This is a genomic window from Clostridium ragsdalei P11 (assembly GCF_001675165.1).
Classification (GTDB): domain Bacteria; phylum Bacillota; class Clostridia; order Clostridiales; family Clostridiaceae; genus Clostridium_B; species Clostridium_B ragsdalei.
This window is the reverse complement of sequence record NZ_LROS01000033.1, coordinates 1-230,686: the sequence shown is the minus strand read 5'-3', so window position 1 is coordinate 230,686 and position 230,686 is coordinate 1. Positions and strand designations below refer to the sequence as shown.

203 protein-coding genes, 7 tRNA genes, 2 rRNA genes, 2 pseudogenes, 3 riboswitches and 3 other annotated features (1 of these 220 cut by a window edge) are annotated in these 230,686 nt (G+C 30.9%); of the genes and pseudogenes, 41 read left to right on the top strand and 173 right to left on the bottom strand.

Annotated elements, in window-relative coordinates; translation table 11 throughout:
- The 3 genes in view from CLRAG_RS14400 to CLRAG_RS14390 are tightly spaced (at most 11 nt apart) and all read right to left on the bottom strand, a layout consistent with a single transcriptional unit that may run on beyond the window.
- Positions 1 to 222 carry the start of an ammonium transporter gene (locus CLRAG_RS14400; protein ID WP_065079058.1) on the bottom strand. The gene continues 1,389 nt to the left of window position 1, outside the view, so only the first 222 of its 1,611 coding nucleotides appear in the window; it begins with the start codon at positions 220 to 222; its stop codon lies off the left edge, out of view.
- A complete protein-coding gene (locus CLRAG_RS14395) occupies positions 219 to 491 on the bottom strand; it encodes a hypothetical protein (protein ID WP_065079057.1) in 273 nt (90 codons plus the stop codon). Before CLRAG_RS14395 ends, CLRAG_RS14400 begins: the two co-directional genes overlap by 4 nt.
- A gap of 11 nt (positions 492 to 502) precedes the next feature.
- Complete coding sequence (locus CLRAG_RS14390) at positions 503 to 841, bottom strand: P-II family nitrogen regulator (RefSeq protein ID WP_065079056.1); 339 nt, start codon at positions 839 to 841, stop codon at positions 503 to 505.
- Positions 842 to 1,139: 298 nt separating this feature from the next.
- Here CLRAG_RS14390 and CLRAG_RS14385 point away from each other — a divergent pair, with 298 nt between their 5' ends.
- On the top strand, positions 1,140 to 2,318 hold the full coding sequence (locus CLRAG_RS14385; RefSeq protein WP_065079055.1) for a cation:proton antiporter: 1,179 nt from the start codon (positions 1,140 to 1,142) through the stop codon (positions 2,316 to 2,318).
- Between the two features lie 84 nt (positions 2,319 to 2,402).
- A complete protein-coding gene (locus tag CLRAG_RS14380) occupies positions 2,403 to 4,580 on the top strand; it encodes a methyl-accepting chemotaxis protein (RefSeq protein WP_065079054.1) in 2,178 nt (725 codons plus the stop codon).
- Between the two features lie 53 nt (positions 4,581 to 4,633).
- Here CLRAG_RS14380 and CLRAG_RS14375 read toward each other — a convergent pair whose 3' ends face one another.
- The 4 genes from CLRAG_RS14375 to CLRAG_RS14360 all read right to left on the bottom strand — a co-directional run bounded on the left by CLRAG_RS14375 (position 4,634) and on the right by CLRAG_RS14360 (position 9,995).
- Positions 4,634 to 6,346, bottom strand: a complete 1,713-nt coding sequence (locus CLRAG_RS14375; protein ID WP_065079053.1) for a methyl-accepting chemotaxis protein — start codon at positions 6,344 to 6,346, stop codon at positions 4,634 to 4,636.
- A gap of 333 nt (positions 6,347 to 6,679) precedes the next feature.
- Positions 6,680 to 7,618, bottom strand: coding sequence for a DMT family transporter (locus CLRAG_RS14370; RefSeq protein ID WP_083985732.1), 939 nt, complete (start codon positions 7,616 to 7,618; stop codon positions 6,680 to 6,682).
- 228 nt (positions 7,619 to 7,846) lie between these two features.
- Positions 7,847 to 8,176 (bottom strand): DUF3870 domain-containing protein, encoded by a 330-nt coding sequence (locus CLRAG_RS14365; protein ID WP_065079051.1) that lies wholly within the window; start codon positions 8,174 to 8,176, stop codon positions 7,847 to 7,849.
- Between the two features lie 106 nt (positions 8,177 to 8,282).
- Positions 8,283 to 9,995: a methyl-accepting chemotaxis protein gene (locus tag CLRAG_RS14360; protein WP_065079050.1), complete on the bottom strand. Its 1,713-nt coding sequence runs from the start codon at positions 9,993 to 9,995 to the stop codon at positions 8,283 to 8,285.
- Between the two features lie 132 nt (positions 9,996 to 10,127).
- On the opposite strand from CLRAG_RS14360, the gene CLRAG_RS14355 reads away from it, so the two are divergent.
- Complete coding sequence (locus CLRAG_RS14355) at positions 10,128 to 10,595, top strand: staygreen family protein (RefSeq protein WP_065079049.1); 468 nt, start codon at positions 10,128 to 10,130, stop codon at positions 10,593 to 10,595.
- Positions 10,596 to 10,811: 216 nt separating this feature from the next.
- Here CLRAG_RS14355 and CLRAG_RS14350 read toward each other — a convergent pair whose 3' ends face one another.
- The 13 genes from CLRAG_RS14350 to CLRAG_RS14290 all read right to left on the bottom strand — a co-directional run bounded on the left by CLRAG_RS14350 (position 10,812) and on the right by CLRAG_RS14290 (position 25,946).
- The gene (locus CLRAG_RS14350; protein WP_065079048.1) at positions 10,812 to 11,216 is read right to left on the bottom strand and encodes a hemerythrin domain-containing protein; all 405 of its coding nucleotides are present in this window, start codon (positions 11,214 to 11,216) and stop codon (positions 10,812 to 10,814) included.
- Between the two features lie 362 nt (positions 11,217 to 11,578).
- On the bottom strand, positions 11,579 to 11,839 hold the full coding sequence (locus tag CLRAG_RS14345) for a YkuS family protein (RefSeq protein ID WP_065079047.1): 261 nt from the start codon (positions 11,837 to 11,839) through the stop codon (positions 11,579 to 11,581).
- A gap of 272 nt (positions 11,840 to 12,111) precedes the next feature.
- Complete coding sequence (locus CLRAG_RS14340; RefSeq protein ID WP_065079046.1) at positions 12,112 to 13,632, bottom strand: cell wall-binding repeat-containing protein; 1,521 nt, start codon at positions 13,630 to 13,632, stop codon at positions 12,112 to 12,114.
- Positions 13,633 to 13,859: 227 nt separating this feature from the next.
- Positions 13,860 to 15,872, bottom strand: coding sequence for a methyl-accepting chemotaxis protein (locus CLRAG_RS14335; protein WP_065079045.1), 2,013 nt, complete (start codon positions 15,870 to 15,872; stop codon positions 13,860 to 13,862).
- Positions 15,873 to 16,034: 162 nt separating this feature from the next.
- Complete coding sequence (locus tag CLRAG_RS14330; RefSeq protein ID WP_065079044.1) at positions 16,035 to 17,198, bottom strand: MFS transporter; 1,164 nt, start codon at positions 17,196 to 17,198, stop codon at positions 16,035 to 16,037.
- A gap of 418 nt (positions 17,199 to 17,616) precedes the next feature.
- The gene (locus CLRAG_RS14325; protein WP_065079043.1) at positions 17,617 to 18,078 is read right to left on the bottom strand and encodes a NanQ anomerase/TabA/YiaL family protein; all 462 of its coding nucleotides are present in this window, start codon (positions 18,076 to 18,078) and stop codon (positions 17,617 to 17,619) included.
- Positions 18,075 to 19,259: a sialidase family protein gene (locus CLRAG_RS14320; RefSeq protein WP_065079042.1), complete on the bottom strand. Its 1,185-nt coding sequence runs from the start codon at positions 19,257 to 19,259 to the stop codon at positions 18,075 to 18,077. The genes CLRAG_RS14325 and CLRAG_RS14320 overlap by 4 nt, the downstream gene beginning before the upstream one ends.
- Positions 19,260 to 19,282: 23 nt before the next feature.
- A complete protein-coding gene (locus tag CLRAG_RS14315; RefSeq protein ID WP_065079041.1) occupies positions 19,283 to 20,029 on the bottom strand; it encodes an SDR family NAD(P)-dependent oxidoreductase in 747 nt (248 codons plus the stop codon).
- A gap of 57 nt (positions 20,030 to 20,086) precedes the next feature.
- The gene (locus tag CLRAG_RS14310) at positions 20,087 to 21,481 is read right to left on the bottom strand and encodes a sodium:solute symporter family protein (RefSeq protein ID WP_065079040.1); all 1,395 of its coding nucleotides are present in this window, start codon (positions 21,479 to 21,481) and stop codon (positions 20,087 to 20,089) included.
- Between the two features lie 88 nt (positions 21,482 to 21,569).
- Entirely contained in the window at positions 21,570 to 22,571 is a 1,002-nt protein-coding gene (pdxA, locus tag CLRAG_RS14305) for a 4-hydroxythreonine-4-phosphate dehydrogenase PdxA (protein WP_065079039.1), read from the bottom strand.
- Positions 22,572 to 22,594: 23 nt separating this feature from the next.
- Complete coding sequence (gene dapA, locus CLRAG_RS14300) at positions 22,595 to 23,494, bottom strand: 4-hydroxy-tetrahydrodipicolinate synthase (RefSeq protein ID WP_065079038.1); 900 nt, start codon at positions 23,492 to 23,494, stop codon at positions 22,595 to 22,597.
- Positions 23,495 to 23,511: 17 nt separating this feature from the next.
- Positions 23,512 to 24,672, bottom strand: coding sequence for an iron-containing alcohol dehydrogenase (locus CLRAG_RS14295; protein WP_065079037.1), 1,161 nt, complete (start codon positions 24,670 to 24,672; stop codon positions 23,512 to 23,514).
- Complete coding sequence (locus tag CLRAG_RS14290) at positions 24,666 to 25,946, bottom strand: four-carbon acid sugar kinase family protein (protein WP_065079036.1); 1,281 nt, start codon at positions 25,944 to 25,946, stop codon at positions 24,666 to 24,668. Before CLRAG_RS14290 ends, CLRAG_RS14295 begins: the two co-directional genes overlap by 7 nt.
- Before the next feature lie 261 nt (positions 25,947 to 26,207).
- Here CLRAG_RS14290 and CLRAG_RS14285 point away from each other — a divergent pair, with 261 nt between their 5' ends.
- Positions 26,208 to 27,995 carry a sigma-54-dependent transcriptional regulator gene (locus tag CLRAG_RS14285; RefSeq protein ID WP_065079035.1) on the top strand — a complete coding sequence of 596 codons (1,788 nt, stop codon included), beginning with the start codon at positions 26,208 to 26,210 and terminating at the stop codon, positions 27,993 to 27,995.
- A 142-nt stretch (positions 27,996 to 28,137) separates the two neighbouring features.
- Here the strand turns inward: CLRAG_RS14285 and rlmD are convergent, their stop codons facing one another.
- The 30 genes from rlmD to CLRAG_RS14135 form a co-directional block, all read right to left on the bottom strand.
- The gene (gene rlmD / locus CLRAG_RS14280) at positions 28,138 to 29,568 is read right to left on the bottom strand and encodes a 23S rRNA (uracil(1939)-C(5))-methyltransferase RlmD (RefSeq protein WP_065079034.1); all 1,431 of its coding nucleotides are present in this window, start codon (positions 29,566 to 29,568) and stop codon (positions 28,138 to 28,140) included.
- Between the two features lie 237 nt (positions 29,569 to 29,805).
- Positions 29,806 to 31,563, bottom strand: a complete 1,758-nt coding sequence (gene pyk / locus CLRAG_RS14275; protein ID WP_065079033.1) for a pyruvate kinase — start codon at positions 31,561 to 31,563, stop codon at positions 29,806 to 29,808.
- 41 nt (positions 31,564 to 31,604) lie between these two features.
- Positions 31,605 to 32,561 (bottom strand): 6-phosphofructokinase, encoded by a 957-nt coding sequence (gene pfkA, locus CLRAG_RS14270; protein ID WP_065079032.1) that lies wholly within the window; start codon positions 32,559 to 32,561, stop codon positions 31,605 to 31,607.
- Positions 32,562 to 32,776: 215 nt separating this feature from the next.
- Positions 32,777 to 36,253 (bottom strand): DNA polymerase III subunit alpha, encoded by a 3,477-nt coding sequence (locus CLRAG_RS14265; protein WP_065079031.1) that lies wholly within the window; start codon positions 36,251 to 36,253, stop codon positions 32,777 to 32,779.
- Between the two features lie 6 nt (positions 36,254 to 36,259).
- A complete protein-coding gene (locus tag CLRAG_RS14260) occupies positions 36,260 to 37,564 on the bottom strand; it encodes a DRTGG domain-containing protein (RefSeq protein WP_065079030.1) in 1,305 nt (434 codons plus the stop codon).
- Between the two features lie 11 nt (positions 37,565 to 37,575).
- Positions 37,576 to 38,526, bottom strand: a complete 951-nt coding sequence (whiA, locus tag CLRAG_RS14255; protein WP_065079029.1) for a DNA-binding protein WhiA — start codon at positions 38,524 to 38,526, stop codon at positions 37,576 to 37,578.
- Between the two features lie 13 nt (positions 38,527 to 38,539).
- Entirely contained in the window at positions 38,540 to 39,868 is a 1,329-nt protein-coding gene (locus tag CLRAG_RS14250; RefSeq protein WP_065079028.1) for a gluconeogenesis factor YvcK family protein, read from the bottom strand.
- Positions 39,865 to 40,749, bottom strand: coding sequence for an RNase adapter RapZ (gene rapZ / locus CLRAG_RS14245; protein ID WP_063555621.1), 885 nt, complete (start codon positions 40,747 to 40,749; stop codon positions 39,865 to 39,867). Before rapZ ends, CLRAG_RS14250 begins: the two co-directional genes overlap by 4 nt.
- Positions 40,750 to 40,870: 121 nt before the next feature.
- Positions 40,871 to 41,785, bottom strand: a complete 915-nt coding sequence (gene murB, locus CLRAG_RS14240; protein ID WP_065079027.1) for a UDP-N-acetylmuramate dehydrogenase — start codon at positions 41,783 to 41,785, stop codon at positions 40,871 to 40,873.
- Between the two features lie 140 nt (positions 41,786 to 41,925).
- Positions 41,926 to 43,794, bottom strand: coding sequence for an excinuclease ABC subunit UvrC (uvrC, locus tag CLRAG_RS14235; protein ID WP_065079026.1), 1,869 nt, complete (start codon positions 43,792 to 43,794; stop codon positions 41,926 to 41,928).
- A gap of 17 nt (positions 43,795 to 43,811) precedes the next feature.
- Entirely contained in the window at positions 43,812 to 44,420 is a 609-nt protein-coding gene (locus CLRAG_RS14230) for a metal-dependent hydrolase (protein WP_065079025.1), read from the bottom strand.
- Between the two features lie 142 nt (positions 44,421 to 44,562).
- Positions 44,563 to 45,990, bottom strand: coding sequence for a peptidoglycan D,D-transpeptidase FtsI family protein (locus CLRAG_RS14225; protein ID WP_065079024.1), 1,428 nt, complete (start codon positions 45,988 to 45,990; stop codon positions 44,563 to 44,565).
- 4 nt (positions 45,991 to 45,994) lie between these two features.
- The gene (locus CLRAG_RS14220; RefSeq protein ID WP_065079023.1) at positions 45,995 to 47,197 is read right to left on the bottom strand and encodes an FtsW/RodA/SpoVE family cell cycle protein; all 1,203 of its coding nucleotides are present in this window, start codon (positions 47,195 to 47,197) and stop codon (positions 45,995 to 45,997) included.
- A gap of 52 nt (positions 47,198 to 47,249) precedes the next feature.
- Complete coding sequence (locus tag CLRAG_RS14215; RefSeq protein ID WP_065079022.1) at positions 47,250 to 47,690, bottom strand: FHA domain-containing protein; 441 nt, start codon at positions 47,688 to 47,690, stop codon at positions 47,250 to 47,252.
- 69 nt (positions 47,691 to 47,759) lie between these two features.
- Positions 47,760 to 50,582 (bottom strand): excinuclease ABC subunit UvrA, encoded by a 2,823-nt coding sequence (gene uvrA / locus CLRAG_RS14210; protein ID WP_065079021.1) that lies wholly within the window; start codon positions 50,580 to 50,582, stop codon positions 47,760 to 47,762.
- Positions 50,583 to 50,620: 38 nt separating this feature from the next.
- On the bottom strand, positions 50,621 to 52,603 hold the full coding sequence (gene uvrB / locus CLRAG_RS14205; protein WP_065079020.1) for an excinuclease ABC subunit UvrB: 1,983 nt from the start codon (positions 52,601 to 52,603) through the stop codon (positions 50,621 to 50,623).
- Between the two features lie 3 nt (positions 52,604 to 52,606).
- A complete protein-coding gene (locus CLRAG_RS14200; protein ID WP_065079019.1) occupies positions 52,607 to 53,908 on the bottom strand; it encodes a PDZ domain-containing protein in 1,302 nt (433 codons plus the stop codon).
- A gap of 103 nt (positions 53,909 to 54,011) precedes the next feature.
- Entirely contained in the window at positions 54,012 to 55,187 is a 1,176-nt protein-coding gene (locus CLRAG_RS14195; protein WP_065079018.1) for a S41 family peptidase, read from the bottom strand.
- A 173-nt stretch (positions 55,188 to 55,360) separates the two neighbouring features.
- Entirely contained in the window at positions 55,361 to 56,251 is an 891-nt protein-coding gene (gene ftsX, locus CLRAG_RS14190; RefSeq protein WP_065079017.1) for a permease-like cell division protein FtsX, read from the bottom strand.
- Positions 56,241 to 56,927, bottom strand: a complete 687-nt coding sequence (gene ftsE / locus CLRAG_RS14185; protein ID WP_065079016.1) for a cell division ATP-binding protein FtsE — start codon at positions 56,925 to 56,927, stop codon at positions 56,241 to 56,243. The genes ftsX and ftsE overlap by 11 nt, the downstream gene beginning before the upstream one ends.
- A 312-nt stretch (positions 56,928 to 57,239) precedes the next feature.
- Complete coding sequence (locus CLRAG_RS14180; RefSeq protein ID WP_065079015.1) at positions 57,240 to 58,181, bottom strand: transketolase family protein; 942 nt, start codon at positions 58,179 to 58,181, stop codon at positions 57,240 to 57,242.
- Positions 58,181 to 59,005 (bottom strand): transketolase, encoded by an 825-nt coding sequence (locus CLRAG_RS14175; protein WP_065079014.1) that lies wholly within the window; start codon positions 59,003 to 59,005, stop codon positions 58,181 to 58,183. The genes CLRAG_RS14180 and CLRAG_RS14175 overlap by 1 nt, the downstream gene beginning before the upstream one ends.
- A 175-nt stretch (positions 59,006 to 59,180) precedes the next feature.
- Positions 59,181 to 59,531: a type II toxin-antitoxin system PemK/MazF family toxin gene (locus tag CLRAG_RS14170; protein WP_013236988.1), complete on the bottom strand. Its 351-nt coding sequence runs from the start codon at positions 59,529 to 59,531 to the stop codon at positions 59,181 to 59,183.
- Positions 59,491 to 59,811 carry a CopG family ribbon-helix-helix protein gene (locus tag CLRAG_RS14165; protein WP_029170139.1) on the bottom strand — a complete coding sequence of 107 codons (321 nt, stop codon included), beginning with the start codon at positions 59,809 to 59,811 and terminating at the stop codon, positions 59,491 to 59,493. The genes CLRAG_RS14170 and CLRAG_RS14165 overlap by 41 nt, the downstream gene beginning before the upstream one ends.
- A 923-nt stretch (positions 59,812 to 60,734) precedes the next feature.
- The gene (locus CLRAG_RS14160) at positions 60,735 to 61,343 is read right to left on the bottom strand and encodes a germination lipoprotein GerS-related protein (RefSeq protein ID WP_065079013.1); all 609 of its coding nucleotides are present in this window, start codon (positions 61,341 to 61,343) and stop codon (positions 60,735 to 60,737) included.
- A 95-nt stretch (positions 61,344 to 61,438) separates the two neighbouring features.
- Positions 61,439 to 62,938: a bifunctional ADP-dependent NAD(P)H-hydrate dehydratase/NAD(P)H-hydrate epimerase gene (locus CLRAG_RS14155; protein ID WP_065079012.1), complete on the bottom strand. Its 1,500-nt coding sequence runs from the start codon at positions 62,936 to 62,938 to the stop codon at positions 61,439 to 61,441.
- Positions 62,910 to 63,314, bottom strand: a complete 405-nt coding sequence (acpS, locus tag CLRAG_RS14150; RefSeq protein WP_065079011.1) for a holo-ACP synthase — start codon at positions 63,312 to 63,314, stop codon at positions 62,910 to 62,912. Before acpS ends, CLRAG_RS14155 begins: the two co-directional genes overlap by 29 nt.
- A gap of 137 nt (positions 63,315 to 63,451) precedes the next feature.
- The gene (locus tag CLRAG_RS14145; protein WP_065079010.1) at positions 63,452 to 63,802 is read right to left on the bottom strand and encodes a DUF6514 family protein; all 351 of its coding nucleotides are present in this window, start codon (positions 63,800 to 63,802) and stop codon (positions 63,452 to 63,454) included.
- A gap of 236 nt (positions 63,803 to 64,038) precedes the next feature.
- The gene (gene sleB, locus CLRAG_RS14140; protein ID WP_065079009.1) at positions 64,039 to 64,728 is read right to left on the bottom strand and encodes a spore cortex-lytic enzyme; all 690 of its coding nucleotides are present in this window, start codon (positions 64,726 to 64,728) and stop codon (positions 64,039 to 64,041) included.
- A gap of 118 nt (positions 64,729 to 64,846) precedes the next feature.
- Positions 64,847 to 66,109, bottom strand: a complete 1,263-nt coding sequence (locus tag CLRAG_RS14135) for a magnesium transporter (RefSeq protein WP_065079008.1) — start codon at positions 66,107 to 66,109, stop codon at positions 64,847 to 64,849.
- Positions 66,110 to 66,346: 237 nt separating this feature from the next.
- A riboswitch (M-box (ykoK) riboswitch) is annotated at positions 66,347 to 66,513 on the bottom strand.
- 291 nt (positions 66,514 to 66,804) lie between these two features.
- On the opposite strand from CLRAG_RS14135, the gene CLRAG_RS14130 reads away from it, so the two are divergent.
- Positions 66,805 to 68,649, top strand: a complete 1,845-nt coding sequence (locus CLRAG_RS14130) for a YgiQ family radical SAM protein (RefSeq protein ID WP_065079007.1) — start codon at positions 66,805 to 66,807, stop codon at positions 68,647 to 68,649.
- 508 nt (positions 68,650 to 69,157) lie between these two features.
- Here the strand turns inward: CLRAG_RS14130 and CLRAG_RS14125 are convergent.
- The 4 genes and pseudogenes from CLRAG_RS14125 to CLRAG_RS14110 form a co-directional block, all read right to left on the bottom strand.
- Complete coding sequence (locus tag CLRAG_RS14125) at positions 69,158 to 69,853, bottom strand: hypothetical protein (protein ID WP_065079006.1); 696 nt, start codon at positions 69,851 to 69,853, stop codon at positions 69,158 to 69,160.
- Between the two features lie 79 nt (positions 69,854 to 69,932).
- A pseudogene (locus tag CLRAG_RS14120) lies at positions 69,933 to 70,829 on the bottom strand (YegS/Rv2252/BmrU family lipid kinase).
- A 137-nt stretch (positions 70,830 to 70,966) separates the two neighbouring features.
- Complete coding sequence (locus CLRAG_RS14115) at positions 70,967 to 71,395, bottom strand: CBS domain-containing protein (protein ID WP_065079005.1); 429 nt, start codon at positions 71,393 to 71,395, stop codon at positions 70,967 to 70,969.
- A 132-nt stretch (positions 71,396 to 71,527) separates the two neighbouring features.
- Complete coding sequence (locus CLRAG_RS14110; RefSeq protein ID WP_065079004.1) at positions 71,528 to 72,196, bottom strand: TVP38/TMEM64 family protein; 669 nt, start codon at positions 72,194 to 72,196, stop codon at positions 71,528 to 71,530.
- Between the two features lie 380 nt (positions 72,197 to 72,576).
- Between CLRAG_RS14110 and pssA the strand changes: the two genes are divergently transcribed.
- Positions 72,577 to 73,098 (top strand): CDP-diacylglycerol--serine O-phosphatidyltransferase, encoded by a 522-nt coding sequence (pssA, locus tag CLRAG_RS14105; RefSeq protein ID WP_154104993.1) that lies wholly within the window; start codon positions 72,577 to 72,579, stop codon positions 73,096 to 73,098.
- A 53-nt stretch (positions 73,099 to 73,151) separates the two neighbouring features.
- Here pssA and CLRAG_RS14100 read toward each other — a convergent pair whose 3' ends face one another.
- Positions 73,152 to 73,520 carry a hypothetical protein gene (locus CLRAG_RS14100; RefSeq protein WP_065079003.1) on the bottom strand — a complete coding sequence of 123 codons (369 nt, stop codon included), beginning with the start codon at positions 73,518 to 73,520 and terminating at the stop codon, positions 73,152 to 73,154.
- A gap of 583 nt (positions 73,521 to 74,103) precedes the next feature.
- Between CLRAG_RS14100 and CLRAG_RS14095 the strand changes: the two genes are divergently transcribed.
- The 4 genes from CLRAG_RS14095 to CLRAG_RS14080 all read left to right on the top strand — a co-directional run bounded on the left by CLRAG_RS14095 (position 74,104) and on the right by CLRAG_RS14080 (position 78,430).
- On the top strand, positions 74,104 to 75,612 hold the full coding sequence (locus CLRAG_RS14095) for a SpoIIE family protein phosphatase (protein ID WP_083985728.1): 1,509 nt from the start codon (positions 74,104 to 74,106) through the stop codon (positions 75,610 to 75,612).
- Between the two features lie 15 nt (positions 75,613 to 75,627).
- Positions 75,628 to 76,011, top strand: a complete 384-nt coding sequence (locus CLRAG_RS14090; protein ID WP_065079002.1) for an ATP-binding protein — start codon at positions 75,628 to 75,630, stop codon at positions 76,009 to 76,011.
- Between the two features lie 134 nt (positions 76,012 to 76,145).
- Complete coding sequence (locus CLRAG_RS14085; RefSeq protein ID WP_065079001.1) at positions 76,146 to 78,134, top strand: methyl-accepting chemotaxis protein; 1,989 nt, start codon at positions 76,146 to 76,148, stop codon at positions 78,132 to 78,134.
- An 11-nt stretch (positions 78,135 to 78,145) separates the two neighbouring features.
- Complete coding sequence (locus CLRAG_RS14080; protein WP_063555594.1) at positions 78,146 to 78,430, top strand: STAS domain-containing protein; 285 nt, start codon at positions 78,146 to 78,148, stop codon at positions 78,428 to 78,430.
- Positions 78,431 to 78,510: 80 nt separating this feature from the next.
- On the opposite strand, the gene larB is transcribed toward CLRAG_RS14080, so the two are convergent.
- Together larB and CLRAG_RS14070 are read right to left on the bottom strand one after the other, a co-directional pair.
- Entirely contained in the window at positions 78,511 to 79,257 is a 747-nt protein-coding gene (gene larB, locus CLRAG_RS14075; RefSeq protein WP_065079000.1) for a nickel pincer cofactor biosynthesis protein LarB, read from the bottom strand.
- A gap of 43 nt (positions 79,258 to 79,300) precedes the next feature.
- Positions 79,301 to 80,992, bottom strand: coding sequence for a nucleoside kinase (locus CLRAG_RS14070; protein WP_167351577.1), 1,692 nt, complete (start codon positions 80,990 to 80,992; stop codon positions 79,301 to 79,303).
- A gap of 197 nt (positions 80,993 to 81,189) precedes the next feature.
- Between CLRAG_RS14070 and CLRAG_RS14065 the strand changes: the two genes are divergently transcribed.
- The 9 genes from CLRAG_RS14065 to leuS all read left to right on the top strand — a co-directional run bounded on the left by CLRAG_RS14065 (position 81,190) and on the right by leuS (position 89,208).
- Entirely contained in the window at positions 81,190 to 81,885 is a 696-nt protein-coding gene (locus tag CLRAG_RS14065; protein ID WP_065078998.1) for a DUF421 domain-containing protein, read from the top strand.
- A complete protein-coding gene (locus tag CLRAG_RS14060; protein WP_065078997.1) occupies positions 81,882 to 82,262 on the top strand; it encodes a DUF4363 family protein in 381 nt (126 codons plus the stop codon). Before CLRAG_RS14065 ends, CLRAG_RS14060 begins: the two co-directional genes overlap by 4 nt.
- Before the next feature lie 339 nt (positions 82,263 to 82,601).
- Positions 82,602 to 83,534 carry a class II fructose-1,6-bisphosphate aldolase gene (fba, locus tag CLRAG_RS14055; protein ID WP_065078996.1) on the top strand — a complete coding sequence of 311 codons (933 nt, stop codon included), beginning with the start codon at positions 82,602 to 82,604 and terminating at the stop codon, positions 83,532 to 83,534.
- Positions 83,535 to 83,662: 128 nt separating this feature from the next.
- A complete protein-coding gene (locus CLRAG_RS14050) occupies positions 83,663 to 84,193 on the top strand; it encodes a class IV adenylate cyclase (RefSeq protein ID WP_065078995.1) in 531 nt (176 codons plus the stop codon).
- A gap of 8 nt (positions 84,194 to 84,201) precedes the next feature.
- Entirely contained in the window at positions 84,202 to 85,080 is an 879-nt protein-coding gene (locus CLRAG_RS14045) for a DUF5685 family protein (protein WP_065078994.1), read from the top strand.
- A complete protein-coding gene (locus CLRAG_RS14040; protein WP_065078993.1) occupies positions 85,064 to 85,645 on the top strand; it encodes a J domain-containing protein in 582 nt (193 codons plus the stop codon). Before CLRAG_RS14045 ends, CLRAG_RS14040 begins: the two co-directional genes overlap by 17 nt.
- A 30-nt stretch (positions 85,646 to 85,675) precedes the next feature.
- The gene (locus CLRAG_RS14035; RefSeq protein ID WP_065078992.1) at positions 85,676 to 86,194 is read left to right on the top strand and encodes a hypothetical protein; all 519 of its coding nucleotides are present in this window, start codon (positions 85,676 to 85,678) and stop codon (positions 86,192 to 86,194) included.
- Positions 86,195 to 86,270: 76 nt separating this feature from the next.
- Positions 86,271 to 86,345 (top strand) — tRNA-Gln (locus CLRAG_RS14030).
- A gap of 101 nt (positions 86,346 to 86,446) precedes the next feature.
- Positions 86,447 to 86,653 (top strand) — a binding site (T-box leader).
- A 122-nt stretch (positions 86,654 to 86,775) separates the two neighbouring features.
- The gene (gene leuS / locus CLRAG_RS14025; RefSeq protein ID WP_065078991.1) at positions 86,776 to 89,208 is read left to right on the top strand and encodes a leucine--tRNA ligase; all 2,433 of its coding nucleotides are present in this window, start codon (positions 86,776 to 86,778) and stop codon (positions 89,206 to 89,208) included.
- A 78-nt stretch (positions 89,209 to 89,286) separates the two neighbouring features.
- On the opposite strand, the gene yjbM is transcribed toward leuS, so the two are convergent.
- Complete coding sequence (gene yjbM, locus CLRAG_RS14020) at positions 89,287 to 90,075, bottom strand: GTP diphosphokinase (protein ID WP_065078990.1); 789 nt, start codon at positions 90,073 to 90,075, stop codon at positions 89,287 to 89,289.
- A 187-nt stretch (positions 90,076 to 90,262) separates the two neighbouring features.
- On the opposite strand from yjbM, the gene CLRAG_RS14015 reads away from it, so the two are divergent.
- Positions 90,263 to 91,072 (top strand): DUF2225 domain-containing protein, encoded by an 810-nt coding sequence (locus CLRAG_RS14015; RefSeq protein ID WP_065078989.1) that lies wholly within the window; start codon positions 90,263 to 90,265, stop codon positions 91,070 to 91,072.
- Between the two features lie 43 nt (positions 91,073 to 91,115).
- On the opposite strand, the gene CLRAG_RS14010 is transcribed toward CLRAG_RS14015, so the two are convergent.
- The 5 genes from CLRAG_RS14010 to CLRAG_RS13990 all read right to left on the bottom strand — a co-directional run bounded on the left by CLRAG_RS14010 (position 91,116) and on the right by CLRAG_RS13990 (position 97,441).
- Entirely contained in the window at positions 91,116 to 91,802 is a 687-nt protein-coding gene (locus CLRAG_RS14010) for a metallophosphoesterase (protein WP_065078988.1), read from the bottom strand.
- A gap of 4 nt (positions 91,803 to 91,806) precedes the next feature.
- On the bottom strand, positions 91,807 to 92,073 hold the full coding sequence (locus CLRAG_RS14005) for an EscU/YscU/HrcU family type III secretion system export apparatus switch protein (protein ID WP_013236956.1): 267 nt from the start codon (positions 92,071 to 92,073) through the stop codon (positions 91,807 to 91,809).
- Between the two features lie 74 nt (positions 92,074 to 92,147).
- Positions 92,148 to 93,992 (bottom strand): hypothetical protein, encoded by a 1,845-nt coding sequence (locus CLRAG_RS14000; protein ID WP_242872150.1) that lies wholly within the window; start codon positions 93,990 to 93,992, stop codon positions 92,148 to 92,150.
- A 108-nt stretch (positions 93,993 to 94,100) separates the two neighbouring features.
- Entirely contained in the window at positions 94,101 to 94,727 is a 627-nt protein-coding gene (locus CLRAG_RS13995; protein ID WP_065078986.1) for an ECF transporter S component, read from the bottom strand.
- Positions 94,728 to 94,814: 87 nt separating this feature from the next.
- Positions 94,815 to 94,931, bottom strand: a riboswitch (FMN riboswitch).
- Between the two features lie 344 nt (positions 94,932 to 95,275).
- Positions 95,276 to 97,441, bottom strand: a complete 2,166-nt coding sequence (locus tag CLRAG_RS13990; RefSeq protein WP_065078985.1) for a Tex family protein — start codon at positions 97,439 to 97,441, stop codon at positions 95,276 to 95,278.
- A 163-nt stretch (positions 97,442 to 97,604) separates the two neighbouring features.
- Between CLRAG_RS13990 and CLRAG_RS13985 the strand changes: the two genes are divergently transcribed.
- A complete protein-coding gene (locus CLRAG_RS13985; protein ID WP_065078984.1) occupies positions 97,605 to 98,939 on the top strand; it encodes a M28 family metallopeptidase in 1,335 nt (444 codons plus the stop codon).
- 258 nt (positions 98,940 to 99,197) lie between these two features.
- On the opposite strand, the gene gdhA is transcribed toward CLRAG_RS13985, so the two are convergent.
- The 14 genes from gdhA to CLRAG_RS13915 all read right to left on the bottom strand — a co-directional run bounded on the left by gdhA (position 99,198) and on the right by CLRAG_RS13915 (position 112,801).
- Positions 99,198 to 100,544, bottom strand: coding sequence for an NADP-specific glutamate dehydrogenase (gene gdhA, locus CLRAG_RS13980; protein WP_065078983.1), 1,347 nt, complete (start codon positions 100,542 to 100,544; stop codon positions 99,198 to 99,200).
- Between the two features lie 165 nt (positions 100,545 to 100,709).
- Entirely contained in the window at positions 100,710 to 101,948 is a 1,239-nt protein-coding gene (locus CLRAG_RS13975) for an MFS transporter (protein ID WP_065078982.1), read from the bottom strand.
- Positions 101,949 to 102,028: 80 nt separating this feature from the next.
- Positions 102,029 to 103,136 (bottom strand): peptide chain release factor 2 gene (prfB, locus tag CLRAG_RS13970; RefSeq protein WP_207644819.1). Its coding sequence is split into 2 segments (ribosomal slippage): positions 102,029 to 103,057 and positions 103,059 to 103,136, totalling 1,107 coding nucleotides; the frame shifts between segments, so codons are not numbered across the junction.
- Positions 103,137 to 103,156: 20 nt separating this feature from the next.
- Positions 103,157 to 105,670 carry a preprotein translocase subunit SecA gene (gene secA / locus CLRAG_RS13965; protein WP_065078981.1) on the bottom strand — a complete coding sequence of 838 codons (2,514 nt, stop codon included), beginning with the start codon at positions 105,668 to 105,670 and terminating at the stop codon, positions 103,157 to 103,159.
- 180 nt (positions 105,671 to 105,850) lie between these two features.
- Positions 105,851 to 106,378 (bottom strand): ribosome hibernation-promoting factor, HPF/YfiA family, encoded by a 528-nt coding sequence (gene hpf / locus CLRAG_RS13960; RefSeq protein WP_065078980.1) that lies wholly within the window; start codon positions 106,376 to 106,378, stop codon positions 105,851 to 105,853.
- A gap of 432 nt (positions 106,379 to 106,810) precedes the next feature.
- Complete coding sequence (locus tag CLRAG_RS13955) at positions 106,811 to 107,491, bottom strand: ComF family protein (RefSeq protein ID WP_065078979.1); 681 nt, start codon at positions 107,489 to 107,491, stop codon at positions 106,811 to 106,813.
- A complete protein-coding gene (locus CLRAG_RS13950) occupies positions 107,464 to 108,486 on the bottom strand; it encodes a hypothetical protein (protein WP_065078978.1) in 1,023 nt (340 codons plus the stop codon). Before CLRAG_RS13950 ends, CLRAG_RS13955 begins: the two co-directional genes overlap by 28 nt.
- On the bottom strand, positions 108,470 to 110,707 hold the full coding sequence (gene recD2, locus CLRAG_RS13945; RefSeq protein ID WP_065078977.1) for an SF1B family DNA helicase RecD2: 2,238 nt from the start codon (positions 110,705 to 110,707) through the stop codon (positions 108,470 to 108,472). The genes CLRAG_RS13950 and recD2 overlap by 17 nt, the downstream gene beginning before the upstream one ends.
- Before the next feature lie 130 nt (positions 110,708 to 110,837).
- Positions 110,838 to 112,013 (bottom strand): methionine adenosyltransferase, encoded by a 1,176-nt coding sequence (metK, locus tag CLRAG_RS13940; RefSeq protein ID WP_065078976.1) that lies wholly within the window; start codon positions 112,011 to 112,013, stop codon positions 110,838 to 110,840.
- 171 nt (positions 112,014 to 112,184) lie between these two features.
- Positions 112,185 to 112,284: riboswitch (SAM riboswitch) on the bottom strand.
- 79 nt (positions 112,285 to 112,363) lie between these two features.
- Positions 112,364 to 112,448, bottom strand: a tRNA-Tyr gene (locus CLRAG_RS13935).
- Positions 112,449 to 112,453: 5 nt separating this feature from the next.
- Positions 112,454 to 112,529, bottom strand: a tRNA-Thr gene (locus CLRAG_RS13930).
- Positions 112,530 to 112,550: 21 nt separating this feature from the next.
- A tRNA-Val gene (locus CLRAG_RS13925) sits at positions 112,551 to 112,626 on the bottom strand.
- A 9-nt stretch (positions 112,627 to 112,635) separates the two neighbouring features.
- Positions 112,636 to 112,720, bottom strand: a tRNA-Tyr gene (locus tag CLRAG_RS13920).
- A gap of 5 nt (positions 112,721 to 112,725) precedes the next feature.
- A tRNA-Thr gene (locus CLRAG_RS13915) sits at positions 112,726 to 112,801 on the bottom strand.
- Positions 112,802 to 113,050: 249 nt separating this feature from the next.
- Here CLRAG_RS13915 and yyaC point away from each other — a divergent pair.
- Positions 113,051 to 113,599, top strand: a complete 549-nt coding sequence (gene yyaC, locus CLRAG_RS13910) for a spore protease YyaC (protein ID WP_065078975.1) — start codon at positions 113,051 to 113,053, stop codon at positions 113,597 to 113,599.
- Positions 113,600 to 113,691: 92 nt separating this feature from the next.
- Here yyaC and mreB read toward each other — a convergent pair whose 3' ends face one another.
- From mreB to CLRAG_RS13775, 27 genes are all read right to left on the bottom strand, one after another.
- On the bottom strand, positions 113,692 to 114,723 hold the full coding sequence (mreB, locus tag CLRAG_RS13905) for a rod shape-determining protein (protein ID WP_013236940.1): 1,032 nt from the start codon (positions 114,721 to 114,723) through the stop codon (positions 113,692 to 113,694).
- A gap of 97 nt (positions 114,724 to 114,820) precedes the next feature.
- Complete coding sequence (gene spoIIID, locus CLRAG_RS13900; RefSeq protein WP_013236939.1) at positions 114,821 to 115,075, bottom strand: sporulation transcriptional regulator SpoIIID; 255 nt, start codon at positions 115,073 to 115,075, stop codon at positions 114,821 to 114,823.
- Positions 115,076 to 115,295: 220 nt separating this feature from the next.
- Positions 115,296 to 116,012 (bottom strand): M23 family metallopeptidase, encoded by a 717-nt coding sequence (locus CLRAG_RS13895; protein WP_065078974.1) that lies wholly within the window; start codon positions 116,010 to 116,012, stop codon positions 115,296 to 115,298.
- Positions 116,013 to 116,163: 151 nt separating this feature from the next.
- Positions 116,164 to 117,210, bottom strand: coding sequence for a stage II sporulation protein D (spoIID, locus tag CLRAG_RS13890; RefSeq protein ID WP_065078973.1), 1,047 nt, complete (start codon positions 117,208 to 117,210; stop codon positions 116,164 to 116,166).
- Positions 117,211 to 117,394: 184 nt separating this feature from the next.
- A complete protein-coding gene (murA, locus tag CLRAG_RS13885; RefSeq protein WP_065078972.1) occupies positions 117,395 to 118,654 on the bottom strand; it encodes a UDP-N-acetylglucosamine 1-carboxyvinyltransferase in 1,260 nt (419 codons plus the stop codon).
- Between the two features lie 94 nt (positions 118,655 to 118,748).
- Positions 118,749 to 119,486 (bottom strand): hypothetical protein, encoded by a 738-nt coding sequence (locus tag CLRAG_RS13880; RefSeq protein WP_065078971.1) that lies wholly within the window; start codon positions 119,484 to 119,486, stop codon positions 118,749 to 118,751.
- A 345-nt stretch (positions 119,487 to 119,831) separates the two neighbouring features.
- Complete coding sequence (locus CLRAG_RS13875; RefSeq protein WP_065078970.1) at positions 119,832 to 120,230, bottom strand: F0F1 ATP synthase subunit epsilon; 399 nt, start codon at positions 120,228 to 120,230, stop codon at positions 119,832 to 119,834.
- Between the two features lie 66 nt (positions 120,231 to 120,296).
- Positions 120,297 to 121,691, bottom strand: a complete 1,395-nt coding sequence (gene atpD / locus CLRAG_RS13870; protein WP_013236933.1) for a F0F1 ATP synthase subunit beta — start codon at positions 121,689 to 121,691, stop codon at positions 120,297 to 120,299.
- Positions 121,692 to 121,703: 12 nt separating this feature from the next.
- Positions 121,704 to 122,555: an ATP synthase F1 subunit gamma gene (atpG, locus tag CLRAG_RS13865; RefSeq protein WP_013236932.1), complete on the bottom strand. Its 852-nt coding sequence runs from the start codon at positions 122,553 to 122,555 to the stop codon at positions 121,704 to 121,706.
- Positions 122,556 to 122,577: 22 nt separating this feature from the next.
- Positions 122,578 to 124,092, bottom strand: coding sequence for a F0F1 ATP synthase subunit alpha (atpA, locus tag CLRAG_RS13860; RefSeq protein WP_013236931.1), 1,515 nt, complete (start codon positions 124,090 to 124,092; stop codon positions 122,578 to 122,580).
- Between the two features lie 4 nt (positions 124,093 to 124,096).
- Positions 124,097 to 124,642 (bottom strand): F0F1 ATP synthase subunit delta, encoded by a 546-nt coding sequence (locus tag CLRAG_RS13855; protein ID WP_013236930.1) that lies wholly within the window; start codon positions 124,640 to 124,642, stop codon positions 124,097 to 124,099.
- Positions 124,643 to 124,644: 2 nt separating this feature from the next.
- Positions 124,645 to 125,124, bottom strand: coding sequence for a F0F1 ATP synthase subunit B (locus CLRAG_RS13850; protein WP_013236929.1), 480 nt, complete (start codon positions 125,122 to 125,124; stop codon positions 124,645 to 124,647).
- A 58-nt stretch (positions 125,125 to 125,182) separates the two neighbouring features.
- Positions 125,183 to 125,428: an ATP synthase F0 subunit C gene (atpE, locus tag CLRAG_RS13845; protein ID WP_013236928.1), complete on the bottom strand. Its 246-nt coding sequence runs from the start codon at positions 125,426 to 125,428 to the stop codon at positions 125,183 to 125,185.
- Positions 125,429 to 125,470: 42 nt separating this feature from the next.
- On the bottom strand, positions 125,471 to 126,154 hold the full coding sequence (locus CLRAG_RS13840) for a F0F1 ATP synthase subunit A (protein ID WP_023162552.1): 684 nt from the start codon (positions 126,152 to 126,154) through the stop codon (positions 125,471 to 125,473).
- Between the two features lie 28 nt (positions 126,155 to 126,182).
- Positions 126,183 to 126,545, bottom strand: a complete 363-nt coding sequence (locus tag CLRAG_RS13835; RefSeq protein WP_065078969.1) for an ATP synthase subunit I — start codon at positions 126,543 to 126,545, stop codon at positions 126,183 to 126,185.
- A gap of 382 nt (positions 126,546 to 126,927) precedes the next feature.
- Positions 126,928 to 128,082, bottom strand: coding sequence for a non-hydrolyzing UDP-N-acetylglucosamine 2-epimerase (gene wecB / locus CLRAG_RS13830; RefSeq protein WP_065078968.1), 1,155 nt, complete (start codon positions 128,080 to 128,082; stop codon positions 126,928 to 126,930).
- 17 nt (positions 128,083 to 128,099) lie between these two features.
- Complete coding sequence (locus CLRAG_RS13825) at positions 128,100 to 129,128, bottom strand: MraY family glycosyltransferase (RefSeq protein WP_065078967.1); 1,029 nt, start codon at positions 129,126 to 129,128, stop codon at positions 128,100 to 128,102.
- 49 nt (positions 129,129 to 129,177) lie between these two features.
- Positions 129,178 to 129,588 (bottom strand): deoxycytidylate deaminase, encoded by a 411-nt coding sequence (locus CLRAG_RS13820; RefSeq protein WP_065078966.1) that lies wholly within the window; start codon positions 129,586 to 129,588, stop codon positions 129,178 to 129,180.
- 144 nt (positions 129,589 to 129,732) lie between these two features.
- Positions 129,733 to 130,362, bottom strand: a complete 630-nt coding sequence (gene upp / locus CLRAG_RS13815) for a uracil phosphoribosyltransferase (protein WP_063601747.1) — start codon at positions 130,360 to 130,362, stop codon at positions 129,733 to 129,735.
- Positions 130,363 to 130,488: 126 nt separating this feature from the next.
- Entirely contained in the window at positions 130,489 to 130,938 is a 450-nt protein-coding gene (gene rpiB, locus CLRAG_RS13810) for a ribose 5-phosphate isomerase B (RefSeq protein ID WP_065078965.1), read from the bottom strand.
- A 101-nt stretch (positions 130,939 to 131,039) separates the two neighbouring features.
- Positions 131,040 to 131,498, bottom strand: a complete 459-nt coding sequence (locus CLRAG_RS13805) for a low molecular weight protein arginine phosphatase (RefSeq protein ID WP_065078964.1) — start codon at positions 131,496 to 131,498, stop codon at positions 131,040 to 131,042.
- 52 nt (positions 131,499 to 131,550) lie between these two features.
- Positions 131,551 to 132,603, bottom strand: a complete 1,053-nt coding sequence (locus CLRAG_RS13800) for an L-threonylcarbamoyladenylate synthase (protein ID WP_065078963.1) — start codon at positions 132,601 to 132,603, stop codon at positions 131,551 to 131,553.
- A gap of 114 nt (positions 132,604 to 132,717) precedes the next feature.
- The gene (locus CLRAG_RS13795; RefSeq protein ID WP_065078962.1) at positions 132,718 to 133,440 is read right to left on the bottom strand and encodes a ZIP family metal transporter; all 723 of its coding nucleotides are present in this window, start codon (positions 133,438 to 133,440) and stop codon (positions 132,718 to 132,720) included.
- A 68-nt stretch (positions 133,441 to 133,508) separates the two neighbouring features.
- Positions 133,509 to 134,135 carry a hypothetical protein gene (locus tag CLRAG_RS13790; protein WP_065078961.1) on the bottom strand — a complete coding sequence of 209 codons (627 nt, stop codon included), beginning with the start codon at positions 134,133 to 134,135 and terminating at the stop codon, positions 133,509 to 133,511.
- A 64-nt stretch (positions 134,136 to 134,199) separates the two neighbouring features.
- Positions 134,200 to 135,273: a peptide chain release factor 1 gene (gene prfA, locus CLRAG_RS13785; protein WP_065078960.1), complete on the bottom strand. Its 1,074-nt coding sequence runs from the start codon at positions 135,271 to 135,273 to the stop codon at positions 134,200 to 134,202.
- A 60-nt stretch (positions 135,274 to 135,333) separates the two neighbouring features.
- On the bottom strand, positions 135,334 to 136,197 hold the full coding sequence (prmC, locus tag CLRAG_RS13780) for a peptide chain release factor N(5)-glutamine methyltransferase (RefSeq protein WP_065078959.1): 864 nt from the start codon (positions 136,195 to 136,197) through the stop codon (positions 135,334 to 135,336).
- Positions 136,187 to 137,239, bottom strand: a complete 1,053-nt coding sequence (locus CLRAG_RS13775) for a DUF1385 domain-containing protein (RefSeq protein WP_065078958.1) — start codon at positions 137,237 to 137,239, stop codon at positions 136,187 to 136,189. The genes prmC and CLRAG_RS13775 overlap by 11 nt, the downstream gene beginning before the upstream one ends.
- A gap of 169 nt (positions 137,240 to 137,408) precedes the next feature.
- Here CLRAG_RS13775 and rpmE point away from each other — a divergent pair, with 169 nt between their 5' ends.
- The gene (gene rpmE, locus CLRAG_RS13770) at positions 137,409 to 137,621 is read left to right on the top strand and encodes a 50S ribosomal protein L31 (protein WP_013236913.1); all 213 of its coding nucleotides are present in this window, start codon (positions 137,409 to 137,411) and stop codon (positions 137,619 to 137,621) included.
- Between the two features lie 65 nt (positions 137,622 to 137,686).
- On the opposite strand, the gene rho is transcribed toward rpmE, so the two are convergent.
- The 6 genes from rho to ypeB form a co-directional block, all read right to left on the bottom strand.
- Positions 137,687 to 139,117: a transcription termination factor Rho gene (gene rho, locus CLRAG_RS13765; protein WP_420808099.1), complete on the bottom strand. Its 1,431-nt coding sequence runs from the start codon at positions 139,115 to 139,117 to the stop codon at positions 137,687 to 137,689.
- A gap of 204 nt (positions 139,118 to 139,321) precedes the next feature.
- Positions 139,322 to 139,666 (bottom strand): hypothetical protein, encoded by a 345-nt coding sequence (locus CLRAG_RS13760; RefSeq protein WP_065078956.1) that lies wholly within the window; start codon positions 139,664 to 139,666, stop codon positions 139,322 to 139,324.
- Positions 139,667 to 139,877: 211 nt separating this feature from the next.
- A complete protein-coding gene (locus tag CLRAG_RS13755) occupies positions 139,878 to 141,482 on the bottom strand; it encodes a CTP synthase (RefSeq protein WP_065078955.1) in 1,605 nt (534 codons plus the stop codon).
- Positions 141,483 to 141,760: 278 nt separating this feature from the next.
- Positions 141,761 to 142,066 (bottom strand): hypothetical protein, encoded by a 306-nt coding sequence (locus tag CLRAG_RS13750; protein WP_063601737.1) that lies wholly within the window; start codon positions 142,064 to 142,066, stop codon positions 141,761 to 141,763.
- Between the two features lie 82 nt (positions 142,067 to 142,148).
- On the bottom strand, positions 142,149 to 142,565 hold the full coding sequence (locus tag CLRAG_RS13745) for a YwiB family protein (protein WP_065078954.1): 417 nt from the start codon (positions 142,563 to 142,565) through the stop codon (positions 142,149 to 142,151).
- 226 nt (positions 142,566 to 142,791) lie between these two features.
- Positions 142,792 to 144,162, bottom strand: coding sequence for a germination protein YpeB (ypeB, locus tag CLRAG_RS13740; protein ID WP_065078953.1), 1,371 nt, complete (start codon positions 144,160 to 144,162; stop codon positions 142,792 to 142,794).
- A gap of 451 nt (positions 144,163 to 144,613) precedes the next feature.
- Between ypeB and CLRAG_RS13735 the strand changes: the two genes are divergently transcribed.
- Positions 144,614 to 145,852: an MGDG synthase family glycosyltransferase gene (locus CLRAG_RS13735; RefSeq protein ID WP_065078952.1), complete on the top strand. Its 1,239-nt coding sequence runs from the start codon at positions 144,614 to 144,616 to the stop codon at positions 145,850 to 145,852.
- 114 nt (positions 145,853 to 145,966) lie between these two features.
- Here the strand turns inward: CLRAG_RS13735 and spoIIR are convergent, their stop codons facing one another.
- From spoIIR to CLRAG_RS13680, 11 genes are all read right to left on the bottom strand, one after another.
- Complete coding sequence (gene spoIIR, locus CLRAG_RS13730) at positions 145,967 to 146,611, bottom strand: stage II sporulation protein R (RefSeq protein ID WP_065078951.1); 645 nt, start codon at positions 146,609 to 146,611, stop codon at positions 145,967 to 145,969.
- A gap of 84 nt (positions 146,612 to 146,695) precedes the next feature.
- Complete coding sequence (locus tag CLRAG_RS13725) at positions 146,696 to 148,954, bottom strand: Ger(x)C family spore germination protein (protein ID WP_065078950.1); 2,259 nt, start codon at positions 148,952 to 148,954, stop codon at positions 146,696 to 146,698.
- A 74-nt stretch (positions 148,955 to 149,028) separates the two neighbouring features.
- Entirely contained in the window at positions 149,029 to 150,486 is a 1,458-nt protein-coding gene (locus CLRAG_RS13720; RefSeq protein WP_065078949.1) for a spore germination protein, read from the bottom strand.
- Positions 150,487 to 150,499: 13 nt separating this feature from the next.
- The gene (locus CLRAG_RS21320) at positions 150,500 to 150,694 is read right to left on the bottom strand and encodes a CLC_0170 family protein (protein WP_065078948.1); all 195 of its coding nucleotides are present in this window, start codon (positions 150,692 to 150,694) and stop codon (positions 150,500 to 150,502) included.
- Positions 150,695 to 150,991: 297 nt separating this feature from the next.
- On the bottom strand, positions 150,992 to 151,834 hold the full coding sequence (gene ispE / locus CLRAG_RS13710; RefSeq protein WP_065078947.1) for a 4-(cytidine 5'-diphospho)-2-C-methyl-D-erythritol kinase: 843 nt from the start codon (positions 151,832 to 151,834) through the stop codon (positions 150,992 to 150,994).
- A gap of 105 nt (positions 151,835 to 151,939) precedes the next feature.
- Positions 151,940 to 154,564 (bottom strand): cyanophycin synthetase, encoded by a 2,625-nt coding sequence (gene cphA / locus CLRAG_RS13705; protein ID WP_065078946.1) that lies wholly within the window; start codon positions 154,562 to 154,564, stop codon positions 151,940 to 151,942.
- A 442-nt stretch (positions 154,565 to 155,006) separates the two neighbouring features.
- Positions 155,007 to 155,813 (bottom strand): cyanophycinase, encoded by an 807-nt coding sequence (locus tag CLRAG_RS13700; protein ID WP_065078945.1) that lies wholly within the window; start codon positions 155,811 to 155,813, stop codon positions 155,007 to 155,009.
- Between the two features lie 387 nt (positions 155,814 to 156,200).
- Positions 156,201 to 157,754, bottom strand: coding sequence for a DUF3794 and LysM peptidoglycan-binding domain-containing protein (locus tag CLRAG_RS13695; protein WP_065078944.1), 1,554 nt, complete (start codon positions 157,752 to 157,754; stop codon positions 156,201 to 156,203).
- 404 nt (positions 157,755 to 158,158) lie between these two features.
- Complete coding sequence (locus CLRAG_RS13690) at positions 158,159 to 158,395, bottom strand: Veg family protein (protein WP_029170030.1); 237 nt, start codon at positions 158,393 to 158,395, stop codon at positions 158,159 to 158,161.
- 208 nt (positions 158,396 to 158,603) lie between these two features.
- Positions 158,604 to 159,473, bottom strand: coding sequence for a sporulation peptidase YabG (yabG, locus tag CLRAG_RS13685; protein WP_065078943.1), 870 nt, complete (start codon positions 159,471 to 159,473; stop codon positions 158,604 to 158,606).
- Positions 159,474 to 159,605: 132 nt separating this feature from the next.
- A complete protein-coding gene (locus tag CLRAG_RS13680; RefSeq protein WP_065078942.1) occupies positions 159,606 to 160,607 on the bottom strand; it encodes a CotS family spore coat protein in 1,002 nt (333 codons plus the stop codon).
- A gap of 113 nt (positions 160,608 to 160,720) precedes the next feature.
- On the opposite strand from CLRAG_RS13680, the gene CLRAG_RS13675 reads away from it, so the two are divergent.
- The gene (locus CLRAG_RS13675; protein ID WP_065078941.1) at positions 160,721 to 161,845 is read left to right on the top strand and encodes a glycosyltransferase family 4 protein; all 1,125 of its coding nucleotides are present in this window, start codon (positions 160,721 to 160,723) and stop codon (positions 161,843 to 161,845) included.
- Positions 161,846 to 161,954: 109 nt separating this feature from the next.
- Here CLRAG_RS13675 and CLRAG_RS13670 read toward each other — a convergent pair whose 3' ends face one another.
- From CLRAG_RS13670 to CLRAG_RS13655, 4 genes are read right to left on the bottom strand one after another with little or no spacing between them, the layout of a single operon-like run.
- The gene (locus CLRAG_RS13670; protein WP_065078940.1) at positions 161,955 to 162,977 is read right to left on the bottom strand and encodes a CotS family spore coat protein; all 1,023 of its coding nucleotides are present in this window, start codon (positions 162,975 to 162,977) and stop codon (positions 161,955 to 161,957) included.
- Positions 162,978 to 162,997: 20 nt separating this feature from the next.
- Entirely contained in the window at positions 162,998 to 163,765 is a 768-nt protein-coding gene (locus CLRAG_RS13665; RefSeq protein WP_065078939.1) for a spore coat protein, read from the bottom strand.
- Between the two features lie 37 nt (positions 163,766 to 163,802).
- Positions 163,803 to 164,000, bottom strand: a complete 198-nt coding sequence (locus CLRAG_RS13660) for a hypothetical protein (RefSeq protein WP_065078938.1) — start codon at positions 163,998 to 164,000, stop codon at positions 163,803 to 163,805.
- A 23-nt stretch (positions 164,001 to 164,023) separates the two neighbouring features.
- The gene (locus tag CLRAG_RS13655) at positions 164,024 to 165,031 is read right to left on the bottom strand and encodes a CotS family spore coat protein (RefSeq protein WP_065078937.1); all 1,008 of its coding nucleotides are present in this window, start codon (positions 165,029 to 165,031) and stop codon (positions 164,024 to 164,026) included.
- Positions 165,032 to 165,218: 187 nt separating this feature from the next.
- Between CLRAG_RS13655 and CLRAG_RS13650 the strand changes: the two genes are divergently transcribed.
- Positions 165,219 to 166,337, top strand: a complete 1,119-nt coding sequence (locus tag CLRAG_RS13650; RefSeq protein WP_065078936.1) for a glycosyltransferase family 4 protein — start codon at positions 165,219 to 165,221, stop codon at positions 166,335 to 166,337.
- A gap of 326 nt (positions 166,338 to 166,663) precedes the next feature.
- Here CLRAG_RS13650 and CLRAG_RS13645 read toward each other — a convergent pair whose 3' ends face one another.
- From CLRAG_RS13645 to larC, 3 genes are all read right to left on the bottom strand, one after another.
- Positions 166,664 to 167,929 carry an ABC transporter substrate-binding protein gene (locus tag CLRAG_RS13645; protein WP_065078935.1) on the bottom strand — a complete coding sequence of 422 codons (1,266 nt, stop codon included), beginning with the start codon at positions 167,927 to 167,929 and terminating at the stop codon, positions 166,664 to 166,666.
- Between the two features lie 139 nt (positions 167,930 to 168,068).
- A complete protein-coding gene (locus CLRAG_RS13640; protein ID WP_065078934.1) occupies positions 168,069 to 169,451 on the bottom strand; it encodes a radical SAM/SPASM domain-containing protein in 1,383 nt (460 codons plus the stop codon).
- A 322-nt stretch (positions 169,452 to 169,773) separates the two neighbouring features.
- On the bottom strand, positions 169,774 to 171,051 hold the full coding sequence (gene larC, locus CLRAG_RS13635; protein WP_065078933.1) for a nickel pincer cofactor biosynthesis protein LarC: 1,278 nt from the start codon (positions 171,049 to 171,051) through the stop codon (positions 169,774 to 169,776).
- Between the two features lie 111 nt (positions 171,052 to 171,162).
- Between larC and CLRAG_RS13630 the strand changes: the two genes are divergently transcribed.
- Together CLRAG_RS13630 and CLRAG_RS13625 are read left to right on the top strand one after the other, a co-directional pair.
- Positions 171,163 to 171,777, top strand: coding sequence for a DNA-3-methyladenine glycosylase (locus CLRAG_RS13630; protein WP_065078932.1), 615 nt, complete (start codon positions 171,163 to 171,165; stop codon positions 171,775 to 171,777).
- Positions 171,778 to 171,797: 20 nt separating this feature from the next.
- Positions 171,798 to 172,049, top strand: a complete 252-nt coding sequence (locus CLRAG_RS13625) for a GIY-YIG nuclease family protein (protein WP_065078931.1) — start codon at positions 171,798 to 171,800, stop codon at positions 172,047 to 172,049.
- Positions 172,050 to 172,122: 73 nt separating this feature from the next.
- Here CLRAG_RS13625 and CLRAG_RS13620 read toward each other — a convergent pair whose 3' ends face one another.
- The 6 genes from CLRAG_RS13620 to CLRAG_RS13595 all read right to left on the bottom strand — a co-directional run bounded on the left by CLRAG_RS13620 (position 172,123) and on the right by CLRAG_RS13595 (position 185,005).
- Positions 172,123 to 173,190, bottom strand: coding sequence for a mannose-1-phosphate guanylyltransferase (locus CLRAG_RS13620; protein ID WP_065078930.1), 1,068 nt, complete (start codon positions 173,188 to 173,190; stop codon positions 172,123 to 172,125).
- Between the two features lie 138 nt (positions 173,191 to 173,328).
- A complete protein-coding gene (locus tag CLRAG_RS13615) occupies positions 173,329 to 177,414 on the bottom strand; it encodes an AAA domain-containing protein (RefSeq protein WP_065078929.1) in 4,086 nt (1,361 codons plus the stop codon).
- A gap of 221 nt (positions 177,415 to 177,635) precedes the next feature.
- The gene (locus CLRAG_RS13610; protein WP_065078928.1) at positions 177,636 to 178,244 is read right to left on the bottom strand and encodes a DedA family protein; all 609 of its coding nucleotides are present in this window, start codon (positions 178,242 to 178,244) and stop codon (positions 177,636 to 177,638) included.
- 266 nt (positions 178,245 to 178,510) lie between these two features.
- On the bottom strand, positions 178,511 to 179,509 hold the full coding sequence (locus CLRAG_RS13605; protein ID WP_065078927.1) for a LacI family DNA-binding transcriptional regulator: 999 nt from the start codon (positions 179,507 to 179,509) through the stop codon (positions 178,511 to 178,513).
- Between the two features lie 157 nt (positions 179,510 to 179,666).
- Positions 179,667 to 182,774 carry an isoleucine--tRNA ligase gene (gene ileS / locus CLRAG_RS13600; protein ID WP_065078926.1) on the bottom strand — a complete coding sequence of 1,036 codons (3,108 nt, stop codon included), beginning with the start codon at positions 182,772 to 182,774 and terminating at the stop codon, positions 179,667 to 179,669.
- Positions 182,775 to 182,880: 106 nt separating this feature from the next.
- Positions 182,881 to 183,115: a binding site (T-box leader), on the bottom strand.
- A 78-nt stretch (positions 183,116 to 183,193) separates the two neighbouring features.
- Positions 183,194 to 185,005 (bottom strand): N-acetylmuramoyl-L-alanine amidase, encoded by a 1,812-nt coding sequence (locus CLRAG_RS13595; protein WP_065078925.1) that lies wholly within the window; start codon positions 185,003 to 185,005, stop codon positions 183,194 to 183,196.
- Between the two features lie 153 nt (positions 185,006 to 185,158).
- On the opposite strand from CLRAG_RS13595, the gene CLRAG_RS13590 reads away from it, so the two are divergent.
- On the top strand, positions 185,159 to 185,791 hold the full coding sequence (locus tag CLRAG_RS13590; protein WP_065078924.1) for an MBL fold metallo-hydrolase: 633 nt from the start codon (positions 185,159 to 185,161) through the stop codon (positions 185,789 to 185,791).
- Between the two features lie 621 nt (positions 185,792 to 186,412).
- Here the strand turns inward: CLRAG_RS13590 and CLRAG_RS13585 are convergent.
- The 3 genes from CLRAG_RS13585 to CLRAG_RS13575 form a co-directional block, all read right to left on the bottom strand.
- Positions 186,413 to 186,778: an ArsR/SmtB family transcription factor gene (locus CLRAG_RS13585; protein ID WP_063555512.1), complete on the bottom strand. Its 366-nt coding sequence runs from the start codon at positions 186,776 to 186,778 to the stop codon at positions 186,413 to 186,415.
- 50 nt (positions 186,779 to 186,828) lie between these two features.
- The gene (gene nrdG, locus CLRAG_RS13580) at positions 186,829 to 187,338 is read right to left on the bottom strand and encodes an anaerobic ribonucleoside-triphosphate reductase activating protein (protein ID WP_065078923.1); all 510 of its coding nucleotides are present in this window, start codon (positions 187,336 to 187,338) and stop codon (positions 186,829 to 186,831) included.
- Positions 187,339 to 187,636: 298 nt separating this feature from the next.
- The gene (locus CLRAG_RS13575; protein WP_065078922.1) at positions 187,637 to 189,742 is read right to left on the bottom strand and encodes an anaerobic ribonucleoside triphosphate reductase; all 2,106 of its coding nucleotides are present in this window, start codon (positions 189,740 to 189,742) and stop codon (positions 187,637 to 187,639) included.
- Between the two features lie 235 nt (positions 189,743 to 189,977).
- On the opposite strand from CLRAG_RS13575, the gene CLRAG_RS13570 reads away from it, so the two are divergent.
- Entirely contained in the window at positions 189,978 to 190,163 is a 186-nt protein-coding gene (locus tag CLRAG_RS13570; protein ID WP_065078921.1) for a hypothetical protein, read from the top strand.
- A 102-nt stretch (positions 190,164 to 190,265) separates the two neighbouring features.
- Here the strand turns inward: CLRAG_RS13570 and CLRAG_RS13565 are convergent, their stop codons facing one another.
- The 13 genes and pseudogenes from CLRAG_RS13565 to CLRAG_RS13505 form a co-directional block, all read right to left on the bottom strand.
- The gene (locus CLRAG_RS13565; protein ID WP_065078920.1) at positions 190,266 to 190,454 is read right to left on the bottom strand and encodes a ferredoxin; all 189 of its coding nucleotides are present in this window, start codon (positions 190,452 to 190,454) and stop codon (positions 190,266 to 190,268) included.
- 111 nt (positions 190,455 to 190,565) lie between these two features.
- Positions 190,566 to 191,414, bottom strand: a complete 849-nt coding sequence (locus tag CLRAG_RS13560) for an Mrp/NBP35 family ATP-binding protein (RefSeq protein ID WP_065078919.1) — start codon at positions 191,412 to 191,414, stop codon at positions 190,566 to 190,568.
- 63 nt (positions 191,415 to 191,477) lie between these two features.
- Positions 191,478 to 192,335 carry a YhfM domain-containing protein gene (locus tag CLRAG_RS13555; protein ID WP_242872149.1) on the bottom strand — a complete coding sequence of 286 codons (858 nt, stop codon included), beginning with the start codon at positions 192,333 to 192,335 and terminating at the stop codon, positions 191,478 to 191,480.
- Positions 192,336 to 192,515: 180 nt separating this feature from the next.
- Positions 192,516 to 193,088 carry a hypothetical protein gene (locus tag CLRAG_RS13550; protein ID WP_242872148.1) on the bottom strand — a complete coding sequence of 191 codons (573 nt, stop codon included), beginning with the start codon at positions 193,086 to 193,088 and terminating at the stop codon, positions 192,516 to 192,518.
- Positions 193,089 to 193,115: 27 nt separating this feature from the next.
- Positions 193,116 to 194,429 (bottom strand): DUF7922 domain-containing protein, encoded by a 1,314-nt coding sequence (locus CLRAG_RS13545; protein WP_065078916.1) that lies wholly within the window; start codon positions 194,427 to 194,429, stop codon positions 193,116 to 193,118.
- Positions 194,430 to 194,527: 98 nt separating this feature from the next.
- Positions 194,528 to 195,370, bottom strand: coding sequence for a 16S rRNA (adenine(1518)-N(6)/adenine(1519)-N(6))-dimethyltransferase RsmA (rsmA, locus tag CLRAG_RS13540; protein ID WP_065078915.1), 843 nt, complete (start codon positions 195,368 to 195,370; stop codon positions 194,528 to 194,530).
- A complete protein-coding gene (gene rnmV, locus CLRAG_RS13535; RefSeq protein WP_065078914.1) occupies positions 195,363 to 195,926 on the bottom strand; it encodes a ribonuclease M5 in 564 nt (187 codons plus the stop codon). Before rnmV ends, rsmA begins: the two co-directional genes overlap by 8 nt.
- A gap of 270 nt (positions 195,927 to 196,196) precedes the next feature.
- Positions 196,197 to 197,237, bottom strand: coding sequence for a 3D domain-containing protein (locus tag CLRAG_RS13530; protein WP_065078913.1), 1,041 nt, complete (start codon positions 197,235 to 197,237; stop codon positions 196,197 to 196,199).
- A 326-nt stretch (positions 197,238 to 197,563) separates the two neighbouring features.
- Positions 197,564 to 198,340 carry a TatD family hydrolase gene (locus CLRAG_RS13525; RefSeq protein WP_065078912.1) on the bottom strand — a complete coding sequence of 259 codons (777 nt, stop codon included), beginning with the start codon at positions 198,338 to 198,340 and terminating at the stop codon, positions 197,564 to 197,566.
- 274 nt (positions 198,341 to 198,614) lie between these two features.
- Positions 198,615 to 200,552 (bottom strand): annotated as a pseudogene (gene metG / locus CLRAG_RS13520) (methionine--tRNA ligase); the annotation flags it as partial.
- Positions 200,553 to 200,637: 85 nt separating this feature from the next.
- Positions 200,638 to 200,876: a binding site (T-box leader), on the bottom strand.
- 22 nt (positions 200,877 to 200,898) lie between these two features.
- Positions 200,899 to 201,477: a uracil-DNA glycosylase gene (locus CLRAG_RS13515; protein WP_065078910.1), complete on the bottom strand. Its 579-nt coding sequence runs from the start codon at positions 201,475 to 201,477 to the stop codon at positions 200,899 to 200,901.
- Between the two features lie 93 nt (positions 201,478 to 201,570).
- Positions 201,571 to 202,089: a spore maturation protein gene (locus CLRAG_RS13510; protein ID WP_013236861.1), complete on the bottom strand. Its 519-nt coding sequence runs from the start codon at positions 202,087 to 202,089 to the stop codon at positions 201,571 to 201,573.
- Positions 202,090 to 202,114: 25 nt separating this feature from the next.
- Positions 202,115 to 202,690 (bottom strand): nucleoside recognition domain-containing protein, encoded by a 576-nt coding sequence (locus tag CLRAG_RS13505; protein WP_065078909.1) that lies wholly within the window; start codon positions 202,688 to 202,690, stop codon positions 202,115 to 202,117.
- A gap of 180 nt (positions 202,691 to 202,870) precedes the next feature.
- Here CLRAG_RS13505 and CLRAG_RS13500 point away from each other — a divergent pair, with 180 nt between their 5' ends.
- Together CLRAG_RS13500 and CLRAG_RS13495 are read left to right on the top strand one after the other, a co-directional pair.
- Positions 202,871 to 203,113, top strand: a complete 243-nt coding sequence (locus CLRAG_RS13500) for a hypothetical protein (protein WP_063555496.1) — start codon at positions 202,871 to 202,873, stop codon at positions 203,111 to 203,113.
- Between the two features lie 12 nt (positions 203,114 to 203,125).
- Entirely contained in the window at positions 203,126 to 203,311 is a 186-nt protein-coding gene (locus tag CLRAG_RS13495) for a hypothetical protein (RefSeq protein WP_065078908.1), read from the top strand.
- 54 nt (positions 203,312 to 203,365) lie between these two features.
- Here the strand turns inward: CLRAG_RS13495 and CLRAG_RS13490 are convergent, their stop codons facing one another.
- The 3 genes from CLRAG_RS13490 to CLRAG_RS13480 form a co-directional block, all read right to left on the bottom strand.
- Complete coding sequence (locus CLRAG_RS13490; protein ID WP_065078907.1) at positions 203,366 to 204,862, bottom strand: glucosaminidase domain-containing protein; 1,497 nt, start codon at positions 204,860 to 204,862, stop codon at positions 203,366 to 203,368.
- A 70-nt stretch (positions 204,863 to 204,932) separates the two neighbouring features.
- Entirely contained in the window at positions 204,933 to 205,838 is a 906-nt protein-coding gene (locus CLRAG_RS13485) for a polysaccharide deacetylase family protein (RefSeq protein ID WP_065078906.1), read from the bottom strand.
- 170 nt (positions 205,839 to 206,008) lie between these two features.
- Positions 206,009 to 206,962 (bottom strand): polysaccharide deacetylase family protein, encoded by a 954-nt coding sequence (locus CLRAG_RS13480; RefSeq protein ID WP_065078905.1) that lies wholly within the window; start codon positions 206,960 to 206,962, stop codon positions 206,009 to 206,011.
- A 783-nt stretch (positions 206,963 to 207,745) separates the two neighbouring features.
- On the opposite strand from CLRAG_RS13480, the gene CLRAG_RS20570 reads away from it, so the two are divergent.
- A complete protein-coding gene (locus CLRAG_RS20570; protein WP_154104991.1) occupies positions 207,746 to 207,922 on the top strand; it encodes a hypothetical protein in 177 nt (58 codons plus the stop codon).
- Between the two features lie 101 nt (positions 207,923 to 208,023).
- Positions 208,024 to 208,503 (top strand): 2-C-methyl-D-erythritol 2,4-cyclodiphosphate synthase, encoded by a 480-nt coding sequence (gene ispF, locus CLRAG_RS13475; protein ID WP_065078904.1) that lies wholly within the window; start codon positions 208,024 to 208,026, stop codon positions 208,501 to 208,503.
- Between the two features lie 132 nt (positions 208,504 to 208,635).
- Here ispF and CLRAG_RS13470 read toward each other — a convergent pair whose 3' ends face one another.
- The gene (locus CLRAG_RS13470) at positions 208,636 to 209,229 is read right to left on the bottom strand and encodes a DUF1836 domain-containing protein (RefSeq protein WP_065078903.1); all 594 of its coding nucleotides are present in this window, start codon (positions 209,227 to 209,229) and stop codon (positions 208,636 to 208,638) included.
- 324 nt (positions 209,230 to 209,553) lie between these two features.
- Here CLRAG_RS13470 and CLRAG_RS13465 point away from each other — a divergent pair, with 324 nt between their 5' ends.
- From CLRAG_RS13465 to CLRAG_RS13455, 3 genes are read left to right on the top strand one after another with little or no spacing between them, the layout of a single operon-like run.
- A complete protein-coding gene (locus CLRAG_RS13465) occupies positions 209,554 to 210,138 on the top strand; it encodes a hypothetical protein (RefSeq protein ID WP_065078902.1) in 585 nt (194 codons plus the stop codon).
- A 15-nt stretch (positions 210,139 to 210,153) separates the two neighbouring features.
- The gene (locus CLRAG_RS13460) at positions 210,154 to 210,804 is read left to right on the top strand and encodes a PspA/IM30 family protein (protein WP_065078901.1); all 651 of its coding nucleotides are present in this window, start codon (positions 210,154 to 210,156) and stop codon (positions 210,802 to 210,804) included.
- 8 nt (positions 210,805 to 210,812) lie between these two features.
- A complete protein-coding gene (locus tag CLRAG_RS13455) occupies positions 210,813 to 211,466 on the top strand; it encodes a DUF1292 domain-containing protein (RefSeq protein WP_065078900.1) in 654 nt (217 codons plus the stop codon).
- 199 nt (positions 211,467 to 211,665) lie between these two features.
- On the opposite strand, the gene CLRAG_RS13450 is transcribed toward CLRAG_RS13455, so the two are convergent.
- Positions 211,666 to 213,057, bottom strand: a complete 1,392-nt coding sequence (locus CLRAG_RS13450; RefSeq protein WP_065079068.1) for a tRNA nucleotidyltransferase/poly(A) polymerase-related protein — start codon at positions 213,055 to 213,057, stop codon at positions 211,666 to 211,668.
- A 552-nt stretch (positions 213,058 to 213,609) separates the two neighbouring features.
- On the opposite strand from CLRAG_RS13450, the gene CLRAG_RS13445 reads away from it, so the two are divergent.
- On the top strand, positions 213,610 to 213,855 hold the full coding sequence (locus CLRAG_RS13445) for an AbrB/MazE/SpoVT family DNA-binding domain-containing protein (RefSeq protein WP_065078899.1): 246 nt from the start codon (positions 213,610 to 213,612) through the stop codon (positions 213,853 to 213,855).
- Between the two features lie 215 nt (positions 213,856 to 214,070).
- Here CLRAG_RS13445 and CLRAG_RS13440 read toward each other — a convergent pair whose 3' ends face one another.
- From CLRAG_RS13440 to CLRAG_RS13375, 14 genes are all read right to left on the bottom strand, one after another.
- The gene (locus CLRAG_RS13440) at positions 214,071 to 215,117 is read right to left on the bottom strand and encodes a C40 family peptidase (protein ID WP_065078898.1); all 1,047 of its coding nucleotides are present in this window, start codon (positions 215,115 to 215,117) and stop codon (positions 214,071 to 214,073) included.
- A 444-nt stretch (positions 215,118 to 215,561) separates the two neighbouring features.
- Positions 215,562 to 216,599, bottom strand: a complete 1,038-nt coding sequence (locus tag CLRAG_RS13435) for a C40 family peptidase (protein ID WP_065078897.1) — start codon at positions 216,597 to 216,599, stop codon at positions 215,562 to 215,564.
- Positions 216,600 to 216,863: 264 nt separating this feature from the next.
- Positions 216,864 to 217,703 (bottom strand): 16S rRNA (cytidine(1402)-2'-O)-methyltransferase, encoded by an 840-nt coding sequence (rsmI, locus tag CLRAG_RS13430; RefSeq protein WP_065078896.1) that lies wholly within the window; start codon positions 217,701 to 217,703, stop codon positions 216,864 to 216,866.
- Between the two features lie 6 nt (positions 217,704 to 217,709).
- The gene (locus CLRAG_RS13425) at positions 217,710 to 218,462 is read right to left on the bottom strand and encodes a tRNA1(Val) (adenine(37)-N6)-methyltransferase (protein WP_083985720.1); all 753 of its coding nucleotides are present in this window, start codon (positions 218,460 to 218,462) and stop codon (positions 217,710 to 217,712) included.
- Between the two features lie 174 nt (positions 218,463 to 218,636).
- The gene (locus tag CLRAG_RS13420) at positions 218,637 to 219,518 is read right to left on the bottom strand and encodes an OmpA/MotB family protein (RefSeq protein ID WP_065078895.1); all 882 of its coding nucleotides are present in this window, start codon (positions 219,516 to 219,518) and stop codon (positions 218,637 to 218,639) included.
- A complete protein-coding gene (locus tag CLRAG_RS13415) occupies positions 219,515 to 220,309 on the bottom strand; it encodes a flagellar motor protein (RefSeq protein WP_065078894.1) in 795 nt (264 codons plus the stop codon). Before CLRAG_RS13415 ends, CLRAG_RS13420 begins: the two co-directional genes overlap by 4 nt.
- 146 nt (positions 220,310 to 220,455) lie before the next feature.
- Positions 220,456 to 220,629, bottom strand: coding sequence for a DUF362 domain-containing protein (locus CLRAG_RS13410; protein WP_063555847.1), 174 nt, complete (start codon positions 220,627 to 220,629; stop codon positions 220,456 to 220,458).
- A gap of 374 nt (positions 220,630 to 221,003) precedes the next feature.
- Positions 221,004 to 221,207 carry a heavy-metal-associated domain-containing protein gene (locus CLRAG_RS13405; protein ID WP_013236833.1) on the bottom strand — a complete coding sequence of 68 codons (204 nt, stop codon included), beginning with the start codon at positions 221,205 to 221,207 and terminating at the stop codon, positions 221,004 to 221,006.
- An 11-nt stretch (positions 221,208 to 221,218) separates the two neighbouring features.
- On the bottom strand, positions 221,219 to 222,124 hold the full coding sequence (locus CLRAG_RS13400) for a PSP1 domain-containing protein (protein ID WP_065078893.1): 906 nt from the start codon (positions 222,122 to 222,124) through the stop codon (positions 221,219 to 221,221).
- Positions 222,125 to 222,128: 4 nt separating this feature from the next.
- Positions 222,129 to 223,073, bottom strand: coding sequence for a DNA polymerase III subunit delta' (locus tag CLRAG_RS13395; RefSeq protein WP_065078892.1), 945 nt, complete (start codon positions 223,071 to 223,073; stop codon positions 222,129 to 222,131).
- Between the two features lie 16 nt (positions 223,074 to 223,089).
- Positions 223,090 to 223,419 (bottom strand): cyclic-di-AMP receptor, encoded by a 330-nt coding sequence (locus CLRAG_RS13390; RefSeq protein WP_065078891.1) that lies wholly within the window; start codon positions 223,417 to 223,419, stop codon positions 223,090 to 223,092.
- A 130-nt stretch (positions 223,420 to 223,549) separates the two neighbouring features.
- Positions 223,550 to 224,233 (bottom strand): dTMP kinase, encoded by a 684-nt coding sequence (locus CLRAG_RS13385; RefSeq protein ID WP_065078890.1) that lies wholly within the window; start codon positions 224,231 to 224,233, stop codon positions 223,550 to 223,552.
- A gap of 17 nt (positions 224,234 to 224,250) precedes the next feature.
- Positions 224,251 to 225,699 carry an aminotransferase class I/II-fold pyridoxal phosphate-dependent enzyme gene (locus CLRAG_RS13380; protein WP_065078889.1) on the bottom strand — a complete coding sequence of 483 codons (1,449 nt, stop codon included), beginning with the start codon at positions 225,697 to 225,699 and terminating at the stop codon, positions 224,251 to 224,253.
- Positions 225,678 to 225,890 carry a sigma factor G inhibitor Gin gene (locus tag CLRAG_RS13375; RefSeq protein WP_065078888.1) on the bottom strand — a complete coding sequence of 71 codons (213 nt, stop codon included), beginning with the start codon at positions 225,888 to 225,890 and terminating at the stop codon, positions 225,678 to 225,680. Before CLRAG_RS13375 ends, CLRAG_RS13380 begins: the two co-directional genes overlap by 22 nt.
- 303 nt (positions 225,891 to 226,193) lie before the next feature.
- Between CLRAG_RS13375 and CLRAG_RS13370 the strand changes: the two genes are divergently transcribed.
- Positions 226,194 to 227,135, top strand: a complete 942-nt coding sequence (locus tag CLRAG_RS13370) for a magnesium transporter CorA family protein (RefSeq protein ID WP_065078887.1) — start codon at positions 226,194 to 226,196, stop codon at positions 227,133 to 227,135.
- Between the two features lie 18 nt (positions 227,136 to 227,153).
- Positions 227,154 to 228,068: a S66 peptidase family protein gene (locus tag CLRAG_RS13365; protein WP_065078886.1), complete on the top strand. Its 915-nt coding sequence runs from the start codon at positions 227,154 to 227,156 to the stop codon at positions 228,066 to 228,068.
- 205 nt (positions 228,069 to 228,273) lie between these two features.
- On the opposite strand, the gene CLRAG_RS13360 is transcribed toward CLRAG_RS13365, so the two are convergent.
- Both CLRAG_RS13360 and CLRAG_RS13355 read right to left on the bottom strand, forming a co-directional pair.
- On the bottom strand, positions 228,274 to 228,711 hold the full coding sequence (locus CLRAG_RS13360; protein ID WP_065078885.1) for a DUF6442 family protein: 438 nt from the start codon (positions 228,709 to 228,711) through the stop codon (positions 228,274 to 228,276).
- A gap of 410 nt (positions 228,712 to 229,121) precedes the next feature.
- Positions 229,122 to 229,195 (bottom strand) — tRNA-Cys (locus tag CLRAG_RS13355).
- Between the two features lie 154 nt (positions 229,196 to 229,349).
- On the opposite strand from CLRAG_RS13355, the gene CLRAG_RS13350 reads away from it, so the two are divergent.
- Positions 229,350 to 230,075, top strand: coding sequence for an NAD-dependent protein deacylase (locus tag CLRAG_RS13350; protein ID WP_065078884.1), 726 nt, complete (start codon positions 229,350 to 229,352; stop codon positions 230,073 to 230,075).
- A 269-nt stretch (positions 230,076 to 230,344) separates the two neighbouring features.
- Here the strand turns inward: CLRAG_RS13350 and rrf are convergent.
- Both rrf and CLRAG_RS13340 read right to left on the bottom strand, forming a co-directional pair.
- Positions 230,345 to 230,461, bottom strand: a 5S ribosomal RNA gene (gene rrf / locus CLRAG_RS13345).
- Positions 230,462 to 230,573: 112 nt separating this feature from the next.
- A 23S ribosomal RNA gene (locus CLRAG_RS13340) occupies positions 230,574 to 230,686 on the bottom strand; the annotation flags it as partial.

Below are 230,686 nucleotides of genomic sequence, written 5' to 3'. Positions count from 1 at the left end.
TACGAAGTTTATTCCTATTTTATTTTTTCCAATTTGATCTAAGACCTCTTGCTTTGTAGGTTTACCCTGTTGTTTTGCAGTTATATCATAAGAATTTCCTATTGATGCACCCGAAGGATCCGCTTTAGGTGTAGAGTTATCCGCAAAAGCAACTATTGAAAAAGCATTAATAAATACAACCAAAAATATCGCAGCTATAGAACATTTTCTTATCTTTTTCATTTAGATCTCCCCCTCTTTAATATCTGAAAATTTGACCAAGAAAATTTCATGTTCGGCTTTTCTATCTGTTTTTTTAGTTTAAAAAGTTTTGGAATATAACGTATACCAAAATATAAAATTAATAAACCAAAAATTATACCAGAAACATTTAAGTTTAAAACTTTTACTTTTACATTGAAATAAGCACTGTATGCAGTAAAAAGAGCCCCTGAAATTATTATTAAACCATCAAGTAACATAAGAATTAGTATTAAAAATTTTTTACCCATAGTATCCACCCCTATAGTGCTTTTTCCCCTTTTTCTCCTGTTCTAATTCTCACTGCATTTTCTATAGGTGAAATAAATATCTTACCATCGCCAACTGTATTAGTAGATATAGCCTTACAAATTTTATCTATAATTTCTTCCACTACATCATCACTAACCACCACATCTACTTTTACTTTGTGAATAAGTGTCGTTCTAAGTTGAGTTCCTCTATAAAATTCAGTACATCCTTTTTGATTACCGCAGCCAACTACATTTGAGATAGTCATGCCTTTTACCCCTGAATCATGTAATAATTGTTTGAGAAGTTCCTGTTTTCCCTGCCTAATAATTATTGTCATTTTTTTCATATAGCCAACCCCCTGTTATATCATTAATTTGTAATATTGGTAATTTAATATAAATAATACCACATTTTTATTAAAAATCAACTAGTTTTTTTATTAAATGATTAACTATTTGCTAATTAGAATGCTAATATTATTATTTTAGCTTGCATAAAACAACAGGATGGCAAATTCCAATTTATATTTTTGCATATTTACAATTTTATTATTGATTAATTAGAATATTAATGCTAACATATGGTATATATTGATAATTTAATAATTTTAACTATTTATTTCAATTATATCAGGGGGAATATTCATGGAAAAAACTCTGCTATATATTACAGCAATCCTAATATTTACAAAAACAGGAGGAATTATAAGTAAAAAGTTAAAAATGCCTGAAGTATTAGGTGCATTGATTGCGGGTGTAATCCTAGGCCCTATTGTATTAAATTTAGTTCAATACGATGAAAATATAAAACTGCTTTCAGATATAGGCGTAATTATGCTTATGTTTCTAGCAGGACTTGAAACTAATGTTGAAGAATTTAAAAAAGCAGGCTTATCTTCATTAATAATTGCAACTTTTGGTGTTGTATTACCTCTTATTTTAGGTACAATAGGAGCCTATGCATTTTTTAAAAATTTTCTAGAAAATGTATTTGTTGGAGTAATTTTAAGTGCTACCAGCGTAAGTATTTCAGTTGAAACATTAAAAGAACTTGGTAAACTAAATACACGATCAGGCATAAATATATTAGGCGCTGCAGTAATGGATGATGTAATAGGACTTATTCTAATATCAATAGTACTAGCTATAGCTAAAACTTCTGGTTCCCAAACTTCATCTTCATTTCTATTACTTTTTATGAAAATATTTAGTTTTTGCATTTTTTCTGTTTTAGGAATAATTTATTTGCCAAAGTATATAAACAAATTTACAAGTAAAGTGAAACCAGGACGTGAACTTCTTACATTTTCATTATCTGCTGCATTGTTTGTAGCTTTTATTGCAGAATCTCTTGGAATAGCTGCTATAACAGGAGCTTATATATGTGGATTAGTACTCTCTTCAATTTCACATAAAACTTACCTTGTAAGGAGTATAAATTCAATTTCGACAGGTTTCCTCTCACCTATATTTTTTGCAAGTGTAGGTTTAGAAGCCAATTTGAAAGGTATAAATTTTAATGTACTACTCATAACTTTAGTTATGTTTATTATTGCCGTAATTGGTAAAATAGTAGGATGTGGCGGTGCTGCAAAAGCACTAAAAATGAGCAAAAGTGAATCTATTCAAATAGGAATAGGTATGATTTCAAGAGGAGAAGTAGCTATAATAACTGCCAATATTGGACTTCAAAATCATATTATATCAGAGGATATATTTCTTCCAACACTTATAGTTGTGATACTAACTACAATTATAACTCCCATTTTTTTAAAAATAAGTTTTTCTCACAAAGAAGAAAAATTTGTAGAATTCCATTTATAGTAATTATTAAATTTTTTTACCTAAATTAAAGGATTTTATTTAATTATGTAGAATAATTTATTATTTAGCAAAAGGGGGCAGCTTATGATAAAATTAAAATTAATGTATTCATTAAATAAAAAAATCAAAAATCAATCTAGACAGGTATTTGAAGGTATATCAAAAGGAAGAAAAAAAGCGTTAGACAATTGGTTTAGGGATAAATGGATGCAGCTTGAGAATACAGAAAATATTATAAAAAACTTTGATGAAGATGACAGTAACTTACTACAGGAACTGGATAAAAAATTAAATCAATATGATGATTTTTGTGAGCTATTCATATTAGATGAAAGTGGAAAAATATTAAGTTCTACTTGTAAAAAACATATAGGTATTGATATGAGTACTTTTCCTAATTATAAAAGCGGCATAAAAAATGAAAAACTCATGTATGGTCCTTATGAGGATGCGTTTACTTTAGACATAGATTTATCCAAAAAGAAATTTGCAGATGAAGTAACTTTACTTTTTTCTACACCTTATTCAAATTGTTCCGGTAACAAAAGAATACTTTTAGGACGAATACTCAATGACGATATGAGTAATGTAATCCAGGATGAAGATACTCATATATACAAGGATTCCGGTGATAATTATTTATTTATGGTAAAAACAAACAGAGATATATTACCTGGAACTGCTATATCCAGAAGTAGATTTGAAGATAATACTTTTACTAAAGGAGAAAATCTTAAAGATGGCGTAAGGACTTCTAAGGGAAGTATTGTTAAAATTAAAAAACATACAGAATTTGAAATAAGATTTACAGATCCCGAAACAGGAGATCTACACCAAGGAGTTAAAAATACCATTAAAAATGGTGAAAACCTAGACACCTGGCCAGGCTATCCTGACTACAGACATATACTTGTAGGTGGTAAAGGTACCCTTATAACTCCTCCTTACAGCAATGAAACTTGGGGTATGATGTGTGAAGGGGACATATCTGAAATATATAACTTTAAAAGTATAAATGTAAAAATACCTATTATAATATCAATTGCTTCAGCTTTGGTTATAGCTACAAATAGTATAATTTGTTCTTTAAAACCTGGTGCTGGAATCATATCCTCCATACTAGCATGGTGCATACTTACGTTAGTAAGTTATGCAGTATCACAAAAATTAGTGGTAAAACCGTTAAACAGAACTGTAGATATACTTCATATGATAGCTGAAGGTAAAGGAGATTTAACAAAAAGAGTAGACAAACTTTCTTACGATGAAATAGGTGAGCTTTCAAGATGGTTCAACAAATTTATAAATAATCAAATGTCTATGATAAAGAGAGTTGGTATTTCTTCCAAAACATCAAAAGACTCTGTTGAAGTAGTTTCCAATTTAACTAATGTAGTAACGGATAATATGAATACAGTAGCTAAAACCGTTAATGGTCTAGTGGATGTTTCTAAAAAGCAAAATAATGTGTTTCAAGGTACTAAAGAGCACTTTAATAATATGTCTACATCAATACAGGAAATGGATACCCTTATAAACGAGGTTACAGACAAGATTGTAAATACTAGTGATCGTGCAGTAAAAGCCAATGATTATTTTAACAGTATACTTAACTCTATAAATGATCTAGAAAAAGCTATGAAAAAAACCCTCACTAGAATAACAGTACTTCGAGATCATTCAAATGCTATAACCAACGCAGTTACTACAATAACCAGCATCAGTAATCAGACTCAACTTCTAGCATTGAATGCCACTATAGAAGCAGCAAGAGCTGGTGAAGCAGGAAAGGGATTTGGAGTAGTAGCTGAAGAAATATCAAAATTGGCTGTTGAAACAGAGGACGCAACAAAATCCATAGGTACCTTAGTTGTCAATATTCAAAATGAAATTAAAAATACTTTCCATGAAATTAATGAAATTGGCTCTAAAGTTGAAGGTTCTACAAGCAGTGTAAATGATAGTATAGGTACCTTCAAATACATTATAGGAAACATAGAAGATATAAACAAAAAAATGGACAATATATTCCAAATAACTAATAAAGAAAGCGAAGATGTAGACAACATGGTTGTAAATATAAATCAAGCTGCAGATGAAATAAATAGAAGAACTGTTAAAGGTACTAACAGCAGTGAAGAATCCCTAAATTTACTTGAAGAAATACTGAGCAAAACAACAAGGCTAAAAGAAATAAGTGATACTTTAGAATATTCATCTGACAACCTTCAAGAAATGGTAGGTGCATTTAAGATAAGTTAAAAAACAGATTCATGAATATTTTACTTTCATGAATCTATTTTTATGACTTATTTTTATATTTTAAATTGACTTACTATATCTGTAAGTTTTTCTGCAAGCTCTGCCTGACTTTGGGAGGAACCAGATATATCTGAAATAGCCTTAGTAACCTCATTCACACTACTGGAAATTTCCTCAGACCCAGCCGCAGACTCCTGGGCAGTAGCTGCTGCACTTTGGATACCACCATTTACCTCAGATACTATCTCACTCATCTGTTTTGAAGCTACAGCAATTTCCTCTGACATCTGATTCATAAATTCTGCATCCTTTTCGTACTGCAGTCCTGTATCCATTAGAATTTGATAATTTGGTTTAACACTATTTGACATATAATTTAAAATTTCTTTGCCGCTGTCAGACAAATTATTAAAAGCATCTTCCACCGCAAGTACCATTTTATTTATATTTTCAACTGCTTCTGATGATTCTTCTGCCAGTTTTCTAACTTCATCTGCAACTACTGCAAATCCCTTGCCATGCTCACCTGCACTTGCAGCTTCAATAGCTGCATTTAATGCTAGAAGGTTTGTCTGCTCTGCTATATCACCAATAGAAGCTGCCATAATTTTAACTTCTGAAACCACTTTGCCCTTTTCAATAGCCTTTATAATATCATCTCTTCTTTTATTATATATATCAGTACCTTCTTCTATACTTTGAGCTGCCTTTTCCTTTATGTCCACAGCACGTTTTTTTATTTCTGTTGAAGATTTTGTAGCTTCATTTGCCTTTTGGGTAAGTTTATGTGTATTTTGTTCCATTTTTTCACAAGAGGCACTTATCTCTTCTGTAATCCTACTTAAATCTTCAGATCCATCTGCTATTTGTGAAGTAGACTCATTTACAGACGTCATCATAGAAGAGATTTCCTCCGTAGTAGCAGATAACTCTTCACTAGAAGCACTTATATTCTCAGTACTTTGCGTTATCTCAGTTATCAAATTTCTAATATTTTTATTGGCCTTACCTAATTCTCTAGCTATAGTTCCCATTTCATCTTTACTCAATGCCTGAATAGATTTACTTAAATCTCCCTGACTTATAGCATCTGTAAATTTCAAAATATTATTTGCTTCTTTTGAAATTGATGAAGCAATCTTATTTCCTAAAAAGAAAGCCGCAACTATTCCAATTAGAGTAATTATCATTATCATATACAATGACTTATTATACGTAGCTGTATTTTCAATGTTCTTATTATCAGCTTCCTTTACTGCACTTTCACTTAACTGCTCGATAGTAGCGGTCAATTTACTTCTATAGGTAATAGCTTCTTTATTTAAATTTGCTGCTTCATCATATTTTCCCTGACGCATAAGCTCTACAATCTTATCACATATGCTCCTCCAGTCAGTTAGCTGACTTTCTAACTTAGATAGTAAATTCTTTTCCTGTAAAGTCAAACTAGAGCTTTTATATTTATTAAGCAGACTATTATCTTCATTTTGATAAATGGTTATGGTCTGCACAGTATCCTCAACTTTATTCTTATCCCTGCTTTCTACAAGATTCATTAATTCTAGACGATGATGCATTATATCGGCATCAACCTTATCAAGATTTTTAACATTTTGCAAGTTAACACTGTACATACTACTTGAACCTTTATTTATTCTATACATATTTAGTGTGCCTATTGTTCCTACTATTACAACAAATAAAATTACTGTAAAAAAACCTATAACCTGTTTTTGTTTAATTTTTAAATCATTAAACCATCTCATATTATTTCCCCCTCGTAAGATATTAAATAACTTGTCCTAAATAGCGTAAAATTTAAATATATTACTAAATTTCCATCTTAATAAATAATGTAAATTAATATTATATTATTTAAATACAACTATTGCTTACAAATATGGAAATTATTAAATTGTAAAAACAAAACCTCACACCTATAGATTATAGATGTAAGGTCGGTTGTATCATTAACTCCGTATATGTCTGATACCCAAATTACGGCATATATATCATAGTTTCCTTTACATTGTTAATAATATTAACACATATATATACCTTATTCAACAAAATTCTGCTTAAATTTATTGAATTCTTATTTAACTTTCTACTTCTCCAACCCTAGCCCTACTCTTAGCTGTAAAAGAAAAATAGGATCCAATTAATATGAAGCATATACCTATGACAGTATTCATAGGTATTTTTTCACTTAAAGCAATTAATGCAAAAATAGGTGCAAGCGCCGGTTTAATAAAGAAAACTATAGATGCTGTGGTTGCTGAAGTCTCATCCATAGCCATAAAATAAAACATATATCCCAATCCTGTTACTACAATTCCTAAAAATATTACTGGAATTATATTAGCAGCACTTATTCCATAAATAATTGGTATATGAGACATAAAACTTAAACCACCCTTAGGATTTATTATGCTGCTAACTACTGGAAGATTTGATAATAATATAATTAAAAGCATAATAACATCTCCAACTAAAAAACTAACACAGTTTAAAGTAATACTTCCATACTTTTCAGATCTCAGCTTTCCAACTACACTATAAAGTGAAAAAGTAACCGCTGCTAAAATAGATAATACTATACCTTTTACATCACTAACTGTACCAAAAGGATTTAGTATGCACACTATACCAACCAGACTAAGTATAATTGATATAATAGTACCTCTATTTAAATCTTCTTTTAAAAACAAATATGCAAACATTACTGTAAATACAGGGTTTGTACTAAAAATTATGGCAACCGTAGATGCCTTTGTAAATGTAATTGCCAATTGAAACAGGGACATACTGAGTACAACACATAAAAATCCTGTACCTAGAAAATAATATAAATCATCCTTTTTAAACTTCATTTTTTTATTTCTCATAGCTTTAATAGTTGGTGGAAATAAAATTAATCCTCCTATTAAAAATCTAAGAAAATTTAATTGCAATGGATTTAAACCCACAGCTAATTTGCCTACGATTTCCATCGTACTAAAAATTACAGCAGCTAAAATAATAAATACGTAACCCACAATTACAAACATCCTTTCATGAAATATTATTTAAATATACTAATTAAAAAACCTTTTTTAATTTTACTTATACCTCCTTTTATTCAACTTATATACTTTCAATTAAAAAACAACATCAAAAAACAGCATTAATATACTTTAAAATATATTAATGCCGTGTTCCTGTCACTTTTATGCAAAGGGATAACTTTACACCATAACAAAATGGCAATTTCATTAAATTTATATTTATTTGTCTTCATTACCGCTTTTGGTAATAAGTATATATCTTTCATAACAGTTTGTCAACGATGCTATTATAGCTTTTTTAGCGATTCCGAAATAATTATCAGCAATATCTTTTACCATATCATCTATATCATTTATGTTTCTACCAGCCAGCAATTTTTTTATATATTCTCTTGCTGTATTCGTTACAAGTGTACACTCTATTTCATATATTTCCCCTGTAACCCTATCTAAAACAGCTGTCATTGCAATTTCAGTATAAACTTCAGTTGCAGTTATTCCACCTGGAAGTTTTGCATAACCACTAACAAATATCTTATTTCTTTTCAACTCACTTATCTCCTAAACTTTAATATTGATGAACCTTTATGGCAAAATTTCTAAACAACACCATTATATCATATTTATCGTAAAAAAACTTTAGATATGAACTCTTCTAAATCTTAAATTTTTGTACCATTTCGCTGAGTTTTTGTGAAAATTCAGCCTGACTTTGTGCAGTCAAAGCTACCTGATCTATTGCCTTAGTTGTTTCACTAACACCAATTTTTATATTTTGTGCATTTTCACTCGATTTCTGTGAAGTTGACGCCACATTTTGAATTGCATCGCTTACTTGACCAACTGTAGCAGTAAGTTCTTCCGACATAGATGCTATTTCTTCCGACATCTTACTTACAAAATCTGAATCCTCACTATAGTAATCTATTATGCCTCTAAGTTGATCAATTTTTCCATATATCTCTTCATTTATGAATCTTAACAAATCACTACCATTTTCAGATAACTTTTTAGATGCATCCTGAACCTTTAAAATAGTATCCTGTATACTTGCTACAGCATTTTGGGATTCTTCTGCAAGTTTTCCTACCTCCTGTGCAACTACCTCAAAGCCTTTTCCCTGTTCTCCTGCCCTAGCTGCCTCTATAGATGCATTTAGTGCAAGCAAATTTGTCTGTTCTGCAATACCTGAAATAGTATCTGCCATAACCCTTATATTCTTAACAACCTTTCCATCTTCAATTGCCTGCAGCATATTGTTTCTCTTCTCTTTGTACAAATTTTGTACCTGATCCATAATTTCTTTTCCATCTTCTTTACCTTTGGTTGACTTCTCTTTTGCATTGTTTGCATTATTGCTTCCCTCTATTGCTTTTCCAGATAACTCATTGATGCTTGAATCTACTTCTTGTATAGATGCAGATATTTGTTCTGATGATGCACTTGCATCTTCAATTTCAGATGTTATATTTGTTACTGCATTGTCTATTTCTTGAACTTTGGATGACAATTCTTCTGATGTAGAAGAAAGTTCTTCACTAGATGAACTCATATCCTGTGAATTATCTATTATTACCTTTATAAGTTCTTTGATATTCTTCTGGGCTTTTATAAGTGCTTCACTGGTTTTACCAAATTCATCTTTTCTATCAACTTGATACTCATGGGTTAAATCAAATTTTGATAAATTTTCTGCAAAATCTAATGTTTCCATTAGTGGATTATTTATATCCCTTGATATAAATAACCCAAGACCTATTGCAATTAGTAAGCCTATTATCATTAATATTATCATAGATCTATTTGAATTTATATATAATAAATGGTTATCTACATTAGATGCCTTAGCAATATCATTATTTATACTTATAAGTTTTTCAAGGTTGCTAAACATTTCCGTTTTATAACCTATTAATTCTTCATACTGCCTTACTATCTTATCATTATTTGCCGTATCTACAGATTTTACAACGTTTTCTCTTAACATTCTATATTGATTAAGTTGACTTTTAAATGTAGGCCATATTTGCTTTTCTTCATCATTCATGGATAACTTTTCATAACTAGAAATATACTTATCACTTTCAGCTTTATTTTGTTGAATATCTTTTTCTAGATCATCCTTTTTAGAATTATCCTTTACATACACCAACTGTAATATATCAGACTCAGCCTGTGTCAAATTTTGTTTCATATCTGTAAGCATGTACACACTCTGAAGTCTATTGCTGTACATTTCCTGAGAATTTGTATCCGCAATTCTCAATGAATTTATACCTATAATTCCAACAATAACAATTAATATAGATATAATAAGGAAACATAAAATTAATTTTATCCTTACTCGCATATTTTTAAAAAAAGCCATATATTATCTCCCCTTTCATTCCCCTATATACTATATATTACAACAATACCTAATAAAATCCAAATGACTAACATAACATTTATAACTATCATATACTACCTTATAAGAATCATTATATTAAGAAGGAATTATATGAGTATATTGAATCCTAAAAAACTTTCAGTGGAATTTAGAAAAGGAGTTACTACTACGGAGCCTATTGTACCCAGACACTACACACTTACCCATTCTGATACAACTGCCGAGCTTTTTTTGACTATTGGGCTAAGCTATGCCTATGATAAAATTAATCCTACGAGAGATGAAGTTCTTGGTAAATGGATTAAAAAAAGTAAGAGCTACTCTTTTTATATACATCTATATGTAGGTGGGGCATTCAGCCCAAGGGTTATAACTATGCGAAATTATATATTTAGACGTGAATTACCTCTTGCCTTAGAAGCTATTAGATATGGAGATAAAGAATTTTTTAGTGCACATCCTGAATTAGATAATTCTCCAATAATAGTTTACTTTATGTCAACTATTTCCGAGTTTAATAAAATAGAAAACTGGGGAACTTTTTCAAATTACAATATTAGTAAACCTTCCAGCATATAGACATCTCTTATTTTAATTGTAGATGAAGTCATTGCTTATATTAAAAGCACAGGACTTAGCATGCTGTTGGTCCTTTTAGATAACTAGTGCTTAAAGATATACTTTAAAAAAGCTTAGCTATATTTTTACAAACTAAATTTAACTAAGCTTTTAATATTCCACTTTTCTCTATATACAACCATATCATCTTCTTTAATACTATATAAAACTTGATGTCTATAGTAATGGGTATAACTCCTTTTCTTCTCTATCTATTCTATCTGATAAGACCTTAAAAATTTGTATTGTATCTTGTTTAAACCCTTCAATATTATTCCTGATCTTATTAGATGTATTATATTTTGATTTATAATTTTCATATGCTTCAGTAACTTTCTTCATTTCTTCACTATACTTTTTACCAAACGTATTCAATGCTTTATCTGGACTGTTTAAAAGATAAGGATACAAGTATTTATCTTCATTTAATAAATGTATCTTAAGTTTGCCAGTAATAGTATTTATATTTTGAACAATTTCATGTATGTTTTCATCTACAGTACACTTTTTAATATTATTCAATATATAATTAGCCAAATCCATTACTTCGCTATGCTGCCTTTTTAAACTTACTATATCCATATTCTTTCCTCCTTAGAATTGATTTACTATTAGTTTATCACTGAAAAATTATAAGTTCAGTATCATTTGTTACCATCCTTTTTAACTTATTTTAATACTTATTTACTAAATTTTACAAATGGAATTGATTTAAGTATACATTAAAAATATACTTAAAGTATACTTCTCTTAACAGAGTATATAATTAGATATATAGAAATTTTAAAGGTGGCAAACTGTATTTATAATTGAACCATAGACTACCATACAATGCCCCTCCACACATAAAAAATAGGACTAAGGTATTTCAACTCCTTAATCCTATTATATTTCTATGTTAGTTCCTCATATCCTACATTCTGCAAACAGAAATGCTGATATTATCATCTAGTAGTTTTCTGCTGAATCATATTCTTTACTTCTTCTTGTGTTAAACCGTCAGCATTAATAACAGGAACTTTTGTAGAAGTATCACTAAAACCCATCATATCTGTATTATATCCTGCTGTAACAATTGCATCTAAATTTTTGCACTTTGAAACATTATTCTCAAGATCTTCTCCTAAAATTTGCACTGAATATCCTTGAGAATTTAGATAATCTGCCATTCTAGACAACCCTTTTTCCACACCAATGTTTTTCATATGTTATCACCTCATATTTATTTTTCCACTCATAGGTGTGGATATACATACTTATCACGTTTATTTTAATAAAAGTTGTTTGTTTCATAATGGTGTATTATAATTTTATAATTTAAACTTACTTACACTTTCATCAAGTTCCTCTACAACTTTATTGAGCTTCTGTACAAAACCAGATACATTGTCATATTCTCATAAAAAACTAAAAGCACTAGGAGTTTAGCTCACTAATGCTTCTAATTTTTTAAAGTTCGTTATGGCTTGTTTTAAAATTACTCTAGATGATCTATACTACCGAACCTTTTGAAAGCTTCCTCATAATCTTTTTTAGAAACATTTTGTTCATTTATTCTATAAGCAGCCTTAGCCTGTTCCGAATCACCATATCTAGCTTCATTACTAAAAGCTGTAAATACTTTCTCACAATGTCCATTCTCTAACTTATATCCTGTAATATAATTAGAGCCGCCTCTACCACCATGAGTAAATAGTACCTTTTCAGATTTACTATAGTCTGCACTATAGTTATGATCACTTGGTAAATGTTCTATTTTAATGTTTCCATTATTATATGTAATTACAGACATTGTTAAGTTTGCCTCACAACTCCCATGATGTACTAACATTTCATATACTCCATCCTGATCTATATCTATAATCCAATGATTGTCTATAGTACTTTTACCATCACCAGAAAATATAATTCCATTATTTCTCTGCCAATCTGTATCATTTAATAAATTATTATATACTTGTAATTCTTGGTGAACTTTATCTGCAGCAACAGCAGTATTATTATCACTGTTATTACTGTTTACATTACTGTTACCTGTAATTCCTGCAACAACATCATTACTTAATACTCCAATTCCTCCTAGTATAGTTACGTTACTTACATTGTTATTAGTAATGTAACTGTTTACACTGCTTTGATTACTATCGCCAACTAGTATAATAGGATTTCCATTCTTACCTGCTAATACTGAACCCGAAAGAGCATCTGCAAAACCTTTATCAGAAGCCAAGTAAACTGTACTTAAATCTAATTGCCCCTTATAATTATTTATTAAAGCTAAATTTCTATCATATTTAGTTGATTGATTATAGGTTTTAGTAGGATTTAATGAACTTACCACATTATTAGATAATACATCCTGTCCACCTATAACATTTATTTCTGTATTATTAGTTTTTACTTGATTATTTATATAGTTTTTAACCATATCAGACACATAATTTTGATCTACTAACATTATAGGATATTGTAATTTAGCTGCAATTGGAGCTGCTGAGAGTGCATCTTCGTAATGCTCTCCATTTACAATAAATACCCCTTTAGAAGTACCTAGTTCTTTTGCTACATTAACAGAAGTTTCATACCTATCTTGTCCGCATATTCGTTTTACACTAATATCCATACTTTTAAGTGTATTTTCTACCTGTGGGCTTACAACTCCTACACCACCAATAATAAACACATTTTTAACACCTAAGCCTTGTAATTTTTCTTTAGTAGAATTAGTTAAACTGCTAGTATCAGTTAAAAGAATAGGTGCATTAAATTTTTTAGCTAAAGGTGAAGCAGTTATTGCATCAGGAAAGTTCTGACTATTTACTAAAATTGCACAACTTGATTGTGTCCATCCTTGTGAAACTATTGCATTACTTGTCCCATATCTGTCTTGTCCTGCTAACCTATTAACATTATTTTTTGCAAATACACTAGTTGAAGTAGTTAATAGACTTGTCCCTAAAGCACATAACATGAATAGTAATTTAATTCTAATTTTCATTTTGTTTCTCCCTTATTATAGTATGATGTAAATATTATCTTTAAATGAGTAAAAATGATAACAAAATACCTACAGAAAATAATATAACACATGATAAATCAATTAACAATTTGTTTTGCTAATGGAGCTATACTATTCAAAAAACACAACCGCCTGTAAGCATCTATTTAAGCCACCTACAGGCGGTTCATTGGTTTATATATGTCTAACAATTATAATTTTCATTTTTATAATTTAAATTTACTTACACTTTCATCAAGTTCCGCTGCAACTTTATTGAGATTCTGTACAAAACTAGCTACATTCTCAGATGATGCATATAGTTCTTCTGATGATGCTGATATTTCTTCTGATGATGCAGAAGTCTCTTCTGACACAGCTGTAAGTGATTCCACCTTACTTGAAATAGTATCTTTTGATTTCATAATAGTTCCAACAGAACTATAAGTATGATTAATTAAAGTACTTATATCTTTAATTGCTGATAACATATCTTCAAAAGATTTCATAGTATTTTTTGCAATATCAGATTGGTTTACAAAAGCAACTTTAACATTGTTTGAAGTTTCAATTACATTTTTTGTTTCTCCTGTTATATTCCTTATAAGCTCGTTTATTTTTTCAGTTGAATCCTTTGACTGTTCAGCTAAATCTCTAACTTCTTCAGCGACTACTGAGAAACCTTTTCCTGCTTCACCAGCTCTTGATGCTTCTATTGCAGCATTAAGTGCCAATAAATTAGTTTGCTCTGAAATATCATCTATTACTCCAGTTATTTCTCCTACTTTAGAAACACTATAACTTAAACTTTCTATTTTATTTATCACTACCTCAAATAAACTATTAACTTCATTTATTGATTTAAGCAAAATATTTATTTTATCATTACCATCTTTAGCTTTGGCTTCCGTAAAGCTTGAACTTTTATTAACTTTTGAAAGTCTTTCACTCATATCATCAAGCTCTTTTTCAAAATTAGATACTATATCAGAAATATTCATGAGATCATTTGACTGTTCAGTAGCCCCTTTAGCTACATCCTGTATAGCTTTTGCAACTTCACTCGCAGCATTTTTCACATCATCAGAATTCGAATTTAATTCAGATGACATTGTATTCACATTTAACGTTCCACTTTTTATCGTAGAAATAGTATTTTTTAAATTTCCTACCATATCTCTAAACGAACTTGCCAGTAAGCCTATTTCATCTTTACCATTTACATTTATATCATTGTTTAATTCCCCGTCAGCTATTCTTTTTGAAACATTAACTAAATCATTTAAAGGAATAACTATTCCTCTTGACATTTTAATAAGTATTAGTGCAAATAGAAGAAACATTACAATAGATACTAATACTATGATAACTATAGTATTACGGATAGCTGTGCCTACATTTTCCATTGACATACCTATATCAACAGAACCAATAAATTCTCCATTTTTATATACAGGAACCATTATATCGTACACATTAATATTTTTATATCTATATTGAGAACAATAAGTTGCTCTTTTTTCTATAGCAGTTTTAGTTGCACTATCTTTTAATGTTGTCCCTATTTCATTCTTATCACTATCTGCTTCAACTTTTAAATCTTTATTCACATATAAAGCATACTTTATAGATTTATCTTTAACCATGTCGTCTATTAAAACTTGAGTCTTTAGTGAATCAGTTAATTTTTGAACCTTATTTGCAATAATTCCTACTTGAACCATACCACCAATTGGATCTTTTACAGCCCCATATTTATAATAGTCATTACTATCAGTACTTTTTCTTATATTCTCCATTAATTCTTGCTTTTCACCCTTAAGCACAGCATATGATGCATCCTTGCTGGTAAATGGTGTTAAGAAACTACTTTCTAAATTCGAATATGTTACTTTTCCAGATGCATCCGCAACATTTATTTCATCTACATTAAATTGCTTTGCTAAAGCTTTTAAATAATCATTATTTAAATTACTTTTATTTGCAATTACAAATCCTGCAAGTGTCCTTATTCTTTCATCAATAGATTCATTCAAGGTATCCACTGCCATATTATTTTTTCCCATATCCTTAGAAACTTGATTGCCCATATTAATTCCATCAGATTTCATTTGAGATAATATTTTATTTCTTGATGCGGCTATTGATACCGATGCTATAACTGCTATAATTACAAACATTACAATCATAGGTATAACTAAAATTTTTACTTTTATTGAATTATTTAATTTTTGTTTCATTCCTTACCTCTCACATAAATATTAATAAGTTTTTAAACTAATTACCTTATTAATATAACTATACCACTTTTTTGTCTACTAATGACCATTTTTATGCATAAATTGCTAAAATGTGATTTATACCTTTCTATATTCTCTACAATAATTTAATTATATCCTACACTACTCATGTACTTTTATTTCATCAGTAGATGTATGTTTGTCTATAGTTTCCAATTTTCTAACAAGAATACATCCTAGTATACTAACTATAATAATAAACACTGCTGGAAAATGACTATTTATTCCCCATAATATGCCTGTCAAGGTTCCACCCGCAAATGATCCAATAAATTGTACTGTATTGTAGATACCAGTAATAGTTCCTCTAATTTCCTTTGTAGAAAGTTTCGTTACACTTCCCGGGAGTATTGCGCTAAGATTCATATATCCTGCCATGAAAAAAGTAGTTCCCAAAAGTATAATATAAAAATTGTTAAAGAAGAGACTTCCTCCTCCAACCAATATACCTGTAAATGAAAAAAATGCTATCATCGATAACTTTCCTCTGTCTGCCAATTTTGAAGAAACAATCATGATGATAATACCTGTTAAAGTTGCTGGTAAAAATACTTTCCACATTGAAGATGCACCAATACTTTTCTCTAATAATTGAGGAACGATATAAAATATGCTTACCATTGTATAGCTTGCAATGAAGCCTGAAATAGCTAGTTTTGTAAATAACTTATTTTTAAATAATCCTATATAATCAACTTTTTTTCCTTTCTCTTTTGTTTTCTTAACATCATCTTTTTTAAGAAATATCACTATATAAATCCATGATAAAAACACTAGAATTGAACAATATGCAAATAATTTAGGAACTGAAAGTATGTTATACAAAAAAGGTCCTCCAACAAACCCAACTACTCCTGCAGACCCACTAAAGATACCAACAATACTCATGGCTTGATTTCTTTTTTCATCTGCAATATTGTCACCAATCCACGAAAAACAAACAGCAGCTACTGCACCTACCCCTTGTAATGCTCTTGCTAGTATAAGTAAATAAATATTATCAGCTATTGCCGCCAAAGCTAATCCTGCTGCCAAAAATAATGAACCAATTGTTATGACATTTTTTCTTCCAATTTTATCGCTTAAACTACCAAAAGGCATCTGCATAATTCCTTGAATTAAACCATATATTCCAATGGCTATACCTACAAGTGCTGGAGTATTATATAATAATGTATTACCATACACAGACATAAATGGAAGTATCATAACCATAGCAAGCTGTCTTAAAGCCATTGCAATCCCTAAACTTATAACAAAGTTCATTTCATATCTGGTAAAAACACTTTTTTCCGTAATTACTCACTTCCTTTGAATTTCAAATGATATTTATTTTAATTATATTATGTTCCTTATAATTCCAAATTTCTATATAGGAATTTTACCTTATCGTACAGCTATAATATTTGATGACATAGGCAAAATCTTAAACCCAATATTTCTCCAACCAAAATTAAGGACTCAGATCATAATTCCGAGGCCTTACAGACTACTAACCAGCTTTGAGCGTGGATCTGATGAACTAATTCTGTCAACCCATACTTCATTCAATTACAACTTCTATATCTAATTAATCAAATTTCCTTAAGTTTATGATGTTGGGCATTACCGGTGGTTTTCTTGACAGCTAAAGCTGTTACGCTAATTAACGTAACAGCCTCTCTTATTTAAATCATGAGATAAATCAATTATTTAATTCAACTTTTAAAACAACTTTTTTTACATGAGATGGAGTATTAACTTGAATACATGCCCTATGTCCATCTTCAGGATAAAATACTACGAAATTACCACTGTGAAGAATCAATTCACTGCTTGTCGAATTTTCCTTATAAAAAGCCTTATCGTTTTTAGAAAAATCATCTTCAACCAAGTTTAATTTATCAATAGGTGACCATTCTATTTTTTCAATACCATCTAAAATTACTTGAATGTCAATATAACGTTTATGTGATTCAAATTTACATTCACTTTCCGCTCTAGTATCATAAGACTGAACAAGTGCAAACACCTTGTCCCCATCTATTAAATGCTTTCCAATTTCTAGATTATCTAAATCAATATCTTTTAAAAATTCAAATGCCTTATTTATTCCTTCATCTTTATCAAAATACCTTTTTACATTCTTTACTTCTCCAATAATCATTTGTCATCGCCTCTTTTAATCCAACCCTCAGAAATACATACATACTTAATGTTTTGTCTAAAATACGTAAATGTAACATGAATTCTATCATCTGGTGTTTGTTTTATAGAAGGGTATGAATACTCCCTATTTAATTTTTCTTTAGAATTATTGGTCATACAGAATCCATCGCCCACTTCTATATTTCTCATATATGGCCATGTTTTTCCTTCATCTTCTGATATTGCAATTGTAAGAGGTGCTCTTGGTGCTCCCCAAAATGCCGTCTTTCTTCCATCTTGAACTTTTTCTTGAACATCATTTTGAACATCTTTCTCAATTTCATCATATAGTGAAGCCCTACGCTGGGTGCATTTATCTGCATTCATATTATTAAATACAAGTGCTAAATGTCCATTATTCAATTTAGTAAATTGTATAGATGAGTTATTATTAGGCAACTTTGTAGGTACTGGGCTTTCCCAAGTAACTCCATTATCTTTAGAATGACTTATATAAATATTATCTGCCCATCTGCTTCTATAAAGTGCTACTAAAGTTCCATCAGACAACTTTTCTACATTCATGTGAACACATCCAAGACTATTTGGTACTTCATATTCCTTCCACGTTTTGCCTTCATCCGATGAAATTTTAACTGCACTATAATCGTAATCTCCTGTCCACTTCTTACCTTTAGGTGTATTACAATGAAATACAGGAACAAGCCAATCTGAGTTATCCAGTACTACAATAGGCTGACGTATAAAAGTTCCTGGTGTATCAAATAATGTTTTTATAAGTCCCCATGTAACTCCATTATCCAATGATACTCGATATTTAACCTCAGCTGTATCCTGATTGCCAGAATTCTGCGAAGTATATAGTAACCATAACTGTCTATTAGGAGCTGGAAACAAAATAGGATTTTGTTCTGATTTAGTAGGATCATCGGATAACTTTACTGGAGATGACCATTTATTTTCTCCTTTTTTCAATCTAGACATATATATAGAAATATCTGACATACCTTCCTGTGTTCCAGAAAACCATGTGCATAATAAATCTCCATTATCTAACGGCATAATATTTGATGCATGATTTTGTGGAGAAAATGATGGCAGATATGCTTCTAATCTCTCTGAGTCATCACAAACTTGATATATTTCTCCTTGTTTAGTGTCAATATTTTGCTTTTCCATATTATTAATAATCACTCCATTCTCTAGTTCATATAAGTTCCACCATTTATATTTATAGACTCTCCAGTTATAAAATCAGCCATGCTAGAAACTAAAAATAAAACTGTATTTGCCACATCATAAGGCTTTCCAAGCCTCCCTAAAGGTATCCTCGACAGTACCTGCTCACGATATTTAGGAGACCATTGATCGGACATATCTGTTTCTATAGGACCAGGGCAAACTGCATTAACACAAATATTGTACTTTGCCATTTCTAAAGCAAGGTGCTGTGTAAGATAATTTATGCCTGCCTTTGATGCTCCATACGAAGGTGATGCATTACGATGTGGCGTTTTAGCTGTAGTAGACGATATATTTATGATTTTACCATATTTTTGTTGTATCATATATGGCAAAACCGAACTGCATGAATAAAATGTACCATTCAAGTTAGTATTAATTACGCTTTGCCAATCTTCAGACTTAAGCTCTAACGTTGGTATGCGCATATTTATCCCTGCATTATTTACAAGAATATCTATTTTTCCAAATTTGTCGATAGTATTGGAAACGATTTTTTTAGAAGTATTAATATTAGATATATCTCCTTTTGTTATTAAACACTTCTGTCCAAATCCTTCTACTTCTTGTACTACCCTTTTTAACAAATCTTCTCTATTAGCATTAATCATTAATGAAGCACCATTTTGAGCTAAAGTTAAAGCAATTGCCCTGCCAATACCTCTACTTGCACCTGTAATAATAGCAACTTTTCCTTGTAACAACATTATTCTTAACACCTCTCTTGACAATACATAACTTCAATATTTTCTAAGATCTATAATTTATGCCACCTTTGATTCAGGTTTTTTGTTCCAATGAAGCAATCTTTCAATAACCATAACTATAATAGGTACTACAATAGAAACATAAATATTATCAATTCCAAAAGGATTGTTCAATAAATACCATATTGTAGTAGCAATTGCTGCACCTATAAGTCCCAAATTAGCTCCTCTACTGCTGTTAAAGAACGGACAATAAAAAGCAATAACTGCAACTATACCAATAGATAAACGCAAAGCTCTAGTAAAGAATGACAAACTTAAAATTTGTGGTACATAAAATGCAAATATTAAAGGTGCAAATCCAATAATTACTGAAATTATACGTGTCATTTTAAGTTGTTTTTCAGGCGTAGGTTTACAATGTGGAACATAAAAATCGCTTACAATTAAGGATACAATTCCCAAAGCAACTGTGCTAACGCTTACAAATACCGACGCAACAAGTGAAGTAGCAACAATTCCTGCCAAAACAGGACTCATTGATTGAATAAATATTGGCAATGCGTATAAGCTCTTCATATGAGGGAAAAGATACCTTGCAGATACACCAGCAAAAGCAATAGCAAGTGCAAGTGGTATACAAAATGCTGCAGCTATCATAGTTGATTTTTGAGCAGATTTAGCATTTTTAGTTGATGAAATAGCTTGAACAACAAATTGAGTTGAAAATATAGAACCACCAGTTGCAATAATCCAACCTATTACAGTAGTAATTCCTATTTTACCTGTACCAGTAAAGTAAAAATGCGGTAAACTATGTGTTATAGGTGCAACACCATGTGTCAAAACTAGTGCTGTAGCTACAATAATCATAACTCCAACATATTTTACAGCACTGTGTAATACGGTAACATAGGCAACACCTTTCATTCCACCAAATGAAAAATATATTGTACTTACAATCCCTATTATAATCATTGCAACAGGAAGATTAACTTTTAATACAGTAACTAATGCACTTGCTCCACTTATGTAGTTACCTACATTTACTAAGAATAATGCATATATCATTATTACAGAAACAATTAATTTTGTTGATTTTCCATACTTCTTTTCGATAGCTCCTGAAATAGTGAATTCTCCGGTATCATATAATTTCTTAACAAAAAATAATCCATAAAATATAAATCCAATGGAAGCTGCAAGTACTGACCAGGAAGCCGCCATACCATTTTGAAACGCAGATTGTGCAGTTCCAACTGTAGACTTGGCACCTATATATTCTGACATAAGTAAAACTCCTACAATAAAGGTAGGCATACTTTTACCTGCCGTCATAAATTGGCTATTATCTTTACTACGAAGTTTAACACTTAACCATGCTGTAAAAATAATATATGCTAATATAATGGATACAATAATTAGGGTTTCCCCCGATGAAAATGTTTTCATTTGTTACACACCCCTCTTATATTTTAATCAAATCAGTATGAATTTAAATATTTTAATCATACTGACTTGATAATTTACTTTTTAACACTTAATTTTTAGGTACTAATTCAACTGCTGATTTAATTGCAGCTAACATACTTTTTTCATCAGCAATATTTTTTCCAGCTATGTCAAAAGCAGTTCCGTGGTCAACAGATGTACGTATAACTCCTCCGTTTAACCCAACTGTTACATTTATTCCATCAGACATTCCAAGAACTTTTATAGGAATATGTCCTTGATCATGATAGCATGCAACTACAATATCAAAGTCGCCATTTACAGCACGAAAAAATACTGTATCCGGTGGATAAGGTCCAGTTACTTCTATACCATCTTCTTGAGCTCTTTTTATTCCTGGAATCAACTTTTCCTCTTCCTCTCCATTTCCAAAAATCCCATTTTCACCAGCATGTGGATTTATACCAGAAACTGCAATTCTAGGTTTCTTGTACCCTGCTCTAGAAAGTACCTCATTGGCTAACTTAATAACCTTATAAGTTCTATCTGGATTTATCATTTCAACTGCTTTTACAAGTCCCACATGTGTTGTAAGATGAATTACCTTAAGTTTTGGTGAAGATAACATCATTGAATAATCTTTTGTATCAGTTAACTTGGCCAAAATTTCTGTATGTCCGGCAAACTTATGTCCTCCCTTTTGCATAGCTTCCTTATTTAAAGGAGCTGTACAAATAGCTTGTATTTTCTTTTCTTTTGCAAGTTCAATAGCTCTCTTCACAAATTGAAATGCCGCATCTCCAGATACCGGAGATACCTTTCCAATAGGTAAATCCTCCGGAATTATATCAATATTAAAGCAATCAATTTGGCCATACAAAAACTTTGCATCTTTTATATCATCTATCAAGTTTAAGCTAATATCTAATTTAGTAACTTCTATTGCTTTTTTTAAAAACTTTGGATCTCCTATAACTACAGGTGAACAAATATCGTATATATCACTGTGCTTTAATGCCTTTACAATGATTTCAGGACCAACTCCTGCTGCATCTCCCATCGTAATACCAATTACAGGTTTTTTAAGCATCTCTTTTCCTCCTTTCTCTAAAATTATTTCATTCCTTTATCTGCGTTTTCCTTTAACACTTTCTTTAAAGCTTCAATACCTTCTTCTGGTAATTGATTAAAAGGAGCACGACATTTACCAACATTGTATCCTAATAATGATACTGATGTTTTAACAACTGTATTTGGATTTCCATATTTGAAGCAAGCACGGAAACTAGCTATGCTATCTTGATATTCTTTAGCCTTTTTCCAATCACCTTCCATATAGCAATTATAAATTGATGCCATAGTGTGAGGATATACATTAGCACATCCAGCAATACCTCCCACACCACCTGCCTTTAAAGCCCAAAGAATTAATTGGTCATTTCCAGATAAAACACTGAAGTTATTTTTTTCAGTTGCAGAAATATATCCAAGAATATTTGTAAAATTACCCGAAGAATCTTTTACACCAACAATGTTAGGAATCTCACTTAATTTACCAACTGTTGCTGGAGTTAAAGCATTACCAGTACGCGCTGGAATATTATATAATATGATTGGCATATCTACTGCTTGGGCTACAGTTTTATAATGATCATATAATTCATTTTGACTGGCTACCGCGAAGCTAGGTGTAATTATGCTTAATACATCAGCTCCTAAATCCATTGCCATTTTTGATTGCTCAATTGTTTCTTTAGTTGAAACACATCCTGTACCTGCATATACTGGAACACGTCCATTAGTTTCTTCAATTACAGTTTTAAGAACTAACTTCTTTTCTTCTTTATTTAAAATATAACCTTCTCCATTAGTACCAAAACAGAATATAGCATGTACCCCACTTTCAATTTGGCGATTTACTTGTTCTCTAAGTGCAGCAGCATTTATAGATTCATCCTCATTCATTGGTGTAATCATTGCTGATATAATTCCTTTAATTTCAGCTTGTTTCATTTTTAAAACTCCCTTTATTATAGAATTTGTTTATATAATGCACGGGCATCTTCTGAAGTAACTTTACGCATATTATTATCTAGTAAACGTGTAACCTGCATTCCTGCATCAACTAAAAGATCCAAATCAGATGCTGGTACATCAAAAGTAGATAGACTCGTTGGAATATCCAAATGCTTTACAATTTTTTCAAACTGTTTAATCATAAATTCACTTTTTTCTTCCACAGTAGTGCAATTTTTTTCTCCATGAACACATCTGTCATATGCTTCAGCAAATTTTGCGCGACACACTGGTTCATTAAATCTCATTACAGGTACCAAAAGAATCGCATTAGATACGCCATGAGCAATATGATATTTACCACCAAGTGGATAACTTAAAGCATGTACAGCTGTTGTTCCTGAAGCTGTTATTGCAACTCCTGCGTAAAAACTTGCAATTTGCATTTTATTTTTAGCACTCATTGCTTCAGCATCATCACAGGCCTTAACAATATTATTAAGAATCATATCCAAAGCTTCTAGAGCAAAAATATCACTGAAAGGATTTGCCTTGTTTCCAGTAAAGCACTCAATAGCATGAGCTAATGCATCTACACCAGTAGCAGCTGCAATTTTTCTAGGTAACTTTTTAATCATAATTGCATCTAAAATAACATAATCTGCAATGATTTCTTCATTTACTATACCTATCTTTAATTCTTTCTCAGGAACTGCCACGATTGCATTAGGTGTAGCTTCAGCTCCAGTTCCAGCTGTTGTGGGTATCATCAAAGTCTTTATACACTTTTTAGCTAATTTAGGTTCATCTAATAATTCATGAACTCCATAATCATCTGTTGCAAGTATGCTAGCAAGCTTTGCAGTATCCATAACACTGCCTCCGCCTACTGCCATAATAAAATCAGCTTTACTTGCCTTAAATTCATCTACAAGCTTTTGTGCTTGACTATATGTAGGTTCAGGTGGTAGATCATCAAGTATAGTTACTTCAACTCCTGTTGCATTCACAAAGTTCATAGGATAATCTAATAAACCTGCACTTTCAATTCCTTTGTCTGTAAAAACAGCTAACTTATTTACTTTATTTTCTAAAATAATTGTTTTTATATTTTCTAATGAATTTTCACCACTATATACAACATGTGGCATTTTTAGATTATATTTTTCTAACATTTTATAACTTCCTTCCCCTCATTTAATCTTAAAAGCATTTTTGATAAATCGCTAAATATAGTTTCTTTACCAAATCCACCAGATTTTGAAATTACATTTAGCATCTTTCCATTATAATTAAGCTGTGACAGCACAACTCCACAATCCATTTCACATACAGGAAATATACCTTTAATACCAGTCTCACGTGCAAATCCAATGAGTGAATCTCCCCCCATAATGAAAATGGTACTATCACATCCTTTGTCAATTAACCGCTTCAAAATCTTGCCCATGCTAGATATAATATGTGTACGCATCTGTTCAGTTGAAATTCCTTTTTTCTGTGCATAAGCAGTTGTGCTCTCAGTGCCTTCCATATCGTTTGTATCAAGAATGACCATATGATTATTTTCACTAGAATCATACAAATTCTGAATAAATTCATCTGCATCACAGTTTTCTGCCCAATCAGTGTTCAGCTTTTGCTCTGGAGTAAGTCTAAAATATGGTATTCCCTTACACTTTGCATCATTGCATTGAGCAACTGAAACTGGATTAACACTGCCACATGCTACAAGCATATTGGGTTTTATTTCAGGTATTCGCGGTCTCTCACTTCCAAGCTGAAGAATCTGTGATAATATAGACGCTAATCCTGCACAACCAGCTATTAGATGCATTTCATCCTTTTTATTAAGCTTTTCAGCAATATTTTTGATATCCTGATCACAACTCGAATCATACACTATGATTCCTTCTGTTGATTCACATGATTCTGAAATATCTGCGCTCATAATGTGAACTGGAAGCTCAGACTGAGAATTAATAATTTCCTTTACATCTGAGTAACAAACCGGCTCAAAAGGGTCCTGACCAAAAATGCTTTGAGCAACTGGAATTCCATTTATATAATGTACACCATTTACAGTAGTGCGACCCATTTTCGGAAATGCAGGAATAAAATGAATGTGTTTTGATTTACTTGCCAGCATTGCCGCCGTAAGTTCTGCACCAATATTTCCACGCAAAGCAGAATCAGTTTTTTTATAAATATATGAAATCCCGATTTCAGTTGCTTGTTTTACAATTGAAAATACTTTTTGATACGCTTCTGCCTTATCAAGATGGCGAGTCTCTGCATCAATTACTAATACTTCCACATTTGACTCTATTTTAGTGTAATTGATTTGAGAATCAACTATCACATATGTTACAGCACCACTAAGTGTGAACTGCACACCTGTATCTAGTGCTCCTGTAAAATCATCTGCTATTATCAATAGTTTAACCATGTAATGTAAGGCCTCCTCCAATTAATGTAATGATTTCTATTAATAAAAATAAAATATTTAATAAAGATTTCATGGACATTATGCCGTGTTCTTTATGCCCTTATAATATCAGAACTTATAATTCCATTAAATGAAAACGTCCACATTTTTCGTTTAATTTTGAAACAATATTATAATATATTGTATTTATTGATGAAATATTATAATATTGTTACATAAGTATTTCATATTTGAACATATAATTATAAGGAGAGATATAAAATGTCATCTAAAATAAGAATTTTAGCCATTGCACCATATTCCAGTATGGAGCCTTTACTAATTAAGATCTCAAAAGATTATCCCAATATAGATTTGACAATTACAGTTGGAGATTTAAAAAAAGGAGTGGAAATTGCTCAAAATAATTTTCACGGAAACTACGACGTTATTATATCACGAGGCGGTACTGCTAAATTACTTCAACAGTCAGTTTCACTGCCTGTAATTGAAATTAACACATCTATTTATGATATTTTACGTACTCTAAAATTATCAGATGCTGATACAAAAAAAGTTGCAGTAGTTGGTTTCCCAAATATTACAAAAAATCTTTTATCTTTAATGGAATTATTGCCATATGAAATTGACATATTTACTATAAATTCTACAGATGAAGATATTTCAATTCTACAGAATTTAAAAGATACTGGTTACCATGCTATTCTTTGTGATATGATTACCTATACAACTGCCAGAAAATTTGGTATGAATGCATTTTTAATTACATCGGGAATTGAAAGTATTCGTGCTGCATTTGATACTTCTGTCTTTTATTGTAATAACTATACTAATATGAGATCTGAAAATCACTTTTTAAGACAACTTATCCATGGAAGAGATGCCAAAACAGTAGTTTTTACAAATGATGGGAAATTATTTTATTCTACACTTTCAGATAATGATACGGATATTTTAGATACACTTCATAAAAAAATAGATGAAGTTCTTCCAACTGGAAAACGTCATTTCTTACATCGTCAAAATAACTTGCTTTATTCTATTCAAGGACAGAGAATTCTCTCTGACGAATTTGAATATATAGCTTTCTATTTTTCTGTTAGTAAGCCTCCACTATCTGGCAACAAATGCGGTATCAATTACAGTAGCAGTAAAGAAGTAGAAGCAGATTATTTCAATAGTGCTTATAGTATAGTTGATTCAATCGATAAACTTAACAGCACCATTGACCAAGTAAATCAAAATTTTTATCCTGTTATGATTTCTGGTGAAGACGGTACAGGAAAAAAGCAAATTGCTAAGGCTATCTATTTAAACAGTCCTTCAGTTAAGCAACCATTTATAGAAGTTGATTGTACTTTATTAAGTGATAAAATATGGGATTACATTTTAAATAATCATAATTCACCTTTATGTGATTCTGGTAACACTATCTTTATAAAAAATGTAAATGCTTTAAGTCATCAGCGACAAAAAGAGCTTTTAATTGCCATGACAGATATGGAAATTTGTAAAAGAAATAGAGTTTTACTTTCATGTATAAGTTCTTCTAGCGGAACACTTGATTCAAATATGATGGCATTTATAAATCACCTGCATTGTTTTATAATCACTTTACCAGCATTAAGAGATGATCCAGCGCGCATAGATTCAATTGTAAAACTATATCTTAACAAATTAAATATATCTACTGGAAAACAAATTTTAGGAATCACGCCAGATGCAATACAGATGCTTTGCGAATTTTCATGGCCTTATAACTATACGCAATTTACTCGGGTTATTCAAAATCTCACTATAATAACTAAAGGTCAATATATTTCTTCTGATGAGGTAAAAGAAGTCTTAAGTAAAGAGAAAACTATTTTTTCAACTTCTTTCAATTCTAAATATTCTGCAAAGCTATTAGACCTATCTCGTCCTCTTAGTGAAATTGACAAAAATATTGCACTAAAGGTAATTGAGATGTGTAACGGAAATCAAACCAAGGCTGCTGAAAGTCTCAAAATCAGTCGAACTACATTGTGGCGTTTAATTAAATCTAAATAGATGTTCTGCAAACTATCTATTTTTGGGAAAGGGCATATTAGAATCTGTTATTTCTAATATAAAATAATTTGCCACCCAGAAAATAAACGCGGTGGCAAATGGGTGGCAAACAGCCAAATTTTCATATTTAATTTACGCAAATCTATTGATTTACCTTGATTAGCTTAACTACACACTCCACGTGAGCTGTCTGTGCAAACATATCCACAGGCTGAACTTCCTTAGTCATATATCCAAGTTCCCTCAAGACTGCTAAATCCCTTGCAAGGGTTGCAGGATCACAGGACACATAAACCACAGTCCTTGGTGCCATGCCTGCAATTGCCTTGAGGAGCCCAGTATCACATCCCTTTCTTGGGGGATCAACCACTACCACATCAGCCTTTATTCCTTTGCTTATAAGTTCTGGTATCACCACTTCAGACTTTCCCGTTATAAACTCTACATTATTTACCCCATTCTCTTCAGCATTTATTCTGGCATTTTTTATGGCTTCATCGATTATCTCCACACCATATACCTTTTTTGCCTTTTGAGATAAAAACAAAGATATAGTTCCTGTACCACAATAAGCATCAAATACAACTTCATTCCCGCTTAAGCCTGCATATTCCAATGCTTTATTGTAAAGCACTTCCGTTTGAATAGGATTTACCTGAAAAAATGAAAGAGGGGATATATTGAATTTAAAATTACCTATAGTATCCCTTATAGTATCCTGTCCCCACAGGTTTACACATTTTTTACCTAATATCACATTCGTTTTATTATTATTTATATTATGTACTATACTCTTTATTCCAGGTACATTCTTACACATAAGTTCTACAATTTCCTTTTTATGAGGCAAGTTTTCAGTAAAAGTTACAATTACCAGCATAACTTCACCTGTAGCAAATCCTTTTCTAGTTATTATATGTTTTATAGTACCTCTGCCTGTTTTTTCATCATAAGGCTCTACATTATACTTTTCAATCCAATCTCTCATGAGCTTCACTATTTTATCTGAAGTTTCGTTCTGAATAAGACAGCTTTCCATATCTATTATTTCATGACTTGATTTTGCATAAAATCCTATATTTATCTTTTTATTACATCTACCTACTGGCAATTGTACTTTATTTCTATATCTATAGGGATTTGTCATACCTATAGTGTTATATAATTTTACTGAAGTATCTTCGCTGCTTTTCTCTAAAACATTATCTCTAAATATTTTATCCTGTTCCTCTACTGCAAATTTTCCTATTCTCTCTAAGCAGTCTTTTACTCTCTTTTTTTTGAAGTCAAGCTGACCTTCATAGGACATATGCTGAAGTTGGCATCCACCACATCTTTTATATATACTGCAAAGTGGATTTGCTCTATAATGAGATGGTTCAAGTACCTCTACTAATTTTCCAAAAGCAAAATTTTTATTTACCTTTATGACTTTTACCTTTACCTTCTCTCCCTGAATAGCTCCCTGTATAAAAATTGTAAACCCGTCTACCTTTCCAACTCCCTCTCCCTGGTATCCCATGCCATCTATTTCAATTATATATTCTTTATTTTTTTCTATTTTTTCACTCATATATTCACCTACTTAAACAAAATCTAAAACTAATCCAATTTGTCATTCAAAATTTCCATAAGTACAGTATACAATTAAAAAAGCACTTTGTACAAAAAAAATTGCACCCGCAAAGGTGCAAAAAATAGAATCAGTTGTCTTACTTTCTCTGTTATATAATTTTAGCCACATATTGTTATATTATACATTAAAGTCATGTTAAATTTCAATAAATATTTTATATATGCAAAAATATAACTACATTATATTTACTCTGCCATTATATACTATTCCTCTTATGACGTCCATAGTAATAAATGTGCCTGTCTTTAATATTTCAGTAGCACCTCCTGCATTGCAAATAATAGGTATTTCTCTTGTAAGACATTCAATAGCAAGGTGAGAAGTTAAGCCACCTTTTTCTGATATGATTCCTGCAACTCTATCCAAAATATTAATATATCCTTTATCCAAATCTTTAACTACTAAAATATCGTCCTTTTCAACTACTTCATCTGCTTCTTTCGGACTACTTACTATCTTTGCAGTTCCATAACCCGGTCTAATCCCTGAGCCTCTTCCCTGAGCTAGTATATCTCCTACTATATGAACTTTAAGCATATTGGTAGTTCCTGAATAACTTACAGGTATACCTGCTGCTATGATTACCAGGTCTCCTTTTTTTACATATCCACTTCTCAAAGCTATTTCAACAGAATTTTCTATCATTTCATCTGTAGACTCTACTTTTTTGGCAAGTATTGGAAATACGCCCCAATTTAAAGCAAGTCCCCTGGCTACTTTACCACTTGGAGTTACAGCTATAACATGACATCCTGGTCTGTATTTTGAAACCATTCTAGCAGTATTGCCGCTTTGAGTAGCTGTTATTATAGCAGAAGCTTTTAGTTCCGAAGCCGTAGTACATGCAGCAAGGCTTATAGCATTTGGTACATTCTGTATATGTGCTTCTCTCTTTTTCTCAAGCAAAGAGTCATAGTTAATTTGCTCCTCTGCTCTCTTGGCTATCCTTGCCATAGTTTTAGCAGCTTCCACAGGATATTTTCCATTAGCAGATTCTCCACTTAGCATTATAGCATCTGTACCATCAAATATAGCATTAGCTATATCAGAAGCTTCTGCTCTTGTAGGTCTAGGATTTCTTATCATAGAATCAAGCATCTGCGTAGCAGTTATAACAGGTTTTCCTGCCTTATTACATTTTTCTATTATAAATTTCTGAATCATTGGTACTTTTTCTATAGGAATTTCTACTCCCATATCTCCCCTTGCTACCATTATCCCATCAGAAAATTTTACTATTTCATCTATGTTGTCAACGCCTTCTTGACTCTCTATTTTAGAAAATATCTGTATATCTTGTCCTCCATTTGCTTCAAGTACTTTTCTTATAGCCATAACATCAGCTGCTTTTCTTATAAAGGATGCAGCTACCATATCTACTTCCATATAACATCCAAATTTCAAATCATCTTTATCTTTTTCAGTTATAGCAGGGATAGATATAGAAACTCCAGGTACATTTACACCCTTATGATTGCCAACTGCCCCGCTATTTTTAACTGTACAATTTATTTTATTTGCTTCAACACTTTCAACTTCAAGTCCAACTAGACCATCATCGATAAGTATACTGTCGCCCTTTTTTACATCATTGCTCAATTCAGCATAAGTTATAGAGCATTTAGTCTCATCGCCTAAAATATCTTCTCCACAATAAACAGCGAACTGCTGTCCTTCTTTCAATTCTGCCTTATCTTCCTTAAAATCACCTGTTCTTATCTCAGGTCCCTTTGTATCAAGCATTATTGCTATTGGCTTATTGTATTTTTCTCTAAGTTTTTTTACCATATTTATTCTCTTCTCATGTTCTTCATGATCTCCGTGAGAAAAATTATGTCTTGATACGTTCATTCCAGCTTCAATAAGCTCTGACAAAACCTCTTCTGAACCACTTGCAGGTCCAATAGTAAAAATCATCTTAGTTTTTTGCATAGTAACACACTCCTTAACACAAAATTGGTTTAAAATATTATCTAGGCTAATGCATAGGCTATTTCATACAGCTTTTCATCAAACCTTCTTGGCTGGCTTAATGCCTCATCTATATCCAAATCAATAACTTTACCATTCCTAGTTCCAACAACTCTAGAAGACTTTCCTTGCTCTAACAATTCAACAGCCCTATATCCAAATCTTGAAGCCAAAATTCTATCTGAACAAGTAGGACTTCCTCCTCTTTGAATATGTCCAAGTTTTGTAGCTCGAGTTTCTATACCAGTAATATTCTCAACCTTCTCAGCTAAAGCTTCAGCTCCACCAATACCTTCTGCAAGTAATATTAAATTATGCATTTTCCCTTTCATCTTTGCTTCTAATATACCTCTACACAATTCTTGTTCATCATATCCTTTTTCAGGTAAAATTATATTTTCAGCTCCACCTGCAAGTCCCGAATAAAGAGCTATATCTCCACAATTTCTTCCCATAACCTCTACAATACTTACTCTTTCGTGGGAAGTAGAAGTATCTCTTAACTTATTTATAGCATCTAAAACGGTATTTACTGCTGTATCAAATCCTATAGTAAAATCTGTATATGCCAAATCATTATCTATAGTTCCAGGTAATCCTATGGTAGCTATTCCTAATTTAGATAATTCATTAGCCCCTCTAAAGGATCCATCTCCACCTATAACTACTAATCCATCTATCCTAAATGTTTTTAATATATTTACTGCTCTTTTTCTTCCTTCTTCTGTTTTAAATTCCTTAGATCTAGCAGTTTTTAATATAGTTCCTCCCCTTTGTATAATGTCTGCAACACTACTTCTCTGCATGGGTACTATTTCGCCATTCATTAATCCACTATATCCTCTTTTAATTCCCATTACGTTTAAGTTTTTATCTAGAGCTGTTCTCACTACTGCCCTTATAGCAGCATTCATTCCAGGAGCATCTCCTCCACTTGTTAATACAGCTATTGTTTTCATACGCACACCCCCTATGACCGCAGGGACTATTTATGTCCCGCTTTAGTTAAAACCAACTTAATTTACTACAATTACAATCATAATTATAACATACAATTATGTACTTTTCACCACATTATGAACTTTATTCAAATAAAATTCTAACAACCAAAATATTATAAGAATCTCTTTCTTCTAGTATTTTGGTTGTTTTATCACAAAAATATACTTCTTATCTATATAATTTTTACATTATTATCTCCAAAGCTTTTTCTTAAAAAAGACATAAGTTCCAAATCAGATTTTATCCATAATTCCCTATCCAACCTAAACTTTTTTCTTTCTTTTTTTGTACACAAATATACAGGAATATTTCCTTTAAAGTTTACAAATACGGATCTAATTCTCTCTAAAGCCTCTTTTAAAATATCTTGATCTTCAATCAAAATATAAAGTTTTTCTGTATCTATTCTCACCAGAGGCTCTATAACTTCACAAAGAAGTTTAGGCTGTTCATCTTCCCTTACACTTACTCTTCCTTTCACTATAATCATATAATCATCTTCAATTAAGCTCTTGAATCTCTGAAACACTTTGGGAAATACTATTATCTCCATAATTCCATAGAGATCTTCTAACTTTGCAAAAGCCATCATATCATTATTTTTAGTAATCTTTTTAGATACTTCGGAGAGTATCCCACCAACTATAACTCTATCTCCATCTTTTACTTTAGCTTCTTCTATAAGATTCTCTTCTAGAGTCTCCCCGCTTACTATGTCAGATATTTTAGTATCTGTTTGTAATTCTAGTGTCCTTGCATATTCCTCTAATGGGTGTCCTGAAAGGTATAATCCAGTCATTTCTTTTTCCATAGCTAGCATATCCATTTTCTTAAATTCTTCTATAGAAGGATATTTTATTCTTACACTGCTTTCTTCTATCTGAGAGAATAGGCTCACCTGTCCCTCTATATTCTTTTTTCTAGAATTTGTAACGCTGTCGATTACTTTTTCATGTACTGCTATAAGTTGAGACCTCAGCACTCCAAAACAATCAAAAGCACCTGCTTTAATTAAGCTCTCTACTACCCTCTTGTTTATGGAATTTAAGTCTATGCTATTACAGAAATCCACCAGGTCTTTAAACTTACCATGTTTTGATCTTGATCTAACTATGCTATCTATTACATTTTCACCTACATTTTTTATAGCAGATAACCCAAATCTTATATTTCCATCTTCTACTGTAAACTTTGTGCAGCTTTCATTAATACTTGGAGGCATTATTTCTATTCCAATACTTTTGGCAAACCTTATATAATAGGCTACTTTTTCACTGTCTCCTTTTACACTATTTAACATAGCTGCTGTATACTCAGTAGGATAATAGTACATCAAATAGGCAGTTTGGAATGCCACTACAGCGTAGGCTGCAGCATGGGACTTATTAAATGCATAGGATGCAAAATCCATCATAGAATCAAATATATCATTGGCTATTTTTTCAGATATACCATTGCGCACACAGCCTGGTACCTGAATTTCTTCATTTTCATCTACAATTCCATATACAAAATTATGCCGTTCTTCTTCCATAACATGGTGCTTCTTTTTTGACATAGCACGTCTTACCAGATCGCTTCTTCCCATAGAATACCCTGCTAAATCCCTTACAATTTGCATTACTTGTTCCTGGTATACCATACACCCATAAGTAACAGAAAGAATGTGTTCAAGCTGTGGGGTTGTATATTGTATTTCCTCAGGGTTATTTTTATTTTTAATATACTTAGGTATTTCCGCCATAGGTCCTGGCCTATAAAGACTGATCCCTGCTATTATATCCTCCAGGGAATCTGGATTTAATTCTTTCATAAATGTAGTCATTCCAGGAGATTCAAGTTGGAATACTCCCACAGTCTTTCCTTCACCTATCATATTGTAAACAACTTTATCGTCATAATCTATAGCATCTAAATCAATATTTTCTCCTTTATCTTGCTTAACCATAGCGATTGTATCCCTCAATACAGTTAGAGTACGCAAGCCTAAAAAATCCATTTTGAGAAGGCCAAGTTCTTCCAAGGTATTCATGGTAAACTGGGTAACTATATTATCTTCATTTCTTTGAAGTGGTACATAGGTTACAAGAGGTTCTGAAGCTATAACAACTCCTGCTGCATGGGTAGAAGTATGCCTCGGTAATCCTTCCAAAGCCTTAGCCACATCTATAAGTTCCTTAGTTCTTTCCTCACTATCATAAGCTTCTTTAAACTCAGGATTCATATCAAGAGCTTTATCTATAGTTATATTTGGAACTGTAGGAATCATCTTAGCTATTCTATCAACTTCTCCATAGGTATAATTCATTACCCTACCTACATCTCTTATGCACCCTCTGGCTGCCATAGTACCAAAAGTTATAATTTGAGATACACTGTCTTTTCCATACTTTTCTACCACATAATCTATTACTTCTCCACGCCTTTCATAACAAAAATCACTGTCAATATCCGGCATGGAAACTCTTTCGGGATTTAAAAAACGTTCAAATATAAGATTATATTTTATAGGATCTATCTTAGTTATTCCAAGAGTGTAGGCAACTATAGAACCTGCCCCACTTCCACGTCCTGGACCTGTCATTATCCCATTTTTTCTCGCAAACCGTATAAAATCCCATACTATAAGGAAATAGTCAACATACCCCATTTTCTTTATTATACCTAGCTCATATTCCAGTCTATCTTTCAATTCATCCGTTACATCCCTATATCTTTTGCAAAGCCCCTTATAGCATAAATCCTTCATGTACTCATAAGGATCTGTGTGTTCCGGTAGGGGGAATTTAGGAAGCTTTGATTTATGGAAATCATAGTCAAAATTACACTGATCTGCTATTTTAATAGTATTCTCTAGAGACTCCGGAACATTGGAAAACATGTCATACATTTCATCTGGAGATTTTAAATAAAATTCATCCGAAGGATATTTCATTCTATCTTCTTCATCTACAGTTTTGCCAGTTTGTATACAAAGTAAAATATCATGAGTCCTATAATCTTCCTTTTTTATATAATGTACATCATTTGTAGCAACCAGAGGTATGTTTAATTTTTTAGACATAGAAATCAACTGTTCATTTATCTTGAGCTGATCTGCTATTCCATGATATTGAATTTCCAAATAAAAACCATCTTTAAAAGTATTTTTATAAAACAACGCTGTCTCTTCAGCTTTATCTATATTTCCTTTTAATATATTGGATTGAACTTCACCACTCATACAAGCACTTAATGCTATTAACCCTTCACTGTGATTTTTCAAATAATTATGGTCTACCCTTGGTTTATAGTAAAATCCTTTTATAGAAGCTGTGGATACTATTTTCATTAAATTATGATATCCTTCTTCATTTTTCACCAAAAGTACCAGATGGTAGTTTTCATTTTTACCATTATTTTGCTTTATAGTCATATCTCCCTGAGATACATATATTTCGCAGCCTATTATAGGCTTGATTCCCTGTGCCCTTGCTTCTTTATAAAATTCCACACATCCATACATAACGCCATGGTCTGTTATTGCCATACTATCCATTCCAAGTTCTTTTGCCCTAGCTATAAGTTCTGGAATTTTAGCTGAAGAATCCAGGAGGGAATATTCTGTATGTTGGTGTAAGCTTACCCATTTATGTTTTCCTTTGTCCATTAAACATTACCTTCTTATCATTTTTGCAGATAAAATGCTTTTGCCAACTATATCCTTTTTATCATTAAGCATACTAACTTCTACTTTGCAATAATTTATACCTTTACCTATTACATCTACATATATTGTAATTTCATTATCAATTTGCACAGGCTTCATGAAATATGTATTTATATTATCTACAAGTATATTTGCATTGTTTTTCTGTCTCAAGATTACAATTGCCATAGTGGACAAAAGCATATTTAAGGTACCCCAGGAACCTGTTCCCATAGAATCTAGCATTTCTGCAGTTATTCTTCCTGTAAAACAATTTTTGCCATCCTTAACCTGAAATTCAAATTTCTTTAGTATGGAATCTTCAAGAGTTTCTGCTAGTTGAGGCTGCCTTGCCATGTACTGAAGTGCCTTTATCACATCTTTCCTCGTTATAACTCCTATTAGTTTTTTGCCTTTTACTACAGGAAATAATTCTATACCATCCCACCCCATTATATGAGCTGCATAAGCTACTGTAGTTTTAGGTGTTACTGTAATTGGTTCCTTAGACATCACCTTGCCTATAACTTCATCATCAGAACCATGACTTGGTAAATCCTTTGGTGCAACAATTCCTACTAGTTTATTTTCATCATCTACTACAGGATATCTGTCATGTTTAAATTCTTTCATCATTTGCTTCCATTTAAGTACCGTATCTTTAACGTTAAGATAAGACGGGTTAATTTGCATTATATCTTCTACAAGTACTATTTCCTTTTTTATTAAATTTTCTGAAATAGCTTTATTTATCATACTAGCTACAGTAAAAGTATCATAGCTAGTAGATATTATAGGAAGACACTTTTCGTTAGCCAGGTTCTTTATCTGATTGCTGCATCCAAAGCCACCAGTTATAAGAACTCCTGCATCGTTTAGAAGGGCAAGTCTTTGGGCTTCTTCTCTGTTTCCTATTATGACTAAACAATCTTTTTTTATATACTGTTTCATGGCCTCTATGGTCATAGCTCCTATTATAAATCGATGTAGTACTTTGTGTACTCCATTTTTTCCCCCAAGCAAACTTCCATCTACTATATTTATTACTTCACCATAAGTTAGAGACTCCATATTTTTCTTTTCAACTTTTTCAATTCTCACAGTTCCCACTCTTGGAATTGTAGTGACTATTCCAAGGCTATCTGAATCTTTTATAGCCCTATATGCCGTTCCATCACTAACCCCTAACTCACTTGCTATACTTCTCACTGAAATTTTAGTACCAGTTTCTAGTGAAAGTATGTACTTGATTATATCCTCATGCTTTGACATATAATCTGTGCCTACCTTTCTTTTCTCAGTTCATCTGCTATTTTCTCAATTCTCCTAAGTCTGTGATTTACTCCAGATTTACCTACTTTAGGATTCAACATTTCACCTAATTCCTTTAAAGATTCATCTGGATAATTTAACCGAAGCTCTGCAATATCTCTTAAATTTTCAGGAAGCCTACTTAACCCTATTTCTTTTTGTATAAGCTTTATACTCTCCATTTGTCTTACTGCTGCATTAACAGTTTTACTCAAATTTGCAGTCTCACAATTAACCAACCTATTTACGTTATTCCTCATTTCCTTCATTATCCTTATGTTCTCTAATTCCAAAAGAGAAGAGTGTGCTCCTATTATATTCAAAAGATCCACTATCTGCTCTCCTTCTTTAATATACACTATAAAACTGCTCTTTCTCTGTATTACTTTAGAACTTAATCCATATCCATTTATAAGTTTACTCAAATCCAATGCATAATCATTGTCATGGGTTACAAATTCAAGGTGATATGTCTTTTCCGGATTACTTATGCTCCCACCACCTAAAAAAGCTCCCCTTATATAGGCCTTTTTTAGTTTTTCATTTTCACTAATACTTTTTGTTATACTATAATCCAATGAAAAAACATCCTCTTCTTCCTTTAAAAGTCCTACTTTTTTAAGTATGGATCTTACATCTGTATCTTCCGTTATCATTATTACGTACACATTATTTTTTTTTAAAGAATTACTCCTTTTAACCAGTATTCTAGTATGTATATGAAAAATATCCTTCAATATCTTAAATATGAATCTGGCAATTGCAGCATTTTCAGTAATTATCTTAAAGCTAAACTGCCTATTCCCTCCAAGCATTAAAGTTCCACTAACCTTCATTATGGCAGACAATTCTGCTATAGCTTCTTCCTCATCTATATCCGAATACCTACAAACTTCATTTTTTACCTTCAATGAAAATGACATATATATCTCCCACTTATCTCCTATTTTCCTTTAATCTTTCTGATAAATAGAAATACTCTATTATCTTCTTTCTATCAAATAACAGCTTTTTATCCATAATAGTTTCTATAAGTATGGAAGCTAATTTTTCAGAATTATGCCTTATAAGTCCATTCTTAATACTTATAAAATCCCCTTCAATTACTTTTACCCCCATAGAATCTACTAAATCTTCATTTATTTTAACTAAATGAGATTCTTCTTCTTTATATTTCCCTTCTAGCTCCGTATTTATTTTACCTACATTTATAATTACATAATCTATTACAGGAGCACCGACATGGTTAAATATAGCCTTAATATGGTCTTCTACAGAAAATCCATCCGTTTCTCCCGGTTGGGTCATTATATTTGAAACATAAAGTTTTACAGCATTTGTATTTTGCAGTGCACTAGCTATATCACCAACTAAAAGATTTGGTATTACACTAGTATACAAGCTACCCGGTCCAAGTATTACCGCATCAGCTTCTTTTATGGCTTCTACAGCTTCTTTTAATGCCCTGGCACCTCTAGGTTCTATAAAAACTTTATCTATTGGACTATTTCTTTCTATTGCTTCTTGGGGAATATTTGATTCTCCCTCTACAATAGATCCATCTTTTAATCTGGCCTTTAAAGTTAAATTGTCAAGGGTAACAGGCATTACTCTACCTGTTACCGCAAGTACAGAACTCATTTTATGGACAGCTTCTTCAAAATTTCCAGATATTCCATCCATAGCTGCCAAAAATAAATTTCCAAAGCTCTGATTTTTCAATCTTCCATCCTTGAACCTATACTGGAGTAAATCTTCCATAAGTGGTTCAGTATCAGCAAGTGCCATTATACAGTTTCTTATATCTCCTGGTGGGAGCATTCCAAGATCCTCCCTTAAATCTCCGGAACCTCCTCCATCATCTGCTACAGTTACTATAGCAGTTATATTAGACGTATAGTATTTAAGGCCTCTTAGCATAGTGGAAAGGCCAGTTCCTCCTCCAATGGCAACGATTTTAGGACCTTTTACCAAAAGACGTTTTTCATATATTAAATTTTCCAACTTCCTGGAATCTAACGACACACTTAAATATCCTTTATTTATAAGTGCTATTATAGACCTCATACCTTGAGTTATGGAAATATACACTACAAATATCCCAGATATGATTAAAAATACATAAAATGATATATAGTAAAGGCTGTAAAATCTTCTATTTACAAATTCTATTACTCCAAATATTATAAAGAGTACTCCCATGGCTCCAAGCATAACCCACCTTTTAACTTTTATGCCAGGTCTAAGCCAATCTACAATCTTCATAATTTTTTACCACCTTTATTAACATCTTCTTCTATATCTCTATGATCAATATTAACCTTATGTCCATTGTTTTTTAGTCTGTTATAAATGGCATTTGCAATAAATACAGAACGATGCCTTCCCCCGGTGCATCCTATAGAGATAATCAGTTGTCTCTTTCCTTCTTTTAGGTAATTTGGAATCAAAAATTCTAACATGTTTTCCAGTTTATTTATAAATTCATTTGTTTCCTTAAAACTCATTATATATTTCATTACAGAGGTATCCTTGCCTGAATATTCTTTTAACTCAGGTATATAGAAAGGATTTGGTAAAAATCTCACATCAAATACTAGATCTGAATCAACAGGTATGCCATATTTAAATCCAAAAGAGAGTACGGTAATCATAAGCTCTGTTTCCATCTGTCCTTCTTCTGAATATATCTTAGTTATCTCTTCTCTAAGTTCCCTAGTTACTAAGTTAGATGTATCTATTATGTTGTCTGCCCTGTCTTTCAATTCTCTAAGTTTGTTTCTTTCCATAATTATACCATTTAGAATTCTTCCATCAGGTGCTAGGGGATGTTTTCTCCTGGATTCTTTGAATCTTTTAATAAGTACTTCCTCTGAAGCATCTAAAAACAATATTTCATATTTATAACCCTGTTTCTTTAGATAATTCAAGCTTTCAAATATATCATTAAAAAATTGACCTCCTCTTATATCTATTACCAAGGCTATTTTATCTATTTTCCCATCAGTTTTATAGCATGCTTCCGCAAATTTCGGTATTAGTGTAGGAGGAAGATTATCTACACAAAAGTACCCTAAATCTTCTAAACTTCTTATAGCCTGAGTTTTTCCCGCTCCAGATAATCCTGTCACTATAACAAATCTCATAGTCACATCCCTCCATTTAAAAATATTTTTACTTTTTCTAATTATATCACAACAAACTACAACAATAAATATAACCTAAAAAGGGGAATCAGTGCAATACACAGCACCAATTCTCCACTCTCTACTCTTCCCCTATAACTCTAACTTCAGTATACAAATCTACATTAAATTTTTCTTTAACTTTATTCTGCACAATAGCTATTAAATCTAAAATATCTTTTGCTGTTGCACTCCCTTTATTTATTATAAATCCTGAATGCTTCTCAGATACTTGGGCGTCACCTACACTCTTCCCTTTTAATCCACTGTCTTCTATAAGTTTTGCAGCAAAATAACCTTCTGGCCTTTTAAAGGTACTTCCTGCAGATGGATATTCTAGAGGTTGTTTTTCATTTCTCCTTCTATTTAAATCTTCTACACGGTTTTTTATCTTCTCATAATCCCCATGCTCCAAATTAAAGGTTACTTCTAAGACAGTATATTTGTATTTTAAAATGGAACTGCTTCTATATTCTAACTCTAATTGTTTTCTATCTAATACTTTGATTTTTCCATCATTATCTATAACTTTTGCACTTTCTACAACATGTGAAATTTCACCATTATAAGCACCTGCATTCATTGTAACTGCCCCACCTACGCTTCCAGGTATACCACAGGCAAATTCAAAGCCTGATAATTTGTTATTAAGGGCAGTAGTTGAAATATCCTTTAGCGATACGCCGCTTCCTGTAATAATCTTATTGTCCTCAACTTTAACTTCATTTAGTTTTATAAGTTTAATCATTATGCCTCTTATTCCGCCATCTTTAACAAGTAAATTAGAACCATTTCCCATTATATAATAAGGTATATTATGTTCTTTACATAACGTTATAACATCTACTACTTCCTGAAATTTTTTAGGAGTAACTAATATATCTACAGGACCTCCTACTCTAAAAGAAGTATGTTCCTTCATAGGTTCGTCTATTTTTATGTCTTCTTTATCTAATATTTTCTCTAAATTTGTAGCAAAATCTTTAAACTTATTCATTATAAATATTCTCCTTGAAAATTAAAATTAAGCGTTACACTATGTAATTATAATATACAATGCAATTACAAATTGTATCATATTTTCTTTTATCTATCAAACTAAATTTTTTTCCAAAATAAAGTAAAAAAATATAGGATTTAATTTCCATTTTTTTTAAAGTATGAAATTATACTTTCCGCCGTACGTCTATCTATTGAAGGCGTATCCATAAGTTCATTCATGGTAGCCTTTTTTATATTCTCTATACTCTCAAATTTTTTTAACAATTCTTTTCTTCTCTTGTTACCTACATTAGGTATGTCTTCTAATACAGAATGGAGTACTCTTTTGTTTCTCAAACTCCTATGATAGGTTATTGCAAACCTATGAACTTCATCCTGTATTCTAGCAATGAGTTTAATTACATTGGAATGTGGAGATATCAAAACTTCTTCATTTTTATATATAAGCCCCCTAGTCCTATGTCTATCATCTTTTACCATTCCACACACAGGTATGTCTATGTTAAATTTTCTTAACACCTCTAAGGCCGCATTTACCTGACCCTTTCCACCATCCATAAGAATTAAATCTGGAAAGGCACAAAACTTTCCTGCACTAAACTTCAAATTTTTTTTCTTTATTCTTTCTATTTCATCAAAGCCATGCTTAAACCTTCTAGTCAGTATTTCCCTCATACTATCGTAATCGTTAGCTCCTTTTACAGAATTTATTTTGAATCTTCTATAATCGCTATTTTTAGCTCTTCCATTTTCAAACACTACCATAGTACCTACTGAGTCCACACCCTGAATATTAGATATGTCATATGCTTCTATTCTGTGGGGTATATCTTCCATATCTAACGCTTCTGTAAGTTCTTCAAGAGAAGTATTGTACATCTTTTTATCTTGAATTAATTTTAATTTAAAATTTTTTAAAGTTGTCCTGGCATTTTCCTCCACCATATTTAAAGTAGCCCTTTTTTCTCCTTTTTGAGGTATTTTAATATATACCCGGGCATCTTTTTTCATACTAAGCCAATTCTGGAGAAGCTCAATTTCGTCAACTTCCGGCACATATATTGTTTTTGCTATATATGCAGTTCCCCCATAAAATTCCTCTATAAAATTTGACACTATTTCACCCTTAGGCAAATCCTGAGTATTTTCTAAAATAAAATGCTCTCTTCCTATTATTTTCCCGGATCTAGAAAAAAATACTTGAACACAGCTGTCCACATTATCTGAATACATATTTATAAAATCTTCATCTTCAAATCCTCCAGTGGTTATCTTCTGTTTTTCAATTATCTTTTGCACTGCTAGAATTTTATCTCTCAGCTCTGCAGCTTTTTCAAATTCGAGTTTTTTCGAGGCAATTTCCATATCTTCTTTAAGTTTTTTACTTATGTCTCTATTTTTTCCCGATAAGAAATCCATAACTCCACTTACGATTTTTCCGTATTCCTCTTTAGTAATATATCCAGTGCAAGGAGCCTTACACAATCCTATATAGTAGTTTAAACAAGGCCTTCCCTTCACTTCTCCTTCTTTTATTGACAGTCTGCAAGTTCTAATTGGAAATATCTTTTTTATAATTTCCATAGTTTCATATACAGCAGAAGGACTAATATAAGGTCCAAAGTATCTACAGCCATCCTTTACCATATTTCTAGCGGATATTATTCTCGGAAAATCCTCATTTACTGTTATTTTTATAAGGGGATATCCTTTATCATCCTTTAAAAGGATATTATACCTAGGTCTATATTTTTTAATTAAATTACATTCTAAAATAAGAGCTTCCATTTCTGAATCTGTAACTATATATTCAAACTCAGCAATATGTTTCACCATAGCCTTTACCTTTTCAGAATGATTCTTAGAATTTTGAAAGTACTGCCTAACTCTATTTTTTAAAATCTTTGCCTTTCCAACGTATATTACCTCACCTAAAGAGTTTTTCATTAAATATACTCCTGGTTTATCTGGTAATACCTTTAATTGATATTCAAAATCAAACACTACATCCACTCCTAAAACTACTTACAAAATATGATTGGAAGCTTGTATATTGTAAATAAAAGTCCAAATATCATTAAAAAATCCTCTATTACACAACCAATTTTAGAATTAGTATTATAAGTTAACGGCAGTTTAAATTTTTTATTCTTAAAAGGGTAAAAAAGGGGCACCCCTCTATTCGTAACCATATCACAAAGCAGATGCATTCCATATCCTATCATAAAATAGTACACCAAATAGTGTACATTATACATGTTTCCTAAATATCCTATAATAAAAGAAAACAATATCATCCCCATCAAGCTGTGAGTCAATCCATTTCTATGAGAAGATACAGCTATTATTATAAATGATATACCAATAGCTTTAATAATAGGTGCCTTAGTATAAAGATAATCGTACCAAAGTAGTCCTATTCCTAAAGAGCTATACACCATAATCTTACTTGTCTTATTTCTAAATGGAAGTATATATTTGTTTATTATACTTTTAGGGTGATCCACATCTGGAAGTATTGATGAAAACGCCACTATTAAAAGGCCAATATAATTAAATTTCCCCGGAAGTACGTTGTAAACGGACAAAAAAGTAACTATTCCCACTTCTGCATGAGTTTTCCCCTTCATATTTTCTCCTTTTTATCCTGTCATAATGTTAAATGTTTTTGCATATAATTCGATAATCCGCTTATTGCCTATATTATAACATTAAATTTACAACAAACTTACTTTTTACAACAAAATTTCCCGGGGAATTTTAAAATTTCAATTATTTTCGTAATGCTGTTCTTATAACTTGCGAAGCTATAGAAGCCGCTAACTTTCCTCCCTGTCCTCCATTTTCTACAATTACCGCCACAGCTATCTGTGGATCATCATAAGGTGCAAAACCTATAAACCAGGAATGAGGTGCTGAACCCGGTCCTTCTGATTGATTATCTGCTGTTCCCGTTTTTCCTGCTACTTCTACACCTTCCACAGAAGCATTAGTTCCTGTTCCAGATTCTACAACAGATTTCATAAGGTCTTTCATAGTATTTGCTGTATTTGAAGAAATTATTTGGCCTACTTGTTCTGCTTGTATGTTCTTTACTTCTTCACCTGTACTTGTAAGCACATCGCTTACCAAATGAGGCTTCATCATGACACCACCATTGGCTATAGTGCTTGTAACTACCGCCATTTGAAGTGGACTTGCCAAATCGCTGCTCTGCCCTATGGCACTCTGAGCTATACTTCCCTTTTCATAGGATTTTAACATTGGAAATTTACTAGGTTCTACAGGTATTCCATCTGTAGGTATTTCCTTGTTAAAGAAGAACTTTTCAGCAGTTTGTTTTAACCTGTCATTCCCGAGCTCAATTCCAAGTGATCCAAAATAAGCATTACTAGAATGAGTATACGCTTGTTTAAAATTAATACTTCCAAGAACCTCTCCTTCAAAATTGTGCAGAGAATATCCTCCACCTAAAGGAAGTTCACCATTATCCTGAAAATATCTATTTTGAATTCCTGATATATTTTCTAATCCACTTACAGCAGTTACAGTTTTAAAAGTAGATCCAGGTGGGTAAAGTCCTGCCGTAGCTCTATTTAAAAGAGGTTTAGTTTTATCCTGATTTAACTGCTGCCACGTATTTGCAAGGTCATTAGGATCAAAAGATGGTCTTGACACAAGTGCTATTACTTCACCAGTCTTAGGGTTTATCGCCACAACTGCACCTTTATTTCCATCAAGCAGGTCATAAGCCATTTTTTGAGTTTCCAAATCCAAAGTTGTTTTTAAACTATTTCCCACTTTCTTTTGAGATTTTCCCTTATTCTGGATAAGGCTTTTTATACTATCTTGAATATTACTGGACATTAACTGTTCATCATATTTCTTCTCAAGTCCTGTAATCCCATATTTTTGATCCACATAACCAAGTGCATGGGCAAACATTGCACCTCCTGTGTATTCTCTTTTCTGAGTTTCAGAATTTATAGGATCGCTCTTAGTAAGTGCATTACCATTTCTATCATATATGGTTCCTCTAAGCACCTCATTTCTCTTTATCCATAACCTTCTATTATAAGGACTATCCACTATCTTAGGTCCCACTATCATTTCAAAATAGGTCATATAAGAAATAAGTGCTATAAAACATATTAAGAATACCATCATCACTTTCTTTATATTGTTCAATATGTTATTCATAATGCTACCTACCCTCTTCTGATATCTTCTGAATTATACCCAGCGAAAAAAACGTTATTAGCATAGAACTTCCTCCCCTACTTACAAGAGGTAATGTTATACCTGTAAGTGGAATAGCATTCATAACACCACCAACTATAACTAAAACCTGAGATGCAATCATTGCACTATAACCTACTGCCAAAAGTCTTGAGAATTTATCATTTCCATACACAGCAGCTCTCATACATCTATAAAACAACAAAAAGTACAATATTATTATGGCAAATCCTATAAGTATTCCAAGTTCTTCACACAACACCGCAAATATAAAATCTGTAGTATTAATAGGCACATATTCCGGATGTCCTAGTCCAAGCCCCGTTCCAGTAAGTCCCCCAGATGCTATAGAAAACATAGATTGGACAATTTGATAACTCTGATTATTAGCATAAGGCCAAGGATTTTTCCATATCATAACCCTTGTTCTAACATGATTAAACAACCTATAGCTTACTACTGACCCTGCAGCTGAAAGTAGAAAACATATAGCTACATACCTAAATTTAGAAGTGGCTATATATAACATGGTTACAGATATTCCAAAAAATATAAGAGCAGATCCAAGATCCCTTTGAATTACCATAAACACTAAGGATAGCATTACTACTGCACAAGGTATTATTAAATTTTTAAAATTTTTATAATCCTTTAATTCCGCCGCCAGGTAGGCTACCAAAAATAGTTTTCCAAATTCCGATGGCTGAAACTGAATTCCACCCAAGCTAACCCAGTTTTTTGAACCATTAATTTCAGTACCTGAAAAAGTACCCATTGCCATAAATATTAATGTAACTACCAAATATATATATTTATACTTGCTGAATCCACTAGTATCCGGCATTAACACAACAATGAGTATGAATCCAGTAACTCCAACTGCAAACCAAATTATTTGTTTAATAGAGGCTGCAGTATCTATTCTATATATCATTACCATACCTATAACTGACAATATACTAGAAAAAATAAATATATATTTATCTCCGTCGGAGAAAAATTTTCTTATTACAAAGTAAGAATATCCTATAAGAAGACAAGTTACCAGTGCCATTATCATAGCACCTTTATCAAAAGGCTGCTTTATAATTGCTAAATTAAAGAAGCACACAAAACATAACAAATATGTATATCTTAATAACTTTTTTTCATCTCTAGTAGTATCCAATATTCCACCACCCACTTATTTATGATAGTTTTTAAAAACTGCTTATATTTAATCACCCTATAACTTTAAAGGATGTATTTCCAATTTTAATTTCATCACCAGAAGCCAAATAATGCTTGCCTCTTAATTTTTTACCATTTAAAAGAGTCCCATTAGTACTTCCCATGTCCTCTAATATACACTCTTTCCCATTCTTTATATAAATTCTTGCATGATGTCCCGAGGTATATGGATCCTCTAGCATAAGTTGATTATCGCTTTTTCTTCCTATGGTTATCTCCCTTCGCACTGGAATTACAGCACCTCTTCTAAGATTTGCATTTTCACCTGGATTAACTACTTCAAGTCCAAAGGATTTCCTATTGACATTTCTACCTCTCTTGCTTCCATTTTTAACATCCTTGTACATTATTCTCAGTGCCCAAAATATTATAATATATACTATACCTATGATAACAATTTTAAAAACTATACTCAATTTACTAAGATCCATTTAAATATCCTCCCTTAATACATTGAAAGACTAGCATTATAGGTGTGCTTATGCTAGTCTTTATGTAAATTATAACATCTTTTTTAAGTATTGTCCTGTGTAAGAACTCTTATTTTCAGATATTTGTTCTGGAGTACCCATGCAGAGAATGTTTCCTCCCTTTTCTCCACCTTCAGGTCCAAGATCAATGATATAATCCGCACACTTTATAACATCTAAGTTATGTTCTATAACCACAATTGTATTACCTACATCTACAATTCTCTGAAGTATATTTATAAGTTTATTTACATCATCTATGTGAAGTCCTGTAGTAGGTTCATCAAGTATATACATTGTCTTTCCCGTACTTCTTTTAGATAATTCATGGGCAAGCTTTATTCTCTGTGCCTCTCCACCAGACAATTGTGTGGAAGGTTGACCTAATCTGATATATCCTAGCCCTACATCCATAAGAGTTTGCAGCTTATTTTTTATTCTTGGTATATTTTCAAAGAATTTTAATGCTTCTTCTACAGTCATATTTAGTACATCATCAATATTTCTATTTTTATACTTTACTTGTAGAGTTTCTCTATTGTATCTTTTGCCCTTACAGACTTCACAAGGTACGTATACGTCTGATAAAAATTGCATTTCTATTTTTATTATTCCATCTCCGCTGCAAGCCTCGCATCTTCCTCCTTTTACATTAAAGCTGAATCGTCCAGGTTTATATCCTCTCACCTTGGATTCAGAAGTACTTGCAAACACTTCCCTTATTATATCAAATACTCCTGTATAAGTTGCAGGATTGGATCTTGGAGTCCTTCCTATAGGGCTTTGATCTATATTTATAATTTTATCTACATTTTCTGTTCCCAAAATATTTTTATAATGTCCCGGCCTATCTTTTGAATTGTTTAATTCCTTATGTAGTGCTTTGTATAATATTTCATTTACCAAAGTGCTTTTCCCAGATCCAGATACACCGGTAACACAAGTAAATATCCCTAAGGGAAAGGAAACGTCTATATTTTTTAAATTATTTTCTGCAGCACCTATTACTTTTATATATTTTCCATTGCATTCTCTTCTATGTTCAGGTATTTCTATCTTTTTCTTTCCGCTCAAATACTGCCCTGTTATGGATCTATCACATTTTATAATATCTGAAATAGGTCCTGCAGCAACTACCTCTCCACCATGTTCTCCTGCTCCTGGTCCTATATCTACTATAAAATCCGACTGTTTCATTGTATCCTCATCATGTTCTACTACTATCAATGTATTTCCAATGTCTCTTAAATGTTTTAAAGTAGATATAAGCCTATCGTTATCTCTTTGGTGAAGTCCTATACTTGGTTCATCTAATATATAAAGTACTCCAACCAAACTTGAACCTATTTGGGTTGCAAGTCTTATTCTTTGGGACTCTCCTCCGGATAACGTTCCTGCAGTTCTGGACAATGTCAAATAATCCAATCCTACATCTATTAAAAATTGCAACCTACCACTTATTTCTTTCAATACTTGATCACTTATAATCTTATCTTTTTCCGAAAGCTGTATCTCCTTAAAAAATTTCAATTCATCTTTTATAGACATATTACACAGCTCAAATATGTTTTTTTCTCCCACTGTAATTGCTAATACCTCAGGTTTTAATCTGGCGCCCTTACATTTTGGACATGGATTATCACTCATATAATTTTCTATTTCTTTTTTTATATAGTCGGAATTTGTCTCCATATACCTTCTCTTTAAAGTATTAACTATTCCTTCATAAGAATGATTAAATTCCATCATTCTGTTTTCTTTTCTATACTTTACTCTTATTTTCCCGCCTCTTAAACCATAAAGTAACATGTCTACTACTTTAGAATCTAATTTTTCTATAGGTGTATCCAATTTAAATTTAAACGTACTTGAAAGGGCCTTCAATATACTAAAAGTCCAGGAGCCTTCCTTTAAACTTGCTTCTCCCCATGCTGTAACAGCACCTTCCAATATACTCTTTTTTCTATCAGGTATTACTAAATTCTCATCTATCTCAAGCAAGGTACCAAGGCCATCACAAGTATCACATTTTCCAAAAGGTGAGTTAAAAGAAAAAGTTCTAGGGGTAATCTCTCCTATACTTATACCACATTCCGGACATGCAAATTTTTCACTGAAAAGTATGTCCTCCCCACCTAATACATTTACAATAAGTATCCCATCGGATAATTTTAAGGAGGTTTCTATAGAATCTGCAAGTCTGCTTCTTATTTCACTTTTAATTACCAACCTATCTACTACTATTTCAATAGTATGCTTTTTATTTTTTTCTAATTTTATCTCTTCATCTTGAAGATCTACTATTTCTCCATCAATTCTAGCTCTTACAAACCCATTTTTCACTATACTTTCCAGTACCTTTATGTGTTCTCCTTTTTTTCCCTTTATTACAGGTGAAAGTATCTGTATCTTCGTTCTCTCAGGCATTTCCATAATTTTATCCACCATTTGATCCACTGTCTGCTGGGTTATTTCCTTGCCGCACTTTGGACAATGGGGCACCCCTATACGTGCATATAATAGCCTCAAATAATCATATATTTCTGTAACTGTTCCTACTGTAGAACGTGGATTTCTACTTGTAGTTTTCTGATCTATAGATATAGCAGGTGATAAGCCTTCAATGTATTCCACATCTGGCTTATCCATCTGACCCAAGAATTGCCTTGCATATGCAGATAATGATTCAACGTATCTTCTCTGACCTTCTGCATAAAGGGTATCAAATGCTAATGAAGATTTTCCCGAACCTGAAAGCCCAGTAAAAACTATTAGCTTATCTCTCGGTATAGTCAAACTTATATTTTTTAAATTGTGAACTTTAGCACCTTTTATTACTATGCTATCTTTCATAAACTTAACTCCTTAGTTATCTAATTCTCTTATCCATATTATTTGTTTTTTTGTTTCTTTAACTTAAGTATTTCATCCCTGAGTTTAGCAGCTTCCTCAAATCTAAGTTCTTTTGCTGCCTTTTTCATTTGTCTTTCATGAGCTTCAATGAGTTCATCTATTTTTTCATTGTCTGCCTTTACTGCCTCTTCTAAACTATTATATTCTTCTTTTTCTTCTAAAACCATAGTTGACTCTATAACTTCTCTAATTGCCTTATTAATTGTTTTTGGAACTATGCCATTCTTCTTATTATACTCAATTTGTATTTTCCTTCTTCTTCCAGTTTCACTTATAGCTTTATCCATAGATTTTGTAATAACATCGGCATACATTATAACTTTGCTTTCAGAGTTTCTTGCAGCCCTTCCTATAGTTTGAATGAGAGATTTTTCTGACCTTAAAAATCCTTCCTTATCTGCATCTAAGATTGCAACTAATGCAACTTCAGGTATATCAAGTCCCTCTCTTAGAAGATTAATTCCCACTAAGACATCAAATTCTCCTTTTCTCAAATCCCTTATTATCTTCATCCTATCTATAGTAGCTATACTGGAATGAAGATATCTTGCCTTGATATTCATGTCTTTAAAATAATCTGTTAAATCTTCTGCCATCTTTTTAGTAAGCGTAGTAACAAGTATCCTATATCCTCTTGATATAGTTTTTTGTATGCTATTATACAAATCATCTATTTGTCCCTTAATTGGTTTCACTATGATTTCAGGATCTAAAAGTCCTGTAGGTCTTAATATTTGTTCTGCCACATTTTCGGAATGTTCTAACTCATAGTCTGACGGTGTAGCACTTACAAATACAACCTGATTTATCTTTTTTTCAAATTCTTGAAATTTTAAAGGTCTGTTATCGTAGGCAGAAGGAAGTCTAAAACCATATTCCACTAATGTATCTTTCCTAGATCTATCTCCCGCATACATGGCTTTTACCTGAGGAAGAGTAACATGACTTTCGTCTATAAAAAGCAAAAAATCATCTGGAAAATAATCAATAAGGGTTTGTGGAGGGCTTCCCTTAGCTCTTCCATCCATTATTCTAGAATAATTTTCAATTCCACTGCAATATCCTACTTCCCTCATCATTTCTATGTCAAAATTAGTTCTCTGTTTTAATCTCTGTGCTTCAAGCAATTTATCCTGAGATGTAAGTTCTTTAAGTCTGTGTTCTAATTCTTCTTCTATCTTTTCTATAGCTAATTCCATTTTTTCTCTTGAAGTGGCAAAATGAGATGCTGGAAATATATTTGCATGTTTTCTAAGTCCAATGGTATCTCCTGTGAGCACATCAAACTCCCTTATCTTATCAATTTCATCTCCAAAAAACTCTACCCTTATAGCATGATCTGTAGATGCCGCTGGAAATATATCCACTATATCCCCTTTTACCCTAAAGGTCCCTCTTACAAAATTTATATCATTTCTTTCATACTGTATTTCTACTAATTTTTTTAGGACTTCATCTCTATTTTTTATCATTCCCGGCCTTAGAGACAAAGTTAATTTTTTATATTCTTCAGGATTTCCAAGTCCATAAATGCAAGATACTGATGCCACTACAACTACATCTTTTCTTTCCAGGAGTGCAGAAGTAGCAGAATGTCTTAATTTATCAATTTCATCATTTATAGATGCATCTTTTTCTATGTAAGTATCTGTTTGAGGTATATATGCCTCTGGTTGATAATAATCATAATATGATACAAAATATTCTACAGAATTATTTGGAAAGAAATCTCTGAATTCTGAACATAACTGTGCTGCCAAAGTTTTATTATGTGCAAGCACTAGTGTAGGTTTCTGTACTTTTTCTATTATGTTAGCCATAGTAAAAGTCTTACCGGATCCAGTTACTCCAAGTAATGTTTGAAATTTATTTCCTTTTAAAACACCATCCGCTATACTATCTATAGCTTGGGGTTGATCTCCAGTAGGTTTAAATTTAGAATGTATTTTAAAAACTCCCATTTTTTAATCATCCTTATCCTTATCTTTATCCTTATTTTTCATATCATTTAGCATTTGAGAAAATCGGCTTTTATCAAACTTTACAACCATACTGTCCTTAGGCACTTTTCTGGGTACAAAAACTATTCCAAGCCTCTTATCTTTGTTCATCTTGTTATAGCTAACCTGTTCTAAAGCTCCAGATACATTTTTTACTTTAAACCAAATAAAATTTGAATATTCCTTTACTATTTCAGTTATTCTATCTTCACTTTCAATTTTTTCACCATTCACTTCCACCAACAAATCTCCAGTTTTTATTCCCATTTCACTTGCAGGTGAATTAGGTGCCACAGCAAGTACCATAATCCCTTCACTGCTGCTTATATATTTAGGTGCCCCTTTATTTTCCAAATACCTCTGCAGGATAATAATTCCTTCATGAGCTAAAGGTGCAAATATAACTACAAAGAATTTCAATACAATATTTAAAACTGCCAATTGTGCTACCCCAAATAAAATAATACCGTATAGCATTACAATAACACCAGATATTCGACTCTTTTCCTTTACGCTTTTAGTAAAAGTCACACTATTGTATCCCACTACAGCATAAAATGGCATTAATGTAAGAACTGCATTCTTCAAAATATTAAACGGTATAGAAGTTTTTACTATAGGCCACCATCCAGGAAGAGACACCTGCCACGAACTTGCTATTGCGGATTTATCATGAATCATAAAAAATATAGCCACTGGAACTATCCAGTATCTTCGCAGGGCAAATCCACCTATTATTCTACCACCTTTACTTGTAAACACCGGAATAGATCCTGTCTTTCCGTCCAATATAATTAAAATTCCCTCTACAAAATGTATTATAGCTACCATACTCATAAGGGCAACTACATCTATCTTTAAGAAATTCAAATTTGGAAGGTTAAACTTTGAAGATAATATAGCCATCGTAAGGCTTAAAAATCCAAGTACTGCACCAGAGTAAGAAAAACATATGAACCTTGGATTAAAAAACATAAATATTATAGATGCTAAAAATACTAAATCTACAGAGGAACTTTCATCAAAAACTATTCCTAAATAGGACATAATAGTAGTAATGACAACCCCTGCAAAAATTCCTATTACGATTTGTGATATTGTAAGTTCAAAAGGAGAGTTAATTCTTTCTCCAATTATCATCTTTTGCATTACAGTTATCTGCTTATTTTTTCTGTATAACACAAGTGCAAGAACAGCTAAAATAATTATTAAATACGGTTCTGTCAATGCAAAAGCTATGGACTTCAATGTATACAATAATATCATTAAAATTAGTTCCCCTCTCCATAAATTAAGTTAGACAGAACCAATCTGTCTAACTTAAAACTTCAAATGCCTAAATGCTTTCCTAGTTCGTCAAAATTTAAATCTATTTTATTTTGCTTTTTGCTATTTCAAGTGCTTTGCTAAATTGAGGATCTTTGTTCCTATCATAAGCAGCTTTCTTAAGTTCTTCAGGATATATCACTTCTACATTAGGTTTTATCCCCTTCTTGTGTATGTTTTCCCCATTTGGAGTATAATATTTTGATATAGTAACTTTGAGTGCAGTGCCGCTTCCTGTATCAAGTATAGTTTGAACTACTCCTTTTCCATAGGTTTTTTCTCCAACTAAAGTTCCAATTTTATAATCTCTAATGGCTCCTGAAAATATTTCCGATGCGCTGGCACTATTTCCATTAGTCAATACTGTCAAAGGTAAATTAGTAAAATCCCCACCTTTTGATTTATACTCTTTTTTATTGTTGTATTTATCAACTGTAGAAACTATAACTTTACCACTAGGTACAAAATTAGACACCATATCAACACATTGATCTAAAAGTCCACCTGGATTATCTCTTAAATCTATAATCAATGATTTCATACCCTGACTCTTCAATTTGTTCAACTGATCTTTAAAGTTTTTTGCAGTATTTTCGTCAAACATACTTACTTGAATATATCCTACATTATCCTGCAGCATTTCACCTTTTACAGTAGCAATGTCTATTTTCTGTCTTTTAACTTTTACATCAAAATTTCCTTTGCTCTCTCTATATAATGTCAGTGTAACTTCTGTATTCTCCTGACCTTTCATTAAAGATACAGCTTTATCTAGATCTTTTCCACTAACACTAGTACCATTTACTTTCTCAATTATATCATTTTTTATTATTCCCGCCTTTTTTGAAGGAGAATTATCAAATACATCCATTACAACAATATTACTGTCTTTTGCTGCAACCTGAATTCCAACACCACTATAATTTCCCTGAGTTTGAACATTAAACTCTTCAAATTCTTTTTTATTCATAAATACAGTATAAGGATCATTCAGCGATGAAGTCATTCCCTTAATGGCACCTTCAACTAAAGTTGAATCGTTTATAGGTCCATCATAATATTTATATAATTGACTTCTAATTTCAAATAATTTTCCAAAATTTCCTACAGTATTTCCCTGAGCGCTTGTTATAAAACTTGTAGTTCCAAACATTGTAAGGATATTTGTTATAAGTACAATTGCTATAGTCCATCCTATCCATTTTCTCTTGCTATTCAATTTGCTCACCTCATTTTTTGAAACATTCACTATTATAGTATTTATGTAAATCTTAAATAATTATAACACTAAAAAAAATAAATTTGTAAAACTATTATAAAATTGGCATGCAAAAATAAAATTTCTGCATGCCCTATATAACTCTAAAATTTAATTAACTATCCTATACTAATTTAAACTTCTAAGAATTTTCTAATAGATAATGCACTTCCTGCAGCGCCTATAATAATACCCACCAGAATAAATATTCCCAAAATACTAGTGATTACATAAGTAGGACTAATTAACTGCATTATCACAAGAGTGGACGCTGCTTTAACATATAATATTTTATATAGATAATAAAGTATTATATCTGATACTATTCCCCCTGCAATACCTATTATAATACCTTCTATAATAAAAGGCCATCTTATAAACCAGTCTGTAGCTCCAATGTATTTCATTATTCCTATTTCTTTTCTTCTAGAATAAACAGTTATCTTTATTGTATTTCCTATTAAAAATAGTGAAACTCCTATTAATATTATAAATATAATAGTTCCTACCCATTTTATAGTTCTAGTTATAGCTATAATTTTATCCACAATTTCTCTGGCATCTTGTACACTATATATTCCGGGCATTCCCTGTACATTTTTAACTACCTGGGACACAACTTGGGGATCTGAAACCTTCACTATGTATGCACTTGGAATTGGATTGTCCTTCTCAAGTCCCTCTACTAAAGATTTATTTTCCTTTCCCAACTGATTTCTAAACTTATCTAGTGCCTGAGATTTTGTTTCGTAACTTACATCCACTACTCCATCTGTAGTATTTATTTTATCCTCGATATTTCTCTTCTGAATTCTAGTTATATTATCCTGAAGATATATCTTTACCTCTACTTTAGATTGCACTTCCAATATACCTTGTTTGATATTCATCATAGCAAGTAGGTATATACCGAAAATAAAAAGCGTAGCTGCTACCGTAGCCGCAGATGCTATACTTATAGTTTTATTTCTATTTAAATTTCTAAATGCATCCTTAATAGAAAAACTTATAGTACTAATCCTCATATCCGTATGCACCCCTTTGCTCATCTCTTACTATAATACCCTTTTCCAGTGCTATAACTCTTTTTCTCATAGAATCAACTATATCGCTTGCATGAGTTGCCATTAGTACTGTTGTTCCAGCCTCATTTATATCCTTTATTGTTTCCATTATGTCCATAGAAGTATCTGGGTCCAAATTTCCTGTAGGTTCATCAGCTATTAATATGGATGGGTTATTTACTATAGCTCTTGCCAGTGAAATTCTCTGCTGTTCTCCTCCAGAAAGCTCATGTGGAAATGACTTGTATTTATTTGCCAGTCCAACTAAAGAAAGTACAACAGGTACTTTTTTTCTTATTTCTTTTGGATGAGCTTCAATAACCCTCATTGCAAATGCTACATTTTCATACACATTTAAAGTAGGTATCAGTCTAAAGTCTTGAAAAACTACTCCTAATTTCCTTCTATATAAAGGTATCTTACTTCTTTTTAATTTTGTAATATTGAGATTGTTAACTATAATGTCTCCTGATGTAGGTTGAACTTCTTTCAAAAGTGCCTTTACAAAAGTAGTTTTTCCCGCTCCACTAGGTCCAACTAAAAAAACAAATTCCCCTTTTTCAATTTTCAGATTTATATTTGACAGTGCGAATATGTTATTATTGTAAACCTTGCTTACGTTTTTGAACTGTATCATTTAAATCTCTCCTTATATTTAACAAGTTTTTCAGCTTGCTACATTACAAAATTCATTATATCATACGGAAGGATGAAACTAAAAATTAAATATATGAAATTATTATTAACAAACTAAGGCTTAAAGTTTACTTTTATCTGATGGCTACCTACTGTAACACTCCCACTTCTATCAAAGTGGGAGCTAACAGTAGCTACGCCCCTAGATAATTCATCTAAACTTAGTGGGAGAAACAAGCTCCCACTAAGTAAGATTCATTGATTAAAAAAGACGATGTTATACGAAATCATAACATCGTCTTCTACTAAATTACTATTTTAAAGCTATACCTTTTTTAACAGCTTTCACTATATCATCTGCTGTAAGTTTATAGGCTTTTAAAAGTTCTGCCGGTTTTCCACTTTGACCAAAAATATCTTTTATGCCTACCCTTACCACTGGAGTAGGTAAATTTTCACTTAAAACTTCACATACAGCTGATCCAAGTCCCCCAATAACACTGTGTTCTTCTGCAGTTATAACCGCACCAGTTTGTCTTGCTGCATTTATTACTGCTTCCTTGTCTATAGGTTTTATTGTATGTATGTTTAAGACCGATACTTTAATGCCTTCTTCTGCTAGATTATTATATGCTTCCAGTGCTGCATCAACCATTATACCAGTTGCAATAATAACTGCATCTTTTCCTTCTCTAAGCTGTACTGCTTTTCCTATTTCAAATTTATAATCTGCATTGTCATTTATAACAGATACTCCTGACCTACCAAGTCTTACATAACAAGGTCCATCCATTTCAGCTACAGCTTTAACCGCAGCTTCTGCTTCTACCGCATCACTTGGACATATAACTGTCATATTAGGTATACTTCTCATAAGCGATATATCTTCTACAGACTGATGAGATGCTCCATCTTCCCCTACTGTAATACCAGCATGAGTAGCGCATATTTTAACATTTAATTTAGGATAGCATATAGAATTTCTTACCTGCTCAAATGCCCTTCCCGTTGCAAACATGGCAAAAGTGCTTACAAAAGGTATCTTATCGCAAGTAGACAAGCCTGCTGCTACTGCCATCATATTACCTTCTGCTATTCCCATATCCATAAATCTATCTGGATATGCATCTTTAAACTTAGCAGTTTTAGTAGATTTTGAAAGATCCGCATCAAGGACTACTACTTTTTTATTTTCAGCTCCCAATTCCACTAATGCTTTTCCGTAAGCTTCTCTAGTTGCTATTTTATTTGACATTACTCCTCACCTCCAAGTTCAGCTAATGCTTTCTCACATTGTTCTATATTTGGTGCTGAACCATGCCAGCCAACTTCATTTTCCATGAAAGAAACTCCCTTACCTTTAATAGTCTTACATACTATCATAGTTGGTTTGTTTTTAACTGTTTTTGCTTTTTCAATAGCATCTATTAGTTCTTCAAAACTATGTCCATTTACTTCTATAACATTCCACTTAAATGCCTTAAACTTATCCCCAATTGGGTATGCTGACATTACTTCTTCGCAAGGTCCATCTATTTGAAGTCCATTAGCATCTACAAAAGCTGTAAGATTATCTAGTTTATAATGTCCTGCAGCCATAGTTGCTTCCCAAACTTCACCTTCTTCAAGTTCTCCATCACCTAGTAAAGTATAAACTCTGTAATCCTTTTTATCTATTTTCCCAGCTAATGCCATTCCTACAGCTGCAGATATCCCCTGACCTAAAGAGCCTGTAGACATATCTATTCCTGGTACTTCATTCATATTAGGATGTCCTTGAAGCATTGATCCAATCTTTCTAAGTGACTTTAATTCCTCTACATTAAAATATCCTTTTCTTGCAAGGGTACTATATAATGCTGGTGCTGCGTGTCCTTTTGATAATACAAATCTATCCCTATTTAAATCTCTAGGTTGCTCTGGATTAATATTCATTTCATAAAAATATAAAGTGGTTAAAACCTCCACTGCAGATAATGAACCACCTGGATGACCTGAACTAGATTCGGTTAACATTTTTATTATGTCTTTTCTTATAGTTACAGCAATCTTCTTAAGTTCTTCTATGTCTTTTTTCACACCCTTAACCTCCTAAGCTATATAAGCAAAAACTATACTTATTATTTTAACACAAAATTTTATTTTTATATATAATCCTGGTCATAAAATTTCACCCCTACATTTAAGATGCAGGGGCCTATAGTTCACAATATTAACTATAAAATTCATAAAATATTAGATGAAATTGGAATACTTACTGTAGTCCTACACTCACTAGAAGTGCACCATCTACCTTTTTCATATCTACATCTGTCATATGACCAATTTTTTCCTTTAATCTTCTTTTATCTAAAGTTCTTATTTGTTCAAGCAGCACTACCGAATCTTTATTTAGCCCATAGGCTTCTGAAGAAATTTCAACATGAGTAGGTAGTTTTGCTTTATTTATCTGAGAAGTAATAGCCGCAACAATTACAGTGGGACTGTACTTATTACCTACATCATTTTGTAGGATAATAACCGGCCTTACCCCTCCTTGTTCAGACCCAACTACAGGGCTCAAATCAGCATAAAATATATCTCCTCTTTTCACTACTGTTGTCATCTGACAAATCACTCTCCGAAAGCTTCGCTTCATATTCTTTTAATTCCTTTATGTCACTTGCAAAGCCCATTTCTGCGAATTCAAGATTAAGCTGCGCCATTTCCCTATATCCTTTTTCCATTTCTGATATTCTATTTAACCTTTTTTTCTCATTAATATATAATATGATAACTTCCCTAATAAATTCACTTCTTTTTTTGCAATCTTCTTTAAGTGCTTTGTTAAATTCATTGTATAGTGTTTCTGAGAGGTTTACCACCAATCTTTTAGAATTTGACATATACAAATTAATACCTCCTATTACCCTAAGCGAAAGATATATACAACGTAATTATATTACCAAATCCACAAGTGTGTCAAAGAAATTATCTTTAATTTCAACATTTTTCTACTTGTATTTTTTACATAGGGCTTTTCATATCTATATTGATTTAATATAACTTTTGCCATGTTTCTATTTAAGTCTATTATAATTTTATATGTAACAATTTCAGATATTAATTAAATATATATGTAATAATTCATTGTAGTTACTTGCATATTGTATAATATACTTTTTACACCCAATTACTAATTTTATGTTAATCTCATGGTAATCATTTGTAATGGTAATCATTTGTAATGCAAATCAACTTTATGAATAAAATTTTCATTCATTAATCTTATTATTATCCTATACCAATTTCTAAGCTTATATTCATAATTTTCTGGTGTGTATATGTCTATATATCAGATTGGAAAATATGTTTTAAGAAATGTTTCAGTTTTTTCATATACATAATTACTTATATAATAATTATTGAAAACGCAGTTTGTCAAAAGCCATATGCAAGTATCCCTTTCTAAATATGTAATTAATTTAATTCTATGATTTTATTTATTAAAATTTATTTACAATTAAGATATAACTGCTGCATATAGCAATTATCTTAACTTAAAAAGTAGAGTACATATGACAGTTAAAAAAATATATATGAACTTGTTATCTTCTGTAATTTTAACTACTTTACTATCTTTTGTATTAGACTTCAATCAACTTTTTTTAGCTCTTGTCCACATCGTCTGATTGAAGATACCTATTATATACAACATCACTTTAAATTAATTTTTACTATATATGCCTATAATGCTTAACTATAAATATATCACCCCCTAAAATACCTTATTGATTAAAAATATTACTTACATGTTCTTATACTAAAACTAATTTATCTTAAACATATCCTCTTTTAATTCCACATTGGCTTTAAAATCGGTATATTTAATTTCTATCCGTTTTTTATATTTAGAATCGTATATTATGACGTATGCAGGAACATTATTTTTTATATTTACATACAACTGGGCTTTATACATATTTTTATTATTGCCAGGTATGTCTAAATTTATAACTTGATATTCTTCATTTCCCACCTTTTTAAATGAATTTTCAATCTTTTCATTCGTATAAAGGAGAGAGATATATTCTTTTATAAAACTAAACTTAAATAAACTTTGAAAATTTTTATCTATATTATAGGAATTTCCTCGCTTAATATCTTTAACATGTATCTTGCTTTCTTTATAAATAATTATTCTATTGTTGTCTAAATCAAACCTCTCTCCATATCTACTGTCATAAAATTGCTTTCCATTGTAATTTATCTGCTGTTTGTCATTTTTTATTAAAATATTTACATTGCAGTTGTAGCTGTTCAAATTCTTTAAATAATAAATTATTTTCTCTGTATTTTGAGGGTCTTTACCACAAGATGAAAAAATTACACTTAAAATAAAAAACATAATTCCTAATATCAGTAGTCTTTTTCTCACTTCGTTCCTCCAGTTTTCACAACTTTTTACTACTAATCTATTCTATTATGTTTTTCTATATTACTTTTTTATGAAATAATTATATGAAAATAAGACTATTCTGTTAATTTTTTTATTGAAAAAGGCAATTGATGCAAAACATGACTGGCATTTACAGAATACATATCTTTGGATAATTCTTCTCCCACATACCCATGTATAAATGCAGCAATAGAAGCTGCTTCAAAAGGGCCTTGTTTTTGTGCAGAAAAAGAAGCTATAATTCCCGTTAGACAATCTCCCATACCACCTGAAGCCATAGCTGAATTTCCTGTAGAATTTATGGCAACTAAGTTTCCATCTGTAATAACCGTGTTATATCCTTTTAAAAGTACAATTACATTATACTCCTTCGCAAAGTCTTTGGCTACTTTAATTCTATTTTCGCATATATATTCAATTCCTAAACTGGTAATTCTAGACATTTCTCCCAAATGAGGGGTTAAAATCACATCACATTTTTTTTCTTTTAAAATGTTAAGATTTCCACTTAAAACATTGATCCCATCTGCATCTATTACTACCGTTTTTCTGAAAGTAGTAATAACCTTTTTCACCAAGTTTAAAGTACTATCATTAGCTCCCATACCTGGTCCTATAGCAATAGCATCGCTTTTTTCTATAGTCTTTTCTAATTTTAGATTTTCTTCCAAATCTATAGTCATACCTTCAACAAGCTTTTCACTAAGTATAGGTTGTATATCTTTATAACATCCTAAAGTAACAAGCCCTGCGCCACTTCTTATTGCTCCCTGAGTACATATATAAGCTGCTCCTGTAAATCCTCTAGATCCAGCTATAACAAGTACTCTTCCATAATCTCCTTTATGACTAAACTTATCTCTAATTTTTAGTTTTCCTTTTATAAAATCTTGATCCATTATAAATTCAGATCCAGAAAATCTTTCAACAGCTAAATTTGGAATTCCTATGTCCTCTACTATCACTTCACCTGTAAATCTATCACTTCCATATTTTAAAAATCCCATTTTATATAGCTGAAAAGTAATAGTTTTATTAGCTCTCACACAGTTGCCCATAACATTTCCAGTATCACCATTAAGCCCTGAGGGAATATCTATAGAAATAACATAGCTGCCATACTTATTAATAAGATCTATTACAGAATCTTGTATTCCCAGTATATTTCTAGAAATTCCTGTTCCAAACAGAGCATCTATAGTAACATCACTTTCCTTTATACACTCTTTAAGTTGTACAAGGCTTTCTTCTGAATCTACTACATTCAAATTAATTCTTAAATTTTTTAAAATATTGTAATTTATGCTGCAATCTTCACTCATTCCGCTTTCTTTTCCAACTAAAAATACATGAACCTTTTTGTTTAAATTATAAAGATGTCTTGCTACCGCAAAGCCATCTCCACCATTATTTCCCTTTGTACAAATTACACAAAAAGAATCACATTTTTTTAGATCTATGTTTTTCACTACCTTTAGTGCTGCATTTTCCATAAGTACAATCCCTGGTATTTTTAATTCATTTATACTGTACCCATCTACAGCTCTAGCTGTTTTTACAGTCGCTATCTTCAACTTCATCTACCTCCATTACGGCATAGGCTATAGCATTATCCACTCCATGAGATATACTGAGATGAATCTTATAATTTCCACATTTATTAGCTATTAACTTTGCCTTTCCCTTTAATACTACAATTGGTTTACCTAAAGCAGTTCTATCTACTTCTATATCTCTAAAATCAAAACCACTAAATCCAGTTCCTAGTGCCTTTACTATAGCTTCCTTAGCAGCAAACCTTCCTGCTATAAATTCAGGTCTTAAATTTTTGTTTTTAAGATATTCTACTTCATTTTTGCTAAAAATTCTATCTATAAAATTTGAATGTTTACTAACAGCCTGTTCTATTCTCCTGATTTCAACTATATCAACTCCAACCCCAAATATCAAAATATAACACCTCCAATTTTAATACCTTTAATTATATACCTATTATACCTATATTATATTAATTTTTTAATATAGGTATAATAGATATATCAATTTTTTATATAAAAAAAAGAGGATTTCTCCTCTTTTCTATTAAATTAATATGCTGCATAATTTTTTTGGTTGTCAAAGTCCATAATGTAGTCGTCTACATAATCACCTATTACATCAACCAAGTGGAGCGGTGAAACTTTATTGTCATATAGTAATTTCAGTAAATTATGTACTTTATACTTTTCAGGACTTATATTTTGAATACTATCTCTTTGCACATTTATCAATTTTCCATCTAATATATCCTGTCTCTCAACTTCAATTCCATAAGCCTGCACCTCTTCAACATCCTTATGGGAATATGAAATAGCTATTTTCCCTTTAAGTAACCTATAAAAGTATACATACTCAATTTGTTTTACTTTCTCATTACTAATAAAATTCTCTATTATCATAAATTCTCTCCCCCCATAACATAGCTCATTATTGTCTTAAAAATATATTAGCACACACAGGGAAAAAAATGTGTCACTTCCTGATTAGCTTTTCTTAGAAATTATCCCTTATATATGACAATAAAAATCTATTGCTCACTTATCTTAGAAGCATATATATTTTTATCCTATTTACTAACAATTTTTATTAAATGATCCTGTCGAAAGCTTATCTATTTTGACTATCTATTTTTAAACTATCTGCAAAATCTATGTTTCCCTATAATTTTAATAAGAGGTCTCGACCATATCCATGAACTTGTTGCTGTAGAGGGATTAAAATAGTATATTGCTCCTCCTGAAGGATCCCATCCATTTAAAGCATCTCTTGCTGCATTTATAGAGCTCTGTTTCATATTTGCATGTATTTGTCCATCCACCACAGCAGTAAAAGCTCCTGGTTGATATATAACTCCTGCTACAGTAGATGGGAACCTAGGATCCCTAGTTCTATTTAGTATTACAGCTCCTACGGCTACCTGTCCTTCATAAGGTTCTCCTCTAGCCTCTCCATTTATCAATCTAGCTATTAATGTTACGTTTTGGCTATTTCCACCAGTATTGCTTCCAGTATTTATTGCAAGGGCTGCTAAAGTTGCATCTCCAACTATACCATCAGACTTTAATCCATTTTTTGATTGGAAATACTTTACTGCAGTGTAAGTTTGATACCCGTATACTCCATCTACACTACCATTGTAATACCCCCAGCTTCTAAGTTTTTGCTGTATTTGTATTACCATATTTCCTCTTGAGCCATAGTAGTATGCCACAGCTTTTACTGCATTATTATAGGGGAGCAAGAATAGAGAAGTTGATGCATATGTAAACACTATAGCAAGTATTAATACTAATTCTCTTTTAAATCCCATAATTTTCTTACCCATATGACCATCTCCTTTTAATGTTGATTCTCCTAAATGTAGTCTGTACACAAACGAAGTAAAAAATACATAAAAAAATGCTATCAATTTCACTTTAAATAAGTGGAATTGATAGCATTTCTTACCCTACTTTTCTTAGCCTTTTTCTCCAATTTGGTATTAATATGTCTTCTACTAAGTCATTCATTATAACTATGCCACATAGCTTTTCTTCATCATCTATTACAGGTAATGAAATAAGATTATATTTTGAACACATCTCTATGGCTTCATCTATATTTTCCTTATGATTTATACTTACTACATCCTTCATCATTATCGCCTTTAATGTATCTTCAAAATCTGACAATATCAAGTCTTTCAAGGACACCACACCTTCAAGCTGCTTTTGATCATTGATAATATATATATAATGTGATACCTCATCTTCCGGATTAATTTCTTTTAAAAACTCAATAGTATCTTTAACGGTTATATTTATATTAAAACAGATAAAATCCTTATTCATTATACTTCCTACAGTTTCTTCCTTATATTCCATAAGTGATCTTACTTCATCCGCATCATTTTTTTCCATATTTATAAGTATTTTTTCTGCAGTATCTTTATCTACTTCATCTAAAATGTCTGCTATTTCATCATTGGGCATATTGTATAACACCTCGTCCCTTTTAGACTGACTCAAATTTTCCAGAATATCTAGCTGTACTTCTGGATCTATTTCCTCTAATGTATCCGCTGCTAGATCCTCATCTAAACTTTCAAAAACTTTCTTTCTGTAGTTTACATCCATATCTTCTAATATATCTGCTAAATCAGCAGGGTGGAGCTTAGACAATTTTTTATATGGTACGGAAAGTTTTAAATTGTTATTTATCATTTCTAGTGATTCTACATTATCCCAAATTATAAGGCTATCTTCAGGCTTTTTGTTAAATAAATCATAGAACTTTTTTATGATTTTTTCTATACCAAGCCTTCTTCCTAAAGCAAGAACTCCTGTATCTACTGCTACAACTCTATACTCTCCTGCCATTTCTGCAATTCTGAGGTCATTAACTCTTACAAGTTTTTTCCCATTTATATCCACTATCTGTCTATCTAAAAGATGTTTTGATAAAAGATAGGAATAACTTTGAAGTATTATTTCCCTTATACCTTCTCCTTTAATTATAACCTTATCGTTATCGTCATAAAAGTTTATGTTCCTACACTCACAATTAAGTATTTCTTTGCCCTTTTTTATCTTATATCCTATGGCTCTTGGCATTCCATGATCAGAAGATACATAAACATCCCAAAGTTTCCCTACATATTCGTCAAATTCATTATAAACCTTTTTATAAAGAACTTTACTCAATAAGAAACTAGATAACTTTTTCATAAATATTCCTCCTTATATGCAGAGAAATATTTATAGAATCTACATGAACGTTTTAAAAGTTATCAATAGCATTGCCATCACCAATTAGATCTAATACTTCCCTGCACTTCTTCTATTAAATTTTCTTCTAAGATGCACCGACCTCCATAAGGTCCGTTTTCCATTTAACACACCACCTAAATTAAAAATTCAAATATATGCAAACAACTAAAAAAAGCCCACAGGGCTCTTAAACTAAAACTTTTTTAATCGTACGAGTTTTAGCACTATATAGCTTTAGATTTTCATCCAGCTGCATTAAGTAAAACCTTACTACGGTAATACCTGTTCACCCATTGGCATCTCTCGATGTTTCGGGGCAGCAGCATATGTCTATATAGGAGCCTCACCTAACATAATTAAACATAAACATTTACTTTTATACTATAATTATATTACAAATTCACTATAATGCAACTAGTAAATATTAAATTTATTTATATTTACCTGTTATGATACTTTAATTTCATTTTGCTCATTTTAATGTAAAATATCATAATTTATCTTTGCATATTTATATTATTTATTTAGTGTGTGTCTTCTTCTCCTTATCACCATTCAAAATCTACATATTCCTAAATATTTATCTCATAATATAATATGTTATACTAAAAATAAGTGAAACTAATCTGAAACATAAGAACGGAGAATGTAAATTGAATTTAAATACTAGTTTTTTATCTATATGTAAAGATGACATGAAAGCAAGAAATATAAGTCAGTTGGATTTTGTCCTTATAACAGGAGATGCTTACGTAGATCATCCTTCTTTCGGCTCAGCTATAATATCAAGGGTGTTAGAAAATGAAGGTTTTAAAGTAGGAATAATAGCTCAGCCTAACTGGAAAAATGCAAATGATTTTATGAAGCTTGGAAAACCTAAATTAGCTTTTTTAATAAACTCTGGGAATATGGATTCTATGGTAAATCATTATACCGCATCAAAGAAAAAAAGGCATGAAGATCTTTACTCCCCAGGAGGTAAATCTGGTTACAGACCCGACAGAGCTGTAATAGTATACTGTAATAGGGCAAGAGAAGCCTATAAGGATGTTCCAATAGTAATTGGTGGAATAGAAGCCAGCTTAAGGAGATTTGCCCACTATGATTACTGGAGTGATAATGTAAGAAGAAGTATTCTTTTAGATTCAAAGGCAGATCTACTCATATATGGTATGGGAGAAAAAACCATAGTACAAGTGGCAAACCTATTAAAATACGGAATGGATATCCACAAAATTACAGATGTAAGAGGTACAGTATACCCTTGCAAAGATAAAGCATTCATAAAAGACTATGTGGAAGTACCTTCTTTTGAAAAAGTAACACAAGAAAAAGGTGCTTATGCTGAAAGCTATAAACTAGAATATTACGAACAAGACGCATTAAGGGGGAAAACCTTAATACAAAAACATGGAGATCATTATGTTGTCCAAAATCCACCACAGTTTCCATTAACAGAAGAGGAAATGGATATAGTATATGATTTACCCTACATGAGAACATACCACCCTATATATGAAAAACTTGGTGGAATACCTGCTATAAAAGAAGTAAGTTTCTCAATTACAAGCCACAGGGGTTGTTATGGCGGCTGCTCTTTTTGCGCTCTTACTTTTCATCAGGGTAGAACTGTCCAAAATAGGAGTGAAAAATCTATAATTGATGAAGCTAAATTATTAACTACTTTAGATGATTTTAAAGGATACATACATGATGTAGGAGGTCCTACTGCAAATTTTAGGCATAAGGCATGCAAAATACAAGAAAAGGCGGGAGTGTGTAAAAACAGGCAATGTCTCTTCCCTTCTCCCTGCAAAAACTTAATTATAGATCATAGTGAATACTTAAATCTATTGAGAAAAATAAGAAAAATTCCTGGTATAAAAAAGGTATTCATACGTTCAGGAATAAGATATGACTATCTAATAAATGATAAAAATACAGATTTTTTTGAAGACTTATGTAAATACCACATAAGTGGACAATTAAAAGTAGCTCCCGAACATATAAGCGAGAGGGTTCTAAATCAAATGGGAAAACCTAAGATGGACGTATACAATAAATTTGTGAAAAAATATTTTGAAATAAATAAAAAAATAAATAAGAAACAATATCTAGTTCCTTACCTCATGTCCAGTCACCCAGGGAGTGATTTAAATGCAGCTATAGAACTAGCTGAGTATATAAAAAGCATGGGTTATACCCCTGAACAAGTTCAGGACTTTTATCCTACACCTGGTAGTTTATCTACAACTATGTACTATACAGGCATTAATCCTTTAAGTGGTGAGAAAGTATATGTACCTAAATCACAAAAAGAAAAAAATGAGCAAAGAGCACTTTTACAATTTTCTGTCCCGAAAAATTACAATTTAGTAAAAGAGGCTTTAATAAAATGTGGTCGTGAAGATCTAATTGGATCTAGCCCCCACTGCTTAATACCGAAAAATCCTCCAAGAAGACGCCATCATAAAAGCATCCATAAGAGCTCTAAGTAAGAAATTTCATAAAATTTTTCGATTAGAAGTTAAACTTATACCAAGCTATATAATAACAAATTTCACCACGTAAAAAACTTTTACTAAGTCTAAAGCTCGGTATTTTGAAAATCTAAAGACCTTAGCTAAACTCGTACCTCAAACATATCTAAGCTTCTAAGATTTTCTAAAATACCTCGCTAAGACTTATGGAAAAGTTTTTTAATATGCCTTCAATTTTGTTATTATATGTTATGTATAAGATGAAACTTCTATTAGAATAATTACATATAAAATTTCTAGCTTAAAAAATAACTTATGCGCAGAAACATTTTTACAATAATGAAGCACTTTTAAATATTTTGCATATAAGTCTTAGTAAAAAATTCTTAAAAAAATCTTAGAACTTTTGAATTGTTTGAGGTACGAGTTTTCAAAAGTTCTTAGATTTTTAGGATTTTTTGCTTAGACTTATCAAAATATTTAACGTACTGAATGTTGTAAAAATGTTCGGAGCATAAGTTATTTTTTACCTAGATACTTTACTAGGAGCTTTATAATTAAGGCTATCAGATGTTTTTTTCACTTTATTCAAAGCATATATGAAAACAACAATCCAGCCTACATCTCCAAGTATATTTTCTGCTAAAACTCTAATACCCATAAGCCATGCTATGAGCTCTGATATAGTTATGCAAGCTGCCAACAATACCATGTATATACCAAGTTTGTTGGCATTAGTTTTTTTAACAAATCCCAAAACAAAAAATATTACTAAAGTATTAAATACCAAGTACCCCCAGTATATATATTGATTTGATAAAACGAGAGTATATCCTAAAATAAACTTGTATTCCTCTAAGTTTTGCAGTACAGCTTCACACTTATACATCATCATAGCATATGCAGCACAAAGTACTGCAGTTATTATAAATATGTAATAAAACTTAACATTATCTTTTCTTACAAAAATATAGAGCACTGTAAAAACTATAATTGGAACTGATAGTAAGTTCAAGAAAAAGGGAACTTTCAGCAAATATAAATATTTCATACTACTGGAAAAGTACATGATAAAAATAGAAATGTACCTTAACAACATAGCCCCTATAATAATAAAAGCTACAACTTTTATTTTATCCGATAAAAATCTAATTAAAATAGCTCCTCTAAAGAGCATTATAAACATGATAAGTAATAAAAAAACATAAACGTAGAATGCCATATATTCTCCTTCTTTATTAATAGTATTCTAATTATATTTATTAATATCGCCTATCTTATATTACTATTTTTAAATAAATTTATAATTTTATCTCATCTTTTAATCCTAAAACTTCCATTCCGCCTTTAATACACTCTATAACAAGTGGGAAATCCGGTCCCCTTTCACCATCTATGTCAGTGACTATATCTTCATCACAATACACTTCTATTTTATTTGATTTAAAGTATATAAGTCCAGAAGTATCTTCCAAGTGATCTCCTCTTAACATTTTTATAAATAGTGCTATAATATCCTTTATCATTCCTGCTTTTATTATAATTACATCTAAAAGTCCATCTTGAATTTCAGCTTTATATGCAAACTTAAAGTTTCCTGCCATCTGTCCATTAAATATGAGCATAAGATACATGTCACCATCAAAAATTGCGTTCTCAGACTTGACTTTCACCTTAAGTTTTCTTAAATTTGGAAGTTATTCTAACCCTTTAACATAATAGGCTAACTTTCCCATAGTATTTTTCAAATTTACATCTGTTTTTTGAGATACATCCGTAAATAGTCCCGTACTAGCAACATTTATGAAATATTTGTCGTTTACCTTTCCTAAATCTAATTTTTTAGGAACACTGTTTACTATCTGTTGGCAGGCCTTTTTAATGTTTTGCGGCATTCCTATAAATTTAGCAAAATCATTGGCAGTTCCTACTGGAAGTATGGCTATAGGCATATCTATATTTAACCTTTTCATACAATTTACAACATTGTCTACTGTTCCATCCCCTCCAGCTATTAGTATGTATTTGTAAGTTTCATCTATATCTTCAAATGCCTTTTTTATGTCAAATTCAAAACTTATTCTAAAAGGAACTATTTCATAACCATATTTTTGATGTATCATAATAACTTTATCTATATTCGATATTATTGTATTTTCTCCTGAATATGGATTATAAATAAATTTCACTTTATTCATATTAAACTCCTCTAATTATATAAATTACAAACCTTGATTCTTTATTTAAATATATCACCTGATATTATATCACCTAAAGTAATAAATCCACAAGATTACTTGTAAATCTTGTGGATTTATTTACAAATTATTAAATTCTAGAATGCTGAGTAGTTATTTTCCGATATACTACTCAAGGCATCTCCTGCCTGAGTGTTTGATTTAGGATTTACTGCTAGATCTCCCAAAGATACCATTCCAACTACATTTTTATTTTCAACAATAGGTAACCTTCTTATTTGCTTGTCACTCATTACTCTAGATGCATCTTCTAAATTCATATCAGGTGATCCAGTTACAGGATTTGCCGACATAATATCTCTTACAAATTTGGATTCAGCGCCTCCACTCTGGGATGCTGATCTTATAGCTATATCCCTATCTGTCACAATTCCTATAACTTTTCCATTTTTACAAACTGGAACAGCTCCTATATTATTTTGCTGCATAATTTGTGCTGCTTTTTCCACAGTATCGTCATCATTTAAACTTATTACAGATTTAGTCATTATATCTTTAACTTTCATTTCAAACACCCCTTTAGGCATTTTCAAAGAAATAACTAGTTAGTATGCTAACATATTTGACTTGTTATTTTCTTTCAAATGCCTTAAATTGAATTTCATATTTATTATGTCCTAATCTAAAGATTATGTTACTTATAAATTATTGGTATCTTTAGACTTTTTTTTATGCATATATATAGAAATGGATGATATAATAAATAAAACTATTATGGGCAATATAAATTTAAATGAAAACGGCCTTGTCAAATTTCCTCCTATTAAGGAATAGGTTATCATTTCAGGTAAAATTCCTATTAAAGTTCCAAAAATAAAATCTCTATATTTAATTTTTGTAAGTCCTGCAGCATAACTAAGTGGATCATAGGGGAATACAAAACTTAATCTCATTGCAGTCATAATCCTAAATCCATACTTTTCTATATTGTCATTTAACGTTAAAGCCTTTCCTTTAAGAATCTTATTTACAAAAGATCGGCCTAAAAATCTGGATAAAAAGAAAGCTAGTGTAGCTGATCCAAAGCATCCGATCATACTGAGCAAAAGAGCCATATATGAATTAAATATGCTCCCCGCAATTATTGACATAAGAGATGCTGGCAGTATAAGTACTACAGGTCTTATAGTATAAATTAAAATAAAAATAATATCTGAAAACTTTCCGTAACTCTGTATATAACTTCTAATGCTATCCATACTTATCCTATATAAATTTCCTTTATATTTGTATAAAATAAATATAATAGTAAAAATCAAAAAAGATACTATCAAACACTTAAAAATACTTTCTTTACTATTTCTCATAAATTAACAACTATCCTTTTTTTTAATTTTAAAAGACAAATTAAATTACTAAATATATAATAAAATAAAAGGTAAATTCTGTATATAGTTTTTAGTATTATAACTTATACATGTAATATTTACATACTTTTGATAAATATTCAATAGAAAATGTATGACCTATTTATTACATTAAAGACTTTTCCAAAATGATTTTAGTTGTGAATTGAAGTTTCTTGTATGTTTTTAACAAAAAATTTACAAGTTTGTCATAGAAAAGACACAGACTATGTACTTAACTATTTTCATAAAATGAGGTATAATTATCTTATGCAATTATATACTTTTTAATAAGTTAAGGGAATATAATTTAATTTTGTTATTTTTAAGGAGTGGTCACAGTGGCTAAAATAGCTAGAAGTTCAGTGCCTAATGCGTTTACGTTTGCTAATCTTAGTTGTGGTGTAATGTCTCTAATGATGTCTTTTCAGGAAAATTATTTATGGGCCGGTATATTTATACTACTTGCATGTTTAGCTGATAGATATGATGGAAGAGTTGCTAGATTTTTAAAAGTGTCCAGTGAATTAGGTAAACAACTGGATTCCCTTGCAGATTTAGTTTCTTTTGGAGTTGCCCCATCAGTTCTTACATTTAATATCTATAACTTTTCTACTTTTGGATTATTAGGTTATATGTTAGTATTGTTATTACCAATATGCGGAGCATATAGACTTGCAAGATTTAACATTACTGATTTTGATGGACAATTTTTTGGTATTCCAATAACTTTTGCAGGTATGTTTATGGCTTTATATTGTCTGATTACATTTAGACATCCTGTTCCTGCAGAATTTACCATTTTACTTGTCATAATACTTTCTTACCTTATGATTTGTAAATATAGGTTTAAGAAGTTTTAATTTTAGTAAATAACCACATTTTATAAAAGAGATTAAGTAAAAATGTATTTTACTTAATCTCCTTTTGTATCATCATCCTCATCCATATCATCTAAATTATTTAGAAACAATTCTTCATCTATTTCTGTTTCCACATATTTAATTTGCATTTTTTCTTTTATAACTTCAGTAGTAAGTTTACAGTATTCTGAGTATACTTCAGTAGAATCCTTTAATGTATCCACAACTTTATCAATTACATTTCCAAGCTTATATACTCTCTTTAAAGAATCTTTAACTTCACCTTTATGCACTCCTGCTATGGAATTTAATTCTCCAGCTCCACCTATTAGCAGTCTGTAGGAATTAGTTAATTTGGATAATAGCTCTGCTAAATTATTTACATCACAATAATAATCTTCAATTATTTTTCTATGGGACAATATTTATCACCCTGCCTCAAATTTAAGATTTTCGCAACATGGTGGAGAAAAATTTTTTAATTAATAGTTAAGAATGAAGAATTAATAGTTAATGCGGACTTTTCTCCGTTACACTACAAAAAATCTTTGATTAAGCTTTTCACCACTCGTTTCGCTAAAGCGAAACATTGCTGATTCATATAAATTTAAAGATTTTTTGCAACAGCTAAAAATCATCCTTTACTATTAATTTTTCATTATTAATTCTTAACTTACAAAAGTTAAGTTATATATAAATCTAGCTTCCACTTAGAAAACCTATAGTATTACTATATTATCTATATTATTATTTAATAAAATTAATGCACTAATTATAAAAATTTATAATTAGTGCATTAATTTTACTCTTATATATAATTTAATGGTATTGAATTTAATGTAAACATATTTATTTAATTCTTATTAGTGAAATTAAATACAATATAGCTTTAAAAAAACATATAATTATTGTATCATTAGAGTATATCATTTATGTTGGTAGTATTCAGTCCCATAATCTTCAAAAATTATTTTTATTATTTAGTGTGTACAGAGGTGGTATACTTTGAACTATAAATCAGGAGAAAGTGAACTTTATCACAAAGGAACACTTTACCTAGATAGTTTAAAATGCTTTACTAAACGTAAAGCACATAAAGAAAATTATAACTTATGGATTTTAGAAGGAGTCTTAAAAGGTATTACTGATATTATAAAGGTTTTTGACTCCAATGGTAGAATCCTATTTTTTAATGAAGCTGGATGTAAGTTTTATAAAAAAACTAAAGATGAAGTTAAAGGTAAAAAGTGTTTTGAAATTTTAAACATGAAAGAAAACTGCAAAAACTGCGGTTTAGAAGAAGCCCTTAGAACTAAAAAGCTAATAAGAATAGAAAGGTATTTTCCAGAGTATAACAAATTTATGGATTGCACTTATAATCCTGTGATGGACAATTTGGGAAAAGTAGCATTTATTGTAGAACAGCAAAAAGATATTACCAAGAAAAAAATATTGGCAAATACAATTAGAGAAAGTGAAGAAAGGTACCGCAAAATTATTAATCTTTCACCAGAAGCAATCATTATAACAGTAGATAATAAAATTGTACTGGCAAATCACAAAGCCTGTAATTTAGTTGGTACAGACTATGATAAGATAATTGGAGAAAATATTTATAAATATATATCAAAGGAATTTATAAAAACTGCTCACAAGCGGATGAAACAGATATTAGAAGGTAAAAAATCTAAATCCATATCTGACTATAAAATTGTACGCTATGGTAATACCCTAATAGATGTAGAAATATCAGCAAGTTATTTAATGTATAAAGGCAGCCCTGCGATTCAAGCAATAATTAGAAATATTTCTGATATGAAAAGGAGACTAAATGAAGCATCTAAGCTTCAAAGAAAATACATTGAAGATGTATCTCCTATACCTGAAAAACTTCAATTAGAAAGTCTGTACATGCCTGCTAAAACAGTAAGTGGAGACTTTTTTAGGTTATACAAGGTAAACGAAGATTTAATTCTTGGAATAATTGGAGATGTTAGTGGCAAAGGAATTACAGCAGCCCTTAACGTACTAGCATTTTTTGTTTTATTTCGTGAAGCAATTTTAACAAGCTGTGATCCACTTGAAATAGTTAAAATTTTAAATAAAAAAATTGCTGACTATTTAAGTGACAACCACTGCATCGCTGCTTGCTGTTTTAGTTTAGATTTTAAGAAAAATGAAGCAAGAGTAGCAGGTGCTGGGATAAGCCAGTTTATGTTTCAAAAAAGCAACTGCAATCCACAAGAATTCATAGTTAAAGGTCCTTTTCTAGGTATGTTTCAAGATGCAGTATTTGATGAAAATGTGATTTCCTTTAAAGAAGGTGATAGATTTTATTTTCCTACGGATGGGTTAGACTTCATATTTAATGATAATGAAATTAGAAAAAATTATCTTAAATCACACACATTAACTGAATTTATAACTTACTTGAAAGCTAAATTAAATGACATAATCAATGAAACCGGAGCATTAAAAGATGACAGTACAATAATCGCTTTGGAAATAAAATGATTTTGGAGGATATATATGAAAAGTAATGAATTTATTTTATATGGTTTGTCCAAGTACAAACAAATTATCGATAAAATCACTGCTGAGTTAAATGCTTCAAAGTACAATTTTGATATTAAGCTAATACTTACAGAAGCTTTAACTAATGCCTTTAAGCATGGTAACAATATGAACATGGACAAACCTATTTATTTAAAATATGTATATGATGATTCAAATGTTCAATTTGAAATTAAGGATTGTGGTACTGGATTTAAAGATACAATAATTAACAAACAATTAGATAATGAAAACATACTAGAAGATGAAGGAAGAGGATTATTTCTCATTAAGAATCTTTCAGATCACATTGAATTAAAACAAAATACCCTAATTATAGAAAAATCCTTGGCTAGCTAGGAAATAACAATAACATTCATCATTATAATTGTTTGAAAAAACTTATACAAATACAAAATCTATTTATCTCCCATTTTATTGAAGATGGGAGTTTTAGCCATTAAACGAGAGTATGATAGTTCGGAGGTATTTTAATGAAAAAAAGTTTAAAAAATAAATTAGGTTTAATGTTCTTTGTATTTATAACTGTTCCTCTTATTATTTTAGGAAGTTTCTCTTATATTAGGACTTCTAGTTTATTACAAAATACAGTTAAAAACCAATTAGAAAGTACTTCAAATCAAACAGTGCAGTCTATAGATGAAAAAATAGATTCGGTAGACAAGTATATTAAAATTTTAAGTTCTGATGAGAGAATGGCAAAAATTGCCTCAGGCGATACCACTTACAATAATGAAGTCTATAATTATCTACAAAAAATACAAAAAGAAAACAGTAGTATAATAGAACGTTTAGTTATCACAAATACATCAGCTAAAGGAATTATTAGTGACTCAAGTGAAAATTATAACGCCGACTATAGTGACAGAGACTACGTCAAAGACGCCTTAGAAGGCTCTAAAAACACTAATAAAAAAACTGTTTTAATATCAAAAATTACAGGCAAACCTGTAATAGGAATTGCCTATCCTTTAAAAATTGACAATAAGATTGTAGGTACATTAATCGGAATAATACCTTTTAAAGGAGTATCTAACGTCAAATTAGGTAACTTTGGATATGCATATATGATTAATAAAGATGGACTTATTATCTCCCATCCTAAAACAGATAAAGTATTTAAAGAGAATATTTTAAATAGCACTAACAACCAATTAAAATCTTTAATAAATGAAGCTAAATCAAGTGGAACTTCCGAAGGATACTATAGCTATAACGGATCACGTAAGTTTGGAAAATTTGTTTCCAATAATAATTGGATTATAGCGGTAGAAGCTGACTATGGTACATATATGTCTCCTGCTTCAAGTATTAGAAACTTTACAATTATAATAGCTATATTAGCTTTACTTATTACAATATTTTTAGCCTATAGATTTTCTATAAGAGATATAATAAATCCAATTAAGGAATTAGAAAGTTTAATGACCAAAGCTGGTGATGGTAACTTAACTGTAAGGTCTAAAATAAATACAAAAGACGAATTACAGACATTAGGTGAATACTTTAATAAGATGATTGAACATCAGGATAATACAATACATAATGTCAGAGATGCATCAGAAAATTTGGCTGCTTCTTCAGAAGAACTAGCCTCTTCTAATGAAGAAATAAGTTCTACAACAGAACAAATGACTGGCACTATAGAAAAAGTTGCACAAGATGCTGAAACTCAAAATAACTCTATTGTAGAAGTATCAGAAGTTTTGGTTCAACTGTCAAGCTTGGTTCAAATATCTCAAAATAGGGCACTCACAGCTAAAAAGAATTCCAAACATACCATGGACACTGCGGAAGAAGGAAGAAATAAAATTGAAAATACAGTTGATGCTATTGAAAATATCCGTAAATCATCAACTGCAACAGAAACTACTTTAAAAGTCCTGCAAGAGCTTTCCAAAAAAGTAAGTGGAATTATTGATACCATAAACAGTATTTCATCTCAAACTAACTTACTAGCGCTAAACGCAGCTATTGAAGCAGCAAGAGCAGGAGAACACGGGAAGGGCTTTACCGTGGTGGCAGAAGAAGTTCGTAAACTTTCAGAAGAAACTAACACTGGAGCAAATGAAATATCTTCATTGGTAAGCGAGATGGTAAATGAAATAACCAAAGCTGTAAAAAACATGAATTCCAGCAAAGATGCAGTTGAATCTGGTGTAGTAATAGCAAAAGATGCCGATAAATCTTTTGTAAGTATCATAGACGCCGTAAATCAAATATCAAGCAACGTAAATGAAATAGTAGATGTTACAAAAGATGAAGTTGCTACTTCTGATAAAATAGTAAATCTTATTAATACAGTTGCTACTATTACTGAAAACACTGCAGCTAGCAGTGAAGAAGTTGCCGCATCTGCCGAAGAACAAAACTCAGCAATTGAAAATGTGGCAGCTAGTGCTGAGGAATCTAGCGCATTAGCCGTATCCTTAAACAATCTTGTAGAAAAATTTACAATTTGAGGTGATTTAAAATGAAGGATCTAAATATTGAAATACCAGAAAACTTTGCTGTTGACGAAGCAGATGATCTTAGACAAAAACTTAATTCTTTAATAGATAAAGGTGAAAAAAATTTTTCATTGGATTTTAGTAAGTGTACCTTTATTGATAGTACTGGACTTGGAGTTTTAGTCTCAATTTATAAAAAGTGCAAGAACATGAATGGGAGTTTTAAACTTTATTCAGTTAGAAATGCAGATGTTATGAAAATTTTTAATATGACACGATTAGATAAGGTATTTGAAATAAATAATTAACTAAAAAGGGCCTGTTACACTAGTTTATTAGTATAACAAGGCTCTTTTAACTTACCTCCACAAAATATAATAAAACAATCCTAAAGCTTGTTTATAATACTAGCAATGTATCCTGCCCCAAATCCATTATCAATATTTACTACACTTACTCCGCTGGCACAACTGTTAAGCATTGAAAGAAGAGCAGCTACTCCTCCAAAACTTGCTCCATATCCTACACTTGTAGGTACTGCAATAACAGGTTTATCAACAAGACCTCCTATGACACTAGCAAGTGCACCTTCCATACCTGCAATTACTATGACTACTTTAGCTTTTCTTATAATATCTAATTTATTAAACATCCTGTGTATTCCGGCTACACCTACATCAAAAATCTTTTCTACTTTATTTCCAAAAATATTAGCAGTTTCAAAAGCCTCTTCTGCTACAGGTATATCTGATGTTCCTGCTGTAACTATAGCTATATATGATTCTGTCTTATCTTTAGAGTTTTTTACTATAGTTATAGTTCTCCCTGATTCATTATACTTTGCATAAGGGCAAATTTCTTTTACAGCTTTATACATTTCTTTGCTAGCCCTAGTCCCCAATATATTATTATCCTTGGTAAGCATAAACTCAACAATTCCCTTTACCTGATCTACAGTTTTACCTTCACAATATATTACTTCAGGGTAGCCAACTCTTATTTCTCTATGGTTGTCTACCATAGCATATCCTAAATCTTTAAATGGAAGATCCTTCAGTTTTTCAATTCCTTCTTCCACCCCTATTTTGTTGTCTTTAATATTTTCTAACAGATTTCTGAGTTCTGATTCATCCATTTTTTCACCCCATAAAGTAAAGTTATTTATGCCACAACAATTATCAACTATAGAAACAACTTCCCCCCATAAATTCTCTCAAAATGGAATTATCCGGAACAAACTTAACATCCACTGATTTAAAGAAATGGAGGAAACTTTTAAGTCTCAATGCTTCATAATATACAGGACTAGAACTATTTATACCATCCAATTCTTTAAGTGCATAATCCTTTAGCACGCATAGCTCGTACACTAACGTAGAATTAAACATAACATCTGCATTTTCCTGAAATACAAATATATTTTTTTCTTCTCCATTTTTTATAGAAGGCCACATCTTTAGAGTATCTTCCGCACTATAGCCTCTAAAAAGAGAATCTCTAACTATTCTCCTTATAATTCTCACATCAGTAGTAGCTATTCTATTATGATTATCCAAATTTAGTTGAGTAAGAGCACTTATATATATTTTAAATTTATTCTCTTTTGGAATGGCAGAAGTAAGAAGTTCATTCAATCCATGTATTCCTTCAATTACAATTACACCTTTTTCCGGCAGCTTCAACTTGTTGCCAACCCATTTTCTACATCCTGTTTTAAAATCAAATGTAGGTACTTCAATTTCTTCTCCCCTCATAAGTGCTTCCAAATCATCATTAAAAAGTTTTAAATCAAGGGCATATATAGATTCAAAATCATAATTTCCATTTTCATCTTTTGGAGTATGGTCCCTATCTACAAAGTAATCATCCAATGAAATTGGAACCGGTATAATTCCATTGACTCTTAATTGTATTGAAAGTCTTTTTGAAAAAGTAGTTTTTCCAGAAGAACTTGGTCCTGCAATCAACACAACTTTTACATTTTTTCTTTCGCTTATCATATCAGATATATAGGCAATTTTCTTTTCATGAAGTGCCTCAGCTATCCTTATCATGTATGCAATTTCTTTATTTTCAACCTTATGATTTAGAGATCCTACATCTCCTACTTCAAGTATATTTCCCCATTTTTCAGTTTCATAAAATATCTTACTTAATTTTTTATATTCTACAAATTTAGGCAAATTATAAGGATCAGATTCCACAGGATGCCTTAGTATAAATCCTGGCTCATAATACATTAAATCAAACACCTTCAATACTCCCGTAGAAAATGCCATAGAGCCATAAAAATAGTCGTATCTACCATCTAATTCATATAATTTTACTTCATCTGTATTTACATAGTTTAAAAGTCTTACTTTATCTTCCATGCCATAGTTTCTAAAAATTTCTATTGCATGTTCTTTAGTCATCCCTATTTTTTTTATAGGTATATCCTGTTTTATTATCTCTTCCATTTTCTTTTTTATCTTTTTTATATCTTCTTCACAAAGGGGGGTATCTTTATGAATTTCCCCAAATATACCTTTACTTAAAGAATGCTCTATAGTAACTTTTGCCCCATTAAATAAATCATATACAGATTTAATAAGAACAAATTGAAGTGTTCTTGCATAGGTTTTGTTTCCTAACTTGTCCCTTATATCTACTATCTTAAAAGTTCCAGATTTCTCTAATGAATTAGTAAGTTCAAAATATTCTTCATTGACTTTTGCAAGTACCACAGGTATATCTTGTACAGGATAATTGTCCTCAAATATTTTATACAAACTGGTTCCCTTTTTAACCAATATATCTTTCTGACCAATCTTAAGATTTAATACATCTTTTCTGTCTTTCTCTTGTATTTCACAAATATCTTTGTACATCAATTTAGTACTTACCTTCCCCATATAATTCATCCCCTTTGACCTAAATATCCTACTAAATTAAGTGCTACTATCATTATACTTCATATTTATTCTAAAATGTTCTCGTTTTTACTTATATTTTTTTGTATTAATGTAAATATATAAATAGATATATATTTTCAATATATAATTTGCGACTTGAAGGGTGGTATTTTATGTTCATAGTACTTTTTAGAACTATTGTCTTATATTTACTAGTTGTAATATCCATGAGGCTTATGGGAAAAAAACAGATAGGTGAAATGGAACCTTTTGAATTAGCTGTAGCAATAATGATATCCGAATTGGCTTCTCTTCCAATGCAAGATACCAGAATTTCTATAATTCACGGTATAATTCCAATAATAACTCTTTTGACTTTACAAACTCTTTTAGCACTACTCCAGCTTAAGAGTGAAAAAATAAGATTGTTTTTTAGTGGAAAACCAACCATATTAATTGATAAGGGAAAGCTGGACTTAAAAAAATTAAAGGATGAAAAATTTAATATAAATGATTTAATGGAAGAACTGAGAATGCAGGGATATTATAATTTATCCGATGTAGAATATGCCATACTTGAAACCAGTGGCCAACTTTCTGTTATACCTAAAACCGAACTTACCCCTGTAACTAAAACAGATTTAAAAATAAAACCTTCTCAAGATGTGCTACCCATAACACTCATAATGGATGGTAAAATAAACTTTAAAAACCTAATTATAGCAAAAAAGGATGAAGCTTGGCTCAAACAAATGATGAAGAAAAACAGCATAGTTTCCACAAAAAACATATTAATAGCTTTACTGGATTCAAAAGGGAAATTTTATTACCAACTAAAAGAAAAAAATACACAGGATGTGATTAAATGAAAAGTTCTATAACATCTTTTACCATATTCATATTGATGATGTTATCTATACTATTTTCAATACAATATTTAAATACAATATGTAGTAAATTAGAAAGTTCGAACATAAAAATACAAAAATCCATTGAATCAAATTCCTGGAATGAAGCCCGTAAAAATTATGAGAATTTCATGGTTCAGTGGGAAAAATATTCACCAAAGGTATCAATTTTTTCAAATCATAATGAAATAGACAATATAAACAGTGAGTTATGGAAACTAATGCAGCATATAACATATAGAAATGGAGAAGAATCCCTAGCCTCTGTAAATGTAATAAAAAATTTGCTGCACCATATACTGAAAATGGAGCAACTAAACATTCAAAATCTATTTTAAATGCAATTTTCTATTTAAATTCCATATATTCGATATTGTATTTATGGTAAAAACGATTTACTTCTGATATACTGTAATTGTACGTTTAGTACCTTTAGGCTTAGCTAGCGAATATTGTAAAAATGTTCGGAAAATAAGTTTGTCCATAACTTTAAAAACTTTATATAGGGTTCATAACTTAAACTTATAGATTTATATGTAAAAATATCTTATTCTTATATTAATAAAACATAAGAATAAACTGAATTGCTTATAATATATTCATGTGTATACATCTAGCTTTCACTTAGAAGCCCTATATTATAGCTATAAAATATTATATTGGAAGGTGGAATAATAATGGCATTAGTTACTACTAAAAACATGTTCAAAAAAGCTTATGAAGGAAAATATTCAATAGGCGCTTTTAATATTAATAATATGGAGATAATTCAAGGTGTAGTTAATGGAGCAAAGGCTAAAAACTCTGCTGTTATTTTGCAATGTTCAGCAGGTGCAATAAAGTATGCAGGTCCTAAATATTTAAAAGCCATGGTAGACGCTGCAATAGAAGAAACAGGTATTGACCTTGCACTTCACTTAGATCATGGTCCTGATTTTGAAACTGTAAAGCTGTGTGTGGAAAATGGTTTTACTTCAGTAATGTTTGATGGTTCTCATTTTGATTATGAAGAAAATGTAGCAAAAACCCAGGAAGTTGTAAAATATGCTCATGACCACGGAGTAGTAGTGGAAGCAGAACTTGGTGTACTTGCTGGAGTAGAAGATGATGTATCTGCTGCAGAACATATATATACCGATCCAGATCAAGCAGAAGACTTTGTAAACAGAACAGGTATAGATTCCTTAGCAATAGCTATAGGTACTTCCCATGGCGCATTCAAATTTCCACCAAACTTCAAACCTAAATTAAGATTTGACATACTTGAAAAAGTTCAGGAAAAACTTCCAAATTTCCCTATAGTACTTCATGGTGCTTCAGCTGTAGATCAAGAAGCAGTAGCAACTTGCAATAAGTATGGAGGAAATTTAGCTGGTGCTAAAGGAATACCAATAGATATGCTTAGAAAAGCTTCTTCAATGGCTGTATGCAAAATAAACATGGATACTGACTTGAGATTAGCTATGACTGCTGCTGTGAGAAAAACTTTTGGAGATAAACCAGAAGTTTTCGATCCAAGAAAATACTTAGGTGCAGGAAGAGATGCAATACAAAAAGTAGTAGAATCCAAAATAGATAATGTACTTGGTTCTGCAAATTCCTTAAAATAAAAAATAAGAGGCTTCCTTATTAGGTTTAAGGGGGCCTCTTATTAAATTTTTATTAATTTAACCTTTATATATTAACTTTTATGGTATAATTCAAAATAACAATAGTTTTTTCGTAGGGAGTGAATTCTTTGGAAGAATGTGAAACAAGAATAATAAAAATAGATTCTGACCATATAAGGCTAAAGCTAAAACAGATGAAGGCTATAAAAGTCAAAATGGAGAATCAAACAAATTGTATATACGACTTTGAAGATGGACGTCTTATAAAAAATAAAGGTTATGCCAGAATAAGAATTGTAGAAGATCTACTTCACAATTCGACTCATTTTTATATGACTACTAAAAAGCTTTTAAGTCAGGAAAAATATAAAGTAATGGAAGAGAATGAAACTGAAATACTTGACGCAGAAGCAGGCAAAAAAATATTTAAATCACTTGGACTAAACTTACTCCAATCTATAAAAAAGTATCGGGAAAGTTACAAATATAAAAACAGCTTAGTTGAAATAGACATAAATGACACATCCTTCTGTCCTTTCCCCTATATAGAAATAGAAACTAAAAGTGATGAAGAGTTGAATGAATTGGTAGAATTGCTGGGGTACTCCATAAAAGATACTACCTCTAAAACTATATATGAAATATTAAACGGGAAATAGGAGCCTCTATGTTTGGTTATGTAACTCCATATAAAATGGAGCTTAAAATAAAGGATTATGAAAAATTCAAAGCTTATTATTGCGGATTATGCAGGTCTATAAAATGTAACATTGGAAATGTTCCCAGAGTATCTCTAAATTATGACATGACTTTTCTTGCACTGCTTTTGGACTCTTTAGAAACTGGTGAACAAACTTATGTAAAAAAAAGATGTATCCTTCATCCCTTGCAAAAAAAGATTATTTTAAAAGATAATGATTCTTTGAAGTATGCAGCTTTTTGCAATATATACCTAAGTTATTTCAAACTTTTAGATGATGTAGTCGATGACCATTCTTTTAAAAGCAAGGTATTATCGGTTTGTCTCAAAACATATTTTAACAAAGCAGATGAAAATCATAAAAAGGTTTTTATACATATAAAAGACAACTTAAGCAAGCTTTATGAACTTGAAAAGAAAACTAATAATAAATCCATAGATATGATAGCTCATCCTTTTGCACATCTTACTGGACTTATATTAAGTTCTTTTAAGTATGAAAAAATTAAAGAGGAACTGTATTTCTTTGGATATAACCTTGGGAAATGGATATATATTATAGATGCCTTAGATGATTTACATGATGATATGTCAAAGGGAAAATTTAATGTTATAAACAAATGTTTTAACGTGGAAAATTTAAACTATGAAAGATTTTCTAAAGAAATAGAAACTAGAATTGATTTCATTTTAGGTACTTGTGCTGCACAGTGCATGAATACTTTCGAAAAACTTCCTATAAAAAAGAATGAAGAATTACTACATAATATATTACAATATGGACTTTTAGATAAGATGGATAAAGTTTTTAAAAGGGGTGTTTACAAAGATGAAAAATCCATATGAAGTACTTGAAATAAATGAAAATGCTTCAAAAGATGAAATAAAAAAGGCTTATAGAACCTTAGCTAAGAAATATCATCCTGATCAGTATGGTAACAATCCACTTAAGGATTTAGCCGAGGATAAAATGAGAGACATAAATGAAGCCTATGACTATTTGATGAAAAATGAAGGGACAAATACATATAGTAGTGGAAGCAGTGATACCTATACTGGCAGCAATTCTAGCACATATCAGTCTGTAGAAAATGATATTTATAATGGGAATTTAAGCAGTGCAGAATCAAAACTCATGGGAATAAATACAAGAGATGCAGAGTGGCACTACCTCATGGGAATTTTAAATACTAGAAAAGGCTGGTATAACCAGGCTAGCACTAATTTAAGCACCGCCTGCAGTCTTGATCCAAATAATTTTAAATATCAAGATGCATTAAACAAGTTAAGAGGCATGAATAATTCCTATAGACAGCCTTATTATGACAACAGGAGAAAAGACCCTGATATATGTAACATCTGTGCTACATTATATTGTTTGGACTGCTTATGTGGAGGTGGAAATTGCTAAAATTATCAATTTAAAAAGAGGTGGGTGTAAATGACAAGAACTCAAAATAAAACCTCCAATATAACTAAAGGAGGTTTTTTAACTACCTTAGGAGTCATCTTAATATACTTAAGTGGTATAGTGCCAATAAATAAGGCTTCTCTTCTGGCTTTGGCTTCTTTTATCATACCATTATCGGTGCTCGTTACAAGTCCCAAAAACGCTATTACTATTTATGCAGCTACTTCCTTACTCTCTCTTTTAATATGTGGGTTTAAAATTACAGTGCTTTCCTACATAGTATTTTTTGGTCTCTATGGATTAATAAAATATTTTGTTGAAAAACTCAGGAAATTACCTCTTGAAATTATAATAAAGCTTGCTTTTTTTAATATATGTTTGTTAGTGCTATTTTTACTTTACAGCCTGTTTTTCCCTGGTCTTTTAAAGATAAAAATAAATCCTTATTTGATTGTATTAGGTGCACAAATAGCATTTCTAATATATGACTACTTATTAACCTTATTTATAAATTATGTTAACAGATATATTTTAAAAATAGTAAAATAATATTGTATTTAATAATAAACTATTGACATATGAATTTATGGTGATATAATGTTTATTGTTGAGGCTTACATAATAATGCCCATTCGCCAAACGGTAAGGCACCTGTCTCTGGAACAGGTATGTGTTGGTTCGAATCCAGCATGGGCAGCCAAGAGAGAACTCTTTATTTTAGGAGTTCTTTTTTAAAATAAAATTTAGAAATAAATTCTTGACAGAAAACTGTTTAATATTATAAAATGAGAAATAAACTAATATTTAGCTTTGAAAAAGGAACAGTAGTATTTATATCACTAAAGAGAGCTGTTGTTAGGTGAAAAACAGCGTGAACAGAATATGAACTCACCTTAAGAGCTTATCTGAAGAAAATCAGATACGGTTTAAACCGTTATTTTTTGAGTGAAACCAGTTTATGGGTTTAATTAGAGTGGTACCGCGGAAGTTAAATCTTTCGTCTCTTGATTTTAAGAGATGAGGGATTTTTTTATATTCTAGCAACAAATAAACACCACAATTCTACTAGACTTCTTTAGCTTACAAAAGCGTAAAGGCTATATTAAATTACAAATAAAGGAGAAGATATTATGTACAGTATCGAAACTGATAAAAAATGGCAAGCAAAATGGGAAGAAACATCACTTTATAAATTTGACGATAACAATTTAGATAAAAAATTATATGTACTGGAGATGTTCTCCTACCCTTCAGGTAGTAAACTTCATGCAGGACATTGGTTTAACTATGCTCCTGTAGACTCCTGGGCAAGGCTTAAGAAAATGCAGGGATATAATGTGTTCCAACCAATGGGTTTTGATTCTTTTGGTCTTCCTGCAGAAAACTATGCTATTAAAACTGGAATACACCCAAGTGATTCCACAGAAAAAAATATAGCTACTATGGAAAAACAACTTAAGTCTATGGGTGCAATGTTCAACTGGGAAAACGAAGTAATTACCTGTCGTCCTGAATATTATAAATGGAATCAGTGGTTATTTTTGCAATTATATAAACATGGTTTAGCTTATAGAAAAAATGCCCCTGTAAACTGGTGCCCTAGTTGTAAAACAGTACTTGCAAATGAACAGGTACAAGATGGATTTTGTGAAAGATGTGGTACCGAGGCAACTAAAAAGGATTTAACTCAATGGTTCTTCAAAATTACAGATTATTCAGAAGAACTTCTTCAGTGCCTAGATAAGCTAGATTGGCCAGAAAAAACAAAAGCTATGCAAAGACATTGGATAGGTAAATCCACCGGTACAAATGTAACTTTTAAAGTAGCAGCTTCCGATATTGAGTTCAGTGTATTTACCACAAGAGTTGATACCTTATTTGGTGTTACTTATGTAGTTTTATCACCTGAAAATACCTTAGTTGATAAATTAACCAAAGAAGAATACAAAGATGAAGTAGAAAAATATAAAGAATCAGCTAAGAAACAAAGTGAAATCGAAAGACAATCAATTACAAGAGAAAAAACTGGTGTATTCAGTGGTTCTTATGCTATAAATCCTATAAATGGTAGGAAAGTTCCTATATGGATAGGAGATTATGTACTAAATACTTATGGTACTGGTGCCGTAATGGCAGTTCCTGCCCACGATGAAAGAGACTTTGCATTTGCAACAAAATATAAGTTACCTATTGAAAGAGTTATAGAAGGTGGAGATTCCTTACCTTATGTAGAACATGGCAAGATGATAAATAGCGGTGAATTCAATGGTCTAACTACAAAAGAAGGCAAAGAAGCTGTAACTAAAAAACTTGAAAGTGTGGGATTAGGATCTGGGAAAGTAAATTACAGACTAAGAGACTGGTTAATTTCAAGACAGAGATATTGGGGAACCCCTATTCCTATAGTATATTGCGAAAAATGTGGAATAGTTCCTGTACCAGAAGATCAACTGCCAGTTGAACTCCCTTATAATGTAGAATTTTCTCCTGATGGTAAGTCTCCTCTTTTAAAATCAGAAGAATTCATGAATACTACATGCCCTTGCTGCGGAGGTCCAGCAAAAAGAGAAGCCGATACTTTAGACACATTTGTATGTTCTTCCTGGTATTACTTAAGATATGTTGATAACAAAAACAGTGAAAAACCTTTTGATAAAGCTAAAATAGATAAAATGCTTCCAGTAGACATGTACGTGGGCGGCCCTGAACATGCTTGCATGCATCTTCTGTATGCACGATTTATTACTAAAGCTCTTAGGGATATGGGATTCTTAGACTTTGACGAACCTTTCCTATCTCTTAGACATCAAGGTATAATACTTGGTCCTGATGGCCAAAAAATGAGTAAATCAAAGGGAAATACCATAGCTCCAGATGACTGTATACAAGAATACGGTTCTGACGTATTTAGGATGTATTTGATGTTTGGATTTGACTACAGCGAAGGTGGAGCTTGGAACGATGATGGAATTAAATCCATAAGTAAATTTGTAGATAGAATTGAAAGAACTATCTCTTCCGTAAAAGAAATTATAGAAAGTGGAGATACCGGAAAAGCTTCTATGGATACTGCCGAAAAAGAACTTAACTATACAAGAAACTTTTCAATCAAGTCTGTATCAGAGGATGCTAATAAATTTCAATTTAATACATCTATAGCTAGAATTATGGAATTTACAAATGCACTTTCCAAGTACATTCAGCAAAAAGATAAAAATATATCGCTGCTAAAAGATACTGTAATTGATTTTGTAAAAATCATAGCACCTTTTGCACCTCACTTTGCAGAAGATCAATGGGAATCCTTAGGAAAAAGCTATTCCATATTTAATGAAAAGTGGCCTGATTTTGAACCCGATGCACTTATAAGAGATGAGGCAGAAATAGCCATTCAGATAAATGGTAAAATCAAGGCTAAAATAAATGTATCCACAAACTTGAAAGAAGACCAGATAAAAGAGTTATCTCTTTCTAATGAACATATCAAATCCCTTTTAAAAGGTAAAGATATAAAGAAAGTCATAGTGGTAAAAGGCAGGCTTGTAAATATAGTAGCAAAATAACAATATGTAAATAGCTGTCATTACTAACTTCAGTTGCTAGTTTTAGCTAAAACCTGCAACTGAATTATAGCATGACAGCTATTTATACATTTGAAGTAACTTTTCTGTAGAGCGGAGTAAGCTTACAAGTTCAGACACTTCTCCCTCTTCAATTAAATTATTTAATTGAATTTGATATCTAGTTGATTCAGTTAACTTTCCCATAGAAGACATAGTAAGTATATTGTTCATTATATCAGAAACCAAGCTTGACTTTACTTCAAATAACTTTTGAGCATCTTTTATTTCATCCTTGATCTCAAGCATCTGTTGATCAAGCTGGAAAGCTGCATCTGCTGCACTCTTAAGTTTTAATTTTATTCCACCAGGTATATCCTGCTTATATTTGTAATTTAAGGAATGCTCTATAGTAGCCCAAAAATTCATGGCAAGAGTCCTTATCTGAAACTCAGCTAGTATTTCTTTCTCACCCTCTGCCATATTAACAGGGTATTTAATTATTACATGGTAGCTCCTATACCCACTTTCCTTCACATTAGATACATAATCTTTTTCATACATTATACTCATATCTTTCCTATTTCTTATTATCTCAACTACTTTTTCTATATCATCTACAAACTGACACATAACTCTAATACCAGCTATATCTTCCATCTCATAACCTATTCTGTCAAGAGGTATATTGAATTTATTGGCTTTCTCTAATATACTAGATATCTCCTTTACTCTTCCAGTAACAAATTCTATTGGTGAGTATTCATTTTTTTTTCTATATTCTTTTCTTATACTTTTAAATTTCACTTTTAACTCTTCAACAGCCTGACTATATGGTATTAAAAATGTTTTCCATTCCCCTATTGCCACATAAATCACCCCCAACGAATTATATAAGTACATTATTATTATATCAAAAATTTAAATTATTCAATATAGTATATATGTTTCCTATACACTTAATAGTATAATTTTAATAATTTTTTTGATATAATAATATTATAACTTAATAATCAATAGAAATAATATATTATTCATAATGAAGGTGGCTACAGATATGTCTAAAAAAAACTCTTTGGGTCTAAAAAGTTTAAATGAAGATGATGGCTTAAGTGAAGAAGAAAGGCAAAAACTACTACTTTACAATAAAAAAGTAGTATGTCCTGTTTGTGATAATAATTTTAATGCAAGAGCTATTAAGAAATCTTCTTATAGAATACTAAAAAAAGATTCTGACTTTTTTATAAGATATTCTATTATAAATCCCTATTTTTATGACGTATGGGTATGTGATGAATGTGGTTATTCGGCTATGAAAAGTGACTTTGAACACCTGAGTGATTATGATGCGAACATAATTAGGCAAAAAATCTCTCCTAAGTGGAAAAGTAAGAATTATCCTGAGGTATATGATATAGATTTAGCTATAACAAGGTACAAATTATCTCTTTTAAATTATTACATTATAAATGCTAGATCTAGTAAAAAAGCAATGAATTCTTTAAAAATCGCCTGGATGTACAGACTTAAGGAAGATGAAAAAAAAGAAATGGAATTTCTAAACCAGGCATTAGAAAATCTTCAAAGTGCATACTACAATGAGCCTTCTCCTATATACGGTATGGACAAGTTTACTACAATGTATCTTATAGGAGAACTTATGAGACGTACAGGTAGAGAAGAAGACTCCATAATCTGGTTCAGTGAGGTAACAACTTCTACTATAGCATCACAAAAAATCAAAAATTTAGCTAGAGATCAGAAAGATCTTATAAAGAATGTAATAGCTAAAACTGAAGATAACAATGCTATAGATGATTCAGGGGATAATAAAAAACATGGACTTTTTTCTAAATTTCACAAATAACCTGTCCATATATTTTTAGAGTAAACTTATTTTTAAGTTTACTCTATATTATTCTTATAGGATTAAATTTTACATAATCTGCAGAAGCTAGTATATACTCTACTCCATTTAATTTTCCCGTTACAGCCTTGGACAAAGATTCTCCATGAAGATGTCCATATATAACCTTCTCTACACCATATTCCTCAAACATATCTGTAAATCCCGAGGACATGAACTTTTCACTTATAGGTGGATAATGTATCATTACTATAAATTTTTTATATCCTGCCTCTTCTGCACAATTTAAAGAATTTTTCATTCTCAAAAGTTCTCTTTTGTATATTTTTTCATCATGAACAGAAAAATTATCACTTTCTGGACAATTCCAGCCTCTTGTACCGCATATTCCATAATCCTTATAGGTAAAAAAATTATTCTGTATAAAACCCATGTCTTCATACATATTATTTAGTTTAGTAATACTATTCCACCAATAGTCATGATTTCCCTTTATCATCAATTTTGTTCCTGGAAGTTGGTGCACCCACTCTAAATCACAAGCTCCTCCTTCCATGTTCATGGACCAAGATATATCTCCTGATATCAATACCTTGTCTTCACTAGTTATTTTGCTATTCCAATTTTTTTTTATTTTTTCATCATGGTTAGCCCAGTTATATCCAAAAATATCCATAGGCTTACTACCAGTTAAGTCCAAATGCAAATCTGATATTGCAAATAAAGCCAAATAATCACCTTCTACTTATATTTTTATCTATATCTATCACATAAGCTATTACTTTAGCTACCGCATCGTATAACTCAAAAGGCACATTATCCCCTATGTCCACATTACTCAAAAGATTGGCAAGCTCTTTATCATAAACTATAGGAACGCCGCTCTCTTTTGCCTTATTCAATATATTATCAGCTATTTGACCTATGCCTGCTGCAGTAACTATAGGTGCTTCATAATTATATTCATATTTTAAAGCTGCTGCTTTCTTTTTCTTATCCATAATATTCCCCTTCAATAAGAGTTCAGTAATGAGTTCATAATAACCAGTAAGGTATTTGAAAAAAATGCCTAAAGTTATGCCTTTGTATTTATAACACCTATATCACTATCCTGAAAAAACTCTCTACAAGTTGATATGTTCATCTCTTCTTTCTTTTCATCAAATCTAACATATACATTATAACCTATATCAGATAAGCTCTCCAGTACCCTTTTTTCAGTTTTCTTGAATAAATTAAGCCATTCCTTATTACATTTGATATCTATATCCATGTTACGATTTTTAACGCTTAAATATGCATCTACTGTACCCATATTTTCAGTACTTACAGAAGTTACTATTTTTACATTAGTAGAATCTATTTTTTTCCCTTTTTTCCTCTCATCCTTAATCATCAGTTTACATTGATAATCTTGTTGATTTAAATTTATAGGGACATCCATATAATAGTATGAATTAGAGACAGTATTAAATACCTTAAAATCATTCATGTTATTGTTAAGCACTTGTGCAATATTTCCACTAAGTTGATTTTTGGCATCTCCTTTTTGATCTAAAACTGTTCTTATAATATCCTTCATCTCACTGGTCTTTATGTTTATCTGTTCTTTTATCTGGCTTACAATGTCATCCATACCATTTTGCTTTGTAAAATTATTATGATGAGGACTTTCAACCTTACTACCTTCCTTTTCAAAAAACTTTAAAGCCGTATTTGAAATATCTTTTTGTTCCGAATTCTCTATACCCTTGGAAGAAATGCCTTTATCTGTACCTGTTTTTTGTTCTATATTTTTAGGAGAAATATCTTTATCTATACTTGTCTGCTTCTCCATGCCTTTAGAGGAAATATCCTCTTTTACGTTAGATGGTTGTTTTATATTTAGGGATTGAGTTTTTTCTTCACCTACTGAATTTTTGATTTTATTTAAAATCTCATTTAACTTACTTACATCCAATCCCTCACTATTTAAAACAGTTTTATTTTCTAAACCAGCCTTTTCTATACCTGTTCTACTAACAGTGCCTTTTTCATTCTGTGTAGAAGCAGTATTCTCCTTAGTCGGTATATTTATTGCTTTACTGTCACTATCTTCACTTCTATATACTTCAGCTTGGGCTTTTTCAGAAATAACTTTTAGATTGTCTTTTGTACCTTCAACTTGGTTTGGGGTTTGTACATTAGTGGAATTCTGTCCAGATAGAGTTTCTCCCAAGAACTTTATTTCATTATATATTGTGCCGTCTTTTTTGAATACATTGTTAAAACTTTTTATATTATCTTCACTTAGTTCCATATTGTTTTCCAGGAAAGTAAGCAAATCATCACCACTTATCTGTTTTAGTTGAGTAAAAAAATTTTTTAATGTACTGGTGGTAAATTTACCTTCTGTGCTTTCAGGGGATATGCCTCTACTATCTAAATATTTATCTATAAACTCATTCTCTTCATTAGGATCATTTTTTATTTTGTCTATAAAATCCAGGGTAGTTTTTATATTAGAAATATTGCTTTTGGTAAGTGGTATTCCGTGCTTAAGCATGCTTTTTACAAGCTGGTAGTCATCACTGCTTAAATTAAGATCACCGGACTCTCTAATAAAACTATCTATAGAATCTTTGCCTCCGCTTTGTTCTCCATCTTGTGAGTTCACAATTTTTAATTTAAGCTTTCCATTTTCGAACCCTTGTACTTCTAATCTTACAAGCTTATTTGGCAAAAAATCTACTGGGTTTTCTATCTCTGCAGAAAATTGCCATCCATCTAAAAGTTTTAAAAGTATTTCTCCTGTAGACTTTTTTAGATCTAAAATCCTAGCAGAAAATCTTTCACCTACTTCAAAAGATAATTTAGTAGATATACGCTTGTTATCTACATTATAACTACTGTTTATATTCCATATACCTGGCAAATTCATCACCCTTTATAAATTTATTCTCTTTTTAAGTTATGTATAAATTATCGTACAAAAATGTTTTTTCATAAAGATAAAATAAAAAAATCTGGGATAAACCCAGATTTTCTTTTAATTATTATGTTCTGCCAAACCTCTACTTTTACTCTGCTCTTGTTTCAATACCGGTGATACACTCTTATACAAAACTAGTGTAAGTGCTGTAAGTAATACTCCTTTTAATAAATTAAAAGGTACAATAGCAAATAATATCAAGGTATTTATATCTGTTATACTTCCATTTACTTTTCCTGCTGCTGCTACCATTGCGCTTATAGGGAAATTAAGTACTTTTTCATAAAGTGGAAGTAATACAAAGTAATTTAACACTGCAGCAGATACTGACATAGCAATAGTTGCCGCCCCAAGACTAATTGCTGCTGTCTTTTTAGTTTTATGTCTGTTATATAAATATCCTGCTGTAAACACTAAAACTGAACCCACTGCAAAATTTGCAAACTCTCCTATAAATGCTGTTTTCCCATCAAATATTCCATGAAGTATATTCTTTAAAAGCTCTATGGCAACTCCAGCTCCAGGTCCAAGTGCAAAAGTACCTATTAAAGCCGGTAAGTCACTTATATCAATCTGCAAAAACGATGGGAACACAGGAATTACAACTTCTATGAACATAAGTAAAAATCCAATTACACCTAACAATGATATCTTTACTAGTCTGTTTAACTTATTGCCTCTCATATCTAACATCCCCCTAAAATATTGTGTATAACCTTCTAAGGTAAGTAAAAAAGCCCTGATAAAATATCAGGGCTAATAAACGCTGCATTTTACCTTCTTTCATCCAGACTCTACTGTCGGCCTCGGAATCTCACCGAATCATACCAATTATGGCTCGCGGGCTATACCGCCGGTGGGGAATTACACCCCGCCCTGAAGATTATATTTTAAATTTTCAAATTTATTATAATACTTTTACCAGCACATTTCAACATATTCTTAAAATAACTTTTATCCAATGATTACCTGATCCAATAGTCCTATAGCCTCTCTTTGTCCGATCGCTACCATTGCTAACACCCCCATCGCACGCAGCGAAAGCAACTATCACCAAATCAAAGATTTGGGATATCTGCTTTTCTTCAAAGTGAGGTATAAGCACTGCTACGCGCCTGGATAAGCTCTTCCCCTAAAGGATAACGTATTCTAAGTGCTAAAGACACTAAGCATACTGTTAATAAGGTTCAGATGGAGAAAAGGTATTCCTTATAAGCAAACTCCACCTGAACCTAAGAATCACTTGATTTCATACTAAGTGATATTCTCTTTCTCTTTTCATCTACTTCAAGTACAGTTACCTGAACTATATCTCCTACCTGAACTATATCAAGTGGATGCTTCACAAATTTATCTGACAACTGACTTATATGAACAAGTCCATCCTGATGAACTCCAATATCTACAAAAGCTCCAAAATCTGCTACATTTCTAACTGTACCTGTAAGTACCATTCCCGGTTTTAATTGATTAATGTCTATTATTCCAGTCTTAAGTATAGGTTTGGGAAGTTCTTCCCTTGGGTCTCTTCCCGGCTTTTTTATCTCTTTTATTATATCTTTCAGAGTTGGCTCACCTACATTAAGCTTTTTTGAAAGAACATCTATGCCTATTTTATCAACTCTATTATCTATACCTGAAAGTTCTCCATTTTTTAAATCTTCCATATTATATCCAATGGTTTCCAAAAGCCCTTTTGCTGCATCATAAGATTCAGGATGAACAGAAGTATTGTCAAGGGGCTCACCGCTTTCCATTACCCTTAGAAATCCTGCACACTGTTCAAAAGCCTTGGCTCCCAATCTTTTAACCTTTAAAAGCTCTTTTCTGTTTTTAAATTTACCATTTTCTTCTCTATAAGCTACAATGTTTGATGCTATAGCAGTATTTATTCCAGATATATATGATAGAAGAGAAGGCGTTGCTATATTTAGATCTACACCTACACTATTTACACAATCTTCTACAATTCCCTTTAAAGATTCATCCAATTTCTTTGGTGCAACATCATGCTGGTACTGTCCTACCCCTATGGATTTAGGGTCTATTTTAACAAGCTCTGCTAAAGGATCTTGAAGTCTCCTGCCTATAGATATAGCTCCCCTCAAAGATACATTTATATCTGGGTATTCCTTTGCTGCAAGTTCTGATGCAGAATAAATTGAGGCTCCTGCTTCAGATACAATTACATAATACAGGTCTTTTCCTTTCTCTTCTTTAACTTCTTTTATAAGTTTTCCAATCAGTTCTTCAGATTCCCTGCTAGCAGTTCCGTTTCCAAGGGATACAACATTTACATCGTATTTATATACTAGCTCTTTTAGTTTCTTTATAGATCCTTCCACATCATTTTGAGGTGCAGTAGCATATACTATTGCGGTATCTAATAATTTACCTGTATCGTCCAATACTGCAATTTTACATCCATTTCTAAAACCAGGGTCATAGCCAAGTACATTTTTTCCCTTTATAGGTGATTGCATCAAAAGTGCCTTCAAATTGGCTTTAAATATTTTTATAGCACCTTCTTCTCCCATATCTGTAAGTTGTGATCTTATTTCTCTTTCAATAGACGGGTAAATTAGTCTCTTTAACGAATCCTCTACACTTTTTTCTATATAAGTATCTGTTATATTATTTCCTTTAAGAGATTGATTTTTTAAGTAAATTTCTATATTCTCCATATCACAACTTATCTTTACAGATAAAACTTTTTCCTTTTCCCCTCTATTTATAGCTAGTATTCTATGAGGTGGAATAAACTTAACTGCTTCTCTATAATCATAGTACATTTCATAAGGAGTTGGTTCTTTGCTCTCACCCTTCGTTTCAATTATTCCATTTTCCCAAACAAATTTTCTTATCCATTTTCTATACTTTGCTTCATCAGAAATAACTTCACTTATTATGTCAACTGCACCTGATAGTGCATCTTCTGAAGACTCAACGCCCTTTTCCTCATTTATAAATTTTTCTGCATACTTTTCTATATCATCTTGAAAGTTCCCAGCTAAAATGACTTCTGAGATAGGCTTAAGTCCCTTTTCCTGTGCAATAGTTGCTCTGGTTCTCTTCTTTGGTTTATATGGTCTATATATGTCTTCTACTTCTGTTAAAGTGCTGCTGTGCTCTATAGAATTCTTTAATTCTTCCGTAAGTTTTCCCTGCTCTTCTATTATCCTTATTACGTCTTCTTTTCTAGATTTAAGATTTCTAAGATATGTAAGCCTTTCTGCCAGTTTTCTTAAAGTTACATCACTCATGCTCCCTGTAAGCTCTTTTCTATATCTGGCTATAAAAGGTACTGTATTACCTGAATCTAAAAGTTCAATTACACTATTTATATATTTTTTATTTACACTAAGCTCTTCAGCTAATGTATCTATTATATTATCCATTTTTACCTCCTGGTTAATTTTATTTATCATAAATCTCTAAGCTAAAAGAAGGATTAAACATACTGAAAAAGTATAAATCAGCTAAAAATATATTACAACAGTTATATACACTTTGGCAAATTAATATATATTTAGAAACACATTATTTTAGAGGTTATTATTAATGAAAAAATTTATCTTTATGCTGCTATTAACTATATTTTGTATTATTTGTTCATTGAGTTTTCAATATTATTATTTTGTACATCCATTAAATTCTTCAAAAGTTAAAAATACTATTTCCTATTTATCCTCAGATAATTTTAAAGGAAGGCTTACTGGAACTTTGGAAAATTACGAAACAGCAGATTTTATAAAACATTATTTTAAAGCAGAAAATTTAAATCCTTACAATAAGGATTACCTACAATCCTTTAATGTAATTTACCCCGAAAAAATAGATGCCGCCCCATATCTCATAGTAAATGATAAAAATGGCTTTATAGTAAAACAGTATAAGTATGCTGCAGATTATAAAGAAGATATGCTAAACTTTAAAAATAGCAGTGTATCTTTTAAAAAAGATAATATTATTTCACTACCCAAAAACAGCTTTCAAGTGCAGACATCAAACCAATATTTTTTATTTTATACTCCCAAAAATGATAACTTAGATTTTAGAAGTTCCTTTATTTCAAATTCTCGGGGAAGTATGTACATTATGATAAAAGAACAAACTGCCAAAGAAATAAAAAATTATTTAAATTCAGGTTGTGAAATAAGCTGTTTCATACCTTTTCATAATAAATTAACTTCTGCTTACAACGTAATAGGATACATAAAAGGTAAAAATCCTGCTCTACCACCCCTTGTTCTATCTGCCCATTTTGACCACCTTGGTTCTGACCTTTCTGGCACAGTATATAGCGGTGCCCTAGACAATGCTTCTGGTACTTCTTTTTTACTTGGTCTTATAAAATATATAAATTCTCTTGGAAAACCAGAGAGAAATATAGTAATTGCAGCTTTTAATGCAGAAGAATTTGGCTGCCTAGGGTCAAAAAATTTTGCACAGCAATATAAAGATATCCTAAAAGGAGGAAAAGTTATAAATTTTGACATGTTAGGCAGTGATAAAAATGTTCCACTTTCCATAATGTCAGGAAAATGGGATTCAAAAAATTCACCTTTTGTAAAAGAAATAGCACAATTATGTACTAATAGCAAGATAAACTTTAAATATGCTTTTGAAAATTCCAGTGATCATCAATATTTTAGAGTTTATAACATAGACGCTCTAACTTTATCAGATGCAGACACATCAAAAATACACACACCTATGGATAAATCTCAATATATAAATACAAAATCCATAGATAGGTGCTTTAATGTAGTCTCAAAAGAAATTGACAGCTATGCTTTCAATAATAATCCTTTTATTTTATACTATAAGTACTTATTTGCCATATCATTTTGTGGAATACTTATAATGGTTAGTTTATATTTGCATCAATTTTAACTTTTTTACTTAAACTTATCAAAATATTTAACTAGATAATTTCAACTAAGAAGCTGTTGAAATAGCAACTTTATAAATAAATCTGCTTAAAAGTTGATAATTGACAATAGACAGTTGAAGGAGGATTTTTCTTAAAAAAATCCTCCATAACCTTCAATTTTCCACTATGAATTGTCAACTATTTAAAAACATATATACATGTTAAAATGACTGACACACTAATTAATTAGTAAAACATCTCAAAGTTTCTCTGTAAACTTAAATTATACCCTGAGCCATCATAGCCTCAGCAACTTTTAAAAATCCAGCAATATTGGCTCCTACAACTATATTTCCTTCATTTCCATATTCTTTTGCTGCATTTTTAGAATTATTATAAATATTAATCATTATATTTTTAATCTTATTATTTACTTCTTCAAATGTCCATGAATACCTTATACTATTTTGAGACATTTCAATGGCAGAACATGCAACTCCTCCTGCATTAGCTGCCTTAGCAGGTCCAAAAAGAATCTTATTACTTAAAAATACATTTATTGCATCTAAAGTTGAAGGCATATTTGCTCCTTCTGATACAGCTATAATACCATTTTCTACAAGAGCTTTAGCCGATTTTTCATTTATTTCACCTTGAGTTGCACAAGGAAGAGCTATGTCACACTTAACATTCCAAATTTCTCTAAAATCTGGTACATACTTAGCAGTAGGCACACTTTTTAGATATTCTTTTATTCTTCCCCTTCTAACTTCTTTAATTTCTTTTACTACATCTAGATTAATTCCATTTTCATCTAAAATATATCCATTAGAATCAGAACAAGTAATAACTTTAGCTCCAAGTTCAGTTGCTTTTTCAATAGCATAAATAGCCACATTTCCCGAACCTGAAACTACTACTTTTTTATCTTTGAAACTCAAATTATGATCTTTTAGCATTTCTTCAGTAAAATAAACTAATCCATATCCAGTTGCTTCTGTTCTGGCAAGGCTTCCTCCATAAGTCAGTCCCTTACCTGTCAAAGTACCCTGTTCACTTACACTTTTAAGTTTATTATAATAGCCATATAGATATCCAATTTCTCTTCCACCAACACCTATATCTCCTGCAGGTACATCTCTATTAGAACCTATGTATTTGTACAGCTCAGACATAAAAGCTTGGCAAAACCTCATAACTTCGTTATCAGATTTGCCTTTTGGATCAAAATCTGAACCGCCTTTTGCTCCTCCTATAGGTAACCCTGTTAAGGAATTCTTAAATATTTGCTCAAATCCTAAAAATTTTACAATACTTTGATTTACAGATGGATGAAATCTTAACCCACCCTTATACGGTCCTATAGCCGAATTAAATTGAATTCTAAAACCTCTGTTTACTTGAACCTCTCCATTGTCATCAACCCATGGAACTCTAAAACTTATAGCTCTTTCTGGTTCAGTTAATCTTTCAAGTAATCCTGCTTTAATAAAATCAGGTCTTCTATCAAATACCGGTACTAAAGAAGCTAAAACTTCTTTTACCGCATCAAGAAACTCTTTTTCACCTGAATTTCTTTTTTGTACAGTACTTAAAACTTTCTGAACATACTCTTTGCCATTCATATTATTACTCCTTCATAAAATAATTGTAGTTATCTTTACTATTTTACTTATAATTATACCAAAATTAACATAATTTAAAAGCATATTCTATCATCTTATAGAAATTTTGCACAAATTTGAATTACTATTCATCCATATCTATATTGTCCAATATATGTAATATAATTAATTATATTTAAAATTTCTGTTCTTTAATTTAACAAAAAATACAGTGATAACCGTAAATAGAAACATGATTAATCCACAGCTAAAGAATCCAAATTTACCACCGAATTTTTCCATAACTGCACCCACGAAAGCACTACCAAAAGGAGTGCTTCCAATATTTAAAAGGGCATATATACTCATTACCCTCCCCCTATATTCATCTTCTGTATTAAACTGCAGTGTAGCATTTGCTTTATTTAAAAAAGTAAGCCCGAAGAATCCTATACATACAAACAGCATCCCTACTAATAAATAACTACTTGTAAATAAAGTTACTATTTGTAAAATAGCCAATATAAATGAATTTATAATGAGGAAATGCTTACTTCTAAGTCCTCTGCCTATTCCTGCCATAAAAATAGCTCCTAAAAATGATCCTGCACCTGAAAGACTTAAAAAAATACTATACTCCTTTGCTCCACCATTCATGACTTGCTTTGCAAATACAGGTATAATTACATTGCTATTAAATGCAAAAGTGCATACTATAGCCATCATAAACATTACAGATAGGAGTATTTTCTTATTTATAGTATACATAATTCCACCTTTTAAGTCCTGAATTAAATTGAAGTTTTTAGATTTTAATGTTGGGTTACCTTTAGCCTTTATTTGAAATACACCATAGATAACAGGTATAAAACTAATTGTATTGATAAGAAAACACTGAAATACCCCTACTTTATTCATTATTATTCCTGCAAATGCAGGTCCAACTATACGTGATATATTAAAAACAGTTGAATTTAAAGATATAGCATTTGGAAGATCCCTTTTTCCTACAAGTTCAATAAAGAAAGACTGCCTTGTAGGCATGTCCAAACTTGTTATAATCCCATTAATAACAGCTAATATAGCTAATATCCAATACTTACTATATCCAATATAAATAACGAAAGTCAATATAAAGGACTGTATCATATAAGAAAACTGAGTCATTAAAATAATTTTTCTTTTGGGATATCTTTCTGCTATAACACCTGCAATAAGCGTAATCAAAAGTACTGGTGCATATTGAAATACTGATATAAGTCCAAGAAGAAAAGGAGAATTAGTTATCTTATACACATACCAACTGAGCGCTGTATTTTGAATCATAGTTCCCATTAGTGACAAAAGCTGTCCTGACAAAAAATATCTAAAATCTCTATGTTTTAGGGATGAAAAAACATCCCCCACTGTACTTTTGAAACTCATGCTAAATCCTTCTTTCAATTACGAGTTAAAAATAGATGCAAAATAAATGCTATCAGATTATACGCCTGATAGCACTTTATTTACTTTGCCTGCTGTCTTAAATAAGCTAATATAAAATTATCAATTTCTCCATCCATTACTGAAGACACATTTCCATTCTCTACTCCAGTTCTATGATCTTTTACAAGAGTATAGGGATGAAATACATAGGATCTTATCTGGCTTCCCCATCCCATGTCCTTAAGTTCTCCTGCAAGATCTTCTATCTTTTCCTTATGTGCTCTTTCTTTAAGTTCCACAAGTTTTGACTTTAACATGAGCATTGCGGTTTCTCTATTATAATGCTGACTTCTTTCATTCTGGCACTGTACAACTATACCTGTAGGTATATGAGTTATCCTAACTGCAGATTCCGTTTTGTTTACATGCTGTCCACCTGCACCAGAAGACCTATAGGTATCTACCCTTAAATCTTCTGGCCTTATGTCTATATCTTGGTTTTTGGTAAGTTCCGGTAAAACCTCTACAGATGCAAAAGAAGTCTGTCTTTTCCCATTAGCATTGAAAGGTGATATTCTAACCAATCTATGGATACCCTTTTCGGCTTTCAAATATCCATAAGCAAATTCCCCTATTATCCTTAATGATACACTTTTTATTCCAGCATCATCTGCAGGAAGAATATCTAAAGTCTCAACTTTATATCCAGACTTTTCTGCCCATCTAGTATACATCCTCAAAAGCATCTCCGTCCAGTCCTGGGCATCTGTGCCACCTACTCCTACATGTAAATTCAATATCGCATTGTTTTTATCATATTCTCCTGATAAAAGTATTTCTATTTTAAGTTTATCAATTATATTTTCGATATCTTCCACTTCAGACAATATATCTTTGCAGCCAGACATGTCTTCCTCTTCTTCCGCAATATGAGCTAGAATTTCTGCATCATTTATTCTACTCTCCAACTTATTATACATATCCAGCTTTTCATTTAAAAATTTTTCCTCAGAAGTTACTTCCTGTGCCTTTTCCAAGTTATTCCAGAAATTAGACTCCTGCATTTTCATCTGCAGCTCTTCTATCCTATTCTTATAGTTACCTAGGTCAAAGAGACTCCTTTATTTTATTTAATGCTTTTTTTAATATGCTCAATTTTGATAGGGATTCTTCCAAATCAATTATCATACGACCACCTCAATATCATCTTAGTTATTTGCAAGTCTTCCACAACAATTTTTATACTTTTTACCACTGCCACAAGGACAAGGATCATTTCTTCCTACAGTTTTTTCTTTCTTTATAGGTTTTTTCTTCATTGCAGTTTCTTCACCTTGATTAGTAATTACATTCTTAGCTACCCTTTCTCTCTCAGGTGCTTTTTCAATTTGTACATGAAGAAGATATTTAACAGTATCCAATTTAATATTATATATCATTTCCTCAAACATTTCGCTGCCTTCAAACTGATATGCTTGAGCTGGTTCCTGCTGTCTGTAGGCTCTAAGTCCAATAGCTCTCTTTAAGTGCTCCATATCGTCTATATGATCCATCCACTTTGTATCAACAACCCTAAGTAAGATAACTCTCTCAATTTCTCTCATCTGCTCTGGAGTACACTCTTCTTCTTTTTCTTCATAAATTTTTTGGCCTATATCTATATATTTCTGCTTAATTTCCTCATTGGAAAGATTTATAATATCCTCTTTCTTTACGGAATCTTTTTGTACATAAACTTCTTCCATATATTTTATTAGCTTTTCTACTTCATCTTCAAAATCTTCTTCTATACCAGATATATGAGAATCTACAACAGAGGTTACTAAGCTTTTTATCATATCAATCATGTAATCTCTAAGATCTTCTCCCTCAAGTACCTGAGACCTCTGTCTATATATAATTTCCCTCTGCTTATTTATTACATCATCATATTGAAGTAAAGTTTTTCTTATATCAAAGTTATTTCCTTCTACTTTTTTCTGTGCACCTTCTATAGCATTTGTAACCATTCTACTTTCTATGGCCTCATCTTCTTTGAGACCTAATTTTTCAACTATTCCCTGAAGTCTATCTGAACCAAATATTCTCATCAGATCATCTTCTAGTGATACGTAAAATCTTGATGTACCAGGATCTCCTTGACGCCCTGAACGTCCTCTAAGCTGGTTATCAATTCTTCTTGATTCATGTCTTTCAGTTCCTATTATTTTAAGTCCGCCAAGAGCAACCACACCTTTTCCAAGCTTTATATCAGTACCACGACCTGCCATATTAGTTGCTATAGTAATTGTTCCCTTTTCTCCTGCATGAGAAATTATTTCTGCTTCCTTTTCATGAAACTTAGCATTTAAAACTTGATGAGGTACTCCTCTTTTCTTTAACATATCTGAAAGTAACTCAGATTTTTCTATACTTACTGTACCTACAAGTACAGGCTGACCTTTTTTATAGGTTTCATATATTTCATCTGCTATAGCTTTAAACTTTCCTTTTGCACTTTTATAAACTACATCAGGGTAATCTGTTCTTGCTATAGGCTTATGGGTAGGTATTACTATTACATCAAGTCCATATATTTCTCTAAATTCATTTTCCTCTGTCAGTGCAGTACCTGTCATACCTGATAATTTATTAAACATTCTAAAATAATTCTGATAAGTAATAGTTGCAAGTGTCTTTGATTCTCTCTCTACTTTTACATTTTCCTTAGCTTCTATAGCTTGATGTAACCCATCGCTGTATCTTCTGCCTTCCATCATTCTTCCTGTAAATTCATCTACAATGAGCACTTCACCATTTTTTACCATGTAATCTTTGTCTCTTCTCATTATATAGTTAGCTTTCAAAGATTGAACTACATAATGCTGTATCTCCATATTCTCTGGATCCGCATAGTTGGCCAATTGAAAGAAGTTTTCAGCCTTTTTTACACCTGTATCTGTAAGTATTACCGAATTTGCCTTTTCGTCTACTTCATAATCCTCTTTTTGTAAAGTTTTTGCAAAACTGTCTGCAATATTGTAAAATTCAGTTGACTTTTCTCCTTCGCCTGAAATAATAAGAGGTGTTCTTGCTTCATCAATTAAAATTGAGTCAACCTCATCTACTATAACAAAGTTAAGTCCTCTTTGTACTCTTTCTTCTTTGTAAATAACCATGTTATCTCTTAAATAGTCAAATCCGAACTCACTGTTAGTTCCATAAGTTATATCACAATTGTATGCTTCCTGTCTCTGGGACTGATCCAAATCATGTAGTATTACACCTACTTTAAGCCCTAGTGCCTCATATACAGGTGCCATGGTATCTCTATCCCTTTTTGCTAGGTAGTCATTTACTGTAACTATATGAACTCCTTTTCCTGTAAGTGCATTTAAATATGCTGGTGCAGTAGCAACAAGTGTTTTACCTTCACCAGTTTTCATCTCTGATATTCTTCCTTGATGGAGCACTACTCCACCTATTAGCTGCTCTCTATATTGCTTTAAGCCTATGGTTCTATATCCTACCTCTCTAACAACAGCAAAAGCTTCAGGTAATATTTCATCTAAAGATTCACCCTTAGAAAGTCTATCTTTAAATTCATCTGTCTTTGCTCTAAGTTCTCCACTCGTCAATCCCTGCATTTTTGAATCCAAACTATCTATTTTATCTACTATAGGGATAACTCTTTTTACTTCCCGTTCACTATATGAACCGAATATTTTCTGAAAAAGTTTCATTATTTTCATCCTCACCATGTTAAATTTGTTTACAAAAGTATACACCTTATAAATTATATCATCTAATTATTGGGTATTCAACTTATTAAATAATAGTTTACTTTAGTTTAATAATATGCTTCCTATTTTTAGAGCATAAAAAGAGGAAGCTTTATGCTCCCCCTTTATTGCATCTAACTTTTAAAATTCAGGCTCTATTAATCCGTAATTTCCATCCCGTCTTTTATATACTACATTTACTTCTCCATTTTCAGCGTCCTGATATACAAAGAAACTATGACCTAAAAGTTCCATTTGAAGGACTGCTTCTTCAGATGACATTGGTTTTATTGCAAATTTCTTAGTTCTAACTATTTTTTGTTCTTGTTTGTCTTTTTCTGACTCATCTGGTATGCATTGGAACCTTAAAGATTCTGAATTGTTTCTTCTTAATAGCTTTGTCTTTTGCTTTCTTATCTGTCTCTCTAATTTATCCACAACTAAATCAATTGAAGCATACATATCTGAGTTTCCTTCTTCTCCTCTTAGTATAACTCCTCCAAAAGGAATAGTGACTTCAATTATTTGTCTAGTTTTTTGTACGCTTAATGTAGCATGTGCTACTACATCAGGGTTGAAATATTTTTCTAGCTTACATAGCTTCTTCTCCACCGCATTTTTCAATGCATCAGTTACCACGATATTTTTCCCTTTTACAGTTATTTTCATATTTCCAGCCCCTTCCTATTGTAATCCTAAACATATGTAAAGGATTAATCTATGTTTTGTTAGTTATATTTTAATACTGTTTATCATAAATTACAATAGCTATTAATGACACATTTATACTACTTTTTTATTAATAGCAAAAACTAATAATAAATAATCTTTTAAAATTAATATAGCAGCCTTAAAAAAGGCTGCTATATTGCACAGTTAGTGCATTTGCAAGTTAGCTGACCTGGTATTTGACCCCACACTCGCCTGCTGGAACTTTCGCTACCGGGAATTAACCTCTCACTACTAATCCTCTCGTATTTTACGGCAGGACTTACTTCTAAGCCGCACCATGCTCATTAAATATTTTATCTAACTTACGTGGATCGTTTCGCCTGCGACTAGCATCGACTTTCAACCACAGACCTAACTTGACTAATAAAATTATACTCTACTTTTTGCTCCAGTCAATACATTAATTTTTTTTGCTCCGTTTTTCAAAAGTTCTGCACAGCATGCAAAGGCTGTAGCACCAGTAGTTAAAACATCATCTATTAACAAAATTTTTTTATTTTTTATACTTTTTTTATTGCGTACCTGAAAGCTTTGTGACATATTACTCCATCTCTCTGTTTTGTCCAATCCTATTTGATCCTTTGTTTCCTTTATTTTTTGTAAGCAGCATATAACAGGCTTATTAGTATAACTCCCCAAACTGTTCGCCAAATATTCAGCCTGATTATATCCTCTCTTTTTCAATGCTTTCTTAGTCATAGGCACATATGTAAAAACATCAAAATCAATGTGATTATTAGCTATAATATCTCTCATACACTTTGCTATAACATCTCCAGCTTTAAAAGAACTCTTGTATTTTAATTTTATTATAAGTTCCATCATCGCTCCAGAATAATAAGCACTACTATAGCATTGAAATTTTTTATCATCATATCCAATTTCAAAACTGTCTTTACAAATTTTTATATTGCTTTCACAATCTTTACATATGGTTCTATCATCATATATATCCTTTTTACACAGTATACATCTTTCATCTCCACAATATATAAGCCCTAGTACACAATCCAATAAAAATCTTAAATTTTTAGTAATCCCATGTTCCATGCTTCCCTATTAAAATTGCTAGTTATACTCTTTGCTTTCTCAATCTCTTCTGTCTCTATATTAGAAACCAGTATAACCTCCTCTTTTAAGTTTTTTTCACCTCTTCCAACACTTCCACACAAATAAACAAATTCTTTATAAGTAAAGTTAATATCATCTGCAAAGTATACTATTAATTCTGAATTTTTTGCATTTAATACAGTTTCTTCAAAACAGTTAGTTATTAATATTGAGTTTTTGGCCTGTAAAAACTTATAGATCAATTTTTTATTCGTTTCCCCATTAGCAAAACATACTACATCCTGTGCTAAACTTCTACAATATTTATGCATATATGAAGCTACCTTTTCTATTTTACATTCGCTTGGTACATATATTATTATCTTCTTACCTATACTTATTGACCATTTTAAATAGTCGTATACCAAAAAAGGCATTTCTTTATTCATATTTAGTCTAGTAAGTATATTTCTCGGTTCGATTATTAATCCTTCATTCTTAGCAGGCAAAAATATCTTTTTACTATTTTCAACTATACTTTCTATAGAATATATTATGACTTTACTATCCTCATGAGTTAATTTGCTAATTAATTTGCATATCTCGTACTTATTGTATAATGAAAAACTACTTATATCATCATATATGATTAATTCAAACTTTTTTTCCAATTTTGCTGCATTTTCAAAATTACATATCTGCAATTTACAATTTAAATTACTTTTACATCCTTTTACATAAGCATAATCTGTAAAATGTGTATACTTTTTTATATCTTTTATTATATCCACATTGCCCATTTTTTCATTAGTAATATAAACAATATTTTTATTTTGTCTTATGTATTTTTCAATAACTTCCAGAAAAATTTCAGTAGAATTATAAGGAACCGAGATGCAATTTAAAAAAGTATCTTTAGTACCGCTCCATTTTACTATATTCTCACTTATTTTTTTTCTCTCATTAATAAGACATGCTTCATTCCACAGTAGCATTTGTTTCACTCTCCATTATATCCATTATTCTATATTTTAATAACGAATACCTTTCAAAGCTTTTATTATTATTTATCATAAAATTTAAGGCTTTTAAACTCCCCACAAGTATTACCATCTGTTTTGCCCTAGTTATAGCCGTATACAATAAATTTCTATTCATAAGCAGCGGCGGACCCATAAACATAGGTATAATAATTACCGGGAATTCACTACCTTGACTTTTATGTATGGTTATTGCATAAGATAAATCCAACTCATCTAAGTACATACTATCATATACAACTCTTTTTTCTTCATCAAACACAACTATCACTCTATTTTTTTCTTCATCTATATCTTCTATATATCCAAAGTCACCATTAAAAACACCCATTCCACTTTCCTTGTTTTCTTCTGAAATATCTTCCCATTTTAAAGTATAATTATTTTTAATCTGCATCACTTTATCTCCTACCCTAAAAGTCATGTCTCTAAACTTTTTTTCTCTCTTATTGGGACTTTTAGGATTTAGAACTTGCTGAAGTTTTTTATTTAAATTTGATACTCCCAAAATTCCCTTTCTCATAGGAGATAGTATTTGAATATCCTCTATTTTATTCCAACTACTATTAAAACTTGGTAACCTTTTATCTATTAATCCTACTAGTGTGTCTAATATATCCGAAGGATCTTGACATTTTATAAAATAAAAATCCTTATTCTTTTTGTTTAAAATAGGCATCTCTCCAGAATTTATCTTATGCGCATTAACTATAATCATACTCTCTTTTGATTGCCTAAATATCTCTTTTAATCTAACTACTTTAATACATTTACTGTCTATGAAGTCTCTGAGCACATTTCCAGGGCCTACAGATGGAAGCTGCTCTGCGTCCCCTACTATTATTAACCTAGTTCCCATAGATACAGCTTTCAATAAGTTATTCATAAGCACTATATCTATCATAGAAGCCTCATCTATAATAACTACATCGCATTGCAGTGGTGATTGCTCTCCTCTTGAAAAAAATAAAGCTTCTTCATCACTTCCCACTCCCATTTCAAGAAGTCTATGTATGGTCTTTGATTCTCGTTTTGTAGATTCTGACATTCTCTTTGCTGCCCTTCCCGTAGGAGCACCCATTAAAACTTTAAGCTTTGATTTTTCAAATAATCTAATTATGCAATTAATTATTGTAGTTTTACCTGTTCCAGGACCTCCTGTTATTATCTCCACTCCATTTTCAACTGCTCCCCTAATAGCTTCTTTTTGAGAAACAGCAAAGTTCATATTATTTTCCTTCTCAAAATCTTCTATCTCTTTATCTATATTAAAATCTATATCCTTATATTTAGTAAAAGCTAACATCAATATTTTTCTAGTTACACTCAATTCACAATAATAGTAGGTCATAGAAAATACACATACTTTATCTTCCCACTTCTCCAATTTTATCTTTCCATTTACAGAACTTTCATATATGTTTTCTTCCAGTTCTTTTTGAGTTATATGGAGTATGTCAACACCTTCTTTTATAAGGTTATCTATAGGCATATACGTATTTCCCAAGCTGCAAAACTTATTCACCAAATATCTTATTCCACTTTGTATTCTAAATGGAGAATTATTTTCTATTCCAAGGCTTCTTGCTATCTTATCTGCCGTTTTAAAACCTATACCACTTATTTCTTCTGTAAGGGTGTATGGATTTTCTTTCACAATACTTATAGAATCTGCTCCAAATTTTTTATGTATTTTAACACACTGGCTAGGAGTTATTCCGTAAGTTTGCAAAAATATCATTATATTTCTCACTTCATTTTGTTTAGAATAAGATTCCTCTATTAAAGCTATTTTTTTTGCTCCTATACCTTCTATTTCTTTTAATCTTCCTATGTTATTATCCAATATTTGAAGGGTATTTTCACCAAACTTCTCTACTATTTTCTTTGCTGTTACTGGACCTATTCCTGATATTATTCCAGAGGCCAAATATCTCTCTATGCCAATAGTAGTGTTAGGTATTATTTCTTCAGAAGCCTGAACCTTAAATTGATTTCCAAACTGAGGATGAAGAACCCATTCCCCTACAGCCTTCAAATTTTGTCCTTCAATTATATTAGGTATACATCCTACTATAGTTACTACATCTTTATTTTCTCTTATTTTAGCAACTACATACCCATTATCTTTATTTTGAAATATTATACTTTCTACAATTCCTTGTAATTCTTGCATAGAATCTCTCCTACCCCTATTTGCAAACAAAATCATATATTTATAAATAATTATACCACATTAAACTTTGTCTTAATCCAACATACTAAAAAAGCTCTATATCATGTTACAATATAGAGCTTTTCATTATTTACATATATTTTTTTATTTCTTCAACCTTATCTAATCTTTCCCAAGGTACATTAATATCAGTTCTTCCAAAATGTCCATAAGCGGCAACTTGCCTGTATATAGGTCTTCTAAGATTTAAATTTTTTATTATAGCAGCTGGTCTCAAATCAAATACCTTATTCACTATATCTACTATTTTTTCTTCCGGCATATTTCCTGTACCAAAAGTATCTACAGTTATAGATACAGGCTTTGCTACACCAATAGCATAAGCAAGTTGTATTTCCAACTTATCTGCAATACCTGCAGCTACTAAATTTTTTGCTACCCATCTTGCAGCATAAGCAGCAGATCTATCAACCTTGGTTGGATCTTTACCAGAAAAAGCACCCCCGCCATGTCTTCCATAGCCACCATAAGTATCTACTATTATCTTCCTTCCTGTAAGTCCAGAATCTCCCTGGGGACCTCCAACAACAAATCTTCCTGTTGGATTTATGAAATACTTGGTTTTATAATCTAAAAACTCTCGTGGTACAACAGGTCTTATTACATTGTTTATTATGTCTGTTTCAATTTGTTTTCTAGTTACCATTTCATCATGTTGAGTAGATACTACTATGGTATCAACTCTAACTGGTTTATTGTCTTCATATTCTATAGTAACTTGAGTTTTTCCATCTGGTCTTAGATAATCTAAAACTTTATCTTTTCTAACCTGCGCTAATCTCTTTGCAAGTTTGTGAGCAAGACTTATTGGCATAGGCATGTATTCTGGAGTTTCATTTGTAGCAAATCCGAACATCATACCCTGATCTCCAGCGCCTATAGCTTCTATGGCCTCCATTTCACCTTCCTTGGCCTCTAAGGCTTTATCAACCCCCATAGCTATATCCGATGATTGTTCATCAATTGAACTTATTACTGAACAAGTATCACAATCAAATCCATATTTAGCTCTAGTATATCCTATTTCTCTTACAGTATTTCTAACTATTTTTGAAATGTCAATATAACAATTAGTTGATATCTCACCCATAACTAAAACCATACCTGTAGTAGTTGCAGTTTCACACGCTACCCTTCCATAAGGATCTTGTTCCAATATGGCATCTAAGATAGCATCTGAAATCTGATCACACATCTTATCTGGATGGCCTTCTGTAACTGATTCAGATGTAAATAGTTTTCTCATTTTCTATACCTCCCATGTAAAAACATACTTTTCTTACAATAAAGTGAATTAATTCTATTGCATTAAATGCTAATTCAAATCCTATATTCACAATATAAACTGAAATACCTAAAGTGGCACGTCAATTAAAAAAACCTCTTCGATAAGAAGAGGTTAAATAACTTAACTACTCTCTTATCTTGCAGAATCCTGCAGGAATTGGCACCTTGGTGATTTTCACTGGTTGCCGGGTTTCATAGGGCCTTGTTCCCTCCGCCTCTCTTGATAAGAGCTATAATATAATTTTTTCATCTGTTAAGATTATATAATTTTTATAAAACAAAAAACACCTAAAAGTGCCTTTATATTTATGGTGGAGGAAGATGGATTCGAACCATCGAAGTCACTGACAACAGATTTACAGTCTGCCCCCTTTGGCCACTCGGGAATTCCTCCGCATTTGGTGCTGGCAGTAGGAATTGAACCCACGACCTACTGATTACAAGTCAGTTGCTCTACCTGCTGAGCCATGCCAGCTTATTCTATTATTATTCTAAATGGTGGGCACAATAGGGCTCGAACCTATGACCCTCTGCTTGTAAGGCAGATGCTCTCCCAGCTGAGCTATGCGCCCTTATATTTATGGTGGAGGAAGATGGATTCGAACCATCGAAGTCACTGACAACAGATTTACAGTCTGCCCCCTTTGGCCACTCGGGAATTCCTCCATGTTTGGTGCTGGCAGTAGGAATCGAACCCACGACCTACTGATTACAAGTCAGTTGCTCTACCTGCTGAGCCATGCCAGCTTATTTTATTATCCTACGTTCCTTAAAACAAGAACGCACTCAACGTAAATTAGTATACAGTTTTATTCACTTATTATCAAATTTAATATATGATTAAATTTTAATATTACATATCTCTTTCTCCATATTTCTCTATATTTCTTTCAAAATCATATTCACTTAATTTAGCTTTAATAATTTATATAAAGTCATCATATAAATTATATATAGTGTTCTTCGCAAGTACATACATAAAAGAAGGTGAATATATTGAATAAAGCAAAAAGTAATTATAAAGATCCCTTAGCATATTATAAACTTGCCTATTTTTTGAAAAATTACATTAATAACGATACCATAATTGTATGTATTGGTACCGATAGATATATAGGGGATTGCCTGGGTCCCCTAGTAGGTACACTTTTAAAATGTAAGCATTTTCCTCTACCTGTCTACGGTACAATTTCAGATCCTATACATGCTTTAAACATTGAAAGCAAACTGAATAAAATAAATTTACTTCACCCGCATAAAAACATTATAGGAATAGATGCTTGTTTAGGTGATCTAGAAACTATAGGCGATATTCAAGTAAGAGACTTTCCCGTTCATCCTGGCAAAGGTGTAGGAAAATCTCTCCCAGATGTAGGAAATTCCTCAATAATAGGGATAGTTGATTCAAATAGCAATGAAGATTTATTTAATAATACCAGCAGTAATATACGTCTTAATTTAGTTTTAAGTATGGCTGAAGTAATACTTTATTCATTAATTCATTCATATTATCTATATTACAACAATATTTTTACCGATATTTAACTATATCCAACATTTTAGTATCTATAAGAAAATTAAAATCTAACTTATTAAAAAATACATAATACTAAATAAGTTAGATTTTGTTCTTTGTTTTAATCTATTAATGTTATATCATCACCACTAAAAACTACTTCCATTTTGTCTAAATATTCAAGTACTTTGCCTGTACCTAGTGCTACACATGATACTGGTTCTTCTGCAACATAAACGGGTACATTAGTTACTTTTTGTATTAAATTACTCAATCCATTTAAAAGTGCACCTCCACCAGTCATAAAAATACCTTTATCAGCTATATCAGCTGATAATTCTGGCGGCGTTTTTTCCAGTACTGCACGAGTTGTATCTGCTATAGAATTTACAGTTTCTTTTAGTGCTATTCTCATTTCCGCAGAAGATACCGTTATATTTTTAGGAAGCCCTGTAATTAAATCACGACCTCTTATTTCCATACTTACTTCTTCATCTCTATCAAAAGCAGATCCTATTTTTATTTTTAAATCTTCTGAAGTTCTTTCCCCAATCATCAATTTATGTTCTTTTCTTACATATTTCATTATGGCTTCATCGAACTTATCACCTGCAACTTTGATGGAAGACCTTACAACTATTCCTCCAAGTGAAATTACTGCTACATCAGTTGTGCCTCCACCTATATCTATTACCATATTTCCACTTGCCTTAGTTATATCAATACCAGCTCCTATAGCTGCTGCTAGTGGTTCTTCAATTAAAAACACCTTTTTTGCACCTGCATTTTTAGCCGCATCAATTACAGCTCTTTTTTCAACTTCAGTAGCTTCACATGGAACGCAAACAACTATTCTTGGTGAAGATATTCTATTTTTACCACAAGCCTTGCTTATAAAATACTTCAACATTTTTTCCGTTACATCATAATCAGATATAACTCCATCTTTTAATGGACGAATGGCAACGATATTACCAGGCGTTCTACCTATCATCTGCCATGCTTCTTCTCCTACAGCTAGTACTCTATTTTTTATCTTATCTATGGCAACAACTGAAGGTTCCTTTAAAATTACCCCTCTGCCTTTAATATAAACAAGTACGGTTGCTGTACCTAGATCTATTCCCATATCAGTTCCTATACTAAAAAACATTCCCTTTTCACTCCTAATCTCCTTTGCTTTTCAAACTAAAAGGTAAATTTATTTACCTTTATTATCATATCATATTCTAATTATAATAGGAATGTTTTTAGCCTTCAATAGCTTTATATTTCATTTTAGTAGCCTTACCACCTCTTATATGTCTCTCTGCCTTATTATAATCTAATATACTCTTAGCTTCCTGAGCAATTTGAGGATTTATTTTAGGTAATCTTTCTGTCATATCCTTGTGTATAGTACTTTTACTTACTCCAAAAACCTTAGCCGTTTTCCTTATTGTGGCTTTAGATCCTATTATATATTTGGCAACTTCCAAAACCCTTTCTTCAATATAATCTTTCAATTTTATTCAACTCCTTTTTACAGCTACCGTTTTACAATCAACAATTGATGATGAAACTTTACATTATATATCCATAAACGTATTTACTCGTATTTATCATTAAACTAAATAATCTCTGCTAATTATTTGTTCCTATATATTTATAAATATGCTGGTTAATATTTTAAAATTCATTGTGTATGGGCCATTTCTCCATAAAATTCTAAGAAATGGCCAAATATTAGTATTTTATATATTTACCTGGGTCAACAAATTCTTTTCCTTTCAAAACAGCAAAGTGTAAGTGATCTCCGTATTTTTCATAAGCTGATCTCAATGTGCTTTTGCCAACTACTCCAATAACTGCTCCTTTTTTTATAGTTTGACCTGTACTAACTTTCACACTTGGATCTAGGTTAGAATAAACTGTTTTTAATCCATTTTGATGATCTATAATGACTTCTACTCCATCCTGTGTTGCTGTATTTACTGATTCTACCTTTCCATCCATAGCTGCGAACACGGGTTTGCCAAGTGGAGTTTGTATATCATATCCTAAGTTTGGTCTATAAGTTGCTGTAGAATCCCAATATACTGGATTTTCTGAATAACCTCTTGCAATATTACCCTCTACTGGCTTTTGAAAGGAAGTGCTTACTGGGTTAGATACTCCCTTCGATGCTTCATTATTAGATACATTGGATTTTACCTTGTTATCCTTTTTTACTTGAAGAGCATTGTTATAATTGGAAGAAGGCTTTTCATTTGCCTTTGCTGTTTCCCTAATTTTTTTCTGCTCTACAGCCTGACTTTTTTGAAGCTGTGCACTTTGATTTTTATTATTTCTTGCTGTTATTACTGCCGCTGTTACTGCAATGCATAAACATATAAACAGTATTACATAAAAGCTCTCCTTTTTTAAAAAGTTGAATGCTTTGTTAAAAGATTTTTTGTTCATAATAACACCTCCTTTTTGTAGTTTGTCCAGAGAATAGAAAAAAATACATATTTTATGAAATTTTTTTACAAAAAAAAGAGGAAATTTTCCTCTTTTTTACTTAATATTTATTTAATGTATTCTAGTAACATACAATTAGCTGATATAATTATTATTTTTTAAATAAGTTTACATTTTCTAGACTAGTTCCTTCATAATAATGAGACAATATATTTTTGTAGTTTTGGCCATTTTTGCCCATATAATTAGCTCCCCACTGGCTCATTCCAACTCCATGTCCATATCCAATGCATTGAATATACACACCATCTTTAAAATCTATACTAAAGTTTGCCGAATTCAATCCCATAATAGTTCTAAATTTCGTACCAGATATAGTAACATCACCAAGTTTAATTTCTTTTACAGAACCACTTTCATTTTTACTTTTTATACCTATCTGGTTGGGTAAGTTTTCTGAAGATAACCCTGAATTAGCATAATTTGAGTTTACCTTATTTATAAAATCTACGTATGACATTTTCACTGAAGTTTTATATTTTCGTGCACTTTCTTCTCCTGGACTTTCTACGCTCTTTAAATATCCCTCTGCTTCTCCAAATACATCTTCTGAATTTTCAGTTTTTCCTGCACTTACTGCAAAATAGTAGGGCTCCATCACCAATTTATTTTTGTAAGTCAGCACCTGTCCTGAAGTAGCTTGTACTGCATCTACAATTTTGCTCCAATACTTATCCCCCTCACTCTTAGGCCAGTTTTTCATCCTATCTTCTTTATTAACAAATACCTGGCACTTGACTGTATCACATACATCTGCACCTGTATTGCTCTTATATTTTTTGCCTCCATACACCTCCATATGTGCAACTGCAAAAGTTCTAGACGCCACAGCCTGTGCTTTAAGCGCTTCTTCTGAAAATTCGGCAGGCATTTCAGCAGCTACTACTCCTGTTACATATTGCTCTAAATCCATTTCTTTTACTGTATTTTCTTTAGTTATGTACACCTTTATTTTTTCTGACTTGGTATCCTGTTTCTTTAGTATTATATTTTTTGACTTTATTAGGAATTGAGGTAAGTTATCATATTTTTGGTTTCCCATTCCCACCATAAATAAGGAGAGTACAATTACAAATAATGTACCCATAAACACTAAAATAATAAATTTTTTTAAAAAGTCTAATATATCACCCTTCATATTTTTCTCCTGTTAGGCGTTTGAAAGAAAGTAACAAGTCATTTCTTTGAAAATGCCTTATATATATTTTAAACTACAATATTATATTTTTATTGCCGCATCTTATAAAATATTCCAATAAAAAAACAAAGAAAAAATTTTGTTCTAATCTTCTCTTTGTCTAATAATATATATAATAGGAGTATTATTCATTTACCCTCTCAATATCAGCTCCTAGTGCTTTTAATTTTTTTTCAATATCTACATAGCCTCTATCTACATGGTATATATCTGCAATTTCTGTTTCACCTTCTGCTACTAACCCACAAAGTATAAGGCTTGCACCAGCTCTTAAGTCCGTTGCTTTAACTTCTGCTCCAGTAAGTTTTTTTACACCTTCTATAACTGCGCTTCTTCCATCTATCTTTATGTTTGCTCCCATCCTTTTCATCTCTGCTACGTGCATAAATCTATTTTCAAAAATAGTTTCTGTTATTATACTTGTACCCATAACAGTACATAAAAGTCCTGTCATCTGTGACTGCATATCAGTTGGAAAGCCAGGATAAGGCATAGTTTTAATATCTACTGGTCTTAATTCATCTCTTCCATCTACAATCAAGCTACTTCCTTGTGAGCTTATATGAACTCCAACTTCAGTTAACTTGGCGATTATAGGTTTTAAGTATTCTTCATTAGCACCATTTATTTTAATCTTGCTTCTAGTTATAGCAGCTGCCACCATAAAAGTACCAGATTCTATCCTATCAAATATTGGTCTATGAGTACTTCCCTTTAAACTTTTTACTCCTAATATTCTAATAGTACCTGACCCTGCACCAATAATATTTGCCCCCATGCTATTTAAAAATTTTGCCAGATCCCTTATTTCGGGTTCTTCTGCTGCATTCTCTATTATAGTTTCTCCTTCTGCCATTACTGATGCCATCATTATATTTTCTGTAGCCCCCACTGAAGGAAAATCTAGATATATTTTATCCCCTATCAATTTCTTAGCACTTGCTTCTACATATCCATGACCTACATTCACCTCTGCTCCCAAGGCACTTAAGCCCTTCAAGTGAAGATCTATAGGTCTAGTTCCAATATTACATCCCCCTGGAAGACATAATCTGAACTTTCCAAACCTAGCTATCATAGGACCCATTATTAAAAATGATGCCCTCATTTTTTTTACTAATTCGCTGCATGGATTGCAATCTTTTATATTAGATGTATCTATTATGACTTTATTTGTATCTTTGTCTATATTTATATCTGCAGATATGCTCCTCAATATGTCACTTATTACAAAAACATCTTCAAGCATTGGTACCTTTTCTATTACACATTTATCTTCACTTAAAATACAAGCTGCTATAATAGGCAATACAGAATTTTTAGCAGTACTGATATTTACTTCCCCATGCAGTTTATTTCCTCCCTTAACTACTATTTTACTCATAATGTTCCTCCATTCTATAATTGCTAATATGTTACTTAATTTTTGTACCGCCTTATAAGTTACATTTAACAAAAACATCCATATTATATGATTCCTAATATGTCACCATTATTTCTGGAGTTCCCATAATTATATAAGTGCCCGTATCATATTTTACAACAGCATAGTTAAAATCTATTAAACCTGTGACACTTTGTATTGGCTCATACTTATGGGTATACGCAGTAGAACTGTATCCTTCCTCTAAAGCTATAGTTTTAATGTCAGATGTACCATAGCATTTTAAAATGTTTTTAACTTCACTATTCACACTACTCACGTCTTGTTTCTGAGTTTTTGCCTTTACATATTCAAAATACTTACACTTTTCTTTTCTATCACCTAGAGATCTATCTACCATACTTTTCAAATCCTGTAATTTATACTGAGTGGATTTTCTTGTAATGTTAACTGTAATGATATTATAATTTTCATTTTCTACACCCTCTACATAGCCCTCTGCATAATATCCATTAAATTCTATACAATAAATTTTATTATTTCTCCACACTTTTTTGTTACACTCACTATATCTCATTAATACCTTAAATATTTCATCTACAACCTTTTCCTTACCACTAGAAGTATTAAAAGTAGCCATAATTCCACACTCCACTGGGGTACTGTTAGTCTTTTCTAATATGTTTTTAAACATATCTGTTTCCTTTACATTAGAAACGGATTTTTGGAATAAGGTAGATCTTACACCCAAATTATCTCCTGAAGCACAAACATAATATTGAAAAGAAAATACAAGAACCAATAAACAGCTTAACATCTTTAGTTTTTTCATATATATTTAGTTCTGCACAAAATTAAGCAGGACATTTTCACCCCCTTCTATTTCTCTTTAAAAATTATGGACAACTTTTCCTTTTAATATTCAATAGATTCCTACTTAGTTTAAGCTGCTAAATTTTATTTGATAGTCTTTTTTCTTTGTATTAGAAAACTGACTATTAGTATTTCAAAAAATAAAGATTCCATAGGAGGGACCTATATTAGTATATAAATTTAAATAACAAAATGTGAATATTTTTAGATATAAAAAAAGCACTATCCAAAATCATTATTTTAATGATTTTAGGTAGTGCTTTTTTATCTTGAATTAAAATACAGCAAATTATCAAAAGCTCCATTATTTCAGATTAATTCTCGCCAGTGCCCTAGCCAATGCCATTTCTGCTCTTTTTACATCGACTCCGTCTTTCTGACTAGATAATCTTTTTTCAGCTCTATCTTTAGCAGCTTTTGCTCTATCTATGTCTATTTCATCTGGCCATTCACAAGAATCACATAAAATTTTTAGCTCATTATTTATTACTTCCAGTACTCCGGTTGATGTAAATGCCTTTAATTTTTTGCCATCTTTTTGAACGATTTCGGTATCTGCAGGTTTTAAAGTGGTAACTAAAGGCATATGGTCTGGAAGAATTGCTATGTCGCCTTGAATACTTTCCGTTATTACTTCTACTACTTCTCCTTCATAGAATTCTCTATCGGGAGTAAGGATAGTTAATTTTAAAACTTCTGACATATTAATCTCCTTTAAAATTTACATTAAACAAAATTCTCTCAAACCAATTTTGCTTAATAAATCACTTTAATTTTTTCCCATATTTTTAGCTGCTTCAACCACTTCATCTATACTTCCTTTAAATAAGAAAGCAGTTTCTGGCAAATCATCATATTTACCTTCAAGAATTTCTTTAAAACCTCTTATAGTTTCCTTTATTTGAACATATTTACCCTGATATCCTGTAAATTGTTCTGCAACAGAAAATGGTTGTGATAAAAATCTTTGAATTCTTCTAGCTCTAATAACTACTAATCTATCATCTTCTGAAAGCTCATCTACACCAAGTATTGCTATAATATCTTGAAGTTCACTGTATCTTTCAAGTATATGTTTAACATCTGATGCTACTTTATAATGATCCTCTCCTACAATCCTTGGATCCAATATTCTTGAAGTGGATGCCAGTGGATCAACAGCAGGATATATACCAATTTCTGATATAGATCTAGAAAGAACTGTAGTTGCATCAAGATGCGTAAATGTCGTAGATGGTGCCGGGTCAGTCAAGTCATCTGCTGGAACATATACTGCCTGAACAGATGTAATAGACCCCTGTTTTGTGGATGTTATTCTTTCTTGAAGAGCACCCATTTCAGTTGCAAGAGTTGGCTGGTAACCAACAGCACTAGGTATTCTACCAAGTAACGCTGAAACTTCGGATCCTGCCTGAGTAAATCTGAATATATTATCTATAAATAAAAGTACATCCTGACCTTTATCTCTAAAATATTCTGCCATAGTAAGTCCTGTAAGTGCAACTCTCATTCTTGCTCCAGGTGGCTCATTCATCTGACCAAATACCAAAGCAGTCTTCTTTATAACTCCTGATTCCTGCATTTCATAATATAGGTCATTTCCTTCTCTTGTTCTTTCTCCAACACCTGTAAATACTGATAATCCACCGTGTTCTTTTGCTATATTGTTTATAAGTTCCTGTATAAGAACTGTTTTACCAACACCAGCTCCACCAAACAGTCCTATCTTTCCGCCTCTTTGGTATGGTGCAAGAAGATCTATAACTTTAATACCAGTTTCAAACATTTCAGGCTTAACAGATTGATCTTCAAAACTTGGCGCCTGTCTATGAATAGGATAGTATTGTTCTGCCTTTACTTCTCCATTTTCATCAATTGGCTGTCCTAGCATATTAAAAAGTCTTCCTAAAACTGGCTCACCTACAGGTACAGATATAGGAGATCCTGTATCTTCTGCATCCATACCTCTCATTAATCCATCCGTACTCTCCATGGATATAGTTCTTACTACATCATCACCCAAATGTTGTGCAACTTCTGTAATAATTTTTTTATCACCTGATTTTATATCTATGGCATTATATATATTAGGAAGGTTTTCTGTATCAAACTTTATATCTACTACAGGTCCTATAACCTGAACAACTTTGCCTATATTTGGCATCAATGTCCCTCCTTACTTAAGAGCTTCTGCTCCTCCAACTATTTCAGTTATTTCCTGTGTAATAGCAGATTGTCTCTCTCTATTGTATTTAAGATTCAATTTATCCAGTAAATCATTTGCATTTTTAGTTGCCCCATCCATTGCTGTCATTCTGGAAGCCTGTTCACTTACTTTTGAATTTATCATACAGTTAAGTACTTTTTGCTTTAAGTGTAAAAGTACTACTTCATCCATCATTTCATCTATTGATGGTTCAAATTTAACAAGATAATTTGTTTTTTCTTTTTTATCAGCTTCCAATGGAAGTAATTTTTCAACAACTACTTTTTGTCTAACTGTTGAAATAAACTTAGTATATACTATATTAACTTCTCCAACCTCGCCACTTCTATAAAGGTCTAGAGCCTTATATACTATGGTATCTGCTTCATTTATAGTAGGAACATCTGAAATATCCACGTATTCTGCTTCTGTACTATACTTAAGCCTTTTAAAATACGTTCTTCCTTTTTGTCCCACAGATATCAAAAGGCAATTTTCTTTATTTTTTGACATTGCAGCATCTGCTTCATTTACTACACTGCCATTAAAGCCTCCGCATAATCCTGTATCTGAATTTAAAGCTATGTAGAGTTTCTTATTGCTTTTATTACCATGTATATAAATGTTTCTTCCCTCTGCTCCTAAAACAAATTCATTCATAAGGGAACTAAATAGTTCACAATATTTATTATTTGCCTCAAGCTTTTTTCTAACTTTTCTAAGTTTAGAGGTGGCAATGAGTCCCATGGCATTTGTTATTTTTTGAGTACTGGTTATTGATCTAATTCTTCTTTTTATTGTAACAAGTCCTGCCCCTGCCATATTTCACCTCCCGCAGAAGAAACTATGCCTCTGCTAAAAATATTTTTTTGAATTCCTCTATAGCATTTCCAAGTTTATCACTTAATTCATCGGATATAATTTTTTTATTTTTTATTTCATCACCTATTTCTTTATGATGAGTACTCATATAATCAAGGAATTCTCCTTCAAATTCTACAACTTTTTCAACCGGTACATCCATTATATACTCTCTACCAGCTGCAAACAGTATCATTACCTGATTTTCTACAGGCATTGGTTTGTATTGAGGTTGTTTTAATATTTCTGTTAATCTCTTACCTTTTTCAAGCCTTTTCATAGATTCTTTATCAAGGTCTGATCCAAATTGAGCAAATGATGCAAGTTCTCTATACTGTGCTAAATCCAATCTAAGAGTACCTGCTACCTGCTTCATTGCTTTAATTTGTGCATTACCACCAACTCTGGATACGGATATACCTGCATTTATAGCTGGTCTTTGACCCGCATAGAAAAGCTCTGATTCAAGGAATATCTGACCATCTGTTATAGAAATAACATTTGTTGGTATATATGCAGTAACATCTCCTGCCATAGTTTCTATTATAGGAAGTGCTGTAAGTGAGCCTCCACCTAACTTATCAGAAAGCTTTGCTGCTCTTTCAAGTAATCTTGAATGCAGATAGAATACATCTCCAGGATATGCTTCTCTTCCTGGTGGTCTACGGAGTAATAATGACATTTCTCTATAGGCAACCGCATGCTTAGATAAATCATCATACACTATAAGTACATCTTTTCCCTTATTCATAAAATATTCACCCATGGAACATCCTGCATAAGGAGCAATATACTGAAGTGGTGCTGACTCAGATGCTGATGCAGATACTATTATGCTATAGTCCATAGCACCTGCTTCTGTTAAGTCATTTACTATATGAGCTACAGTAGACTGCTTCTGACCTATAGCTACATATATGCATATTACATCTTTTCCTTTTTGATTTATTATAGTATCCATGGCAATAGCAGTCTTACCTGTTTGCCTGTCTCCTATTATTAATTCCCTTTGTCCTTTTCCAATTGGTATCATTGAATCTATAGCCTTTAACCCGGTTTGCAGTGGTTCTTTAACTGACTGTCTTGTTATAACTCCTGGAGCTACAAGATCTACAGGCCTAGTTTCTGATGTCTTTATAGGACCTTTCCCATCAATAGGCTGTCCAAGTGAATTTACAACTCTTCCAACAATAGCTTCACCTACTGGTACTTCTACAACTCTACCTGTTCTTTTAACTGTATCTCCTTCTTTTATTCCCTTCTGGGAACCCAAAAGAACACAACCTACATTATCCTGTTCAAGGTTTAAAGCCATACCATAAACATCATTTGGAAACTCTAAGAGTTCATTTGCCATACATTGATTAAGGCCATAAACTCTAGCAATACCATCACCGATTTGAATTATTGTACCTGAATCAACTGTTTCTATTTTCTTTTCATATTTCTGTATTTCATCTTTTATAATTGAAGTTATTTCTTCAGGTTTTATGTTCATAGGCTCACCTCTGTTCTCCCTTAAGCATTATTTTTTTCATTTCAGAAAGTTTTGACCTTATACTACCATCAATAACTTCATTATTTACCTCAACATAAACCCCACCTATTATACTAGGATCTATTTCTTCTTCAATCAAAACTTTCTTATTAAATTTCTTTTCTAGCTTTTCAATTAAAGTGTTTCTCTCATCATCATTCAAAGCAATAACTGTTTTTACTTTTGCCTTAACAGTATTATTACTCTCAAGATATATATTTTCCATTTCCCTAAGTTTTCCATCAATTTCATTAATTCTATCTTTCTCTATAAGAACTAATAAGAATGAAAGTATGTCTTCATTCACCTTATCTTTAAAGATTTCAGTAAACATTTTTTTCTTCTCTGATGTACTTACTTCTGGATGTTCCATGATTTCCAAAAATTTAGAATTACCTTTTATAGCGGCTACAACCTGCCTTAATTCTTCTAGGTATTCTTTAACTTTTCCTTTTTCTTCTCCAATTTTATAGAGTGCAAGGGCATATCTTCTATCTAAATACTCATGCATAGTTAAATACCTACCTTAGCTATAAAGTCCTCAATAAGTTTCCTATGCTGCTGCTCATTAATAGATCCCTCTAAAGCTTTTGATGATACTAAAAGTGCTAAATCTACCACTTGATTTTTTATATCGTCTTTTGCTTTTTCTCTTTCTCTTTCAGCTTCAACTTTTGCCCTATCTAATATTAGTTGAGCTTCTTTCTGGGCATCATTTACTATGTTTTCGGAAACTTTATCGGCTTTATTTTTATAGTCTTCAACAATAGCTTTTCCTTCTTGTTTTGAATTCTTTAACAACTCTTGATGTTGAGTTACTAATTGTTTAGACTTCTTTTCATTTTCATCAGCAGTTCTTATTTTATTGTCAATTTCTTGCTGCCTATTTGTAATAGTGTTATTGACAGGTTTAAAAAAGAAATGCTTTAGAATGAAATACAATATGATAAAATTTATTATTGTTATAACGACTGTAGTCCAATCAATTTGCATATTAAATTCCAATCCTCCCCTCTAAATGTATATGTAAATTAGTGAGGTATACATTAGATCAAACTTTAAATACTAAAATAAGAGCTATTAATAGAGAGTAAATAGCTGTTACCTCTGATAAAGCTGCACTTACAAAGAATGTACTTAGTATTTTACCACTTGCTTCTGGCTGTCTTGATACTCCTTCAACTGCCTTACCAGCAGCATTTCCAACTCCAATACCTCCTCCTAAACATCCTATAGCAGCTAAACCTGCACCTATTGCTGCCATACCTGATATAAATGAATGTGCATCTAAATTCATAATAAAAAACCTCCTTAAATAAGTATTAAAAAGTAACTATTATTAGTCTTCAGCTATAACTTTTATATTCATTATTGTTAACATAACAAATACTATCATTTGGATTGAACCATCAAATAAATCAAAGAAAGCGTGTAAAGGAATTGGTATTAACAATTGAGAAAACCATGCCATACTACCTAATCCTTTATATACCATACCGATAATTACAGCTCCTGCTGTCAAATTACCAAAAAGTCGTAGACTTAGGGAAACTGGAAGAACTAGCCTTTCTATAATATTAATTGGCAATAGCGGTACTACTGGCTTAGTATATGCTCCAAAATAACGCACTAAACCATTTTTTTTAATTGAATTAAATTGGACTAATACAAAAGTTATTAATGCCAATCCAACTGCAACACTTAGATCTTCCGTTGGTGCCCTTACTCCTATCATCACTGGAGCAATGTTCATTACTAAAATGTATATGGCAAGCGTTCCTACATATGGTATAAATGATACATACTCTTTTCCCATGTTTTCAGTAACTAAATTTCTTACTGCTTCAACAATAATTTCAATAACACTTTGTTTTTTATCCGGTATTTTTTTCATACTAGATGTAAAAAATTTTGCCAATATAGCTAAAATTATAATAATGGCCCATTGTACAATGACACTGGAAGTTATTGGAATTTGAAATGCTCCCAGATGTATTAAAAACAATGGTGAAAAAGCCTCCACTTCATCACATCCTTTCCTAAATTTATTGTTAATTATTTTCAATAAGTGAATATATATATATCCCTAATAAATGGGATGTATAGCCAATTAAATAAGCAACTACATTGTATTTACTGCATATAAATACCCAATATCCTATTCCTGCTGCCATTACAACTCGTATAATAAAACTTATTATATACAAAGATGCTGATGAATTCCTAAATCTTTCTGATATGATGGCACCTACAATGGTATTTATAAAAAAATTAAATATTGCTATGGAAACACCTAATAATATAAATAATCCATAACTTTTAAAAAAAAGCTGTACCAAACAGGCCAAAATCATGCCAAATAATAGATTAATTACAGATACTTTCTTTACCATGTCTAGAATATGTTTATTCATCAAGTTCCCCCTATATAACTAAGATTATATACCTTAAATATATAAAAAGATACAACCTAAAAGTCTTAATTACTCAACTTTAGCCAGTTTATATTACACCTTTTTATTATTTCTCCCTAAATCTATGTATTTCCTTAATAAGGTTTCTGATAATTTATAATTTAGAATTTATTTAACTAACTAATTGTACCAAATATTTTTTAAATATACAATACACTCAGTGTAATATTATAGTACAAATAATTAAAATGGGAAAAAATATACAGTTTTTTAACCATATATTGATATTTTAACATCATATATTACTATATTGTCTGTATAATTATGATAAAATGTATGCTAATCTCCTTTAAAAAGAATGAAAATTCAAAATTATAACTTTTTAATTTGATTTAAACTCACTATATGTACCTTTTGCTAAATCAAAATATTGTAAAATAGCTTCTGTTATTCTATAAGCTGCCTTGCCATCTCCATAAGGATTTATAGCTTTACTCATTACATCATATTCCTTAGGATTTCTTATAAGCTCATTTGCTAACTTTATTATTTTTTCTTCATCCGTTCCCACGAGTCTTACTGTGCCTGCCTCTACAGCCTCTGGTCTTTCAGTCACATTTCTAAGCACCAATACAGGCTTTCCAAGATGGGGTGCTTCCTCCTGAAGTCCACCAGAATCAGTCATAACCATAAAACATTTATTCATTAAATTGTGTGTTTCCTTAGTATCTAGTGGAGGCAACAAATGAACTCTAGAAACATTTCCAAGTATTTTATATACCATATCCTTTACTACAGGATTCAAGTGTACCAGATAAACAATTTCTGTATCTTTATTTTCATCTATAATCCTTTTTAATGCATTACAAATATTCTCGATACCCTTTCCCCAATTTTCTCGCCTATGAGCAGTTACCATTATAACTTTTTTATTATCATAATCTATGGTATTTAATTCATCATTACTAAATTTATAATCCTTCTCTACTGTAAACCTCATAGCATCAATTACTGTATTTCCAGTTACAAATATTTGATTTTCAGACACACCTTCTTTTAACAAATTGGACTTTGATCCAGTGGTTGGTGCAAAATGAAGGTCAGCTATAGCACCTGTAAGCTTTCTATTCATTTCTTCTGGAAATGGGAAATACTTATCGTAAGTTCTAAGTCCTGCTTCTACATGCCCAACCTTTATTTTTTTATAGAAAGCAGCTAATGCTCCTGCAAAAGTAGTAGTCGTATCTCCATGAACAAGTACTAAATCAGGTTTTTCATCTTCAAATATTTCCTCAAGTCCCTGAAGTACTCTATTAGTTATACCTGTCAATGTCTGTTTAGTTTTCATTATATTTAAATCAAAATCGGGAACAATATTAAAAAGCTGTAAAACCTGATCAAGCATCTCCCTATGTTGAGCAGTAACACATATTTTATTATCTATTTCTTTTCTCTTCTCAAGTTCCTTAACTAAAGGAGCCATTTTTATTGCTTCTGGTCTTGTGCCAAATATAGTAACACATTTAATTTTGTTCATATTAAAAACCTCCTTTTTTACTCTCTATGTTTAAAAAATCCAGCCTTCCAGGCCATAAGAACCAAAATAACCATAACTATTATTAGAAGGAAGTATGATCTTTGTGCATTTATCTCCATGGCTATTACAGAAATACTCCCCAACACTGCACTTATGCTATACATTATCATAACAACCTGTTTTTGTGTAAGCCCCATATCAAGAAGTCTATGATGCAAATGGCCTCTATCTGCTTGCATAATAGGTCTTCCATTTATTTTTCTTCTTATCATTGCAAATAAAGTATCATATATTGGTATTCCAAGTGCTAAAATAGGTACAGCTACAGAAAAAGCTGCAGCAGATTTTATTGCACCCTCCATAGATATGGCTGCAAGTAAAAAGCCAAGCAACTGTGCCCCAGTATCTCCCATAAATATAGATGCCGGATTAAAATTGTAAGGTAAAAATCCAAGTATAGCTCCAGATAATATACTAGTAAGCACCGCTGCCTCATATCTATTATTCAACAATGCTATAATAAAAATAGTTATAGAAGATATAAATGCAATACCTGCCGCCAACCCATCTAGACCATCAATTAAATTGAGTGCATTAGTAATTCCAATTACCCATATTATAGTTAGAGGAATGGCTATTACTCCTATATTTATAAACTGGTATGCTCCATCAAACGGATTTGTAATTATTTCTATTTTTATTCCATAAATTATTAAAACCCCTGCTGCTGCTAATTGAAACAATAGTTTACACCAAGGCTTTATATCAAATTTATCATCTAAAAGTCCTCCTATTACTATAATAGTAGCTCCTAGTATAAGTCCCGTTTCAGATTCTGTAAGTTTACCCGTTTTCAAAAACAGAGTAATTATAAATGAAAAGTATATGGCCAATCCACCTATAAGTGGTATAGGCTTATTATGTATCCTTCTATTGTCCTTAGGCACATCCATAATATCTAGTTTAATGGCGAGCTTTTTAATGAAGGGGGTAAGTATAACTGAAAATATTATTGAAACTATTGCAAACAAATACAAATTATTCATAATAACCTTCCTTAATCACATCTTATGTTTTCTACACATTCTGTTATTCTCATCTCTTTATGCATACTAATTCAATCCACGATGTTTTTTCAAACCAATTAATTTCTGGAGTATACTCCTCACAATATACAACTCTTTTAATTCCACAGGTAATTATTAATTTTTGACATTCAGGGCAAGGCATATGGGTAACATATAACGTTGAACTTTCTCTATCATCAGGAGCTACCTCTAGTAGACAGTTTACTTCCGCATGAATTGTTCTTACACAATGATTGTTCTTCATGTAACACCCTACATCCTCACAATGCTCTAATCCTCTTGGGCTTCCATTATATCCAGTTCCCTTTATCCTTCTGTTCTTAACAAGGACCGCCCCTACATGCAGCCTAGGACATGTGCTTCTTTCCGCAACTTTAAATGCGATATCTATAAAATAATTATCCCAATCTTTTCTCATAATAAATATCTCCTTGATATATAATTATTACAACCTATATTATAAACTATTAATCAAAGTTTTAAAACAATCGACAAAGATTTTAATCCTAAAGTAAAGAGTTCACTTAAATTATAAGTGAACTCACTCCTACGCTTAGTGGTATTATTTTGTTCCGTATAACCTGTCTCCAGCATCTCCTAGTCCTGGTACTATATATCCATTTTCATTTAATTTTTCATCAATTGATGCTATGTATACATCTACATCTGGATGAATTTCTGTTACTGTTTTTATTCCCTCTGGTGCAGCTATTAAACACATAAGTCTTATATTCTTAGCACCTTTTTTCTTCAATATAGTTATTGCATCGGATGCAGATCCTCCTGTAGCAAGCATTGGATCTGTAACAATTACTTCTCTTTCTCCTATATCCTGTGGCAACTTGCAGAAATATTCTACTGGTTTTAATGTAGCTTCATCTCTATATAATCCTATATGTCCTACTTTTGCTGCAGGAATAAGTTTTATCATTCCTCCTACCATTCCAAGACCTGCTCTTAGTATAGGTATTATAGCAACTTTTTTACCTGAAAGCATTTTACAAGTTGTTTTACATATAGGTGTCTCTATCTCTACATCCTCTGTTTGAAGATTTCTGGTAACTTCATATGCCATAAGCATGGCTACCTCTTCGACAAGTTCTCTAAAATCCTTAGATCCTGTATGCTTATCCCTTATTAAAGCTAATTTATGCAGTATAAGTGGATGTGTTATTTGTGTTACTTTACTCATATATATTCCTCCTATTTTTCATTTCATAAGGCATTTGAAAGAAAATAACAAGTCAAAGATGCTAGCATACTGACTAGTTATTTCTTTGAAAATGCCTAATATCAATTTTAATTATATAATATTCATTTATTTACTATATTTTTTTTCTATTTCTGTAATTTTATCTATCCTTCTTTGGTGCCTGTCTCCTTGAAATTTAGCAGATAGAAAAGTATCAACTATATCAATAGCAAGTCCTACCCCCACAACTCTCTGTCCCATGGTTAGTATATTAGCATTATTATGTTCTCTACACGCATGAGCACTGAAAGTATCACTACAAAGTGCTGCCCTTACACCAGGTACTTTGTTTGCAGCTATACTTATACCAATACCTGTTCCACATATAAGTATCCCAAAGTCATAATTCTTACTTGCAACCTCTTCTCCAACTTTTAATGCATAATCAGGATAATCACAGGATGATTCTGAAAAAGTTCCAAAATCTTTGAATTCTATATTCTTATCCTGTAAGTGCTCCATCACTTCTTTTTTTAAAGGGAATCCAGCATGGTCACTGCCTAAAGCAACTTTCATAAAAAATACCTCCAAAGTTATAATATTTTATTTAAGACATATATTATTAAGTTAAATCAATTTTTCAAAGGCAATTCCGCAAAAAAAGAAGATACTAACATCTAATTAATGTCTCTATCTTCCTTTAATTTGTTAATTAATAATAAAATACCATTTTTTAATTGTTTATAAGTATACCTGTATTCTTCTATATCTTTTCCAAAAGGATCTGTTATATCCTGCTCTAAAGAAACAAATTCATTTAAAGTATATACCTTATTCTTAAATTCAGGAAAATTCTTCTTTATGATATCTCTTATATAACCTGTCATAGTTAAAACAAGCATTGATTTTTTTATCATATCTTCATTTATCTGAACGGCTTTCCTACTGCTTATATCCAAGTTAATGTTTTGTTTGACTACCACTGCAGAATTTTTAGAAGTTACGCTGTCCTCTACTACTGCAACTCCTGCTGAAATAGCTTTTATATGTTCTATATCACACAAATAATTAAATATTGCCTCTGCCATACAACTTCTACAGGTATTACCTGTACAAACAAATAATATATTTTTCATAGATTAAAAAGCCTCCTAAAAATCCTGCGTTTAAACTTTCACATTTTAAAAATTACACCATTATAATATCAAATCCAGCAGATTTATTTAATCTATTCATCACAGCTGTCCCTATTCCATTTTCATCAAAAGCTTCAGCTATTATAATATCTACATTTTTGTCATCAAAACTTCTTAATGTCTCAAATAAATTTTTAGATACACTAATCATATTATTTCTACTTCCCAGTGATATTACTAGCCCATTTTTATAAAAATCTTTTGTTTCATCCGTAGCAAGTATACCTACCACTTTATTTTCACCTATATAATTTTGCACCATTTCGTTAATTTTTTCAATAGTTTTTTTTAAATCTCCCTTAACTATTTTTAGGGGTGCCTTTGGAGCATAGTGCCTATACTTCATTCCTGGAGCTTTAGGTCTTAAATTTTTATCTGGCTTTTTCATCACTGCAGGATCAATATATATATTATCATCTATCTCTTTTAATGCCTCTAGAGTTATTCCTCCGGGTCTAAGCACACAAGCAGGAGTTACAGTACAATCTATTATTGTTGATTCTACTCCAACTTCACACATATCCCCGCCTAATATAAAATCAACTTTTCCATTTAAATCTTCTATACATCTTTCTACATCCGTAGGACTAGGTCTTCCAGATATATTTGCAGAAGGTGCAGCAATTGGAACTTTTGATGTTCTTATTAGCTCTCTAGCTATTATATTAGATGGCATTCTAATCCCTATACTTGGAAGAGATGCGCTGGTGATATCTGGTATGATTTGTGATTTAGGAAGAATTATAGTCATAGGACCTGGCCAAAATTTCTTCATAAGTTTCTTAGCTATTTCAGGGATATCAACTACCAGCTCTTTTATATCTTCTATATCAGATATATGTACAATCAAAGGATTATCCTGCGGTCTTCCCTTAGCTGCAAATATTTTCTTTACTGCAGCAGGATTGAGGGCATTTGCTCCAAGACCATATACAGTTTCGGTAGGGAAAGCCACAAGTCCACCATTTTTTATGACTTTTCCTGCTTCTTCAACAATACCCTTATCTAAGTTTTCTTTATCTACGATTTTCACTTTTGTGTTCATCTAACATTCCACCTTTACATTAAGGCATTTTCAAAAAATATCCGTCGTATCTTTGACTTGTTATTCTCTTTCAAATACCTAAAAACAATAATTCATATTTTAAATTATATGAATTTAAAACACCTGCACTATTACAAGCCCTAAAACAATTCCGCATAAAGTTCCAAGTGTACTCGTAATACCATCCCATAGTTTTGAGGATTCTGGTATCATCTCTCCGCATACCACATACAACATTATTCCAGATGCAGCAGATAAACACGCTCCCAATACATTTTTAGAAATATTAGCTATGTAAACACCTGCAAAAGTTCCTATGGCAGTCGGAAAAGCTGTAATAAAAGCATATAAAAGTATCCTTGAAATTTTTACCTTAGATGCCATAAGTGGTGCTGACACGGCAATTCCCTCCGGTATGTCATGAATTGCAATTATGAGGCTCATCTTTATTCCAAGGGTTCCTCCTGCTGCAAAACCACATCCCATTATTATGCCTTCTGGAAAATTGTGAATCATAAGTCCCAAAGAAGCCATAAATGCAATTTTTAAATGTTTGTTGGTGCTGCCTATGTTTACTTTAGAGTCAATTATGGCAATAAGACCAGCTCCTAAAACTACAAATATTATAGTAAAAACAAAATTCCATTTATTCATAGATTCAGGAATTAAGTCAAATACTACTACAGACAGCATAATTCCACCTGCAAATCCTATTATAGCACCTAGTAGCTTATTAGAAGGTTCTCTCACTATTACGCCAAGGGAAGCCCCTATCATTGTTCCTACAAGTGACACTATGCTTCCTATTATAACTATACAAGTTATATTTGCATTCAAAAAAATCACCTTATATTATTATTTATATATCATGTTTATTTTAAGACTCTTCAATATATGAATACATTTTATTTTTTCTTATTATCAATATAATTTTCTGAGTTTTCTCTATAATATTTTATTTTTTCAATGGTTTCCTCAGTAAAGTGGGCATAAACACAACTCTTATAAATAGTGTCTAAAAGAGGATATTTGTTCAATTCCCCTCTTTTTATTATAGTGTAGTAAAAGGTATTTTCAGGATGCAAAATTTTCATTTTATTATACTGATGTGCTACATAAGAATGCCTTTTCAAAAATTCTTTATGTACCAATATCATTCTATCACTTCTAAACTTGGAAGTTGATAGAATAATTATTCTAAAATTTTGGTTGTCTCTGTACTTTGAAATATAACTTTCTACATGTACCAAAACAATTTTGTCACATATTATACTTAATTTAGCCCTTCTAATACCCATTTTTAATTTTAACTTATATCCATCATAACTAAATTTTAAAAATTCATTATTGATTCTAATAACAATAGCTAGAAAAATAAGCACTTCTAAGACTATTAAGTAAATTATATAAAATATATTAAATTTTCTGGCTAAAATAAGAGCTGTAGGCATTACACAAAAAATAAAGCACATAGACAGCATAAATATCTTGTAAGATTTTTTTTGCTTTCTAATGGCTTTATCTATGTTCATACTTCCCCGTTAGATAGCACTTAACGGTTTTTCAACTCCTCTCCCATTTTCATTACACTTACTATCAATCGTTTCCCATTTCCTTCATTTTTTCTGCCTGATCTGCAGTTATAAGTGCATCTATTACTTCATCTATATTTCCATCTAAAAATGAATCTAATTTATATAAAGTTAATCCTATTCTATGATCTGTAACTCTACCCTGTGGATAGTTATAAGTCCTTATTCTTTCACTTCTATCTCCTGTTCCAACCTGACTTTTTCTATCCTCAGCTATGCTGGCACTTCTTTCTTTCTCTGCCCTTTCATAAAGTCTGGATTTCAAAACTTTCATGCCTTTTTCCTTATTTTTAAGTTGAGATTTTTCGTCCTGACAGGATACTACAAGTCCTGTAGGTAAATGGGTAATTCTAACTGCTGAGTCAGTAGTATTTACACATTGTCCACCATGGCCTGACGCTCTAAATACATCTATTCTTATATCATTTGGATTTATAACTACATCTACATCATCAACTTCGGGAAGTACTGCTACTGTAGCCGTTGAAGTGTGAATTCTTCCACTTGACTCAGTATCTGGTACCCTCTGTACTCTATGAGTGCCACTTTCATACTTTAATCTGCTATAGGCTCCCTTTCCCTTTACCATGAATACAATTTCTTTAAATCCACCTATATCTGTGGCATTTATACTCATAGTCTCTATATTCCATGCCTGGCGTTCTGCATATCTTGTATACATTCTAGTGAGATTTGCAGCAAATAAAGCCGCTTCTTCTCCTCCTGCTCCTGCTCTAATTTCCACAAATACATTTTTATCATCATTTGGGTCTTTAGGAAGAAGGAGTACTCTTAGATCATTTTCACTTTCTTCTATAACTTCTGTAAGCCTTTTTATTTCTTCTTGTTCCATTTCCTTCATTTCCCTATCTGTTTCTTCCTTAAGCATTTCTTTGTTGTCTTCCAGCTCCTGCTGAGCTTTTTTATATTCTCTGTATTTTGTAACTATTTCCTCTAGCTCTGCATTTTCTTTGCATAACTTTTGCCACTCTTTTTGGTCTGCCATAACTTGCGGGTCACTTATCTTAATAGATAACTCTTCATACTTATTTTCTATAAAATTAAGTCTTTCTAACATAATTTTTATCACTCCGTATAAATATTTTCACAATATATTATTATATCATAACATTTTTATTTATAACACTCCTTTAATCACCCTATCTTTCCCTGCTAAATCTTTTATACACATTATATTTTTAAATCCGTTTTGCGCTAATATGTCTGAAACTGACTCTCTTTGGTCATAACCTATTTCAAACATAATAATTCCATTGCTTTCTAAAACCTTCAAACTCTCTTTAGTTATTTTTCTATAAAATTCTAATCCATCTTTGCCTCCAGAAAGTGCTTCTCTAGGCTCATAGTTTTTCACATCTTCCATTAAAGTAGGTATACTGCTTTCTTCTATATATGGCGGATTAGATACAATCATATGAAATTTTACCTCGTTTTGAATATAATATTCCATCAAATTACTCTTGACTACCTGAACTTTTTCCTCTAAGGAAAATCTTCTTATATTTTCTGCCGTAACCTCACAAGCTGTAGAAGATATATCGCAGCATTTTACATTTATACCTTCTATAAGTTTAGCAATAGATATTCCAATAATCCCTGTTCCACAACATACATCACATATATTATGAAAATTATTATGCTTTATTTGAATCAATGCTTGCTCTACTAAAGTCTCAGTATCAGGCCTAGGGATTAGCACCCCAGGTTTCACTATAAAATCAATGCCCATAAATTCACAATATCCTAATATATATTTTACAGGCATTTTATCCTCTCTTAATTTTAAGTACTTATAGTATTCTTCAGTTTCTTTTTCTGGGACTTCATAATCACCGTTTATAAGCATAAATAATCTGTCCTTGTTTAGTACTTTTCCCAAAAGGAGTTGTGCATCCAAAGCATAGCTTTCTATTTCTCTATTTTTTAAAACTTCATACCCTTTTATTAAAAGCTCTCTTATACTACTTCCTCTAGTTTTCATAAGAATTCTCTGCTTTCATTAAGTTTTCTTCACAATCTTCATTGTGTTCGTTTTTTACAATTTCATTTCCATCGCTATCCAATTCCACAACCCTCTTTATCTCTCCGCTTTCACTATATCTACTTTCTTCTCTTTCTTTTTCAATTCCCTCTGCATACTTTAGAGCTATAATTGCCACTTCCAGTTGGCTATAATCCGGTTCTCTTGTAGTAAGTTTTTGCAGCATGAGTCCAGGATAGGCAAGCACCTTTGAAAAATAACTATTGCTTTTACCCATCCACCTTATAATTTCATAGGTGATTCCAGAAACCAAAGGCAATAGAATTACCCTGTATAAAACTCTTTGCAAAATATTACCCCAACCAGTTAAAGAAAAAAGTATTATACTCACTATCATAACTAAAAACAAAAAATTTGTGCCGCACCTTGGATGAAGCCTTTTAAATTTTTTAGCTTTCTCAGGAGTAAGTTCCTCTTCATTTTCATAACAGAAAATAGTCTTGTGTTCTGCCCCATGGTACTGAAATACTCTACTTATATCAGACATATTACCTATTAGGAATATATAACCTAAAAATATAATTACCCTGATTATACCTTCAATCATATTGAGCTGTACACTTCCATGCACTCCAAACTTTTTAAATATATTTGCTGCAAAAGTAGGAAATATAAAAAACAAGAGTACAGCTATTCCAAGTGATATAAAAATAGTAACTCCCATAAGTACATTATCACTTTTTTCCTTAAATATGCTTCTAAAACACTTGTCAAACTTGGTGGGCTCCTCTTCATCATCAAAAAATGAAGCAGAATAATTAAGTGTACTTATCCCCATTACCATAGCTTCTATTAAAGATACAAATCCCCTTATCACTGGCAGTCCTAAAAATCTATTTCTTTTAGTATAAGATATACTGTCCTCTCTATTTACGACAATCTCGCCATCTGGTTTTCTAACAGCAGTAGCCATGCCATGACTTCCCCTCATCATAACACCTTCTATCACAGCCTGGCCTCCAACTGATGTTTTTCTTGACATTGTATCACCTCGTATTAAATGGAATAAATACATTTTAACATAAGCTATACATTAAATCACATTCTATATTGTAACAAATCAGGCTTTATTGACTTACCCATATGCCTATGTTATAATACAGAAGTTAAAATTAGAGTTTTGTTATTTAAATTTGAAAGAGGTGACTAATATGAAAAACGGCATACATCCAGAGTACTATCATGATGCGGTAGTTAAGTGTGCATGTGGAAACACTTTTACAACTGGTTCAACACAAAAAGAGTTAAAAGTGGAAATATGTTCTAAGTGCCATCCATTCTACACTGGTAAACAAAAAGCTATTGATGCTGGTGGAAGAGTTGATAAATTCTTAAAGAAATTTAATTTAAAAATCGAGGAATAGACATATTTTTCTAAATTATTATTATAAAACCTGTCTTTTAATTTAAAAGACAGGTTTTTAATTTTTTACTTTTCTCCTAGTTTGTTCATGTTCATCTTGCTTACAATATTCATAAATTCATAATTGTTCCTAGTTTTTGAAAGTAAATTTATCAATTGTTCTGTAACATTTTGAGTATTATTTTCATCATACATAACTTTTCTTATATTGAAAGCTGCTTCTTTCTCTAACTGACTTTTAAATAGTAAGTCATCTCTTCTTGTTCCAGACTTGTATACATCTATAGCAGGGAATATTCTTCTTTCTTGAAGTTTTCTATCCAAATGTATTTCCATATTTCCAGTACCTTTAAATTCCTCAAATATCATGTCATCCATTCTGCTTCCAGTTTCAATAAGTGCAGTAGCAAGTATAGTAAGACTTCCACCTTCTTCTATATTTCTAGCCGCACCAAAGAACTTTTTAGGCATTACTAATGCTCCAGGATCTAGTCCTCCTGAAAGAGTCCTCCCTGTAGGAGTTATAGTCAAATTATATGCTCTAGAAAGTCTAGTAATACTATCTAATAATATTACCACATCCTGCCCTTGTTCTACCATTCTCTTAGTACGTTCAAGTACCATATATGCAACTTTAGTATGATGTTCTGGTTCCTCATCAAAAGTTGAATAAATAACTTCTCCATTTATGGACCTTTGCATATCCGTAACTTCTTCCGGTCTTTCATCTATAAGCACAACTATTAATTGTATTTCTGGATGGTTTTTTGAGATACTTTGGGCTATTTTTTTTAGAAGAGTAGTTTTACCTGCTTTAGGTGGGGCAACTATAATTCCTCTTTGTCCTTTTCCTATAGGCGAGATTATATCCATAAGTCTTGTAGATAAATCCGCACTATTTGTTTCTAATTTTATCCTTTCGTTCGGATAAACAGGGGTGAGTGTTTCAAAAGGTTTTCTTCCCACTGCTCTTTCTGGATTCTCTCCATTTACTTTTTCAACATACAATAATGCCTTAAATTTTTCGCCTTCTTTAGGAATCCTAACTTTACCGCAAACTTCATCTCCTGTTTTTAAATTGAATCTTCTTATCTGAGATGGAGACACATATATATCATCAGGTCCTGTTAAATAGTTCTTTCCTCTTAAGAATCCATAATTATTATTTTCTATTATTTCAAGTACTCCCCTTGCACTATCTGATTCACTTATCATTTCTTTAAGTTTTTCTCTTTTTTCGTTTCCATTTGTCTTTTGTTCTTCATTTTTGTCTTCCTGTGCTTTGTTCTCACTATGCCTTACAGTATGTTCTGCTTCTTTATGTCTATTTGCAGCTTCATCCTTAGGGCTTATTTTTTCTCTAAGTATAACACCACCCTTTTTGATATGGGCAGGAGATACTTTTTTTATTTCCTCAATCAATTGGCTTTTTTTATATTTTGATATATTTTTTATTTCCAAAGTTTTTGCAATTTGTTTTAATTGCAAAACCGTCATATTATCTATATCTTTATCGTCCAAAAGGTAACACCTCACAATTGTCTAATTTTATATTACAATTAAATTTAGGGAAACATTTAAAATATAATTGAAAATATCATTACTAATTAAGAAAATTCCATATAGAAATGCTTATATACATATAACATTATACCCTTTTTCTATATTTTAATCTATATTATTTTTGATAATTACAAAAATTTATATCATAGCATATATTTTTTTATTAGCTCGAGTATTCCTTAATATTTTTTCTTCTACACTCTTACGATTTCCTATACAAAATATAGGAAACCCTAGCAACTCACATCCTCCAATTATAATATTTTTTTTAACTACTTTATTTATATTATATTTATAATAGTGAACGTTCCCACAAAGTCCACATTTTATTTTTAAGGATAATACCCCATTATTTATAGAATTTACCTTTAAAGAGGTGAAACTTTCATTAATTTTGTTAGTGTCAAATATAGAGAAATCCTTGATACAGTATTTCCCTTCTGGACTTATAACAGCAATACTTATATTCGTTTCAAATACCATAAACCTCACCCCCCATAAAATTGGTATTTCAAAATAAAGCATAGTATTTTTTTTAAATATCTTAATACTATATACATTACTATTTCTATAAATATTACTAAAATCCTTCATAAAAGTTGTTTATATTACTTTTATTTATATTATTTTTTCGACAAAAATTGGTATATGTAGTTTTCACTAACACATACCAATTTCTTAATTTAAAAATATACTAATTTTTATTATTCAAAGAAGCTTTTATGAAATCCTTAAACAATGGATGCGGTCTATTAGGTCTTGATTTAAGTTCTGGGTGAAATTGTACGCCTACAAACCATGGATGGTCTTTTATTTCTACAATTTCTACTAACCTTGAATCAGGGCTCGTTCCTGAAAGGACAAGACCTGCCTGTGATAAATTTTTTCTATAATAATTATTAAATTCATATCTATGTCTATGTCTCTCATATATAACTTCTTCTTCATAAGCTTTAAAACAATTACTATCCTTTAAAAGCTTACATGGATATATTCCAAGCCTCATAGTACCACCTTTTTCATCTATATCCTTTTGATCTGGCATTAAATCTATAACAGGATATTTAGTGTCTGGATCTATTTCTGAGCTATGAGCTCCGTCATATCCAAGTACATTTCTGGCAAACTCTATTACAGCACACTGCATACCAAGACATATTCCGAAAAAAGGAATTTTATTCTTTCTAGCCCAACCTGCAGCTAATATTTTACCTTCTATTCCTCTGTCACCAAATCCTCCTGGAATGAGCACTCCATCCATGTCCTTTAAGTGTTCTCCTACATTTTTACTAGTGACATCTTCAGAATTTATCCACTTTATATTTACATTAGCGTCGTTAGCATATCCTCCATGATTTAGTGCCTCAACTACAGATATATATGCATCATGAAGTTCTACATATTTTCCAACTAAAGCTATATTTACATTCTTAGATAATTTCTTAATATTATTTACCATTTTAATCCATTCAGAATTATCTATTTCACTGCATTCTAATTTCAACTTCTTACATACCAATTCATCTAATCCTTCTTTGTGAAGCATCAATGGAACTTCATATAAATTTTCAGCATCTAAGTTTTGAATAACAGAGTCTCTCTCTACATTGCAAAATAAAGCTATCTTTTCCTTTAAATCATTAGATATAGATGCCTCTGAACGACATACTATTATATCTGGTTGTATTCCTATACCCCTAAGTTCCTTAACTGAATGTTGAGTAGGTTTTGTTTTCAATTCTCCTGACTTTTGCAAATAAGGTACTAGAGTAACGTGTATAAAACATACATTTTCTATTCCAACATCATATTTTATCTGTCTTATGGCTTCTAGAAAAGGCTGGGATTCTATATCTCCTACAGTACCACCTATTTCAGTTATAACTACATCAATATCTTGTTCTTTGGCAACCCTATATACTCTTGATTTTATTTCATTTGTTATATGTGGAATTACTTGAACTGTACTTCCTAGATATTCCCCTTTTCTCTCTTTTGATATTACTGACCAATATATTTTTCCTGTAGTAACATTATTATTTTTGCTTAAATTTTCATCTATAAATCTTTCATAATGTCCTAAATCCAAATCCGTCTCTGCTCCATCATCTGTAACAAAAACCTCACCATGCTGATATGGACTCATGGTTCCTGGATCTACATTTATATATGGGTCAAATTTTTGAATTGAAACCTTTAATCCTCTATTCTTTAGAAGCCTTCCTAATGAAGCTGCGGTTATTCCTTTTCCTAGTGAAGATACTACTCCTCCGGTTACAAATATATATTTTGTATTCATAAAATTTCTGCTTTTAAAAGCAGTGTCACCCCCTGTTTTTTATCCTATAAAGTTTTAGTATTACAATTTTTAATTTAACTATTTAAAAATATAAATAACATTATAAAAAGGTTAATATAAACTATTCTAATTAATTATTGACAAACTAATTAATTAGTTTTATAATAACAATTACCTTCATAAATAGTAAAATGGTGTATTTTTGTTCAAAACATATTTACTATGATATCACACTTTCTATTTATATTCCATATTTTTTTATTCTTTTCTACAAATATTTATTTTACTTTATTTATTATATCTTCTGCCTCAAAATACATTTCTCTTATTTTTTTATCAAGCAATAATTTTTCTTCTGCTCTTTTTATATTCCTTTTTACATTTTTACTGTTAACAGAGGGAAAATCTTTTTTCAATAATTCCATATCACAGCATTCATATTTTTTAATAAGCAAAAAAAATAAGTATCTGCAAGATTCATTTTTTAATATTTTAAACATGTCTTTCCTACTAAATCCCTTGTATTCACATAATATTTTAATTATTTTAGTGTATACTTCTTCTTTATTCCTAAAATATTTCATTGGAATCAACCTTCTCTTTTCATTACTATATATTTAATTAATTGCCATATGTGAATACTTTAATCAAAACTACTCAAAAAATTTATTCATTAACTTTTATATTTACTTTTAGCTTGGTATTTTTTAATGCTTGTCCTGCAGTACTAATCTTATAATTTATCATTATATCCCCACCTTGTTCGTCTACGTTTATATTCAAACTATTTGTTTCTATTCTCAGCTCTATAGTTCCATAAGGTGTTTTATACATGGACACATTTTTTTTATCCTCATCAAAATCCATTTTAGTACTAGTACTCCCCATTCTTATAAGAGAAAACTTATCCTGTTTTATCTTCAAAGTAGTAGTAGTTCCTTCCATTCCAGATAATTCAGTTTCTTTATAAACTGCATAATAGGAATCATTTTTTTTATAAAAACTTCCTGGAGTAACAACTTCTATAGGTTCTTCCTCATCAGTTTGTTTACTGGATACAGATATAATAGCCTTTTTTTTCATAATTTTGTTATTAAAACTTTATCAAACCCTATGGATTTTAGTAAAGTTATAACGTGTTTCGCCTCCCTTTTAGTCTAAAATAACTAATATATACATTATATCAGACTAATTTTAATATTAAAATCTATTCCAATCCTGAAATACTTTTTCATACTTTGGAAACCTCACCAAATAAGTAAGGTTTCCATCACTCCAAACTAGGCATTTAAAATAAAATAACAATACTTTACATAGCAAGTTTACCATTAGGAGTGTTAATTATTTGAATTATTCTCTCCTCATATCCCGTACTTGTATTTACATAAACTTTAAAGTAATCACCTTTATAATTCCCAGAAAATTCATAACATAACACTTCCTTATTAGTTTCCGTAGGAATTATAGTAAGCCTCTTACTTGTTACATTTAGTCTCTTGCTAACTCTCTTCTCAGCTTCCCCATAGGTTAACTTAGGAGTTTCTATTTTTCTATTTTCTTCATGGGATATTAAATACTTTTCTGCTTCCACACCTATAATTTCTCCATTATCTAAAGCTATCTTTAGTTTAATCTGATCAGGATAAACAAGTATACCATTTTGACTATACACATAGTTTATAACTGCCACATTATTATATCTTAAGGAATACGTAATGATCATATTTTTATAACCTAAATTGCTTAAATACTTCAACCCAATTTCAGAAGCCTTTTTAACGTCCATAGAGCTGTTATTTATGCTCTTATCATTTATTAAGTAGTATACCTTTCCTCCATTTTTACTTATTTCACATACCACTCTACTGTCTTTTTTAGTTCTTTCCTTTAATGCTGCAGTAAATCTATATACACCTATGTTGGATTTTTCATTAACAGAAGATACATCCATATTTTCTATCTTATCTTTTCCAATAACCTGCCTAGCAATTTTTTCTGCCTCACCTTGAGAAACTTCTTTTTGTAATTTTATTTTAGGGTTTATCTGAAGTGTATTGTCTGAAAACGGTCCATCATAAATTAATGTAGGATATTGAAGAACCTGTTTTTGTATTCCCTTAAATTGTTCAGATATTGATACATCGTTACTTTTAGCAAAAACGCCTGTAATCTTTTTTCTTATTTCTCCCCATTTTACTTTTCCCTGATTTATATTGTTAGATACTAATTCTAGCTGATTTTCCAGTACATTGGATTGCTTTTTTAATTTTTCTATATCATTATAATCTTTTTCACTTAACTGTTTTCCTTCTGTAGATGACCTGCCTAAACTATAGCAGAAATCTCCTACCTGAGTTAAAAACTTACTGGTATCCGATATAGTAGATTGGGATACTGGAAGTGAATGCAATTTATCACTAGCTATAGCAGAATACCTAAATATTTCGTCAAAAACTACTATCTGTTGTTCCCTTGATCCAATTATAGCCGCTTTGGTTAAATTAGTTCTTATATTTTGAACTGCATCTATTAATTCATACATACTTTTACCATACTCACCCTGCAAATAATTTCTATAATCATTTCTTTCAAGCGTCATTAATACGGCAAATGTACTAGAAAACACTACAATTAAAGTTACTATGGCAGTATATATTATCCTTTTTTTAGAAAACTTCATAAATTTCCACCTCTTTTTTATGACTAATCTCACCATTTATCCGATCGCTACCATTGCTAACGTCCCCCATCGCACACAGCGAAAGCGACTATCACCAAATCAAAGATTTGGGATATCTGCTTTTCTATCAAAGTGGGGGATAAGCACTGCTACGCGCCTGGATAAGTTCTTCTAAGGTTCAGCTGGGAAAAGTCATACTTATAAGCAAACTCCATCTGAACCTAAGAATCACTTGATCCGATGACAATTCCTGCATTATTGCATTTTGCCTCTTTTTATATTGTTTGCATTTACCTAATTGTTATGTATTATTTGTTTAATATAAAATTTAAAAGCCAATACTATATTTATTGCTTATTATTAATTTTTTCTTAAATGTTAGTTAAATGAGTTTATTATTTTCCGTACATTTTATATAATTAAATTACATACTTAACCAGAAGGTGATTAAATGAAAGTTTTAATTCTTTCAATTTCTGCAGGAGGCGGACATGGTAACGCTGCAGAAGCTATAAAAAGTTACATAGCCTTAAAAGCTCCAAAATCAGAAGTAAAGATTATTGATACCATTAAATATATAAATCCTATAATAGACAAAGTAGTAATTGGAAGTTATTTAAAATCCCTAAAAGTATCCCCTTATTTATATGGGAAATTATACACTTACTCAGAAGATGATTACACAATTACAAACACTATAAGTTCTAAGCTTATTGAAGCTATGACTTGTAAATTGATTCCACTTATTCGTGAATTTAAACCTGATATATTAATAGCTACCCATTCATTCTCTACAGAAATGCTATCGGTGTTAAAGTCAAAATACAATATGAACATACCCTGTATGTCCATAATCACTGATTATTACTCTCATAGTTCTTGGCTTCATCCTTATATTGACGCTTATGTGGTTTCTAACGAAGATATGATAAGCAAAATGATTTTTAAAGGGATATCCAAAGACACTATTTATAACTTAGGAATACCTGTTAAACCAGATTTTAATATGAATTATGATAGAGGAGACACATTAGAATCATTAGATTTATGTGAATCCAAATTTACCATACTAGTTATGGGTGGAAGTCTGGGACTTGGAAAAATAGTAGATATATATAAACAGCTAACCAATATAAATGAAGATATCCAGATAATCATAATAACAGGTAAAAATAAAAAACTTTATGCAGAGCTTTCAAAGATTAAAGATTCTTCTTCAAAGGAAACCCGCATCATAGGTTTTACTGACCATGTAAATAAATATATGCAAGCTTGTGACCTTCTTTTAACAAAACCAGGAGGACTTACTATTACTGAGGCCTTAATATGCAAAATACCCCTTGGTTTATTTTCTCCAATACCAGGTCAAGAAGAAAAAAATGCTCAGTTTCTACTAAGACATAATTTGGCTGTAAATTTAACTGACATAGAAAAGTGTGGTGAAAACATAGAAAAACTTCTTCACTCTAAAGATGAACTAAAAAACATGGTAGAAAATTGCAGTAAATTTTCTAAACCTTATGCTGGGAATGATATATTTAATTTAATAAATTGGCTTGTACAAAATAAATCAAATAAAAATTCCTTTACAGAAGAAGATAAAATTTATGAAAAGAACAATCCTAAAACTTTTTTTAAATCTGCAGAAAAATACTTTTTGAAAACAGCTTTAAAATTATTTGAATTATAAATTAACTTGTGTTAAATATAGATTTCTATTCATATATTACAAGTTAGGGCTAATTGACGGTATGAAATTCTCAAATTTTGAGAACTTACCATATCCAGCCCACTTGTACTAGATTTATATTCCCAACTTATTTAACACTTCTATTATTTTAAATCTAACTTTTATATTATTTTTGTCACTTATGTCAAATTTATTGTTGTTTACCATCTTATATTCCTCCGGTGTCAAAACCTTTTTCATTTCTTGCTCTGTCTTTTTGTAGGATACTTGTCCTTTTGTAATATCTACAAAACATAATGGTGGAAACATAACACACCACCAGTTTTGACCTCGTCCTTTGCCTATAATCACTCTATAAGCCTCATACCTTCCCTGAGGAAGAGTTATATTTCCATAAGTCTTTATAGGAAAATTTACTTTGGATAAGGTACTTTTAACTTCATAGTTATAACCCTGTTTACTTATTACTCTACGGGCTACTTTTAATACATCCTTATCATTTTCCATTAAAACTTTTCTTGATTCCTCTATATTTTTACAGTCCTTTAGTTTAGGTTGTATATATTTCAATATTTCGTCTCTTACTTTTAGTTTAAGTGCCTGATCACTTTTTGAATCACTATTTGCTATAACATGAAATCTTATAATCCTAGATGCCATATCATCTTGTATATTGTCACTTTTTACTTCACATAAATAGGAACATACAGTAAATATACTTAAAACACATATACTAAATACTAATAAAAATTTCTTCATAATCTCATCCCCACTTTTTAATAACTATTGAATATTTCATTAGTAATTATTTACATATATTTTAATTATATTCACTGTATTTTATTATTTTACTACACCAATTCTCCTTATCTTAGTATCTACATTTACATTTACAACTGCATCCTTATAAGAATCCTCCCATTTATCTTTTACTTGCCTCCACATGAGAGGATGATATCTTTTTATATAATCCTTAAATCCTATAGGATCAATCTTAAGATCCCTTTGAGTAACTTTTATAGCATCTTTACATTCCTGTGCTATGGCCTTATTAAAGCTTTGTTCAATATAGCTCAGTTTATCTACTGATAAAACCTTATCATTAGTATAATAATTTTTTATCTCACCTTCAATATTTAGTTTTATATTAAATACCAAGTTCCCCTTTTCTTGGGACACCTTTATTCTTCTATTGCTACCATTTATCCTTATATCTACAGGATGACCTTCTAAATATATCATTCTTTTACCACTTTTTAATTTACCTTGTAACAATTCTATATTAGAAGTCTGAACTTGATTTAAATCACCCTCATATTTAAAATTTTTTATAGCTGCAGTACCTGCTATTTTTATATTTTTTTTGTCCTTATCCATTTCAACTTTTGGTATTATGCTATTTCCATTTTCACTCATACTAACTAGAAAATCATTTAAAGTTACAGTCTTAACTTCATTGTCCTTGGCATCTCCTTCAACTAATCCCAATATATAATCTTCTGTACTTTTTCCCATAGGTGTTTTAATTTTTATATATTTATCTGAGCTGCCACTAGCTAAAACTATATACATATTTCTATTTAAAGAAGGCTCTCTTTGCAAATAATCTATGACTTCTTTTACTACATCAGGATATTCCATTAAACCTTTACCTAAAACAAGCAGTTTAGTTTGACTAAACTTCACAGTTCTACTGCTTTTAGACATTGCTGTATCTACAGCATCCTCCATTGAATATCCATCTACATCAACATATTTGTCCCCAGATATACCTCCTTTACCTGGTTCTAATTTACTCAAATCCGGTATTCCAAAAGTTACATGAATCTTTTTTAGATTTACAGACGTTAGAGGATCTGTTGACTTTACATTTTTTAATTCTTTAACCTTACCTATATCCTCTCCTGCATCTACTCCTATTACAGATACCAATTGAGTTCTTTCTATCTCAACTTTATCCCAGCATCCAGTTAGCACAGTACAAACTAAAAATATGCACATAAACTTACTTGCATTTAAGTTTCTTTTAGGTTTGCTGAACAAAAATATAATTAAAGGAAGCAATATTAAGCTGTACGCAGCTGCCACAGGCATTACTGTGTTAATTATATGATATAGTTCTGCTATATTTTCAGGATACATAGCTGTCAAATATATAAAGGGAGCTATTAAAGCTGAAGAGATCTTTATATCACCTAATCTAAATACATCTTTCACTATATCTGAAGACAAGTAATATACATTAGAAAAATTGCAAAAGTAAAACATGATCCATACAGCCATTGCTATACCTTCCCATCTCTCTATAAAGGCTCCTCTTATATCTACAGATTTTATCATTGTTATAGTAGGCCATAATAAAGCTTTAGTTTGTTCTTCAGAAAAAATAGCTAGAGACAGTATAACTGTAACAACATAAAATAGAGTTACAAACAAGATGCTTTTTAAAGCTATTTTTCTTATACTTACTTTATTTTTTGCAAAAGGACCAACTAAATATATTATCTCTATGCCAATAAAACTATATATTGTATTTTTAAATGCTTTTAAATAATCATAAGCATCACTGTTAATAAAGTTAGGGATACTATTGTTAAAATGTGCTTTATTTAAAGTGAACAAAAATATTAATCCCATTGATACGAACATTATCCAAAAAGAAACTTCATTAAATTTTATTAAATCTCCTAATTCATTTCTTATAAGATAAATTCCCGTAAATATCATTACAATTATTAGAAATTCAGAAGGAGTTTTTTCAAGTAAATACATTTTTATAACTTCTATAAATATCCTCATACCCATGGATATAAAAAATATATTATATGCAACAAATATAAGTGCCAAAATACCTCCAAATATCTTTCCAAAGCTATTTTGTAATATTATACATAACTTGTTATATCCATTTAATTTTATAACTTTATAGGCAATGTAAATTAAGAAATAAACTAATATTCCTTCTACTATGGTTCCAATCCATCCATTTGAACCTAAATAGTTTACCACTTCTCCAGGATATGAAAATGCTCCTACACCTATCATAGTTATTACTATAGTACTGAACATTCCAAATTCAGTTATAAAATTTTTTTGTGTCATGTAATAACCATCTCCTTACCAATTCACAGTTCGCAGTCCATAATTTACAGTATATGTAAATTTAAATTTTCAAATTATCTTTGCCTTATTTTGTCTTGAGTTTTCATATACCCTGGTCTTCTTTTAAAAAAGCTAAAAGGCAATCTCAGGTACATATCCTTAAAGTCATTAATGTTTTCATTTACCATTGGAGCCAGATATGGTACTCCAAAACTTTTAAGTTTAGCTAAATGTATCAATGTTAATATAAGTCCAATCATAATTCCATAAAGTCCAGCAATTGCAGATGCAATTATGAGTAAAAATCTAATAAGCCTAAATGCTGCTGTCATCTCATAATTAGGTGTAGTAAAACTCGTTATAGCTGTAATTGATACTATTATTATCATTATTGGGCTTACTATTCCAGCTTGAACTGCTGCCTGACCTATAATAAGACCTCCTACTATACCCGTAGTTGCCCCTATGGCCTTTGGCAATCTAGATATGGATTCTAAAAGCAGTGCCAAACTTATCTCCATAATTATGGCCTCTACAAAAGCTGGGAAAGGTACTCCTTCTCTTGAAGCTGCAATAAAATATGCCAGTTTAGTAGGTATTATTCCTGTATGAAAAGAAGTAACAGCAACATAAAGAGCAGGCAATATAAGTGAAAGAATAATAGACATAAACCTTATTATTCTAATAGTGGATCCATATATCCACCTTTGATAATAATCATCTGGTGACTGAAATAAGTTAGGCATTGTAGCTGGAACTATAATTGCAAAAGGAGAATTATCTACTAAAACAGCAATTCTGCCTTCATAAAGTGCAGCTGCTACTACATCTGGTTTTTCAGTGCTCTGAACCTGAGGAAAAAGAGACCACTTATTGTCTTCTATAAGCTGTTCTACATATCCACTATCTAAAATGGCATCTATTTTAATGTTATCTAATCTTTTCTCAAGTTCCTTTAGAGCTTTGGTATTTACTATATCGTCTATATACATTATTACAACATCGGTTTTAGATCTTACCCCCAGTGGTTTGGGCACAATTTTAAATCTGGTATCCCTTACTCTTCTTCTAACAAGTGCTGTATTGAATCTTATAGTTTCTGTAAATCCATCTCTTGAACCTCTTAAAACAGTTTCTCCTGAAGGTTCCGTTACCCCTCTGGCAGGCCATAATCTAGTAGAAATTACATAAAAACTTTTCATTCCTTCAAGAAACATCAAAGTATCTCCTGATAAAACCAAATCCACCCCTTTTTTTAAATCGTCTAAATCCTTCATATCAGATACACTCATCATTCTATCTTTTATATTATCTACATATTTTACATATCTTGATCTAGCCATTAACCCTCTAAGTAGATCATTTAAAAGCAGTTTGTCTCCCATTCCATCTATGTATACTATTGCAGATTTTACAGATCCTATATAAAATTCTCTAAAAACCACATCTGAATCATCTTTAAACAGATCTTTTAAATATTTTATATTTTCATCTACACTAGAAGACACCGTGCTTCTTATCTCTTCTTTCACTTTTATCACTTCCTTAAAAAGAATAGATAGAAAAGGCGTATAATACAACTGAGAGAACTATTAAAATTACGCCAATTACCCTAGATTTAAAAGCAGTTTTTATTAACCTATTTCTTTTAAATTTTTTTGATTCAATGAATGTCAAAATGATTCCTTCAATTACCATAAGTATAAAAAAATATTTGTCAAACAGGTGAACTATTCTCACATTTTTCCCTCTTCCCTTTTGTCAACTTTGTATGAAGTAATTTTAAGTTATTTTTCACCTAATAAAACTTATTTATTCATAAAATTAATTTCTCTAAAATTTATATAAAAAATCCTATTTGGTTATAAACTTTCTAACCAAATAGGATTTTTTACTAAGATATAGAGTTTTCAAAAGTTCTCAGTATTTTTTTAAATTTTTTGTTTAGACTTATCAAAATATTTAACCGAGCTTGTGGTTGTAAAAAATATAGGGAGTATAAGTTGATTTTTATTTAGAAACTCTATAACTACATTTTTAAATGGTTCTTGTAATAAACACCTCTCTATACCTAGTTTTCATATTATCATAACATTTCTGTGCTTTTACCATATCATCAAAAAAAGCAAAAATGCTTGGACCGCTCCCACTCATAAGTGAACCCACTGCTCCAAAATTTATCAAATCACTTTTTATTTTTCTAAGTATGGGATATTTTTTTAAAGTTACATTTTCCAAAACATTTTTCATGTTTTTACTCAGCATCTCCAATTTTGATTTATTAACCGCATCTATTAGAATTTCTGTATTAGGATGTCTTTTTATTTTACTTATGTCTAAATCTTTATATACCTCTGCTGTACTCACTCCAAAAGGCGGTTTAATCAATATAAGTATATGATTTCTAAACGGCCTGAGTGGTGTAACTTTCTCTCCTATCCCCTGACACAGTGCTGTACCTCCTATTATACAATAAGGAACATCTGCCCCTATATTTAAACCTAATTCACTCAATTCTTTATCACTTACTTCAGGAGTATAAATATTTCTCATAACCTTTAGTATAGCTGAAGCATCCGCACTTCCACCGGCAAGTCCAGCTGATACAGGTATATTTTTATCTATGTTTATACTAATTCCATTCTTTATATTATATTTATCAATAAACAATTTTGCTGCTTTATAAACTAAATTTCTCTTATCACTGGGAATATATCTATTATTAGAACATATCTGTATTCCAGTTTTAATCTCATCTACTTTTAAAACATCATATAAGTCTATATTTTGCATTATCATTTTCAAAAGATGATACCCATCTTCTCTTTTTCCCACCACGTCTAATGAGAGATTTATTTTAGCATAAGCTTTTACTAACATTTCAATCCTCCAAAGTAGCTTAATAATATTAAGGTATTTTAAGATAGTATAATACTATTTTAAAATTAAAGCTATACTTTTAAAATTTAAAAGTATAGCTTTTTCCTATATCATAGCTAGTGAATTTAAATTTGATTTTTCTTTATTTAGCTTCTCATTTAACAGTTTTATTAGAGGATCTAATTCTTCAAAGAATATTATTATGAGATCTCCTTGTTTTGCAGTGTCTATTGCTTTTTCTAATGCCTCTTTTTCATCTAGAATAATTTCCACCTTGTTCATGTCAAAGCCTGACTTTGTAACGCCTACTTTTAGTATCCTTGCTATAGCTCCAATTTCTCTACCTCTTCTATCTTTATCTTCTTTAATGTATACATAATCAAAGTTCTTTCCCGCAATACATCCTATTTTTTCAACACTCTCGTCTGTTCTGTCACCTGGTACCCCGATTATTCCAACTAATCTATTATATTTTAAATTTTTAGCACCTTTTATAACAGCTTTATACCCTTCTATATTGTGTCCATAATCTAAAACTACTTTTACTCCATTTAAATCATACATATTAAACCTACCTGGGTTAAAAGAAAAATCTCCATAAAAAGTTTTAAACCCTTTCCTTATAATAGAACAGTCTATATTAAGCCCTACTGCAGCTGCACAAGCAGCCATAGCATTTTCTACATTGTAAGTTAATTTTCCATCTAATGATATTCTTATATCTTCTACTTTAGCAATAGGTACTATTTTTTCTGTCTTTTCTACATACATAATATTATCTCTAATGTATACTCCATATCCTCCACTATTTATGTTCTTTCTCAAAACTGGATTATCCTTATTTTTCGAAAACATAATTATAGTACTTTTTATTCTATTAATTATACTTATACTTACTAAGTCATCTGCATTTAAAACTACATACCCACCTTTTTTTACAGCCTCTCCTACAAGAGACTTCACATAAGCTAAATCCTTCATGGTATGTATTCCATCTATACCTAGATGATCTTCCGTTATATTAGTTATAACTGCTACATCTGCTAGGTCATAAGCAAGACCTTTTTTTATTATGCCTCCCCTTGCTGTTTCTAATACTGCTGCCTCTACATCCCTATTTGCCAAAATAGTTTTAGCACTATAATATCCTGTAGTATCACCTTTACATATGCACTTATTATTTACATATATTCCACCTGTAGTAGTCATTCCAACATTATATCCGGATTTTCCTAAAATATGTGCTATAAGTCTTGTAGTTGTAGTTTTCCCATTAGTTCCTGTAACTGAAACTACAGGTATGGATTTATATTTATTAAACATCATATCTACTATAGCACTTGCTACATCTCTGCTCTTACCTTGGCTAGGATAATGGTGCATTCTAATACCTGGTGCTGCATTAACTTCTAATATAGCACCTCCATTTTTGTTTATAGGTCTACCTATATCTTCACAGCATATATCTATACCACACACATCAAGTCCTATAGCCTTTGCTGCTCTTTCACAAATATTTATGTTATCTTGACATATTATATCAGTACAATCTACTGCTTTTCCTCCTGTAGATAAATTACCATTTTCCCTTATTATCAACTTTTTACCTTTAGGTAATATACTATCTAATCTATAGCTGTGTTTACTTACACAAGACCTTAATTCTTCATCTATTTTTATTGTAGTCAAAGGTTTCTCATGTCCCTCTCCTCGCGCTGAATCTTTATTTATATTTTTTATTAATTCAACTACAGTACTTACTCCATCTCCTACAACGTAAGGAGGTACTTTTTCTGAAACAGCTATTACCTTTCCATTTATCACACATATCCTAAAATCTTTTCCCGTTATATTTTTCTCTATCATTATGTTATCATATTTTTTTGATAACATATTGTAAGCATTTATAGCTTCCTTCTCATTTTTTATATTTATAAATACACCTTTTCCTTGATTACCATAACAGGGTTTTAAAACTATAGGATACCCTATCTCTTTAGCTTCTATAAACAATTCTAAAGGGCTTCTTACAATTCCACCTTCTGCTACAGGAAGACATTGATTTTTAAGTATCTCCTTAGTCAATATTTTGTCACAGGATATATCTACAGCTACAGCTTTTGTATTATAGGATATAGTGGCTTCTATAATCTTACTATACTTTCCATACCCCAATTGAAATATACTGTTATCTCCTATTCTAGTTACAGGTATTCCTCTCCTTTTAGCTTCCGATATTACAGCTAAAGTACTTGATCCTATTTCTTCTCGTTTTAATATTTTCTTTAGATCTTCTATAGCTTCATTAAAATTATACTCTTTTCCCTTTATAAGAGAATTTATTAAATTTACAGCGATCTTTCCCGCTGTTACCCCTGTATTTTTGTATAAATACTCATATATTATATAATATTTGTCACCACTTATTTCTCTAGCTTTTCCATAGCAAGCATCTACTCCCAAACTATTTTCAATGGAAAGTATAATGTGTTCGCATACATGAGCTAAGTAAGTGCCTTCTTCTAATCTTTTTCTAAAACCATGCTCTTCATCAATTCCACACCTGTGTTCATTTAGTGCAGGTATGATCTTTAACAATTTATAATTAAACCCAGGTATGTCTTTAGTAGGAACTTCGCTGTATCCTTCTAAATCTACATACATTTTTATGCATTTTTTATGAGCAAATATATTTCTTCCCTGAAAAATTCTAAAATTATCTATTCTCATCTTCGTATATATTGCCCGTTACGCAAGCATAGGACTTTTAAATTTGTTTAAAGACTCTGCTTACTTCCCTATTCATAGTATCCGATTTTGCTTATTTGCTACTTTCGTTTGGTCCGATACTCCAAGGGCTTAAAATCCCGTTTAACTATAACGGTATCATCAGCACTTATCTTTACGTTAGGCATTTTCAAAGAAATAATTAGTCAGTATGCTAGCCTATTTTTTATCATACTGTGTCGGTAGAACCCTTAGATAGGATTCACTATCTGCGGAACCTGCCCCCTTGTCTGATAAAAAATATTCGTCGCATCTTTGACTTGTTATTTTCTTTCAAATGCCTTGTTTACTGATTTAACGGTGTCTTCAGACTCCTCCCTTTATATCTATTTGACCTTTTATTGGTTTTTATTATTTCATTAGGAATGACAAAAATCAAAATTTACTAGATATTATAGGCTGATTTATTTAGTAAATTAAAATTATCTCCACATTTAAGAACATGCAATTTTACATCAAACATGGATAACACTTCATCTGGATGTTGTTCTGAAACATTACTGTAAGTTATATTAGAACCATCTATTATATATACTGCTCCAGAACCAACTACTGTAAATTCTCCATTTTCCTTAACTATAATAGCTGTATCCTCATCAATTCCTATGCCTAAACTTTGAGGATTCTCTGCTATTCCTACAAGCAATCTCCCTATCCTGCCTCTCTGTGCAAAATGTTGGTCTATGATAACCCCTTTTATAAAGCCAAGTCCCGGAGCCATTTTTAGAGTACACTTTTTAGGGGACTCCTCATCAGGACCTGTTACTATCATAGTATCACTCATAACAGAAGCACCTGCGGAAGTTCCCACAAAAGTACATCCATTTTTATATAGCTCTTGGATTTTAGAATACAGTGGTGTTCCTCCTATTAAACTGGTTATTCTAAGTTGGTCACCTCCGGTAAAAAATATCATAGAAGCATCTTCTATTACAGTTATATTGCTTATATTAAATGCATCCTTTCTATCTTTAATATTTAATATTCTTATATTCTTTATACCTAATTCTTCAAATATTTTCTGATACTCGTATCCTAATTCCTCCGGAATTTCAGAAGCAATAGTTGCAATTACAAGTATATCTTTACTTTTTTCCAGCATTCCAGAAACTTCTTTTAATATTTTTTTATCACCTTTTTTGTCCTCTGCCCCTCCTATTATTATCAAGTTTCCCTCTACTTTTTCTTTCAAACTTATACACCTTCTCCTGTGGATATTTTATATCTTTTCCATATTTTTAATTATTATGCGTAAGACAAAAACTTCAGCACTTTACTGCTGAAGCATATAAATTAAGTTATTCATTTTTAACTTAGCTTTCACCTATACGGAACTTTGACTTAATATAAAAATATTGCGAAGCAAAGCTTCGCAAGTTAAGAATTAATAGTGAAAAATTAATAGTGAAGGATGATTTTTAGCTGTCGCAAAAAATCCTTAAATTTATATAAGTCAGTGCTTAGTAATGTTTTGCTTTAGCAAAACGAGCCTTCAAAAACTTAATTAAAGATTCTTTGTAGTGTAACGGAAAAAAATCTACATTAACTATTAATTCTTCATTCTTAACTATTAATTAAGTTATATAACAGCTCTTCCTGGTATAATAAGCTTTTCTCCAGCTTTTATAACATCGGGATCTTCTATGCTGTTTAGTTTCACTAAGTTTTCCACTGTAGTATAATACTTTTTAGCTATCTTCCACAGGGTGTCCCCTTGCTGGACTACATATATTGTTAGGCTGGATTTTTTATCCGGGAACTCTCCCTCTAAGGTATCTATATTTACTAAAAATTCCTTATGGGTAATATAGTTTACCCGAGCATAAACCTCTATCACTGCTTTTATCGCTATAGTGTCTACTTCTATTTCTCCCTCTATACTTTCTAAAGACACTTTTGCTATACACTGCATATCAATTTTACTTTCAGGTATATCCACACTACAGTTAAAAGGTATTTCCTCATTAGACCTTCCTATTTGATTTTCTGAATTTTTATATAGTATCTTGGCATTTAAAACTCCCTCTACTATAACCTTATCCTCTACTATTTTCTTATCAGTTATGCACACATCTCCATAACACATAATTACTTCTGTAGGTTTAATTCCTTCACTTATTTCTATATTGGATTTAACCATACTTTGAGCAGTATTTTGTCCATGCATAACATTCAATTCATAATCTTCTTTTTCCATTTGCATAAGAGAAGATGGAGAATATGCATCTTCTATTATATCCATATCTTCTTTATACATAACCTTAGTATTGGATTTCACAAGTACTTCTAGCTCAACTATTCTGTTTTCCCCTAAATCATCTTCTCGCATAGTATGTTCTACTTCATCAATGTTAAAATCAGTATGGCTTTCCATAGAAGGATTAACTCCCTGCATTGGAATTTCCTTATTTACAAACACATCTTTCTCTATGCATACAATATCTCTTGTATCCTTTCCCCTATAGAGCATTCTAATAAGCACATAGGCTTCTACAGATATTTTATCTTCTAACACCTTTATATCTTTTTTATGAATATTTATATTATATTCTAGTACACTTCCAACCTGCGGTTTGTCCACAGATATCTGAATTTCAGTTTTAGCAACTAAATCTCCTGAAACTGTACCCACTATTTTATCTACAGTAGCAGGATTTTTTAACATCTGTATGTCCTCAGATCCAGTTACATCTTTTATAACCTCAAATTCATATTTTTTATACACTTCTGCCTTTAATTTTATAATTCCCTCAATAGCTATTTTTCTCTCATTTGCTATAGTACAATTCATATGTTCCACATAACAATCTGAATCACATAACATCATATGTTCTGTGCCGGGTACCTCCACATAATTGGAAAATGTTCCTGTATAATTGACACTGTAAATGCCCATGTTTTCGCTTTCTTCTGCTAAATAAAGCAAAGTATATTCTATTTTACCCTCTACAAATACTTTATCCTGCATCACTTCTTTATTAGTTATACTTGGCTTTGCATTAAGAATTAAAATTTCTTTAACATCCGGATTTGTATCAGGTATTACATATTCTGCTTTTATAACAGTATCCGAAAAATCTTCGGCTAGTAACTGTTCACATTCTATATTTTCTTTAATAAAATCTATGCTCATATTTATTACCTCCTCCATAAAAACCTACTATTTATTTATATAAATTTGAGGTAAAAAATATGCTAATATTGTAAAGATTTTTATGCTGTCTATTAATATTGACATTTAAAGAATTTTGACGTAATATTAAGTTGGTTGTTAACCATATAACCTCTCATAAATTCTCAATACCCTTTTATACCATAGTTGAAAGATGGAATAGCCATCTTTCTTCTTACCCTATAGAATTAAAAATAGTATATAGAATGATAATCATTTAAAATTATTATTCTATATACTATCCTTAATTCTACTAAAATTCTACTAATTACCACTTAGAAAAGAGTAAAGGTAGTGGTTCCTGTAATTTGATTTGATTAATATTGCAAAAATAAATCGGCTATTTGATACCAATTTACGCCGTTTTATACTGGGAAAACTAACTGAACTGTCTTAGTTAAAACATCTGAATAGCTATATGTCACTTTCCTTTGGGTGTCACTTTCTAATCTAATCACAAATATACTAGGATAAGCTTTTTCTATCGTTCCCTTATTAACAAAAACTTTTCTCCTACCACCGTTTGCTTTTAGGGTTACCTTATCTCCCACATGATTTTCAATATTTTTTCTTATAGAAGCTAATACATTAGATCCTTCCATCATTCCAAACACCCTCTTTCAACATTTTATATTATACTCCCTATGTGCCATTATGTCAATTAAACTTTTTAGTATATCAGTTAATAAATCGCTTTGTCAATATTAATTTTTTGTAAACAGAACCAGGATACTTCTATTTATAGCATTTTATATTGTTATTTCTTTAAGTCACTCATATATACAATAATATTTACTATTTTTATGATTTTTATACATAGAGTGATTTGGGAAATCCTTCTCTATACTTTCCTCTTGTTTGTAATCCTCCAATACCATTAGTTCTTGTTATAGTATTTTCTAATGCCTCTTGAATGGATACAACTTTTTCTATATTGGTATACGCTATTTTTTCGCACAAAAATACTGGGTCCAAACAATGAATAAGTACTCTACTAGGTGAGCTTGCAAAATTAGCTCCTGAATCTAAAATCTTCTCGTAGCAAGACTGGCATGCCCCTGCAAATATTACTAAATCATCATAGTTAGATTTGTAATTTCTGAGTTCGGATACTGTTTTTACAAAATACTTGGAATTTTTGTAGTTGTTTAAATCTGTATAGTCCTTAGTACCTTTAACTATAGCATCATGTCCTGTAATCACAACTATATCAGGCTTAATTTCCTTTGCTAACTCCACTACCTGACCAGGTTGATCTTTCTCCGGTATATTTTTCCCAACTACATCTAATAAAAGCTGCTTATATACTTTAAGACATACATCTAAATATTCCGAATCTCCATCTATATGAAGTATCTTTCCGGGTCTTCCAAAAGTAAGTTCTTTACCTGATTTATGAGATAAAAATTTTGTTATATTGTATTCTTGCCTAAACCCTCCCCTGCTTGCTAAAATATCTTTAATAGATCTATTAACTTGTCTACTAAATATCTTTTCACTTTCTGTAAGAGAATCTTCAGATACAGGTTCTAAATCATCTTCAGCTGAATCTGCAATTATTCTCAAGTTTATTCCCTTTAGAATATATAGTTTTCCTTCTGCTTCTTCTTTCACATCTATTATTTTAAAAGTTATATCTCTATCGTAAGATTTCCTTACCACTACATCTCCTATTTTCATATTTTCATACATCCCCATATAAAAAGTCATGGTATATATTATGAATACAATGCCTTTTAAGTGCAAAAAATAAGGACTATACCGGATTTAATTTAAAATTCCAGGTATAGCTCCTAACCTTCTTTGATAATTTTACTTCTGGTTATATATTTTTTTAAATTTCTCAATAAAATCAATATATTTACCCTGCTCAGAAATTAATTCCTGAAGTTTATTATTATAAGTCTTTAAAGGCCAATTGACTTCATTATAGTAGTATCTATTAGCTAACCTCCAAAATCTTTGAGGAAATAGCAAAAAAGCAAATATTACCCTGTATTCTTCTTCTTTAATAGGACTAACTTCATTATATGAATTAATTATAAGCTCTGCATTAGCTATATCCCAGTTGGATCTTTTTAAAACCTTACCCATAAAGGACGAAATATCATAAGCCCTAACTTCCCTTTTACAATAGTCGAAGTCTATTACATTTACTCTATTATTATTATCAATTACTATATTGTGATAGGTAAAATCGTGATGACAAAAACCTTCTTCCTTTTCTGTAATATTACATAACTCATCATATTTAGAATCATTCAATACCTCTATGGCCTTTCTTCCAAAATCTTTATAAAACTGAACTTCTTTAGTGTAATTTAAGTCAAAATCTCCCTTGCTGCTTTTTTTTCTACCCATATCTCTCATTTTATCAAGAGCTTTAACCCTTTTTTCCATAAGGTGGTGCCACCTACCAAGATCTGTCTTTAATTTGCTGTTTTCCGGCGGCTCATATCCTTTGGAAGCTGCATGTAAATTTGCCAGGCACTTAGAGGCATTTATGACATCATCTCTATTTTTAAAATCACATTCCCTGCCGCTAATCCATTCGGAAAGAGTATATATATCTTCATTTACAAGTGCATATGGATTTCCATCTACATTATTGCAATACTTATCTACATATGGGAACCCATTTTTTATAAGATGCTCCTTTGCTCCATAAACAAACAGAAGTTTTTGAGTCCCATAGTTTACCTTTTTTAAGCACTTCATTCCTTTATCTGTTTTTAGAAGATATACTCCTTTGCTTGGTTTTATATTTTCAATTTTTACATCAAATTGTCTTTCTATTTCAAATTCTCGCATCATGTTAATCACCCCTATATATTTATATGAGGTCCTAAATTAATTTAGAAGAATATTAACATTTTGAGCTTTATTTTAATATAATGAAATATACTAATTTAGAGAGGAATAACTTTATGAAAATAGGCATTGATGGACGTGCCGCAAAATGGTATAGAGGTACTGGTATAGGTACTTATACTTACCAACTGCTAAATTGTTTAAATAATATTGATAATATAAATAATTATTTACTTTTCATGCCGGAGGGATTTAGAGACAATATAAATTTTAAAAAAAACTTTAGACTAGATACGCTCCCTCAAGACAATAATTACAACTTTTGGCAAGAAGTCAATGTACCGAATACAATAAAAGATACTAATATACAATTGTATCATGTTCCTCAAAATGGAGTTGGACTTCCCATTCATAAAAATTGTAAATTTGTCATAACACTTCACGATGTAATTCCCTATAGAATGCCTTCAACCGTAAGTGATAGATATCTCAAGGTTTTTTCAGATTATATACCTAAAGCAATACCCCAATGTGATGGGATTATTACGGTTTCAAATTTTTCTAAAAAAGACATCATGAAGGCCTTTGATTTCCCAGAAGACAAAATATATGTTACCCCTCTAGCCAGTGAAGAGATCTATAAACCCCTGGATAAAAGAATAAGCAAATATGTTGCTAAAAGATATTACTCTATAACTGGAGATTATATACTATACGTAGGTGGATTTAGCCCAAGGAAAAATATACTTGGACTTATAGAAAGCTTCAGTAAATTAGTGTCTTCATATAAAAGTCCTTTAAATCTAGTTATCGCCGGAAACAAGGGAATATCCTACAGCATATATAAAAATCGTGCTGAAGAATTAAATATATCAGACAAAGTTATATTCCCAGGTTTTATATCTATGGATCATCTTCCATATATATACAACGGGGCTGAATTATTTGTATATCCTTCTTTTTACGAAGGATTTGGTCTTCCTCCAATAGAGGCTATGGCCTGTGGTATACCCGTAATAGTATCAAATGCAACTTCCCTTCCTGAAGTAGTTGAAAATGGTGCTCTTCTCGTAGACCCTACAGACCAAACTAATTTATATGAATCCATGTTAACCGTACTTTCAGATAATGATCTTAGAAATAAATTAATATCCTCAGGTATGAAAAGAGCCTCTGAACTAAGTTGGGGGAAAACTACCCAAAATACCTTGGATGCATACAACAAAATTCTAAGAAAATAACCAATTTAAAATTGTAAGAAACCGCATATATCTTTGAAATACATAGATTCTAAGGATATATGCGGTTTCTTACATACTTTATTTATTTTTTTCTAAATATATTATTCACCTAATTTAGGATTTTATCTCTAAATTCCTGTAAAAATTCTTTTCTATCTTCTTTATATCTAGTTTTTCTCTTCAATCTATCTAAAAATACTTCTTCTTCCCACTCCTTACGCTTACTATAATAGTCTCTTGCTATAGTGTAAAAATCATTAGGGAAATCTAACATAGCATATAATACTTCAAGCTCTCTACGACTTAAAGTATTTTTATTGCAATAACTGTTTATTATAGAATTAGTTTTATCTATGTCAAAGGCAAAATTTTTAATAACTTTATTTATAAAGTTACAAAGATCATGAACTTTAAGATCTATGATAGCATAATCAAAATCTATAAAATACGCTTGATTTTCATTTATTAATATATTATGGTACGCTAAATCGTGATGGCATACTACTATTTTATCCTCTTCACTACATAATTTATAATAATGAGATTGTTGAAGTAATATTATGCTTTTTTCTATTTCCTCTATATAGTAATTCCAATTTTTAATAAATATTTCGTCAAACTCTGTCTTCTTATCATGAATATTCGCTATATTTTTAAAAAATTCCATTTCTTGAATTCTTCTCTTAAAAGCATCAATCAATTTCCCATTATTACTCTTGTTATATATACCTGTCTTAAATCCCTCAGAAGCAAGATGAAATTCGCCTAAGCCTTCTGCTGCAATATTCAGTTCTATAGGATTACTAAAGTTACATTCCGTTCCATTTACTGTATCCATTATACAGTACATATCTCCATCCCAAATAGTATATATTTCTCCTGCTTTATTTTTCACAAAATTTATTATTCTAGGGAATTTTGTTCTCACATAATTTAAAACATTATATATAAACTTCAGCTCATCTAAAGTATAATCTACTTTTTTTAACACTTTTTCTCCTTTGTCTGTAGAAATCATATATACACTTCTAACCGGTACAACATCATATACTTTTAAATCAAATCTATCAAAAAGCTTTGTACACAAATCATACTTGGTTAAATATTTTTTTTCACCATATCTGTCTACCAATTCTGCCTCCCCCTTACCATCTAAAATTTAATTAGACTCTCTCCATCTTCATCTATAGCTTTATTTAGTTTAAGTATATATTCTTTTTCCGTCCAATTTTTTGTACCATATATATATTTGCTGCAGCATTTCATAACCTCATAAGGATAAGAAATCATTGACAAAATAAACTGCACACTACTGTGTTTTAAATGTTCGTACTTACAAAATTCCATTATAATTTCATAAAAATTTTCACTTATGCCTTTTCTTTTTATCCTATTTAAAAAATATACTGCATCCATCTCTACCATGTTATAACAGCATCCTTCTATATCTATAACTTCTATATTTCCTTTTTTTCTCAGATTGTTAAAATATGTGTTTCTGAGACACATTTCCACCCTTTTCATGCTTCTAATTATTAAATCCGTATAACCATTTTTATCCATATTATTCATACAGCTTTCTGCTCTTATTAAATACTTTTTTCCTATTTGATTTAGTTTTTCCTGAAATATAGTTTTGTTTTGTAACTTCTCTATTCTATCTAGATATTTTTTCAATTTCTTCGTATAAACTTTATACTGTTCTACTTCTTTTCCTATATTGTTATATAGTCGTTTATTCATAATACCACTATATTTTAAAGTTCTTCTATGAAATTCACTAATTATAAACATCTGTTCTTTTATGTTATCCAGAGATATATTCTTGTACTTTATTGTATTATCAAATTCTTTTACTTTAAATATTTTTTTTGATTCTAAATAATTAACAAAGCATGATTCAACATCCTCAAAGTACACTTTTAAACCACCTCTTTGTTTTACCTGTGAGATTGCCCTATCTATGCATTTTTTTCATTTCCTTTAACATCTTTTTCCTCTTTTTTTCTAGTTTCATAACTTCCTTTTTTCTTTTATTCATTTTTTCTAGCTGCTTTACAGTCTTCTTTAAACTATCCACTTTACTTTCATAATATCCTAAATCCTTATTTTCAAATTCATCTATATTTTTATTATGAGATTTCTTATGTGACATTAGATGTTCCTCCTTTTAAAATCTTAATTACATTTGCTCTTCTTAAACTCATCTATGAATTCCAGTCTTTCTCTTGTGTCACCTAAAATTCTCCTTAACTTTTTAATAAACGCCTCTTCTCCCCAAGGCTGTTTTTCCCAATAATACTGTATTCCAAGCTGCCAATACCCTTGAGGGAACTCCATAAAAGCTGACATAATAGGTATATCCTCTGTTTTTACAACATTTATAGCATTATATGCATCAATTATAAAAGACGCATTATTCATATCCCATTTGCCGTTTTTCATCCTTCTTATAAGCAAACTAGACAGGTCATGAAGATGTGTATCTAATATACAGTAATCAAAATCTATAATGTTTATTTCTCCTCCAGTATCTATTAAAATATTATGATTGGCATAATCATGATGACAAAATCCATTACTTAAGATTTCTTGTTTCATTTCATCTAAATATCTGGTCTTTTTTAAATCTTCTATAGATTTTTCCGCAATATTTATTTCCTTTTCCATAGAATTTAGATACAATATATCAAATTCTTCCTTATGGTCTTTTTTTAATATTCTTTTTTTAAAATCTACTATTTCATTTTCTCTAGTTTTAAAAGTATCTATCCACTTAAACCATCCTATCCTAGGATTCATATTTTTTAGCACTTTAAAATTACAGCTTTTTTTATGAAGTTCTGCTAACTTAGAAGTTGCAACTAAAACATCCAATGGATTTTCAAAATTACACTGTCTAGAGTCAACCCATCTGCATAAATAGGCATAACCCCTTTCTATTTCTATATAATCTTTTCCCTGCTTAGTTTCAATTATTTCAGGTATGCTCTTAAAGTTTTTATTTTGGAGATGCTTTATGGCAGAAATTATAAATAAGAAATGTCCAAAATCGTAATTTATTACCTTTAAGCAATATTTATTGTATTTTGTATGAACCTTATATATACTTTTAACTTTTTCTATAAATTCAATATGGAGATCATAAGCATCTTCAACATATTTTTTTACTTCTAATATATCCAAAAGCCTTTTCCTCCAAAAATTACTATATATGTAGTATATGAATAAATATATCCGTGTGTGCTAAATTAAAATATCCACCTAATTATTCATCTGCAATTTGTATTCACCTTTTTATATTAGTATTAATATTATATAATATAACATTTTAACCATTTTAGAATTACTAGAATGTGGAGGTATAAAATCAATGAAAATTGCCATTGACGGAAGAGGAATCAATTGGTATAAAGGTACCGGTATAGGCACTTATACAGCTAAGATCTTAAAATATATGCTTAAAAATCATACAGAGAATTTTTATAATATATACTGGTCCGGGAGCAATTACGAAAAATTTTTATATGAAAATACTAAAATATTGATGAGCTCTAAAAAACACCATAGATTCTTTGAAGAATATTATTTTCCAGAAAATTTAAAAAAAGAAGCTGTAGATATATACCACATTCCCCAAAACGGTATTGGCATATCAAAAAATATAACCTGCAAAAAGGTAGTTACCATTCACGATTTAATACCATATATACTTCCTGAGACTGTAGGTAAAGGATATTTATCAAAATTTTTAAAAGAACTTCCTAATATTGTTGAACTGGCAGATGGAATAATAACTGTATCGAATTGTTCAAAAAAAGATATTCTGAAATTTTTTCCTATAGATGAAAATAAAATATTTGTAACTCCTTTAGCTGCAGATAAAAAATATAAACCTTTGGATAAAGATAAATGCCAATACAACATAAAAGATAAATATAACATAAAAAATTCCTTTATTCTCTATATAGGTGGTTTTAGCTCTAGGAAAAACGTATCTTCACTAATTACTGCTTTTTCTAAAATTCATAAAAATTTAGATAAGAATTATGATTTAGTTATTATAGGTTCCAATAAAGATGAATTATGTAAATTGAGAAACTTGAGTACAGATTTGAATATAGATAATAACATTAAGTTTACAGGATTTGTAGAAGAAAACATGCTTCCTACTTTTTATAATGCCTGTGACGTATTTATATATCCATCTTTATATGAAGGTTTTGGACTACCTCCTCTAGAAGCAATGAGCTGCGGTACCCCTGTAATAACCTCACGTATTTCATCTATTCCTGAAATAGTAGAAGATGGTGGTATACTTATAGATCCATTTGACTTAAAAAGCCTTATGTATTCCATGGAAGCATTACTTAACGATGAAAATATAAGAAATGAGTTGAGTACAAAAGCCTTAAAGCAATCCTCTAAATACTCTTGGGAAAAATCTTCTGAAAAAACTATTAAAGTTTATAAAAAAATTTTAGATATGTAAATACTCCCAAACTTTTTAATAAACAGGGTTCTTGGCATCAGATGGAGTTTTGACTCCACCTGATGCTTATTAACAGGATTCTTAGTGCTTTAGCACTTAGAAGGCGTTATCCTTTAGGGAAAATCGTTATCCAGGAACGTAGCTGCTCGCAACGTACACTTGGAGAAGTGGAAGTATTAGAGTAGGTAGTCATCGGATAAAATAAAACCTTTTAACTACTGACGCTCCTAGTTAAAAGGTTTTATTTATGTTAAAAAATCCCTATGATTAATCCCCTATATTCCTATTATACATCATTTTGCTAATTTTGTAAACGTTTCATATAATTATTTTAAAATTGTTTCTACCCCTTCTATTATAGATTTATAATTTTCATTTTTAATGTTTGTTTCATTTAAGACCCTTTTTATTTTTTCTCTTATATCAGGAAAATTTTTTGTATAATTTATACTAAATGATCCTTGTTCTACACTCCCAAAGAGATTCCATATTGTACTATCAAAATACGTTATGCTTTTATTTAAATCTACAAAATTATAAGCATCTGTGCTAACTGGAAATCTTCCATACTTATTTAATAAATCCATTTGAAGCTTTCCATCTGTAAGTGCAAATTTTACAAATTCCTCTGACAAATTTGATTCAGAAGTATTTTTATTTATAACTAAATTAATTCCACCTAAAGACACATCCCTATTACCTCCATCTTCAAAGGCAGGTAATTTCATTACTCCCCATTTACCTTTAGACTGTGGAAACTTGTTCATTAAAGTTACAGCATAAGTAGGATCTGCAATAAAGGATACTATCTTGTTTAGTTGTGCCTTGTTTATAACTTCATCTTTAGAAGGAATTTCTTGTATAAGCCCTTCTCCATAAAGGATCTTTGATATTTCAATAACTCTAGCCCACTTTTGCGATTTAAAGTCTAATTTCCCAGATTGGTTAAAATAAGATGTTCCCAATTGATTTGAGAGTAGTAGATAAATATCATTATTGTCTTCTGAAGAATTTGCAATAAATATCTTTCCAGTATCTTTACTTATTTTCCTTCCTACTTCTATATAATCGCTCCAGCTTTTAATTCTATTTATATCTATTCCTTCTTTAGCAAATATATCTTTTCTATATAGCAAGGCTTTAGGATAAGTGTCCCAAGGTAAAGCATAAACTTTCCCTTTTACAGTATCATTATAAATTTTATTGGCTAATAATTCATCTTTATATCCCTTTACCGAACCTGTCATCTCTAAAAATTTTTCTGAATTTTTAGTTATAATGTGCTTTATACTGCTATCATTTATTGTAGTTATGTCTGCTTCATACTGCGGTCCATTAAATATCGCTTCAACATTGTTATCTGTATCCTTTACTGTAATAACATTTATATTAACTTTCTTATGCAATTTTTCAAATGCCTCTGCTGCAAGTTCAAATTGAGGCCCATGCTCTACGTCCGTAACAATTTTAATATTTCCTTTAAGTACTCTTTCATTATTTTCGCTATTTTGTTTTTTATTACAAGAAACTACCATTAAACATAACATTACTGTCATTATTAAAAGTAATGTTATTCTTATACATCTTTTCATAAAAACTCTCCTATTGATTTCAATCTAATATGTATATTTTATAATAATACCAATTATCTTTCAACTTCAGTGATTAATCGCAAATTTCTTATTAAAATAAAATATCCAGAGAATAAATCTCTCTGGATATTTTAAAGGTTTAGCCTTTAGACATTTTATAATTTCCTTCAGAATTAAAGTCTTTTTCCCAAGCCTTTTCTGCATAAGGCTTGTATTCCTTTGATACTTTATCAAGTTGTTTTTGAAATTCTAGATCTTCAAGCATCATTCTTGCACCTTCATCTGTAGGCCTCGCACCTGTCTTTTTAGCAATTTCCCTAATTTCATTGGTATTGTCAATCATCATGCAAGGCAATAGCAAGTTCTTATTATATGGTTGTCTATTTCTTAATTCCTTAAAAAAATCTGACTTAAATACATCTACAAGTTTTTTGCCTTTTAAATTATCTACTGCAAAATGGGCAAATATACAAGGCTCTACTTCTTCCTTGGAATTTATGTGACAATAGTATTTTCCTGCAATACATCCTCCAACATAAGGTGCATCATTAAAAAAGTCAATAGTAAAATATGGCTTAGTATTTCTTATTTCTCTTATTTTTTCTCCTAAGCGTATTCTCTGCTCTGGAGTAAGCATCAAATTTACATCAGGTTCTTTACCTACAGGCATAAATAAGAAATACCACCCCATTTTTGCTCCCTTTTCAACAAGCATGTCTATAAATTCACTTGATGTAACTGTATCTATGTTATACCTACTGGTTGCAGTAGATACTCCAAATAAAACTCCTCGTTCCTTCAAAAGATCCATTGCATGCATAACTTTTTTAAATATACCTTTTCCTCTTCTTTTATCTGTCTCTTCTTCAAAACCCTCCACAGAAAACATAGGAATTACATTTCCCAGCTGTTTTATCTTATCTGCTAATTTCTCATCAAAAAGGGTGCCATTTGAAAATGGTGTAAATATACAATCATTATATTTCTTATATATGTCAAGCATATAGTCATTTATAAACGGTTCTCCACCAAGAATTATAAAATAATAAATTCCAAGTTTTCTAGCTTCACCAATAATTCTATCTACTTCCTCTTTGGGAATATCATCCTCTTTACTATAACTTGAAGCATAACATCCTGTACACCTTAAATTACATCTCATAGATGGACTCATCAATATTGTAAATGGTGTCTTTATACCTGTATCTTGAAAAAACTGCTCTCTTTTTGGCATTCCATACCAAACTGCATTTGAGAAAAAATTGGTAAAAAGTTTATCCATACACTTTTTATTAGAATTTTCAATAATGTCTATAACAAGTTTATGAATTGCTTGATTAGTTTCGTATAATTCCTGAACTCTTTCTACTCTAGCTAAATTCTCTTCGTCTTTTTTTACTGTTTTCTTAATCAAAGCAAACAGCTTATCAAGGCTTTCTTCTGGGTCTCTATTCAACAATTCTACACCGGCTTTAGCTAATGCATTCTTAGTTGCCTTTTCCAATATTCCAGTTACCTTCATCTGCCATTCCTCCTGATAAATAATAATATGAAAAATAAGTCTTTAAAAAATAGCCATTTCCTTCTCATTTATGGGAAAATACGCAATAATATAAAAAAATGAATTTCTATTAAACAATATGAATTATTTAAACCGTATACCATAATTATACCTTTTAGCAGTTATTTGTCAATAAAATAACATTAGATGCATTTATTAGCATAACAACATTTAATAAAATCTAAAATAATATTATATTAATTTTAGATGCAAATATTCAATAATTCCTGCTTAATATTACACAATTCATTTTATCCTGCAATTTTTCATCTAAAACACTTTTTCATTTAAATGTTTTAGACATAACCTCCCTATATATGTCATCTATACTTATTTTATTTTTTAAAGCAAGTTTTTTACAATCCTCATATTCAATTTTGCTTTTTATTTTTTTACCTTTGTAATAAGCATTTTTTACATTTACTTGCCCATACTTTGTAACTACCTTTGTAAAATCTCTATATAACATATTCCTTTCTATTTTATGTTTTCTAAATCCCAAGGTAGTAGTTTCTGTTAAAACAATATCTCTAATCTCTTCTTCTGCTTCATCCTTATAAAGCACGCTCAATTTTACTGCCGGCCTTCCCTTCTTCATTATTATGGGCGTCAAGTACGCATCTAAAGCTCCTATTTGTAACAATTTATCTATTATATATTGATATTTTTCAGGATTCATATCATCTATGTTGCATTCTATAACCTGTGCTTCTTCTCTAATACATCCTAATTCATCTTTAGAGCTAGATTTATCCATGTTTCTTCTATCTAATATATATTCAGTTTTCTCATCTTTATTCCAATAACAATTCTTATGGCTATTCTTTTCATAAGATATAGGTTCTCCTATAAAAACCCTCAAAACATTTGGAATATCATCGTTATCCTTACTTCCTATTCCGTATCCTATTTTTGTTACTTTAAAATCCTTATCCGAAGTAAACTTTGGGCATAGATAAGATAAAATAGCTGCACCTGTTGGTGTAGTGGCTTCAAAATTTACTTTAGATTCTATAGGAACGTTCTTTAATATCTCTGCTGTAGCAGGTGCTGGCACAGGTAATATACCATGAGCGCATTTTACAAACCCACTACCAACTTCCACCTTAGAAGCCTCCACTTTATCTACATTCAAATAATCAAAACATATAGCAGCTCCAACAATGTCTACTATAGAATCTACTGCCCCAACTTCATGAAAGTGAACTTCATTTATAGGTTTACTGTGCACCTTTGCTTCAGCTTGCGCTACTTTTTTAAAAATTCCCTTACTCATTTTCTTAACCTTAGAACTTAAACTGCTTGAACTTATCATGTTTTCTATATATTCTAAGTTTCTATGTTGATGTGAACATACAGAATTATTTTTCAAAACTACGTCTACTTTAGTTCCTGATATGCCATTTTTTACATCTTTCTTAATATTAAGCTCATAACCATCTATATTAAGCTTTGATAATTCAAAAGTTAAATAGTCCTTATCTACTCCAGCATCTATTAAAGCCCCTAAATTCATATCCCCACTTATTCCAGAAAAGCAATCATAATAAAGTATTTTCATAATTTTAATCTCCCACTCCATAAAGGTTTTCTAGTTGAAAGTCCCTATAACATAATTATTAATCTTATATGATATAATAATATCATATAAGACTAAAGGAGGTTACATAATTTGTCTAATAAATTAGATAGAGATTTTTACGGAAGGGATACCTTATTAGTTGCAAAAAATCTCCTAGGTAAAGTATTAGTTCATGAAATAAATGGTAAAAAATTATCTGGAAAAATAGTAGAAACAGAAGCTTATAAGGGAATTATAGATAAAGCTGCTCATGCCTATGGAAATAGACGTACTAAACGAACAGAAGCCTTGTATGGGCCCTGTGGTTTTTCCTACGTATTTATGATATATGGTATGTACTATTGCTTCAATGTAGTAACTGAAAGTGAAGGTATTCCTGAAGGAGTCCTTATAAGAGCATTAGAACCTCTCACTTGTCTAGAAGACATGTCCTTGAACAGATATGAAAAAGAATACAACCTATTAAATAAACGTGAAATTAAGAATTTGACCAATGGCCCTGGAAAACTTTGCAAGGCACTTCTCATAGACAAAAGCCAAAATAGAAAAGATCTTTGTAAAAGTGACCTTTACATCCAAGGAAATAATATTGAAAATATCAGCATAAAAAGTTCTAAACGTATAGGCGTAGATTATGCTGAGGAAGCTTCACATTATCTCTGGCGATTTTATATAGAAAATAATCCTTACGTATCCGTAAAATAAACTATGAAAGAAATTATAAAATGAATTATGTATATATATTAGAATGTAGTGATGGAACACTTTATACAGGTTACACCAATGATTTAGACAAAAGAATATCCACTCATAACAAAGGAAAAGGTGCAAAATATACTAGGGGAAGACTTCCTGTAAAATTGATTTACTTTGAGGAATATGACTCAAAAAGTGAAGCTTTACGTAGAGAATTTACCATAAAGAAAATGACCCGTCAAAGTAAATTACATTTAATAAAAAACTGCCAGCAACTTTGATATTTTTACAAACTTACTGACATTATCTTTTAAATGGAAACTGCCTCTATATTCCGTAATTACAATTTCTTCATTAAATATATTTTTTTAAGTTACTTTTATTTTTTAAGATATTTACTAAATATTTTACCTCCTGATCTCTATTTTTGTCCATAATTAAAAGCACATCTTCAGAATCTATCACTATCAAATCCTTAACCCCAAATACTATTATAAGTTTATCACCTCCAAATACAGTACAACTTTCGCTAGACTCTATTACAGTATTCCCCTTTACATTATTACCCTTTACGTCCTTAAGAAACCTCCCTAACGCAGTAAAAGTACCTATGTCATCCCATAAAAATTCACATTTAATGACATAAGCTTTTCTGGTTTTTTGCATTATCCCAAAATCTACAGATATCCCATCTATACGTTTATATTGTTCCTGTATTACCTTCTCCTCCTGTTTTGTATCCAGGCTTTTATATATAAGAGCCATACACTTATACATTTTAGGAAGGTACTTCTGCATTTCTCTTAAAAAAACATCCACCCTCCATACAAACATACCACTGTTCCATAAATAGGTTCCTTTTAATATTAAATCTTTTGCAACTTCTATGTTGGGCTTTTCTAAAAATCTTTCTACTTTAAAAGCATTAACTCCTATATTTATTTTTTCGCCCATTTCAATATAACCATATCCTGTTTCAGGTCTTATGGGTTTAACTCCAATAGTTACAAGTCCTTTTTTCTTTTCTGCAATTTCCACCGCTTTATTTATGGTGTCTATAAATAATTTTTCACTTTCTATATAATGATCTGAAGGCAAAATTATCATAGTAGCTAGAGGATCCTTTTTTAACAATTTCACCGCTGAAAATCCTATACAGGTGGCTGTTTCTTTATTTTCTGGTTCTGCAAATATATTATTTCTACTTATATCTGGAAGTTCTGCTTGAACTCTATCTATATATTCCTCATTAGTAACCACATATATATTATTTGTATCAACTAAAGGCTTGATTCTATCTACAGTATTTCTTAAAAAACTCTTATTATTTACAATTTTTAAAAATTGTTTTGGATTTTTAGCTCTAGATAATGGAAATAATCTTGTTCCTTTACCTCCTGCAAGAATTAGTGCATACAACAATAAATTCACTCCAAATAATACTTGCTATGTTTTATACTATGTATAAATTATCGTAATTGTGAAATACTGTTTAAAATATTATTATCATTGCAAGGCTAAAAGTATAGTGCCCTAAAAATATTTTTAAGGCACTATATTTTATACAGCTTGAAGATTTTTATTCTGAATTTCTTCTAACTTGTACTGTTCAATACCTATATTATTTAGTTTATTCCACAGTTTTTCCATAACCCTTTCAGGATTATAATAAAATTCACCTTCTTTTATCTTATAAAATATCCAACCCAATCTTTCTAAGTCTAATTGTGTTTCCATAATTTCCTTAGAGCTGTAATTTTTCTGAGACAACTCACTATCACATATAATTGCAACCCTATTCCTCATATCCTCCACAACAAAGTCTATTTTGTACTTACCTATTTTTACCTCAGGCACAATTTTATATCCCTTGTTTTTTATAATGCCATACACGTCTTTTTGAAATCTAGATTGAAATGCATATTCCATACTTTTATTTTTAACACTATACTTATTATAATTTAGGAAGTAATTTAAGAGAGAATAACGCACACATTCCTCATTTAAATCTTCTAAGTCTATTGAATGGAATAGCCACATCTGATTTCTAGCTCTACTTGCAGCTACATTAAATCTCCTCATGTCATTTTCTTTAGTAAGTGGAGCAAATTTTACATCCTTTGAAATAACCATAGATAAAAACATTATATCCCGTTCATCACCCTGGAAGGAGTAAGCATCTCCACATATGAGCTTTCTACTTATCATCTCTTCTACCCCTATTTTTTCTCTAAGCATATTTTCTATAAGATGACCTTGCGGTTCCCCAAGTAAAGATATAACGCCCATAGACATATTAGAATATCTTTTATCCCTACAGCAGGAAACGACCTTGTCTACTAAGCATTCAGCTTCCTTAACATTTATAGGCTTAGATGCATCTCTAACTCCTCCATTTACTTTAACAGTGTTTATTGCTGGATAAAATTTTTCATATATTTTAGGATATCTAAGAGGTATTATTTCACCTGAGTAGCTTAAATCATTACTGAAATTTATTATTTCCGGTACGCATCTGAAATGCTCCTTCAACATTAATCTGCTTGGAAATACCCTAAGTGCTGTATCATACAAACTAACTTGGAGATCAAACCATTCTTTTTGAGGTATATTTCCCAAATACTTGTCTATTAAATCATGCACCACATTCTGATCAATACCTATAGTTTCTGGGCTTATTTGTTTGTCATCCCCTACTATAACTGCTCTCTTAGCCCTCATAAGTGCACACAATGAGAATATATCGCTCTGACTACTCTCATCAAATATTATTACATCAAACATATTTTTAGATAACTTTATGTTTTCAATAACCCTATTTAAAGGCATAATCCATACAGGTATAACTTTTTTACATTTTTCCATTTCTTTTTGAGCTATCTTCCTATACTGAGGCACCATCTTACCTCTGCCTTTTCCAATTCTTTTTACTGCCTGAGCCCAAGAAAATAAGCTTCTCTTTTCACTTTCCTTAGTTTTAATTATCTGATTATACCAGGTCTTCCTTGATACTATGTCTTTTATAAGCACCTTCTCTCTATTTTTTTCATTTTCTATAAGATCACCTATGTTATCGTCATCGAAATCATACGTGCTCTGCAATAAGCTATTCCATTTAGCCCATTTCCATGCTTGTCCCCAACTGTTGAACTTTTCCTTATCATAAGACCAATTATCCAATATATTTATGCAAGTTTTGGGGCATACTTTTTTCATTTTTCCTATTAACTCGTCTATTTTAAGTGATTTATTTTTTACACATTTAATTTCTTCAAATTCACTTAATATCTTCTTAACTTCATCTATATTCAAATCGTCCACAGCTTTATAGAGGTCTCTCAACTTTTCCGTAGTTTTTATCAACTTTTTCAATATCTCTATATATGCTTTGTCTTCATTATATTTATTCATATTCTTTATAAAATTTACACATTTAATTAAATAATCATAGGTTTCTTTCTTATGCCAATCAATATTTTGCGGAACTGATATTTTTCCAAGAGCCCTTAAAATTTCTCTTTTATACTCCATATCCCAATTTATTATAACATCCAAGTAGTCTAAATTTTGTTCAATAGCAATAAACTCACTTTCCCTTAAATTAGAGTTTATTGTCTCTCCACCGTAATCTTCCATTACATTGTTCCACATAGTTTTTAATGCAGTAAAAATCCTCTCTTGTTGGGTATAGAGTTTAACTATTAAGGCTTGATCCGTATTTTTTAATAATTCTCCATTTACCTTACAATATTCCAGTATATATTTACATTCAGGATGAAAAATCATAAATATTTTTCCTACTTTTCCTTTTTCATTAAATACATCAAATAAAATATCAAAGTCCTCTATAAATTTATTTTTGCTTACATTTTCAGGAATTTCTATTTTGCAATTTCTAATCTGATTATTAATTCTACTCAAGCTCAACATATATTCACTGCTTTTACACAACAAGTCTCTAAATGTTTGCTTTGATATCTTACTATTGTGATAATCCTGAAATACATTCCACCATATATTTTTTTCCTGAAGTTTGGTGATTTTACTTTTGCATATATTTGCAAGCTCTAGAACTTTTTCATAGTTACATTTATTATCATTAGGTATATGCCACCCTTCTACAGTTTTAATATAATTTTCATATTGACCATTTAATTTTTTATACTCTGAAATTTTATTACATATTTCATTGAAGTCAGGTAATTTATTTATTATGTTTTTCATGCTATCAAACTTACACTTTTTATCCTTATCTAAATCCCCTAAGAGATATATTAACAAGTTGAATTCCTTATCTGATAGCGGCATTACTTGATCAATTTTTATTCTATCTTTCATCCAACAATATTTGTCTTTATTGTCTTTGACCCACTTTGCTATATATACAATGTCATACTCCTTTCCCTCATAATTTATATTTCTATTTTCCCCCTCTCGAATCTTTTTTAATTTTTCATACAGAAGCTCCTCATTTCTCCTGCAGAAGCTTAATTCTTTTTCCAAACTTTTAACTTCTTCATCCATAATTTCAGGATCCATAGAGAGGTTGTCCGTTATTTTTCTTACAGCTTTGTTAAGGTCATTTAAAGAATTGATATCGTTTCCCAAAACGCTTATACATAGTGGTCTTATTTCTTCAGGTATTTTTTCTGTCAGTACTTTAAGTGCCCTACTTGTCTGACTAGTCACAAGTATCCTTTTGCCATTTGCCAGTAAGTGGCATATTAAATTCACTATAGTATGACTTTTTCCTGTTCCTGGTGGTCCTTGTACAACTACTCCATAATTTTCACATATTTTTTTTACTATACTTTTTTGTTCTGAATTTGCAGGAAGAGGGAATAACAAATTATCCGACACATCCTTCCATTCGCTTTTGTCAACTCCACTGTAATCTGACCCATCTTCATCCACTAAAGCTTTAATAGTCTCAGGTATTTCATATCCATTATCTATTTCATCAATTATATTAGCTATTTCAACCTGCCATAACTTCATACTATTCTTTCTTACCAATATAACGGAGGAATTGTAAATCACAGGGAACTGCTCGAAATAAATTTTCTTTTTTGAAAACTTACTCTGACTCAACTTACCCTTAACGTCTATGTTGGAAATTAGATTTAAAAATACTGACTTAATTTTTTCTATATTTCTTGGATCTAAATTCACACGACTTACTTCATCTGCAAGGGAAATAATATCAGACATATTACATTCTTTCAGTCCTTCAAAAAGTGAAGTTTCTAGCCTAGTCTTACCTGAAGGTATTAATATAAATGAACCCTTTGCCTTATTAAATTCTATCTTCATTCTAGTAGCCAAAACAGGGTGAAGTATTTTTTCCTTATCTATATTCCATACAATTAAACCATGTCCAAAAACTATTTCAAAATTCTCTCCATTTTTTTCATTTTCCTGGTATAGATTAAAAAACTCCTGATACAGCTTTCCACACTTTTTGTTCACCTCAATCCAATTTTCACTGGTAACAGTTTTTCCAACAATACATCCAGCCATATGGGAAAATTCTTCTTCCCAGTACAACTTATCATAATCATAAACATTTCTTACGGATTTTTCATTTAGTTTTTTTAATCTTAGCAAATAAGAAAATATCTCTTTTATCTTTTCCCTGTATTCCATAATCCCCCTCCTAATAGTGGTTAACTAATTAATCTATTTACTTTTATGTTAAATTATACCATCATAAGGGAAATACTTCAAAAAAATCGTTAAACAAAATTCAAATATATGTGACGGCATTTTTTTCAATGATTTTATGTACCTCATGAAATACAAATTTCAGCCAAAAAAATTCAGTGAAATATATTTTCACTGAATTTTTTTTATTTCTTAAATTGCATCTAAGAGTTTTTCCTATTTATTTTTTTATACACTAACTTATACAATATAAATAAAACTATAAAGACGACTAATGCTATATCTGCAAAATGAAACCATTGTCTTATAATCGTCCATTTTTCTCCCATTTTATAACCTGCGTATCCTAAAATAATACTCCATATAGAAGATCCAAGTAAAGTGTAAATTATAAATTTTTTAACTTCCATTTTACTTATCCCTGCAGGAAGAGAAATAAAAGTTCTGATTATAGGTAATAGTCGAGAAAAAAACACTATTTTTTCTCCATATTTGCTAAAATAATAATCGCTTTTTTCAATATGGGACCTAGATAATCTGAGTTTTTCCGCATATTTTTCAACTAAAGGTCTTCCACCTATTTTTCCAATATAATATGCAGCTAAAGAGCCTACTGTACCTCCTAATGTACCAACTATTATAACAAGAGGTAAACTTAGTCTTCCCGTATAACTTAGGTATCCTCCAAATGGCAGTATAGCTTCACTTGGAATAGGTATACAGGCGCTCTCAAGGGCCATAGCTGCAAACGTGCCTATATATCCCGTTTTATCTAAGACAAAAATAACTATTTCAATTATTTTTTCTACCATTATGTTTCCCTTTCCCTATAATATATATTTTTTGATTATAATTATATATCATAATGTAACACTTTTGTATTAACTTTTTATAAACAGAGTTCTTCGCATCAGATGGGATTTTAACTCCACCTGATGCTTATTAACAGGCTTCTTAGTGCCCTTAGGACTTAGAAGGCGTTATCCGATGACTACTAACTCTAATACTCCCACTTCTCGAAGTGGGAGTATTAGAGTTAGTAGGTCCCTGGATAAATAAATTTTTGTCCTAAATAAAATTACTTTTTACAGGAATCCCTCTCAATCAATTTATGTGACAATACATAGTTCTTTTTTTCGAATTCTTGTTTATTTATTAATTTTATGAGCATCCTCATGCCAACAGATCCCATGTCGTAAGTAGGTTGTGCTACAGTTGTTAACTTAGGATAAAATATGGAGGCAGAATATATATTGCCAAATCCCATTACATCCACATCTTCAGGCACCCTAATATTATTATCTCTAAGTGCATTTATAGCACCCATAGCCACCTCATCACTGGTACAAAATACTGAATCTACTTTAGTTTTACTGAGTATTTCACTCATTCCCTTATAACCATCTTTTGCTTTAACATTTCCAAAATAAACCTTACTTTTGTCTAATTCAAGGTTATTTTCCTCAAGAGCCTTTCTGTACCCCTTGTACCTTACAGCACTAGCATTTGCCATATCTGTATTTTCGCCTATGTAAGCTATATTCTTATTGCCATTTTTTATCAAATAAGTTACACCTTCATATGCAGCTTTTTCATTGTCAATAGTTACGCTAGGTATACTTTCTTTTTCATTTGTAGTTTCTACTAAAACCATTGGAAGCTGAAGTTGTTTTATGAGATCCAATATTTTTGGTTCTAAGGAATTACTCATATATAAAACCCCATCTACCATCTTCTCTTTCAGAACCTTTAAATATTCCATTTCTTTTTCTATATCTAAATCAGTATTGCATAACATTATATTATAATCATATATATTTGCTACATCTTCAGCTCCTCTTACAATTTCAGGATAAAACTGATTAGATATATCCGGGATTATTATCCCTATAGTTCTTGTTCTTTGAGTTTTAAGACTTCTTGCTACTATATTGGGCCTATAACCTAGTTTTTCAATAGCTACTAAAACCTTTTTTTTAGTTTCTTCATTTACAACGTCTACATCATTAAGTACTCTAGACACTGTAGCTATTGAAACCCCTGCCTCTCTAGCAACGTCTTTAATTGATGCTGCCACCTTATCACCTACCAATTACTTTTTTTATAATTATACTTATAAACCTAACTTATTACAAGCTAATTTACAATATTTAATATATCCAATTAAAACTAATCACTAATTTTAAAATAAATATCTATTTAAAATTAGTGATTATCATATTTTACTAACTGCTCTATTTATTTACTACTTCCATTGCAATATTTAGTTTTTCTCCATTAATGTTACAATTATTATATTTTCTATTGGCATTATAAATAACATCCATAGAAAGAGTTTCCTTTTTTATTCTTTCATCAAATTTTTTCACTATAGCTTCAAGTTTTTCATTACCTGAAACATATAGATTTATCTTATCTGCAACTTCGAAACCACTTTCTTTTCTCATATTTTGAACTTTACTTAAAATTTCTCTCAAATTTCCTTCTTCTCTAAGTTCTTCTGTAATTGTAGTTTCTAAAACAATTCCTGTACTTCCTTCTCCTGCAAAGGCAAATCCCTCTAAGCCTTCCATTGTAATAAGTAAGTTCTCTGAATTTAGCTCTATTTCTGATTCTGCTATATTTATTTTTACAGTTTCCTTGTCATTTATCTTTTGTGCCAATTCCATTTGATTCATGGATGATATTTCATTCTTTATTTTTGGTATTAATTTACCATACTTTTTACCTAGCACAGGTAAATTTGGTTTTATACTAAAGTTAACATACTTTGATAAATCTGCATTGAAAACTATCTTTTTAATATTTAATTCATCTCTTATTATATCTCCATAATATTCAGGAAGAGTATTTACGCTTATAAGCATTTCTGAAAGAGGCTGCCTATTTTTTATATTAGCACTATTTCTAGCACTTCTTCCAAGTTTAACTATCTTATAAGCTTCTTCCATATCCTCTTCAAGCTTAGCATCTACTACATTTGAATCGTACTCCGGCCACTTACACAAATGTAAGCTTTCTACTGCATCCTTATCAAGATTTACAACAAGATTTTGATAAATTTCTTCTGTTATAAATGGTACAAATGGTGCAGCTACCAGACATAAAGTATTTAATACTTTATATAAAGTTAAATATGCTCCTATTTTATCATCCGTTAACTTTTGGCTCCAGAATCTTGACCTATTTCTTCTTACATACCAGTTTGAAAGTTCATCTACAAAGTTTCCTATATTCTGAGCAGCTTGAGTAATTCTATAATTATCTAAGTGATCTTCAGTTTGCTTTATAAGAGAATTCAACTTGGAGATTATCCACTTATCCATTACATTTTCGCTTACAAAATCTTTATAGTCCATAGGGTTAAAATTATCTAAATCTGCATAAAGCACATAAAAAGAATATACATTCCATAGGGTACCTAGGAATTTTCTCTGACTATCCTGTACTGCTTCTTCATAAAATCTAGATGGAAGCCAAGGTGCACTTTCAGTATAGAAATACCATCTAGCTGCATCTGCTCCTTCATTTTCCAAAATAGTAGAAGGACTTAAAACATTTCCTTTATGCTTTGACATTTTTAGTCCATGTTTATCCAAAACGTGTCCTAGAACCACACAGTTTTCAAATGGGCTTCTATCAAACAATACAGTAGATATAGCCATAAGCGTATAGAACCATCCTCTAGTCTGGTCTACTGCCTCAGATATAAATTGTGCAGGGAAATTTTTCTCAAAAACTTCTTTATTCTCAAAAGGATAATGATGCTGTGCAAAAGGCATTGAACCTGAATCAAACCAGCAATCAATTACTTCTGATACTCTCTTCATTTCTTTTCCACAATGAGGACACTTTAATTTAACTCTATCTATATAAGGTTTATGAAGCTCTATATCATCTGGTACATTTATTCCTTTTTCCTTCAATTCTTCAATACTTCCTATGCACTCTCTATGACCACATTCACATTCCCATATTGGAAGAGGTGTCCCCCAATATCTTTCTCTGCTAAGTCCCCAATCTATTACTCCTTCAACAAAGTTTCCAAACCTACCAGTTCTTATATTATCAGGATACCAATTTGTGTCGTTAGTATTTTTAACTAGTTTATCTCTCATTTGAGACATTCTTATAAACCAAGTGTCTCTTGGATAATATAAAAGTGGAGTATCACATCTCCAGCAGAATGGATAGGAGTGAGTAAACTTTTCTGCCTTATAAAGTATTCCTTTTTCTTTTAAATATTCTATTATTTTAGGATCAGCATCTTTTACGAAAAGACCTTTCCATGGAGTAACTTCTTCTTTATATCTTCCTTGAGTATCTACAGAATTTGTCATAGGAATATTATATTTTTTCCCTGTAATACTATCATCTTCACCAAAAGCAGGAGCTGTATGAACTATTCCAGTACCTTCTGTTAATGTTACATAATCTGCATGAACAACATAATGTGCTTTTCCTTCAAAGGATGCGAAATTGAAGATTGGTTCATAATCAAGTCCAACTAATTCTTCTCCTTTGAATTTCCTTAAGACTTCATATTCTCCCTCTAGCTTTTCTAACATAGCTTCTGCTAGTATTAAATGTTGTTCTTGATTAAGAACTTCTACATAATCATAGCTTTTATTTACAGCTAATGCCATATTATTAGGAAGTGTCCAAGGTGTAGTTGTCCATGCTATCATGTATTTATCTTGGTCCTTAATTTTAAATTTAACGTATACTGATGTCTCTTTTACATCTTTATATCCTTGAGAAACTTCATGTGAAGAAAGTGCGGTTCCGCATCTAGGACAATATGGCACTATTTTATGACCTTTATATAAAAGATCTTTTTCCCATATTTTTTTGAGTGCCCACCATTCTGATTCTATGTAATCATTGTGATATGTTACATATGGATTATCCATGTCTACCCAAAATCCTAACCTGTCAGACATTTCTTTCCATTGGCTTACATAAGTAAATACACTATTCTTACATTTTTTTATAAAATCTTCTACACCGTATTTTTCAATTTGTGGTTTTCCAGAAATTCCAAGACTTTTTTCAACTTCTAGTTCAACAGGAAGTCCATGTGTATCCCAACCTGCTTTTCTCAATACTTTATATCCTTTCATAACCTTATATCTTGGTATGAGGTCTTTCATAACTCTAGTTAGAACGTGTCCTATATGAGGTTTCCCATTTGCAGTTGGAGGTCCATCGTAAAAAGTGAAGTATTCACCATCCTCATTTTCTTTAAAACTTTTTTCAACTACTTTTTTATCTTCCCATAATTTTAAAACATCCTTTTCCATCTGTACAAAACTTTTATCACTATCAATTTTTTTATACATGGATTTAACCCCTTTCTATTCTCATTGTTAAGTTTTTACTATTTTTCAATGTTTATACACCACATAATTTTTAAACTAAAAAATACGCAATAAAAAAACTTCATCCAAATAGGACGAAGTTTAACTCGCTGTACCACCTATGGGTAATAAATTTAAGTACTATCATACTCTATTCTGTAACGTAGAATTACGTAAGAATTTACTAAAGCAATTATAAAAATACTGTTCAATTCTTCAACTCCCAGGTGATTTTCTTTAAGCTTTTCTATGGGTTTTCAGCACTTCCCCACTCTCTGTAAATAAAAACAAACTTAAATACTTTTCCTGTTCAATGTTTTTCAATTACTACCTGTATAATTTCCTTTTATTATATTATATGAATTTTCTATTGTCAATTTTTTTAGACAATTTTTTTTGTATTATATTCCTAAAACCTGTAATATAGCACTTACTATAGCCTGTGCAGCTTTATTTCTACCCTCATCAGTTCCTAATATTCCCGCATCATTTTTATTAGTAAGAAAGCCTAACTCCGTTAAAACCGTTGGTGCAATAGTATGCTTTGCTATATAAAGCCAGCTTCCACCTTTAAGTCCCCTGCTATAGGTTCCAAGAGTACTAGACAAACTTTTTTGTATAGCCTCTGCCATTTTCTCTCCCTTTACACTTCCTGTATAATACAGTGTTTCAGTTCCTTCTGCAGCTGGATCATCAAAAGCATTGGTATGAATTGAAATCATATAATTTGCACCTGCATTGTTTGCAGTATCACATCGTCTTTGAAGACTTTCAGTGACAGTTAAAGGAGTTGTTTTTCGCTCATCTGTAGTCCTAGTATAAATTACTTTGACTCCCTTGGATTCCAGCATTTTCCCAACTTTTAAGCCAACACTTAAAGTTACATCATCCTCTTGAAATCCGTTTCCATTTGAACCTACATCACTACCTACGCCATGTCCAGGATCTATAACTATTACAGGCGCACCTTTCGATGGTGTTACTGGTGTTGGAACTACTTGTTTTGCTTTTACAGTTAAAGTAAATGTTACAGTTTTACTGTATCCTGCTGCAGTTCCCTTATATGTAAATATACCTGCTTTAGAAGTATCAACAGTGTTTGAATTCCATACAATACTTACTTTTTTACTAGTTCCATCACTCATAATAGCTTGTACACTAGTTGGTAAAGAATACTTACTTCCTACAATTATACTATCTGATAAGTTAGATATTGAACTTACGTTTACTGTACTTTCTTCCTGAAGAGATGGTAAAGATTTTAAAATTCCATTTGCAATAGCCGATGCACTTTTATTTTGGAAATCTTCACTTCCAATTAATTGACTTTCTTTAGGATTAGTCATGAATCCAAGTTCAACCATAACCGCTGGTGCTGTAGTTCCCATCAGTATTTTATGCTGAGCTGTCCCTTCTTTAATTCCTCTGTTAGACAGTCCTGTATAACTTATTAAGTCACTTTGAATATTATTTGCTGTATTTTTAGCAGAATCATTTGAAACTCTATAATAAGTTTCTATTCCATTCACCAAGGCACTTTCCGTATAACAATTAACATGTAGGCTGACAAACAAATTTGATTTTGCGTTATTTGCTATATCAAAACGAGCTTGTAAATTTGTACTATCATTCCAGGTTACATTATCATCTTTCCTGGTATAAACCACGTTTACTCCATTTTGCTCTAATATTTTTCCAGTCTTTAGTGCCACAGACAAATCTACATCTTTTTCTTTCAATCCTGATCCACTTACATTTCCTATATCAGTTCCTCCATGGCCAGCATCAATTGTAACAGTATACTTGTTATTAGAACTTGGATTAGATTTTACTCCAAATTGCACTTTAGCCTCCCTGGACAGGTTTTTTCCACTTACAGCTTTCACTCCACTTTTTACACTTAAATTATAAGTTTTACCATATGCATACTGACTTTTAGGGGTAACTACTACACCCATCCCATCCTTTTCAAGCTGCAAAGATATGGGGACAGCATTTCCTGTATTATCTGTTACCACTATATTTGAATCATTTACTGTACTTTGGTCTAATTTCATGTTGAACTTTATATTCCAGGATTTATTGGTTTCCACATCATTTCCTATAGTAATTCCACTATAATTAATTGCATGTACAGTATTTCCTTTTGCAAGCACAATTAATACAAATATAAGACTTAATAATATCATCATATAAATTCTTGTAATCTTCAAATAATAACCCCCGTTCAACAGAATAATTGCCTTAGTGTAACATATACTATTATAATTATAGTATAAAAAATAAGAATTTTGTAATTAAAAATTTTTATTTTAACATATTAATTCAAAATAATCAAAACATATTTTACAAAGGGGCGATATTCTATGAAAATAAGATGGTTGGGTCATTCAAGTTTCTTATTTGAAGATTCAAAAGGTAGAAAGCTTTTAACAGATCCTTTTGACAAAACTGTAGGCTATAAAGTTTTTGAAGGAGATGTTGATGTAGTTACAATAAGCCACAATCATTTTGATCACTGTTATACGGAAAAGATAAACTACAAACATATTATAAATAAAATAGGCTCTTTTAATCTATGTGACATACCTATTTATGGCATACCTTCTTATCACGACAAAGTTAAAGGTGCAAAACGAGGTGAAAATGTAATATTTATCATTGAAATGGATGATTATAGGATATGTCATCTTGGAGATGTTGGATACGTATTATCTCCAGAAGAGATAAAAAGCTTAGGGTCCATAGATGTGCTTTTGATTCCCATAGGAGGAAATTTCACTATAGATGGAAAAGAGGCTGCTGAGCTTGCAAAATCCATCAATAGCCACATAGTAATTCCAATGCATTATAAAACTTCTCAGTTAACTTTTGAATTAGATGGATTAGAAAAATTCCTTAAATATATGAAAAATGCAGAAAGAATTGAAAGCAATACATTAACTCTAGATAACAAACCTGAAGATTTTAATCTAGTTAAAATTCTTAACTTTAAATAACTTACTAATATCAAGTGATTGTTAGGTTCAGGTAGAGTTTGCTTATAAGGAATACCTTTTCTCCATCTGAACATTATTAACAGTATTCTTAGTGGCTTTAGCACTTAGAATACGTTATCCTTCAGGGGAAGAACTTATCCAGGCCCGTAGCAGTGCTTATCCCCCCCACTTTGAAGAAAAGCAGATATCCCAAATCTTTGATTTGCTGATAGTGGCTTTCGCTGTGTGCGATGGGGGGAGCAATAGTAGCGATCGGATAAATTAACCTTTTGTTTGTATAGGGCTTCTAAGTGAAAATTTGACATGCACACAGGAATATACTTACAAAGTTCTTAAATTTGTGTTTTTATTATAGAAGTCCATAACTAAAAAAATAAACTTATACGCAGAAATATTTTTACACTAAACAAGCACATTTAAATATTTTGTGTATAAGTCTTGTTAGAAAATTTATGAAAAAGCTTAGGACTTTCGAATTGTTTGAGGTACGAGTTTTCAAAAGTCCTTAGGTTTTTATAAATTTTCTGTCTAGACTTATCAAAATATTTAGCCGTGCTTGTGGTTGTAAAAATATGCGGAGTATAAGTTTATTTTTGTTTTGAAGCACTATATTACTACACTCTAATTATGTTCTACATGCTCTAACCCTGCATTAAGCAACTTATTTATATGTTCATCGTCTAGGGAATAATACACCGACTTTCCCTCTCTCCTAAATTTAACTAGCCTTGCAGTCTTTAAAATTCTAAGTTGATGAGATATTGCGGACTGACTCATTTGAAGTATTTCTGTAATATCACAAACACATAATTCTTTTTTAAATAGTGCATATATAATTTTAATTCTTGTATAATCCCCCAGTACTTTAAAAAGTGCTGACAGATCCATAAAAGTCTTCTCATCCAACATACTTTTTCTGACACATTCTATGCAATCCTTATGAATCTCAGTACAAGAGCAAACTTCAATTTCCGAATTGTTATTCATATTATCAACTCCTCGTCATGAAGTATTATAATATATTTAGCTAAAGTTTTTCAACTAAAAGTCAATACTACTACATCATTGGAATCTAAACTTTTCTTTACATCAATAATTCTCTGATTACTGGATCCTTTAAATTTTAATTTTGTATCTTTTTTGTTCTCTTCAAATTTTCCATCCACTAGCACATCTACATTATTTAAAAGACATTTCTTTGCCGTATCTGAACTATTAACTATAGATTCAAAAGTGTATCCTGTATAACACCATATATTTAAGTTTAATTCTTTAACTTTAGCAGCCATGTATGCAAATTCTTCAGATTGTTCAAATGGGTCACCACCTGAAAATGTAACTCCACTTAACATAGGATTATCTTTAATATCGCAAACCAGTTTATCTATATCTTTTAGCTGACCACCTTTGAAGTCATGGGTAGATAGGTTAAAACATCCTTTACAATTATGTCTACATCCCTGAGCAAAAAATACCCGTCTCATTCCAGGGCCATTAACTAGGCTCTCGTAAGCAATACCTGCCAATCTAATTTTTTTGCCACCCATTGATTTTTCCTCCTTCTTATATATGGTCTAGTTACTCAAATTCGCAGTTTAAAAACTTTGCGAAGCAAAGCCTTTTAAAAATAACAAAGTTCAAATAACAAAGAACAGATAAAGATGATTTCCATCGTACCTCAGGAAATCTATAATTTTAATATTTTCTGACGTTAGGAAGAAAATTATCCTTATTTGATATTTGAACTTTGTTCTTTGTTCTTTAAGAAAATTGTTTCGCAATTTTCTTATATTAAGTCAAAATTTCATATGTGTAAAATTTAAGTTAACTACTATTACAGTTACTTTAGCAATATACATGTTTGTTGCTTCCCTGGGATATTCTATCCCTTCTTTCTGCTGTCTTACCTTCTCCAAATCTTTCATCCAAAGATAGATATCCTGTAACCCTTGATATACCCTGTATATTATTGCTTCCGCATTTAGGACAGACATCTTCCCCATGCATATAAGTTCCACATTCTTTACAATATCTTATGTGAAAGTTTATCCCTATATAACTTATATTTGTATTATCATAGGCATAATCAATTACACTTTTAACAACTTCTTCTGATGGATAATCATCAACTTCTATATAACTTATGTGGCCTCCATTACAAAGTTTGTGATAAGGAGCCTCTATATCAATTTTATCTTTTATAGATATTGGATATCCTACAGGTATATGGTAAGAATTAGTATAATACTCTTTGTCTGTAACCCCAGGTATTTCTCCAAATATCTTCTTATCATGTACTATAAACTTTCCACTTAATCCTTCAGCTGGTGTAGCATAGCAGCTCCAATTTAAATGTGTCTCCTCTATAAGCTTATCTGTATAATTTCTTATATATGTAATTATCTTTATTCCAAGTTCTCTTGAACTCTCATCCTCACCGTGGTGTTTACCAGTTAATGCAATTAATGTTTCAGCAAGTCCTATAAACCCAATAGCCCAAGTACCCTGCTTCAATATTGGTTCTATTGAATCTTCTGACTTTAAGTTCTCCGCACCTTTCATAAGTTTCTGACCTGCTACAAAAGGTAAATCTTTAACTCTGAGTCTCTTTAAAATGCCATATCTATGCATTAAAGATTCTTTTGCTAACTCTAACTTTCCTTGTAACAATCCAAAAAATTTATTTATATTTCCCTTAGATAAAATTCCAAGTCTAGGTAAATTAATAGTAACAGGAGCTATATTTCCTCTTCCCTTTACTCCTGGATCTCCATTTACATTTGAACAGACATAGGTACGGCATCCCATAGTTGCAGGTATTACACCTTTATCATAATATGCTTTATTAAAATCAGCATCTAAATTCATAAAAGTAGGATTCATCCTCTTTGAAGCTACCCTACATGCAATTTTAAATAGATAATAATAAGGATCTTCTTGATTTTTATTTACGCCTTTTTTAACTCTAAATATTATATTAGGAAATATAGGTTGTTCTCCTCTTCCAAGTCCTTTTTCATATTCTGTCAAAAATACTTCACATACAAGAGCTGCATCCTTTGAGGTTGGTATACCTATATTTAGTGAACTAAAAGGTACCTGTGATCCTGCCCTAGAATGCATGGTATTAAGATTGTAGATTATTCCCTGCATGGCCTGTTCTATACTTCTTCTCAATTTCTTTTCAGAAATATCCTTTATTTTTTCCTCTTCTACTCCCATTTCCTTGAGGTTCTTCAATATTTCTTTTCTTGTAGGTTCAACAAAAATACCCATATCATTGTCAAAATCCGGATGGGACTGTCCACCAAACATATCATTCTGTGCTGACTGCAGTAATATACAAGAGAGTTCTGCAGCCGATTCTATTCTCTTAGGAGTTCTTATATTCCCATATCCTGTATTAAACCCATCTAAAAGCATTTCCTTTGTTGGTATGTGAAGGCAATTTACAGTTAAATTATAAGAATCTAAGTCATGATAATATATATCCCCATTTTCATGAGCCTTAGCTAAATGTTTAGGCATGGTAGCTAAATTATGCCATTTGTTAGACTCACTGGCAATCCTCAAAAGCTTGGCACTAAAGTTATTCCCAACATTTGCATTATCTCTGTCTGTTTGAACTCCTATTTTATCAATAGCCTTCATAAGATCAGACTTTATTTCTCTTATATCATTTCGCTCTCTTCTATAATTTGAATAAGCTAGACCAATTTTAACATAGCCTTTCTTCATAAGTACTTCTTCAACTATATTCTGTATATCTTCTACATTTACTTCCTTAAGATTAAGATTTTCTATATTTTCTGTGACTTTTTGAGTTAGATCAATAAATTCACTTTCTTTTAAATCAAAACCTATTTCATCACAAGATCCTTTTATGGCATTAGTTATCTTAATGGAATCAAAGGGAACCCTTCTACCATCTCTTTTCACAACATGTAGCATATACTTTCCTCCCAACTACTATATATTGTATAAACGACTTGATTATTATACCTTGCCATATATAAAAAAGCAATTTATAAATTGAGCTTTATTTTTACTTTAAACCTATAAAAACCTATAAAGCACACTTTTTAATTGAAATACATCAAATACCTATAAGATAAAATTTCTAGGAATAATATTTAATAATATAGATAAAAATAACATAGATAATCTTATCTTTAGGAGGACTTTCATGATCGGCAAAATAATTGATATGAATATTACAGACGCACTTGTAAGTTTTCAGGATGGTACTACTGCCAATATAGGGACTACTCATTTACCACTCGATTCTAGAATAGGTGATAGAATAAACATTCATCCCATATCGGAAGTTACATTAAATGACAAGTATAAACAGCATCCAGTTTTGTTTTAAGCCTAATTGATATGCTGTATGAAAAACTGTGGTACATTTTTATCACAAATAGTTTTGAAAGTTTAGGGGATTGTGTAGATTTTTTACACAATCCCCTTTTCCTTAGCTTACCTTAATAGCACAAACAGGACAACTGTCCTCTGCTTCCTTCGCAGTGTCCTCTGCTTCTCCTGGGACATTATCTTCAATTGCCTTAGCTTTTTCATCATCATCCATCTGAAAAACCTCTGGACATATACTTGGACATAACCCACATCCTATACAAGTGTCTTTATCAACTACAGCTTTCATACTATTTTCCTGTTATTAATAACAAGTTTTCACTCCTCGCTATATAATTAGTTACTTTAAAGTACACTTTATATTATTCCAAAAATAATGCTTATTATAATAATTTAATTTCTATTTTAATTTTTTTATAAAGTTATTAAGCAAATCATTATATTCCAATGAGTTTGATATGTATTCTTCTGCCTTTTTAGCTTCCATATTTTTTACCAAATCAGAATTTATTGGCATTTCAGCAAGAAGTTCTAATCCAAGATAATCAGCTTGTTCTTTCGCCGAATTTTCACTAAATAGCCTTACTTTTTCACCACATTTTCCACATTTAACATAGGACATATTCTCTACTACACCTAATATATTTACCTTTAGGTCTTCTGCCATTATAACAACTTTTTTTACTATCATAGATACCATGTCCTGAGGAGTAGATACTATTATAACACCTTCCATTGGAATTTCCTGCATCACAGTAAGAGCTACATCTCCGGTACCTGGAGGCATATCTATAAGCAAATAATCTAATTCTCCCCAACTTGTATCTGAATACATCTGTTTTAACACTCCTGTTATCATGGGTGCTCTCCATATAACAGGTTGTTCTTCCTCTTCTGTCAAAAGATTTAAGGATATAACTTTTATTCCTGAAGAAGATTCTACTGGAGAAAACTTTATTTCTTCACTTTCCCCCACTTGTAGTATATCAGCCCTTTTATCATTTATTCCAAAAAATCTAGGCATAGATGGACCTGTTATATCTCCATCAAGTACTCCCACCTTATATCCAGAATTTCTTAATTTTGATGCCAATATTCCCGTAACTGTAGACTTACCTACTCCACCTTTTCCACTCATAATACCTATTATATGCTTTGTGTTTCCATACTTAGGCGATATGTATTTACATCCACCTTTATCATCTTTACTGCACTGTGATTTACTTGAACAACCATCGCAATTACTCAAATCATTTCTCCTCCTTTTATATAGTTAATCCACATTAAATTTTAAGCAACATTTCCTATATTTTTAAAAACCATTAGGCTTACTTTCCGATATGCTCTTGTTCCATCCGCCACTGCTGTATGTATCCTGTACATAATAAACCTTCTCACTTTGATTTTGTCTATCAAAAAGTGTAACAGTCATTTTATACAATGTGGATTTATAACCTTCTGTCTTTATTGTTACCCACACATCATAATTATCTTCATCATTATTCCCAATGTTTGCATTTTTAAATTTACTAGTAAGGTCTGATTTAAATTCTTCCTGTTCAGTGGAAAGTATAAATCTTTGGGCATCTATATCATCTTTTAAATTTATTCCTATTTTCTTAGTTTTATCCTTTTCACTAAAACATTTATTTAATGTATCCATTATGGACCCATAGTACACAGATTTAAAGTCGCTTGGCGGCATCCTTGTATTCCAAAAATTATTTATCATATCGTTATCTATTCTATTTGATACTATATATACCTGACCTTTGCTATAGAGATTTCCTAAGTCTTTCTTATCAAGTCCTGCTATATAACTAAACTTGTGAACTTTATTGTTTCCTTCATCTATTTCGAATACATAATCAGGATCCAATGATGACTTTTTTGATACTTTTTTAGCAGAAGATAGTATATCATACAAATTTTTAATGGTACTTTGATCAGTAACTACAAATTTAAATCCCTGATCCCTTGTATTTTGAATAATTATCTGTTTAACTTTTCCCTGTTGTTTCATATATTCAAAATCCGAATTTTTTAAACCCGCCTTAACTTTTAATTGATCCAATTTACTACATCCACACAATAAGGTTACAGGTATTAAAATCCAGGATATTATAAATATATTTAATCTTCTTTTGATAGTTTTATCCAATGTTTTCACCCACTGTAGAATTTTTAAGAATTCAATATGCAAAAATTATATTTACAAATATATTCTAATCTACAGCGAAGGATTCTCACCCCTTTCTATCTTAATGAAATCTATGATTATTATACCATAATTAGTATAAAAAAATCCCCTTTCATATAATAAACCTGAAGGGGATAAACCTTATATTTTCTAATTATATTCTAAAGTTTTAACAATAACCTCAAATATAGTAGGCATATTTTCTTTGAAGTTTGATTCTTTTACAAAAAAAGAAAATCTGCAAAATTGTTTTCCTTCTTCTGTAAAGTATTCTATACACTTATAACTATCTCCGATTTCCTTTGTAATTGTATACTTAAGTAAATATCCTTTCCTACCATTCATATAAATTTGTTTTATAGAATACTCTTTATACAAATTTTGTTTTTCGGATATACTCTTGCTATTTTGTAAAAATAATTTTAAGTCACCTTTTAAATTCCATACTTCAACAAAACCATTTATGGTGTTATCATCGCTCTTAAAATCACTATGATATAATATTTCATCTCCAAATGTGTCCTGATTTCTACAAGTCCATCGTGCTGGCAACTTATATAGCAGCCTGCCTTCCAGTCCTTTATATTGAGTAAGAGATTCCATATTATTTTGAATAAGAGCTGTAAACTTTAGCCTCATATCAAAATTTTTTTCAAGTCCTAAAAGCACTATCATAAGTCCTATTATAATTATAGTAACCCCAATTTTTTTTTTATTTATCACTATTAATCTCATAATAAGTAACCAATATTACTTTCTAACAGGTATTACTATAGTATTTGCTCTAAAGTCATAAAACATAAGCCAATGGCCCATCGTGTCTTTATCCTTTAGGGGTACCCATGTAACAAATCCAGATTTTCCTCCATAAGGCTGATCCGTTCTGCTTTTAGTTCCCGGAATTCCATATATCAAATATTTTACCCTTCCATTTTTATCACATTTATACCCTGCTAAATAATAATTATATTTTTTTATATATGGATAATACCCTACCATAGGATAATATATATAAGAATATTTATTATAATCAGCAATATTATACATGTCATCCATAGAACTTATAGGTACCTTATTCCATACACACCTTTTTAATTCCTTATTGATGTCTTTTACTTCCTTAAAGCCACTCATAAGCTGCATGAAAAATTTTCCTTCTGGACCTTTAGGATAACCTCTAGATACACTATCTTTTTCACATTCTCCCTGACATCTATTCAAGTTTAATTTTTTATGGCATCTTAATCGGGATTCATCCACATATATTGAGCTATCATTATTTCTGTCTTCTTTAGAATTTATGTTTCTGTCTTCATTTTTTTCTGTAACATTAGATTTTGAGTTATCTTCGATAATCTCTTCTTCCATCACTTCCGTATCTACTTGAACTTTTTTATTTTCTTCTTCACTTTCCGGTTCATTAGCTTCCTCAGATTCATCTTGCTCTTCTTTTTCTTCTTCTTGTTCTTCTCTATAAGAATCTTTTTCTTCTATTTCTATATTTTCTTTAACTTCTTCTTCGTCTTTTTTGGCTTTCTCTATAATATCCTCATACTGATCAAATACACTTTTTGCTTCAGTTTTTTCTGATTTTTCTACTTCACTTACTTTGGTTTCTTCTAAATCTTTGCTCTTATTTTGAGATACCGGAAATGCTTTCCACTCAGGTATTTCCGTACTTGCAAACCCGCTCATTACAGATATTATGTTATCGTCCACCATTCTCACTATAGCAGCTCCTGACACCTTATCCATAGCTATGCCACTTCCTGCTACATCATTTGCAGCATATTCATAACTTATATCTGCTCTTCCATAATCATCTATGTTCATTTCGCCAATTTTGATTATATTTTTTATATCTTTTTTATTACATATTAACATCATGTAATAGGGTGTTTTTTCTTTTTTTAAATTTTGTACATAATAAGATATTTTACACTTATCATTTTTCATCTCCAACTTTGCATATCCTGAAGCAATTTTGTCAGAAGCTAAAGAGTATCCTTTTTCATCTTCTTGTAATATTATAAAATATCTACTATAACTCTTTTTTTGTGCCAACTTCTATACCTCCATATATTATATTCATTATAATATATGAGATAACTTTCAAAAAGTGAACAAATAGTTTTAACTTATCTTCAAAAACATGTCGCATTTTAATGTATGCATATGTCATATATACAATCAGATAGTCTTCCAAACTCTTCTATAGATAGCGTTTCGCCCCTTCTTCTTTCATCAATTTCAGCTTTTTTAAAAGCAGCCTCCATATCTTCTTTAGGAACCTTTAAGGTCTTTACAGCATTCCAGAGAGTTTTTCTCCTCATATTAAATGAACATCTTACTACCTTAAAAAATAATTTTTCGTCTTTCACCTTAACTCTAGGTTCATCAAGTTTGGTTAGCTTTATAACTATGGATTCCACTTTTGGTCTTGGAATAAACGATGAAGGACTTACTTTCCTTATTACTTCAACATCGCAATAATATTGCACTAAAATCGAAAGGGCTCCATATTGTTTGCAATTAGGTTCTGATGAGATTCTCTCTCCTACTTCTTTTTGTATCATTATAGTAAGAGTTTTAAAATTGTAGTTTTCATTCAACAGTCGTGTAATAATAGGAGTTGTAACATAGTAGGGTAAATTTGCAACAATTTTCACATTTTTTTCATCATCTATTATTTTATTAAAATCTATTTTAAGTGCATCTTTATGTATCAACTCAAAATTTTTAAAGTCCTTTAGTTCTTCCTTTAAAATTGGAATTAAATCTGAATCCAATTCAATAGCACATACTTTACCTGCTTTTTTTAAAAGTTCTCTTGTTAAAGTTCCCACTCCAGGTCCTATTTCTATAATAAGATCCTCCTTACTTATGTCAGCGCTATTTACTATGTCATCCAATACTGTATTGTCTATTAAAAAATTTTGTCCTAAACTTTTTGAAAATTTAAATCCGTATTTTTTTACTACATCTGCAGTAGATAAATCATTCATTGTGCTTCTCCTTGTCTATTATATTATTTACTTTACTTATAGCCTTTTTAAATTCCTCTTTTGTTATTCCATAATCATTTAGTCTATTTAAAAACTGAGAAGTATTGCAATATCCTATTCCAAGTTCTTTTCCCATCATATCCCTCTTCGTCTTGGAATTTGATTTTCCTGTCAATCCAAAGAATACCATATCACTTATTTCAAATTCTTCTCTTTTTTCCTTTACCTCATACTTGGCACTTTTTAGAGCCTTTATTATAGTTTCTGGGGACGCATTTTCAACCCCAATATCTCCATTTTTTATACCATCCTTCTGAGATATATAAGCGTGCTTTATTCCCTTTACCCTTTTAGATATAATCTGCCTTATTTTATTTCCTGCAAAATCCGGATCCGTAAACACTATGACGCCCTGTCTTTTTTGAGCTTCTTTTATTTTATCTATAATTTTTTTATTTATTCCAAAACCCCCTACAGCTATAAGCTGAGCATCAACCGCCCTTTTAACTGCAGTTATATCATCTCTTCCTTCAACCACTATTACTTCCTTAATCATAAATGTCCTCCTATTTTATTAAATCTATTAGGCATTTGAAATAAAATAACAAGTCAAAGATGCGACGAATATTTTTTATCAGACAAGGAGACAGGTTCCGCAGATAGTGAATCCTATCTAAGGGTTCTACCGACGCAGTATGATAAAAAATAGGCTAGCATACTGACTAGTTATTTCTTTGAAAATGCCTTATTATAGATAATAGATACCTTATACTTATACTCGAAAATATTCTCATAAAATTAAAAGAAAAAATAGGAGCATGTGCTCCTACCTAATTACATAAACATTAACCCATCTTACACCCCAGTTGTCTACTTCTGAGCTAGAATCAAAAAATAAATCTAATCTATTTCCCTTGATAGCCCCACCTGTATCTTCTGCTATAGCATAACCATAACCTTCTATATAAAGCTTCGTACCAAGTGGTATTACTCTAGGATCAACTGCTACTGAACTATAATCTCCATTATTTCTCCTGGCTACAGTGCCAGATGCAGTTATACCAAATGCTGGATCTCCAGGACTCTTGCCTGTACTGGCATAATCTGCAGTATATGCAGTTGCCCTCATTTGCAGTGATTCAACATAGTTAAGATTAGTTCCTCTAGACGGAGTATAATTGGTCAATGTTCCTATGGCTATGACTTTTTGTACCGGCTGTTTTTTTATGATTTCGCTAATTACTTTTTTCGAAACCTCTTTACCATTTTGGTATACAACCCTAGTCACAGTCTCCCTCTCTCCATTTTGTCCTTCTTGCACAACCTTTTTAGTTCCATTTTCAACCTGCTCGTCACTTTTCAAAATTGTGTCATAGTTTATAGGTCTGTCCTCTTTTAGGTCTTTTGTTTTAACCCTAGTCACTACTACATTCATTCCCTTTTTCAACGCATGCTTTCTGGATGGATATACTATATCAAGTTTTGAAATTCCTATCTTCTCTGCCTTTAACATATCTTCAACATTATCCTCGGCAGACTCTAAATTCAACTTTTTATTGTCAACTTCTACTTTAACTTTTACTACTCTTTTGATTTTCAACGTGGTGTTATTTTCCACCCTATTGTCTAGACTAGGCTTCACTTTATCCTTAGGCCCTATGCTGATTCCATTATTATCCAGAACCTTTCTATAAGTATTACAAAACGTAGTAATATTCTTACTACTTCCATCTACTGAAACAACTATTGTCTTTCTTGTACTAAATACTACTCCGATTAAAATAGATAAAATTACAACTGCAATAATTTCTACTCTAAGGCCATTTGGAAAATATTTTTTCAAGTAAGTCTTAAACTTTTCCACCATAAAAATACCTCCTCTGGGCGAGAGCGACATATTCCATTATAAATGGAACCCAAAATCATGTCAAATATCACTCTGCATTAAGACTGTTATAAAATGTTAAATGCAGCCTTGTGCATAAAACTATAAATAAAATAATTATTTATGATTCCGATATTATACTTCATGAGTAAATAACTCGCATTAAACCTACTAATTGGAGTTTTCTACTCAACCTACAGTCTATGCTATTTTTTTGGTGGTTTAAAGTGCCTATTATATAAACTATGCTGTTAAATCTATTTTTATTACTAAAAATAGATTTAATAAAACCTCTCTTTAATTTTACACTATTTTACCATATTAAGCAACTGTTTCATGTTAAAAATTGTTAATTGGCTTATTTTACTATCCTCTACGCCTTTGATTTCAGCTATCTTAGCTATAATAAATTTTATATATTCAGATCTATTTCTCTTTCCTCTAAAAGGAACCGGAGCCATATAGGGACAGTCTGTCTCAACTAAAATTCTATCAAAGGGTACTTCCCTTGCAACCTCAACAGCTTTCTTTGCATTTTTGAAAGTTACTACCCCTGTAAATCCTATGTAATATCCTAATTTTAAAAATTCCCTTGCAATTTCAACACTTCCAGAAAAGCAATGTATTTCTCCAATAACATTCTTAAACTGTTTTACTATATTTAAAGTATCTTCATGAGCTTCCCTATCGTGTATAATTACCGGTAATTTTAATTCATCTGCTAATTTCATCTGCTTTATAAATACAGCTTTTTGCACTTCTTTCGGAGGATTTTCTTTGTAATAATAGTCAAGCCCTATCTCCCCAATTGCCTTTACTTTTTTATTTTTAGCTAAAATTTTTAATTCTTCTAATATATCATCAGTAAATACGTCAGAATATTCAGGATGCACTCCTACTGCTGCATAAAACATATCATGTTTATCTGCTAATTTAACAGATGCTCTAGCTCCTTCAATAGAAGATCCACAATTTAATACTCCAACTATATTGTTTTTCTTCAACTCTTCTATTACTTTATTCCTATCTTCATCAAATTCTTCATCATCATAATGCGCATGGGCATCAAATATGTTTAGTTCCATATGACTTCTCCTAACCTAATTTTAAATTCTTTGGCAGTTTAAAAAAATTGCAAAGCAATTTTTTTAAAGTTCAAAGTTCAAATATCAAATAAGGATAATTTTCTTTCTAACGTCAGAAAATATTTAAATTATAGATTTCCTGAGGTACGAGGAAAATCATTTTTATCTGTTCTTTGTTATTTGAACTTTGTTATTTTCAAAAGCTTTGCTTTACAATTTTTTATATTAAGTAAAAATTTCACATGTGCCAAAGTTGAATTATATAAAATTCACATTACCTTACTGTGCTTCCACTTGGGATTTCATCAGAAAGTGATAGTATGGATAATTTACTATCATCATCTGAAGCTGCAGATAATATCATTCCTTCTGAAATTTCACCTTTTAATTTTACAGGTTTTAAATTTGCTACAAATACTACATATTTGCCCACAAGCTGTTCTGGCTTATAATACTTTGCAATTCCTGAAACTACCTGCCTCTGTTCCTTTCCCATTTGAAGTTGAAATTTAAGTAGTTTATTGGATCCTTTTATGTTTTCACATTTTAAAACTTTAGCAACTCTTAAATCTATTTTATCAAAATCATCTATAGTTATTTGTTTTTTTAAAGATTTTTCATTAGAACTCTGTGCTGCTTTTTTTTCTTCTTTTAGTTTATTTAATTCCTCTATTTTTTTATCTACATCTATTCTAGGAAATAATAACTCTCCCTTACTTATCTTTGTTCCAGCTTTAGTTCCATTAAAAGAGGCTATACTATCCCAGGAAACAACGTTTGTATTAAGTTGTTTATACATTTTAGTGCTTGTTTCAGGTAAATATGGAGAAACACATACAGATATTATTCTAAGTGACTCTAAAAGATTGTAAAGCACTGTTCCAAGCCTATCTTTTTTAGCCTCATCTTTAGCTAATATCCATGGTGTAGTTTCATCTATATATTTATTTGATCTAGTTATAAGATCCCATATATTATCTAAAGCTTCTGGTATTCTTAAATCGTTCATATTCTTCTCTACTTTTTCAGGAGTTTCTAATGCTAAATTTATAAGTTCATCATCAATTTGTTCTTTTTTTATTGGTTCTTGCACTACTCCATCAAAATATTTTTCAACCATAGCACAAGTTCTAGATAATAAATTTCCCAAATCATTAGCTAAATCTGCATTAATTCTTTTTATAAATATTTCATTATTAAACAATCCATCTGAACCAAATGGTATTTCTCTCAATAGATAATATCTAACAGCATCTGCACCAAAATTATCTACTAAAACTACAGGATCTACTACATTTCCCTTTGACTTTGACATCTTTCCCCCATCTACCAGAAGCCATCCGTGTCCGAATACCTTTTTAGGAACAGGAAGTCCTAATGCCATAAGCATTATAGGCCAATAAATTGTATGAAACCTTAATATGTCTTTACCAACTAGATGTACATCTGCTGGCCAGTACTTATTGTATAACTCTTCATTTTCACTACCGTATCCAAGAGCTGTTATATAATTTGCAAGAGCATCTATCCAAACATATATTACGTGTTTTTCATCAAAAGTTACAGGTATTCCCCAATTGAAAGATGTCCTAGAAACACACAAATCTTGAAGTCCAGGCCTTAAGAAATTATTTAACATCTCATTCTTTCTAGATTCAGGCTGTATAAAATCAGGATGATCCTCAATATACTTTATAAGTTTAGGCGCATATTTTGACATTTTAAAGAAATATGCTTCTTCCTTAGTTTTCTCTACTGGTCTTCCACAATCAGGACACTTTCCATCTGCTGCTTGGGTTTCTGTCCAAAAGGATTCACAAGGTGTACAATATAATCCCTCATAACTTCCCTTATATATATCACCTTGGTCATACAATTTCTTAAATATTTTTTGAACTGCCTTAACATGGTAGCCCTCTGTAGTTCGTATAAACTTGTCATAACTTATATTCATCATATCCCACAGCTTTTTAATTCCAGCAACTATTTCGTCCACATATTCTATAGGAGTAACGCCCTTTGCTTCAGCTAATCTCTGAATCTTCTGTCCATGTTCATCTGTTCCTGTCAAAAGCATAACATCATAACCTGTAAGCCTTTTAAATCTTGCAAGAGCATCTGCTGCTACAGTAGTATAGGTGTTTCCTATATGAAGTTTTGCAGATGGATAATAAATTGGCGTAGTAATATAATAAGTTTTCTTGGTCATGTTTTTCTCTCCCTTTTTCTTCTAGTTTTATTGTATTTCTAATTATTTTTTCATATAAAAAAACCCCCATATGGAAAAATTCTTTCCACATAGAGGCGTAAATTACGCTTTACCACTCTACTTTACTTTTACTTCACAATAAAAGCATCATTAAGTAACTATTCATTACCTTGTAATGTAACGGTTACTACCGTACCACTCTACTATTATTTCAAGCGATATACTCTAGAGCCATATTCATAAATCTTATTGCATTCGGCTCTCACCCAAACCTGCCGACTCTCTTTGTGCAAACTAATTTACTACTCTTTCCTTCACAGTATTTAACAATATAATATGTCATATAATTTTATGTGTCAACATTTTTTGTTTGAAAAATTTCTTCATTTTTCTTTTTTATACTTTTTAAATCTTCCCAAAATGCAGATTTTTTATTCACATCTCTTAAAACTGCTGAAGGATGAAAAGTTGCAGTCATATAAAAACCTTTTTTTTCAACCCACTTTCCTCTATCTCTTGTAATTCTCCAATCCTTTCCCAATATGCAGCTCATAGCAGTTGCACCGAGACAAACTATTATTTTAGGCCTTATAAGTGCTACTTGATTTCTCAAATATGGAATACAGGCTTCTTCTTCCTGCTCATAAGGAGTTCTGTTATTTTGGGGCCTGCACTTACAAATGTTACATATGTAATAATCCTTTTCCCTATATAAATCAAGTGCCTCAAGAGCTTTCGTCAAAAGCTGACCTGCCCTACCTACAAAAGGTATTCCCGTTCTATCCTCATCTGCTCCTGGTGCTTCTCCTATAAACATAATATGTGCCTTAGGATTTCCATCTCCAAAAACCATATTAGTTCTCTTATCTCCTAAACTACATTTATGACAATTTAAACATTCTTCATAGAGCTCTTTCCACCTTAACAACTTAACTCACATCCCGAATAATTATGAATTATACTATATATTATACAACTAATTATTATAAGGTAAAATATAAACTTTCATACCAATTTTCAATTAAAACATAATTCTAGTTACTATAACTGCTGTGATTATTGCAGTTATATCTGCCATTACTGCCGCCCAAAGGGTATGCCTTATTTTTTTTATACCAACTGCTCCAAAATAAACTGTAAGAGTATAAAATATAGTTTCCGTAGAACCCATAATTATAGAGGAAATTCTACCTATGTAACTATCTGGTCCAAATTTACTTAAAGTTTCAGCGAATATTCCAAGAGCCCCACTGCCTGATAAGGGCTTTACAAGCACAAGAGGTACTACTTCAGGAGGAAGTCCTATAAATTTTACTACAGGTTTTACAAATCCTATAAAGTAATCTAAAGCTTTAGATTCTCTAAAAACCCCTACTGCTATTATCATTGCTAGTAGGTACGGAAATATCTTAATACATATATCTATCCCTTCCTTGGCTCCTTCTACAAAACATTCATATACCCTAACTTTTTTCATTTGACCATAGGTAACCATAAATATAATAATTATTGGTATTATTGCTTTTATTATGTACTTCACTCTACCCTACTCCTTTTAAATAAAGTTAAAAATATCTCTGGAGAATTTTACAACATACTACCCCTACTATTGCAGATATAGTAGTTGTAATTATGGCTGGTATTATTGTTTCTGCAGGATTTTTAGATCCCATTGCCGCTCTTATAGATATAACCGTAGTTGGGACAAGCTGTATGCAAGCTGCATTTAAAACTAAAAAAAGCGCCATATCATCACTTGCTTCTTCTTTCTTTTTATTGAGATTACTAAGCTGATCCATAGCTTTTATTCCAAAAGGAGTGGCTGCATTAGATAATCCCATCATATTAGCAGTTAAGTTCATAACTATTGGCCCTATAGCTCTTTCATCTTTAGATGCATCCTTAAACAAAACTTTCAAAATGGGTCTCATTAAACTTGCTATTTTATTCATAAGGCCACTTTTCTCTGCTATTTTCATTACTCCACACCAGAGACACATTATTCCCAAAAGACTTATCATAAGTTTTACTGAAGCATCTGAAGAAGCTATAATAGACTTGGACACTGCCTCTCCCCTTCCAGATAATATTCCAAACCCTATTCCAAAGGCTAAAATAAAAAACCATATAATGTTTATCACAATATAACCACTCCCCCTATAATCCAAAATATACAAATATTTATCATATAACTAATATATGATAATAAGAATATAAAATTACCTATAAGTAGATGGATTTTATAGAGATGAAATGATTGAAAATCCCTTTTAATAGTGTTACCATTTATGTTGTGATAATTTTTAAATTGGAGGTTAATAATGACCATTAGAGATATAATGAAATATATAGAAAGTGAATATCTAGTTATAAATGATACTCCCTGTGAAATATGTGGAGGAGAATATTTAGCTGAAAATTCAAATGTATCCATAGTTGATGGTATCCCCTACGATGTTTGTAATTGTGTATGTTCAGAATGCGGCCATGAAAAAACTTTTCAATTTTGTGCACCATTTGTAGAAGATGAAGATTTATCAAAAATAAAAAATATATTAAATTAAGGAGAATTATTAATGAAAGAAAACACTTTAAATTTGGCCCAACAAGATATCGACGAAGCTCTGTCAGTTATTGAAAGTTTGGAAAAAGCCATCATGAGAGACAGCTCACAGAATCAGGTATTGAAAGACAAATTTCATCTTCTTTACGACAAAGTAAACGAATTGGAAAATATACTAAAAAGTGAAGGAATTATTTAAATAAAAAACACTATCTAATCATCATTGATTTTGATAGTGTTTTTATTATATTTATTATTTATATTTAGGTATTTCAAATTCTAATGTTAAATTAGAACCTGCTGTTATATCCTGCATTTCCTTTATTATATTTGGTATTTGTTTATATGCCCAAGATATATCCGTAGCATATTCATGCTGTCCGGGATTCCCAGGATTCCACCTCATTTTATAAATAGTGTTTTGATTTGTTGACGGATTGTTTATATACCACTTTCCTATCCACTGCGCTCCACCTGAAATAGCTCTCTCTACAGTAGTCCATCCATTCTCATATGCAGTTTTAGTTCCATTTAAAACAGCATTATCGTCTGTTGCATTTATTCCAAAGAAATTATATACAGGTACTCCATAAATATAATTTCCACTACTATCTGTTGCTCCACCATTTGCGAGCTTAGAAGTACCATTTCCTGTTTCAAGCATAGCATGTGAAACTAAATAAGATACACTTATATTATTATTTTTAGCTGCATCTAAAAATGCTTGTCCTTTTCCATCAAAAATTCCTTTTCCTTTTAGAAAATTATTTAGACTATCTGCTGTAACACCATCAGAATATGTAAGCTTTAAAAATTGATATTTACCATAACTGTCAAGAAAATTATTTGGATCAGCATAATATTTTATCTGATTTTTAGTTGCAGCATTGTCCATTACATTAGCTGCTACAAATACAGGTGTACTATCCGAATTTAACTGTGTATTTACCATATCGTCTAAAGCTATATCATAATTTACAAATTCACTAGACTTACTATCTACATTATCCACACATCTAAAATAATCTACAAAATAATTATCATATTCTGTATTTCCATCTTTATGGGCTCCAGTAACTCCTGTCCTTTTTACATAAATTACTGCTTTGTATTTTTCACCGTTAGTACCTGCACTCAACGTTTTTAAAGATGTTATTTTTCCGCTTTCTTCATTAGTATATCCATTTGTAAGCTCAGTATAACTTCCTTCTTTATCGTTTTGTCCATTTACAAAAATTCTATACTGAACATCTGATGAACTATCACATTGTATTAAAAAGCCTTGTTTCTCGGATGACAAAAGTGGTACATATTCAAATTTGTTGGAAGTTATTTTAGGAAGATCTGTATAACCTGTCCCATCTGAATATTTATTACTTGTAGTAAACTGCATACTTAAAGGGTTGGACAAATTTTTTCCTGAAGCTGATTTTAATCCTTCCCCTATAACAAGATTATATTTTTCACTTGGATCATATCCTGATACCTTAGGACTTACCATCACAGTACTTGGATCATTTCCCAAAGTTACTGCCACAGGAACCTGAACATTATTTTTATCAGTAACTTGTATGTTAGTACTATTTACAGTACTTGGTTCCAAATTGCTGCTGAATTTAACAGTCCACTCTTTATTGGTATCAATATTTATCCTAGGAGATCCCAGTGAAGAATTTGCAGATACCTTAAATTGAAAAGCAACTAGTGCAAAAGCTGCTGTTATTATAAGTGTCTTTACATTCTTATTCAATTTTTTCCCCCCCAAATATTTCAATTTTAATTATTTTATTACTTGAACGTATTACTCTAGGTAAAAGTCTTCACTTGTTGGTATTTTCATAATTACTATTCGTAAGCCGTCTTTTAAATTCGTTCATTCCATACTTTTCACTTACATATACTCTGTGCAAAGTATATATTCCTTGGTCCTTATTAGCCCACCCCCCTGCTGTAGTAAAAGCCATACTATATCCTTCTGTCTTTAATGCCTTTATGGCACTTTCATTCCATTTGCCATAAGGATATGCAATATACTTTATTTTTTTATTAAGAAGTTTTTCTAAGAATTCCTTTGAATCTTTTAAAGTCTGTATTTGTTTGTCATAAGTTAACCTATCAAGTTTATCGTGATTTACTGTATGACTTTCAATATCCATACCATAACTATCCATTTGCTTTAACTCACTGGAAGTTAAAAAATCTTTCTCGTTATTTATACTACTTGTAATCATAAACACAGTAGCCTTAAATCCAAACTCCTTTAAAACAGGAAAAGCATTCTCATAGTTATCCTTATATCCGTCATCAAGAGTTATCACTACAGATTTATTAGGAACTGGTTTATTATAAGCCAAAAAATTATAAAGTTCATTTAAAGTAAGGGTAGTATATCCATTGTCCTTTAAATACTTCATCTGTTCTCTAAATTTTCCCTTTGGCACCCTTAATTCATTTCCCTTTTCATAATCTATGGAATGATAATATAAAATAGGAATAGACTCAGAGTTATATTTTAAATTATTTCCTGTAAATTCTCTATCCTTAACAGGTGATACCTTTTTTATATTTGTTTGATTTTTTTTATCAAACTTTACATTTGATTTATTATCGACCTTTTTTTGGTCATTTGAAGATACAAGTTTAGTTTTGTAAACACTATGTACACCAATTATAAAGAAAATCAATAAAACTAGAGCAATTAAATCTTTTATATTTTTATTTTTCATATTATCGCTTCTTTCCAACCTAACCTGGATGATGCCTACACTTTTCTCATTAGTTATGTAGATTATAAATTTTCTAGTAAATAAAGTAGGCTTTTTCCTAAATTTATTATATCAAACAATCATATACATAAAAAGTTTAATTTCAAAAGTCTATAAGTTCATTTTTTTCTTTAAGCTATTGTTTTAAATTCATATCCCTGACCTTTTAGATATTCTATAATTTGAGGTAATGCTCTAGCCGTTTCTTCTTTACCATAAGTATCATGCATAAGTATAACAACTTTTTGTTGTGAACCTACACTTCTTTTTACATGTTCTAAAAGCTGATCTGCATTTTTTCTTCTTCCCTCTGCATCAAAATCATAGGCATTCCAATCTATGCTGTACATATCTTTTTCCTTTAGTCGTGCGTTAAATTCATTTAAATTAGGATCATGGTAGTATGCCCTTGACATATACCCTCCTGGAAGTCTTAGTACTCTAGTATTAAAATCTTGTCCAACAATATTCCTTATAGCTGCATTATCCTGTTCAACTTCTGCCATAACAGTACCTACATCAAGTCTATTCCCAGGATATAACCTTCTCATGCTGTGTGTATAAGTATGATTTCCAATAGCATGTCCCTCTTTTAATATTTCTTTTACTAATTCCTTACTTTTTTCATTTTTTTCTACATTTTCTCCTAGCAGACAAAAGGTTGCTTTCACATTATAATTTTTCAAAGTATTCAATATTATAGGTGTTACAGTAGTAGAAGGTCCATCATCAAAAGTTAGAAATGCTATCTTCTTTCCATCATTTGGAGCTTTATTGTCCAATATATCTTTTACTTTTTGTGCGTCATAAGTATATTTCATTCCATCTTGAGATACATTATGTCTAATGTTCTTGTCCTTATCTGAACCTTGTTTATTACTACTTTTTACATTACTTTTAGATGCCTTCTTCTCACTAACTTCACTCCCAGCTTTTTTATCAGCAGATATTACCTTATTAGTTTTTGATTTATTCCCATGAAAATAATTATATCCACCATAGGACAAACCAAAGACTACAATCAATCCAAGTAACATCAATCCACTATTTTTAAAAATCTTACTAAAGTTGTTCCTTGTTGTCATTATATATTATCTCCCATCCACTTTTATTAAATTAAACTTTGCATAAAAATCCTTTCCCTAACATATTAAAACATGTATCTTCATTTTTGTTAAACAAAATATTAACAAATTATAAATTATTTCAGTTTTCGTTACATTTATAAGGCCTATTGTATGTTTGATTTGAAATAAAAACTATATTCAACATTATCCACAACATTATTACATATTTTGTGGATAACATGTTATTTTTATATAATATAAGTTATCTTTTCCCACTAATTTTCTGTCTAGGGTAAAGTTTAAAATCTAATATGCGTACCTCATTACTGCTATATTAAAAAAATATCTCTGAATAATAGTCATAAATACGGTATATCTAATAATATAATAGATACTACTAGTTGTAGACTTTTCCACATTATCCACAGATAATATGTTAATAAGTTGTGTTATTAACGTATTATCTATAAAGCAATATTTGTTTATACATAATTTTCATACTATTTATCCACATTATCCACACTTTTGTGGACAACATGTGGATAACATATTATTTAGTAACACATTTAATCCTATATCCATATAATATTATTAACCACATAGTCACAAAGCTCATAAAACACAACTAACATTTTCCAATACAAAACAATATACCTTTTTATCTCAAAAATTAAGGGGATTACCTGTCCCCTTAATTTTATAATTGTAGTTCAATTAAATATTTTTTGTAATTTTCTTAACATACTTTTAAATTTATGTTATTATTATGGTAAGATCTTTTTATGGAAGGTGAGGTTATTTATGAAAGATAACGTTATCAAGGTAGATTTTTCAAGAAATAGGAAAAAAGATCCATTTTCACTTCTATTACTAATAAAGAAAACTTATAAGAAATTCTTTTACTCTATGTTTAAACCCTGCAAAACAAAGGATAAAAATAATAAAAATGTGATTCGAAGTTTTAAAGATATATCTTAAGGTGCCATTAAGTGCACCTTTTTATTATGTGTGTTAAAATATAATAAAAAAATCTAGTATGTGTGTTAAAATATAATAAAAAAATCTAGGAGGAATTAAATGTGAAAATCGGGCTTGGTTATGATGTCCATAAATTAGTTTATAATAGACCTCTTATTTTAGGAGGCGTAAATATCCCTTTTGAAAAAGGCCTTATGGGACATTCAGATGCAGATGTACTTCTTCATGCAATAATGGATAGTCTTCTTGGAGCCTTATGTTTAGGTGATATCGGCAAACATTTCCCTGATAATGATGATAAATATAAGAACATATCTAGTCTTAGATTGCTCTCACATGTATCAGCTTTAATTAGAGAAAAAGGATATACTATAGGAAACATAGATTCTATTATAATAGCCGAAAAACCTAAACTCTCTCCATACATACAAGATATGAGAGTAAATATAGCTAAAACTCTAAATATAACTACATCTGTAATAAGTGTAAAAGCAACTACAGAGGAAGGTCTTGGCTTTACCGGCAAAGGAGAAGGTATAGCTGCTCAAAGCATCTGTTTGTTAACAGATAATTCAAAATAAGCTACTCATAAACAGGGTGCATGGGAGTGCTATATCAGGTAGTCATCGGATAAAAATAACTTACTTAAATTTGATCTGCACAAATCTAGGTAAGTTGCATAAAGTATCATGGTAAACTTATTTTTATCCCTTTTATTTTCCTTCATAGTTATTTACTATATTTTGAACTAGTTTCTTAATTGCACTCGCCTGGCAAATTAAAGACATTACCACAAAGAAAATAACTATCCTATCTTCATCCTCAGATTTTAAATTCATATCCTTTACCATATCTTGAAATTTTTTTTCATTAAAATGTTCTTTATTCATCAAATCATCAAGGCTATCGTTATGCAAATCTGAAAATATCTTATAGGCATTTTCCCAGGATATTATATCATCTTCTCTATCGTTTATCTCATTAAAGGCAAGCCTAAAAACCTTTTTTATTTCCTCTGTGGTTAATATAGGTCTCATATAACTTAATAAAATGAGCTGTGTCAGATGAACTTTTGTATATCCCCTTTTTTTCCCATCCTCGGGTTTAGATATGACTTCATTTTTAATATAATTCTGTACTATATTATTTGTGTATTTTTCACCCTGAAACTTATCATTTAGGTAGTCTGTAACTTGAGATAAAAATAAATCATACCTAGGTAAGTCTTCATAATGTACTATAGTATTATCTGATATATTCTTAGCAGCTTTATTTATATATTCCATGCCAAATTTGTGTTCTTTCATTATTTACAACCTCCAAAATAGCAGTTATTTTAACCTTAAAAACCATATTAATATTATAGGTTATATATATATTCTTTACAAACTCACTATTTATTAAATCCACGGGAATTTGTTACATTTTCTATATAAATCATGATAAACCATTATAAATCATATTAAATTGTCTTAAATCACTTATAACAAGTTAATTTAATATTTGTTATAAGTTATATAATACTATATAATACTCTCATACTTAATGTTATAAAAATTTAATATTATTAATATCCACTAGCTATAAATATTATGTTACCATATAAGAAAAGATTATTTTCTTTAAGGGGGGTGGCTAAAGTTAAGTTAAATAAAAAACTTTTTATTATATCATTAGTGATGGCTTTTTTGTTCTTATCCGTAGATTTGTTTACACCACAGGGAAATATCTTAAACATAAATAACAATACTGTATATGCAAGAAACTCTGGTGGATTTAAATCAAGTGGATTTTCACACAGCACAAGTAGCTTTTCACATAGTAGTAGTTCCAAATCTTCTGGTGGTAGTTTTAAATCGGGTAGTTTTTCTTCCCCTAACTCTACCTATAAGCAAAAAAATAGCAGCAATAGTTCTGGAGGAGATTTTAAGTCAGGCAGCTTTTCTAATACACCTAATTCTTCTTCAAAATCTAGTAATCAAAATACTAACCAAAGTAATTCTGGCTCCGGTCAAAATTATAGCAGCGGAAGTCATAGATCTTTTTTCCCTATACCTATACCCATCCCCTGGGGTCACAGCTCCAGTTATTATGGATATGGTGGAGGTCATAGTCTTTTAGCAAACTTCTTTTGGGGCTTTGTTAAATTTGTAATATTAATTTTAATATTACTATTTATTATAAGAAAGATAAAAAAATTTAAAAACAGAAAATAATGAGGAGGATTTTTTATGGGAGTATTAAAAAGAGTATCAAATATTTTTAGGGCGAAAGTAAACAATACTTTAGATGATATTGAAAACCCTATTGAATTGCTTGATCAAAAACTAAGGGATATGGATGACAGTCTAAACAAAGCTAAATTATCATCAGCACAAATACTAGGTAATGTTCATGAAATTGAAAAGAAAATGGAAGAATCAAAAAGAATATCTACTGAATTTGATGAAAAAGTAAAACTTGCAATGAGCAAGGGAAATGAAGAATTAGCTAAAAAGGCTCTAGCTAGGAAATTAGAAGCTGATAAAAGTTACAGTTCTTTAGAAACTAGTTACAAAGATGCTTGCCAAAAAGCTGAAGCAGTTAAAAGTAAGTTAAAAGAATTAGAAGAAGAAATACACAAAACCAGAGTATATAGAGATGAAGCTGCAGCAAGATTTAATAATGCAGAAGCCACTAAAAAAGTAAATGAAATACTATCTAATGTAGAAACAGGAAGCAATAAAATAAATATTGATGACATTGAAAGAAAAATTCAAAAGAAAGAATCTTTGGCTGAAGGACTGGGAGATTTAAGAGAAGAGGATTCTTTAGAAAAAGAATTTAAAAAATTAGATGAAGTTGATCTTGATAAAGAATTGGAAAAATATAAACAAAATTAGGTGATATCATGAGTAAAGCTGACCAGTTCTTAAAACGTGAAAAAGATAAATATGGCAAAATATTTGTAGCTATAAATTATGCTATAGATAACATTTCTCCTTTTTTAGATAAAGATATTTTAAATAGGAGAAAATATGTATCCAAAGTATCAACCTTAAAAAAATATATAGATTTAATTGAAGCTGCACAAGGTGAACTTGATACAGGAGGGTTTTTAAACAAGCTAAAAAGTGATAAATATATTTCTTTACTAGAAGATTATAAAAATGACAATTTAGAATCTTTATCCCAACTTGAGAAATGCAGCACCTGCCAGTGCCTTAACTGTACTTCAGATTGTAAATTTGACAGTTGTCTTGGATGTAAATGTGGTTCCAGAATTATTCACTGTACTAGAGATAAAATAAATGTCACAAAACATGATAACTTTTCTCTAAACCTTACTAATGACAAAACTGGTGAAAGCAATAATTATACAGTACTGGCAGTTCTTCAAGATGTACAATTAGACAAAAAGTATATAATAATAGAAAATACCTTATCTAAAGAGAAATTTATTCTGTATTATTATCCTGGGATTTCAGAAGACAGTTATGGAGAAATTTCCGATGCAGAAGAATTTGACTTTATAGTCTCAACTTTTCAAAGTATGGAAGAATAAACGAATTTTCAGACACTTGTCCACAGAAATCATGAACTTATCAACATTTTCTGTGGATAAGTTATATATATTCATATTAATACAACACTTCTAATCAAATTTCAACTTTTATATATTAGCATAAACAAAATTCTAATTTATCAATTCATAGTGCCATAAGCAAGAACTTATCCACAATGTGGATAAGTTCTTGCTTAGTTTAAATATAATTGTTATTTATTTTAACTTTTAAATAATTCAATGCTTCTTCTCTAGTTTGTATTTTTCCTAAATATCTAAATCTTGTCACATCCTCAAGAACATTTTTTACTTCAGGCCCTGATATATTTAAAATCTGAATAACATCATTTCCATTTAAAATTTTATCCTCGCTTATACTACAATATAACTCATACTCTTTTAACATCTCTTCAATAAACATTTTAAATCTAACTTTCTCATTTTCAACATCCAAAAGCATTCTTGTAGCATAGTTATCACAATATGCAGCAGTTAGTATTTCTATTATATACCCATCATATTTTGAAAAAAACTTATAAAAATCATTCTTCTTATCTTTAGAATTTTGTTTAAAAATTTTCAGTGGATACATATGACCATCTACTATATTTTCTATATAGCTTTGTGCTTTTTTGGGGAATTTCATGTTCCTACAGAAATTCCTAGCTATGATAGCTCCTTTCATTTCATGTCCCCAAAAACTTACCTTGTCTCCGTCCTTTCTATAAGCTTCATATTTACCTATATCATGCAAAAAACAAGCTAAAGACATATACTCTCTCAACTTAAATTCACCTATTTTATCTTGAAACACATGTAAATTTAATCCTTCAACACTTACCTTACCATTTAAGATATCCTTAAATACACAATAAGTTAAATTCATATGAGTAAATACATCTTCTATATGATATGCACATTTTCCTATAGTTTTTAATTCTTCTATATAAGGTATAATATTTTTTAGTATTCCATAGTTATCTAAAACTTCAAAAGCCTTTCCCTGATTGTCCTTTTCTAATATAAGCATAAATTCTTTAAAGACTCTTTCCATAGGCATATCCATTATCCTATAACCTAATTTTTCAATGCATTTTTCCGTATCCAAATTAAAATGCATTCCATAAGATATATGAAACCTAACGCCTCTAAGTATCCTGATGGGATCATTTTCTAAGCTCATATCAGTTACATTTTTAATTATTCTATTATCAATAGATCTTCTTCCATAAAAGGGATCAATAACTTTAACTTTATCTCCACTAAGCTTTATAGCTATAGCATTCATAGTAAAATCTCTATTCTTCAAATCCTCCTCAATAGAATCCCCCTCCATAAGAGATATATCTATTGAATTATTTCCTAGCATACATCTATATATACCTATTTCCTGTTTTATAGGAAAAAATTTATATTGTCTATTCTCAAGTTCCTCCATAAATTTTTCAATATTTCCATTAAATATAAAATCTATATCTTTAGGTTGAGCTGTTATACCAATCAACCTATCTCTTATATACCCACCAACTAAATAAACTTCTCCTCCTACTTTACTTACTACTTCTCTTGCGCTTTTAATAAAATCTTTCACATAATCCAAATTAATCACCTACTTACTTATTATTTTATCACATAGAAATACTCTATTTCTATAAATAAAATTTCCTTTTTTTAAAATTATCAACATTACGTGTCTAAATTGCAGATATATTTTTGCAAAAATAATTCTAATACAACCTACTCTACTTCTATTTATTGAAGTGTACATCTCTTATTTTAATATAAATACTCTCTTATATCCATATAGATTATCAATATTACAATTTCTTATCGAAAATTTCGACTTCAAATATTTAATTATCCATTTAGTTACTATTTTATAAAAAATATTTTTTCAAATTTCCTGATTTTGTACTTAATTCTAATATTAATTTCTTACATTTAAATCCTTGTTTATCATATATTATAAACTTTTATTAATATTGTTATTGACTTTTGAATATTATGGTAGTATATTAACTTTAGATGGAATTTGATTAGAAATTTGTAAAATACTTTATGAAATTATATTGACTTTTAATGTAATTTTTGCTATTATCTAATTGTAGTCGTGTCGAATTATGGAATTAGAGGAGGAAAATTAATGAAATCAACAGGTGTTGTAAGAAGAGTAGACGAGCTAGGAAGAATTGTCATTCCTATAGAATTAAGGAGAACTTTAGACATTGCTGAAAAAGATGCCTTAGAAATATATGTAGATGGTGAACAAATTATATTAAAGAAGTATGAGCCTGCATGTATTTTCTGCGGTGACGCAAGAGACGTTGTAAATTATAGAGGTAAGAACATCTGCAAAAGTTGTTTAAATGCATTAAAAGAAGGCAAATAATCATTATTTAAAGGACCTGCATTATAATTATAATGCAGGTCTCTTTTTCTGTATTGAACTTATCAATGAATCTTACTTAGTAGAAAAAGACAATATTACGGTAGATAGCCATTGGACAATTTAAGGTAAAAAAAACATAGCTAAATTTCCTAAATACAAAATGGATTTAACTATGTATGTATATTTAAATTTTAAAATAATATGTCATTAAACTATTATCTAACTCTTCTTCCACCCGTAAAATCTGATCTATTATCCAAAGATGCTATTTTAACTACATCTCCTGTTTTAGGTGCATTAATAAACTGTCCTCCACCTACATATATTCCTACATGATACGCTGGAGAACCAAAGAAAACCAAATCTCCTGGCTGAAGTTCATCTCTTGATACAGCTGTACCTACCGTTTGCTGTTCCTGTGAAGTTCTCGGCAAATTAATTCCAAAATGAGCATATACATATTGAACTAATCCTGAACAATCAAACCCTGAAGGAGATGTTCCTCCCCATACGTATGGAACTCCTAAAAAGTTAGAAGCATATGCTACTACTGCATCAGATGATGCTATAGAATTTCCTCCTCTTGAAGCACTTTGTTGAACGTTACTTGCAGCTGAAGCAACTGCTTTTAGAGTTGCTTGATTAGCAATTTCTAAAGATTTTTCTTGTGCATCTAAAGATGCTATTACATTTTTTGCACTTTCTTTATCACTATTAAGCTTGGCCAACTTTTTTTCATTTTCTAACTTTAGTGCCAATAGCTTATTATTTTCACTATTTAATTTTTCTTTTCCATTAGCTAATTGCTCTTTTTTATCTTTTAAATTTCCTATAATATTCTTATCAAAACCCATTACTTTCTTAACATTATCTACCCTAGATATAAAATCATTTAAATTATCTGCATTCAATATTACTCCTAGGTAACTACTTATGCCATTTATATACATAGCCTTTACTCTTTGATTGAACACTTGCTGCTGATTTTCCATATTTTTTTGGGCGGAATCTATATTAGCTTGAGTTTGTTTTATATTATTAGAAATTGATGCTATATTCTTTTTATTATTTTCTAAATCATTCATAGTCTGTGTTATCTGGTTGTCCATTTTTTCAGCTTTAACTTCCAATTCCTGCTTTTGTTGTTTAACCTGCTCTAATGAAGTCGATGAACTTGATGCACTTGGCGCAGCCAAAACATTTGCCCCTGTTGACAATGCCAAAGTTAATGCAATTGCAACAGATAAGGTTCTTTTATTCAAAACTTTTCTACCTCCTCGTAAAATATTTAATAGCTTACAAATTTGAGCTTCTTATAACCCCAAAAAGCTGAGATTAGCAAGTAACGTACATCTATTATAACATTAAATTGATACATACCTCAACACATGCAGAAAATTTTCGCAAGAAATATTGTGAATTTTAAATAAAATCAAATACTATTCTAGTAATTTATCAATTATATCCTGTTTCTATTAACGATTTTTTACAAAAGATATATAAATTTTAAACTTGCCTTTATTTTCTAACTATAGGTCTAAAAATTCTTATAAAATTCACATTTAGAAAGTTTTCTACCCTTTGTTTACCATAACATATCCCTTGTATTTAAATTTATAAATAAAAACATAGCTAAATCCTCAATCACAAAAGTAAATTTAGCTATGTATGTATACTGAAATTTAAAATAATATGTCACTAAATTATTATTTAACTCTTCTTCCACCTGTAAAATCTGATCTGTTATCTAAAGCTGCTATTCTAACTGAAAGCCCAGTACGTGGTGCTTCAATAAACTGACCATCACCTACATACATTCCTACATGATATGCTGGAGAACCAAAGAAAACTAAATCTCCCGGCTTAAGCTCATCTCTTGATACAGGTGTGCCCACATTTTGCTGTTCCTCTGAAGTTCTTGGCAAATTAATTCCAAAGTTTGCATATACATATTGAACTAATCCTGAACAATCAAACCCTGAAGGAGATGTTCCTCCATATACATAAGGGACTCCTAAAAAGTTAGAAGCATATGCTACTACTGCATCAGATGATATTATGGTACCTCCTCTTGAAGCACTAACATTACTTGCAGCTGAAGCAATTGCCTTTAAAGTTGCTTGATCAGTAATTTCTAAAGATTTTTCTTGTGCATCTAAAGATGCTATTACATTTTTTGCACTTTCTTTATCACTATTAAGCTTGGCCAACTTTTTTTCATTTTCTGACTTTAGTGCCAATAGCTTATTATTTTCACTATTTAATTTTTCTTTTCCATTAGCTAATTGCTCTTTTTTACTTTTTAAATCTCCTACAACATTCTTGTCAAAACCCATCACTTTCCCAACATTATCTACCCTAGATATAAAATCGTTTAAATTACTTGCATTTAATATTACTCCCAGGTAATTACCCATGTTATTTGTATACATAGCTTTTGCCCTTTGATTAAATACTTTCTGTTGGCTTTCTATACTAGCTTGCACAGAATCTATGTTAGCTTGAGTTTGTTTTATACTATTAGAAACTGAGGCAATACTTTTTTTGTTATTTTCTAAGTCGTTCATAGTTTGTATTACTTGGTTGTCCGTTTTTTCAGCTTTAACTTCTAATTCCTGCTTTTGTTGTTTAACCTGCTCTAATGAAGTCGATGAACTTGATGCACCTGGCGCGGCTAAAACATTTGCCCCTGTTGACAATGCCAAAGTTAATGCAATTGCAACAGATAAGGTTTTTTTATTCAAAACTTTTCTACCTCCTCGTAAAATACTTAACAGCTTACAAATTTCAGCCCCTTATAACCATAAAAAACTCAAATTCGCAAATAACATGTTTCCATTATACCATTAAATTGGTATATACCTCAACACATATATAAAATTTATATCAGAGATATTATAATTTTTTAATAAAATCATCTTCTTTTTTGACAATTTGTTATTCATATTCTGAATTTATTAACGATATTCAATAAATATTATACAAATTTTAAACTTGCTATTTTTTTATTATAGGTTTAAAGAATGCTTATAAACTTCAGATTTTGAAAGTTTTCTATCCTTAGCTACTTTTTTTATAGCTTCTTTTTTATCTAATCCATCCTCTATATACATTTTTATATGTTTTTCTATAGACAAGTTTATCCATTTTTCACTTTCTTCTCTTAAAAGTTCTTTTTCATCCTTACCTTCTACTACCAGTACAAATTCCCCTTTTGCATCATTACTTTCATAATAATTCATAGCTTCTTCTAGTGTAAATCTCAATATTTCTTCATGAACCTTTGTAAGCTCTCTACAAATGCCTATATGTCTATTTCCTAGGACGGTTGCTAATACTTCTAAGGTATTTGTCAGTCTATGGGGTGCTTCATAAAATATCAATGTTTCAGTTCTGTTTTTTACACCTTCTAGTATACTTCTCCTATCTTTATTTTCCCTAGGTAAAAATCCAATGAACGTAAACTTTGAAGTATCCAGTCCCGAGTAAACCAAAGCTGTTGTTACTGCAGTTGCACCAGGCAGAACTTCAAATTCTATTCCCTGTTCTATGCAATTCTTTACCATAATGCTTCCAGGATCTGATATACCTGGTGTCCCAGCATCACTTACTAGAGCTATATCTTTACCATCTTTCAACTTTTGTATTAATAATTTACTTTTCTCATTTTCGTTATATTTATGACAACTTATAAGTGGTTTTTTTATATTGAAATGATTTAATAGCTTTAAACTCTGTCTGGTATCTTCTGCTGCTATCAAATCTACATTTTTAAGGGTATCAAGAGCTCTTAAAGTTATATCACTCAAATTTCCTATAGGAGTTGCCACTAAAAAAAGTTTTCCCATTACACATTATCTCCTTAAACATCTTCCGTATATTCTATCAATTTCATCTGTATAACTTCCATCTAATTTATGTACACATATAGGTGCTTCCCATTTTAAAAATGGTTTTCCATTACTTTGTCCCTCTATAAGTACCATATTAGGTGCCTTGTTAACACATGGCTGTACCATTGTCATCAGCTTTGGCTCTATATTGTATTTCCTCATAGTACACATTATATCTACAAGCCTATCCGGTCTATGGATCATATATAGCTTTCCATTATCTTTTAATAAAATCTTTGCTGCCTTTATAACATCTTCTAATGTACAGCATATTTCATGCCTTGATATTGCATTTTCGTATTGGGCATTTGTAATTCCCGAATTTTTCAATTTATAAGGTGGGTTTACCGTTACTACATCCACTTTTGGCAACTTTTTCAAAAATTCAAAATCTACTAAATCTCTGTGAATAAACTCAACTCTTTTCTCCATTCCATTAAAAATTACAGAACGAGTTGCCATATCTACCATACTCTTTTGAATTTCCATACCTGTTATATGCTCAGCCTTTGTTTTACCAGCTATTATAAAGGGTACTATCCCTGTTCCGCTACATAAATCAATTATATTCATTCTAGGTTTAATTTTGGCAAAATTTGCAAGTAAGACAGCGTCCACTCCAAACCTAAAGCTATTTTTTTTCTGTATAATACATATTCCGTCTATTTGTAGATCATCTAATGTTTCATCACTTCTCACTAAATTCAATTTCACTTAAACGTCCTCACTTATAAAATTTATTTTACACAAGTTTACACATTAACTTAAATTGTAATTTAAATAAAATATGTTGTCAAATATTAGATACTTAACTATCATTAATTTTTGTAAAAAATAAAATCCCATCAAAATTAAGGGATTTAATAAATAATATATTACTAACTATGTTTAATGTTGCTCAGATTGCTTTACCTTTTGTTGATCTGTAGTTATAGTCTGTGAGGTACTCTGTGAGCTGACAGTACTGCTGCTCTTACTACTCCCGCTCGTACTATTGCTGCTTGTACTATTTCCACGCTCAATACTGTTAAATTTATTGCTTTCTATAATTATATCTACTCTCCTATTTTTAGCTCTATTTGCATCTGTCGAGTTATCATTAACTGACCTGTATTCTCCATAACCTACTGACGTAAGCTTTTCAGGTTTAATACCTACTCTATTTTGTAAAAATTGAGTGACATTAGCTGCTCTAGCACAAGATAGCTGCCAATTAGATGCATATTCATTATTGCTAATAGGAACATTGTCTGTATGTCCTTCCACCCTTATGGAATTTCCCATTTGACTTATCATTTTTCCTATTCCCATTAATGTATTTTGGATTTCAGGTTTTATTTCAGCTTTTCCTGTATCAAAAAACAAAGTATTACTTAAACTCACAACAAGCCCTCTTTCATCTATCTGTGAGCTTACACTCTGACTTAATCCGTTAGCTGCAAGATATGAGTCCACTTGTTTTTTTAATTGCTTTAATTTATTTGCTTCCATCTTAACCTGTTGTTCAGATTCGTCACTTTCAGTTGGCTTATCTACTGTTTTAACACTATCTTTGACACTAGAAGTATTATCAGCACCTATTATTGCTTTTCCCCCTCCCATTGCTATACTGAGAGATTGAGAAAGTTTATTATATTTAGTTTGGTCTACATAGCTCATAGCGTACATAACTACAAAGAATATCATAAGAAGTGTCATAAAATCAGCATAACTAAGCATCCATCTTTCTGCACTTGGTCCTTCATCTGGTTTTTTATTTTTCTTCTTCATAATGCAGCCTTCCCATCCATTCCTTCATATTTTGCCAACTCCTGCTTGTTCAAAAATCCCTTTAATTTTTCTGCTATAGTATTTGGATTTATACCTTCTTGAATATATAATATTGCTTCAATTATAAGAGTTTTTTCCTTAACTTCCTTTTCATCTTGCTGCTTCAATCTATTGCCTAATGGAAGCCATAATAGATTTGCAGATCCTATACCATATAATGTAGCCAAAAATGCACTTCCTATTTTACCTCCTAAGCTAGCTGTATCTGTAAGGCTACCTAAAATATGAACCATTCCCATAACTGTACCTATAATACCCATAGTAGGTCCATATCCTCCTGCGCTTTCAAATACACTTGCCCCTTGCTTATGTCTCTCAGATGTGGATTCAAGCTCCAATTCTAGTATATCTCTTACAGCTTGAGGATCTACTCCATCTACTACAAGTTGAAGACCTTTTTTTATAAAAGGATCTAAATTAGGGTCATTGGATATTTCACCTTCCAAACTTAACAAACCATTTTTTCTAGTTTTATAGGATACATCTTTAAAATATAAAATTAAATCAACTAAACTTGCTTTTCTAGGATTAAAAATCACTTTAAATATCTTAGGTACTCTTTTTAATACGTCTAATGGAAATGATAAAGCTACAGCTCCAAATGTTCCACCAAAAACTATTACAGCTGCCGCAGGGCCAAAAAGTGCCGTTGGGTTTCCCCCATCCATCATAAAACCAGCTGTTACTGCAGCAATCCCAAATATCGTAAATATAACAACAGATATATCCATATTTCCCTCCATCTAGTACATTTTCTAACTATAATTTATTTAATGTCCTATCTATATTAATTATTCGTGTAAAATAACTTACTCTTTATACAGAATTTGATATTTATATAAATTAAAAAGGCCACCTTATGGTGACCTCCTAACAATTAGTTTTCTTCAACTGGTGCTCCTACTGGACAAACATTAGCACAGTTTCCACATTCTATACATTTTTCTGGATCTATTACAAATTGACTATCTCCTTGGCTTATAGCATCAGCTGGACATTCTGAAGCACATGAACCACAACTTACACACTCTTCTGTAATTTTATATGCCATCTTATGTAACACCTCCTTAACTTTTAGATAATGTTTTCATCCCCTGTATTTTATCACATTTGTTATAATTTTAAAAGATAATTTTAGGCATTTGAAAGAAAATAACAAGTCAAAGATGCGACGAATATTTTTTATCGGATGACTACCCACTCTAATACTTACACTTTTCCAAGTGTGAGCAAAGAGTGGCTATGTCCCTGGATAACAATTTCTAAGCATCGAATGAAGTTTAAAACTTCATCTGATGCCAAGAACTTTGTTTATCAGATAAGGAGGCAGGTTCCGCAGATAGTAAATCCTATCTAAGGGTTCTACCGACGCAGTATGATAAAAAATATGCTAGCATACTGACTAGTTATTTCTTTGAAAATGCCTTATAATACTGCATAACCCAAATCTTCTATACATTGGATAATTTTATTCTCTGTTATAAAGTAATTATCATATACTATGCTTACTTTTCCTTTTTCTTTGTTTATTTGGCAGGCTATCACCCCTTCACTACTGGAAATAACCTTTCTTATTTTATTAACATCCTCAGAAGTACGTATATTAGGAATTTTAAATACTGATTTCATATGTTACCTCCTTAATCCTCCTTAAACAATTGTTTAATTATATCTGCATCTTCTGTTTCTTCATCAATTTTTATCTCATTTTCATTTATACTACCTTCAAATCCTCCTGAAATTACTTTAACTCCACTTATAGGCACTTCTTCTACTATATCATCACCATCTTCAACTTTTATCTTTATTTTAATACTTTCCTTTACTACAGAATTGTCTATAACTTCTCCCTTTCCATCAGGTGTACTAACTAAAGACCCTATCTTAGGCAACTTCTGTCTTATTTTTTCATAAGTATCTTGTTCATAATTCAAACAGCACATAAGTCTTCCACATATTCCTGATATTTTAGTAGGATTCAATGATAAATTCTGTTCTTTTGCCATTTTTATAGAAACAGGTACAAAATCGCCTAAAAATGTAGAACAACACATAGCTCTGCCGCAAGGCCCCAGACCCCCTATCATTTTTGCCTCATCTCTTACTCCTATCTGTCTAAGCTCTATTCTTGTTCTAAATATGGATGCAAGATCCTTCACCAATTCCCTAAAATCTACTCGTCCGTCAGCTATAAAATAGAATATAACCTTATTGTTGTCAAAAGTATACTCTACATCTATAAGCTTCATATTTAATTCATGTTGTTGTATTTTTTCAATACATATATCAAAAGCCCTTTTCTCTTTTTCTTTATTTTCATTATATTTTTGTATATCTTCTTCCGTAGCTATCCTTAAAACGCTTTTAAGTGGTGAAACTATGTCACTCTCACTTATATCTTTTGGTTCTATGACACACTCACCAAATTCTATTCCCCTTGCTGTTTCTACTATTACACTATTTTCTCTTTTTATATTTAAGTTACCTGGTGAAAAATAATATATTTTACCGGCCTTTTTAAAACGTACTCCTATAACTGTTACCATATTTTTATACCTCCTGCATTTTCACCAACATAGAATTAAAAACTAAAGTTCTATTTACATTGCTTTCTAATTTTTCTCTAGCATCCTTTACTACATTAATAATATCATTCAACTTATTAAATGAAAACATTTCTCCTATAGTCTTTATATCTTCAAATTTATCAATGTTTATAATAAATTTTCTATTACCTGTTTCTTTGTATACAAGTACATCTCTTATATACGACAAAATACAAGTTAATACTTCTTGCCATTCATACTTGTCTTTAGATATACAATCTGAAAGTTTTAAACAGGAACTAACATTCTCACGGCATAATTCTTTAAATATATTCAAAATTATATTTCTCATTTCACTTAAAGATATATCCGAAATAAATTTTTCTGCTCTTCCAGGTATTCCATCACTAAATGCTAAGACAGATCTTAACTCTTCGGTGGATAAGCTAGGAAATTTGGCATCTAAAAAAATCTTCATATCTTTTTGGCTTAACCTATTAAGTTTATATACTTGACATCTAGACTTTATTGTATCCAATATTCCATCTAACTTTTCACATAAAAGTAACATAAAACTTCCACTAGGAGGTTCCTCTATAGTTTTTAGTAATGCATTTTGAGCTGCTTCTGTCATTTTATCTGAATTATATAGTATTATTACTTTTTTGTCACCCTCATAAGGTTTTTTATTCATCTCTTCTATTATATTTTTTACTTCCTCTATCCCAATGGATTTTTTACCTTTTGCTATTTTAAATTCAATTATATCTACATACTGCTTCATCTGCTTTTTTCTCAATATATCTAAAGCTATTTCTTTAGCAAGAAGACTTTTACCTATCCCATCTTCTCCTACAAAAATATGGGCATGAGAAAATCTATTGGAAGTTACAGAATTTTTCATCTGGAGTTTTATATTCTCATGCCCTATTATATTGCAAAATTCCAACTCAATATACCTCCTATTAAATCTTTACAAACTTATCTACATCTACTACAAATATATTTGCTCCTCCAACTTCTACCTCCACAGGATAGGGCATATATACCCCTGTAGAACTTGCTACAGATGAAGGAGTTGTTATAATTTGATTTCTTGTTTTACATACGTCTTCTATATGGGCTATTACTTCATCAACGTCATCTTCTTCCACTCCTATGAGCAAAGTTGTATTACCTGCTCTTAAAAATCCGCCTGTAGTTGCAAGTTTAGTAACCCTAAATCCACCTTCTGTTAAAATTTCCAAGAGATCAGTAGCATCATCATCCTGAACAATGGCTATAATTAATTTCATAAAACATCACCTCTTGTAATTTATTTTACAAACAATTGCCTAAATTTCTCAAATTAGCTTATATTTATTATACCATAAGTACTTATTGTCTTATATAACTGAAACTTTTAATTAATACATTAACTTTTTACTATAGTATTTTTTTTATCAAATCATATATATCTTCATGGATTTTATCTACAGTCTTTATTTCACTACCTTCTATACATGAAATTTTGTTCCAACTATATTTATCTACAATATGTATAGCATTTTTATAAGAATTAACTAAATACTCATAATCTCTTTCATGTATGTCCTTTTCTGCATTACCCGTAAATTTATTATTTCTCTTAGTCATAAGTTTTTTACTATATTCAGGAGGCATATCCAAAAATATAACACAATCTGGTACAGGAAGTCCCAATATATCAAATTCAAAATTCCAGAGCCATTTTAAAAACTTATTTTTCTCTTCTAAATCATCAATCTTAGAAGCTTGATGTATCATATTAGCTGTTGTATATCTATCTGCAAGTATTATTCCGCCATTTTCATAAAACTTTTTCCACTCTATCTTATAAGATGCAAATCTATCCACTGCATAAAATGTTGATGCTGCATATGCGCTTACATCTTCAGGTTTTTTTCCAAAATCCCCGTTTAAATACATTCTTACTAAAGCTGAAGACTCACTATTATAATTAGGATATTCTATTTTTTTTAAATTGCAATTTTCATTTAAAAGCCTTTTATAAAGTTTTTCTGTCTGCGTAGCTTTTCCGCTGCCATCACATCCTTCTATGACTATAAGTTTTCCTTTTTGTAAACTCATTTGCTTTCCTCCAAAATTTATTTTACAACTTTTATTTTATTGTCTTTTACCCCAATTAAATCCATACTATTTTTTATATAATATTTAATAACTTGAATGACATTTTTATCTATCAGCTCTCCCATAGACAATACAGGAACCCCTGGAGGATATGGTATTACACTTGCCCCGCTTATCCTTCCACATGAATTATTTAAATCTACCATTTCTTTTTCTACATCTATAACTTGAAATGGAAGCATTCTGCTTTGAGGTATTCCGTATTCCACTCTATTTGTTTTCTTACATTTAATTTCTTCTAAATTACAATTCTTTAATACAGTATACAATCTTTCAAACTCCTCTTTTTCATTAAAGGGAGAAAAAATCAATACTAAATTAGAATTGTCACTCATTTCACACTGCATATTTAATTTTCTCAAATAATTTAAAAGTAAATTTCCGCTGTATCCTGGCTCTAGATTTATAGTATATCTGGTTAGATCTATATCTGCTACACTTGGTGCTGCCTTTCTTTCTTTAGAATTAAATTGTATTATATCCTTTCTGCCAATTACCTGCAATCCTCTTATAGAGTTTATCTTATTCCTATAGTATTCAGCTACCTCTATAAGTTTTTCGTAATCACTGCTGCCATACTTCTCAAGGTAAAATCGAGCATAATCCATAGAACAAAGTGCTATGTATGAAGGACTTGTACTTAAAAACGCATTATAATAAAAGTCTACTTTATTTATGCATTTCTCATTATTCACATGTAAATAAGCAGTTTGAGTTAAACTAGGCAGCGTTTTATGTGAACTAGTAACTACCATGTCTGCACCAAGTTTCACGGCACTCTCAGGTAAATTTTTATTAATACCAAAATGTGCCCCATGAGCACAATCAACTAATACTTTTATGTTAAGCTTTTTTGCCTCCTTTATTATAAACTTGAGATTGCTGCATATTCCATAATAATTGGGATATGTAACTACTATCCCTTTTATATCCTTATTTCTCTTTAGTACCTGTAAAAAATGCTCCAAATTTATGCAAATAGGAGCATTTATTTTTTCACTTATAATATTTTCTAAATATATAGGAATTAACTTCCTCATAATTATTCCATTTAGTATAGAGCTATGGCAATTTCTTTCTACTAAAACTTTATCTCCTTCATTAAAATTACTAAATAACATTATCATATTTCCGGAAGTGCTTCCATTAACTAAAAAATAAGACTTTTTACTTCCATAGAGCTTTGAAAGACGCTTGCTTGCATCTAATATTATACTTTTTTGATTATGAAGATTGTCTACACCATCTACTTCAGTAATATCAAATTTTAAAATATTAGATATAAATTCTCTTCCTATTGAAGTATTATAAAAACCTCTTCCATTTTTATGACCTGGCATACAAAATGATATATTATTTTCCTTAATGTATTTTAAAACTCCTTCTAAAAGTGGTAATTCTGACAATGAGTTATCTCTCCTCTTATAATAAAACGTGCTATAGTTTTACTTATTCTTTCTTTATAGTATTCGTAAAAATCTAAATCATTTTCTAATTTTATTAATCTTTCTTCACAATTTTTACATATTCCTCTACCATATATTATTATACCATCACTCAAAGGTTTTCCACATATGATACAATATTTTTTTTTCATCTACATCCTCCTAGAAGCACTACTTACAAATTAATACTATTACTTTTGTTATTTAAATTTTTACCCTTAATGCATAAAATATTCAATTTAAAAAATTCTTTTTCAGTTTTATATTCTATAATATATACTATTCAGTTTTACCCCTAAACTTATTTTGTCCACATAAATAAATTTAAATAGCAGTATTTATATTTATATTTTATAATGCTATATTCAAAAGTATGTTTTCATAAGATATAATATAAATATAGTATATAAAGAAACTAACTAAGATACCCTGCTAATTTTTACAAGGAGGCATACATGATTTCAATTTATAAAACTATAGATGAGTCAAATAATATACAATCTTTAGATACCATAGAACATGGCTGCTGGATTAACGTTGTAGCACCTTCAGATGAAGATTTACTTTTAATATCAAAGAAATCTGGTGTTTCAATGGACTTTTTAAAAGCTGCTCTAGATGAAGAAGAAACGTCACGTATAGATACTGAAGATAATAATCTACTAGTAATAGTTGATATTCCTTTTACAGAAATGGAAGTTAACTCTTTAACTTATGATTCTTATCCATTAGCTATAATTCATACACAATCTACTTTAATTACGGTTTGTTTGAAAAACAGTAAAATTCTTACTGATTTTATAGATGGTAAAGTTAAATCCTTTTACACGTTTAAACGTTCTAGATTTATTTTACAAATACTTTATAGAATAGCAAGCTATTACCTGATCTATTTAAGACAAATAGACAAGAAAAGCGTAATGATTGAGCAAAGACTTCATAGATCCATGAAAAATAAAGAGTTTATTCAACTTTTATCTTTGGAAAAATCTCTTGTTTACTTTTCAACCTCCTTAAAAGCTAACGAGATTACTTTAGAAAAAATGTTAAAGTTAGAACTTTTACAGAAGTATCCTGAAGATCAAGATATTCTAGAAGATGTTATAATTGAAAATAAACAAGCCATAGAAATGACAAACATATATAGTAATATCTTAACAGGAACTATGGATGCATTTGCCTCAGTTATATCAAATAACTTAAACATAGTCATGAAACTCCTAGCTTCAGTAACTATAGTTATGTCAATTCCAAATATAATATTTGGTTCTTTTGGAATGAATTTAAATGGAATACCTTTTGCTAAATCTCCAAATGGCTTCTGGATGGTATATGTCATAACAGCTTTAATTTGCCTGGTGTGTATATTATTTTTAAAGAAAAAGAACCTATTTTAATTTTAGGATGTGATGATTTTGATTGGGAAAAGATTGAAAAGGGGAGATACTATAGGCCTTATATCTCCGGCAAGTGCAGAGAAGCCTGAAAAAATCAAAGAAAAAATCGAGGTTTTAGAAAATCTTGGTTTTAATATTAAACAAGGAAAACATATATACGACAAATGGGGTTATTTAGCTGGTAAGGATGTGGACAGGGCTTCCGATATTATGGATATGTTCTCAGACAAAAGTGTAGATATGATATTATGCACAAGAGGTGGATACGGCAGCATGAGACTTCTTCCTCTTATTGATTTTAATATTATAGAAGAAAATCCTAAAATATTTGCAGGATTTAGTGACATAACCACTTTATTAAACAATATATACAATAAATGCCATATGATTACCTTTCACTCTCCAATGTGCACTTCTACTTTTGATGATTTTACATTAAAGAGTTTTTTAGATACCCTAATGTATGGATATGTTCCCTTTACTATAAAAAACCCTGAGGACATCCCCACTCAGTATTTTAATGGAGAGTACGCATCTGGTACTCTTATAGGTGGTAACCTATGCCTTATATCTAGTCTTCTAGGTACTCCTTATGCTCTAAATACTGAAAATAAAATACTCTTCATAGAAGATGTAGGAGAAGAACCTTATAGAATTGACAGAATGCTTACTCAATTGACCCTAAGTGGAGATCTTCAAAAATGTTCAGGTTTTATTCTAGGACAGTTTACAAATTGTGAACTTCCACATTATGAACGAAGTTTAACTTTAACTGAAATACTTGAAGACAGGATACTTAGCTTAAAAAAGCCAACTTTAATCAACTTTCAATCTGGCCATTCATATCCAAGAATAACTTTACCAATTGGAAGCAGTGTAGAAGTAAATTTAAAAAAGGGAGAAATACATGCATTAGAACCTGTAGTAAAATAGATCATTTAACTACAAATATAAACTACACTAATCTTTTATCCGATGACTATCTGCTCTAATACTCCCACGCACTCTGTGAAAGCGACTATCAACAAATCAAAGATTTGTTGATAGTCGCTTTTCTCTAAGTAGAAGTAAAGAGCAGCTACATCCCTGGATAACGATTTTCCCTAAAGGATAACGTCTTCTAAGTGCTGATAGAATTTTACATATCTTTATCATATTTACTTATAAAATATATATTTGAAAATACAACAAACAGGTACGCAATAACAATGGCTAAAACTACTGACCAACTCACACCCATCAGTGCAAATGCCATCATCAATGCCCCGAATACCAATATCATAAGATCATATGCCTTAGCTTTAGCTTTATTTCTTATTGCTATGTTTCTCTCATCTTTTTCATCAATTTCCCTTTGCTTAGCTATCTCCGGATTTTTTTTCATAGTATATATATCAAAGGCAGTACCAAGGTTCTGTCCAAATACCCCAGCTCCAATTCCAATAAGAATATATGGCAAAGTCTGAATGATACCTTGATCATTTCTCGTAAGCTTTGCTAATATAGCACCTGTAGCCAAAATTGCAAAACCAACGAGTGAAAATACTAAATACATTGCAGCACTCTTATTTTTCATTTTTTTCCTCCTCATAGATAATACTTCTTATAAGCTGTTTTCCACATAACAGCTATTTTTCTAAATGATATGGAAAGTTAACTTTACATTTTTATATTACTACCATATATTATGGATGTCAAGTATACTTTCCACAAAATAATCAAGCATGTTCTCTCCTATTACATCAACACTTCATAAACTTTTAAGCCTGCAAGGATATAGTGGTTACCTACAGTTTATTAGTGTTAACCCTAAAAGTATACTGCAGAAAATATCGCTTGAAGTACTTTACATAGTTTAATTATTCATACATCGTTAAATATTCTCATTCTACAACACAAATGTTTTAGCCAAAATAAAAATAGCTTATACAGTTAAATTTCAGAGAGATAACTGTATAAGCTATTTTTAAATCGCTTATATTAAATTGGAGGCGCCATCCAGATTTGAACTGGAGATAAAGGTTTTGCAGACCTCTGCCTTACCACTTGGCTATAGCGCCATACTTTTTTTAACAAAATTTATAATATCATTTTAAATACTTTTTGTCAACTCTAATTACTAAAAAACTTGCCCTTAAATAAAACATGATAATATTTTTCAAACAATTAAACATATAAAAAGTATATGCTATAATATTAATCAGAGGTGATTTTATGAGTTATGAGAATTTAAAATCAGCTGTAGATTCAAGTACTAATATTGTATTTTTGGGTGGTGCAGGAGTTTCTACAGAATCGCAAATACCTGATTTTAGGTCTGAAACAGGATTATATAAAACTAAAAATAATTTTTCATATCCTCCTGAAGTAATGTTAAGTCATAGTTTTTTTATGTCTCATACTGAGGATTTCTTTGATTTTTATAGGGCAAAAATGATATACAAAGACGCAAAGCCAAATGACGCTCATTACGCTCTTGTGGAATTAGAAAAAATGGGAAAGTTAAAAGCTATAATAACTCAAAATATAGATGGTCTCCATCAAATGGCAGGATCAAATAATGTATTAGAGTTACATGGTTCCATTCACAGAAATCATTGCACTAAATGTGGAAAATCTTTTGATTTAGATTATGTACTAAATACCCCAGGTCTTATACCAAAATGTGATAAATGTAATGAAACAATAAAACCAGATGTAGTTTTATACGAAGAAAGTCTAAACATGCACACATTAAACAAATCTGTAAAATACATCCAACAAGCTGATATGTTAATTGTAGGAGGTACTTCCTTGATAGTATATCCTGCTGCAGGGTTAATTAATTATTTTAAGGGAAAATATTTGGTTCTTATAAATAAATCTTCTACTTCTTATGATACTGAAGCTAATATAATTATACATGATAGTATAGGAAAAGTTCTAAAAAGTGTATTATAAGATTTATTCTTTTTAATAAACAGAGTTCTTGACATCAGGTGAAGTTTAAAACTCCACCTGATACTTATAACAGACTTCTTAGTGCTTTAGCACTTACAAGCGTTATCCTTTAGGAGAAATCGTTATCCAGGTACATAGCCGCTCGCCACGTACACTTGGAGAAAACCGACTGTCACAGAGTGTGTAGGAGTATTAGAGGAGGTAGTCATCAGATAAAATTAATTTATGATAAAAAAAATTAGAGTACTAATCAGTACTCTAATTTTATTACCTGGCAGCGACCTATTCTCCCACAGGGCCTCCCCTGCAGTACCATCGGCACTGTGAAGCTTAACCTTCCTGTTCGGTATGGAAAGGGGTGTTACCTTCACGTCATTACCACCAGATTATTATCGAAAATTGCTATTTCTATCAATTTTCTTTTCTATTATCTTTTAAGAGTTCAAATTACTCTGTCCTCTCAAAATTGCACAGTAAATTTTTTTCTTTCGTTTTTATTTGGTCAAGCCCTCGACCTATTAGTATCAGTCAGCTTAACAAGTTGCCCTGCTTACACCTCTGACCTATCTCCTCGTGTTCTTCGAGAGGTCTTACTAGCTTACGCTATGGGA

What these genes read in the sequence shown, in the direction of transcription:
- CLRAG_RS13375 (WP_065078888.1), bottom strand. Translation starts at nt 225,890, where the DNA reads ATGAAAAAAAAATATTGTATCATATGTGGAAAACCTTTGAGTGATGGT.
- CLRAG_RS13690 (WP_029170030.1), bottom strand. Translation starts at nt 158,395, where the DNA reads ATGGAAGGATCTAATGTATTAGCTTCTATAAGAAAAAATATTGAAAAT.
- CLRAG_RS13640 (WP_065078934.1), bottom strand. Translation starts at nt 169,451, where the DNA reads ATGAAGGTAACTGGAATATTGGAAAAGGCAACTAAGAATGCATTAGCT.
- atpD (WP_013236933.1), bottom strand. Translation starts at nt 121,691, where the DNA reads ATGCCAAATATAGGCAAAGTTGTTCAGGTTATAGGACCTGTAGTAGAT.
- CLRAG_RS13750 (WP_063601737.1), bottom strand. Translation starts at nt 142,066, where the DNA reads ATGAAATATTTTAGGAATAAAGAAGAAGTATACACTAAAATAATTAAA.
- ileS (WP_065078926.1), bottom strand. Translation starts at nt 182,774, where the DNA reads ATGTATAAAAAAATTGATAGTGATAAAAGTTTTGTACAGATGGAAAAG.
- CLRAG_RS14060 (WP_065078997.1), top strand. Translation starts at nt 81,882, where the DNA reads ATGAAAAGTTCTATAACATCTTTTACCATATTCATATTGATGATGTTA.
- yabG (WP_065078943.1), bottom strand. Translation starts at nt 159,473, where the DNA reads ATGAAAATAGGAGATGTAGTGGTAAGGAAATCTTACGATAGAGATATA.
- CLRAG_RS14250 (WP_065079028.1), bottom strand. Translation starts at nt 39,868, where the DNA reads ATGAAGATTGTAGATTGGCTTAGACCTGGCATAAAAGTTAAAAGGTGG.
- CLRAG_RS14115 (WP_065079005.1), bottom strand. Translation starts at nt 71,395, where the DNA reads ATGAAAGTTAAAGATATAATGACTAAATCTGTAATAAGTTTAAATGAT.
- murB (WP_065079027.1), bottom strand. Translation starts at nt 41,785, where the DNA reads ATGAATAAGTTTAAAGATTTTGCTACAAATTTAGAGAAAATATTAGAT.
- spoIID (WP_065078973.1), bottom strand. Translation starts at nt 117,210, where the DNA reads ATGAAGGGTGATATATTAGACTTTTTAAAAAAATTTATTATTTTAGTG.
- CLRAG_RS14355 (WP_065079049.1), top strand. Translation starts at nt 10,128, where the DNA reads ATGAGTATATTGAATCCTAAAAAACTTTCAGTGGAATTTAGAAAAGGA.
- CLRAG_RS14145 (WP_065079010.1), bottom strand. Translation starts at nt 63,802, where the DNA reads ATGATAATAGAGAATTTTATTAGTAATGAGAAAGTAAAACAAATTGAG.
- CLRAG_RS13370 (WP_065078887.1), top strand. Translation starts at nt 226,194, where the DNA reads ATGATTTCAATTTATAAAACTATAGATGAGTCAAATAATATACAATCT.
- CLRAG_RS13485 (WP_065078906.1), bottom strand. Translation starts at nt 205,838, where the DNA reads ATGAAAAATAAAAATATAAAAGATTTAATTGCTCTAGTTTTATTGATT.
- CLRAG_RS14035 (WP_065078992.1), top strand. Translation starts at nt 85,676, where the DNA reads ATGACAAGAACTCAAAATAAAACCTCCAATATAACTAAAGGAGGTTTT.
- CLRAG_RS14285 (WP_065079035.1), top strand. Translation starts at nt 26,208, where the DNA reads ATGTCATCTAAAATAAGAATTTTAGCCATTGCACCATATTCCAGTATG.
- CLRAG_RS13660 (WP_065078938.1), bottom strand. Translation starts at nt 164,000, where the DNA reads ATGTCACATAAGAAATCTCATAATAAAAATATAGATGAATTTGAAAAT.
- CLRAG_RS13755 (WP_065078955.1), bottom strand. Translation starts at nt 141,482, where the DNA reads ATGAATACAAAATATATATTTGTAACCGGAGGAGTAGTATCTTCACTA.
- CLRAG_RS13895 (WP_065078974.1), bottom strand. Translation starts at nt 116,012, where the DNA reads ATGAACAAAAAATCTTTTAACAAAGCATTCAACTTTTTAAAAAAGGAG.
- CLRAG_RS14070 (WP_167351577.1), bottom strand. Translation starts at nt 80,992, where the DNA reads ATGTACAAAGATATTTGTGAAATACAAGAGAAAGACAGAAAAGATGTA.
- CLRAG_RS14090 (WP_065079002.1), top strand. Translation starts at nt 75,628, where the DNA reads ATGAAAAGTAATGAATTTATTTTATATGGTTTGTCCAAGTACAAACAA.
- fba (WP_065078996.1), top strand. Translation starts at nt 82,602, where the DNA reads ATGGCATTAGTTACTACTAAAAACATGTTCAAAAAAGCTTATGAAGGA.
- CLRAG_RS13625 (WP_065078931.1), top strand. Translation starts at nt 171,798, where the DNA reads ATGAATTATGTATATATATTAGAATGTAGTGATGGAACACTTTATACA.
- CLRAG_RS14170 (WP_013236988.1), bottom strand. Translation starts at nt 59,531, where the DNA reads ATGACAACAGTAGTGAAAAGAGGAGATATATTTTATGCTGATTTGAGC.
- CLRAG_RS13460 (WP_065078901.1), top strand. Translation starts at nt 210,154, where the DNA reads ATGGGAGTATTAAAAAGAGTATCAAATATTTTTAGGGCGAAAGTAAAC.
- whiA (WP_065079029.1), bottom strand. Translation starts at nt 38,526, where the DNA reads ATGTCATTTTCATTGAAGGTAAAAAATGAAGTTTGTAGGTATTCGGAT.
- CLRAG_RS13500 (WP_063555496.1), top strand. Translation starts at nt 202,871, where the DNA reads ATGACCATTAGAGATATAATGAAATATATAGAAAGTGAATATCTAGTT.
- CLRAG_RS13680 (WP_065078942.1), bottom strand. Translation starts at nt 160,607, where the DNA reads ATGATGCGAGAATTTGAAATAGAAAGACAATTTGATGTAAAAATTGAA.
- CLRAG_RS13725 (WP_065078950.1), bottom strand. Translation starts at nt 148,954, where the DNA reads ATGACACAAAAAAATTTTATAACTGAATTTGGAATGTTCAGTACTATA.
- CLRAG_RS14380 (WP_065079054.1), top strand. Translation starts at nt 2,403, where the DNA reads ATGATAAAATTAAAATTAATGTATTCATTAAATAAAAAAATCAAAAAT.
- ftsE (WP_065079016.1), bottom strand. Translation starts at nt 56,927, where the DNA reads ATGATACAGTTCAAAAACGTAAGCAAGGTTTACAATAATAACATATTC.
- larC (WP_065078933.1), bottom strand. Translation starts at nt 171,051, where the DNA reads ATGAAAATACTTTATTATGATTGCTTTTCTGGAATAAGTGGGGATATG.
- CLRAG_RS13835 (WP_065078969.1), bottom strand. Translation starts at nt 126,545, where the DNA reads ATGAATAAACATATTCTAGACATGGTAAAGAAAGTATCTGTAATTAAT.
- ypeB (WP_065078953.1), bottom strand. Translation starts at nt 144,162, where the DNA reads ATGAAGTTTTCTAAAAAAAGGATAATATATACTGCCATAGTAACTTTA.
- CLRAG_RS13585 (WP_063555512.1), bottom strand. Translation starts at nt 186,778, where the DNA reads ATGAATAACAATTCGGAAATTGAAGTTTGCTCTTGTACTGAGATTCAT.
- CLRAG_RS13385 (WP_065078890.1), bottom strand. Translation starts at nt 224,233, where the DNA reads ATGAGTTTACAAAAAGGAAAACTTATAGTCATAGAAGGATGTGATGGC.
- rsmA (WP_065078915.1), bottom strand. Translation starts at nt 195,370, where the DNA reads ATGAATGATTTATCTACTGCAGATGTAGTAAAAAAATACGGATTTAAA.
- CLRAG_RS13950 (WP_065078978.1), bottom strand. Translation starts at nt 108,486, where the DNA reads ATGCTACTGTGGAATGAAGCATGTCTTATTAATGAGAGAAAAAAAATA.
- spoIIR (WP_065078951.1), bottom strand. Translation starts at nt 146,611, where the DNA reads ATGAAGAAATTTTTATTAGTATTTAGTATATGTGTTTTAAGTATATTT.
- CLRAG_RS13470 (WP_065078903.1), bottom strand. Translation starts at nt 209,229, where the DNA reads ATGAAAGAACACAAATTTGGCATGGAATATATAAATAAAGCTGCTAAG.
- rho (WP_420808099.1), bottom strand. Translation starts at nt 139,117, where the DNA reads ATGACGGTTTTGCAATTAAAACAAATTGCAAAAACTTTGGAAATAAAA.
- CLRAG_RS13445 (WP_065078899.1), top strand. Translation starts at nt 213,610, where the DNA reads ATGAAATCAACAGGTGTTGTAAGAAGAGTAGACGAGCTAGGAAGAATT.
- CLRAG_RS13880 (WP_065078971.1), bottom strand. Translation starts at nt 119,486, where the DNA reads ATGAAAAAACTAAAGATGTTAAGCTGTTTATTGGTTCTTGTATTTTCT.
- CLRAG_RS13590 (WP_065078924.1), top strand. Translation starts at nt 185,159, where the DNA reads ATGAAAATAAGATGGTTGGGTCATTCAAGTTTCTTATTTGAAGATTCA.
- CLRAG_RS13455 (WP_065078900.1), top strand. Translation starts at nt 210,813, where the DNA reads ATGAGTAAAGCTGACCAGTTCTTAAAACGTGAAAAAGATAAATATGGC.
- prmC (WP_065078959.1), bottom strand. Translation starts at nt 136,197, where the DNA reads ATGAAAACTAGAGGAAGTAGTATAAGAGAGCTTTTAATAAAAGGGTAT.
- dapA (WP_065079038.1), bottom strand. Translation starts at nt 23,494, where the DNA reads ATGAAACAAGCTGAAATTAAAGGAATTATATCAGCAATGATTACACCA.
- CLRAG_RS13480 (WP_065078905.1), bottom strand. Translation starts at nt 206,962, where the DNA reads ATGACAACAAGGAACAACTTTAGTAAGATTTTTAAAAATAGTGGATTG.
- prfA (WP_065078960.1), bottom strand. Translation starts at nt 135,273, where the DNA reads ATGTTAGAAAGACTTAATTTTATAGAAAATAAGTATGAAGAGTTATCT.
- CLRAG_RS13695 (WP_065078944.1), bottom strand. Translation starts at nt 157,754, where the DNA reads ATGAGCATAGATTTTATTAAAGAAAATATAGAATGTGAACAGTTACTA.
- metK (WP_065078976.1), bottom strand. Translation starts at nt 112,013, where the DNA reads ATGAGAAAACTATTTACATCTGAATCAGTTACAGAAGGCCATCCAGAT.
- atpA (WP_013236931.1), bottom strand. Translation starts at nt 124,092, where the DNA reads ATGAACATAAAACCTGAAGAAATAACTTCAATTATAAAAGATGAAATA.
- upp (WP_063601747.1), bottom strand. Translation starts at nt 130,362, where the DNA reads ATGAGTAAAGTAACACAAATAACACATCCACTTATACTGCATAAATTA.
- CLRAG_RS13995 (WP_065078986.1), bottom strand. Translation starts at nt 94,727, where the DNA reads ATGAGAGGCAATAAGTTAAACAGACTAGTAAAGATATCATTGTTAGGT.
- CLRAG_RS13495 (WP_065078908.1), top strand. Translation starts at nt 203,126, where the DNA reads ATGAAAGAAAACACTTTAAATTTGGCCCAACAAGATATCGACGAAGCT.
- CLRAG_RS13420 (WP_065078895.1), bottom strand. Translation starts at nt 219,518, where the DNA reads ATGAAGAAGAAAAATAAAAAACCAGATGAAGGACCAAGTGCAGAAAGA.
- CLRAG_RS13360 (WP_065078885.1), bottom strand. Translation starts at nt 228,711, where the DNA reads ATGAAAAATAAGAGTGCTGCAATGTATTTAGTATTTTCACTCGTTGGT.
- CLRAG_RS13525 (WP_065078912.1), bottom strand. Translation starts at nt 198,340, where the DNA reads ATGGAACTAAACATATTTGATGCCCATGCGCATTATGATGATGAAGAA.
- CLRAG_RS13875 (WP_065078970.1), bottom strand. Translation starts at nt 120,230, where the DNA reads ATGTCAGAAGTTTTAAAATTAACTATCCTTACTCCCGATAGAGAATTC.
- CLRAG_RS14335 (WP_065079045.1), bottom strand. Translation starts at nt 15,872, where the DNA reads ATGAAACAAAAATTAAATAATTCAATAAAAGTAAAAATTTTAGTTATA.
- CLRAG_RS14385 (WP_065079055.1), top strand. Translation starts at nt 1,140, where the DNA reads ATGGAAAAAACTCTGCTATATATTACAGCAATCCTAATATTTACAAAA.
- mreB (WP_013236940.1), bottom strand. Translation starts at nt 114,723, where the DNA reads ATGTTTTTTAGTATAGGAACTGATATGGGAATAGATCTAGGTACAGCA.
- CLRAG_RS13650 (WP_065078936.1), top strand. Translation starts at nt 165,219, where the DNA reads ATGAAAATTGCCATTGACGGAAGAGGAATCAATTGGTATAAAGGTACC.
- CLRAG_RS13825 (WP_065078967.1), bottom strand. Translation starts at nt 129,128, where the DNA reads ATGAATAATTTGTATTTGTTTGCAATAGTTTCAATAATATTTTCAGTT.
- CLRAG_RS13855 (WP_013236930.1), bottom strand. Translation starts at nt 124,642, where the DNA reads ATGCATGAGTATTTAGATAGAAGATATGCCCTTGCACTCTATAAAATT.
- CLRAG_RS13850 (WP_013236929.1), bottom strand. Translation starts at nt 125,124, where the DNA reads ATGCAAATTGATTGGACTACAGTCGTTATAACAATAATAAATTTTATC.
- CLRAG_RS14045 (WP_065078994.1), top strand. Translation starts at nt 84,202, where the DNA reads ATGTTTGGTTATGTAACTCCATATAAAATGGAGCTTAAAATAAAGGAT.
- CLRAG_RS14225 (WP_065079024.1), bottom strand. Translation starts at nt 45,990, where the DNA reads ATGAATAACATATTGAACAATATAAAGAAAGTGATGATGGTATTCTTA.
- larB (WP_065079000.1), bottom strand. Translation starts at nt 79,257, where the DNA reads ATGGATGAATCAGAACTCAGAAATCTGTTAGAAAATATTAAAGACAAC.
- CLRAG_RS14350 (WP_065079048.1), bottom strand. Translation starts at nt 11,216, where the DNA reads ATGGATATAGTAAGTTTAAAAAGGCAGCATAGCGAAGTAATGGATTTG.
- CLRAG_RS14110 (WP_065079004.1), bottom strand. Translation starts at nt 72,196, where the DNA reads ATGAGAAATAGTAAAGAAAGTATTTTTAAGTGTTTGATAGTATCTTTT.
- atpE (WP_013236928.1), bottom strand. Translation starts at nt 125,428, where the DNA reads ATGAATTTAGATGCACATTCATTTATATCAGGTATGGCAGCAATAGGT.
- CLRAG_RS14360 (WP_065079050.1), bottom strand. Translation starts at nt 9,995, where the DNA reads ATGGCTTTTTTTAAAAATATGCGAGTAAGGATAAAATTAATTTTATGT.
- CLRAG_RS14345 (WP_065079047.1), bottom strand. Translation starts at nt 11,839, where the DNA reads ATGAAAAACATTGGTGTGGAAAAAGGGTTGTCTAGAATGGCAGATTAT.
- CLRAG_RS13570 (WP_065078921.1), top strand. Translation starts at nt 189,978, where the DNA reads ATGATCGGCAAAATAATTGATATGAATATTACAGACGCACTTGTAAGT.
- secA (WP_065078981.1), bottom strand. Translation starts at nt 105,670, where the DNA reads ATGAAACTTTTTCAGAAAATATTCGGTTCATATAGTGAACGGGAAGTA.
- CLRAG_RS13775 (WP_065078958.1), bottom strand. Translation starts at nt 137,239, where the DNA reads ATGTCAAGAAAAACATCAGTTGGAGGCCAGGCTGTGATAGAAGGTGTT.
- rpmE (WP_013236913.1), top strand. Translation starts at nt 137,409, where the DNA reads ATGAAAAACGGCATACATCCAGAGTACTATCATGATGCGGTAGTTAAG.
- CLRAG_RS13745 (WP_065078954.1), bottom strand. Translation starts at nt 142,565, where the DNA reads ATGAAAAAAAAGGCTATTATATCTGTATCCAGTAAACAAACTGATGAG.
- uvrA (WP_065079021.1), bottom strand. Translation starts at nt 50,582, where the DNA reads ATGAAAGATAGCATAGTAATAAAAGGTGCTAAAGTTCACAATTTAAAA.
- rsmI (WP_065078896.1), bottom strand. Translation starts at nt 217,703, where the DNA reads ATGGGAAAACTTTTTTTAGTGGCAACTCCTATAGGAAATTTGAGTGAT.
- CLRAG_RS14000 (WP_242872150.1), bottom strand. Translation starts at nt 93,992, where the DNA reads ATGAATTTGCCAGGTATATGGAATATAAACAGTAGTTATAATGTAGAT.
- CLRAG_RS13410 (WP_063555847.1), bottom strand. Translation starts at nt 220,629, where the DNA reads ATGGCATATAAAATTACAGAAGAGTGTGTAAGTTGTGGTTCATGTGCT.
- CLRAG_RS14315 (WP_065079041.1), bottom strand. Translation starts at nt 20,029, where the DNA reads ATGTTGTTACAAGGAAAAGTTGCTATTATTACAGGTGCAAGTAGAGGT.
- atpG (WP_013236932.1), bottom strand. Translation starts at nt 122,555, where the DNA reads ATGGCAGGGGCAGGACTTGTTACAATAAAAAGAAGAATTAGATCAATA.
- CLRAG_RS14265 (WP_065079031.1), bottom strand. Translation starts at nt 36,253, where the DNA reads ATGGACAAAGGAAAACATAAATGGGTAAGCTTACACCAACATACAGAA.
- rapZ (WP_063555621.1), bottom strand. Translation starts at nt 40,749, where the DNA reads ATGAGATTTGTTATAGTGACAGGATTATCTGGAGCGGGAAAAACTCAG.
- CLRAG_RS20570 (WP_154104991.1), top strand. Translation starts at nt 207,746, where the DNA reads ATGAAAGATAACGTTATCAAGGTAGATTTTTCAAGAAATAGGAAAAAA.
- CLRAG_RS14330 (WP_065079044.1), bottom strand. Translation starts at nt 17,198, where the DNA reads ATGAACTTTGTTATAAGTTTAGGGATTGCAATGGCTTTAAGACAGCTT.
- CLRAG_RS14390 (WP_065079056.1), bottom strand. Translation starts at nt 841, where the DNA reads ATGAAAAAAATGACAATAATTATTAGGCAGGGAAAACAGGAACTTCTC.
- CLRAG_RS13390 (WP_065078891.1), bottom strand. Translation starts at nt 223,419, where the DNA reads ATGAAATTAATTATAGCCATTGTTCAGGATGATGATGCTACTGATCTC.
- CLRAG_RS14005 (WP_013236956.1), bottom strand. Translation starts at nt 92,073, where the DNA reads ATGGATAAGAAAAAGAAAGCAGCAGCTTTAAAATATGAATATAATTAT.
- ftsX (WP_065079017.1), bottom strand. Translation starts at nt 56,251, where the DNA reads ATGAGGATTAGTACTATAAGTTTTTCTATTAAGGATGCATTTAGAAAT.
- CLRAG_RS13400 (WP_065078893.1), bottom strand. Translation starts at nt 222,124, where the DNA reads ATGGTAACAGTTATAGGAGTACGTTTTAAAAAGGCCGGTAAAATATAT.
- CLRAG_RS14310 (WP_065079040.1), bottom strand. Translation starts at nt 21,481, where the DNA reads ATGAAAACATTTTCATCGGGGGAAACCCTAATTATTGTATCCATTATA.
- CLRAG_RS14125 (WP_065079006.1), bottom strand. Translation starts at nt 69,853, where the DNA reads ATGGCATTCTACGTTTATGTTTTTTTATTACTTATCATGTTTATAATG.
- CLRAG_RS13985 (WP_065078984.1), top strand. Translation starts at nt 97,605, where the DNA reads ATGAAAAAATTTATCTTTATGCTGCTATTAACTATATTTTGTATTATT.
- pfkA (WP_065079032.1), bottom strand. Translation starts at nt 32,561, where the DNA reads ATGAAAACAATAGCTGTATTAACAAGTGGAGGAGATGCTCCTGGAATG.
- CLRAG_RS13790 (WP_065078961.1), bottom strand. Translation starts at nt 134,135, where the DNA reads ATGAACATAGATAAAGCCATTAGAAAGCAAAAAAAATCTTACAAGATA.
- CLRAG_RS13405 (WP_013236833.1), bottom strand. Translation starts at nt 221,207, where the DNA reads ATGAAATCAGTATTTAAAATTCCTAATATACGTACTTCTGAGGATGTT.
- CLRAG_RS14215 (WP_065079022.1), bottom strand. Translation starts at nt 47,690, where the DNA reads ATGGATCTTAGTAAATTGAGTATAGTTTTTAAAATTGTTATCATAGGT.
- recD2 (WP_065078977.1), bottom strand. Translation starts at nt 110,707, where the DNA reads ATGCAAGAATTACAAGGAATTGTAGAAAGTATAATATTTCAAAATAAA.
- CLRAG_RS14325 (WP_065079043.1), bottom strand. Translation starts at nt 18,078, where the DNA reads ATGATTATTGGAGAAGTAAAGAATGTAAAAAGGTATTTTGATAAAGAT.
- CLRAG_RS13610 (WP_065078928.1), bottom strand. Translation starts at nt 178,244, where the DNA reads ATGGTAGAAAAAATAATTGAAATAGTTATTTTTGTCTTAGATAAAACG.
- rlmD (WP_065079034.1), bottom strand. Translation starts at nt 29,568, where the DNA reads ATGAGTGAAAAAATAGAAAAAAATAAAGAATATATAATTGAAATAGAT.
- CLRAG_RS14080 (WP_063555594.1), top strand. Translation starts at nt 78,146, where the DNA reads ATGAAGGATCTAAATATTGAAATACCAGAAAACTTTGCTGTTGACGAA.
- cphA (WP_065078946.1), bottom strand. Translation starts at nt 154,564, where the DNA reads ATGAGAATAGATAATTTTAGAATTTTTCAGGGAAGAAATATATTTGCT.
- CLRAG_RS13575 (WP_065078922.1), bottom strand. Translation starts at nt 189,742, where the DNA reads ATGCTACATGTTGTGAAAAGAGATGGTAGAAGGGTTCCCTTTGATTCC.
- CLRAG_RS14340 (WP_065079046.1), bottom strand. Translation starts at nt 13,632, where the DNA reads ATGAAAATTAGAATTAAATTACTATTCATGTTATGTGCTTTAGGGACA.
- pyk (WP_065079033.1), bottom strand. Translation starts at nt 31,563, where the DNA reads ATGCAAAAAACTAAGATGATTTTTACTATTGGACCTGCAAGTGGTTCA.
- CLRAG_RS13615 (WP_065078929.1), bottom strand. Translation starts at nt 177,414, where the DNA reads ATGGAATACAGGGAAAAGATAAAAGAGATATTTTCTTATTTGCTAAGA.
- CLRAG_RS13800 (WP_065078963.1), bottom strand. Translation starts at nt 132,603, where the DNA reads ATGAACACAAAAGTGAAAATCGTAGATAAAGAAAACTTAGATAAGGGT.
- CLRAG_RS14295 (WP_065079037.1), bottom strand. Translation starts at nt 24,672, where the DNA reads ATGTTAGAAAAATATAATCTAAAAATGCCACATGTTGTATATAGTGGT.
- CLRAG_RS13565 (WP_065078920.1), bottom strand. Translation starts at nt 190,454, where the DNA reads ATGAAAGCTGTAGTTGATAAAGACACTTGTATAGGATGTGGGTTATGT.
- CLRAG_RS13975 (WP_065078982.1), bottom strand. Translation starts at nt 101,948, where the DNA reads ATGAGTTTCAAAAGTACAGTGGGGGATGTTTTTTCATCCCTAAAACAT.
- CLRAG_RS13675 (WP_065078941.1), top strand. Translation starts at nt 160,721, where the DNA reads ATGAAAATAGGCATTGATGGACGTGCCGCAAAATGGTATAGAGGTACT.
- CLRAG_RS13350 (WP_065078884.1), top strand. Translation starts at nt 229,350, where the DNA reads ATGAGTTATGAGAATTTAAAATCAGCTGTAGATTCAAGTACTAATATT.
- nrdG (WP_065078923.1), bottom strand. Translation starts at nt 187,338, where the DNA reads ATGGGTGGCAAAAAAATTAGATTGGCAGGTATTGCTTACGAGAGCCTA.
- CLRAG_RS14180 (WP_065079015.1), bottom strand. Translation starts at nt 58,181, where the DNA reads ATGTCAAATAAAATAGCAACTAGAGAAGCTTACGGAAAAGCATTAGTG.
- CLRAG_RS14395 (WP_065079057.1), bottom strand. Translation starts at nt 491, where the DNA reads ATGGGTAAAAAATTTTTAATACTAATTCTTATGTTACTTGATGGTTTA.
- CLRAG_RS14230 (WP_065079025.1), bottom strand. Translation starts at nt 44,420, where the DNA reads ATGAAGGGGAAAACTCATGCAGAAGTGGGAATAGTTACTTTTTTGTCC.
- pdxA (WP_065079039.1), bottom strand. Translation starts at nt 22,571, where the DNA reads ATGCTTAAAAAACCTGTAATTGGTATTACGATGGGAGATGCAGCAGGA.
- CLRAG_RS14085 (WP_065079001.1), top strand. Translation starts at nt 76,146, where the DNA reads ATGAAAAAAAGTTTAAAAAATAAATTAGGTTTAATGTTCTTTGTATTT.
- CLRAG_RS13415 (WP_065078894.1), bottom strand. Translation starts at nt 220,309, where the DNA reads ATGGATATATCTGTTGTTATATTTACGATATTTGGGATTGCTGCAGTA.
- hpf (WP_065078980.1), bottom strand. Translation starts at nt 106,378, where the DNA reads ATGAAAATAACTGTAAAAGGGAAAAATATCGTGGTAACTGATGCATTG.
- CLRAG_RS13805 (WP_065078964.1), bottom strand. Translation starts at nt 131,498, where the DNA reads ATGAAAAATATATTATTTGTTTGTACAGGTAATACCTGTAGAAGTTGT.
- leuS (WP_065078991.1), top strand. Translation starts at nt 86,776, where the DNA reads ATGTACAGTATCGAAACTGATAAAAAATGGCAAGCAAAATGGGAAGAA.
- murA (WP_065078972.1), bottom strand. Translation starts at nt 118,654, where the DNA reads ATGAGTAAAATAGTAGTTAAGGGAGGAAATAAACTGCATGGGGAAGTA.
- CLRAG_RS14320 (WP_065079042.1), bottom strand. Translation starts at nt 19,259, where the DNA reads ATGGAAAAGCAAAATATTGACACTAAACAAGGAGAAATATATCAAGTT.
- CLRAG_RS13735 (WP_065078952.1), top strand. Translation starts at nt 144,614, where the DNA reads ATGAAAGTTTTAATTCTTTCAATTTCTGCAGGAGGCGGACATGGTAAC.
- CLRAG_RS14165 (WP_029170139.1), bottom strand. Translation starts at nt 59,811, where the DNA reads ATGTCAAATTCTAAAAGATTGGTGGTAAACCTCTCAGAAACACTATAC.
- rpiB (WP_065078965.1), bottom strand. Translation starts at nt 130,938, where the DNA reads ATGAAAGTTGCTTTAGGCAGTGACCATGCTGGATTCCCTTTAAAAAAA.
- CLRAG_RS14015 (WP_065078989.1), top strand. Translation starts at nt 90,263, where the DNA reads ATGTCTAAAAAAAACTCTTTGGGTCTAAAAAGTTTAAATGAAGATGAT.
- uvrB (WP_065079020.1), bottom strand. Translation starts at nt 52,603, where the DNA reads ATGGGAGTTTTTAAAATACATTCTAAATTTAAACCTACTGGAGATCAA.
- CLRAG_RS13820 (WP_065078966.1), bottom strand. Translation starts at nt 129,588, where the DNA reads ATGAGAAAAGATTGGGATAATTATTTTATAGATATCGCATTTAAAGTT.
- ispE (WP_065078947.1), bottom strand. Translation starts at nt 151,834, where the DNA reads ATGTTAGTAAAAGCTTATGCTAAAATAAATCTCTCATTAGACGTGGTG.
- CLRAG_RS14040 (WP_065078993.1), top strand. Translation starts at nt 85,064, where the DNA reads ATGAAAAATCCATATGAAGTACTTGAAATAAATGAAAATGCTTCAAAA.
- CLRAG_RS13760 (WP_065078956.1), bottom strand. Translation starts at nt 139,666, where the DNA reads ATGGTATTTGAAACGAATATAAGTATTGCTGTTATAAGTCCAGAAGGG.
- CLRAG_RS14065 (WP_065078998.1), top strand. Translation starts at nt 81,190, where the DNA reads ATGTTCATAGTACTTTTTAGAACTATTGTCTTATATTTACTAGTTGTA.
- CLRAG_RS14375 (WP_065079053.1), bottom strand. Translation starts at nt 6,346, where the DNA reads ATGAGATGGTTTAATGATTTAAAAATTAAACAAAAACAGGTTATAGGT.
- CLRAG_RS13530 (WP_065078913.1), bottom strand. Translation starts at nt 197,237, where the DNA reads ATGGTGGAAAAGTTTAAGACTTACTTGAAAAAATATTTTCCAAATGGC.
- CLRAG_RS14260 (WP_065079030.1), bottom strand. Translation starts at nt 37,564, where the DNA reads ATGTCAAAGCATGAGGATATAATCAAGTACATACTTTCACTAGAAACT.
- CLRAG_RS14200 (WP_065079019.1), bottom strand. Translation starts at nt 53,908, where the DNA reads ATGATATTATTGTATACATTGAAGTCCATAGCTTTTGCATTGACAGAA.
- CLRAG_RS13990 (WP_065078985.1), bottom strand. Translation starts at nt 97,441, where the DNA reads ATGGATAATATAATAGATACATTAGCTGAAGAGCTTAGTGTAAATAAA.
- sleB (WP_065079009.1), bottom strand. Translation starts at nt 64,728, where the DNA reads ATGGGTAAGAAAATTATGGGATTTAAAAGAGAATTAGTATTAATACTT.
- rnmV (WP_065078914.1), bottom strand. Translation starts at nt 195,926, where the DNA reads ATGATTAAGGAAGTAATAGTGGTTGAAGGAAGAGATGATATAACTGCA.
- CLRAG_RS14135 (WP_065079008.1), bottom strand. Translation starts at nt 66,109, where the DNA reads ATGAAAAAGTTATCTAGTTTCTTATTGAGTAAAGTTCTTTATAAAAAG.
- gdhA (WP_065078983.1), bottom strand. Translation starts at nt 100,544, where the DNA reads ATGAATGGCAAAGAGTATGTTCAGAAAGTTTTAAGTACTGTACAAAAA.
- CLRAG_RS13955 (WP_065078979.1), bottom strand. Translation starts at nt 107,491, where the DNA reads ATGGAACATGGGATTACTAAAAATTTAAGATTTTTATTGGATTGTGTA.
- wecB (WP_065078968.1), bottom strand. Translation starts at nt 128,082, where the DNA reads ATGAACAAAATTAAATGTGTTACTATATTTGGCACAAGACCAGAAGCA.
- CLRAG_RS13645 (WP_065078935.1), bottom strand. Translation starts at nt 167,929, where the DNA reads ATGAAAAGATGTATAAGAATAACATTACTTTTAATAATGACAGTAATG.
- CLRAG_RS14290 (WP_065079036.1), bottom strand. Translation starts at nt 25,946, where the DNA reads ATGGTTAAACTATTGATAATAGCAGATGATTTTACAGGAGCACTAGAT.